General features: G+C 71.3%; 191 protein-coding genes, 5 tRNA genes, 1 rRNA gene and 1 riboswitch (1 of these 198 cut by a window edge). Of the genes, 135 read left to right on the top strand and 62 right to left on the bottom strand.

What is annotated here, in order from left to right; all coding sequences use genetic code 11:
• Together ACIGXO_RS08965 and ACIGXO_RS08960 are read right to left on the bottom strand one after the other, a co-directional pair.
• A protein-coding gene (locus tag ACIGXO_RS08965) for a PQQ-dependent sugar dehydrogenase (RefSeq protein WP_399782451.1) crosses the window boundary here: on the bottom strand, positions 1 to 319 show its 5' portion. Its footprint begins 869 nt before the window's first position; the window shows 319 of its 1,188 coding nt (coding positions 1-319); the start codon lies at positions 317 to 319; the stop codon falls past the left edge of the window.
• A 395-nt stretch (positions 320 to 714) separates the two neighbouring features.
• Positions 715 to 1,707, bottom strand: a complete 993-nt coding sequence (locus ACIGXO_RS08960) for an aldo/keto reductase (protein ID WP_399782449.1) — start codon at positions 1,705 to 1,707, stop codon at positions 715 to 717.
• 88 nt (positions 1,708 to 1,795) lie between these two features.
• Here ACIGXO_RS08960 and ACIGXO_RS08955 point away from each other — a divergent pair, with 88 nt between their 5' ends.
• The 8 genes from ACIGXO_RS08955 (at position 1,796) to ACIGXO_RS08920 (ending at position 13,662) form a co-directional block, all read left to right on the top strand.
• Complete coding sequence (locus tag ACIGXO_RS08955; protein WP_399782447.1) at positions 1,796 to 2,755, top strand: 2-hydroxyacid dehydrogenase; 960 nt, start codon at positions 1,796 to 1,798, stop codon at positions 2,753 to 2,755.
• A gap of 318 nt (positions 2,756 to 3,073) precedes the next feature.
• Positions 3,074 to 6,061, top strand: a complete 2,988-nt coding sequence (locus tag ACIGXO_RS08950) for a putative bifunctional diguanylate cyclase/phosphodiesterase (RefSeq protein ID WP_399783803.1) — start codon at positions 3,074 to 3,076, stop codon at positions 6,059 to 6,061.
• A gap of 207 nt (positions 6,062 to 6,268) precedes the next feature.
• The gene (locus ACIGXO_RS08945; RefSeq protein WP_399782444.1) at positions 6,269 to 8,125 is read left to right on the top strand and encodes an acetolactate synthase large subunit; all 1,857 of its coding nucleotides are present in this window, start codon (positions 6,269 to 6,271) and stop codon (positions 8,123 to 8,125) included.
• A 32-nt stretch (positions 8,126 to 8,157) separates the two neighbouring features.
• Entirely contained in the window at positions 8,158 to 8,682 is a 525-nt protein-coding gene (gene ilvN, locus ACIGXO_RS08940; RefSeq protein ID WP_030623861.1) for an acetolactate synthase small subunit, read from the top strand.
• A 147-nt stretch (positions 8,683 to 8,829) separates the two neighbouring features.
• Positions 8,830 to 9,828: a ketol-acid reductoisomerase gene (ilvC, locus tag ACIGXO_RS08935; RefSeq protein WP_399782439.1), complete on the top strand. Its 999-nt coding sequence runs from the start codon at positions 8,830 to 8,832 to the stop codon at positions 9,826 to 9,828.
• 248 nt (positions 9,829 to 10,076) lie between these two features.
• The gene (serA, locus tag ACIGXO_RS08930) at positions 10,077 to 11,678 is read left to right on the top strand and encodes a phosphoglycerate dehydrogenase (RefSeq protein ID WP_399782436.1); all 1,602 of its coding nucleotides are present in this window, start codon (positions 10,077 to 10,079) and stop codon (positions 11,676 to 11,678) included.
• A 360-nt stretch (positions 11,679 to 12,038) separates the two neighbouring features.
• Positions 12,039 to 12,422, top strand: a complete 384-nt coding sequence (locus ACIGXO_RS08925) for a VOC family protein (RefSeq protein ID WP_399782433.1) — start codon at positions 12,039 to 12,041, stop codon at positions 12,420 to 12,422.
• A 217-nt stretch (positions 12,423 to 12,639) separates the two neighbouring features.
• Positions 12,640 to 13,662 carry a PRC and DUF2382 domain-containing protein gene (locus tag ACIGXO_RS08920; RefSeq protein ID WP_399782432.1) on the top strand — a complete coding sequence of 341 codons (1,023 nt, stop codon included), beginning with the start codon at positions 12,640 to 12,642 and terminating at the stop codon, positions 13,660 to 13,662.
• A gap of 109 nt (positions 13,663 to 13,771) precedes the next feature.
• On the opposite strand, the gene ACIGXO_RS08915 is transcribed toward ACIGXO_RS08920, so the two are convergent.
• The 4 genes from ACIGXO_RS08915 to ACIGXO_RS08900 all read right to left on the bottom strand — a co-directional run bounded on the left by ACIGXO_RS08915 (position 13,772) and on the right by ACIGXO_RS08900 (position 18,560).
• Positions 13,772 to 15,451, bottom strand: a complete 1,680-nt coding sequence (locus ACIGXO_RS08915; RefSeq protein ID WP_399782429.1) for a purine-cytosine permease family protein — start codon at positions 15,449 to 15,451, stop codon at positions 13,772 to 13,774.
• Between the two features lie 98 nt (positions 15,452 to 15,549).
• Positions 15,550 to 16,212: a DUF1326 domain-containing protein gene (locus ACIGXO_RS08910; protein ID WP_399782427.1), complete on the bottom strand. Its 663-nt coding sequence runs from the start codon at positions 16,210 to 16,212 to the stop codon at positions 15,550 to 15,552.
• Positions 16,213 to 16,337: 125 nt separating this feature from the next.
• A complete protein-coding gene (locus ACIGXO_RS08905) occupies positions 16,338 to 17,159 on the bottom strand; it encodes a DUF2182 domain-containing protein (protein ID WP_399782424.1) in 822 nt (273 codons plus the stop codon).
• A gap of 132 nt (positions 17,160 to 17,291) precedes the next feature.
• Positions 17,292 to 18,560, bottom strand: a complete 1,269-nt coding sequence (locus ACIGXO_RS08900) for a PucR family transcriptional regulator (RefSeq protein WP_399782421.1) — start codon at positions 18,558 to 18,560, stop codon at positions 17,292 to 17,294.
• Between the two features lie 202 nt (positions 18,561 to 18,762).
• Here ACIGXO_RS08900 and ACIGXO_RS08895 point away from each other — a divergent pair, with 202 nt between their 5' ends.
• Together ACIGXO_RS08895 and pruA are read left to right on the top strand one after the other, a co-directional pair.
• Positions 18,763 to 19,689 carry a proline dehydrogenase family protein gene (locus ACIGXO_RS08895; RefSeq protein WP_399782418.1) on the top strand — a complete coding sequence of 309 codons (927 nt, stop codon included), beginning with the start codon at positions 18,763 to 18,765 and terminating at the stop codon, positions 19,687 to 19,689.
• A 68-nt stretch (positions 19,690 to 19,757) separates the two neighbouring features.
• Complete coding sequence (pruA, locus tag ACIGXO_RS08890; protein WP_399782416.1) at positions 19,758 to 21,389, top strand: L-glutamate gamma-semialdehyde dehydrogenase; 1,632 nt, start codon at positions 19,758 to 19,760, stop codon at positions 21,387 to 21,389.
• Between the two features lie 60 nt (positions 21,390 to 21,449).
• On the opposite strand, the gene ACIGXO_RS08885 is transcribed toward pruA, so the two are convergent.
• Positions 21,450 to 21,587, bottom strand: coding sequence for a hypothetical protein (locus ACIGXO_RS08885; RefSeq protein ID WP_169746137.1), 138 nt, complete (start codon positions 21,585 to 21,587; stop codon positions 21,450 to 21,452).
• Between the two features lie 304 nt (positions 21,588 to 21,891).
• Here ACIGXO_RS08885 and ACIGXO_RS08880 point away from each other — a divergent pair, with 304 nt between their 5' ends.
• Entirely contained in the window at positions 21,892 to 22,932 is a 1,041-nt protein-coding gene (locus ACIGXO_RS08880; RefSeq protein WP_399783800.1) for an NAD(P)-dependent alcohol dehydrogenase, read from the top strand.
• Between the two features lie 25 nt (positions 22,933 to 22,957).
• Here the strand turns inward: ACIGXO_RS08880 and ACIGXO_RS08875 are convergent, their stop codons facing one another.
• Positions 22,958 to 24,571 (bottom strand): purple acid phosphatase family protein, encoded by a 1,614-nt coding sequence (locus ACIGXO_RS08875; RefSeq protein ID WP_399782414.1) that lies wholly within the window; start codon positions 24,569 to 24,571, stop codon positions 22,958 to 22,960.
• Between the two features lie 128 nt (positions 24,572 to 24,699).
• On the opposite strand from ACIGXO_RS08875, the gene ACIGXO_RS08870 reads away from it, so the two are divergent.
• Together ACIGXO_RS08870 and ACIGXO_RS08865 are read left to right on the top strand one after the other, a co-directional pair.
• Complete coding sequence (locus ACIGXO_RS08870; RefSeq protein WP_399782411.1) at positions 24,700 to 25,740, top strand: 3-isopropylmalate dehydrogenase; 1,041 nt, start codon at positions 24,700 to 24,702, stop codon at positions 25,738 to 25,740.
• A 279-nt stretch (positions 25,741 to 26,019) separates the two neighbouring features.
• A complete protein-coding gene (locus ACIGXO_RS08865) occupies positions 26,020 to 27,108 on the top strand; it encodes a branched-chain amino acid aminotransferase (RefSeq protein ID WP_399782408.1) in 1,089 nt (362 codons plus the stop codon).
• Positions 27,109 to 27,192: 84 nt separating this feature from the next.
• Here the strand turns inward: ACIGXO_RS08865 and ACIGXO_RS08860 are convergent, their stop codons facing one another.
• Positions 27,193 to 28,623 (bottom strand): cytosine permease, encoded by a 1,431-nt coding sequence (locus ACIGXO_RS08860; protein WP_399782405.1) that lies wholly within the window; start codon positions 28,621 to 28,623, stop codon positions 27,193 to 27,195.
• 191 nt (positions 28,624 to 28,814) lie between these two features.
• On the opposite strand from ACIGXO_RS08860, the gene ureA reads away from it, so the two are divergent.
• The 6 genes from ureA (at position 28,815) to cimA (ending at position 36,446) form a co-directional block, all read left to right on the top strand.
• The gene (gene ureA / locus ACIGXO_RS08855; protein WP_399782402.1) at positions 28,815 to 29,516 is read left to right on the top strand and encodes an urease subunit gamma; all 702 of its coding nucleotides are present in this window, start codon (positions 28,815 to 28,817) and stop codon (positions 29,514 to 29,516) included.
• Positions 29,513 to 31,216 carry an urease subunit alpha gene (locus tag ACIGXO_RS08850; RefSeq protein WP_399782400.1) on the top strand — a complete coding sequence of 568 codons (1,704 nt, stop codon included), beginning with the start codon at positions 29,513 to 29,515 and terminating at the stop codon, positions 31,214 to 31,216. Before ureA ends, ACIGXO_RS08850 begins: the two co-directional genes overlap by 4 nt.
• Positions 31,217 to 31,423: 207 nt before the next feature.
• Entirely contained in the window at positions 31,424 to 32,488 is a 1,065-nt protein-coding gene (locus ACIGXO_RS08845; protein WP_399782398.1) for an agmatine/peptidylarginine deiminase, read from the top strand.
• A gap of 35 nt (positions 32,489 to 32,523) precedes the next feature.
• Positions 32,524 to 33,153, top strand: coding sequence for a TetR/AcrR family transcriptional regulator (locus ACIGXO_RS08840; RefSeq protein ID WP_399782395.1), 630 nt, complete (start codon positions 32,524 to 32,526; stop codon positions 33,151 to 33,153).
• Positions 33,154 to 33,227: 74 nt separating this feature from the next.
• On the top strand, positions 33,228 to 34,547 hold the full coding sequence (locus tag ACIGXO_RS08835) for an MFS transporter (protein ID WP_399782392.1): 1,320 nt from the start codon (positions 33,228 to 33,230) through the stop codon (positions 34,545 to 34,547).
• A gap of 288 nt (positions 34,548 to 34,835) precedes the next feature.
• Positions 34,836 to 36,446 (top strand): citramalate synthase, encoded by a 1,611-nt coding sequence (gene cimA, locus ACIGXO_RS08830; RefSeq protein WP_399782390.1) that lies wholly within the window; start codon positions 34,836 to 34,838, stop codon positions 36,444 to 36,446.
• Between the two features lie 172 nt (positions 36,447 to 36,618).
• On the opposite strand, the gene ACIGXO_RS08825 is transcribed toward cimA, so the two are convergent.
• Entirely contained in the window at positions 36,619 to 37,236 is a 618-nt protein-coding gene (locus ACIGXO_RS08825; protein ID WP_399782388.1) for a YceI family protein, read from the bottom strand.
• A gap of 273 nt (positions 37,237 to 37,509) precedes the next feature.
• Here ACIGXO_RS08825 and ACIGXO_RS08820 point away from each other — a divergent pair, with 273 nt between their 5' ends.
• The 3 genes from ACIGXO_RS08820 (at position 37,510) to ACIGXO_RS08810 (ending at position 41,990) form a co-directional block, all read left to right on the top strand.
• A complete protein-coding gene (locus ACIGXO_RS08820) occupies positions 37,510 to 39,858 on the top strand; it encodes a polysaccharide lyase 8 family protein (RefSeq protein WP_399782385.1) in 2,349 nt (782 codons plus the stop codon).
• Between the two features lie 283 nt (positions 39,859 to 40,141).
• Positions 40,142 to 41,725 carry an acyl-CoA carboxylase subunit beta gene (locus ACIGXO_RS08815; protein WP_223732412.1) on the top strand — a complete coding sequence of 528 codons (1,584 nt, stop codon included), beginning with the start codon at positions 40,142 to 40,144 and terminating at the stop codon, positions 41,723 to 41,725.
• A 37-nt stretch (positions 41,726 to 41,762) separates the two neighbouring features.
• The gene (locus ACIGXO_RS08810) at positions 41,763 to 41,990 is read left to right on the top strand and encodes an acyl-CoA carboxylase epsilon subunit (protein ID WP_399782382.1); all 228 of its coding nucleotides are present in this window, start codon (positions 41,763 to 41,765) and stop codon (positions 41,988 to 41,990) included.
• A 68-nt stretch (positions 41,991 to 42,058) separates the two neighbouring features.
• Here ACIGXO_RS08810 and ACIGXO_RS08805 read toward each other — a convergent pair whose 3' ends face one another.
• The gene (locus ACIGXO_RS08805; protein WP_399782379.1) at positions 42,059 to 43,357 is read right to left on the bottom strand and encodes an MFS transporter; all 1,299 of its coding nucleotides are present in this window, start codon (positions 43,355 to 43,357) and stop codon (positions 42,059 to 42,061) included.
• A gap of 200 nt (positions 43,358 to 43,557) precedes the next feature.
• Between ACIGXO_RS08805 and ACIGXO_RS08800 the strand changes: the two genes are divergently transcribed.
• On the top strand, positions 43,558 to 45,330 hold the full coding sequence (locus ACIGXO_RS08800) for a dihydroxyacetone kinase family protein (RefSeq protein ID WP_399782376.1): 1,773 nt from the start codon (positions 43,558 to 43,560) through the stop codon (positions 45,328 to 45,330).
• A gap of 66 nt (positions 45,331 to 45,396) precedes the next feature.
• Here the strand turns inward: ACIGXO_RS08800 and ACIGXO_RS08795 are convergent, their stop codons facing one another.
• The 8 genes from ACIGXO_RS08795 to ACIGXO_RS08760 all read right to left on the bottom strand — a co-directional run bounded on the left by ACIGXO_RS08795 (position 45,397) and on the right by ACIGXO_RS08760 (position 55,735).
• Entirely contained in the window at positions 45,397 to 45,975 is a 579-nt protein-coding gene (locus ACIGXO_RS08795) for an ATP/GTP-binding protein (protein ID WP_073447656.1), read from the bottom strand.
• A complete protein-coding gene (locus tag ACIGXO_RS08790; RefSeq protein ID WP_399782373.1) occupies positions 45,956 to 46,567 on the bottom strand; it encodes a DUF742 domain-containing protein in 612 nt (203 codons plus the stop codon). Before ACIGXO_RS08790 ends, ACIGXO_RS08795 begins: the two co-directional genes overlap by 20 nt.
• Positions 46,568 to 46,651: 84 nt before the next feature.
• Positions 46,652 to 47,065, bottom strand: coding sequence for a roadblock/LC7 domain-containing protein (locus ACIGXO_RS08785; protein WP_030257992.1), 414 nt, complete (start codon positions 47,063 to 47,065; stop codon positions 46,652 to 46,654).
• 10 nt (positions 47,066 to 47,075) lie between these two features.
• The gene (locus tag ACIGXO_RS08780) at positions 47,076 to 50,234 is read right to left on the bottom strand and encodes a nitrate- and nitrite sensing domain-containing protein (protein WP_399782371.1); all 3,159 of its coding nucleotides are present in this window, start codon (positions 50,232 to 50,234) and stop codon (positions 47,076 to 47,078) included.
• Positions 50,235 to 50,564: 330 nt separating this feature from the next.
• Positions 50,565 to 51,143, bottom strand: coding sequence for an ATP/GTP-binding protein (locus ACIGXO_RS08775; protein WP_031051534.1), 579 nt, complete (start codon positions 51,141 to 51,143; stop codon positions 50,565 to 50,567).
• On the bottom strand, positions 51,124 to 51,534 hold the full coding sequence (locus ACIGXO_RS08770; protein ID WP_399782368.1) for a DUF742 domain-containing protein: 411 nt from the start codon (positions 51,532 to 51,534) through the stop codon (positions 51,124 to 51,126). Before ACIGXO_RS08770 ends, ACIGXO_RS08775 begins: the two co-directional genes overlap by 20 nt.
• 79 nt (positions 51,535 to 51,613) lie before the next feature.
• Positions 51,614 to 52,027, bottom strand: coding sequence for a roadblock/LC7 domain-containing protein (locus ACIGXO_RS08765; protein ID WP_030257979.1), 414 nt, complete (start codon positions 52,025 to 52,027; stop codon positions 51,614 to 51,616).
• Between the two features lie 9 nt (positions 52,028 to 52,036).
• On the bottom strand, positions 52,037 to 55,735 hold the full coding sequence (locus ACIGXO_RS08760; protein ID WP_399782365.1) for a nitrate- and nitrite sensing domain-containing protein: 3,699 nt from the start codon (positions 55,733 to 55,735) through the stop codon (positions 52,037 to 52,039).
• A gap of 596 nt (positions 55,736 to 56,331) precedes the next feature.
• On the opposite strand from ACIGXO_RS08760, the gene ACIGXO_RS08755 reads away from it, so the two are divergent.
• The 9 genes from ACIGXO_RS08755 to ACIGXO_RS08715 all read left to right on the top strand — a co-directional run bounded on the left by ACIGXO_RS08755 (position 56,332) and on the right by ACIGXO_RS08715 (position 60,456).
• Positions 56,332 to 56,517, top strand: a complete 186-nt coding sequence (locus ACIGXO_RS08755; protein WP_399782362.1) for a hypothetical protein — start codon at positions 56,332 to 56,334, stop codon at positions 56,515 to 56,517.
• A 96-nt stretch (positions 56,518 to 56,613) separates the two neighbouring features.
• The gene (locus ACIGXO_RS08750; RefSeq protein ID WP_399782359.1) at positions 56,614 to 57,375 is read left to right on the top strand and encodes a fumarylacetoacetate hydrolase family protein; all 762 of its coding nucleotides are present in this window, start codon (positions 56,614 to 56,616) and stop codon (positions 57,373 to 57,375) included.
• A complete protein-coding gene (gene gltX, locus ACIGXO_RS08745) occupies positions 57,368 to 58,849 on the top strand; it encodes a glutamate--tRNA ligase (RefSeq protein ID WP_399782356.1) in 1,482 nt (493 codons plus the stop codon). Before ACIGXO_RS08750 ends, gltX begins: the two co-directional genes overlap by 8 nt.
• Before the next feature lie 228 nt (positions 58,850 to 59,077).
• Entirely contained in the window at positions 59,078 to 59,800 is a 723-nt protein-coding gene (locus tag ACIGXO_RS08740) for an HAD family hydrolase (protein ID WP_399782353.1), read from the top strand.
• Positions 59,801 to 59,885: 85 nt separating this feature from the next.
• A tRNA-Gln gene (locus ACIGXO_RS08735) sits at positions 59,886 to 59,957 on the top strand.
• Between the two features lie 62 nt (positions 59,958 to 60,019).
• Positions 60,020 to 60,092 (top strand) — tRNA-Glu (locus tag ACIGXO_RS08730).
• A gap of 64 nt (positions 60,093 to 60,156) precedes the next feature.
• Positions 60,157 to 60,229 (top strand) — tRNA-Glu (locus ACIGXO_RS08725).
• Between the two features lie 34 nt (positions 60,230 to 60,263).
• Positions 60,264 to 60,335: transfer RNA gene (locus tag ACIGXO_RS08720), tRNA-Gln, on the top strand.
• Between the two features lie 48 nt (positions 60,336 to 60,383).
• Positions 60,384 to 60,456: transfer RNA gene (locus ACIGXO_RS08715), tRNA-Glu, on the top strand.
• 214 nt (positions 60,457 to 60,670) lie between these two features.
• Here the strand turns inward: ACIGXO_RS08715 and ndgR are convergent.
• The gene (ndgR, locus tag ACIGXO_RS08710; protein ID WP_030257960.1) at positions 60,671 to 61,387 is read right to left on the bottom strand and encodes an IclR family transcriptional regulator NdgR; all 717 of its coding nucleotides are present in this window, start codon (positions 61,385 to 61,387) and stop codon (positions 60,671 to 60,673) included.
• A 173-nt stretch (positions 61,388 to 61,560) separates the two neighbouring features.
• Between ndgR and leuC the strand changes: the two genes are divergently transcribed.
• The 5 genes from leuC (at position 61,561) to ACIGXO_RS08685 (ending at position 65,075) form a co-directional block, all read left to right on the top strand.
• Positions 61,561 to 62,991, top strand: a complete 1,431-nt coding sequence (leuC, locus tag ACIGXO_RS08705; RefSeq protein ID WP_399782349.1) for a 3-isopropylmalate dehydratase large subunit — start codon at positions 61,561 to 61,563, stop codon at positions 62,989 to 62,991.
• Positions 62,992 to 62,996: 5 nt separating this feature from the next.
• Entirely contained in the window at positions 62,997 to 63,590 is a 594-nt protein-coding gene (gene leuD / locus ACIGXO_RS08700; RefSeq protein WP_399782347.1) for a 3-isopropylmalate dehydratase small subunit, read from the top strand.
• 136 nt (positions 63,591 to 63,726) lie between these two features.
• Positions 63,727 to 63,972, top strand: coding sequence for a hypothetical protein (locus ACIGXO_RS08695; protein ID WP_030267010.1), 246 nt, complete (start codon positions 63,727 to 63,729; stop codon positions 63,970 to 63,972).
• A 125-nt stretch (positions 63,973 to 64,097) separates the two neighbouring features.
• A complete protein-coding gene (locus ACIGXO_RS08690; protein ID WP_031065373.1) occupies positions 64,098 to 64,778 on the top strand; it encodes an HU family DNA-binding protein in 681 nt (226 codons plus the stop codon).
• A gap of 93 nt (positions 64,779 to 64,871) precedes the next feature.
• Entirely contained in the window at positions 64,872 to 65,075 is a 204-nt protein-coding gene (locus ACIGXO_RS08685; protein WP_399782343.1) for a hypothetical protein, read from the top strand.
• Between the two features lie 106 nt (positions 65,076 to 65,181).
• Here ACIGXO_RS08685 and cofC read toward each other — a convergent pair whose 3' ends face one another.
• The gene (cofC, locus tag ACIGXO_RS08680) at positions 65,182 to 65,871 is read right to left on the bottom strand and encodes a 2-phospho-L-lactate guanylyltransferase (RefSeq protein ID WP_399782341.1); all 690 of its coding nucleotides are present in this window, start codon (positions 65,869 to 65,871) and stop codon (positions 65,182 to 65,184) included.
• Positions 65,872 to 66,002: 131 nt separating this feature from the next.
• Between cofC and ACIGXO_RS08675 the strand changes: the two genes are divergently transcribed.
• From ACIGXO_RS08675 to ACIGXO_RS08665, 3 genes are all read left to right on the top strand, one after another.
• On the top strand, positions 66,003 to 66,794 hold the full coding sequence (locus ACIGXO_RS08675; protein WP_399782338.1) for a lysophospholipid acyltransferase family protein: 792 nt from the start codon (positions 66,003 to 66,005) through the stop codon (positions 66,792 to 66,794).
• Positions 66,791 to 67,792, top strand: a complete 1,002-nt coding sequence (locus tag ACIGXO_RS08670) for an NAD(P)H-dependent glycerol-3-phosphate dehydrogenase (RefSeq protein ID WP_399782335.1) — start codon at positions 66,791 to 66,793, stop codon at positions 67,790 to 67,792. Before ACIGXO_RS08675 ends, ACIGXO_RS08670 begins: the two co-directional genes overlap by 4 nt.
• A 243-nt stretch (positions 67,793 to 68,035) precedes the next feature.
• Entirely contained in the window at positions 68,036 to 69,172 is a 1,137-nt protein-coding gene (locus ACIGXO_RS08665; protein WP_399782332.1) for a D-alanine--D-alanine ligase family protein, read from the top strand.
• 52 nt (positions 69,173 to 69,224) lie between these two features.
• Here ACIGXO_RS08665 and ACIGXO_RS08660 read toward each other — a convergent pair whose 3' ends face one another.
• Together ACIGXO_RS08660 and ACIGXO_RS08655 are read right to left on the bottom strand one after the other, a co-directional pair.
• Entirely contained in the window at positions 69,225 to 69,728 is a 504-nt protein-coding gene (locus ACIGXO_RS08660; protein ID WP_399782329.1) for a DUF3515 domain-containing protein, read from the bottom strand.
• Between the two features lie 8 nt (positions 69,729 to 69,736).
• Positions 69,737 to 69,970, bottom strand: a complete 234-nt coding sequence (locus ACIGXO_RS08655) for an Lrp/AsnC family transcriptional regulator (RefSeq protein ID WP_030267036.1) — start codon at positions 69,968 to 69,970, stop codon at positions 69,737 to 69,739.
• Positions 69,971 to 70,194: 224 nt separating this feature from the next.
• Between ACIGXO_RS08655 and ACIGXO_RS08650 the strand changes: the two genes are divergently transcribed.
• Entirely contained in the window at positions 70,195 to 71,163 is a 969-nt protein-coding gene (locus ACIGXO_RS08650) for a thiamine-phosphate kinase (protein WP_030267042.1), read from the top strand.
• Positions 71,164 to 71,209: 46 nt separating this feature from the next.
• Positions 71,210 to 71,998: a bifunctional hydroxymethylpyrimidine kinase/phosphomethylpyrimidine kinase gene (thiD, locus tag ACIGXO_RS08645; RefSeq protein ID WP_399782325.1), complete on the top strand. Its 789-nt coding sequence runs from the start codon at positions 71,210 to 71,212 to the stop codon at positions 71,996 to 71,998.
• A gap of 136 nt (positions 71,999 to 72,134) precedes the next feature.
• Here the strand turns inward: thiD and rpmB are convergent, their stop codons facing one another.
• A complete protein-coding gene (rpmB, locus tag ACIGXO_RS08640; RefSeq protein WP_030267048.1) occupies positions 72,135 to 72,320 on the bottom strand; it encodes a 50S ribosomal protein L28 in 186 nt (61 codons plus the stop codon).
• A 295-nt stretch (positions 72,321 to 72,615) separates the two neighbouring features.
• Between rpmB and ACIGXO_RS08635 the strand changes: the two genes are divergently transcribed.
• The 10 genes from ACIGXO_RS08635 to mutM all read left to right on the top strand — a co-directional run bounded on the left by ACIGXO_RS08635 (position 72,616) and on the right by mutM (position 83,705).
• Positions 72,616 to 74,301, top strand: a complete 1,686-nt coding sequence (locus tag ACIGXO_RS08635; RefSeq protein ID WP_399783797.1) for a DAK2 domain-containing protein — start codon at positions 72,616 to 72,618, stop codon at positions 74,299 to 74,301.
• A 117-nt stretch (positions 74,302 to 74,418) separates the two neighbouring features.
• On the top strand, positions 74,419 to 77,640 hold the full coding sequence (locus tag ACIGXO_RS08630; RefSeq protein WP_399782322.1) for a helicase-related protein: 3,222 nt from the start codon (positions 74,419 to 74,421) through the stop codon (positions 77,638 to 77,640).
• A 114-nt stretch (positions 77,641 to 77,754) separates the two neighbouring features.
• Entirely contained in the window at positions 77,755 to 78,273 is a 519-nt protein-coding gene (locus tag ACIGXO_RS08625; RefSeq protein ID WP_399782320.1) for a hypothetical protein, read from the top strand.
• A gap of 85 nt (positions 78,274 to 78,358) precedes the next feature.
• Positions 78,359 to 78,994: a 16S rRNA (guanine(966)-N(2))-methyltransferase RsmD gene (gene rsmD / locus ACIGXO_RS08620; protein ID WP_399782317.1), complete on the top strand. Its 636-nt coding sequence runs from the start codon at positions 78,359 to 78,361 to the stop codon at positions 78,992 to 78,994.
• Positions 78,995 to 79,020: 26 nt separating this feature from the next.
• Positions 79,021 to 79,500, top strand: a complete 480-nt coding sequence (gene coaD, locus ACIGXO_RS08615) for a pantetheine-phosphate adenylyltransferase (protein WP_037801125.1) — start codon at positions 79,021 to 79,023, stop codon at positions 79,498 to 79,500.
• Positions 79,501 to 79,621: 121 nt separating this feature from the next.
• Positions 79,622 to 80,764, top strand: a complete 1,143-nt coding sequence (locus ACIGXO_RS08610; protein WP_399782312.1) for a cell division initiation protein — start codon at positions 79,622 to 79,624, stop codon at positions 80,762 to 80,764.
• A gap of 233 nt (positions 80,765 to 80,997) precedes the next feature.
• Positions 80,998 to 81,630: a YceD family protein gene (locus ACIGXO_RS08605; RefSeq protein ID WP_399783794.1), complete on the top strand. Its 633-nt coding sequence runs from the start codon at positions 80,998 to 81,000 to the stop codon at positions 81,628 to 81,630.
• Between the two features lie 2 nt (positions 81,631 to 81,632).
• The gene (gene rpmF / locus ACIGXO_RS08600) at positions 81,633 to 81,806 is read left to right on the top strand and encodes a 50S ribosomal protein L32 (RefSeq protein ID WP_028802425.1); all 174 of its coding nucleotides are present in this window, start codon (positions 81,633 to 81,635) and stop codon (positions 81,804 to 81,806) included.
• A 19-nt stretch (positions 81,807 to 81,825) separates the two neighbouring features.
• Positions 81,826 to 82,626: a ribonuclease III gene (gene rnc, locus ACIGXO_RS08595; RefSeq protein ID WP_399782309.1), complete on the top strand. Its 801-nt coding sequence runs from the start codon at positions 81,826 to 81,828 to the stop codon at positions 82,624 to 82,626.
• A 146-nt stretch (positions 82,627 to 82,772) separates the two neighbouring features.
• The gene (gene mutM / locus ACIGXO_RS08590) at positions 82,773 to 83,705 is read left to right on the top strand and encodes a bifunctional DNA-formamidopyrimidine glycosylase/DNA-(apurinic or apyrimidinic site) lyase (protein WP_399782306.1); all 933 of its coding nucleotides are present in this window, start codon (positions 82,773 to 82,775) and stop codon (positions 83,703 to 83,705) included.
• 12 nt (positions 83,706 to 83,717) lie between these two features.
• On the opposite strand, the gene ACIGXO_RS08585 is transcribed toward mutM, so the two are convergent.
• On the bottom strand, positions 83,718 to 84,776 hold the full coding sequence (locus ACIGXO_RS08585) for a CAP domain-containing protein (protein ID WP_399782303.1): 1,059 nt from the start codon (positions 84,774 to 84,776) through the stop codon (positions 83,718 to 83,720).
• Positions 84,777 to 84,910: 134 nt separating this feature from the next.
• Between ACIGXO_RS08585 and ACIGXO_RS08580 the strand changes: the two genes are divergently transcribed.
• From ACIGXO_RS08580 to ACIGXO_RS08565, 4 genes are all read left to right on the top strand, one after another.
• Positions 84,911 to 85,192: an acylphosphatase gene (locus tag ACIGXO_RS08580; protein WP_399782301.1), complete on the top strand. Its 282-nt coding sequence runs from the start codon at positions 84,911 to 84,913 to the stop codon at positions 85,190 to 85,192.
• A gap of 382 nt (positions 85,193 to 85,574) precedes the next feature.
• A complete protein-coding gene (locus ACIGXO_RS08575) occupies positions 85,575 to 85,781 on the top strand; it encodes a hypothetical protein (RefSeq protein ID WP_399782298.1) in 207 nt (68 codons plus the stop codon).
• A gap of 284 nt (positions 85,782 to 86,065) precedes the next feature.
• On the top strand, positions 86,066 to 89,902 hold the full coding sequence (locus ACIGXO_RS08570; protein ID WP_399782295.1) for an AAA family ATPase: 3,837 nt from the start codon (positions 86,066 to 86,068) through the stop codon (positions 89,900 to 89,902).
• 297 nt (positions 89,903 to 90,199) lie between these two features.
• On the top strand, positions 90,200 to 91,618 hold the full coding sequence (locus tag ACIGXO_RS08565; protein ID WP_399782292.1) for a sugar porter family MFS transporter: 1,419 nt from the start codon (positions 90,200 to 90,202) through the stop codon (positions 91,616 to 91,618).
• Between the two features lie 310 nt (positions 91,619 to 91,928).
• Here the strand turns inward: ACIGXO_RS08565 and ACIGXO_RS08560 are convergent, their stop codons facing one another.
• The 3 genes from ACIGXO_RS08560 to ACIGXO_RS08550 all read right to left on the bottom strand — a co-directional run bounded on the left by ACIGXO_RS08560 (position 91,929) and on the right by ACIGXO_RS08550 (position 95,928).
• Positions 91,929 to 92,912, bottom strand: a complete 984-nt coding sequence (locus ACIGXO_RS08560; protein ID WP_399782289.1) for an LLM class flavin-dependent oxidoreductase — start codon at positions 92,910 to 92,912, stop codon at positions 91,929 to 91,931.
• Positions 92,913 to 93,006: 94 nt separating this feature from the next.
• Positions 93,007 to 94,470 carry a purine-cytosine permease family protein gene (locus tag ACIGXO_RS08555; RefSeq protein ID WP_399782286.1) on the bottom strand — a complete coding sequence of 488 codons (1,464 nt, stop codon included), beginning with the start codon at positions 94,468 to 94,470 and terminating at the stop codon, positions 93,007 to 93,009.
• A gap of 234 nt (positions 94,471 to 94,704) precedes the next feature.
• Complete coding sequence (locus ACIGXO_RS08550; RefSeq protein WP_399782284.1) at positions 94,705 to 95,928, bottom strand: NAD(P)/FAD-dependent oxidoreductase; 1,224 nt, start codon at positions 95,926 to 95,928, stop codon at positions 94,705 to 94,707.
• Positions 95,929 to 96,102: 174 nt separating this feature from the next.
• Here ACIGXO_RS08550 and ftsY point away from each other — a divergent pair, with 174 nt between their 5' ends.
• Positions 96,103 to 97,332, top strand: coding sequence for a signal recognition particle-docking protein FtsY (ftsY, locus tag ACIGXO_RS08545; RefSeq protein ID WP_399782281.1), 1,230 nt, complete (start codon positions 96,103 to 96,105; stop codon positions 97,330 to 97,332).
• 325 nt (positions 97,333 to 97,657) lie between these two features.
• Here the strand turns inward: ftsY and ACIGXO_RS08540 are convergent, their stop codons facing one another.
• Positions 97,658 to 98,335 carry a bifunctional DNA primase/polymerase gene (locus ACIGXO_RS08540; RefSeq protein ID WP_399782278.1) on the bottom strand — a complete coding sequence of 226 codons (678 nt, stop codon included), beginning with the start codon at positions 98,333 to 98,335 and terminating at the stop codon, positions 97,658 to 97,660.
• A gap of 443 nt (positions 98,336 to 98,778) precedes the next feature.
• On the opposite strand from ACIGXO_RS08540, the gene ACIGXO_RS08535 reads away from it, so the two are divergent.
• The 5 genes from ACIGXO_RS08535 (at position 98,779) to ffh (ending at position 107,310) form a co-directional block, all read left to right on the top strand.
• Positions 98,779 to 100,266 carry a hypothetical protein gene (locus tag ACIGXO_RS08535; protein WP_399783791.1) on the top strand — a complete coding sequence of 496 codons (1,488 nt, stop codon included), beginning with the start codon at positions 98,779 to 98,781 and terminating at the stop codon, positions 100,264 to 100,266.
• Positions 100,267 to 100,558: 292 nt separating this feature from the next.
• Complete coding sequence (locus ACIGXO_RS08530) at positions 100,559 to 101,998, top strand: ammonium transporter (protein WP_399782276.1); 1,440 nt, start codon at positions 100,559 to 100,561, stop codon at positions 101,996 to 101,998.
• Positions 101,995 to 102,333, top strand: coding sequence for a P-II family nitrogen regulator (locus ACIGXO_RS08525; protein ID WP_030623625.1), 339 nt, complete (start codon positions 101,995 to 101,997; stop codon positions 102,331 to 102,333). The genes ACIGXO_RS08530 and ACIGXO_RS08525 overlap by 4 nt, the downstream gene beginning before the upstream one ends.
• A 386-nt stretch (positions 102,334 to 102,719) precedes the next feature.
• Entirely contained in the window at positions 102,720 to 105,545 is a 2,826-nt protein-coding gene (locus ACIGXO_RS08520) for a [protein-PII] uridylyltransferase (protein ID WP_399782272.1), read from the top strand.
• A 205-nt stretch (positions 105,546 to 105,750) separates the two neighbouring features.
• Positions 105,751 to 107,310, top strand: a complete 1,560-nt coding sequence (gene ffh / locus ACIGXO_RS08515) for a signal recognition particle protein (protein WP_399782269.1) — start codon at positions 105,751 to 105,753, stop codon at positions 107,308 to 107,310.
• Between the two features lie 117 nt (positions 107,311 to 107,427).
• Here the strand turns inward: ffh and ACIGXO_RS08510 are convergent, their stop codons facing one another.
• The 9 genes from ACIGXO_RS08510 to ACIGXO_RS08470 all read right to left on the bottom strand — a co-directional run bounded on the left by ACIGXO_RS08510 (position 107,428) and on the right by ACIGXO_RS08470 (position 116,711).
• A complete protein-coding gene (locus tag ACIGXO_RS08510) occupies positions 107,428 to 108,759 on the bottom strand; it encodes a phosphopentomutase (RefSeq protein WP_399782266.1) in 1,332 nt (443 codons plus the stop codon).
• A 90-nt stretch (positions 108,760 to 108,849) separates the two neighbouring features.
• Entirely contained in the window at positions 108,850 to 110,031 is a 1,182-nt protein-coding gene (locus ACIGXO_RS08505; RefSeq protein ID WP_399782263.1) for an alanine racemase, read from the bottom strand.
• A gap of 2 nt (positions 110,032 to 110,033) precedes the next feature.
• The gene (locus ACIGXO_RS08500; RefSeq protein ID WP_399782260.1) at positions 110,034 to 111,200 is read right to left on the bottom strand and encodes an aminotransferase class V-fold PLP-dependent enzyme; all 1,167 of its coding nucleotides are present in this window, start codon (positions 111,198 to 111,200) and stop codon (positions 110,034 to 110,036) included.
• Position 111,201: 1 nt separating this feature from the next.
• Positions 111,202 to 112,143 (bottom strand): phosphotriesterase, encoded by a 942-nt coding sequence (locus tag ACIGXO_RS08495; RefSeq protein WP_399782257.1) that lies wholly within the window; start codon positions 112,141 to 112,143, stop codon positions 111,202 to 111,204.
• Positions 112,144 to 112,241: 98 nt separating this feature from the next.
• Positions 112,242 to 113,606, bottom strand: a complete 1,365-nt coding sequence (locus tag ACIGXO_RS08490) for a YhfT family protein (RefSeq protein ID WP_399783788.1) — start codon at positions 113,604 to 113,606, stop codon at positions 112,242 to 112,244.
• A gap of 39 nt (positions 113,607 to 113,645) precedes the next feature.
• Complete coding sequence (locus ACIGXO_RS08485) at positions 113,646 to 114,005, bottom strand: DUF2620 domain-containing protein (RefSeq protein ID WP_399782255.1); 360 nt, start codon at positions 114,003 to 114,005, stop codon at positions 113,646 to 113,648.
• Positions 114,002 to 114,388, bottom strand: a complete 387-nt coding sequence (locus tag ACIGXO_RS08480) for a PRD domain-containing protein (protein ID WP_399782252.1) — start codon at positions 114,386 to 114,388, stop codon at positions 114,002 to 114,004. The genes ACIGXO_RS08485 and ACIGXO_RS08480 overlap by 4 nt, the downstream gene beginning before the upstream one ends.
• Positions 114,389 to 114,641: 253 nt before the next feature.
• Positions 114,642 to 115,580 (bottom strand): GntR family transcriptional regulator YhfZ, encoded by a 939-nt coding sequence (yhfZ, locus tag ACIGXO_RS08475; protein ID WP_399782249.1) that lies wholly within the window; start codon positions 115,578 to 115,580, stop codon positions 114,642 to 114,644.
• A gap of 231 nt (positions 115,581 to 115,811) precedes the next feature.
• Complete coding sequence (locus ACIGXO_RS08470; protein WP_399782246.1) at positions 115,812 to 116,711, bottom strand: class I SAM-dependent methyltransferase; 900 nt, start codon at positions 116,709 to 116,711, stop codon at positions 115,812 to 115,814.
• 602 nt (positions 116,712 to 117,313) lie between these two features.
• Here ACIGXO_RS08470 and ACIGXO_RS08465 point away from each other — a divergent pair.
• The 17 genes from ACIGXO_RS08465 to ACIGXO_RS08385 all read left to right on the top strand — a co-directional run bounded on the left by ACIGXO_RS08465 (position 117,314) and on the right by ACIGXO_RS08385 (position 131,039).
• Complete coding sequence (locus tag ACIGXO_RS08465) at positions 117,314 to 117,901, top strand: hypothetical protein (protein WP_030267146.1); 588 nt, start codon at positions 117,314 to 117,316, stop codon at positions 117,899 to 117,901.
• Between the two features lie 264 nt (positions 117,902 to 118,165).
• Entirely contained in the window at positions 118,166 to 118,609 is a 444-nt protein-coding gene (gene rpsP, locus ACIGXO_RS08460) for a 30S ribosomal protein S16 (RefSeq protein ID WP_223732949.1), read from the top strand.
• A gap of 2 nt (positions 118,610 to 118,611) precedes the next feature.
• Positions 118,612 to 118,851 (top strand): RNA-binding protein, encoded by a 240-nt coding sequence (locus tag ACIGXO_RS08455; protein ID WP_030267150.1) that lies wholly within the window; start codon positions 118,612 to 118,614, stop codon positions 118,849 to 118,851.
• An 82-nt stretch (positions 118,852 to 118,933) separates the two neighbouring features.
• Positions 118,934 to 119,557 carry a ribosome maturation factor RimM gene (gene rimM / locus ACIGXO_RS08450; protein ID WP_399782241.1) on the top strand — a complete coding sequence of 208 codons (624 nt, stop codon included), beginning with the start codon at positions 118,934 to 118,936 and terminating at the stop codon, positions 119,555 to 119,557.
• Between the two features lie 2 nt (positions 119,558 to 119,559).
• Positions 119,560 to 120,375 (top strand): tRNA (guanosine(37)-N1)-methyltransferase TrmD, encoded by an 816-nt coding sequence (trmD, locus tag ACIGXO_RS08445; RefSeq protein WP_399782238.1) that lies wholly within the window; start codon positions 119,560 to 119,562, stop codon positions 120,373 to 120,375.
• A 149-nt stretch (positions 120,376 to 120,524) separates the two neighbouring features.
• Positions 120,525 to 120,872 (top strand): 50S ribosomal protein L19, encoded by a 348-nt coding sequence (rplS, locus tag ACIGXO_RS08440; protein WP_030267158.1) that lies wholly within the window; start codon positions 120,525 to 120,527, stop codon positions 120,870 to 120,872.
• 48 nt (positions 120,873 to 120,920) lie between these two features.
• Positions 120,921 to 121,790, top strand: a complete 870-nt coding sequence (gene lepB, locus ACIGXO_RS08435) for a signal peptidase I (protein WP_399782234.1) — start codon at positions 120,921 to 120,923, stop codon at positions 121,788 to 121,790.
• A complete protein-coding gene (lepB, locus tag ACIGXO_RS08430; protein ID WP_399782231.1) occupies positions 121,783 to 122,946 on the top strand; it encodes a signal peptidase I in 1,164 nt (387 codons plus the stop codon). Before lepB (ACIGXO_RS08435) ends, lepB (ACIGXO_RS08430) begins: the two co-directional genes overlap by 8 nt.
• Before the next feature lie 79 nt (positions 122,947 to 123,025).
• The gene (gene lepB, locus ACIGXO_RS08425; RefSeq protein WP_399783785.1) at positions 123,026 to 123,841 is read left to right on the top strand and encodes a signal peptidase I; all 816 of its coding nucleotides are present in this window, start codon (positions 123,026 to 123,028) and stop codon (positions 123,839 to 123,841) included.
• 225 nt (positions 123,842 to 124,066) lie between these two features.
• A complete protein-coding gene (lepB, locus tag ACIGXO_RS08420) occupies positions 124,067 to 124,795 on the top strand; it encodes a signal peptidase I (protein WP_399782228.1) in 729 nt (242 codons plus the stop codon).
• A complete protein-coding gene (locus ACIGXO_RS08415) occupies positions 124,788 to 125,321 on the top strand; it encodes an NUDIX hydrolase (RefSeq protein WP_399782226.1) in 534 nt (177 codons plus the stop codon). The genes lepB (ACIGXO_RS08420) and ACIGXO_RS08415 overlap by 8 nt, the downstream gene beginning before the upstream one ends.
• Before the next feature lie 38 nt (positions 125,322 to 125,359).
• Entirely contained in the window at positions 125,360 to 125,668 is a 309-nt protein-coding gene (locus ACIGXO_RS08410; RefSeq protein ID WP_003993268.1) for a DUF2469 domain-containing protein, read from the top strand.
• A 359-nt stretch (positions 125,669 to 126,027) separates the two neighbouring features.
• Positions 126,028 to 126,369 (top strand): YraN family protein, encoded by a 342-nt coding sequence (locus tag ACIGXO_RS08405; protein ID WP_399783782.1) that lies wholly within the window; start codon positions 126,028 to 126,030, stop codon positions 126,367 to 126,369.
• The gene (locus tag ACIGXO_RS08400; RefSeq protein ID WP_399782223.1) at positions 126,369 to 127,979 is read left to right on the top strand and encodes a YifB family Mg chelatase-like AAA ATPase; all 1,611 of its coding nucleotides are present in this window, start codon (positions 126,369 to 126,371) and stop codon (positions 127,977 to 127,979) included. The genes ACIGXO_RS08405 and ACIGXO_RS08400 overlap by 1 nt, the downstream gene beginning before the upstream one ends.
• Entirely contained in the window at positions 127,976 to 129,292 is a 1,317-nt protein-coding gene (dprA, locus tag ACIGXO_RS08395; protein ID WP_399782220.1) for a DNA-processing protein DprA, read from the top strand. Before ACIGXO_RS08400 ends, dprA begins: the two co-directional genes overlap by 4 nt.
• Before the next feature lie 260 nt (positions 129,293 to 129,552).
• Entirely contained in the window at positions 129,553 to 130,389 is an 837-nt protein-coding gene (whiG, locus tag ACIGXO_RS08390; RefSeq protein WP_223732959.1) for an RNA polymerase sigma factor WhiG, read from the top strand.
• A 110-nt stretch (positions 130,390 to 130,499) separates the two neighbouring features.
• A complete protein-coding gene (locus ACIGXO_RS08385) occupies positions 130,500 to 131,039 on the top strand; it encodes a TetR/AcrR family transcriptional regulator (protein ID WP_399783779.1) in 540 nt (179 codons plus the stop codon).
• 532 nt (positions 131,040 to 131,571) lie between these two features.
• Here ACIGXO_RS08385 and ACIGXO_RS08380 read toward each other — a convergent pair.
• Together ACIGXO_RS08380 and ACIGXO_RS08375 are read right to left on the bottom strand one after the other, a co-directional pair.
• A complete protein-coding gene (locus ACIGXO_RS08380; RefSeq protein WP_399782216.1) occupies positions 131,572 to 132,090 on the bottom strand; it encodes a peptidoglycan DD-metalloendopeptidase family protein in 519 nt (172 codons plus the stop codon).
• A gap of 410 nt (positions 132,091 to 132,500) precedes the next feature.
• On the bottom strand, positions 132,501 to 132,779 hold the full coding sequence (locus ACIGXO_RS08375; RefSeq protein ID WP_399782213.1) for a hypothetical protein: 279 nt from the start codon (positions 132,777 to 132,779) through the stop codon (positions 132,501 to 132,503).
• Between the two features lie 443 nt (positions 132,780 to 133,222).
• Here ACIGXO_RS08375 and rpsB point away from each other — a divergent pair, with 443 nt between their 5' ends.
• The 5 genes from rpsB to ACIGXO_RS08350 all read left to right on the top strand — a co-directional run bounded on the left by rpsB (position 133,223) and on the right by ACIGXO_RS08350 (position 137,976).
• Positions 133,223 to 134,113, top strand: coding sequence for a 30S ribosomal protein S2 (gene rpsB / locus ACIGXO_RS08370; protein ID WP_031067001.1), 891 nt, complete (start codon positions 133,223 to 133,225; stop codon positions 134,111 to 134,113).
• Positions 134,114 to 134,215: 102 nt separating this feature from the next.
• Positions 134,216 to 135,052, top strand: a complete 837-nt coding sequence (tsf, locus tag ACIGXO_RS08365; RefSeq protein ID WP_399782210.1) for a translation elongation factor Ts — start codon at positions 134,216 to 134,218, stop codon at positions 135,050 to 135,052.
• Positions 135,053 to 135,259: 207 nt separating this feature from the next.
• Complete coding sequence (pyrH, locus tag ACIGXO_RS08360; RefSeq protein ID WP_399782207.1) at positions 135,260 to 136,033, top strand: UMP kinase; 774 nt, start codon at positions 135,260 to 135,262, stop codon at positions 136,031 to 136,033.
• A 228-nt stretch (positions 136,034 to 136,261) separates the two neighbouring features.
• Positions 136,262 to 136,819, top strand: a complete 558-nt coding sequence (gene frr / locus ACIGXO_RS08355; RefSeq protein ID WP_363257817.1) for a ribosome recycling factor — start codon at positions 136,262 to 136,264, stop codon at positions 136,817 to 136,819.
• Positions 136,819 to 137,976 carry a phosphatidate cytidylyltransferase gene (locus tag ACIGXO_RS08350; protein WP_399782203.1) on the top strand — a complete coding sequence of 386 codons (1,158 nt, stop codon included), beginning with the start codon at positions 136,819 to 136,821 and terminating at the stop codon, positions 137,974 to 137,976. The genes frr and ACIGXO_RS08350 overlap by 1 nt, the downstream gene beginning before the upstream one ends.
• Before the next feature lie 96 nt (positions 137,977 to 138,072).
• Here the strand turns inward: ACIGXO_RS08350 and ACIGXO_RS08345 are convergent, their stop codons facing one another.
• On the bottom strand, positions 138,073 to 138,321 hold the full coding sequence (locus tag ACIGXO_RS08345; RefSeq protein WP_399782201.1) for an SCO4226 family nickel-binding protein: 249 nt from the start codon (positions 138,319 to 138,321) through the stop codon (positions 138,073 to 138,075).
• Positions 138,322 to 138,517: 196 nt separating this feature from the next.
• Here ACIGXO_RS08345 and rlmN point away from each other — a divergent pair, with 196 nt between their 5' ends.
• The 4 genes from rlmN (at position 138,518) to ACIGXO_RS08325 (ending at position 143,692) form a co-directional block, all read left to right on the top strand.
• A complete protein-coding gene (gene rlmN / locus ACIGXO_RS08340) occupies positions 138,518 to 139,624 on the top strand; it encodes a 23S rRNA (adenine(2503)-C(2))-methyltransferase RlmN (protein WP_030266522.1) in 1,107 nt (368 codons plus the stop codon).
• Between the two features lie 31 nt (positions 139,625 to 139,655).
• Positions 139,656 to 139,775: riboswitch (TPP riboswitch) on the top strand.
• A gap of 87 nt (positions 139,776 to 139,862) precedes the next feature.
• Positions 139,863 to 140,939 (top strand): thiamine ABC transporter substrate binding subunit, encoded by a 1,077-nt coding sequence (locus ACIGXO_RS08335; protein ID WP_399782198.1) that lies wholly within the window; start codon positions 139,863 to 139,865, stop codon positions 140,937 to 140,939.
• Positions 140,915 to 142,639 (top strand): ABC transporter permease, encoded by a 1,725-nt coding sequence (locus ACIGXO_RS08330; protein WP_399782195.1) that lies wholly within the window; start codon positions 140,915 to 140,917, stop codon positions 142,637 to 142,639. The genes ACIGXO_RS08335 and ACIGXO_RS08330 overlap by 25 nt, the downstream gene beginning before the upstream one ends.
• Positions 142,640 to 143,692 carry an ABC transporter ATP-binding protein gene (locus ACIGXO_RS08325; RefSeq protein WP_399782192.1) on the top strand — a complete coding sequence of 351 codons (1,053 nt, stop codon included), beginning with the start codon at positions 142,640 to 142,642 and terminating at the stop codon, positions 143,690 to 143,692.
• Between the two features lie 22 nt (positions 143,693 to 143,714).
• Here ACIGXO_RS08325 and ACIGXO_RS08320 read toward each other — a convergent pair whose 3' ends face one another.
• From ACIGXO_RS08320 to ACIGXO_RS08305, 4 genes are all read right to left on the bottom strand, one after another.
• Positions 143,715 to 144,881: a hypothetical protein gene (locus ACIGXO_RS08320; RefSeq protein WP_399782189.1), complete on the bottom strand. Its 1,167-nt coding sequence runs from the start codon at positions 144,879 to 144,881 to the stop codon at positions 143,715 to 143,717.
• On the bottom strand, positions 144,863 to 145,600 hold the full coding sequence (locus tag ACIGXO_RS08315) for an ABC transporter ATP-binding protein (protein ID WP_399782186.1): 738 nt from the start codon (positions 145,598 to 145,600) through the stop codon (positions 144,863 to 144,865). The genes ACIGXO_RS08320 and ACIGXO_RS08315 overlap by 19 nt, the downstream gene beginning before the upstream one ends.
• 305 nt (positions 145,601 to 145,905) lie before the next feature.
• Positions 145,906 to 147,267 carry an aspartate aminotransferase family protein gene (locus ACIGXO_RS08310; protein ID WP_030266507.1) on the bottom strand — a complete coding sequence of 454 codons (1,362 nt, stop codon included), beginning with the start codon at positions 147,265 to 147,267 and terminating at the stop codon, positions 145,906 to 145,908.
• Positions 147,268 to 147,269: 2 nt separating this feature from the next.
• Complete coding sequence (locus ACIGXO_RS08305) at positions 147,270 to 147,743, bottom strand: Lrp/AsnC family transcriptional regulator (RefSeq protein WP_037801321.1); 474 nt, start codon at positions 147,741 to 147,743, stop codon at positions 147,270 to 147,272.
• Between the two features lie 204 nt (positions 147,744 to 147,947).
• Here ACIGXO_RS08305 and ACIGXO_RS08300 point away from each other — a divergent pair, with 204 nt between their 5' ends.
• The gene (locus ACIGXO_RS08300; RefSeq protein WP_399782182.1) at positions 147,948 to 149,402 is read left to right on the top strand and encodes a gamma-aminobutyraldehyde dehydrogenase; all 1,455 of its coding nucleotides are present in this window, start codon (positions 147,948 to 147,950) and stop codon (positions 149,400 to 149,402) included.
• 128 nt (positions 149,403 to 149,530) lie between these two features.
• The gene (locus tag ACIGXO_RS08295; RefSeq protein WP_399782179.1) at positions 149,531 to 150,703 is read left to right on the top strand and encodes a spermidine/putrescine ABC transporter substrate-binding protein; all 1,173 of its coding nucleotides are present in this window, start codon (positions 149,531 to 149,533) and stop codon (positions 150,701 to 150,703) included.
• Positions 150,704 to 150,733: 30 nt separating this feature from the next.
• Here ACIGXO_RS08295 and ACIGXO_RS08290 read toward each other — a convergent pair whose 3' ends face one another.
• Positions 150,734 to 151,756: an adenosine deaminase gene (locus tag ACIGXO_RS08290; protein WP_399782176.1), complete on the bottom strand. Its 1,023-nt coding sequence runs from the start codon at positions 151,754 to 151,756 to the stop codon at positions 150,734 to 150,736.
• 302 nt (positions 151,757 to 152,058) lie between these two features.
• Here ACIGXO_RS08290 and ACIGXO_RS08285 point away from each other — a divergent pair, with 302 nt between their 5' ends.
• Positions 152,059 to 152,700 (top strand): DUF4190 domain-containing protein, encoded by a 642-nt coding sequence (locus ACIGXO_RS08285; RefSeq protein ID WP_399782173.1) that lies wholly within the window; start codon positions 152,059 to 152,061, stop codon positions 152,698 to 152,700.
• Positions 152,701 to 152,716: 16 nt separating this feature from the next.
• On the opposite strand, the gene ACIGXO_RS08280 is transcribed toward ACIGXO_RS08285, so the two are convergent.
• Entirely contained in the window at positions 152,717 to 153,301 is a 585-nt protein-coding gene (locus ACIGXO_RS08280) for an NADAR family protein (protein WP_399782170.1), read from the bottom strand.
• A 250-nt stretch (positions 153,302 to 153,551) separates the two neighbouring features.
• Between ACIGXO_RS08280 and ACIGXO_RS08275 the strand changes: the two genes are divergently transcribed.
• From ACIGXO_RS08275 to ACIGXO_RS08245, 7 genes are all read left to right on the top strand, one after another.
• Positions 153,552 to 155,069 (top strand): gamma-aminobutyraldehyde dehydrogenase, encoded by a 1,518-nt coding sequence (locus ACIGXO_RS08275; protein ID WP_399782167.1) that lies wholly within the window; start codon positions 153,552 to 153,554, stop codon positions 155,067 to 155,069.
• Between the two features lie 71 nt (positions 155,070 to 155,140).
• Complete coding sequence (locus ACIGXO_RS08270; protein WP_399782164.1) at positions 155,141 to 156,391, top strand: spermidine/putrescine ABC transporter substrate-binding protein; 1,251 nt, start codon at positions 155,141 to 155,143, stop codon at positions 156,389 to 156,391.
• A 37-nt stretch (positions 156,392 to 156,428) separates the two neighbouring features.
• Positions 156,429 to 157,598: an ABC transporter ATP-binding protein gene (locus tag ACIGXO_RS08265; RefSeq protein WP_399782161.1), complete on the top strand. Its 1,170-nt coding sequence runs from the start codon at positions 156,429 to 156,431 to the stop codon at positions 157,596 to 157,598.
• A complete protein-coding gene (locus ACIGXO_RS08260; RefSeq protein ID WP_399782158.1) occupies positions 157,595 to 158,521 on the top strand; it encodes an ABC transporter permease in 927 nt (308 codons plus the stop codon). Before ACIGXO_RS08265 ends, ACIGXO_RS08260 begins: the two co-directional genes overlap by 4 nt.
• Positions 158,521 to 159,306: an ABC transporter permease gene (locus tag ACIGXO_RS08255; protein ID WP_399782155.1), complete on the top strand. Its 786-nt coding sequence runs from the start codon at positions 158,521 to 158,523 to the stop codon at positions 159,304 to 159,306. The genes ACIGXO_RS08260 and ACIGXO_RS08255 overlap by 1 nt, the downstream gene beginning before the upstream one ends.
• Positions 159,307 to 159,311: 5 nt before the next feature.
• Positions 159,312 to 160,760, top strand: coding sequence for an NAD(P)/FAD-dependent oxidoreductase (locus ACIGXO_RS08250; RefSeq protein WP_399782152.1), 1,449 nt, complete (start codon positions 159,312 to 159,314; stop codon positions 160,758 to 160,760).
• 204 nt (positions 160,761 to 160,964) lie between these two features.
• On the top strand, positions 160,965 to 161,423 hold the full coding sequence (locus ACIGXO_RS08245) for a hypothetical protein (protein ID WP_399782149.1): 459 nt from the start codon (positions 160,965 to 160,967) through the stop codon (positions 161,421 to 161,423).
• Positions 161,424 to 161,430: 7 nt separating this feature from the next.
• On the opposite strand, the gene ACIGXO_RS08240 is transcribed toward ACIGXO_RS08245, so the two are convergent.
• A complete protein-coding gene (locus ACIGXO_RS08240; protein WP_399782146.1) occupies positions 161,431 to 162,000 on the bottom strand; it encodes a phosphatase PAP2 family protein in 570 nt (189 codons plus the stop codon).
• A gap of 564 nt (positions 162,001 to 162,564) precedes the next feature.
• Complete coding sequence (gabT, locus tag ACIGXO_RS08235) at positions 162,565 to 163,914, bottom strand: 4-aminobutyrate--2-oxoglutarate transaminase (protein ID WP_399782144.1); 1,350 nt, start codon at positions 163,912 to 163,914, stop codon at positions 162,565 to 162,567.
• 289 nt (positions 163,915 to 164,203) lie between these two features.
• Here gabT and ACIGXO_RS08230 point away from each other — a divergent pair, with 289 nt between their 5' ends.
• The 11 genes from ACIGXO_RS08230 to ACIGXO_RS08180 all read left to right on the top strand — a co-directional run bounded on the left by ACIGXO_RS08230 (position 164,204) and on the right by ACIGXO_RS08180 (position 180,329).
• Entirely contained in the window at positions 164,204 to 166,342 is a 2,139-nt protein-coding gene (locus ACIGXO_RS08230) for an ATP-binding protein (RefSeq protein WP_399782141.1), read from the top strand.
• A 125-nt stretch (positions 166,343 to 166,467) separates the two neighbouring features.
• Positions 166,468 to 168,108: a PucR family transcriptional regulator gene (locus ACIGXO_RS08225; protein ID WP_399782138.1), complete on the top strand. Its 1,641-nt coding sequence runs from the start codon at positions 166,468 to 166,470 to the stop codon at positions 168,106 to 168,108.
• 243 nt (positions 168,109 to 168,351) lie between these two features.
• On the top strand, positions 168,352 to 169,812 hold the full coding sequence (locus ACIGXO_RS08220; protein ID WP_399782135.1) for an aldehyde dehydrogenase family protein: 1,461 nt from the start codon (positions 168,352 to 168,354) through the stop codon (positions 169,810 to 169,812).
• Positions 169,813 to 169,989: 177 nt separating this feature from the next.
• Complete coding sequence (gene rpmF / locus ACIGXO_RS08215; RefSeq protein WP_399782132.1) at positions 169,990 to 170,163, top strand: 50S ribosomal protein L32; 174 nt, start codon at positions 169,990 to 169,992, stop codon at positions 170,161 to 170,163.
• Positions 170,164 to 170,358: 195 nt separating this feature from the next.
• Positions 170,359 to 172,278 carry an acyl-CoA dehydrogenase family protein gene (locus ACIGXO_RS08210; RefSeq protein WP_399782129.1) on the top strand — a complete coding sequence of 640 codons (1,920 nt, stop codon included), beginning with the start codon at positions 170,359 to 170,361 and terminating at the stop codon, positions 172,276 to 172,278.
• A gap of 414 nt (positions 172,279 to 172,692) precedes the next feature.
• Positions 172,693 to 173,958 (top strand): 1-deoxy-D-xylulose-5-phosphate reductoisomerase, encoded by a 1,266-nt coding sequence (dxr, locus tag ACIGXO_RS08205; RefSeq protein WP_399782126.1) that lies wholly within the window; start codon positions 172,693 to 172,695, stop codon positions 173,956 to 173,958.
• Positions 173,955 to 175,259 carry a M50 family metallopeptidase gene (locus ACIGXO_RS08200; RefSeq protein ID WP_399782123.1) on the top strand — a complete coding sequence of 435 codons (1,305 nt, stop codon included), beginning with the start codon at positions 173,955 to 173,957 and terminating at the stop codon, positions 175,257 to 175,259. The genes dxr and ACIGXO_RS08200 overlap by 4 nt, the downstream gene beginning before the upstream one ends.
• Before the next feature lie 173 nt (positions 175,260 to 175,432).
• Complete coding sequence (gene ispG, locus ACIGXO_RS08195) at positions 175,433 to 176,590, top strand: flavodoxin-dependent (E)-4-hydroxy-3-methylbut-2-enyl-diphosphate synthase (protein WP_399782120.1); 1,158 nt, start codon at positions 175,433 to 175,435, stop codon at positions 176,588 to 176,590.
• 340 nt (positions 176,591 to 176,930) lie between these two features.
• Entirely contained in the window at positions 176,931 to 177,773 is an 843-nt protein-coding gene (locus tag ACIGXO_RS08190; protein ID WP_399782117.1) for a GNAT family N-acetyltransferase, read from the top strand.
• Positions 177,774 to 177,911: 138 nt separating this feature from the next.
• Positions 177,912 to 178,448, top strand: a complete 537-nt coding sequence (locus tag ACIGXO_RS08185; protein ID WP_399782115.1) for a GNAT family N-acetyltransferase — start codon at positions 177,912 to 177,914, stop codon at positions 178,446 to 178,448.
• A 180-nt stretch (positions 178,449 to 178,628) separates the two neighbouring features.
• Entirely contained in the window at positions 178,629 to 180,329 is a 1,701-nt protein-coding gene (locus tag ACIGXO_RS08180) for a proline--tRNA ligase (RefSeq protein WP_399782113.1), read from the top strand.
• Positions 180,330 to 180,475: 146 nt separating this feature from the next.
• Here ACIGXO_RS08180 and ACIGXO_RS08175 read toward each other — a convergent pair whose 3' ends face one another.
• From ACIGXO_RS08175 to ACIGXO_RS08165, 3 genes are all read right to left on the bottom strand, one after another.
• Positions 180,476 to 181,390 (bottom strand): aminoglycoside phosphotransferase family protein, encoded by a 915-nt coding sequence (locus ACIGXO_RS08175; protein ID WP_399782111.1) that lies wholly within the window; start codon positions 181,388 to 181,390, stop codon positions 180,476 to 180,478.
• An 81-nt stretch (positions 181,391 to 181,471) separates the two neighbouring features.
• Positions 181,472 to 181,969: a ferritin-like domain-containing protein gene (locus ACIGXO_RS08170; RefSeq protein WP_399782108.1), complete on the bottom strand. Its 498-nt coding sequence runs from the start codon at positions 181,967 to 181,969 to the stop codon at positions 181,472 to 181,474.
• Entirely contained in the window at positions 181,969 to 182,538 is a 570-nt protein-coding gene (locus ACIGXO_RS08165; protein ID WP_399782105.1) for a hypothetical protein, read from the bottom strand. The genes ACIGXO_RS08170 and ACIGXO_RS08165 overlap by 1 nt, the downstream gene beginning before the upstream one ends.
• Before the next feature lie 159 nt (positions 182,539 to 182,697).
• On the opposite strand from ACIGXO_RS08165, the gene rimP reads away from it, so the two are divergent.
• From rimP to ACIGXO_RS08120, 9 genes are all read left to right on the top strand, one after another.
• The gene (rimP, locus tag ACIGXO_RS08160) at positions 182,698 to 183,228 is read left to right on the top strand and encodes a ribosome maturation factor RimP (protein WP_399782103.1); all 531 of its coding nucleotides are present in this window, start codon (positions 182,698 to 182,700) and stop codon (positions 183,226 to 183,228) included.
• Between the two features lie 2 nt (positions 183,229 to 183,230).
• Positions 183,231 to 184,223: a transcription termination factor NusA gene (gene nusA / locus ACIGXO_RS08155; RefSeq protein ID WP_399782100.1), complete on the top strand. Its 993-nt coding sequence runs from the start codon at positions 183,231 to 183,233 to the stop codon at positions 184,221 to 184,223.
• A 154-nt stretch (positions 184,224 to 184,377) separates the two neighbouring features.
• Entirely contained in the window at positions 184,378 to 184,656 is a 279-nt protein-coding gene (locus ACIGXO_RS08150; protein ID WP_399782097.1) for a YlxR family protein, read from the top strand.
• Positions 184,657 to 184,805: 149 nt separating this feature from the next.
• Positions 184,806 to 187,877 (top strand): translation initiation factor IF-2, encoded by a 3,072-nt coding sequence (gene infB, locus ACIGXO_RS08145; protein ID WP_399782094.1) that lies wholly within the window; start codon positions 184,806 to 184,808, stop codon positions 187,875 to 187,877.
• Positions 187,878 to 188,001: 124 nt separating this feature from the next.
• Positions 188,002 to 188,298, top strand: coding sequence for a DUF503 domain-containing protein (locus ACIGXO_RS08140; protein ID WP_399782091.1), 297 nt, complete (start codon positions 188,002 to 188,004; stop codon positions 188,296 to 188,298).
• Between the two features lie 88 nt (positions 188,299 to 188,386).
• Positions 188,387 to 188,839 (top strand): 30S ribosome-binding factor RbfA, encoded by a 453-nt coding sequence (gene rbfA / locus ACIGXO_RS08135; protein ID WP_031066459.1) that lies wholly within the window; start codon positions 188,387 to 188,389, stop codon positions 188,837 to 188,839.
• On the top strand, positions 188,836 to 189,762 hold the full coding sequence (gene truB / locus ACIGXO_RS08130; RefSeq protein ID WP_399782088.1) for a tRNA pseudouridine(55) synthase TruB: 927 nt from the start codon (positions 188,836 to 188,838) through the stop codon (positions 189,760 to 189,762). The genes rbfA and truB overlap by 4 nt, the downstream gene beginning before the upstream one ends.
• A 272-nt stretch (positions 189,763 to 190,034) precedes the next feature.
• A complete protein-coding gene (locus ACIGXO_RS08125; protein ID WP_399782086.1) occupies positions 190,035 to 193,994 on the top strand; it encodes a serine protease in 3,960 nt (1,319 codons plus the stop codon).
• A gap of 183 nt (positions 193,995 to 194,177) precedes the next feature.
• Entirely contained in the window at positions 194,178 to 195,140 is a 963-nt protein-coding gene (locus ACIGXO_RS08120; RefSeq protein WP_399782083.1) for a bifunctional riboflavin kinase/FAD synthetase, read from the top strand.
• A gap of 113 nt (positions 195,141 to 195,253) precedes the next feature.
• On the opposite strand, the gene ACIGXO_RS08115 is transcribed toward ACIGXO_RS08120, so the two are convergent.
• From ACIGXO_RS08115 to eccE, 3 genes are all read right to left on the bottom strand, one after another.
• Positions 195,254 to 198,367, bottom strand: a complete 3,114-nt coding sequence (locus ACIGXO_RS08115) for an SCO5717 family growth-regulating ATPase (RefSeq protein WP_399782080.1) — start codon at positions 198,365 to 198,367, stop codon at positions 195,254 to 195,256.
• A gap of 402 nt (positions 198,368 to 198,769) precedes the next feature.
• The gene (locus tag ACIGXO_RS08110) at positions 198,770 to 199,483 is read right to left on the bottom strand and encodes a hypothetical protein (RefSeq protein WP_399782077.1); all 714 of its coding nucleotides are present in this window, start codon (positions 199,481 to 199,483) and stop codon (positions 198,770 to 198,772) included.
• Positions 199,483 to 200,832 carry a type VII secretion protein EccE gene (gene eccE / locus ACIGXO_RS08105; RefSeq protein ID WP_399782074.1) on the bottom strand — a complete coding sequence of 450 codons (1,350 nt, stop codon included), beginning with the start codon at positions 200,830 to 200,832 and terminating at the stop codon, positions 199,483 to 199,485. Before eccE ends, ACIGXO_RS08110 begins: the two co-directional genes overlap by 1 nt.
• 302 nt (positions 200,833 to 201,134) lie before the next feature.
• Here eccE and eccB point away from each other — a divergent pair, with 302 nt between their 5' ends.
• The 7 genes from eccB to ACIGXO_RS08070 all read left to right on the top strand — a co-directional run bounded on the left by eccB (position 201,135) and on the right by ACIGXO_RS08070 (position 208,342).
• Positions 201,135 to 202,658 carry a type VII secretion protein EccB gene (gene eccB, locus ACIGXO_RS08100; protein WP_399782071.1) on the top strand — a complete coding sequence of 508 codons (1,524 nt, stop codon included), beginning with the start codon at positions 201,135 to 201,137 and terminating at the stop codon, positions 202,656 to 202,658.
• Positions 202,659 to 202,685: 27 nt separating this feature from the next.
• Positions 202,686 to 203,969, top strand: coding sequence for a type VII secretion-associated serine protease mycosin (gene mycP / locus ACIGXO_RS08095; protein WP_399782068.1), 1,284 nt, complete (start codon positions 202,686 to 202,688; stop codon positions 203,967 to 203,969).
• A 171-nt stretch (positions 203,970 to 204,140) separates the two neighbouring features.
• Entirely contained in the window at positions 204,141 to 204,608 is a 468-nt protein-coding gene (locus ACIGXO_RS08090) for a hypothetical protein (RefSeq protein ID WP_399782065.1), read from the top strand.
• An 18-nt stretch (positions 204,609 to 204,626) separates the two neighbouring features.
• Positions 204,627 to 206,288, top strand: coding sequence for a hypothetical protein (locus ACIGXO_RS08085; RefSeq protein ID WP_399782063.1), 1,662 nt, complete (start codon positions 204,627 to 204,629; stop codon positions 206,286 to 206,288).
• Between the two features lie 65 nt (positions 206,289 to 206,353).
• Entirely contained in the window at positions 206,354 to 207,562 is a 1,209-nt protein-coding gene (locus ACIGXO_RS08080; protein ID WP_399782060.1) for a S8 family serine peptidase, read from the top strand.
• A 55-nt stretch (positions 207,563 to 207,617) separates the two neighbouring features.
• Positions 207,618 to 207,980, top strand: coding sequence for a hypothetical protein (locus ACIGXO_RS08075; RefSeq protein ID WP_037801267.1), 363 nt, complete (start codon positions 207,618 to 207,620; stop codon positions 207,978 to 207,980).
• Between the two features lie 62 nt (positions 207,981 to 208,042).
• Complete coding sequence (locus tag ACIGXO_RS08070; protein ID WP_399782056.1) at positions 208,043 to 208,342, top strand: WXG100 family type VII secretion target; 300 nt, start codon at positions 208,043 to 208,045, stop codon at positions 208,340 to 208,342.
• A 143-nt stretch (positions 208,343 to 208,485) separates the two neighbouring features.
• Here the strand turns inward: ACIGXO_RS08070 and ACIGXO_RS08065 are convergent, their stop codons facing one another.
• The 5 genes from ACIGXO_RS08065 to eccCa form a co-directional block, all read right to left on the bottom strand.
• A complete protein-coding gene (locus ACIGXO_RS08065; protein WP_399782053.1) occupies positions 208,486 to 209,115 on the bottom strand; it encodes a hypothetical protein in 630 nt (209 codons plus the stop codon).
• 52 nt (positions 209,116 to 209,167) lie between these two features.
• Positions 209,168 to 210,238 (bottom strand): hypothetical protein, encoded by a 1,071-nt coding sequence (locus ACIGXO_RS08060; RefSeq protein WP_399782050.1) that lies wholly within the window; start codon positions 210,236 to 210,238, stop codon positions 209,168 to 209,170.
• Positions 210,239 to 210,276: 38 nt separating this feature from the next.
• A complete protein-coding gene (locus ACIGXO_RS08055) occupies positions 210,277 to 212,505 on the bottom strand; it encodes a DUF6571 family protein (RefSeq protein ID WP_399782047.1) in 2,229 nt (742 codons plus the stop codon).
• A gap of 86 nt (positions 212,506 to 212,591) precedes the next feature.
• Positions 212,592 to 213,116, bottom strand: a complete 525-nt coding sequence (locus ACIGXO_RS08050; protein WP_399782044.1) for a hypothetical protein — start codon at positions 213,114 to 213,116, stop codon at positions 212,592 to 212,594.
• Positions 213,117 to 213,290: 174 nt separating this feature from the next.
• Positions 213,291 to 217,268, bottom strand: coding sequence for a type VII secretion protein EccCa (eccCa, locus tag ACIGXO_RS08045; protein WP_399782041.1), 3,978 nt, complete (start codon positions 217,266 to 217,268; stop codon positions 213,291 to 213,293).
• A 199-nt stretch (positions 217,269 to 217,467) separates the two neighbouring features.
• Here eccCa and eccD point away from each other — a divergent pair, with 199 nt between their 5' ends.
• The 6 genes from eccD (at position 217,468) to ACIGXO_RS08015 (ending at position 224,757) form a co-directional block, all read left to right on the top strand.
• Positions 217,468 to 218,922 (top strand): type VII secretion integral membrane protein EccD, encoded by a 1,455-nt coding sequence (gene eccD / locus ACIGXO_RS08040; protein ID WP_399783776.1) that lies wholly within the window; start codon positions 217,468 to 217,470, stop codon positions 218,920 to 218,922.
• Between the two features lie 189 nt (positions 218,923 to 219,111).
• Positions 219,112 to 219,399, top strand: a complete 288-nt coding sequence (gene rpsO, locus ACIGXO_RS08035) for a 30S ribosomal protein S15 (RefSeq protein WP_030266343.1) — start codon at positions 219,112 to 219,114, stop codon at positions 219,397 to 219,399.
• Positions 219,400 to 219,869: 470 nt separating this feature from the next.
• Positions 219,870 to 222,089, top strand: a complete 2,220-nt coding sequence (locus tag ACIGXO_RS08030; protein ID WP_399782037.1) for a polyribonucleotide nucleotidyltransferase — start codon at positions 219,870 to 219,872, stop codon at positions 222,087 to 222,089.
• Positions 222,086 to 223,465 carry a M16 family metallopeptidase gene (locus ACIGXO_RS08025; protein ID WP_399782034.1) on the top strand — a complete coding sequence of 460 codons (1,380 nt, stop codon included), beginning with the start codon at positions 222,086 to 222,088 and terminating at the stop codon, positions 223,463 to 223,465. Before ACIGXO_RS08030 ends, ACIGXO_RS08025 begins: the two co-directional genes overlap by 4 nt.
• Before the next feature lie 53 nt (positions 223,466 to 223,518).
• A complete protein-coding gene (gene dapB, locus ACIGXO_RS08020; protein WP_399782031.1) occupies positions 223,519 to 224,271 on the top strand; it encodes a 4-hydroxy-tetrahydrodipicolinate reductase in 753 nt (250 codons plus the stop codon).
• Between the two features lie 30 nt (positions 224,272 to 224,301).
• Positions 224,302 to 224,757, top strand: a complete 456-nt coding sequence (locus ACIGXO_RS08015) for a tetratricopeptide repeat protein (protein WP_031066530.1) — start codon at positions 224,302 to 224,304, stop codon at positions 224,755 to 224,757.
• 16 nt (positions 224,758 to 224,773) lie between these two features.
• Here the strand turns inward: ACIGXO_RS08015 and ACIGXO_RS08010 are convergent, their stop codons facing one another.
• The gene (locus ACIGXO_RS08010) at positions 224,774 to 225,325 is read right to left on the bottom strand and encodes a hypothetical protein (protein WP_399782027.1); all 552 of its coding nucleotides are present in this window, start codon (positions 225,323 to 225,325) and stop codon (positions 224,774 to 224,776) included.
• Positions 225,326 to 225,471: 146 nt separating this feature from the next.
• Positions 225,472 to 225,717: a hypothetical protein gene (locus tag ACIGXO_RS08005; RefSeq protein WP_363257754.1), complete on the bottom strand. Its 246-nt coding sequence runs from the start codon at positions 225,715 to 225,717 to the stop codon at positions 225,472 to 225,474.
• A gap of 286 nt (positions 225,718 to 226,003) precedes the next feature.
• Between ACIGXO_RS08005 and thyX the strand changes: the two genes are divergently transcribed.
• The 4 genes from thyX to ACIGXO_RS07985 all read left to right on the top strand — a co-directional run.
• On the top strand, positions 226,004 to 226,753 hold the full coding sequence (thyX, locus tag ACIGXO_RS08000) for an FAD-dependent thymidylate synthase (protein ID WP_399782023.1): 750 nt from the start codon (positions 226,004 to 226,006) through the stop codon (positions 226,751 to 226,753).
• A gap of 196 nt (positions 226,754 to 226,949) precedes the next feature.
• Positions 226,950 to 227,849, top strand: a complete 900-nt coding sequence (gene dapA / locus ACIGXO_RS07995) for a 4-hydroxy-tetrahydrodipicolinate synthase (protein ID WP_399782020.1) — start codon at positions 226,950 to 226,952, stop codon at positions 227,847 to 227,849.
• 147 nt (positions 227,850 to 227,996) lie between these two features.
• The gene (locus tag ACIGXO_RS07990; protein ID WP_399782017.1) at positions 227,997 to 229,682 is read left to right on the top strand and encodes a ribonuclease J; all 1,686 of its coding nucleotides are present in this window, start codon (positions 227,997 to 227,999) and stop codon (positions 229,680 to 229,682) included.
• Between the two features lie 645 nt (positions 229,683 to 230,327).
• Positions 230,328 to 230,686 (top strand): 16S ribosomal RNA (locus ACIGXO_RS07985); the annotation flags it as partial.

Here is a 230,686-nt window from a genome sequence, read left to right as displayed (position 1 = left end):
CGACCCTGACGATCGTCCCGGTGTCCCGGGACGCCACGAGGAGGTCGCCGCCGGGCAGCGGGGCCACGCCCCAGGGGGACTTCAGGCCGGTGGTGAGGGTGGAGACCACCTTCACGGAGCCCTTCGCGGGGGCGGCGGAGGGCGTACGGTGCGGCGCCCCCGACGCGCTCCCGCCGCGCGACGGCCCGGCGGACTTCCCACCCGTACCGCCCGTACCCCCCGTACCGCCTTCCCCGCCCGAGGAGCCCCCGGAGGAGCAGCCCGCGGCCAGCAGCAGGGCGGCGGCGGTCAGCACGGCGGTCACGGTACGGCGTGGCACGGCGGTCGCGGTACGGCGCGGCACGGCGGTCGTCCTCTCCTCGGCGGCGTCCACCAGCACACCACACGCGACGCGCCCCCGCGCCCCGATTCCCGCCCCCACACTGCGGTTTCCACCCCCGCGCCGCGATTTCCGCCCCCGCTGCCCGGGTAACCCCCGGCCGGGGGGCCAGGACCGTTCGATTCGCCCCCGTAGGCGCGCCGGGCCAGCCCCAGCTCCCGGGGCCGCGGCCCGGTTTCCGCCCCCGCTGCCGGGGTAACCCCCGGTCGGGGGCTCAGGGGCGTTCGAATCGCCCCGTAGGCGCCCCGGTTTCCGCTTCGGCCCCCCGGGTAACCCCCGGTCAGGGGGGCCGCGGTGTTCGACTCGCCCCGTAGGCGCGCCGTATGCGCGGCGTCTCAGTCCCAGGACCCCCGTGCCGGTGGCAGGGAGGCGATTTCCGCGAGGTCTTGGCGGGTGAGTCGTACCGTGGCGGCCTTGGCGTTCTGGGTGGCCCAGCGTTCCTTTTTCGTGCCCGGTATGGGGACCACGTGGCGGCCCTGGGCCAGTACCCATGCCAGCGCGACCTGGCCCGGTGTCACGCCGTGCCGCGCGCCCACCCGGCGCAGCCCGGCCACGACCGGCTGGTTGGCGGCCATCATCTCCGCCGTGAAGCGCGGGTGCCGGGCCCGCAGGTCCTCCGGCTCGAAGCCCTGGCCGGGCGTCAGCGTGCCGGTGAGGTAGCCGTTGCCCAGCGGCATCGCCGCGAGGAAGCCCACGCCGCGCGTCTCGCACCACGGCAGCAGCGCCTCCAGCGCGTCCGGCGACCACACCGACAGCTCCGCCTCCACGCTGCTGACCGGGAACACCTGCTGGATGCGCTCCAGTTGGTGCAGCGTGAGGTCGTGCGTACGGGCGCCGCGGCGCCGGGGAGCCCGCGCGCCCACGGCGCACAACCCCAGCGCGCGCACCTTCCCGGCCGCCACCAGCTCCGCCATCGCCCCCCAGGTCTCCTCGATCGGCACCTCGGGGTCGGAGCGGTGCAGCTGGTAGAGGTCGATGTGATCGGTCTGCAGCCGGCGCAGCGAGGCGTCGCAGGCCCGCTTCACGTATCCGGGGCGGCCGTTGGCGACGATGTGCTGGTCGCCGACCAGCAGCCCGACCTTGGTCGAGAGGAACGCCTCGGCACGGCGGTGCTTCAGGGCCCGGCCCAGTACCAGTTCATTGGTGAAGGGCCCGTACATGTCGGCGGTGTCCAGCAGGGTGCAGCCCCGGTCGAGCGCGGCGTGCACCGTCCGCACCGAGCCCTCCCCGTTCTGCTGCGACGCGGTGTACCCCCAGTTCATCGGCATGCAGCCGAGCCCGATTGCACCCACTTCGAGCGCCGCCGCACCGATTGTCCTGCGCTCCACCTGGTCGTGCCTCCGTCCCCTCGCCCCGGTCAAGGGCGCTGACCAAACTAACGTCTGATGACGGGCACTCTTCGCATAGCCTCGGGCCATGGCTTCCGCAGACACCACTCGCGCCACCGACGTCTGGCTCCCCATACCCGCCACCGAGATCGACGGGCTCCCCGACGACCTCTCCTACGTCCACTGGGACGCCGGCCCCGAATACCCCGCGGATCCCGCCCGCTGCGCCTTTTACGCCGTCCCTTACATGAAGCCCGCCGACCGGATCCTGAAGCCGCTCCCGGAGATGGCGAACGTACGCGTCGTACAGACCCTCACCGCCGGCATCGAGCACATGCTGCCCGCCGTGCCCCAGCTGCCGGCCGGCGCCCAGCTGTGCAACGCGCGCGGTCTGCACGACGCGAGCACCGCCGAGCTCGCCCTCACGCTCATTCTCGCCGCGCTCCGCGACATCCCCGCATTCGTGCGGGGCCAGGACGCGGGGGAGTGGCGGCAGGGCTTCCGTGATTCGCTGGCCGACAAGTCCGTCCTCATTGTGGGTTACGGTTCGATCGGAAGTGCTATCGAGGACCGGCTCACGCCTTTTGAGTGTGCGCGGGTGGCGCGCATTGCGCGCACCGCTCGTGACACCGTGCGCGGTCCTGTGCTTCCACTCGCGGAGTTGCCCGCGCTGTTGCCCGACGCCGACGTCGTGATCATGGCGACGCCGCTCACCGAAGACACTCGTGGCCTGGTCGGAGCCGATTTCCTGGCCCGTATGAAGGACGGCGCACTGCTCGTCAACATCGCGCGCGGGGGAGTCGTCGACACCAAGGCACTGCTCGCCGAACTCGAGTCGGGACGGCTGCGGGCAGCACTCGATGTAACCGATCCGGAACCGCTGCCTGCCACACATCCCCTGTGGCACGCTCCCGGCGTGCTCATCACTCCGCACGTCGGTGGCCCCAGTACTGCATTCCTGCCCCGTGCGAAGCGGCTTCTCCGTGATCAACTGAGGCTCTTCGCGGCCGGCGAGCCTCTCCGGAACGTCATCACCACCGCCGGCTGACGGGTTGCGCGTAGCTCTACGGAGTCGTACGACTGCGTCCTGTACGGCCAACTCCCCTGCCAGTCACGCTCCGTAGAGCGACTATGTCCCTGTGTGACGGAACTGGTGTATCGTCCCGAACGGGGCCCGCGCCGGGACGTGGCGGCGCGCAGCGAACGACCGGAACCGAGGGGGGCGACGGGCGATGTACGGCCGATGCACCACCGAGACGAGGACCGCTGAGCACACGCGCGTTCCGCGCGTACCCACCGCGATACGGACGCAGCGCGGGCCGTGCCCGCCACGACCAAGCCGGTGGGCCGCGCGGGGGAGAGCCCGGTGACCGCCTCCGGCGCGGTGCTCGCCCCGCCGGCCCGGCCGCGGCCCGCGAGCAGCCTGCCCCAGATCGTGCTCGCCGTCGTCTGCGGCGGATACGCGACGGGCGCCGCATTCGGCTGGGGCTCGGAGAAACTGGCCCTGATCATGGGTGACTTCGGGCTCAGCGCGGCCGCCCTGGCCGCCGCGGTCTCCTGCGTGCTGTACGCCCGCAGGCACCACAGCCGCTTTCGACCCGCCTGGCTGCTGTTCGCGGCCTCCTCGGCGATGGCGGGCATCGGCAACGGCATCTGGGGATGGTACGAGGTCGTCCTCGAGGCCCCCGTGCCCAGCCCCTCGGTCGCCGACTTCTGCTTCCTGCTCTTCGCGCCGCCCGCCATCGTGGGCCTGCTGGTGCTCGCCAAGCGGCCCGTGACCCGGGCCGGATGGGTCTGCCTGGCGCTGGACGCCTGGCTGATCGGCGGCTCGCTGCTCACGCTCTCCTGGAGCCTGGCACTCGCGCACAACGCCCACTTCCAGGGCCAGTCGGTCGCGCAGGGCGCCCTGTCGCTCGCGTACCCGCTGCTGGACATCGTCCTGGTGAGCATGGTCCTCGCGCTGCACTTCAAGCGCTCCTCGGCGCACCGCTCGGCGATCAACACCGCCATCGCGGCGCTCGCGCTGACCGTGCTGTGCGACGCGCTGTTCACCTCACCGCTGCTGCGCGAGCACTACCGCTCCGGGCAGATCCTCGACGCCGGCTGGTTCGCCGGCTCCATGCTGCTCGCGTACGCCCCCTGGGTCGCCGCGCGCTGCGGCACGGACTCCGCGGGGGACGCCTTCACGCGCGCCACCCGGCGCGCGGCCGTGCCCCCCGGCAGCCGCCCGATCGCCGGGTCGCTGGCCGCCCTGACGCCGTACCTCGCCGCCGCCGTCTGCACCCTGGGCATCCTGCTCAACGTCCTGGACGGCCGCCGCATCGACCACGTCGTGCTCTTCACCGGCTGCACGGTCGTGCTCGCCCTGGTCGTCCGCCAGGGGATCATGCTGCTGGACAACATCACCCTCACCCAGGAGCTGGCCCAGAAGGAGAACCACTTCCGCTCCCTGGTGCAGGGCTCCAGCGACGTCATCATGATCGCCGCGCCGACCGGCGTGCTGCGCTACGTCAGCCCCGCCGCCTCCGGCGTCTACGGCCGCGACGCCGAGGACCTGGTCGGCTCCGAGCTGGCCTCCCTCATCCACCCCGAGGACCTCGGCCGCGTGGTGCACGAAGTACGGCGGTTCCTGGCCGCCGACCCCGAGACGGAGCCCACCACCCGCATCGAGTGCCGCTTCCGGGCCGGCGGCGGCCGCCCCGGCGGCGAGGAATGGCTGAACGTCGAGTCCACGGTCAACCGCCACGAAGGCGGCCTGATCTTCAACTCCCGCGACGTCACCGAACGGGTCCGCCTGCAGGCCCAGCTCCAGCACAACGCCTCGCACGACGCGCTCACCGACCTGCCCAACCGCGCCCTGTTCACCGAGCGGGTCAGCCAGGCCGTCAGCGGCCGCCGCTCCTCCGACCACGACACCGCCGTGCTCTACATCGACCTGGACGGCTTCAAACAGGTCAATGACACCATCGGCCACCAGGCCGGGGACGAGCTGCTGATTCAGGCCGCCCGCAGGCTGGCCGAATCGGTACGGGCCGGCGACATCGCCGCGCGCCTGGGCGGCGACGAATTCGCCGCGCTCATCACCGGTGACGGCAGCCACGACCGTACGAGCCGGGAATTCCGCGTCCACGAGATCGCCGACCGGCTGCGCATCAGGCTCTCCGAGCCGTACCGCATCGACGGCCAGGACGTCCGGGTCGCGGCCAGCATCGGCGTGGCCTTCGCCGAGCCCGGCGTCACCCCGGCCGGACTGATGCGCAATGCCGACCTGGCGATGTACCGCGCCAAGCAGGCCGGCAAGGGCCGCGTGGAGCTGTACGCACCCCAGATGCAGGCCGATGTGGTGCGCCGCTCCGAGATCGCGACGCGGCTGCGCACGGCGCTGCACGACGGCGAATTCGCGCTGCTCCACCAGCCCGTGGTGGAGCTCGCCAGTGGCCGGATCACGGCGGTCGCCGCGCAGGCCCGCTGGCGCTCCGCGCAGGGCATCCTCTTCACCCCCGCCGAATTCCTCCGGGTCGGCGAGCGCGGCCAGGCGGTCGCCGACGACGGCGAGCGCACCGCCGAGCTGAGCCGCTGGCAGCTGGAGGAGGCGGTCGAGCAGGCGGCGCGGCGGCACCACGCGGGCCACGCGGTCTGCGTCGCCGTCCGGCTCTCCGCCCGGCGGCTGCTGGACCGCAAGCTCCCGCCCCGGTCCATCGAGACGTTACTCGCGCGGCACGGCCTGCCCTCAGGGTCGCTGCTGCTGGAGCTGTCCGACAGCGACCCCAGGATCCCGCTGGACGAGCTGGAGCGCCGGCTGGCGGCCCTGCGGCGGCTCGGCGTGCGGATCGCGCTGGACGGCTTCGGCAGCGGATACGCCGCGATCAGCGCGCTGCGCCGGCTGCCCATCGACGTACTGCGGCTGGACCGCGGCCTGGTCGACGGCGTCGTGGAGTCCGCGCGGCTGCACAAGATCACAGCTGGACTGCTGCGGATCGCCGGCGACCTCGGGCTGCAGTCCGTGGCCGACGGCGTGGACCGGCCCGAGCAGGTCAGCGCGCTGCGCGCGATGGGCTGCACGCACGGCCAGGGCATGGCGTTCTCCGGACCGCTGGACGAGCACCGGCTGCGCCGCGCGCTCAGCATCGGCGCGTATCCGCTTCCCGGGCTGCTGCCCGAGGGGCGCGAGATGGTCCTGAGCAGCACCGTGCCGGCCGCGCGGCGGTCCTCCGGGGCCCGGGAGCCGGGCGGCGGCGGACGGCTGGGAGAGCTGCCACGACGGCTCGGCGCCGGGGAAGTACCGGCCGGCCCCGACGCCATCAGCCATCCCCCGTTGCGCTCAAATAGTGAGACCCCCGTCCCACCCACTTGACACTCCAGGTGCGCCGGGGGGAAGGTCAGAGCCATGCGCACCCGAATTCTCGTACTTGGACAGCGCGTCGGCTGAAGCCGGGCCATGCAGTAGCCCGGCGCACCGCACCGACGCGCTCCCCTCGCTTGCCTGACGGCACGAGGGGTTTTTTGTTGCACCAGCACCGCCAAACCACATCAAAACCCTCACCTCCGAGAAGAGACGCAGATGACCGAGCAGGCCACCGGGGCCCACCATCCGCAGCCGCGGGCCCGTTCCGGCGGATCTCAGCAGTCCGCCTCCGCCGTCGAGCACGTCACGGGCGCGCAGTCCCTCATTCGTTCTCTCGAGGAGGTCGGGGCCGACACCGTATTCGGCCTTCCCGGCGGTGCGATCCTCCCGGCGTACGACCCGATGATGGACTCCCAGAAGGTCCGCCACATCCTGGTCCGCCACGAGCAGGGCGCGGGCCACGCGGCCACCGGTTACGCGCAGGCCACCGGCAAGGTCGGCGTCTGCATCGCCACCTCGGGCCCCGGCGCCACCAACCTGGTCACCCCGATCGCCGACGCGCACATGGACTCCGTCCCGCTCGTCGCGATCACCGGCCAGGTCGCCTCCGCCGCCATCGGCACGGACGCCTTCCAGGAGGCGGACATCTGCGGCATCACGATGCCCATCACCAAGCACAACTTCCTGGTGACCGACCCGGCCGACATCCCCAAGACGATCGCCGAGGCGTTCCACATCGCCTCGACCGGCCGCCCGGGCCCGGTCCTGGTGGACATCGCCAAGGACGCCATGCAGGCGAAGACCACCTTCTCCTGGCCGCCGGCGACCGACCTGCCCGGCTACCGCCCGGTCACCAAGCCGCACGCCAAGCAGATCCGCGAGGCCGCCAAGCTGATCACCGACGCCAAGCGCCCGGTGCTCTACGTCGGTGGCGGCGTCATGAAGGCCGGCGCGACGGCCGAGCTGAAGGTCCTCGCCGAGCTGACCGGCGCCCCCGTCACCACCACCCTGATGGCGCTGGGCTCCTTCCCCGACACCCACCCGCAGCACCTGGGCATGCCCGGCATGCACGGCTCGGTGGCCGCGGTGACCTCGCTCCAGAAGGCCGACCTGATCATCGCCCTGGGCGCCCGCTTCGACGACCGCGTCACCGGCAAGCTGGACAGCTTCGCCCCGTACGCCAAGATCGTGCACGCGGACATCGACCCGGCCGAGATCGGCAAGAACCGCATGGCCGACGTGCCGATCGTCGGCGACGCCCGCGAGGTCATCGCCGACCTGATCGTCGCCGTCCAGGCCGAGCACGAGGCCGGCCGCACCGGCGACTACGCCGACTGGTGGAACGACCTGAACCGCTGGCGCGAGAACTACCCCCTCGGCTACGACCTGCCCGAGGACGGCACGCTCTCCCCGCAGCAGGTCATCCAGCGCATCGGCCAGCTCGCCCCCGAGGACACGATCTACGCGGCGGGCGTCGGCCAGCACCAGATGTGGGCCGCCCACTTCATCGACTACGAGAAGCCCGCGACCTGGCTGAACTCCGGCGGCGCCGGAACCATGGGCTACGCGGTCCCGGCCGCGATGGGCGCCAAGGCCGGAAAGCCGGACCGCGCGGTCTGGGCGATCGACGGCGACGGCTGCTTCCAGATGACCAACCAGGAACTGGTCACCTGCGCCATGAACAACATCCCGATCAAGGTCGCCATCATCAACAACGGCGCACTGGGCATGGTCCGCCAGTGGCAGACCCTGTTCTACAACCAGCGGTACAGCAACACCGTGCTGCACCGCGGCCCGGACGACGAGCCCGCCCCGAACACCGGCACCCGCTGCCCGGACTTCGTGAAGCTGGCCGAGGCCATGGGCTGCGTCGCGATGCGCTGCGAGGACCCGGCCGAGCTGGACGCCGTGATCGCCAAGGCCAACGCCATCAACGACCGCCCGGTCGTCGTCGACTTCATCGTCCACGAGGACGCCATGGTCTGGCCGATGGTCGCGGCCGGCACCTCCAACGACGAGGTCATGGCCGCCCGCGGGGTGCGCCCCGACTTCGGCGACAACGAAGACGACTGACCGGCCAGGACAGAAGAGAAGAGACCGAGCACATGACCAAGCACACGCTCTCCGTCCTGGTGGAGAACACGCCGGGTATCCTGGCCAGGATCGCCGCGCTGTTCTCCCGCCGCGGCTTCAACATCGACTCACTCGCCGTCGGTGTCACGGAGCACCCCGACATCTCGCGCATCACCATTGTCGTGAATGTCGAATCGCTCCCGCTGGAGCAGGTCACCAAGCAGCTGAACAAGCTGGTCAACGTCCTGAAGATCGTCGAGCTGGAGCCGTCCTCGGCCATCCACCGCGAACTGGTCCTGGTGAAGGTCCGCGCGGACAACGAGACGCGCTCCCAGATCGTCGAGATCGTCCAGCTGTTCCGCGCCAAGACCGTGGACGTCTCGCCGGAGGCCGTCACCATCGAAGCCACCGGCGGCGCCGACAAGCTGGAAGCCATGCTCAAGATGCTGGAGCCGTTCGGCATCAAGGAGCTGGTGCAGTCCGGCACGATCGCCATAGGGCGCGGCGCCCGGTCCATCACGGACCGCTCGCTGCGGGCCCTGGACCGTTCGGCCTGACCCGCGTACTCCGGCCGTGGGACCCCGCCGCGGCCGGAACGCGCCCCCTCGCCCGCGGCCGCTGCCCGTATGGCGAGACCCTGAACTTTCACCCCCCAGCCCCGGCATAGTCTGTGGGCACCAGCTAGTACCAAGGAGATACCCGAAGTGGCCGAGCTGTTCTACGACGACGACGCCGACCTGTCCATCATCCAGGGCCGTAAGGTCGCGGTTCTCGGCTACGGCAGCCAGGGCCACGCCCACGCGCTGTCGCTGCGCGACTCGGGCGTCGACGTGCGCGTCGGCCTGCACGAGGGCTCCAAGTCCAAGGCGAAGGCCGAGGAGCAGGGCCTGCGCGTGGTGAGCCCCTCCGAGGCGGCGGCCGAGGCCGACGTCATCATGATCCTGGTCCCGGACCCGATCCAGGCGAAGATCTACGAGGAGTCCGTCAAGGACAACCTCAAGGCCGGCGACGCCCTGTTCTTCGGCCACGGCCTGAACATCCGCTACGGCTTCATCAAGCCCCCGGCCGACGTCGACGTGTGCATGGTCGCCCCGAAGGGCCCGGGCCACCTGGTGCGCCGCCAGTACGAGGAGGGCCGCGGCGTTCCGTGCATCGCGGCGGTCGAGCAGGACGCCTCGGGCAACGCCTTCGCGCTCGCCCTCTCGTACGCCAAGGGCATCGGCGGCACCCGTGCGGGCGTCATCAAGACGACCTTCACCGAGGAGACCGAGACCGACCTGTTCGGCGAGCAGGCCGTGCTCTGCGGCGGCACCGCCGCCCTGGTCAAGGCCGGCTTCGAGACCCTGGTCGAGGCGGGCTACCAGCCGGAGATCGCGTACTTCGAGTGCCTCCACGAGCTGAAGCTGATCGTGGACCTCATGTACGAGGGCGGCCTGGAGAAGATGCGCTGGTCGATCTCCGAGACCGCCGAGTGGGGCGACTACGTCACCGGCCCGCGGATCGTGAACGAGAACACCAAGGCCGAGATGAAGAAGGTCCTCGCCGAGATCCAGGACGGCACCTTCGCCCACACCTGGATGAAGGAGTACGCGGACGGCCTGCCGAAGTACAACGAGTACAAGAAGGCCGACGCCGACCACCTCCTGGAGACCACCGGCAAGAAGCTGCGTGGCCTGATGAGCTGGGTGGACGAGGAGGCGTAAGCCTCGTGCGGAAGGGGCCGTACCGAGCCGGTACGGCCCCTTCCGCCGCCGCCTTGTCCACTGCGTAGAACCACGCACGGGTGATCCTTCCGCTCCGGCGAAGGAGGAGCCCTGAAACGCCACTACACTGCTGACCACAAGCGCGTCAGGCTCACAACGTCGTGCGTCTTCCACGCGGCTGCCCCCTTCACCGCCTTCGGCCGTCGGGACGGCCGTCCGCGAAGGATTTAGTGAGGACTGAAGACCACGTGAGCACTGCCTCCGCCAAACCCGTCGTACTGATCGCCGAAGAGCTGTCGCCCGCGACCGTCGACGCGCTCGGCCCGGACTTCGAGATCCGGCATTGCAACGGCGCCGACCGCGCCGAGCTGATCCCCGCCATCGCCGACGTCGACGCGATCCTCGTGCGCTCCGCGACCAAGGTCGATGCCGAGGCCATCGCCGCCGCGAAGAAGCTCAAGGTCGTCGCCCGCGCGGGCGTGGGCCTGGACAACGTCGATGTCTCCGCCGCCACCAAGGCCGGCGTGATGGTCGTGAACGCGCCGACCTCCAACATCGTCACCGCCGCCGAGCTGGCCTGCGGCCTGCTGGTCGCCACCGCGCGGAACATCCCGCAGGCGAACACCGCCCTCAAGAACGGCGAGTGGAAGCGCAGCAAGTACACCGGCGTCGAGCTGGCGGAGAAGACCCTCGGCGTCGTCGGCCTCGGCCGCATCGGCGTCCTGGTCGCCCAGCGGATGTCCGCCTTCGGCATGAAGGTCGTCGCGTACGACCCCTACGTCCAGCCCGCGCGCGCCGCCCAGATGGGCGTCAAGCTGCTCTCCCTGGACGAGCTGCTCCAGGTCTCGGACTTCATCACCGTCCACCTCCCGAAGACCCCGGAGACCGTCGGCCTGATCGGCGACGACGCGCTGCACAAGGTCAAGCCGTCCGTCCGGATCGTCAACGCCGCGCGCGGCGGCATCGTGGACGAGGCAGCCCTCGCCTCCGCCCTCAAGGAGGGCCGGGTCGCCGGCGCCGGCCTGGACGTCTACGCGTCCGAGCCCTGCACCGACTCCCCGCTGTTCGAGTTCGACCAGGTCGTGTGCACCCCGCACCTGGGCGCCTCGACCGGTGAGGCCCAGGAGAAGGCCGGTATCGCGGTGGCCCGCTCGGTGCGCCTGGCGCTCGCCGGCGAGCTCGTCCCGGACGCGGTCAACGTCCAGGGCGGCGTGATCGCCGAGGACGTGAAGCCCGGCCTGCCGCTGGCCGAGAAGCTCGGCCGCATCTTCACCGCGCTCGCGGGCGAGGTCGCGGTACGCCTGGACGTCGAGGTGTACGGCGAGATCACCCAGCACGACGTGAAGGTGCTGGAGCTCTCCGCGCTCAAGGGCGTCTTCGAGGACGTCGTCGACGAGACCGTCTCGTACGTCAACGCCCCGCTGTTCGCGCAGGAGCGCGGCGTCGAGGTACGCCTGACCACCAGCAGCGAGTCGCCCGAGCACCGGAACGTGGTGACCGTGCGCGGCACCCTCTCCGACGGCGAGGAGATCTCGGTCTCCGGCACGCTGGCCGGCCACAAGCACCAGCAGAAGATCGTGGCGGTCAACGACCACAGCATCGACCTGGCGCTCGCCGACCACATGGCGTTCCTGCGCTACAGCGACCGCCCCGGCGTGGTCGGCACGCTCGGCCGCATCCTGGGCGAGGCGGGCATCAACATCGCCGGCATGCAGGTCTCCCGCGCCGACGTGGGCGGCGAGGCGCTGGTCGCGCTGACCGTCGACGACACGATCGCGGCCCCGGTGCTCACGGAGATCGCCGAGGAGATCGGCGCCACCTCCGCCCGCACGGTCAACCTCACGGACTGAGCGGGCCGAGCGGACTGATCCGCACGCGTGGTGAAGGGCTCGGACGGGGTTTCCGTCCGGGCCCTTCGCTGTGCCGCGCGTTCGCCGTGTCGCGCGTCGCGCGGGGGTTATCCACAGGGGGGCCGCGCGGGGGTGGTGGAGCGCTACCTTCGCGGTATGTGTGGTGGAGGCGGGGGAGGGGGTCTTGGCCACGGGGTGGGGCGCTTTCCCGCTGGTTGGGGAGAGGGAGGGGCCCTGCCAGGAATCACGGGGGACTGAGCCCCCGGCCCTAAGCCCCCCACCCCCCGCCCTAAGCCCTACGAACGATGCCCCCCACCCCCCGCCCCTCCTAGTATCGACGCATCAAACGGGAGGTGTGTCATGGCAGTTGAGCTGAACCACACGATTGTGCACGCCAGCGACCGGAAGCGGTCGGCGGAGTTCCTCGCGGACATCCTGGGGCTGCAGGTGCAGCCCGAGTTCGGGCCGTTCCTCCCCGTGGTGATGGACAACGGGGTCACCCTCGACTTCGCGCAGGATGACGGCGAGATCACCCCGCAGCACTACGCGTTTCTGATCAGCGAGGACGAGTTCGACCGCAGCTTCGGCCGGATCAAGGAGCTGGGCCTGACGTACTGGGCCGACCCGCACCGCAACCGCCCCGGCGAGATCAACACCAACGACGGCGGCCGCGGCGTGTACTTCCCCGACCCGGACGGCCACTACATGGAGCTGATCACCCGCCCGTACGGCAGCGGGAGCTGAGCCGGGACGAGGGCCGTCACCCGAATGGAGTAGTACCGGGGGGTGGGGCGCCGCACCGGTCGGTGCCGCGCTCCGCCCCCACGAGCGGCTTCGGGGCCGGTCCGGACCGGTAGCCGGAGCCCGGCCGGTGTGCTCCCGACTCGCTGCGCGCCCCCATGGGGTGCGCAATGGAGTGGTGCGTGCCTCTCCTGCAGGCGCGCGCGAAAGGAGAGACGCCATGAATGCACCTCTGGGTGACACCCCTCATGACCTGGCCGGGCTGAAGGTGATCGACGCCGACGGCGCGAAGGTCGGCACTGTCCAGCAGGTCTACCGGGACGACGCCACCAATGAGCCGGAGTGGATCACGGTGCACACCGGGCTGTTCGGTACGAAGGAGACCTTCGTCCCGCTGGCCGGGTGTACGCGGGTGGACGACGCGCTACGTGTTCCGCACACCAAGGACCAGATCAAGGACGCTCCGCGGATGGACGCCGACGGCCACCTCGAACCGTCGGAGGAGGAGCGGCTGTACCGGCACTACGGTCTGACCCGATCGGGCCGGAGCGGCATGGGCCGCGACACGGGCACGGGGCAGGCCGGAGGTATGGGTACGGCGGCCGCCGCCGGCGGCATGGGTACCGCGGGTGCGGCCGGGATGGCCGGTCAGCACACCCGCCCCACCGAGGCCGACCGGCCGCTGGCCGGCGCGGGCGCCGGGCAGATGGCCATGTCGCGCGGCGGTCCGACGGACGCGGACCGGTCCCGCAAGGAGCAGAACCCCGAGATGACGCTCTCGGAGGAGCGCGCCGAGTTCGGTGTCGAGGAGCACGAGAGCGGCCACGCGCATCTGCGGAAGCACGTGGTGACCGAGAACGTGAGCCGGACCGTGCCGGTCAGCCACGAAGAGGTCCGCATCACCCGCGAACCGATCTCCGACGAGGAGGCCCGACGCAGCCGTGGCACTCCGGCGAGCCTGGAGGACGGGGAGTACGACATCACGCTGCACCGCGAGGAGCCCGTGATCCGCAAGGAGACGCGGCCCTACGAGCGGGTCCGGCTGGAGACCGACCGGGTCACGGAGCAGCAGGAGGTGTCGACCGAGGTCCGCCGGGAGCAGCTGGAGTTCGACGACGGCACGAACCCGGCCACGGGCCCGGCCACGGGCAAGGGCCGCACGGGCCCCATGGGCCGGACCGGCCGCAAGGACGCCAAGGGAACGACGGAGACCGGCGAGGAGGACACGGGGCACGTCTGGTGACCCATGGGCGGTCCTCCGCTCGCCGCACACCCTCACGTGACGCCTGCCCGGTTCAGCACGGGCAGGCGTCACCCTTGCGCGTACGCACGTCGCGGCGGACCTGGCGAGGTCAGGCGCCCGCCGGGGCCGCGGGCAGGAGGTGGGCGCCGGTGCGGTCGGTGCTCAGGCACAGCGAGCAGACCACCGCGTCGTGGGCGGGGCAGGCGGCCACGTCGGGGCGCTCGAATTCCTGCCGGCAGACGTGGCAGGTGTAGGTGCGCGCGCTCGGGTTGCCGTCCGCGTCCAGCAGGGGTTCGGCGATCCCGTCGGCGGTCCGCCGCAGGTAGTACCGGCCCTTGGTGACCACGGCCATCAGTGGCGTGAGGACGAAGGCGAGCACGGCGGCGGCGACCGGGGAGTACGGCTGGAGGGTGTCGCCGAGCGCGTGGAAGTACATCGCGATCGACAGGCCGGAGGCGGCGGTGAAGGCCACCACGCCGACGGGGTTGACCGCGTACAGCATGCCGCGGCGGAACTCGGGGGCGTGCGGGGAGAGCTTCAGCAGGTACTTGTTGACCATGATGTCGGTGGCGACCGTGACGATCCAGGCGATGGCGCAGTTCGAGTAGAAGCCGAGCACCGCGTTCAGGAAGCTGAACATGTCGGCCTCCATGAGGATCAGTGCGATACCGAGGTTGGCGAGCACGAAGACCATCCGGCCGGGGTAGCGCCGGGTGACCCGGGTGACGGAGTTCGTCCAGGCCAGCGAGCCGGAGTAGGCGTTGGTCACGTTGATCTTGATCTGGCTGATCACGACGAGGACCACGGCGAGGGGGAGTACGAGCCAGGGCGGCAGCATCGCGTCGAAGGCGCCCTTGAACTGCTGGATCGGCTCGGCGGCGGCCGCCGGGGCGACCTCGGCCAGCGCGTAGACCGCGAGGAAGATGCCGGCGGCCTGCTTGAGCGCGCCCAGCACGACCCAGCCGGGGCCCGCCATGATCACGGCGGTCCACCAAGCGCGCCGGTTCTCCCGGGTCTTGGGCGGCATGAACCGCAGATAGTCGATCTGCTCGCCGATCTGCGCGATCAGCGACAGGCACACGCCCGCGCCGAGCAGTACCGAGGCGGTGTTCAGGCCGCCGTCGCCGCCGGTGCCCGGGTACGCCAGGAAGCGGTGCACGGTACCGGGGTCGGTGGCGATCAGGTAGGCGAGCGGGCCGACCATCAGCAGCAGCCACAGCGGCGTCGTCCACACCTGGAGCTTGCTGAGCGCCTTCATGCCGTACACGACCAGCGGGATCACCAGGAGGGTGGAGACCAGGTACCCCAGCCACAGCGGCAGGCCGAGGCCGAGCTTCAGCCCCTGCGCCATGATCGAGCCCTCGGTGGCGAAGAAGATGAAGGTGAAGCTGGCGAAGATGACGCTGGTCAGCACGGAGCCGTAGTACCCGAAGCCGGAGCCGCGGGTGATCAGGTCCAGGTCGATGTTGTAGCGCGCCCCGTAGTACGCGAGCGGGAAGCCGGTCACGAAGATGACCGCGGCCGCGAGCGCGATCGCGGCCAGCGCGTTCCCGGTGCCGTGCGCGAGGCCGATGCCCGCGCCGATGGAGAAGTCGGCCAGGTAGGCGATCCCGCCCAGTGCGGTGGTCGCCACGACCATCGGCGTCCAGCGCCGGTAACTCCGGGGCGCGTAGCGGAGGGTGTAGTCCTCCAGCGTTTCGTCGGCGGCCTTCGCCCCGCCGGCGGCTTGCGCCCCGTCGCCGTCGGCGGCCTGCGCGGTGTCCTGCTGCGGGTACAGCCCTGTGTCCATGGCGGGGACACTAGGAAGACCGTGTTACCCGCTCGTACGTGCAAGATGAAGCCGGTGTTTCCGGTGCGGCGTCCGGTCCGCCCGGAGCGCCGCGGCCGCTATGCCCCCGGGCCCCCGCTCCAGTCGAAGGGGAAGTGCTTGCTCGACTTCCCGGAGCGGTCCCAGGAGAAGCCGTACGCGTCGGCGCGGTCGGTGGTGGCCCGTCCCCAGGTGGCGACCTGGCCCGGCCCGACCTCGGAGCCCGGCGCGTTGAGCACCTGCACTCGTGCCCCGTCCGGGGTGGTCGGCCCGCTCAGCGCCTCCGCGCGCGCCGATACCCGCCCGGGGACCTCCGCGCGCCATGCGGCCAGGTCCTCGTCGACCTCGATCCGGATGGGAGCGAACTCCATGCCTCGCATCTCGGGCCCGAACATCTCGCCGAACTCCGCGGGCCAGCCGCCCGCCTCACCGCCGAAGATGCTCTGCAGGGCGGCGCGCTGCCGGTCGTCGGCGCGCTCGTCGAAGAACACCGCGGCATACGCGTCGGTGTGCTCGCGGGCCCAGGCGTTGCCGGTAAAGGAGCCAAGCATGAGTACGTTGAGATCGTCGAGCCGCACGTCGCCGAAATTGCCTTCCCGGATGTGCCAGGCCAGCACCCCTTCGCAGTCACCGTAAGTCGGGGGCTGCGCGAAGGTGCAGGGGCACGGGATGGCGCACTTGCACACATCGAACCAGTCGCCGGCCAGATGCCAGCGCGTGTCCGTAGTGACCTGCTCTGTCATGTCGCTTCCCTCCCGTCGAGCCGCAGGGGCTCACGTGGAGGCGAGACCGTGTCCCGGGCCGTTCCCGGGATCGCAAACGGCCTGCACTTTCCATCGTGCGCCTCGTCGGCCCGGGAAGCGAGCGGCTACATCACCATCGGGGGCCCGGGCATCTCCAGGCCGGGCAGCAGCCCCTCCTGGAAGGGCGCGAGGACGGCCAGGACCAGGAAGGCGATGCCGACCGCCCAGGTCAGCCACGGGCCCCACCGCCACAGCTTCTCCAGGAAGATCACCGCCGCCAGCCCGGCCATGGCCGCCACGTTCATCACGCCGAGCGGGATGAGGACGATCATCAGGCCCCAGCAGCAGCCCACGCAGTACAGCCCGTGGTGCGCGCCCACGCGCAGGTCCCGGGCCCAGGGCCGGAAGTGCGCGTACCGGAACAGGTGCGCCAGGGGGTTCCGGCAGTGCAGCAGGCACACCCGCTTCAGCGGCCCGAACTGGGACAGCCCCGCGAGCAGGAAGACGGCGGCGCCCAGCCAGCGGCCCGCACCGGGATGGGCGTCCACCAGCCTCCCGGCCGCCGCCAGCGCTCCGTAGGCGAGCAGCCCGAATGCGGTCCAGGAGAGGAGGTAGCCCGCGGCGAACTGGGCGATGCGCGCGGCGCGGGTGGCGCCGGCCGACTGCCGGCCGATGGCCCGCGCCCAGGCGATGGCCACCGGGGCCACCGACGGGAACATCATCGCCACCATCATGACGACCCACAGCAGCAGGAAGAGCGGCAGGGCGAGCCCCATCGTGCCCGGTTCCCTGCCCATGCCGTCCATGTCGCGGGACTGGGCCACGGTGAGGACCCAGGCCAGGCCGGCCAGCAGGATCATGAGCAGCCAGGCGGCGGCCAGTTCATGTCGCGGCAGGAGGCTGCCGGACCGGGCCGGCGCGGGGGCCACGATGCGGGGGTGCGGCATGGCGCTCCTCCTTCCAGGAGCCCTCTTTCTCCAGCAGAACACAGAAGCGGGCGGGGGAGGAATCGGGCCGCGGGGCCGTACGGGGAGTGGCCACCTCCTTACGCGGGGCGGTGCGGGGGAGCGGCCACTCCCTTACAGCCGTGCCGACTTCAGTGCCATGTGCAGCAGGAGGCGGTCGGCGCCCTCGTCCAGGTCCAGGCCGGTGAGCTTCTCGACCCGGCCGAGGCGGTAGTAGAGCGTCTGGCGGTGGATGCCGAGGGCCTGGGCCGTGCGGCTGGCCTGGCCCGCGCAGTCCAGGAACGCCTCGGCGGTGCGGGCCAGTTCGGCGTGGGCGGGGGAGAGCAGCGGGCGAATCGTTTCATCGGACTGGCCGGCCGACAGGCCGGTCAGCAGCCGGTACGCGCCGATGGCGTCCCACTGCGCGACCGGGCCCAGCCGCGGCTCGGCGCGCGCCGCGCGGGCCGCGGCCAGCGCCTCCCGCCAGGCACCGGGCAGTTCGGTCAGCGCCTCGCGCGCCGCCCCGATCCCGGCGGCGGCGCCGCTCCCGGCGCGCGGTGAGCGCAGCAGGTGCTCGGCGGCGGAGTGCGCGGGCGCGAGTCCGCCGGCCGTCCGCAGCCGCACGAGGGCCGCGAGGGTGTGCCCGGGTGCCGCGGGCCGCGCCCCCGCGCCGGGCGGCCCGCCGGGGCGCTCGCCCGCGCCCCCGGACCCGCCCCCCGATCCGCCACCGGACCCGCCCGCGCCCGCCGGCATCGCGCTCGCCGCCAGTAGCCCCGGCAGCCCCGGCAGCGGTGCCGCGTCGGTGTCGGAGGTGTCCCAGGGCGCCACGGCCACCAGCGCGAGCGGCGCGTCGGCCGCCCCCGGCCGCAGCGCGTCCCGCAGGGCGTCCGCCGCCGCCTGCCGTTCCGAAGCCCCGCTGAGCAGCAACTCCCGCAGCAGATCACCCAGTTCGGCGCCGGCCCGGGCCTCGGCCGCGAGCAGCGCGCCGATCCGCGCCGCCGTCTCCATGGCCTGCTCGATGCGCGGATCGGGCGGCGTGCCGCGCCCGCCCAGCTCCAGATTGCTGAGGTGCCCGTCGTCGAGCAGCCAGACGTACCCGTGCACGATGCCCCGGTGGCGTACGGGCAGACAGATGCGGCCCTTGAAGACCCCGGCCGCCGGGTCCGGCGGGATGCGCAGCGCGGACTTGGCGCGGGCGATGCCGAACCCCTCGAACCAGGCGCGGACCGCGGCCGTGGACCGGCGCTGCAGGATCGACCGGGTGCGTACCGGGTCCATCATGGAGTCGTCGTCGCCCTCGTGCGCGCCGAACGCGATCAGCCGGAAGTCCCGGTCCTCCAGCGTCGCGGGCGCGCCGAGCGCCGCCGAGATCTCGTCCACCAGCTGCTCGTAGTCCCCTGGCATGCGCCGTCTGGCTCCTCTCCGGTCACCTCTGCGTCAGATGTCACGGCACATTCTCATACATCTGTCTGAGATGCCGGACACGAAGGCGTGACAGCTGTCGATGGCTACCGACGTACCGTGAAACTTACGTTTCTGGTGGCTCGACCTGCCGGCGCGCCCCGCACGCTCGGCATCTGTCATCCGTGAACCGTGGAGGTGTCCCGTGCTGGGTCCCGTGATCCTCGCCGCTGCGCGCAGCGACAAAATGCGCCGTCTCGTCTCGGCCGCGCCGGTCACCCGCTCCGTCGTCGACCGCTTCGTCGCGGGCGAGACCCTGGGCGACACCGTCCCCGCCGTCCGCTCCCTGGCCGACGCCGGCCTGGAGATCACCCTGGACGTGCTGGGCGAGGACATCACCGACCCCGCGCAGGCGCTCCGCACCCGCGACGCCTACCTGGAGCTGGTGGAGGGCCTCAAGCCGCTCGGCCTCGGCACCCGGGCCGAGATGTCGGTCAAGCTCTCCGCCTTCGGGCAGGCCCTGCCCGGCGGCCACGAGCTGGCCCTGAAGAACGTCACCCCGGTCGTCGAGGCCGCCGCCGCGATCGGCACGACGGTCACCCTCGACATGGAGGACCACACCACCGTGGACTCCACCCTCGCCATCCTCGGCGAGCTGCGCGAGCGCTTCCCGCAGACGGGCGCCGTCCTGCAGTCCTACCTCTTCCGTACCGAGGACGACTGCCGCGCACTGTCCGGGGAAGGTTCGCGAGTGAGGCTGGTGAAGGGCGCGTACAAGGAGCCCGCCACCGTCGCTTACCAGGACAAGGCCGAGGTGGACAAGGCGTACGTCCGCTGTCTGAAGATCCTGATGGCGGGCGAGGGCTACCCGATGGTCGGGTCGCACGACCCGCGCATGGTCGCCATCGCCCAGGACCTCGCCTTCCGCGCCGGCCGCAAGAACGAGGACTACGAGTTCCAGATGCTCTACGGCATCCGGGACGACGAGCAGCGGCGGCTCGCCGCCGAGGGCCACCGCGTGCGCGTCTACGTCGCCTACGGCACCGACTGGTACGGCTACTTCATGCGCCGGCTGGCCGAGCGCCCCGCGAACCTCGCGTTCTTCGCCCGCTCGCTGCTCACCCGCAGCTGACCCCGGGGGCCGGATCCGGTCCCGTACATACTCCGCACCCGCACCCGACAGAAGGAGACACGGCCGCCATGGACGCTGTGACCCACGTCCCCGCCCCGTACAACGAGCCGGTGCACGGCTACGCCCCCGGCTCCCCGGAGCGCGCCCGCCTGGAGGCGAAGCTCAAGGAGCTCGCCGAGAACCCCATCGATCTCCCGATGACGATCAACGGTGAGAAGCGGATGGGCGGCGGTGAGCGCTTCGACGTCGTCCAGCCGCACAACCACAAGGCCGTGCTGGGTACGTACGCCAACGCCACCAAGGCCGACGCGCAGGAGGCCATCGACGCGGCGCTCGCCGCGGCCCCGGCCTGGCGTGCGATGTCCTTCGACGACCGTGCGGCGATCCTGCTGAAGGCCGCCGACCTGCTGGCCGGCCCCTGGCGCGAGACCATCGCCGCCTCGACCATGCTCGGCCAGTCCAAGACGGCCCAGCAGGCCGAGATCGACGCGCCCTGTGAGCTGGTGGACTTCTGGCGCTTCAACGTGCACTTCGCGCGTGAGCTGCTCCAGGAGCAGCCGCTGATGCAGCCGAACGGGGTGTGGAACCGGCTGGACCACCGCCCGCTGGAGGGCTTCGTCTACGCGATCACGCCGTTCAACTTCACCGCGATCGCCGGCAACCTGCCCACCGCCCCCGCCCTGATGGGCAACGTGGTGGTCTGGAAGCCGTCCCCGACCCAGACCCACTCCGCCGTGCTGCTGATGGAGCTGCTGGAGGAGGCCGGGCTGCCCAAGGGCGTGATCAACCTGGTCACCGGTGACGGCAAGGAGGTCTCCGAGGTCGCGCTGCCGCACCCGGAGCTGGCCGGCGTGCACTTCACCGGTTCGACCAAGACCTTCCAGTACCTGTGGAAGGAGGTCGGCCAGAACATCGAGAAGTACCGCTCCTACCCGCGTCTGGTCGGCGAGACCGGCGGCAAGGACTTCATCGTCGCGCACCCCACCGCGGACCCGGCGATCCTGAAGACCGCCATCACCCGTGGTGCCTTCGAGTACCAGGGCCAGAAGTGCTCGGCCGCCTCGCGCGCCTACATCGCCCGCTCCACCTGGGAGTCCGGCTTCAAGGACGAGCTGGCCGCCGAGGTCGAGTCCCTGGCCATGGGTGACGTCACCGACCTGTCGAACTTCATCGGCGCCGTCATCGACGACCGGTCCTTCGCCAAGAGCAAGGCCGCCATCGACGCGGCCAAGGCCGACCCGAGCTGCGAGATCATCGCGGGCGGCACGTACGACGACTCGGTGGGCTACTTCGTGCGCCCGACCGTGATCGCCTGCTCGGACCCGGAGAACGAGGTCTTCAAGACCGAGTACTTCGGCCCGATCATCGCCGTGCACGTCTACGAGGACGCCGACTTCGACGCCACCGTCGAGCAGATGGAGTCGGCCTCGGCCTACGCCCTGACCGGCGCCGTCATCGCCAAGGACCGGCAGGTCGTCGCCGAGGTCTCCGAGAAGCTCCGCTTCGCGGCCGGCAACTTCTACATCAACGACCGCCCGACCGGCTCGATCGTCGGCCAGCAGCCCTTCGGCGGCGGCCGCGCCTCGGGCACCAACGACAAGGCGGGCTCGAAGTTCAACCTGCTGCGCTGGATGTCGCCGCGGTCCATCAAGGAGACGATGGTCGCTCCGACGGACTACCGCTACCCGCACATGGGCTGACACCCGCGGGAGCACGGAGAACGGGGCGCGCGGCCTGGGCCGCGCGCCCCGTTCCGTTTGTCAGTGCCCGGTCGCGCCGCCGTTGTCGCGGCGGTCCAGGGCGCGCTGGAGCGCGGCGGCGGCGTTCCTGCGGTCGGTCTCGCCGGACGTACGCACGCGGTGGCGGATCCTGCGGGCGGGGGCAGCGGTGTCGGCCATGACCACGTCTCCTTAAGAATCGTCGGATCGATCCCCGAGATGCCACGAAGGCGGAATGCGACGCCGGAGCGGGCGGGGCCAGGTCGCGCCAGGGGTCGCCTGTGGATGCGCGCCGGCCGGAGCCGCCATCGCTGGATGCAGCGAGACGTTCGGCTTCTACAAAAGTAGGACAGTAGAGCCGTGATGTCTGCACAATTACTTGGGCTTCCTACTATCTGAGACGGCGGGCTGTCCGGGCTTTAGTTGTACAGTGCATGTATAGGGGGTCGCGCGGAGGAACGAGGAGGTTCCCATGAAGGCCGCCATGAAGGCCGTGCAGTACCGGACGGTCGGTGCCGCACCCGAGGTCGTCGAGGTGCCGGTGCCCGAGCCCGGGCCCGGCCAGGTACTGCTGAAGGTCACCGCCGCCGGCGTGTGCCACTCCGACATCGCGGTCATGGAATGGCCGGCCGAAGCGCTGCCCTTCCCGCTGCCCCTCACCCTCGGCCACGAAGGCGCGGGCACGGTCGCCGCGCTCGGCGAGGGCGTCACCGCCTTCGCCGTGGGCGACGCGGTCGCCGTCTACGGCCCCTGGGGCTGCGGCGCCTGCGCCAAGTGCGCCGAGGGCAAGGAGAACTACTGCCTGCGCGCCCCCGAGCTCGGCATCCGCCCGCCCGGACTCGGCGCGCCCGGCGCCCTCGCCGAGTACCTCCTGATCGACGACGCCCGCCACCTCGTCCCGCTCGGCGGCCTCGACCCCGTCCAGGCCGTGCCGCTGACCGACGCCGGCCTCACCCCGTACCACGCGATCAAGCGCTCGCTGGCCAAGCTGGTCCCCGGCTCCACCGCCGTCGTCATCGGCGCGGGCGGCCTCGGCCACGTCGCCATCCAGCTGCTCCGCGCGCTCAGTCCGGCCCGCGTCATCGCCCTCGACCTCAGCGAGGCGAAGCTCGCGCTGGCCCGCGAGGTCGGCGCGCACGAGACGGTGCTCTCCGACGCGGCCGCCGCGGCGAAGGTCCGCGAGCTGACCGGCGGGCTCGGCGCGCAGCTCGTCCTGGACTTCGTCGGCGCGCCGCCCACCGTCACCACGGCGGGCGCGGTGGCCGCGGTCGAGGCGGACGTGACCATCGTGGGTCTCGGCGGCGGCGCGCTGCCCGTCGGCTTCGGCACCTCGGCGTACGAGGTCTCGGTGTCCTCCCCGTACTGGGGCAGCCGCGGCGAGCTGGCCGAGGTCCTCGACCTGGCGCGGGCCGGGGCGCTGTCGGTGCACGTCGAGACGTACGGCATCGACGACGCTCCGCTGGCCTACGAGCGGCTGCACGCGGGGAAGATCAACGGCCGGGCCGTGATCCTCCCCCACGGCTGACCCGAACGGGTGGAGCCGGAGGGCGTCAGCCGTTCGCGGGCTTTGTGCGCTCCACGTCGAAGTGGTCGATGCGCTCGCCCGTCTCGGCGAGCGCGGTGACCTTCATCCGGGGCCGGTGGCCGGTTTCGACCTCCACCGCGAGGAACGAGAAGCCGGTGTAGCGCACCCGCGACCACGCCACCTTCTCGGTGTCCTTCCCGCCGCCCTTGGTCCAGTGGTACGTCTCGACCTCGTCCAGGTCCTTCACGTGCCCCTCGTAGCTGTCCGGCACGGGGAACTTGTACAGCGCCTTGCCCGCGCCGCCCGCCGTGACGTACACGATGCCCTCGCGGGCGGAGTCCACGCTGCCGCCGACCGGCACCTTGCGGGAGACGCTGGTGCCCTTGATCGCGTCGGTGCGCTCGTAGATGTGGTTGTGGCCGTTGATGACCAGGTCCACGCCGTGCTTCTCGAAGAGCGGCAGCCAGGCGTCGCGGACGCCGCCGTCCGAGGCGTGCGAGACGGTCGTGGAGAACGCGCAGTGGTGGAAGAAGACCACGATGAAGTCGATGGTCTTGTCGGCGCGCAGCTCGCCGAGGCGGCGGTCCAGCCACTTCGTCTGCCTGCCGCTCGTGTACCCGGTGTTGGCGGTGATCTCGTACGAGACGTCGTTGGCGTCCAGGGCGACGACGCCGACGCTGCCGTAGGTGAAGGAGTACACGCCGGGGGCGTTCTTCGCGTCCGGGCCGTTGCCGGGCAGGGACCAGCGGGCGTTCTGGCCGCCGTACCCGTTCGGCGAGTACCACGCCTCCATGTCGTGGTTGCCGGTCGTCACCATCCACGGCACGGACTTGGCGACCGTCTCGGTCTGGGCGAGGAACTGGTCCCAGACCCGCGCGTCGTAGGTGTCCTCCTCCGAGCCCTGGCCGTCCGGGTCGGCGTAGCAGATGTCGCCCGCGTGCAGGTGGAAGGAGGGGTTCTGGCCCAGGATCAGCTGGTCGTTGGCGAGCGCGTCGTAGCTGACGCCCTGGTCGCCGAAGGCGGTGAAGACGAACTTCTCGGGCCGGGCCGGCGCGGTGCGGAAGGTGCCGATCGTCGAGAAGTGGCGCGCGTCGGCCGGGTCGAAGCCGTCGTGGCCGACGCCGTAGTAGTACGTCGTGCCGGGCTTGAGGCCGTCCAGCGCGGCGTGCAGGTAGTACTGGTCGACGACCGGCAGCTTCTTCGTGAGCGCGGGCGTGTGCAGGTCCCGCACCTCCGCCTCGATCTTGCGGCTGAGGTCCCACGGCTTCAGGCCCACCCGCAGGTAGGGCCGCTTCACCGCGAACGGCACCTGCCAGGAGACCCGCACCTGCGTCTTCGGGTCGGCGCCGAACTGCAGGTGCCGGCCGAAGGGCGCCACCATCGAGCCGTCCACCGCGGCCGTGGCGGGCGCGGAGAGCAGCGCGGTGGAGCGGGGCGCCGCGCACGCCGTGGTGGAGCCGAGCAGGCCACTGCCCGCGACGATCCCCGCACCGGCGGCCGAGGAGCGCAGCAGCCCGCGGCGGGACAGCTTGGTGCGCAGGTACTCGTGCTGCTCGGCCATGGACATCCGGGCGGCGAGCCGCTCGGGGATGCCGAAGCGGGGAATGTCGGGCGAGGTGGGGGTCTCACGTGAAGCCATGTTGGGAAGATGACACCCTCCGGAAACCGGATGGGATATACAAGGTGAACTGCGGTCGGCCGAGTCTTCACATGTCCGTATGCCGGACGCCAGGTGTCAACCCCTGGGACGAAGAGTAGGGTCCAGGCATGTCTCGCAGCATTCGCCTCGCAGTGATCCCCGGTGACGGTATCGGCCAGGAAGTCGTGGCCCAGGGCCTGAAGGTCCTGACCTCGGTCCTCCCGCAGGACGTCAAGCTGGAAACCCAGGAGTACGACCTGGGCGCCAAGCGATGGCACGCGACCGGCGAGACGCTGCCGGACGCTGAGCTGGAGTCGCTCAAGCAGCACGACGCCATCCTGCTCGGCGCCATCGGCGACCCGTCCGTGCCCTCCGGCGTCCTGGAGCGCGGCCTGCTGCTGAAGCTGCGCTTCGCGTTCGACCACTTCGTGAACCTGCGCCCGTCGAAGCTCTTCCCGAACACCAGCACCCCGCTGGCCGGCCGCCCCGACATCGACTTCATCGTCGTCCGCGAGGGCACCGAGGGCCCGTACACCGGCAACGGTGGCAGCATCCGCACCGGCACCCCCGCCGAGGTCGCCAACGAGGTCAGCGTCAACACCGCGTACGGCGTCGAGCGGGTCGTCCGGGACGCGTACGAGCGCGCCAAGGCCCGCCCGCGCAAGAAGCTGACGCTGGTCCACAAGAACAACGTCCTGGTCCACGCCGGCCACATGTGGAAGAACATCTTCGACAAGGTCGGCGAGGAGTACCCCGAGGTCACCACCGACTACCTGCACGTCGACGCCGCGACGATCTTCTTCGTCACGCAGCCGGAGCGCTTCGACGTCATCGTCACCGACAACCTCTTCGGCGACATCCTCACCGACCTCGCCGCGGCCGTCACCGGCGGCATCGGCCTGGCCGCCTCCGGCAACATCAACCCGACGGGCGACTTCCCGTCGATGTTCGAGCCGGTCCACGGTTCCGCCCCGGACATCGCGGGCACCGGCAAGGCCGACCCGACGGCGACGATCCTCTCCGTCGCGCTCCTGCTGCGCCACCTGGGCTTCGACGCCGAGGCCGGGCGCATCGAGGAGGCCGTCGCCGCGGACCTCGAGGCCCGCGACGGCACCGCCCGCACGACCGACGAGATCGGCGACGCGCTCGCCTCCGTAGTAGCGGGCTGACGCCGCTGCTCGAACGCGACAGCTTCCAGCTGTTCCTGCCAGTAGCCCAGCGGCGGTACGCACCTCACGTACCCGGCCGCTGGGCTACTCGCCGGTTGGGTGCGACCATCGACCCCAGGCCACGCACGCGCACTACGCCACCTCCTTCCTCTCCGCGTTCCCACCCGAGCGATAATCGGACGTGGGGCCACGCACCAGGGGAAGCTCGGACGTCCACGTACCGACCGGACGCCGCGCGTGCGCAGCCGCCACAACCTCACCGGTGAAGGACACGCACTCATGACGACGCCCACGATCGAGCTCAAGCCCTCTTCGCACCCGCTGCCCGCCGCGGAGCGGGAGAAGATCCTGGCCGGCCCCGGCTTCGGCCGGCACTTCACCGACCACATGGTGACGATCAAGTGGACGGAGGGCCGCGGCTGGCACGACGCACAGCTCGTTCCGTACGCGCCGCTCTCGATCGACCCGGCGAACATGACGCTGCACTACGCCCAGACGATCTTCGAGGGGCTGAAGGCGTACCGGCAGGCCGACGGCTCCGTGGCGACCTTCCGCCCCGAGGCCAACGCCCAGCGCTTCCAGCGCTCCGCGCGCCGCCTGGGCATGCCCGAGCTGCCCGTCGAGACCTTCATCGCGGCGTGCGACGCGCTGGTCCGGCAGGACCGCGACTGGGTGCCGGCGCACGGCGGCGAGGAGTCGCTCTACCTGCGCCCCTTCATGTTCGCCTCCGAGGTCGGTCTCGGCGTGAAGCCCGCCAACGAGTACCTCTTCCTCGTGATCGCCTCGCCCGCCGGTGCCTACTTCCCCGGCGGCGTGAAGCCCGTCTCCATCTGGCTGTCCGAGGACCGGGTGCGCGCCGTCCCCGGCGGCATGGGTGACGCCAAGACCGGCGGCAACTACGCCGCGTCCCTGCTCGCCCAGGCCGAGGCCGCCGAGAAGGGCTGCGACCAGGTCGCCTACCTCGACGCGGTGGAGCACAAGTGGGTCGAGGAGCTCGGCGGCATGAACCTGTACTTCGTGTACGGGAACAAGATCGTCACGCCCACCCTCACGGGTTCGCTGCTCGCGGGCATCACCCGGGACTCTCTCCTCACCGTCGCCCGTGACCTGGGCTACGAGGCGGAGGAGGCGCGCGTCTCCATCGACCAGTGGCAGGCCGACACCGAGAACGGCACGCTCACCGAGGTCTTCGCGTGCGGCACCGCCGCGGTGATCACGCCCGTCGGCACGGTCAAGCGCAAGGGCGCCGAGTGGACGCAGAGCGGCGGTGAGCCCGGCGAGGTCACCATGAAGCTCCGCGAGGCGCTGCTGGACATCCAGCGCGGCACGGCCGAGGACACCCACGGCTGGATGCACCCCCTGGGCTGATCCCGCCGCCGCGCCACCTGCGACGGGCCGCCCCGGATGCGTATGTACGCGTCCGGGGCGGCCCGTTGTCGTCCGTGACCCGTGCTACGGCACCTCCGCCGGCGCCTCCTCCACGGGTGCCACGGGCGCGGGCACGGTCGCCGGACGCCGCGTCAGCACCCCGTACAGCCCGGCCGTGACCAGCGCCGACAGCAGGAAGGACAGGTCGATGCCGCCGGTGTAGGGGACGAGCGGGCCGGTGTACAGCGGGGTGTCCACCGCGGCCAGGCCGACCACCGAACCGGCCGCCCAGGTCACCGTCGCGGGCACGTTCCAGCCCGCCGTGTACCAGTAACGCCCGCCCCGCGCACGGCGGTTGTAGACCTGCAGCGCCTCGGAGTCGTAGACCCCGCGGCAGCGCACGAAGCCGATGACGGTGAGTACCGCCCAGGGTGTGCCGACCGCGGTGAGCAGCAGGACGAAGGAGGTCATCGCGTCCTGCGCGTCCCAGGCGAAGTGGCCGAGGTAGACGAAGAACGTGGCGACCGCGGCGACCACATACGTGGCCTGGGTACGGGTGGCCTTCGGCAGGATCGCGTCCAGGTCCAGGCCCATGGAGTACAGCATCAGGCCCGCGTTGCCGACCGAGCCGGCCGAGGCGGCGAGGAAGAGCGGGGCGAGGAACCAGAAGGGGGCGCCCGCGACGAGCGGCCCGGCGTAGTCCTCGGCCGCGCCGACCGCGAGCGCGGTGAAGGTGCCGAAGAGCTGGGGGATCAGCAGCCCCGCGACCAGGCCGAGACAGGTCGCCCAGAACACCTTGCGGGAGCTGTGGCGGCGCGGGGAGATGTACCGCGTGTAGTCGCCGAGCAGGGTGATGAAGGCGATCGGGCCGCTGAGGCCGGCCGAGACGACCGCGAGCAGCCAGGTCGGCCAGAAGCTGCCGAGGAGGTACGCGCTGCCGTGCGGCGCCGCGGTGGTGAAGTCGGGCGCGTACGCGAAGAGTCCGACCACGAGGATCGCGGTCATGCCGAGCGCGAGGACGCGGGAGAGGCGGAGCAGCAGCTTGTACCCGTAGACCGCGCCGGCCGCGGTGCAGACCGCGAGCAGCGCGTACACGGCCGCGTAGCTCGCGCCGCCGTCGGGCAGGCCGATGAGCCGGGCGAGGGTGCCGACGACCGCGTCGCCGCCGACCCAGAGGGTGAGCGCGGTGTAGCCCAGCGAGAGCAGCAGGCCGATCACCGAGCCGACGAGCCGGCCGCGCACGCCGAAGTGCGCGCCGCTGCTGGTGGAGAGGTTGGTGCCGGTGCGCAGGGAGACGAGGGCGAGCGGGGCGGTGAGCAGCGTGCCGATGAGGGTGCCCACGGTGAGGGAGGTCACCGACGGCCAGAAGCCCAGCCCGAAGGAGACCGGCAGCCAGCCGAAGATCACCACGCCGAGGGCGAGGTTCGAGCCGAGCAGGATGGAGACGAGGTCGCGGGGGCGGCTGGTGCGTTCCTCGTCGGGAATCGTGTCGACTCCGCGTTGTTCGATCGGCATGAGAGGGCTCCTCTGAGAGGCCGGACGAGTGCTGGGCGGTACCGCCCCGGCGCGTGGCGTTCCGGTGAGTGGCGTTCCGCTTTTATTGAGCGGCGCTCAATGTGACCCATGCCCCTGTGTCCGGTCAACCCTTTCCCACTCCTCGATATAGCGGTTAGAGTGTCGCTCAAATCGATCAGGAGGTGTGGTGCATGCGGCTGACCCCGACCGAGCGCGACCGGCTGCTGCTGTTCGGCGCCGCCGAACTGGCGAGAGCACGCAGGGCACGCGGCCTGAAGCTGAACGTGCCCGAGGCGACGGCCCTGGTCGCGGACACGGTCTGCGAGGTGGCCAGGGACGGCGGCCGGCTGGCCGACGCCATCGCGGCGGCCCGCGCGGTCCTCGGCCCCGACGACGTGCTGCCCGGCGTCGCCGACGTGGTGACCGAGGTGCACGTCGAGGCCGTCTTCGACGACGGCTCCCGGCTCGCCGTGGTCAGCGACCCGATAGGCGGGGGCTCGCAGGGCGACGCCGCGCCGGGCGCAGTACTGCCCGGCCCGGCCGACGAGACCCCGGCGCCCGCGCTGACCGTCCGCGTCCGCAACACCGCGACCGTCCCGGTCAGCGTCACCTCCCACTTCCACTTCTTCGAGGCCAACCCCCGGCTGGACTTCGACCGCGCCGCCGCCTACGGCATGCGGCTGAACGTCCCCGCCGGCTCCTCCCAGCGCTTCGACCCGGGCGCCGAGGAAGAAGTCGGCCTCGTACCGATCGGCGGCGACCGGATCGCCATCGGCTTCGCCGGCCTGGTGGACGGCCCGCTCGACGCGCCGGGCGCCAAGGAAGAAGCACTGCGGCGGGCGGCAGCCTGCGGCTACCTGGGGGCGAGCAGCGAAGAGGAGGAGCGGGCATGACCATCGACCCGCAGGAGTACGCGTCCGTGCACGGCCCGCGCGCCGGCGACCGGGTCGTCCTGGGCGACACCGGCCTCGTCGTCCGCGTCGAGTCCGACGCCCAGAAGCCCGGCGACGAATTCCTCGCCGGCTTCGGCAAGACCGCCCGCGACGGCCTTCACCTCAAGGCCGCGGCCGTCCGCGAGACCTGCGACGTCGTCATCAGCAACGTGCTGGTCATCGACGCCGTACAGGGCATCCGCAAGGTCTCCATCGGCATCCGCGAAGGCCGGATCAGCGGCATCGGACGGGCCGGCAACCCCGACACCATGGACGGCGTCGACGTCGTCGTCGGCACCGGCACCTCGATCGTCTCCGGCGAAGGCATGATCGCCACCGCGGGCGCCGTCGACACCCACGTCCACCTGCTCTCGCCCCGCATCATGGAGGCGTCCCTCGCCTCCGGCGTCACCACGATCATCGGCCAGGAGTTCGGCCCCGTCTGGGGCGTCGGCGTCAACTCGCCCTGGGCCCTGCGGCACGCCTTCAACTCCTTCGACGCCTGGCCCGTCAACATCGGCTTCCTCGCCCGCGGCTCCTCCTCCGACCCGGCCCCGCTGGTCGAGGCGCTCGCCGAGGGCGGCGCCTCCGGCTTCAAGGTCCACGAGGACATGGGCGCCCACACCCGCGCCCTGGACACCGCCCTGCGCGTCGCCGAGGAACACGACGTCCAGGTCGCGCTGCACAGCGACGGCCTGAACGAGTGCCTCTCCGTCGAGGACACCCTGAAGGTCCTGGACGGCCGCACCATCCACGCCTTCCACATCGAGGGCTGCGGCGGCGGACACGTACCGAACGTCCTGAAGATGGCCGGCGTGGAGAACGTCATCGGCTCCTCCACCAACCCCACCCTGCCCTTCGGCCGGGACGCGGTCGCCGAGCACTACGGGATGATCGTCTCCGTCCACGACCTGAAGACCGACCTGCCCGGCGACGCCGCCATGGCCCGCGACCGCATCCGCGCCGGCACGATGGGCGCCGAGGACGTCCTGCACGACCTGGGCGCCATCGGCATCACCTCCTCCGACGCGCAGGGCATGGGCCGCGCCGGCGAGACCGTCCGCCGCACCTTCGCCATGGCCGGGAAGATGAAGGCCGAACTCGGCCCCATGGAGGGCGACGGCGCGCACGACGACAACGCGCGCGTCCTGCGCTACATGGCCAAGCTCACGATCAACCCCGCCATCGCGCACGGCCTCTCCCACGAGATCGGCTCCCTCGAAGTCGGCAAGATGGCCGACATCGCCCTGTGGCAGCCGCGCTACTTCGGCGCCAAGCCCCAGGTGGTCCTGAAGTCCGGCTTCCCCGCGTGGGGCGTCACCGGCGACCCCAACGCCGCGACCGACACCTGCGAACCGCTCGTCATGGGCCCGCTGTTCGGCGCGCACGGCGCCACCGCCGCCGACCTGTCCGTCGCCTTCGTCTCCGGCGCCGCGGCCGCGGCCGGCTCACCCGGCCGGGCCTTCGACTCGCTGCCCACCCGCCGCCGGCGCGTCGCCGTCCGCGGCACCCGCGGCATCGGCCCCCGCGACCTGCTGCTGAACGACCGCGTCGGCAGCGTGCAGGTCGACGGCGACAGCGGCCTGGTCACGCTGGACGGCGCCCCGATGCGCTCCGACCCCGCCGAGTACGTGTCGCTCTCGCGGCTGTACTTCCTCTGAGCCGACGGGCCGCAGCCGCGCTCGGCGGAGCCGCGGCGGCGGCTTCTTCCGCGGAGCCGCTGCTGCGGCCCGCCGGAGGGCACCTCCCTCCGGCCCCCGCACCCCGCCCGAGGCCACGTCCCTGCCTCGGGCGGTCCCGGCGCTGCCACCCCTCACCAGGTGGCAGCGCCGGCCTCGCCCCCCTTCCCACCTGCAAGGACGCAGCCCATGACGACGCTTCCCCTGCCCTCCGCCGGACCGAACCCGGCCGCCGACGGCTACACCATGCCCCCCGAGTGGGCACCGCACGAGCGCACCTGGATGGCCTGGCCCGGCGCCAACTTCACCTTCGGCGAGGAGGGCGGCAGCACCCTCTCCGAAGCCCGCGTCGCCTGGGCCCGGGTCGCTCGCGCGATCCGCCGCTTCGAGCCGGTCACCGTCGTCGCGGGCCCCGGCCAGGCCGCCGCCGCACGCGGCCTCCTCGGCCCGGACATCGACATCGTCGAGCGCGAGCTGGACGACGCCTGGATGCGCGACATCGGCCCCACCTTCCTCACCGGACACGGCCAACTGGCCGCCACCGACTGGGTGTTCAACGGCTGGGGCGCCCAGGACTGGGCGACCTGGAAGCACGACGCGAAGATCGCCCAAGAGGTCGCGGGCCTCGCCGGCGCCCGCCGCTACTCCACCCCCCTCGTCAACGAGGGCGGCGGCCTCCACATCGACGGCGAAGGCACCGTCCTGCTCACCGAGACCGTCCAGCTCGACCCCGGCCGCAACCCGGGCCGCACCCGCGAAGAGGTCGAGGCCGAGATCCACGCCTTCCTCGGCACCACCAAGGCCATCTGGCTGCCGCGCGGACTGACCGCCGACTACGGCCAGTTCGGCACCCGCGGCCACGTCGACATCGTCGCCGCCTTCGCCCGCCCCGGTACCGTCGTCGTGCACACCCAGCCCGACCCCGCCCACCCCGACCACGCGGTCTGCGCCGAGATCGTCAAGGTCCTCAAGGCCGCCACCGACGCCCGCGGCCGGCAGCTGGAGGTCGTCGAGGTCCCCGCGCCCACCGTCCTCGAGGAGGACGGCGAATTCGTCGACTACTCCTACATCAACCACTACATATGCAACGGCGGCGTGGTGCTCTGCGGCTTCGACGACCCGCGGGACGAGAACGCGGCCGGCATCTTCCGCCGGCTCTTCCCCGACCGTACGGTCACCCTCGTCGACGCCCGTACGATCTTCGCTGCGGGTGGCGGCATCCACTGCATCACCCAGCAGCAGCCCAAGGTCTGATCAGCGGACCCGATCAGCCGGTCCAGGAGGTCCCCGTGCCCGGTCCCGAGCGCCGTCCCCGGCGGCGCCTCAGCCAGCCGCGCGAGCAGGTGCTCGCCGCGGCCATGACCACCATCGCGGAGGAGGGCCTGGACCGGCTCACCATGGCCGGACTCGGCCGCGAGGTCGGCATGAGCAGCGGCCACATCCTGTACTACTTCGGCACCAAGGACGAGCTGCTGCTCCAGACCCTGCAGTGGAGCGAGGAACAGCTCGGCGCGGAACGCCGCGCCGAGCTGGCCCGCCGCGTCCCCGCCCGCGCCCGCATCGACGCCCTCGTCGACCTCTACCTCCCCGACGGCCACCGCGACCCGCGCTGGACCCTGTGGCTGGAGGTCTGGAACCGCTCCCAGAACGCGGATGACCCCACCCGCGAACGCCAGCTCGACCTCGAGCTCGCCTGGCACCGCGACCTGGTCGCCCTGCTCGTCGAAGGCGCCTCCAAGGGCGAACTGCGCCCCGTGGACGCCGACCGCTTCGCCACCCGCACCCGCGCCCTGCTCGACGGCTTCGGCACCCACCTCGTCGTCGGCCTCCCCGGCCTGTCCCGCCAGGAAGTCCTCGACCACGTACGCGACTTCCTCGACGAGGCGCTGACCCCGCAGGACGCCGCCCCGGGAACGTAAAGCACAGAACGTCGCCTGATCGTTGCCCGGTGCACCCTTGCCGGGAAGCCGCTGGTCCGGCACCGTTCTCGGCTATGGGACGAGAGCAATGGAAGAAGATCTGGGTCGGCTCCGCCGGCAACATGGTCGAGTGGTTCGACTGGTTCGTGTACGCGAGCTTCGCCGTCTACTTCGCGGACTCCTTCTTCCCCAAGGGCAATGAGACCGCCAACCTCATGAACACCATGGGCGTCTTCGCGGTCGGCTTCTTCATGCGGCCCGTCGGCGGCTGGCTGCTCGGCCGGGTCGGCGACCGCAAGGGCCGCAAGGCCGCCCTGACGCTCACCGTCACCCTGATGTCCGCCTCCGCCGTCCTCATCGCCATCGCCCCGACCTACGCGGTCGCCGGCTACGGCGGCGTCGCCGTCCTCCTCGTCGCCCGCATGCTCCAGGGCCTCTCCGTCGGCGGCGAGTACGCCGCCAGCGCCACCTACCTCACCGAAGCCTCCGCACCCGGCCGCCGCGGCTTCGCCTCCAGCTTCCAGTACGTCTCGATGACCGCCGGCCAGCTCCTCGGCCTCGGCCTCCAGATCATCCTCCAGCGCACCATGTCCGAGGACGCCCTGCACAGCTGGGCCTGGCGCATCCCCTTCATCATCGGCGCGCTCGGCGCCGGCATCGTCTTCTACCTCCGCCGCAACATGCTGGAGACCGAGGTCTACGCCGAGGACGACCAGGCCAACGCCGACCCCGAACGCGGCACCCTCAAGGCCCTGTGGGCCCACAAGCGCGAGGCGTTCCTCGTCATCGCGCTCACCATGGGCGGCACCGTGGCGTACTACACGTACACCACCTACCTCACCAAGTACCTCTCCGGCAGCGCCGGCCTGGACAAGCCGACCGCCTCCCTCGTCAGCTTCTGCGCCCTCTTCATCTTCATGTGCCTCCAGCCGCTCGCCGGCCGGCTCTCCGACCGCATCGGCCGCCGCCCGCTGCTGATCACCTTCGCGATCGGCTCGACCTTCCTCACCGTGCCGATCATGACGCTGCTGCGGCACGCCGGCTCCTTCTGGCCCGCGCTCGGCCTCGCCCTGCTCGCCCTCGTCGTCGTCACCGGCTACACCTCGATCAACGCCTGCGTGAAGGCCGAGCTGTTCCCGACCGGCATCCGGGCCCTCGGCGTCGCCCTGCCGTACGCCATCGCCAACGCCCTCTTCGGCGGCACCGCCGAGTACGTCGCCCTCTGGTTCAAGAACGGCGGCAACGAATCCGGCTATTACTGGTACGTCGCCGGCTGCGCCGCCGTCTCCCTGGTCGTCTACCTGACGATGCGCGAGACCCGCACCATCGACCTGCACCGGGTCACCAAGGACGGGAAGGCCACCGGCAAGGACGAGCGACTGCTCGCATCCTGAGACAGTGGGCACTTTGGGGGCAGTCGTATGCAAGACTGCCCCCATGCTCTCGTTCGCCATGATTATTGGCAGCAGGCGCGCCGGTCCGCAGTGACCGCCCCGTACCGAACCGAGTACGGCGCGGCACCGTCGTCCCAGACCCGCGCGCAGACCTCTCGCACCCGCGAGGGGTTTTTTCGTTTCCCGGCCCACCCGCCCCCGGGAACGGAGCGCGAGGGATCATGGAGGGACGGTGGCACCGGTCATTCCGGCAGACCGACCGAAGATCCCGACAGGAGCCAGACCAGCATGACGGACACTTCTGACGCAGCACTGTCCGACGATTTCCACGTGTTCGACACGACGCTGCGCGACGGAGCGCAGCGCGAGGGCATCAACCTCACCGTGGCGGACAAGCTGACGATCGCGCGCCACCTGGACGACTTCGGCGTGGGCTTCATCGAAGGCGGCTGGCCCGGCGCCAACCCCCGGGACACCGAGTTCTTCCAGCGGGTACAGGAAGAGGTGCCCTTCCGGCACGCACAGCTGGTGGCATTCGGCGCCACCCGCAAGGCCGGCGTACGGGTCGAGGACGACGCGCAGGTCGCGGCGCTGCTGGACTCCAAGGCCCCGGTGATCACGCTGGTCGCCAAGTCCCACGTCCGCCACGTGGAGCTGGCGCTGCGCACCACCCTCGACGAGAACCTCGCGATGATCCGCGACACCGTCGCCTACCTCCGCGAGCAGGGCCGCCGGGTCTTCCTGGACTGCGAGCACTTCTTCGACGGCTACGCGCTGGACGCCGACTACGCGAAGAAGGTCGTGAAGACCGCGTCCGAGGCCGGCGCGGACGTCGTGGTGCTCTGCGACACCAACGGCGGCATGCTCCCCGCGCAGGTCACCGCGGTGGTACGGACCGTACTCGCGGACACCGGCGCGCGGCTGGGCATCCACGCCCAGGACGACACCGGCTGCGCGGTGGCCAACACCCTGGCGGCGGTCGACGCGGGCGCGACGCACGTGCAGTGCACCGCCAACGGGTACGGCGAGCGCGTCGGCAACTCCAACCTCTTCCCGGTGGTCGCCGCGCTGGAGCTGAAGTACGGCCGCAAGGTCCTCCCCGAGGGCAAGCTCGCCGAGACCACCCGGATCTCGCACGCCATCGCCGAGGTCGTGAACCTCACGCCCTCCACCCACCAGCCGTACGTCGGCCTCTCCGCCTTCGCGCACAAGGCGGGCCTGCACGCCTCCGCGATCAAGGTCGACCCCGACCTGTACCAGCACATCGACCCCGAGCTGGTCGGCAACACCATGCGGATGCTGGTCTCCGACATGGCGGGCCGCGCCTCCATCGAGCTCAAGGGCAAGGAGCTGGGGATAGACCTCGGCGACGACCGCGAGCTGGTCGGCCGGGTCGTGGAACGCGTCAAGGAACGCGAACTGGCGGGGTACACCTACGAGGCCGCCGACGCGTCCTTCGAACTGCTCCTCCGCGAGGAGGTCCAGGGCAAGCCGCAGCGGTACTTCACCGTCGAGTCCTGGCGCGCGATCGTCGAGGACCGCCCCGACGGCACGCACGCCAACGAGGCGACCGTGAAGCTGTGGGCCAAGGGCGAGCGGATCGTGGCCACGGCGGAAGGAAACGGCCCGGTCAACGCCCTGGACCGCGCTCTTCGTGTCGCCCTGGAGCAGATCTACCCGCAGCTGGGTTCGATGGAGCTGGTGGACTACAAGGTCCGCATCCTGGAGGGCGCGCTCGGCACGGGATCGATCACCCGGGTCCTGGTCTCCACCAGCGACGGCCGCGGCGAGTGGTCCACGGTGGGCGTCGCGGAGAACGTGATCGCCGCGTCCTGGCAGGCACTGGACGACGCGTACGCGTACGGGCTGATGCGCGCGGGAGTCACGCCGGAGGACTGACCGCCACGGTTATCCACAGGCCCAGCGACGGCTGGTGAGGCGCGCTACCTTCGCCGTATGCGTGGTGGAGGTGGGGGAGGGGCCTTGCCACTGGGTGGGGACGGACGGGGCCCCTCCTTCATCCCCGGTTTGGGGAGAGGGAGGGGCCCTGCCACGGAAAGCGGCGGAAAGGTCAGGCCGCCTTGACCGCCGAGATGTCGAACGTCAGCTTCACCTTGTCGCTGACCATCACGCCGCCCGTCTCCAGGGCCGCGTTCCAGGTCAGGCCCCACTCGGAGCGCAGGATCTCGGCGCTGCCCTCGAAGCCCACGCGCTGCGCGCCGTAGACGTCGGTGGCCGCGCCGTTGAACTCCAGGTCGATGGCGAGCGGCTTGGTGACGTCCTTGATCGTGAGGTTGCCGGTGACGCGGTACGTCTCGGCGCCGACCTGCTCGACACCGACGGACCGGAACGTCATCAGCGGGAACTGCTCCGCGTCGAAGAAGTCGGCGCTCTTCAGGTGGCCGTCGCGGTCCGCGATGCCGGTGTCGATGCTGTCGATCTTCACATCGATGTTCGCGGTCGAGGCGGCCGGGTTCGCGCCGTCGAGATGCAGCGTGCCCTCGTGGTCGGCGAAGGAGCCGCGGACGTTGGTGACCATGGCGTGGCGCACCGTGAAGCCGATGCTGCTGTGTGCCGGGTCGATGGTGTAGTCGCCGGTCAGGGCGGCCAGCGCCGGGTCCGCCACGAGGGTCGCGGTGGCGGCGGGGGCAGCGGTCTCGGCGGTGCGCTTGCGGTTGAACAGAGCCATGGCTCCTCCTCGGGGGACGGGTCGGGGAGACCTCGGGGTGGCGAGAAAGGTTGTTTAACCTTCAACGAGAACGACCGTAGCGCGTCCTCGTTCAACTTTCAACCTTTACGTCCGGGGGGTGCCTGCCGAGGGGTGCCCGGGGGCCGTGGGCATGGGGCATGATCGGAGTGCCCCACCTGCACAGCCAAGCCGAGTCCACCGCCGTACCGGTCCGCCGCAGGAGGCCCCTTGAGAGCCCGTACTCCGCACTGGTCCCGCCGAGGTTTTCTCGCCGTGAGCGGCGCGGGCGCCGCCGCGTTCGCCCTCGCCGCACCCGCCCCCAAGGCCCGCGCCGATACCGCCGGCGACGAGTTCGCCACCCTGCGGCAGCGCTGGCTGGAGCTGCAGCTCGGCACGGGCTACGACCCGGGCGCCGAGCCGTACGCCGCCCGCCTGAAGGAGACCGGCGACCTGGCCCGGCGCTTCCGCACCACCATGGCGCCCGCCGCCACCTCGCTCTGGCCCGACCACCCCTTCGACCCGCCGGCCGGCATCACCCAGAGCTACAGCCGCCTGAACGTCATGGCGCAGGCGTACGCGCAGGACGGCACCGGGCTCACCGGGGACACCTCGCTCGCCGACGACGTGATCAAGGGACTCGACCATCTGGCGGCGCGGGTCTACCACCCCGCGACGACCCGGTACGGCAACTGGTGGGAGTGGCAGATCGGCAGCCCGCGGCTGCTGCTGGACACCGTCGCGATCCTGGACGACCGGCTGACCGACGCGCAGCGCGCGTCGTACCTCGCCGCGGTCGACCACTTCGTACCGGACTCCATGCTCGGCGACTACACGGGCACCAGCACCGGCGCCAACCGCGTCGACCTGTGCCGGGTCGTCGCCCTGCGCGGCGTCCTCGGCCGGGCGCCGGAGAAGATCGCGCTGGCCCGCGACGCGCTCTCGCCCGTCTTCCCGTACGTACAGAAGGGCGACGGGCTGTACGCCGACGGCTCGTTCATCCAGCACACCTGGGTCGCGTACTCGGGGACCTACGGGTACGTGCTGCTCGACGGGCTCGGGCGGCTGTTCACCCTGCTGCGCGGCAGCAGCTGGGAGGTGACCGACCCGAAGCGGCAGATCATCTTCGACAGCGTCGAGAACGCCTATGCGCCGCTGCTGCACAACGGCCTGATGATGGACAGCGTCAACGGGCGGGCGATAAGCCGCGGTTACCTGGTCAGCGACGACCGGCACGTCATGCGCAGCGACCACTTCCACGGGCACGCGCTGCTGGCCGCCGTCGCCGTACTCGCGCAGGGTGCCTCCGCCGCCGAGCGGGACCGCTGGCACGCGCTGCTGAAGGGGTGGATCGAGCGGGACACCACCCTGGCCGTGCTGACCGACCGTCAGTTCACGGTCGCGGACGCGGCCCGGCTGGCCGCCGTGGCCGCCGGACCCGGCGCCGCGGCGCCCGAGCCGGTCGCGCACAAGCTCTTCCCCGCCATGGACCGGGCGGTGCACCGCCGCCCCGGCTTCGCCGCCAACATCGCCATGGCCTCGGAGCGGATCGCGTACTACGAGAACGGCAACGGCGAGAATCCGCGCGGCTGGCACACCGGCGCCGGAATGCTCTACTGGTGGGGCGCGGACTTCGGCGGCGGCCAGTACACCGACTTCTTCTGGCCGACGGTGGACCCGTACCGGCTGCCGGGGACGACCGTCTCCACCAAGCGGCTCGCCGACAACGAGGGCGGCGGCTGGGGCGAGCCCAAGCCCGCCGCGGCCTGGGTGGGCGGCGCCACGGACGGCGAGTTCGCCGCCGTCGGGCAGGACGTGCGCGGACTCGCCTCGACGCTGCGCGCCAAGAAGTCCTGGTTCTGCCTCTCCGACGCCGTCGTCTGCCTCGGCGCGGGGATCACCGGCCGGGACGGCGTGCCCGCCGAGACCATCGTCGACAACCGCAACCTGGGCGCCTCGGGGACCGCGGCGCTCACCGTCGACGGCGTCCGCCAGCCGGTGACCACCGGCTGGACCGGCGTCTTCCCGCGGGCCCGCTGGGCGCACCTCCAAGGACACGGCGGCTACGTCTTCCCCGGCGGCATGGAGCTCCGGGCGCTGCGCGAGGCACGCACGGGCGCCTGGCGGGACATCAATACGGGCTCCTCGCCGGACCGCGTCACCCGCCGCTACCTCACGCTCTGGCGGGACCACGGCACGGACCCGGCGGACGCCTCGTACGCCTATCTGCTGATGCCGGGGGCCGGGCCGCGGACCCTCGCGGCGCGCGCCGCCGACCGGCACTGGCTGCGGATCACCGCCAATACCGGCGCGGTGCAGGGCGTGGAGGTGCCGGCGCTCGGGGTGGCCGCGGCGAACTTCTGGACGGCCGGGACGGCGGGGGCGCTGACCGCCTCGGCGCCGTCGTCCGTCCTGGTGCGGCGGCGCGGCCGGACGGCGACGCTGTGCGTGGCGGAGCCGCCGCGCACGGGGCGGCCGGTGGAGATCGGCTGGGACCGCCCGGTGCGCGAGGTGGTGAGCGCCGGGCCCGGCGTGACGGTCCTGGAGACGGGCCGCCGGCTGCGGCTGCGGATCAGCCCGGGGACGGCCTGCGCCACGCATACCTGTACGGTCACTACACACTGACCCGGCCGCGGGGCGGGCGCGCGGGCGCATCCCGCGCCGCCCCGCGGATCACGGCCGGTGGCCGGAACCCGCGGCCGACCAGGGCCGACCAGCGGACCGCCACAAGACCACACCGGTGTCTTTTGTCAGTCCTCCACAGCGACCGGAAACCGCTCCCGCGCGTTGCTGCCCTGGTCGCATCTCCCGTACAGCGTGGTTCTGTCCTGCCTACCCACGAAATCGCGCTCGACGTTGTGAGAAACCGACATCGGTTCATGAGCAGGTGTCCGCGTACCGTCGATGCATGACCACTGTCGAAGATGCGCCCGCCGAGGCGAACGACGCCCGCGGGCGCGTCGCCGAGCTGCACGCGATCCGTGAGCAGGCCCGGCGAGGCCCGAGTGAGCGCGCCACCGAGGCCCAGCGCGCCAAGGGCAAGCTCACCGCCCGCGAGCGAATCGACCTCCTGCTGGACGAGGGGTCCTTCAACGAGGTGGAGCCGCTGCGCCGGCACCGGGCGACCGGCTTCGGGCTGGAGAACAAGAAGCCCTACACCGATGGTGTGATCACCGGCTGGGGCACCGTGCACGGCCGGACCGTGTTCGTGTACGCGCACGACTTCCGGATCTTCGGCGGCGCGCTGGGCGAGGCCCACGCCACCAAGATCCACAAGATCATGGACATGGCGATCCAGGCCGGTGCGCCGCTGGTGTCGCTGAACGACGGCGCCGGTGCCCGTATCCAGGAGGGCGTCTCGGCGCTCGCCGGCTACGGCGGCATCTTCCAGCGCAACACCAAGGCGTCGGGTGTCATCCCGCAGATCTCGGTGATGCTCGGCCCGTGCGCGGGCGGCGCGGCCTACAGCCCCGCCCTCACGGACTTCGTGTTCATGGTGCGGGAGACCTCGCAGATGTTCATCACCGGACCCGACGTGGTCCGCGCGGTGACCGGCGAGGAGATCACCCAGAACGGGCTGGGCGGCGCCGATGTGCACGCCGAGACCTCGGGCGTCTGCCACTTCGCGTACGACGACGAGGCCACCTGCCTGGAGGAGGTCCGCTACCTCCTCGCCCTGCTGCCGTCCAACAACCGAGAGAACCCGCCGTCCGTCCCCTGCGACGACCCGGCGGAGCGCGCCGGCGACGCGCTGCTGGACCTGGTGCCGGCCGACGGCAACCGCCCGTACGACATGCGCAAGGTCATCGAGGAGCTCGTCGACGACGGCGAGTTCCTGGAGGTCCACGAGCGCTGGGCGACCAACATCATCTGCGCGCTGTCCCGCATGGACGGCGAGGTCGTCGGCATCGTCGCCAACCAGCCGCAGTCGCTGGCGGGCGTGCTGGACATCGAGGCGTCGGAAAAGGCTGCCCGCTTTGTCCAGATGTGCGATGCTTTCAATATCCCGATCCTCACGCTGCTGGACGTCCCCGGCTTCCTGCCGGGCGTCGACCAGGAGCACGGCGGCATCATCCGGCACGGCGCGAAGCTGCTGTACGCGTACTGCAACGCCACCGTGCCGCGGATCTCGGTCGTGCTGCGCAAGGCGTACGGCGGTGCCTACATCGTCATGGACTCCCAGTCCATCGGCGCCGACCTCACCTATGCCTGGCCGACCAACGAGATCGCGGTGATGGGCGCCGAGGGCGCGGCCAACGTGATCTTCCGCAAGCAGATCGCCGAGGCGGACGACCCGGAGACCATGCGGGCCCGGATGGTCAAGGAGTACAAGTCCGAGCTGATGCACCCGTACTACGCGGCCGAGCGCGGCCTCGTCGACGACGTGATCGACCCGGCCGAGACCCGCGAGGTGCTGATCCGCTCGCTGGCCATGCTCCGGTCCAAGCACGCCGACCTGCCGGCCCGCAAGCACGGCAACCCGCCGCAGTAATTCCGCCACCGCTCTGTACCGCAGTCACCCTGCGACCTTGGAGACGACGAAAGTGAACCCTGCCGATACCTCCGACCGTTCCCTGGTCCGCGTCGAGAAGGGCGAGGCCAGCGAGGAGGAGCTCGCCGCGCTGACCGCGGTGCTGCTCGCCCGCGCCGCCCACCGGCCGGCCGACGTTCCGGCGCAGCCGTACGCCACCGCCGCCCGCTGGCGCCGCCTGGAGCGTCAGCGCGGCTTCCACGGCGCGCGCTCCTGGCAGCGGTAACCACGAGCAGTACGTACGAAGGGCCCCGCACACCTCGGTGTGCGGGGCCCTTCGGCGTACCGGGGCGGTCAGGTGCGCACCGCGCCGGCCGCCTCGACCGCGGGCTCCGGGGGAGTGGTGTCCGCGGACGGCTCGGGCAGCTTCAGGTACAGCGTGAGCAGCGAGGAGACGACGTACAGCGCGGCGAAGATGATGACGACGCCGGCCGGGCCGACCGGGGTGAGGAAGAGGCTGACGATCGCCGGGCCGACGAAGGCCGCGCCGCCCGCGCCGAGGTTCAGCAGCGCCATCGCGCCGCCCTTGTTCTCCGGGGCGAGCGACGGGATCAGCGCGGAGATGGGGACGAAGCCGGCCAGCGTGATGCCGTAGAGCATGCCGCAGACGATCGCGACCGGGTAGTTGTGCCCGACGGCCTGCGGCACGAAGTACAGCGTCAGCGTGGTGACGGCGCAGCCCAGGCCGCCGAACGTGGCGATGGTCTTCCGCCAGCCGATCTTGTCGCCGATGACGCCGAAGATCAGGTTGAAGGCGACGTTCGTGCCGTAGATGACGGCGAGCAGGGTCAGCCAGCGGCCCTCGCCGAAGCCCAGTTCCTTGCCGAAGAAGGTGGGCAGGAAGACCAGGAAGCCGAACTCCGGCGCGGTGTTGATGACGCGCACCACGCAGCCCACCGCGACCCGGGGGTGCGTCCAGGCGATCGAGAGGCTGGAGATGAGCGACTGCACCGGCCTGACCTCGGGCGGTGCCAGCCGGGAGAAGCCGGTCCGCTCCTTCACGCCCAGCATGCAGAAGGCGCCGCCGAGCGCGATGATGCCGAGCGCCACCCACAGCGTGCCGAACGCGCCGAAGACCGGGTTGGTGGCGCCGGCCACCAGCGAACCCAGCGTGGGCAGGCCGCCGGTGAAGGCCATGTAGAACCAGCCGACAGCGGCCCCCATCCGTGCCATGGGCGCCGTCGCCGTGATCCAGACCAGGAATCCGAAGGCGAAGAGCGGGTAGCCGAAGCCGCGCAGCCCGTAGAAGACCAGCATGAGCGGATAGTTCTCGGGACCGAGCGCGAAGACCAGGAAGAGGACGTCGAAGACGATCCAGACGGCCAGCCCCAGCTGCATCACGCGGCGCGGACCCCACAGGTCCGAGAGCGCGCCGGAGAGCCAGGAGGCGAGCATGACCGTGACACCGTAGGCGGTGATGACGTACGAGGCGTGCACCTCGGTACCGGCGCCGTGGTCCGCCATGTACGGCGCGATGAAGCCCGACTCGACACCGTCGCCGATCATGAAGAGCAGGACGCCGAGGTAGCCGAAGACCAGCGGCTTGGGAATGCCGAGGCGGTCGGGCAGTGAGAGCGCCGAGGGGGGAGCCATGTCACGCCTCCGTGGGAGCGAGGGTGGTGAGGGTGGGACATCAGCAGCATGAATCCTGTGAACTTCACATGCAAGATGTGATTCCGGGTTTTCTGAGCCGTGATATTCACAGCACCGAGCGTGATTTACGCGCTGAGGGGTGACGGATCTGTGATCCGGGTGTTAAATCCAACAGGGACGGAACAAAGGAGTGTGCCCTGATGACCACGACGCCCGACGGCCTCGGACACAACGCCGCGACCTTCCGCGAGGACTGGCTGGAGGGACTGGCCGACGCGTACGCGCGCACGCTCCGGCGGGTCCCCGACACCTATGGCGTCGTCGGCCGCCATGTCCCGCGTCCCGGGAAGGTCGCCGTCGTCATCGGCGGCGGCTCCGGCCACTACCCGGCCTTCGCCGGACTGGTCGGGCCCGGGCTCGCGGACGCCGCCGCGGTCGGCGACGTCTTCGCGAGCCCCAGCGCCGAGCAGATCTACCGCACCGCCAAGGCCGCCGACGGCGGCGCGGGCGTGCTGATGTCCTACGGGAACTACGCGGGCGACGTGATGCACTTCGGCCTGGCGGCCCGCCGGCTCGCCGCCGAGGGCGTGCCCGTACGTACCGTCCTGGTCACCGACGACGTGGCCAGCGGCCCGCCGCCGGTCGAGGGCCAGGAGATCGACCCCTCGCGCGACCGGCGCGGGGTGGCCGGCGACTTCTTCGTCTTCAAGGTGGCGGGCGCGGCCGCCGAGCGCGGCGACGACCTGGACGGCGTGACCCGGATGGCCGCCCGCGCCAACGCCATGACCCGCACCTTCGGCGCCGCCTTCGCCGGCTGCACGCTGCCCGGCGCGAGCGAGCCGCTGTTCACCGTGAACAAGGGCACCACCGAGCTGGGCATGGGCATCCACGGCGAGCCCGGCCTGCGCACCACCCGCAGCCTCACCGCGACCGAACTCGCCGACGAACTGGTCGACAACCTCCTCCCGGAGCTGCCGCGGCTCCCCGAGGGCGGGGACGGCCGGGTCGCGGTGCTGCTCAACGGCCTGGGCCGGACCAAGTACGAGGAGATGTTCGTCGTCTTCCGGCAGGTCAACCGGCGCCTGAGGGAGGCCGGGCTGACGCCGTTCCGCCCGGAGGTCGGCGAGTTCGTCACCTCCTTCGACATGGCGGGCGTCTCGCTGTCGGTGATGGTCCTCGACGACGAGCTCGCGGAGCTGTACGACGCGCCCTGCGACACCCCGGCCTTCCGCAGCCTGCCGGGGCCCCGCAGGGACGCGGACGACGTACGCGAGGCCCCGGCGGCCGCCGCTGAGCAGGCGCGGGCGCACGCGCCGGCCGGGCCGTCCGCCGCCGACCTGCCCGCCACCGCCGCCCTTCAGGCCGCGCTGGACCTGGTCGCGGCCAACGAGGACGAGCTGGGGCGGCTGGACGCGGTCGCGGGCGACGGGGACCACGGGATCGGGATCGTCCGCGGGCTGCGGGCGGCGGTGGCCGCAGCGCGCGCGGCGGAACCGGGGCCGGCCGGGGACCCGCGCTCGGCGGGTACCGCGCTGCTCTCCGCCGGTCTCGCCCTCGCCGACGCCTCCGGGGGCGCGTCGGGCGCGCTGTACGGGGCGCTGCTTGCCGAGACCGGTGCCGTGCTCGTACGGGCTCCGGAGGGCACCGGCTGTACGACGGGGCTGCTCGCGGAGGCGGTGGGTGCGGCGCAGCGGGCGGTGAGCGAGCTGGGCGGCGCGCAGGTCGGTGAGAAGACCCTGCTGGATGCGGTGGACCCGTTCCGGGCCGAACTCGCGAATCGTACGGGTGAGCCGCTCGCTGCCGCCTGGCGGGCCGCGGCCGAGGCCGCCACGAAGGCGGCCGCCGCGACCGCGGAACTCGTACCGGCCCGGGGCCGTGCTGCCCGCATGGGCGATCTCGGTTACGGCCACGCGGACGCGGGTGCGACCTCGCTGGCGCTGCTCGTCACCGCCGTGGGGGCGACGCTGCGCTGACGGCGCGCGAAGGGCCCCGCACACCACGGTGTGCGGGGCCCTTCGCGTACGGGCGGGCCGTCGGCGTCAGCGAAGCCGCGCCATCAGCGCGTGTTCCACGAGCGTGATGAGCGCGCTCTTGGCCTCGCTGCGGTGCCGTGCGTCCGTCGTGATGATCGGGGCGTCCGGGCCGATCTGGAGGGCCTCACGGACCTCGTCCGGCGTGTACGGCTGGTGTCCGTCGAAGCCGTTGAGGGCAATGACGAACGGCAGGCCGCTGTTCTCGAAGTAGTCGACCGCGGGGAAACAGTCCGCCAGGCGGCGGGTGTCCACGAGGACGACAGCGCCGATGGCGCCGCGGACCAGGTCGTCCCACATGAACCAGAAACGGTCCTGACCGGGCGTACCGAAGAGGTACAGGATCAGGTCCTGGTCCAGCGTGATACGGCCGAAGTCCATCGCCACCGTCGTGGTGGTCTTGTCCGGCGCGTGCGTCAGGTCGTCGATGCCCGCCGAGGCGGAGGTCATCACGGCTTCGGTACGCAGCGGATTGATCTCGGAGACGGCCCCGACGAAGGTCGTCTTGCCCACGCCGAAGCCGCCCGCCACCACGATCTTCGCGGAGGTGGTGGAGCGGGCTGCACCGCTAGAGCTTGCGAAGTCCACTGAGCACCCTTTCGAGCAGTGTCACATCTGGCTGTCCGCCGGCGGACTCGTCACCGCCGGGCTGATGGATGGCGACGAGTCCGGCCTCCGCCAGGTCGGCGACGAGGATCCGGGCGACGCCGAGGGGGATGGAGAGGAGCGCGGAGATCTCGGCGACCGACTTGATCTCGCGGCACAGATGGCAGATGCGCTGATGCTCCGGCAGCTGGCCCTGCAGCTGAGCCTGCCCGGCCGTGGTGTGCACCAGTGCCTCGATGGCGAGCTGGTAGCGCGGCCGGGTGCGGCCCCCGGTCATGGCGTACGGGCGGACCAGCGGGTTCTGCGCGCCACCGGTCGGCGCCGACGGCTCGGCGCGCCGTTGCGGCGGCTGGAACGGTTCTATGCGCGGAACCCGGGGCCCCTCGTCGCCATAGCCGTAGGGCGAGGCGGCGGGGGTGCCGTACGGCATGTCGTAGGACTGCTGCTGCGGCTCGGGCCGCTGCTGCCGACGACTCGGCGCGGACGGGAAGTTGAAGCGGTTGTACTGGGTTTCGCCCTGCGACTCGGGCAGATGCCCGGAATCGTACGGGTATCCGCTAGGGGGCGTTGCCACGTTTCCTCCTCCAACTTGCCAATCCGACGCCGGTCGCGCCACCGCACCCTATGGTGCGGTGGCGAGAAACGCACTGCCTGTCTGTCAGTTGAGAAGGCTGCCCTGCAGTTCGGCGCGCAGGTCGGGCGTGAGAACGCTGCCCGCGCGATCGACCAGCAGGGCCATCTCGTAACCGACGAGGCCGATGTCGCACTCGGGGTGCGCCAGTACGGCCAGCGACGATCCGTCCGAGACGGACATGATGAAGAGGAACCCGCGCTCCATCTCCACCACGGTCTGGTTGACGCTCCCGCCTTCGAAGATGCGGGAGGCACCCGAGGTCAGCGAGGTGAGCCCGGAGGCCACCGCCGCCAACTGATCGGCTCTGTCCCGAGGGAACCCCTCGGACATGGCGAGGAGGAGACCGTCTGCGGAGACCACGACCGTGTGGGACACACCGGGGGTGTTGTCCACGAAGTTGGTGATCAACCAGTTCAGGTTCTGCGCCGCCTGGCTCATCGGGCTCACACTAACGCTCCTGATCGTAGGTGCTGCCGGGGCCGAAGCCCTGTTGGTCATTCTTGGGTGACTCCATACCGGCACTGCGTCCCTGCTGGACACCGCGGCGCAGGTTGCTCAGCCTGCCCCGGACGTCCTCGGGCGCACGGGAGACCTGGGGGCCGCCCTGCAGAGTCTGCTCCGCCGTGCCCTCGACCAAATTGGCCTTGGGCACCCGCCGGGGGAGACCGGAGGAGGTGATCCCGCCTGCCTTCGGCTCGCGAAGCTGCTCCGCCCGCTGCCAGCGCTCATCGTTGGCGGTACGCCAACCAAAGCTGTCCTCCGACGTGCTCCGCTGTTGCTGGGGCGACGCCGGCTCCTCGGGCTGCTGCCACTCCTGCTGCCCTGGGGCCTTGTCACCTCCGCGGCGCGGAAGGCCGGCGTCGGTCAGGGAGTGGGTTTCGCTCGGGGTGGGACCCGGACGATCGAATGCTACGCGTTCCTGCGGCTGCGCGGGAGCGTCGGGACCATTGTGGTCCGATTCCGCTTGACCGCCGAAGTAGCCCTGGAACGGAGCGGGTTCGCTCCGTCCGGGACCCTGCCGGCCGTCTGCGGAGTACTGCGGCTGCTCGCCGGTGCGCTCCGAAGAGCCCTGGTCGAACAGGTTCTGACCACCGAAGGAACGGTCGTCGTAGGCGCCGGCGGGCCCGTCGTGGGACTGCTGCCCGGCGGTCTCCTGGGGGGCGTACGGCTGCTCCTGGAAGCCGTCGTACGCGGCGCCCGTGCGCTCCGCTTCGCCGCGCCGGGGGAGCCCGCCGAAGTCCTGCGCCGGGTTCTGCGCGGGCTCCTGGCCCGGCGCACCGTGCCGCGGAGCGCCGTTCTGAGCTTCCAGTGCCGCGCGGCGCTCCTCGCGGAGCAGGGAGCGGCCCACGGGGTCCAGGTCCGCGGAGTCGTCCGACGGCCGGTAGTGGTCGTCGAAGCCGAGCTCCGCGGCGGTACGCATGTCCTCGGGCTGCTGGAACGACTGCGGGTGCTCCGGCATGATCCGGGAGACCGTGAAGTCGTCCTCGAACTGGTCCTCGCCGCCACCGCCGTGGGTGATCGCCTCCGGCAGCATGACCAGCGAGGTGGTGCCGGCCTGCTCGCCCGAGGGGCGCAGCTGGACGCGGATGCCGTGCCGGTCCGCCAGCCGGCCGACCACGAAGAGGCCCATGCGCTGGGAGATCGCGATGTCGACGGTCGGCGGGTTGGCCAGCTTGTGGTTGATGTCCGCGAAGTCCTCGGGGGTGAGCCCGATGCCCTTGTCGTGGATCTCGATCATCACGCGGCCGTCGGGGAGACGGGTCGCGGTGACCCGCACCTTGGTCTGCGGCGAGGAGAACGTCGTGGCGTTCTCCAGCAGCTCGGACAGCAGGTGCACGAGGTCGGTGACGGCCTGGCCGTGGATCTCGCTCTCGGGGAAGCCCTGGAGCTCGATGCGCTCGTAGGACTCCACCTCGGAGGTGGCCGCGCGCAGCACGTCGATCAGCGGGACCGGCTGGGTCCAGCGGCGGCCGGGCTCCTCGCCCGCGAGGATGAGGAGGTTCTCGCCGTTGCGCCGCATACGCGTGGCGAGGTGGTCCAGGCGGAAGAGGTTCTCCAGCTGGTCCGGGTCCGCCTCGTTGTTCTCCAGGTCCGTGATGAGGGACAGCTGCCGCTCGATCAGGCCCTGGTTACGGCGCGAGAGGTTGGTGAAGATCGCGTTGACGTTGCCCCGCAGCAGCGCCTGCTCGGCGGCCAGCCGCACGGCCTCGCGGTGGACCTGGTCGAACGCCCGGGCGACCTCGCCGATCTCGTCGGTGGTGGTGATCGGGATCGGCTTGACGCGGGTGTCCACCCGGCCCGGGTCCGTACGGGAGAGCTGGTCGACCAGCATCGGCAGCCGCTGCTCGGCGATGCCGAAGGCGGCGGTGCGCAGCTCCTGCATGTTGCGGGTCATCGAGCGGGCCATCAGGCCGGCGATGAGGAACGCGATGATCAGCGCGCCGAGCGCGACGCCGGAGTCCACGAAGGTGGTCTGCTGCGCGTCGTCGGCGATCTGCGCGGCCTCGGCCACCGCCTTGTCGGCGAGGTCCTCCTCGATACCGCGGTACATGTCGAACTTGCCGGTGGACGCCGCGAACCAGGTCTGCGGCGTGACGCCCTTGGCGGCGAGCAGCTGCGGCGAGGCGCCGGAGGAGATCGCCTGGACCATCGCGTCGATGGACGGCGGCGCCTGGAACTGCCTACCGGCCGCGAGGGCCTGCTTCCGCGCCTTGGCGGCCTGCTCCTGGCCCTTCTTCTTGAGGGCCGCGGAGTCCGTCTTCAGCCGCTCGACGTCCTCGGGGGTGCCGCCGGAGGTGTACTCGCCGACGGCGATGCCCTCCAGGTAGGCGTACGACGCGAACGCGGTGAGCTGCTTCTTGCGCTCCTTGGCGTTCGTCGCCGGGTGCACCAGCAGGTGGGTGCCGATGGAGCGCTGCAGGGAGGTGGCGGCCTTCGCCAGCGAGACGGCGTAGACCGTGCGTCCGTAGGAGGTGATGTTGCCGGTGCCCAGACCCAGCTCGTTGGAGAACTCCATCAGCGGGTGCTGGACCTCGGTGTAGCCCTCCTCGGTCTGCACACCGGTCAGCTGCGAGGTGTAGGCGGCCTTGCGCAGCACTTCGAGCTTGGGCTCGACCTTCTCGAAGACCGCGAGGCGGCGCTTCAGGCCCGGCTTGTCGGGCATGTTCTTGACCGCGTCGTGGAAGTCGGCGGCGGCGGCGTCGGTCTCGGCCCGCGCGTCCCGGACGACCGGGTCGTTGCGCTTGCCCTGGAGGAGCGGCGCCGCGGTGCGGTCCCGCTCGTCGACGAGGGCCTGGCCGTAGGAGGCGGCCGCCTGGACCAGCTTCGCGGTGTTCTCGGCGTCCTGGGCTTCGTTCCAGGTCGAGACCGAGGTGTTCACCCGCAGCCCGGCGAAGATCAGCGCCAGGATGACGGGCAGCAGCAGGATCGCGTTGAGCCGGGTGGCCACCCGCCAGTTGCGCGGGGACATCCGGTTGCCACGCACGGGCCGGCTGCTCAGCGGACTTTCAGGCGCGTCGGAAGGCGACGCCGTATGACGCGGCGGCGGTGTGAAGTTGCCCCGCTGCGCCGCCTGCTGCGGCGCGGGGCCCGACTTGCTTCGCCTCACTCGACCAACAACCTCTCGGCGCCGGCACGTATCTCGCTGTGCCGTTTCGTTCTGGGCGTTACCTACTCCGGAGTTCAGCGAATTCCAGCACGTCAGGGCCGCGCGTTCCAAACAGTGCGCACAAGATGAGCAAGCCCCGCGGGACGCCAGATAAAAGGGGCGTTAAGGGCGAGGCGCGGCAAAAGCCGGGGGAAAAGTGAACACAGCGAAGCCAGCTGTGCGCATCCGGTGTCGAGGTCCCGGGATTTCTCTGTCGAAACGTTATGAACGCCGGGGCCCGGCGTGTCCAAGGACACAGCGCGCCCCGGCGCAACTGACCGTACGGCAGCGTTACTTGAGCCGCGCCATAAGAGCGTGTTCGACGAGCGTGATGAGGGCACCCTTGGCCTCGCCGCGGTGCCGGGCATCGGTCGTGATGATCGGCGTATCGGGGCCGATCTGCAGCGCTTCGCGCACCTCGTCGGGGGTGTACGGCTGCTGTCCGTCGAATCCGTTCAGCGCGATCACGAACGGCAGCCCGCTGTTCTCGAAGTAGTCGACCGCGGGGAAGCAGTCGGAGAGCCGGCGGGTGTCGACGAGTACCACGGCACCGATCGCACCGCGGACCAGATCATCCCACATGAACCAGAAACGGTCCTGGCCGGGCGTGCCGAAGAGATAGAGAATCAAATCCTGATCGAGGGTGATACGCCCGAAATCCATGGCGACGGTGGTCGTCGTCTTGTCCTGGACGTGACTGAGGTCGTCGATGCCCGCGGAAGCGGACGTCATCACGGCCTCGGTACGCAGCGGATTGATTTCGGAAACCGCCCCGACAAAGGTGGTTTTGCCCACGCCGAAACCGCCCGCCACCACGATCTTCGCGGACGTGGTCGAACGGGACGCGGCGTCAGAGCTTGCGAAGTCCACTGAGCACCCTCTCCAGCAAGGTCACATCGGGCGTGCCGCCGGCCTCACCGCTGCCGCCGGGCTGGTGGATCGCCACCATGCCGGCCTCGGCCAGGTCGGCGACCAGGATTCTGGCCACGCCGAGCGGTATGTGCAGCAGCGCGGAGACCTCCGCCACCGACTTCACCTCGGCGCACAGATGGCAGATGCGCTGGTGCTCCGGCAGCAGTCCGGGCAGCTGGGAGGGATCGGCCGTGGTGCTGACCAGCGCCTCGATGGCGAGCTGGTAGCGCGGCCGGGTCCGGCCTCCGGTCATCGCATACGGGCGGACCAGCGGTTGGTCGCCCCCGTCGTCCCCGTACGGCTGGCTGCTGTAGCCGTACGGGCCGGGCGAAGCGGGTGGCGGGGTCATGGGTCCTCCGGGCTGGACAACTGGCTGTCGTCGGATCGGGCCGGTGGGGGGGGATTCGGCACGTGGGGTCGGTGGTGGATCAGTTCAGCAGACTGCCCTGCAGCTCGGCCCGCAGGTCCGGCGTCAGCACGCCGCCCGCACGGTCCACGAGCAGGGCCATCTCGTAACCGACGAGGCCGATGTCGCACTCCGGGTGCGCCAGTACGGCCAGCGACGATCCGTCCGAGATGGACATGAGGAAGAGGAAGCCGCGCTCCATCTCCACCACGGTCTGGTTGACGTTCCCGCCCTCGAAGATGCGGGACGCGCCGGATGTCAGGGAGGTGAGCCCGGAGGCCACCGCGGCGAGCTGGTCGGCCCGGTCCCGCGGGAAGCCCTCGGACATCGCGAGCAGCAGACCGTCGACCGAGACGACCACCGTGTGGGACACCCCGGGGGTGTTGTCCACGAAATTGGTGATCAACCAGTTCAGGTTCTGCGCCGCCTGGCTCATCGGACTCAACTAACGCTCCTGCTGGTGAGTGGGGTCCACGACGGGGTGCGTGCCGGTGTGCCCGGCCTGCCGGCCCTGCTGGATGCCCCGGCGGAGATTGGTCAGCCGGCCACGCACGTCGTCGGGCGAACGGGAGACCTGCGGGCCGCCCGGACGCGGCTCCTGCTGCGCGGTGCCTGCGACGAGGTTCGCACGCGGGACGCGGCGCGGCAGCCCGGAGGTGGTGATCCCCCCGGCCGCGGGCTGCCGGACCTGCTCGGCCCGGCGCCAGACGTCGTCATTGGGAGTGGAACGCCACTCGGCCTGCGCCTGCGCGCCCCGGCCCGTCGGCTCGCGCCGCGGCAGCCGCGGCGACTCCGGGGCGCTCTGCGGCCGGCTCGCGGGCTCCTCGGCCGCGCTGCCGCCCGGCTGGGTGAACCAATTCGACTCGATCGTGTCGAAGATCGGCGAACCCGCGTCGCCCGTGCTCCGCGGCGCGGGGCCGCCGAGCAGATCGGCGTCGTCCGGAGCGGAGTGCGGCTGCTGCTGTACGGGGACCTCACCGGCGCGGGGCGCGCGCCCGAAGGCACCGTCCCCGCCGAAGGCGTCCTCGCGGCCGAAGGAGTCGTCCCGGCCGAAGGAGTCGTTGTCGTACGCCTGGCCGCCGCGCGGGGCCTCCTCGCCGCGGGCGGGCGCCGGGGCACTCTCCTCGGCGGGACGGCCGTCCTGCGCGGACTGCGGGGCGAACTCGCCGCTCCACATCGGGCTGGCGGGCGCGGCGGACGCCGGGGGAGGCGCGGGCGCCTCCTCGGCGGGCTGTCCGGACGACGGCGCCGCGGGCAGCTCGAACTCACCGCTCCACAGCGGACGGTCGCCCTGCGGGGCGCCCTGTGCGGGGGACGCGCCGCGTGCCGGGGCGTTCGCGCCGGGGCGCTGCCCGCCGAAGTCGGGGCGCTCGAACTGCGCCGTGTCGCCGGGGCCGCCGGCCGCCGGGCGCTCGAACTGCCCGGTGGTCCCGGGGCGGCCGGATATCCCGTCGCCGCGGTGCCGGCCGGGGTGCTCCGGCTCCTCGTGGCCGCGCGGGTGCTCCTCCTGGCCGTGGCGGGGCGCCAGCGGCCAGTCGTCGGCCGCCTCGCGCCGCGCGCCCCAGTTGGCGCCGGGCTGCTGGCTGGGTTCCCGCGGCGCGGACTCGGCCGCGCTGGGGCCGGTCAGCTCGCCGGCCGGGCTGCGGGTGGGCAGCTGCGGCCGCTCGCCGCGCGGCGCGGGTGCGCCGGTGGGCGGGGCCACGGTCGGCTGGTGGCTCGCGGCCGGCGGCTGGGCCGGCTCGCCGCCGCGCACCGGCAGCGTGGGCCGGTCCTGGCCGGCGGGGGCCGCGGGACGGTTGCCGAAGGCGTTGTTCTGCGCGGGGGCCGGGGCACCGGGAGCGCCGGGGGCGCCGCCGGGCTGGCCCGCGCCGGGGCGGGTGGGCAGCGCCGTACGGGGGCCCGCGCCGACCTGGCCGCGCGGCTGGAGGCCGGCGAGCCGGCTGGTGTGCTGGCCGTGGCCGCCGCCCGCGTCGCCGGTGCCGCGGCCGCCCGCGGCCTTGCCGCCCGGGCCGGGCTTCTTGCCGGCGCCGCCGCTCTGCGCGACGTCCACCGGCAGCATGACCAGGGCCGTTGTACCGCCGGAGTCGGAGGGCCGCAGCTGGACGCGGATGCCGTGCCGCAGGGACAGCCGGCCGACCACGAAGAGGCCCATCCGGCGGGACACCGAGACGTCCACGGTCGGCGGGCTGGCGAGCCGCTCGTTGATCGCCGAGAGGTCCTCGGGGGAGAGGCCGATGCCGGTGTCGTGGATCTCGACCAGGACGCGGCCGTCGGGCAGCGCGTGACCGGTGACCTTGACCTTGGTCTGCGGCGAGGAGAACGAGGTGGCGTTCTCCAGCAGCTCGGCGAGGAGGTGCACGAGGTCGTTGACGACGCGGCCCGCGACCTCGGTGGTCGGTACCGCGCTCAGTTCGATGCGCTCGTACTGCTCCACCTCGGAGGCGGCGGCGCGCAGCACGTCGACCAGCGGGACCGGGCGGGTCCAGCGGCGGCCCGGCTCCTCGCCCGCGAGGACGAGGAGGTTCTCGCCGTTACGGCGCATTCGGGTCGCGAGGTGGTCGAGCTTGAAGAGCGAGGAGAGCTGGTCGGGGTCGGCCTCGCGGGACTCCAGCTCCGAGATCAGCGAGAGCTGGCGCTGGATGAGGCCCTGGGACCGCCGCGAGAGGTTGGTGAACATCGCGTTGACGTTGCCTCGCAGCAGCGCCTGCTCGGACGCCAGCCGGACGGCCTCGCGGTGCACCTCGTCGAACGCGGTGGCCACCTTGCCGATCTCGTCCCGGCTGTGCACGCCCACGGACTCGACCGAGGTGTCCACGTCCTGCGGGTCGGCCTCGGAGAGGTGCTTGACCAGCTCGGGCAGCCGCTTCTGGGAGACCGTCTGCGCGGTGTCCTGCAGCCGGCGCAGCGAGCGGACCATGGAGCGGGAGACGACGAACGCGCCGATCAGCGAGATGCCCAGGACGAGCAGGATCACCGCGCCGTTGAGGATCGCGCCGGTGGTGGCGTCGTTGCGCAGCTCGCGGGACTTCTGCTCCATCTGCGAGAGCAGCGTCGTCTCGATCCGCGACATCAGGTTGATCTTGTTGGTGTCCAGGTCGTACCAGTCCAGGTACGACATCTGCTCACCGCGGATGCCCGACTCGGTCTTGAAGCTGCGGTCCGCGAAGGAGTTCGCGTGCTCGATGTCGTCGTTGCCGCTGTCCAGGCCCTCCATGAGGGACGCGGCGCCGGGGTAGATGTTGGAGAACCGCTTGAGCGCGGACTCCTCGTTGTCCTCGGCGGTACGGCCGGCCAGCCGGTCGTTCGCGGACAGGTGCGCGTGGCCCTTGTTGGACAGACCGGCGCTGACGAACGCCCGCTGCATCGACGCGTACTCCTTGGCGGAGGAGAACGCGGCCAGGGAGCGGGTGCTCTGGATCATCTCCGGGTTACTGGTCGCCTGCGCCATGTCCTGGGACAGCGCGAGCAGGGAGGTGATCAGCTGGTTGTAGCTGGTGATCGTCTGGGCGACGTTCTCGTCGTCGGAGTACGCCTTGTTCCGTACCTCGTTGAGCGTGCCCAGCTGGCGCTGGATGTCGACGATCGTGGCGCGCACGCCGGCCATCGAGCCGCGTGCCGCGTCGACGTCGTCGGTGTGCTCCTTGAAGGACTTGATCGCGCGGTCGGTCTCCTCGCGCGGCGCCACCACATCGGTGTCGTCCTTGGTGTTGCCGGAGCCGGCCAGCGGGCCCGCCGAACGGTCCCGCTCCTCCTGGAGCGCGTCGGCGAGCTCGGTGGCCTGCCGCGTCATCTCCGTGAGGAGCTGCATGCGGTCCAGCTGGTCCATGTTGTCCAGCTCGCTGCTGATCCGCAGGCCGCCCAGCGTGGTGGCCGCGACCACGGGCAGCGCGATCAGGGAGACCAGGCGCGTGCTGATGCGCCAGTTGCGCAGCGAAAGACGGGACCCGGGGCCCACGGGGCCCTTGGTCTTGGGGCGCTCGGCGGCGGAGTCGCCGACCGGCGCCGGGTCGGTCCGGTCGGTCGGCAACGTGCCGCTCGCCGGACCGTTGCTCTGGGCGCGCTGCTGCGAGGAGGCGCGGTCGGTCCCGCCGCGCAGCTCCGGGTCAGCCGCAGCGCTGCCATCCCTCTTGTAACGTCCCTGCACTAGCGTCGCAACCTCTGGACCAGGCGTCCCTCCGCGTACGGCGGGACGGTGTCGAGTCGTAGGGGGCCGCGGGCCCCATGGCGGTCGTGAGTGTGACCGGCGGGCTACTCCCTCTGGCGAAGAGAGCGGCCACCACCGCGCGGCGCTGCTGTGCGCCCCCTGCGCGCCGTGTGAAACATGCGGCGGTCCGTGGAATTCCAGCACAGTGCCGCATCAGCAACAAGAGCGGAGCCCCTGGCTGTGACATGAGTGACGCAATGTATGGAGTGAGTAACGAGCAGTAGAAGCCCCCGCCCCTTATAAGGGACTTTTGCGAGCGTTACGGGCGCCATAGCGTCCCGCCCCCGCCCCAGTAAAGGGGAGTGGAACATGTGCTTCGCTCCGCCAATGTCCGTTTCGTCAACGGCGCTCGATCATGAAAATTGCGGCATTTGCCACACTGTTCGTGAGCAAACTCACATGGTGATCACCGACTTGAGCGCAAGATCGACGGGAATAGCGCGCATAGCCTGACGCTTTACACCGGTGCCGCAATCGCCCAGCGGCACCTGCATGGGCAGTGACCACCACAGCGAGATACGCGAGGCATTCCGACAGTGAAGACGACGATGATGTTCCGCTCCATAGCCAACCCGCGGCGCACGACCCTGACGCACCTGAAGGACGCCGAGGAGCTGCAGAGCGCACCGGTCCAGGACGCCGCACAGCCGGAGCACGCCGTCGAGCTGCCCACCCAGACCGCCAACCCCCGCCGCACCGTCCTCATGGACGCGCCCGAGTAGGACGCGGCGCACAAAAAGGACAGAGGGCGGGCCCCGCTCCCGCGATAGCCTGGGGTGTCCACTCCCGGCAAGAGATCAAGAGGGGCAGCGGCTTCCGTGCGCATCGCCAGATTTTCCATCGACGGCAACGTCGGCTTCGGCGTCGTCGAGGGCAACGACCTCGACGTCATCAAGGGACACCCCTTCGCCGAGTTCGAGCGCTCGGGTCAGAAGGTCCCCTTGGACAAGGTGCGGCTGCTGCCGCCCGTCCTCCCCAACAAGGTCGTGGCCATCGGCCGCAACTACGCCGAGCACGCCAAGGAGCTCGGCAACGAGGTCGACGACGTGCCGGTCGCCTTCTTCAAGCCCTCCACCTCGGTGGTCGGCCCCGGCGACCCCGTCGTGTACCCCTCCTTCTCGCAGGAGGTGCACCACGAGGCCGAGCTGGCCGTCGTCATCGGCCGCATGTGCCGCGAGGTGCCCCGCGAGCGGGTCAAGGACGTCATCCTCGGCTACACCTGCGCCAACGACATCACCGCGCGCGACGTCCAGCGGCGCGAGGCGCAGTGGGCCCGGGCCAAGGGCTTCGACAGCGCCTGCCCGCTCGGCCCCTGGGTCGAGACCGAGCTGGACCCGGGCGATCTGACCATCCAGTGCACGGTCAACGGCGAACAGCGCCAGCTGGGCCGCACGAGCGAGATGGTCCGCTCGATCGAGGACCTGATCGTCCACATCACGGAGGCGATGACGCTGCTCCCCGGCGACGTCGTCCTCACGGGCACCCCCGCCGGGGTCGGCCCGCTCAACGTCGGCGACGAGGTCGCCGTCACCATCGAAGGCATCGGCACTCTCACCAACAAGGTGATCAAGCGTGGCTAACGCGACCCCCGTCCGCGTACGTTTCTGTCCCTCGCCGACCGGCAACCCCCACGTGGGCCTGGTCCGCACCGCCCTCTTCAACTGGGCGTTCGCGCGGCACCACGAAGGCACCCTGGTCTTCCGGATCGAGGACACCGACGCGGCCCGCGACTCCGAGGAGTCCTACCAGCAGCTCCTGGACGCCATGCGCTGGCTGGGCTTCGACTGGGACGAGGGCCCCGAGGTCGGCGGCCCGCACGCCCCGTACCGCCAGTCGCAGCGCATGGACATCTACCAGGACGTCGCGCAGAAGCTGCTGGACGGCGGCTACGCCTACCACTGCTACTGCACCGCCGAGGAGCTGGAGGAGCGCCGGGAGGCCGCGCGCAAGGCCGGCAAGCCCTCCGGGTACGACGGCAAGTGCCGCACGGTGACCCCCGAGCAGAAGGCCGCGTACGAGGCCGAGGGCCGCACCTCGATCGTCCGCTTCCGGATGCCCGACGAGACGATCACCTTCACCGACCTGGTCCGCGGCGAGCTGACCTTCCAGCCGGAGAACGTGACCGACTACGGCATCCTCCGCGCCAACGGCGCGCCGCTGTACACGCTCGTCAACCCGGTCGACGACGCGCTCATGGAGATCACCCACATCCTCCGCGGCGAGGACCTGCTCTCCTCCACCCCGCGCCAGATCGCCCTGTACAAGGCGCTGATCGAGCTGGGCATCGCGAAGCAGATCCCGGCCTTCGGCCACCTGCCGTACGTCATGGGCGAGGGCAACAAGAAGCTCTCCAAGCGCGACCCGCAGTCCTCGCTGAACCTCTACCGCGAGCGCGGCTTCCTCCCCGAGGGCCTCCTCAACTACCTCTCCCTCCTCGGCTGGTCCTTCTCCGAGGACCAGGACATCTTCTCCATCGAGGAGATGGTGGCGAAGTTCGAGATCGAGGACGTCAACGCCAACCCGGCGCGCTTCGACCTGAAGAAGTGCGAGGCGATCAACGCCGACCACATCCGGCAGCTGGACGTGAAGGACTTCACCGAGCGCTGCGCCCCCTGGCTGCGCGCCCCCTTCGCCCCCTGGGACGAGGCGGACTTCGACCAGTCGGTGTTCGACGCGATCGCCCCGCACGCCCAGAGCCGCCTGAAGGTGCTCTCCGAGATCACCGACAACGTCGACTTCCTCTTCCTGAAGGAGCCGGTCTTCGACGAGGCGTCCTGGACCAAGGCGATGGGCAAGGGCGACCCGGTGGCCCTGCTCACCACCGCCCGCGCCAAGCTGGAGACCGCGGACTGGTCGAGCCCGGAGTCCCTCAAGGAGGCCGTCCTGGCCGCCGGCGAGGAGCACGGCCTCAAGCTCGGCAAGGCCCAGGCCCCGGTCCGCGTGGCCACCACCGGCCGCACGGTCGGCCTGCCCCTCTTCGAGTCCCTGGAGATCCTCGGCAAGGACCGCACCCTCGCCCGCATCGACGCGGCCCTGAAGAAGCTGGCCGCGTAAGGCCCGGCCCTTACAGGTCCTTGAGAGGGGGGCGCCGACCGTACTGGTCGGCGCCCCCCTTTTCGTACCCCTCGGAGCTGGAAAACCGGGTCTCCCGGCAGCGGCCGCGCCAGTACCGTGAGGATCATGCCGATACGCGCGGTCCTCTGGGACGTCGACACTGCATTCTTCGGGGGATGACCCCCGAACCCCCAGCCGTTCGGATGCGCCTCGGCTACCGTCGGGATCATGCCGATACGCGCGGTCCTCTGGGACGTCGACGACACGCTCTTCGATTACGCGAACGCGGACCGGGTGGGGATGCAGGCGCACCTCCTCGCCGAGGGCCTGACCGACGGGTACCCCTCCGTCGACCGGGCGCTTACCCGCTGGAAGGAGCTCACCGAGCTCCACTGGCGGCGGTTCGAGGCCGGCGGGGTCAGCTTCGAGGCGCAGCGGCGGGACCGGGTGCGGGACTTCCTCGGTACGGCCTCGCTGAGCGACGGGGACGCCGACGCGTGGTTCGGGCGGTACCTCGCGCACTACGAGGCCGCCTGGGCGCTCTTCCCGGACACCTTGCCGGTGCTGGAGCTGCTCGCGGCGGAGTACCGGCACGCGGTGCTCTCGAACTCCTCCGTACGCAATCAGGACCGCAAGCTGCGGGTTCTCGGTGTACGGGATCGTTTCGAGGCGCTGGTGTGCGCGGCGGACCTGGGGATCGCCAAGCCCGCTCCAGGGGCCTTCCACGCCGCCTGTGAGGCCCTGGGGCTGCCGCCCGCGGAGGTGGCGTACGTGGGGGACCAGCCCGACATCGACGCCGGTGGCGCCGTCGCCGCGGGCCTCACGGGCATCTGGCTGGACCGCCGGGGACTGGGCGGCCGGCCCGAGCTGATCCGGATCACCGGCCTGAACCAGCTGCCCGGCCTGCTGCGCGGCGATACCCGTTTTGGAGCGCCGGACACCTTCGGGTAATGTTCTTTCTGCGCCGCCCGAGAGGGCCGACAGGCCCGGCGGGAAGCGCAAGCCAAACAAAATCCCGCAAGGGGTTGCGTTTTGGTGGGCTATGGTGTAATTGGCAGCACGACTGATTCTGGTTCAGTTAGTCTAGGTTCGAGTCCTGGTAGCCCAGCAAGAGATCGTTTTTTTGGAAGCAGCGCCTTCTCGAAGTACAGTCTCTTGATCGCAGTGCCAGCCCCCGTTGTGTAGCGGCCTAGCACGCCGCCCTCTCAAGGCGGTAGCGCCGGTTCGAATCCGGTCGGGGGTACAGATCCTTGCACTCCACCTCCTTCGGGTCGCTCCCGGATGCGGTGATGATGAGGATCGCTAGGGCCCCCGTTGTGTAGCGGCCTAGCACGCCGCCCTCTCAAGGCGGTAGCGCCGGTTCGAATCCGGTCGGGGGTACTGGTGACCGGTCCTGGACCGGTCTCAACCACCATGGGCTATGGTGTAATTGGCAGCACGAGTGATTCTGGTTCATTTAGTCTAGGTTCGAGTCCTGGTAGCCCAGCGCAGTTGAGCAGGTGGACTGCAGACTTCCTGCTCAAGCCGCAGGTGAGCCCCCGTTGTGTAGCGGCCTAGCACGCCGCCCTCTCAAGGCGGTAGCGCCGGTTCGAATCCGGTCGGGGGTACAGAGAGAAAGGCCCTCCACTCAGGTGGAGGGCCTTTTTCGTGCGCCCGCTTTCGTCATGACTGATATCGGTCATCATGAAAAGACGCGGCATCGTGAAAAGAGGCGCGCGCAGAAAAGAAGAGAGCGAAGACAGGAAGAGCGGAAAGGCCCCCTGCCCACCGCCGGCGGCGTTGGCGACGGCAGGCGCGGGGCGATTCATCGGCCCGTACGCGTCAGCTCGTACGGCGCAGGGCCTCGCTGAGGCGGGCCGCCGCGTCGATGACGGCCTGGGCGTGCATCCGGCCGGGGTGCCGGGTCAGCCGCTCGATCGGCCCGGAGACCGACACGGAGGCCACCACGCGGTTCGACGGGCCCCGTACGGGCGCGGAGACCGAGGCCACGCCCGGCTCCCGCTCGCCGATCGACTGGGCCCAGCCGCGGCGCCGCACGCCCGAGAGGGCGGTCGCGGTGAAACGGGCGCCCTGAAGGCCCCTGTGCAGCCGCTCGGGCTCCTCCCAGGCCATCAGGATCTGCGCGGCCGACCCCGCCTTCATCGGGAGCGTGGAGCCCACCGGGACGGTGTCCCGCAGGCCCGAGAGCCGCTCGGCGGCCGCCACGCAGATCCGCATGTCGCCCTGCCGGCGATAGAGCTGGGCGCTCTCGCCCGTCACATCGCGCAGGTGCGTGAGAACCGGTCCGGCCGTGGCCAGCAGACGGTCCTCACCGGCCGCGGCGGCGAGCTCCGCCAGCCGCGGTCCGAGGATGAACCGTCCCTGCATGTCCCTCGCCACCATCCGGTGGTGTTCCAGTGCTACCGCAAGCCGGTGCGCCGTGGGGCGCGCGAGCCCGGTCGCTCCGACCAGCCCGGCGAGGGTGGCCGGACCGGACTCCAGAGCGCTCAATACCAGAGCCGCCTTGTCGAGAACGCCGACGCCGCTAGAGTTGTCCATGCAACGATACTCGCGTCTCACACTGTGAAACGCAAGTTCAATTTTCTGCGGAAGTCGCCACTCTTGAACCGAGGCCCTCGACCAGGGCCCGTGTACCGCCCGGTACGAGGGGTACGAGCGGCGGGCAATCAGACGAGTTGGGCCGGCGAAGTCGGCCGGCCGGAGGGACAGCGATGGGACGGACACTCGCGGAGAAGGTCTGGGACGACCACGTCGTCCGGCGCGCGGAAGGCGAGCCCGACCTCCTTTTCATCGATCTGCATCTGCTGCACGAGGTGACCAGCCCGCAGGCGTTCGACGGTCTGCGCAAGGCGGGCCGCCGGGTGCGGCGGACGGATCTGACCATCGCCACCGAGGACCACAACACCCCCACCCTGGACATCGACAAGCCGATCGCCGATCCGGTCTCGCGCACGCAGCTGGAGACGCTGCGCAAGAACGCCGCGGAGTTCGGGGTGCGGCTGCACCCGCTGGGCGATGTCGAGCAGGGTGTCGTGCACGTGGTGGGCCCGCAGTTGGGGCTGACCCAGCCGGGCACCACCGTGGTCTGCGGTGACTCCCACACCTCCACCCACGGCGCGTTCGGCGCGCTGGCCTTCGGCATCGGCACCAGCCAGGTCGAGCACGTGCTGGCCACCCAGACGCTGCCCCTGTCGCCGTTCAAGACCATGGCCATCACGGTCGAGGGCGAGCTGCCCGAGGGGGTCACCGCCAAGGACCTGATCCTCGCCATCATCGCGAAGATCGGCACCGGCGGCGGCCAGGGCTACGTCATCGAGTACCGCGGCTCGGCGATCGAGAAGCTCTCGATGGAGGCCCGGATGACCATCTGCAACATGTCCATCGAGGCCGGCGCCCGCGCGGGCATGATCGCCCCCGACCAGACCACCTTCGACTACCTCAAGGGCCGCGACCACGCCCCCAAGGGCGCCGACTGGGACGCGGCGGTGGAGTACTGGAAGACGCTGCGCACGGACGAGGACGCGGTCTTCGACCACGAGGTGGTCATCAACGCCTCCGAGCTGGCGCCGTTCGTCACCTGGGGCACCAACCCCGGCCAGGGCGCGCCGCTGTCCGAGAATGTCCCCGACCCGTCCTCCTACGAGGACGCTTCGGAGCGGTACGCCGCCGAAAAGGCCCTGGAATACATGGGGTTGACGGCCGGTCAGCCGCTGCGCGACATCAAGGTGGACACCGTCTTCGTAGGTTCGTGCACCAACGGACGCATCGAGGACCTGCGCGCCGCCGCCGCGCTCCTGGACGGCCGCAAGGTCGCCGACGGCGTACGGATGCTCATCGTCCCCGGCTCCGTACGGGTCGCCCTGCAGGCGGTCGAGGAGGGCCTGGACAAGGTCTTCACCGCGGCGGGCGCCGAATGGCGGCACGCGGGCTGCTCGATGTGCCTGGGCATGAACCCCGACCAGCTGGCCCCCGGCGAGCGCTCCGCCTCCACCTCCAACCGCAACTTCGAGGGCCGGCAGGGCAAGGGCGGCCGCACCCACCTGGTCTCCCCGCAGGTCGCCGCCGCAACGGCGGTTCTCGGCCACCTGGCCTCGCCCGCCGACCTGTCCGACGCCGCCGCCCCGCAGCCCGCTGGAGTCTGAGAACGATGGAAGCTTTCACCACCCACACCGGCCGGGCCGTCCCGCTGCGCCGCAGCAACGTCGACACCGACCAGATCATCCCCGCCCACTGGCTGAAGAAGGTCACCCGGGACGGCTTCGAGGACGGCCTCTTCGAGGCGTGGCGCAAGCAGAGCGACTTCGTGCTGAACCAGGAGGCGTACCGGGGCGCCACCGTGCTGGTGGCCGGCCCGGACTTCGGCACCGGCTCCTCCCGTGAGCACGCCGTCTGGGCGCTGCAGAACTACGGCTTCAAGGCCGTCATCTCCTCGCGTTTCGCCGACATCTTCCGCGGTAACTCCCTCAAGAACGGCCTGCTGACGGTGGTGCTGCCGCAGGAGACCGTGGAGGCGCTGCAGCAGCTGGCCGAGGCCGACCCCACCGCCGAGGTGACCGTCGACCTGGTGGGCCGCGAGGTGCGTGCCGAGGGCATCAAGGCCGCATTCGAGCTGGACGAGAACGCCCGTTGGCGGCTGCTGGAGGGGCTGGACGACATCAGCCTCACCCTCCGGGAGGAAGACTCCATCGCCGCCTACGAAGCGAACAGGCCGTCCTTCAAGCCGCGTACAGTAGTGGCCTGACCTCGGGGTTTTCTGGCTGAAAGACATCTTGCATACGATGCGCTCCTTGCCACTTGGCAAGGGGCGCATCGTCTTGTTGAGTGGCGTGTTGAGGCCCCGTGAAGCGACAACTCACCGCAGATGGCACAATTAGCGCATGGAACGCGACGGCCAACTGGAGCTCTACGGTCTCGTCGCCGACCGCCTCAAGGCCGCACACACACGCGTGCGGACACTGCAAGTCCCGGAGGGCGTACGGATGGCGCTGACCCGGAAGCTGCTTGTCATCACGGCTGCGGCGAAACACGATCTGGCCGGCGCGGCACGGCGTCTGGAGCGCTTCATGAACGACCTCGACGAAGGGCGTTATCCCGAAGACGTGGATGCCGACGGAACTCCGTGACGGTCGAGTTCGTTGCGGCACAAGGGTGATTAGCCCGTTTCGTGTTTGATTTGCGGTATATATCTGCCTAACGTGCGAAAAAGCTTGAACACATTCGTTCCAGCAATGTCTCCGAAGGGGAAGACGTGAACAAGGCGCAGCTCGTAGAAGCCATTGCCGACAAGCTCGGCGGACGTCAGAACGCCGCGGACGCGGTCGACGCGGTCCTGGACGCCATCGTCCGTGCCGTGGTCGGCGGCGACCGCGTTTCGGTCACCGGATTCGGTTCGTTCGAGAAGGTCGACCGCCCGGCCCGTTACGCCCGTAACCCGCAGACGGGTGAGCGGGTGCGGGTGAAGAAGACCTCCGTGCCGCGTTTCCGCGCCGGACAGGGCTTCAAGGACCTGGTCAGCGGCTCGAAGAAGCTCCCGAAGAACGACGTGGCCGTCAAGAAGGCCCCGAAGGGCAGCCTTTCGGGCGGCGCTTCCACCCGTACGACGGCCAAGGCCGCGGCCAAGAAGGCCACCGCCAAGAAGTCGGCGGCGAAGAAGACCACGGCGGCGAAGAAGACCACCACGGCCAAGAAGGCGACGCCGGCGAAGAAGACGACCGCCGCCAAGAAGGCCACCACCGCCAAGAAGGCCACCCCGGCGAAGAAGACCGCCACCGCCAAGAAGGCCACGCCGGCCAAGAAGGCCACCACGGCCAAGAAGGCCACGGCCAAGAAGACCGCCCCGGCCAAGAAGACCACGGCGAAGAAGGCCCCGGCCAAGAAGGCCACCGCCCGCAAGACCACCGCCAAGAAGACCACCGCCCGCAAGCGCTGACGCTCCGGCGGCGACCCTCGCGACGGGCCGGGCTCCCCACGGGAGCCCGGCCCGCGGTGCGTTGCCCCGGCCCCTCCCGATTAGGCTCTGACCATGCAGGCCACCGCATACACCTACGACGCCGACAGCCGCACGGGCAGCGTGCTGCTCGACGACGGCACCCCGCTGCCCTTCGACACCGCCGCCTTCGACGCGGGCGGCCTGCGGCTGCTCCGCCCCGGCCAGCGCGTCCGCATCGACGTGACGGGCGAGGGCGAGGAGCGCCGGATCACCCTCATCACGCTCCAGACGTTCTGACGGCCGGGCCCTAGGCCCCGACGCCCGCTCAGGCCGCCGGAGCGCCACGGCCCCTGCTCAGGCTTCAACAGAGCGCCCGGCCCCGCTCGGGCCCCCTCAGGCCCCCTCAGGCCCCCTGAGCGCCCAGCGCCGCGATTCCCGCCGAGATGGCCGCCGTATGGCGCGCCGTCCGCGCCCCCACGCCCAATTCCAGCGCCGCCCGGAGATCCTCCGGAGTGTCCACGTCCTGCCGCACGGACCGCACGTCGGACAGCTCGAGCTCCTGCGCGCCGGAGGCCGCGTGCCGGGCCCGCGAGGCCCCGCCGAAAGCCGGAGCCAATTCCGCCCCCGGCGCCGCGGTCAGCAGCGTCGTCCCTATTTCCGCCGCATCCGCGAGAAATGCGCGCGGAAATTGCGTGGCCGCGGCGAGCACCCGTTCCAGTTCCGCCGGACGCAGCGCCGGGAGATCCGCATTGAGCGCCGCCACCGGGGCACCGGGGCGGTACGCCCGTACGGTGTGCGCGCCGTACGCGAGCGCGGGATTCAGCCCCGCTGCCGGCACGTCGGCCACGATGCGTGCCCCGAGCGCCGCGAGCGCCTCACCGGCCCGGTGATCGTCCGTGACAACCGCCACATCGCGCACTACCGGGCATTCCAGCGCCGCGGCCACCGTGTCCAGGGCGAACGCCAGCGCCAGCCGGGGCCGGAAGCGCGCGTCCGCCGCGGCGGACAGCCTGCTCTTGGCCCGCACCAGCGGTTTCAGGGGCACCACCAGGCTCCACACCGCATCCGCTCCTTCTTCTCGCATCGGCAGCATTGTCACCCGCTGGCGCCGCCCGCAGCAGGGCGCGGAGATACGGTGTCCTCGACAGACCGGGTACCTGGGGCGACACTTGTGCGGCTGCCGGGTCGCCGCAGCTCAGCAGGTCCCATTAGGAGGGTGTCCGAGTGTCCCGCCACAGAATCGGCTTCTGGTACCGCCTCGCAGCGGTCATCGCAAAACCGCCGCTCGTGGTGCTGTTCAAGCGGGACTGGCAGGGAATGGAGCACATTCCCGCCGAGGGCGGATTCATCACCGCGGTCAACCACAACTCGTATCTCGACCCGCTCTCCTACGCGCACTATCAGTACAACACCGGACGGGTCCCGCGATTCCTCGCCAAGAGCGGCCTCTTCAAGGGCGGCTTCGTCGGCGCCATCATGCGCGGCACGGGACAGATCCCGGTCTACCGCGAATCCACCGACGCGGCCACCGCGTTCCGGGCCGCCGTGGACGCCATCAACAGGGGCGAGTGCGTCGCCTTCTACCCCGAGGGCACCCTCACCCGGGACCCCGACATGTGGCCCATGCAGGGCAAGACCGGCGCAGCCCGCGTCGCACTGCTCACCAAGGCGCCCGTCATCCCGGTCGCCCAGTGGGGCGCCAACGAGGCGATGCCGCCGTACGCCAAGGAGAAGAAGCTCCGGCTCTTCCCGCGCAAGACACTGCGCGTGAAGGCGGGCCCGCCGGTCGACCTGGCCGAGTTCTACGGCCAGGAGCCCACCGCCGAGGTGCTGCGCGCCGTCACCGACCGCATCATGGCCTCGGTGACCGGCATCCTGGCCGAGGTCCGCCAGGAGCCCGCGCCGGCCGAGCCGTACGACCACCGCAAGGCCCGCGCCGAACAGCGCCGGAAGAACCAGCAGATGCGGCGGCGGGACGAGAAGCCCCGCGCCACTCAGGAGGATGAAGGCAAGTGACGCGCTGCGCCGTCTACGGCACGGGGTCGTGGGGCACCGCATTCGCGATGGTGCTGGCCGACGCGGGCTGCGAGGTGACCCTGTGGGGCCGCCGCGCCGAGCTCGTCGAGGCCATCAACACCGGCCGCACCAACCCCGACTACCTCCCGGGCGTGGAGCTGCCGCAGACCGTACGGGCCACCACCGACCCCGCCGAGGCCGCCGCCGGCGCGGAGTTCACGATCCTCGCCGTGCCGTCCCAGACGCTGCGTGCCAACCTCGCCGACTGGGCGCCGCTGCTGCCCTCCGACACCGTCCTGGTGTCCCTGATGAAGGGCATCGAGCTCGGTACGGCCAAGCGGATGAGCGAGGTCATCGAAGAGGTCGCGAAGGTGCCCGCCGAGCGGGTGGCCGTACTGACCGGCCCGAACCTCGCCAAGGAGATCGCGGCCCGGCAGCCCGCGGCCGCCGTCGTCGCCTGCACCGACGAGGCCGTCGCCACGCGCCTGCAGGCCGCCTGCCACACCCCGTACTTCCGCCCGTACACCACCACCGACGTGGTGGGCGCGGAGCTGGGCGGCGCGGTGAAGAACGTCATCGGCCTCGCGGTGGGTATCGCGGGCGGCATGGGCCTGGGCGACAACGCCAAGGCGTCGCTCATCACCCGCGGCCTCGCCGAGACCATGCGGCTGGGGCTCGCGCTGGGTGCTGACCCGGCCACGTTCGCGGGGCTGGCGGGCATGGGGGACCTGGTCGCCACCTGCTCCTCGCCGCTCTCCCGCAACAACACCTTCGGCCAGAACCTCGGCCGCGGCATGAGCCTCGAGGAGACCATCGCCGTCACCAAGCAGACCGCCGAGGGCGTGAAGTCCTGCGAATCGGTGCTGGACCTGGCGCGCCGGCACGGTGTCGAGATGCCCATCACCGAGACGGTCGTGAGCATCGTCCACGACGCCAAGCCGCCGCTGGTGGCCCTGAAGGAACTGATGTCGCGGTCGGCGAAGCCGGAGCGGCACTGAACCGGGTTATCCACAGGCCCTCACGGCCGCAGGCCGTGAGGGCTACCTTCGCGGCAGGCCGCTTGTGTGCGGCTTGTGTGGTGGAGGTGGGGGAGGGGCCTTGGCCACGGTACGGAAGTTCCCCCGCCGGTCTGGGGAGAGGGAGGGGCCCTGCCCAGGAACGCGGGGGCTTGGCCCATAGAAGCGCCCCACGCCCCCCAAGACATTCGCATCCGCCGTACCAACAGGTAGTCTCGCTCTGATATGAGCAGCGAGACCTCCTCCCAGAAGCCCCGCGTCGCCGTCGTGTTCGGCGGGCGCAGCTCCGAGCACGCCATTTCCGTGGTCACCGCGGGCGCCGTCCTGAGCGCGATCGACCGCGAGAAGTACGACGTGCTGCCGATCGGCATCACGACGGACGGCCGCTGGGCGCTGACCGCCGACGAGCCGGAGCGGATGGCCATCACGGACCGGAAGCTGCCGAGCGTGGCGGAGCTGGCCGAGTCCGCCGACGGCGCCGTGGTCCTGCCCGTCGACCCCACCAGCCGCGAGGTCGTCTACAGCGAGCCCGGCCAGGTACCGAAGGTGCTCGGCGACGTCGACGTGGTCTTCCCCGTCCTGCACGGCCCGTACGGCGAGGACGGCACCCTCCAGGGCCTCCTGGAGCTGTCCGGCGTGCCCTACGTGGGCTCCGGCGTGCTCTCCTCGGCCGTCGGCCAGGACAAGGACTACATGAAGCGGGTGTTCGCCTCCTTCGGGCTGCCGGTCGGCCCGTACGAGGTCATCCGCCCGCGCGAGTGGGAGCAGGACCCCGCGGCGGCGCGCAAGAAGATCGTGGACTTCGCCGCCGAGCACGGCTGGCCGCTGTTCGTGAAGCCCGCCCGGGCCGGCTCCTCCATGGGCATCTCCAAGGTGGACGACCTCGCCGGGCTGGACGAGGCCGTCGAGGAGGCCCGCCGTCACGACCCGAAGATCCTGGTCGAGTCGCTGCTGAGCGGCCGGGAGATCGAGTGCGGCGTGCTGGAGTTCGAGGACGGCCCGCGGGCCAGCGTCCCGGCCGAGATCCCGCCGGTCACCGCGCACGACTTCTACGACTTCGAGGCCAAGTACATCGACTCCGCCACCGGACTGGTGCCCGCGCCGCTCACCGAGGAGCAGACCGCGCGCGTCCAGGAGCTGGCCGTCGAGGCGTTCGAGGCGGCGTCCTGCGAGGGCCTGGTGCGCGCCGACTTCTTCCTGCAGGACAACGGCGAGTTCGTCATCAACGAGATCAACACCCTGCCGGGCTTCACGCCCATTTCGATGTACCCGCGGATGTGGCAGGAGTCCGGGGTGAGCTACGCCGAGCTGGTGGACCGGCTCATCCAGGCGGCGCTGCGGCGCTCCACGGGCCTGCGCTGAGCTTCCGTGGCGGACCGGCCGGGGGCGTGGACCGCACGACCCCGGCCGGGCCCTACACGACGCCGACGGGCACGCTCTTCTTCACGGCCGACGCCAGGTCGGTGAGCACATCGACCTCGGGCGCGTACTTGCCCGGCACCGTCACCTCGACGTTCGCGCGGCGCAGCACGGTCGTGAAGCGGTAGCCGTCGTCCTGTTTCTCGAAGAGCCACTCGACGCCGTTGATTTCCGCGGCGTCCTGCAGCGGGTTGTAATGTTCATTACCAGGCTTGAGCACGTCGGGCTTCGGCACGCCGCAGCGCAGCTGTACGGCGGGCTCGCCCCACACGGCGGTGAAGTCGGAGACGGGATCGGCGGTCCGCCGCTTCAGGCCGTCCACGGCGTCGGGCAGCTTCCCGTGCAGCGCCCGGCAGAGCCGGGCCTGCTCCCCCTCGGGGGCGGGAACCGCCACGCTCGCCGAATCGTCGGACGGGGCACAGCCCGCTACTGCGATCAGCACGGCGAGCAGCGGCGGAGCGAGCGACCGGCCTGGCGAGGATTTCACCCGGCCGAGCATACGGGGGACTAGATATGAACCACCGGGCAGGTCAGCGTGCGCGTGATGCCGTCCACTTGCTGGACTTTGGCGACCACCATGCGGCCCAGATCATCGACCGTGTCAGCCTGGGCACGCACGATCACGTCGTAGGGACCGGTCACGTCCTCGGCCTGGATCACGCCGGGCAGTTTGGCGATCACTTCGGCGACCGCGGACGCCTTGCCGACCTCGGTCTGGATCAGGATGTACGCCTGTACCACGGGACCTCCAGGGCGGCTTCGAGGATCATGTGGGAAGAAGGGACGCCACGGTACCGCGTCGCCGAGCGGAGCGGGGAGACCCGCGCGGCGGACGCGGCGAACAGTTCGCGGCCGCCGGCGCGGAACGCGTCACCCGGAGCGCGGCCGTCCGGGAAGGCGGCGCAGGCCGTGCGCGACGCGTCAGTGGAGTACGGAAGGTCCGTACGCATGGGAAGGGCAACAGCATGAAGGGCACCGTCGGCGAGTTGGGGGAGTTCGGCCTCATCAGAGAGCTGACCTCGCGGCTCACCTCCACCCCGGCCGTACGCATCGGACCGGGCGACGACGCCGCCGTGGTCACCGCGCCGGACCGCAGGGTCGTGGCCAGTACGGACGTACTCCTCGAAGGGCGGCACTTCCGCCGCGATTGGTCCACCGCCTACGACGTCGGCCGCAAGGCCGCCGCCCAGAACCTCGCCGACATCGCCGCCATGGGCGCGGTCCCCACTGCCATCCTGCTCGGCCTCGTGGTCCCCGCCGAACTCCCCGCCACGTGGGCGACGGAGCTGATGGACGGGCTGCGGGACGAGTGCCAGGTGGCGGGCGCCGCCGTGGTCGGCGGCGACGTCGTGCGCGGCGAGATCATCACCGTCGCCATCACCGCCCTCGGCGACCTGCGCAACGCCGAGCCGGTCACCCGGGGCGGCGCCCAGCCCGGCGACGTCGTCGCGGTCACCGGCTGGCTCGGCTGGTCGGCGGCGGGCCACGCGGTCCTCACCCGCGGCTTCCGCTCCCCGCGCGCCTTCGTGGAGGCGCACCGCAGGCCGGAGCCGCCGTACCACGCGGGCCCCGCGGCCGCCGGGCTCGGCGCCACCGCCATGACGGACGTCAGCGACGGCCTGGTCGCCGACCTCGGGCACATCGCCGAGGCCAGCAAGGTCCGTATCGACCTGCAGTCCCAGAAGATCGACGTGCCCTCGCAGATGGCCGACATCGGTACGGCGTGCGGCGTGGACCCCCTGCAGTGGGTGCTCTCCGGCGGCGAGGACCACGCGATCGTGGCGACCTTCCCGCCGGACGTGAAGCTCCCGGCCCGCTGGAAAGTCATCGGCGAGGTCCTGAACCCCTCCGCGCTGCCCCAGGTGACGGTGGACGGCGCGCCCTGGACCAAGGGCGGCTGGGACCACTTCGGCGACGACGACGTGGTCGGCTAGCCCTGGGGCGGAGTGGCCGGATCCGGCGGTCGATTAGATTCGGGGCATGCACACACCACCCCGCGTCCTGACCGTCGCAGGCTCCGACTCCGGCGGCGGCGCCGGCATCCAGGCCGACCTGAAGACGATGCTGGCGCTCGGCACGCACGGCATGAGCGTGCTGACCGCCGTCACCGCGCAGAACTCCCTCGGCGTCCAGGGCGCCTGGGAGCTGCCCGCCGAGGCGGTCCGGGCCCAGTTCCGCAGCGTCGTGGACGACATCGGCGTCCAGGCGGTCAAGACCGGAATGCTCTCCTCGCCGGAACTGGTCGAGACGGTGGCCGGGCTGCTCGCGGACGTGGACGCGCCCGTGGTCGTCGACCCGGTCGGTGTTTCCAAGCACGGCGACTCGCTGCTCGCCGCCACGGCCCTGGACGCGGTCCGTACGAAGCTGCTGCCGACCGCGACCGTCGCCACCCCCAACCTGGACGAGGTGGCCCAGCTCACGGGCGTACAGGTCGAAGAAGAGGCCGATATGCGGCGGGCGGCCGCGGCGATCCTGGCCCACGGCCCGCGCTGGGCGCTGATCAAGGGCGGCCATCTGGCGGGCGACGCGGTGGACCTGCTGACCGACGGCGATCAGGAGCACTGGCTGCGCGCCCCGCGCCACGACAACCGGCACACGCACGGCACGGGCTGCACGCTCGCCAGCGCGATCGCGGCCCGGCTGGCGCACGGCGACACCGTTCCGGAGGCCGTGGCGGCGGCGAAGGAGTACGTCACGGGCGCGATCGCGGCCGGCTTCCGGCTGGGCGGCGGGATCGGACCCGTCGATCACGGGTGGCGGCTGCGCTGAGCCCCGGAGAGCTGCGGGGGTGTCTGCCGTCCCGGTGCGGGCACCCCGGACAAGCTTCCGGGCAACAGAAAAGCCGGCCCACCCGGAGGTGGACCGGCTTCAAGGCAACCGGCAGAGGCTGCGCCACGACGTAACGTCAGCGCGCGACCTTGCCGGCCTTGATGCACGAGGTGCAGACGTTGAGCCGCTTCGGCGTGCGCCCGATCACAGCGCGCACCGTCTGGATGTTGGGGTTCCAACGACGGTTGGTGCGGCGGTGCGAGTGAGAAACGCTCTTGCCGAAGCCCGGCCCCTTGCCGCAGACGTCGCAGTTGGCAGCCACGGGTCACTCCAAAGACTTCAGATGCACTTACGGTAATTCCCAGCGCGCCGAGTGCATTGAACGACAAGCGGTGCCGGGAGAGGAAAAACCCGATTCGCATCGGGCAACCGGAGCAGCATACAACGACCGCTCCCGCCCTACGAAACTACCATGGCCGCCCGGGGGCCCCGCCCGAGCACCCGTCCCGTCCGCCGCTACCCTGCGGTGCACTGCCTGCCCCGCCCGGGGAGGCCATCCCGCGACCGAGAGAGGACGCACGGTGCCCCGAGGACGCACGGTGCCCCGAGTACGCACGGTGCCGCACCCGCTCGACGCCGCCGAGGTCCGCGCATGGTGCGGGCTGGCCCTGGAGGCGCTCGGCCGGGACCGCGAGCGGATCGACGCGATCAACGTCTACCCCGTCGCGGACGGTGACACCGGCACCAACCTCTACCTGACCGTGGAATCCGCGGCGCGCGCGGTCGACGCCGCCTTCGACGGGCACGCCGCCTCCGGTACCGAGCCGGGCCTCGCCGACGCCATCGGCGCGATGGCGCACGGCGCGCTCATCGGGGCGCGCGGCAACTCCGGCACCATCCTGGCGCAGCTGCTGCGCGGCATGACGGAGGTACTGACGCACGCTCCCGAGGCAGCGGACCACGGTCCGGCCGCGGTACTGGCGCGCGCGCTGCGGCGGGCCGCGGCGTCCACGTACGAGGCGGTGGCGCACCCCGTGGAGGGCACGGTCCTCACCGTGGCGACGGCCGCCGCCGACGCCGCCGAGGGCGCCGTGCCGGCCGGTGATGTGGTGGCGGTGGCCCGCGCGGCCCACGAGGGCGCCAGGGAGGCGCTGGACGCCACCCCGGGGCAGCTCGCGGTGCTGGGCAGGGCCGGCGTGGTCGACGCGGGCGGCTGCGGCCTGGTCGCCGTCCTGGGCGCGCTCGCGGACGCGCTGTCCGGGGAGCGCGCGGCGGCGGCCGGCGGCGTACGGATCGCCGTGGGAGCCCCCGCCTCCCGGGGCGGCACGGAGCCCGCCACGGTCGTCACCGAGGCCGGCGGCTGCGGCACCGACGAGCACGCGGCGGCCGACGGCCCCGCCTTCGAGGTGATCTACCTCCTGGAGGCCGACGACGCGGCCGTGGCCCGGCTGCGCACCCGGCTCGACGGACTCGGCGACTCCCTCGTGGTGGTCGGCGGGGACGGTCTGTGGAACGTCCATGTGCACGTGGACGACGCGGGCGCGGCGGTCGAGGCGGGCATCGAGGCGGGCCGCCCGTACCGGATCCGCATCACGCACTTCGCGGGCGCCGAGGCCGCCCGCGGCGCGGCCCCGGAGCGCGCGGAACGGGCCGTGGTCGCGGTGGTACCGGGCGACGGGCTGGCCGGGCTGTGCGCCGCGGCCGGCGCGACCGTGGTCTCCGTACGCCCCGGGGAGCCGCCCGCCAGCGGCGAGCTGGTTCAGGCGATCCGGCAGGCGCACGCCCGAGAGGTGGTGCTGCTGCCGAACGACGCCGACCTGCGGCACACGGCCGCCGCTGCGGCCGGCCAGGCCCGTACCGAAGGCGTACGCGTCGCCGTGATCCCGACCCGGGCCGCCGTCCAGGGCATCGCGGCGCTGGCCGTCCATGAAGCCGGCCGCACGTTCGACGAGGACGTGGTGGCGATGACCTCGGCGGCGGGCGCCACCCGGTACGGCGAGCTGACGGTCGCCGAGCGGCAGTCCTGGACCATGGCCGGGGTCTGCCAGGCCGGGGACGTGCTGGGGCTGGTCGACGGCGATGTCGCGGTGATCGGTACGGACCCGGCGGCCACCGCCCTCGACGTACTGGACCGGATGCTCTCCGCGGGCGGCGAGATGGTCACCCTCGTGTGCGGCGCGGACTTCCCCCAGGGGCTGGCCGACCGCCTCGAACGCCACGTACGCGAGCGCCATCTGGCCGTGGACACGGTGGTGTACGCCGGGGGCCAGCAGTCCTCGCTGCTGCTGATCGGCGTGGAGTAGCCGCGTCGCCGACCGGCGTGGAGCAGCCGCGTTGCCCAACGGCGCGGAGCAGCGGCCCCGGAGGCCCGTTCCCCGGTCCTCCCGCCGGTTGTCAGTGGCGTGGTGTGCAATGGACCCGTGCTGGATGAACCACTGAAGAAGATCCTCGGCGGCACCACCGCGAAGGTGCTGGCCGAGCACCTCGGCCTGCACACGGTCGGCGATCTGCTGCACCACTACCCCCGGCGGTACGCCGAGCGCGGCGAGCTGACCACCCTCGCCGACCTCCCGCTGGACGAGCACGTCACGGTCGTCGCCCGGGTCGCCGACGCCCGCGTGCTCACCTTCAACCACGGCCGCGGCCAGCGCCTGGAGGTCACGCTCACCGACGGCAGCGGCCGCCTCCAGCTGGTCTTCTTCGGCAAGGGCATCCACAAGCCGCGGCACGACCTCCTCCCCGGCCGCCGCGCGATGTTCGCGGGCAAGGTCTCGGTCTTCAACCGCAAGCTCCAGCTCGCCCACCCCGAGTACGAACTCCTCGCGGGCGAGGGCGGCGACGACGCCGTGGACGCCTTCGCCGGCCGCCTCCTGCCGATCTATCCGGCGGCCCAGAAGATGCCGTCCTGGAAGATCGCCAAGGCGGTGGACGCGGTGCTGCCCAACGCCCGGGACGCGGTCGACCCGCTGCCGCCCGCGCTCCGCGAGGGCCGCGGCCTCGTCCCGCTCCCCGAGGCCCTCCTCAAGATCCACCGGCCCGCCACCAAGGCCGACATCGCCGACGCCCGGGCCCGCCTGAAGTGGGACGAGGCGTTCGTCCTCCAGGTCGCGCTGGCCCGCCGCCGCTTCGCCGAGACCCAGCTCCCCGCCGTCCCCCGCCCGTTGACGGAGAACGGCCTCCTGGACGCCTTCGACGCCCGCCTCCCCTTCACCCTCACCGACGGCCAGCAGAAGGTCAGCCGCGAAATCTTCGACGACCTGGCCACGGACCACCCGATGCACCGGCTGCTCCAGGGAGAAGTGGGCAGCGGGAAGGCGCAACCGCTGGATTCCTCGGTCCTGACCCCACAGGGTTTCCGCGCGATGGGGGACATGGCCGTCGGCGACGAGGTGGTGGTGCCGAGCGGCGAGATCGCCGTGGTGGACGGGGTGTTTCCGCAGGGCGAGCGGGATGTCTGGCGCCTCGTGCTGTCCGACGGAAGCACCGTCGAATGCGATGACGAGCACCTCTGGATCGTCGCCACCAGTTGCGCATGGGACCGCGGCGAGCGGCCGAAGGTGATGACGACCCGCGAGATCAGGGCGGACACGTTCAAGGCCAACGGCGCCTCCAAGTGGTACATCGCGCCTGCGGCAGCCGTGGATCTCGAAAGCGGTGATTCCCGGCCGCTCGATCCGTACCTGCTGGGTCTCCTCCTCGGAGACGGTTCCTTCCGGCACAATCTGCGGTTCTCCAGCGTGGACGAAGAGCTCGTGGCGGCGGTCGACACCGCGGTGGAGCCGACCTGCAAGCTGGTGCCCGTACCGGGAGAGAACTGTGACTACACGATTGGCCTGACCGGCCCGAAGGGCGGCACGCGCCGTAACCCCGTGATCACGGCGCTGCGCGAACTGGCTCTGTGGGGCGCCACCTCGCACACGAAATTCGTCCCGCTCGGCTACAAGAACGCACCGGTCAAGGACCGGCTGGCCGTGCTGCAGGGCCTGATGGACACGGACGGCACGGTCCAGCAGAACGGAATGTCCGCTTCTTTCTGCTCGGCCTCACGTCGGCTGGCGGATGACGTCGCATGGCTGGCGCGTTCGCTCGGTGGCCGGGCACGGGTCCTGCCGAAACGGAATGCCTTCAACGTCTCCGTGGCCTTGCCGGACGAATTCCCGCCCTTCAGGCTCGCGCGGAAGGCCGGCCGAATGGGCGGGAGGCCGAAATACAACACGTTCCGCCGGGGTATCCGAGCGGTCGAGCATGTCGGGACGAAGCCGGTCCAGTGCATCAGAGTCGATCATCCGGATCATGCGTACGTGACCGACAATTTCACCGTCACGCACAACACGATGGTGGCGCTGCGGGCCATGCTCGCCGTGGTGGACACGGGAGGGCAGGCGGCGATGCTGGCGCCGACCGAGGTGCTGGCGCAGCAGCATCACCGGTCGATCACCGAGATGATGGGGGAGCTGGCCGAGGGGGGCATGCTCGGGGGAGCGGAGCACGGTACGAAGGTCGTGCTGCTGACCGGCTCGATGGGCACGGCCGCGCGGAAGCAGGCGCTGCTGGACCTCGTGACGGGCGAGGCCGGGCTGGTGATCGGTACGCATGCGCTGATCGAGGACAAGGTGCAGTTCCACGACCTGGGACTGGTCGTGGTGGACGAGCAGCACCGGTTCGGCGTGGAGCAGCGGGACGCGCTGCGCTCCAAGGGCAAGCAGCCGCCGCATCTGCTCGTGATGACCGCGACGCCCATTCCGCGGACGGTCGCGATGACGGTCTTCGGCGATCTGGAGACGTCCGTACTGGACCAGTTGCCCGCCGGGCGGTCGCCGATCGCCAGCCATGTGGTGCCGGCCAAGGACAAGCCGCACTTCCTGGCGCGCACCTGGGAGCGGGTGCGGGAGGAGGTCGAGGGCGGACACCAGGCGTACGTGGTGTGCCCGCGGATCGGCGACGAGGAGGAGCCCAAGGGCGCGAAGGGCGCGAAGAAGAAGGCCGGGGCGGAGGAGGAGGCCGGCGCGGCGGAGGAGGCGGAGAAGCGGCCGCCGTTGGCCGTGCTGGACGTCGCCGAGCAGCTGGCCAGGGGACCGCTCGCGGGGCTGCGCGTGGAGGTGCTGCACGGGCGGATGCAGCCGGACGACAAGGACGACGTGATGCGCCGGTTCGCCGCCGGCGAGGTGGACGTGCTGGTGGCGACGACCGTCATCGAGGTGGGCGTGAACGTACCGAACGCCACGGCGATGGTGATCATGGACGCGGACCGGTTCGGCGTCTCGCAGCTGCACCAGCTGCGCGGCCGGGTGGGCCGAGGCTCCGCGCCCGGCCTGTGCCTGCTGGTGACGGAGATGTCCGAGGCGAGCCCGGCGCGGGCCCGGCTGGGCGCCGTGGCGAGCACGCTGGACGGCTTCGAGCTGTCCCGGATCGACCTGGAGCAGCGGCGCGAGGGCGACGTCCTGGGGCAGGCGCAGTCCGGGGTGCGTTCCTCGCTGCGGATGCTCGCCGTCATCGAGGACGAGGACGTCATCGAGGCGGCGCGGGAAGAGGCCACCGCGGTCGTCGCGGCCGACCCGGAGCTGGCCGGACTGCCCGAGCTGCGGGTCGCGTTGGACGCCCTGCTGGACACCGAGCGGGAGAGCTATCTGGACAAGGGGTGAGGGGCGCGGCTGCGCCCGGGAGCGGCCATGTGTCAGACCCCGCTGGGAGGATGGACGCAGTCCGGGCCGATCCGGGAGTGGTTGGCCCCAGTTGGACCATTGGGGGGCTGTTTCATGGCATTCCGGCATCTGAACGAACTCCCGCTCGGCGACAAGATCTTCCGCATCGAGCTCACCAGCGACGACGACGCGACCGTCACGCTCACCCTCACGGGCTGGCACGAGGACGCCCCTGAGACCCTCCTCGCCTCCGGCGCCCTCACCCTGCCCCTGACCGAGGTCCCGGCCCTGCGGATCGCGCTGAACCGCGCCCTGCGCGCCCTCGCGCTGGTCGCCGACGTGGCCGAGCCGATACCGGACCGCGATGTGCTGCGCGAGCTCTTCCCCGGGCACGGCGCGCCCTGGGTGCCGCAGCACGAGGAGGACCTGACGCGCCGGTTCCACGCGGGCGAGACCATCGCGCGGATCGCCGCCCGCTTCGGCCGCACGCCCGATTCCGTACGGACGAAGCTGCGCGAGCTCGGCCACGACCCGCGCCGCCCGGAGTACTGCCCGCCGGACGGCTGCCTGTCCTGGTCGCGGTACGCCTCACCGGCCCTGGTGGGCGGGACCGAGGACGCCGAGCGCGGCTGACCGGCGGGGGACGCCATATCGTGGTGGCAGGGGCCGGACCCGGCTCCTGCCACCACGGAACCGCACAGCTGAGGACGAGAATCGTATGACCCGCGTGATCGCCGGCGTGGCCGGCGGCCGGCGCCTGGCCGTGCCGCCCGGCACGGGCACCCGCCCGACCTCCGACCGGGCGCGCGAGGGCCTGTTCTCCACCTGGGAGGCGCTGGACGGCCCGCTGACCGGCGCCCGGGTGCTGGATCTGTACGGCGGCTCGGGCGCGGTCGGCCTGGAGGCGCTCTCCCGGGGTGCCGCGGCCGTGCTGCTGGCCGAGGCCGATCCGAAGGCCGCCCGCACGATCCGCGAGAACATCCGCAGCCTCGGTCTCCCGGGCGCCGAATTCCGCGCCGCGAAGGCCGAACAGGTCGTCGCGGGGCCGGTCTCCGGCGAGCCGTACGACCTCGTTTTCCTGGACCCGCCGTACGCCGTCACCGACGACGATCTTCGCGAGATACTCCTCACACTCCGCTCGCAGGGCTGGATCACGGGCGACGCGCTCGCCACCGTGGAGCGCAGCACCAGGGGCGGAGAATTCCGCTGGCCCGACGGATTCACGGGCCTGCGGTCCCGCCGTTACGGCGAGGCCACGCTTTGGTACGGTCGCGCCGCTTCGACGTGCGAGGAAGCCGGTGGGGACGCCGGCGACCGCCCTGCCGGGAGCGCCACGTCGGCAAGCGAGTCATGACCGGATCGGAGAGCGAGGAAATTCAAGTGCGCCGTGCCGTCTGTCCGGGGTCCTTCGACCCCATCACGAATGGGCACCTGGACATCATCGCCCGGGCCTCCAAGCTCTACGACGTGGTCCACGTCGCCGTGATGATCAACAAGTCCAAGCAGGGCCTGTTCACGGTCGAGGAGCGGATCGAGCTGATCCGCCGGGCGACCGCCGAGTACGGCAACGTCGAGGTCGAGGCGTTCCACGGCCTCCTCGTCGACTTCTGCAAGCAGCGTGACATTCCGGCCATCGTGAAGGGCCTGCGCGCGGTCAGCGACTTCGACTACGAGCTGCAGATGGCCCAGATGAACAACGGCCTCTCGGGCGTGGAGACCCTCTTCGTGCCGACCAACCCGACCTACAGCTTCCTCTCGTCCAGCCTGGTCAAGGAGGTCGCGGCCTGGGGCGGCGACGTCTCCCACCTGGTGCCGGACTTCGTCTTCGAAGCCCTGACGGAGCGCCTCGGGGAGAAGTGACGCGGGAAGCGGCGGAGAGCCGTCCGGCTGACGGGGCGTCAGTGGGTGTCGGGGCCGGGGCGGGTGGCCGTACAGTCGGTCCCGTTCCGTCGTTTCATCCCCCAGAGAGTGGCGAGCCCCAGTGGACGTGCAGAAGAAGCTCGACGAGATCGTCGAGACCGTCGGCCATGCCCGGTCCATGCCCATGTCGGCCTCCTGCGTGATCAACCGCGCGGAGCTGCTGGCGATGCTCGAAGAGGTGCGGGCCGCGCTCCCGGGGTCCCTCGCGCAGGCGCAGGAGCTGCTCGGCGGGCGCGAGCAGATGGTCGAGGAGGCCCGCGCCGAGGCGGAGCGGATCATCGAGAGCGCGCACGCCCAGCGCGGCTCGCTGCTCTCCGAGACCGAGGTCGCCCGGCAGTCCCGGGAGGAGGCCGACCGCATCCTCGCGGAGGCCCGCCGGGAGGCCGAGGAGATCCGCGCCGAGGCCGACGACTACGTCGACAGCAAGCTCGCCAACTTCGAGGTCGTGCTCACCAAGACCATCGGGTCCGTGGACCGGGGCCGCGAGAAGCTGCTCGGCCGCGGCCCGGGCCTGGACGAGGCGGGATACGCGGACGCCGAGGCGCCCGAGCGCAGCGCCGACCCGGAGACGCTGCGGCAGCGCGCCGACGCGTACGTCGACGCCAAGTTCGGCGCCTTCGAGGCCGTACTGACCAAGACCCTGGAGGCGGTCGGGCGCGGCCGCCAGAAGCTCCTGGGGGCGCAGCCCAGCGACGAGCTCGCCGCGGCCTTCGCCGCGCACACGGACCCCGCGACGGGCCTGCCGCAGTCCGGCGACGCCGAGTACCTCGCCGACCTCGCCGCCGCCCAGCAGCCCACCGCGCCCCAGCAGCCCGCCGCGCCCCAGGTGCCACCGATGCCCGGCACGCCTCCCGAGGTGCAGCCCGGCATGGATCCCGCGGCCGCGGCCGCCCAGCAGCAGGACTACTACGCCACGGCGGGCTACGGCCAGGACGCGTACGGCTACCAGCAGCCGCAGCAGTACGCCCAGCAGCAGGACCCCTACGGCTACGGCTGGCAGCAGCAGGCCCCGCAGCAGGGGTACGACCCCGCCGCGTACGTCCCGCAGCAGGCCCAGCAGTTCCCGCACGGCGAGCAGCCGCAGCATCAGGGGCAGCAGCCCCAGCACCACGGGCAGCAGCCCGCGGCCCTGGACGAGACCAGCCTCTTCGACACCAGCATGATCGACCTCGACCAGCTGCGGCAGTACGAGCAGGGGCACTGACGCGCGCAGGGCCGGAGCGCTGACGCCGCGGGGCCGGAGCGCTGACGCGCGCGGGTCCGGCGGTGCTCTCGCGCGCAGGGCGGGCGGTACCCGGGGCACCGGCCGCGGATTGGGTCAATCGCGACCCGTCCAGTATCCTGGCTGTTCGGTCGCGCATACGTCCGCGATCTGTGCTGCCCGACGACCGCCCCGCGCGGCGCCGGCAGCCGTACCGCCGTAGAAAGCAGGAAGCCATCAACGCCCGCCTCGACCACCGTTCTCCGCTCGTGTTCGATACACGCGAGCTGGGCCGGCGTCCCGGTGCGATGAAGAAGGTGTCCCGCTCCGTCGAGGCCCCCTCGGACCTCGGCAACGAGGTCATCGGCGTGCCCGAGGGCGCGCCGGTGGAGCTCGACCTCCGCCTGGAGTCGGTCATGGACGGGGTGCTTGTCACAGGCACCGCCCGTGCATCCGTGACAGGGGAGTGCGTAAGGTGTCTGGAGCCGCTCGAGCGTGAGCTCGAAGCGGACTTCCAGGAGATGTTCTCCTACCCCGACGCCGATGCCCGGGTCCGCGAAGCGGACGCAGGCGACGACGCCGAGGACGAGGAGGACACCCTCTTCCTCGAGGACGACCTGTTCGACCTCGAACCCGTGCTGCGCGATGCGGTGGTGCTCGCACTGCCGATGCAGCCGGTGTGCCAGGACGACTGTCCGGGCCTGTGCTCCGACTGCGGAGCGCGGCTCGCGGACGACCCGGACCACCATCACGACGCCGTCGACATCCGTTGGGCGGCACTGCAGGGACTCGCTGACTCCATCCAGGACAGCGAGAAGGACAACATGGGCGGCGCCGATGCGGGCGTCGACGAGAAGCAGGAGAAGTAGCCGTGGCTGTTCCGAAGCGGAAGATGTCGCGCAGCAACACGCGCCACCGCCGGTCGCAGTGGAAGGCTGCGGTCCCCACCCTGGTGGCGTGCGAGCGCTGCCACGAGCCGAAGCAGCAGCACATCGCGTGCCCCGCTTGCGGCACCTACAACAAGCGCCAGGTCCTCGAGGTCTGAGCGGCTGGTGACGGGCTCTATGTCAGACGCTGATTCGTCGAAGAACTCCTCGAAGACTCCGTCTGCGGACACGGCCTCGTCCCACACGCTTCTGGAAGGGCGGCTCGGGTACACACTCGAGTCCGCCCTTCTGGTGCGTGCGCTGACGCACCGCAGTTACGCATACGAGAACGGCGGGCTGCCCACCAACGAACGGCTGGAGTTCCTCGGGGACTCCGTCCTGGGCCTGGTGGTCACCGACACGCTGTACCGCATCCACCCCGACCTGCCCGAAGGCCAGCTGGCCAAGCTGCGGGCCGCGGTGGTCAACTCGCGTGCGCTCGCCGAGGTGGGCCGCGGCCTGGACCTCGGTGCCTTCATCCGGCTCGGCCGGGGTGAAGAAGGCACCGGCGGCCGGGACAAGGCATCCATCCTCGCCGACACACTCGAGGCGGTCATCGGCGCGGTCTACCTGGACCAGGGCCTCGACGCGGCCTCCGAACTGGTACACCGCCTGTTCGACCCGCTGATCGAGAAGTCCTCCAGCCTCGGCGCCGGCCTGGACTGGAAGACCAGCCTCCAGGAACTGACCGCAACCGAAGGACTCGGGGTCCCGGAATACCTGGTCACGGAGACCGGCCCGGACCACGAGAAGACCTTCACTGCTGCCGCCCGCGTCGGTGGTGTCTCGTACGGCACCGGCACCGGCCGCAGCAAGAAGGAAGCCGAGCAGCAGGCGGCGGAGTCCGCCTGGCGGGAGATCCGCGCGGCGGCGGACGAGGCGGCCAAGGCCGCCACGGAAGCCACCACGCAGGCCACCACCGGTGGTCCCGCGAGCTGAAGCGCGCCGCGTGCCTCGCGCACGCGGATCCCCGCCCGACCACCCCTTCACAGGGCAGGCCGGGCGGGGTTTCCTTTTCCCGGCACCTGGAACCCGCCCTGCCACAGGGCCCCCACGGCACCCATCCGCCCTCCCGAGGAGATCCCTTGCCCGAGCTGCCCGAGGTCGAGGTCGTACGGCGCGGTCTGGAGCGCTGGGTCAGCGGCCGGACGATCGACACCGTGGAGGTCCTGCACCCGCGGGCGGTGCGCCGCCACACGGCGGGCGGCGCGGACTTCGCCGCCCAGCTGGCCGGTCACCGGGTGGGCGAGGCCCGCCGCCGCGGCAAGTACCTCTGGCTCCCGCTCGCCGGCGATCTCTCGGTCCTGGCCCACCTCGGCATGAGCGGCCAGCTCCTGGTCCAGCCGCAGGACGCCCCCGACGAGAAGCACCTCCGCGTCCGCATCCGCTTCACGGACGCGGTGCACGTCCCGGACGACACTGCGGCGGTTCCCGGTGTCGCGCCGGCCGCCGACCTCCCCTCCGACACGGTCGACACCGAACTCCGCTTCGTCGACCAGCGCACCTTCGGCGGCCTCTCCCTCCACCCCACCGTCCCGGGCGACCCCGACGGCCTCCCCGACGTGATCGCCCACATCGCGCGCGATCCCCTCGACGCGGCCTTCGACGACGCCGCGTTCCACGACGCGCTGCGCCGCCGCCGTACGACGATCAAGCGCGCGCTCCTGGACCAGTCCCTGATCAGCGGTGTCGGCAACATCTACGCCGACGAGGCCCTGTGGCGCGCGAGGCTCCACTACGACCGCCCCACGGCCACCCTCACCCGCCCCCGCACCACCGAACTCCTCGGCCACATCCGCGACGTCATGACCGCGGCCCTCGCCGTCGGCGGCACCAGCTTCGACAGCCTCTACGTCAACGTCAACGGCGAATCCGGCTACTTCGAACGCTCCCTGGACGCCTACGGCCGCGAGGACGAACCCTGCCGCCGCTGCACGACCCCCATCCGCAGACGACCGTGGATGAACCGCTCGAGCTACTTCTGCCCCAAGTGCCAGCGGGCGCCGCGGGTGCGCTAGCGCACGGGGGGCTCAGAATCCGAAGTCCTGCGTCCACCAGGGGCCGCCCTGGGCGCGGTGGAGGCCGATGCCGAGGGTGCGGTAGGTGCAGTTGAGGATGTTGGCGCGGTGGCCGGGGCTGGTCATCCAGGAGGTCATGACGGCCTCGGGGGTGGGCTGGCCGCGGGCGATGTTCTCGCCGCCCAGGCCGGTGACGCCGGCCGTTTTCGCGCGGTCCCAGGGGGTGGCGCCGTCCGGGTCGGTGTGGGCGAAGAAGTCGCGGCGGGCCATGTCCTTGCTGAACTTCTGTGCCAGGCGGGTGAGGTCCGGGTCCGCGGTGAGCGGGGCGCAGCCCGCCTTGTCGCGTTCCTTGTTGACGAGGGAGAGGACCTGGGCGGAGGCCGAGGAGGGAGAAGAGGGGGAGGAGGAAGAGGGGGCTGAGTTCGGTGCGCGGGGCGCTGCTGGGGGAGGAGAGGTGCGGTCGGTACCGCGGTGAGCGGGGGTGGTGCGGTCGTCGGTGCCGTCCGACCGGCCGGTGCCCGGGGCGGTGTCGCCCGTACCGGAAGGGGCGCCCGCCGAGGGTGAGGCGCTGGGCGAGGGGGCTGCCCCACCGGCTGCCCCATCGGCTGCCCCACCGGCTGTGCCTCCCGGCGCGTCCGGGCGGGCGGCGCCGCGGTCGGCGGGGAGCGGGGACCGATCGCCCTGGGGCGGGGTCACGTCCGGCAGTGCGCCGGTGCTGATGCGGCCGCCGGGGCCGGCCGCGCGGTCCTGGTCGTACGGGCCGTTCCCCGGTATCAGGCCCGCCGAGACGGCCACCGCACCCAGCGCCAGCGCGGCCGACACGCCCAGCAGGCCGGTCCGTACAGGAGTGGTGCGGAGGATGCCACCGGGGCGGAGGATGCCACCGGGATGGAAGGGACCGACTGGGCGGAAGGGGCCAGAGGGGCCGGATGGCCCGGCGGAGTGGAGGCCGCCGCCCGAAGGGCCCGCGAAGGGCGGCGGCGCGGCCGGGCGGCGGGCGCGGTGGCGGCCCGTGGCGGGTTCGGCGGCCGGCGCTCCGGGTACGGGAGCGGTGCGTCGGTGGCGGCCCATCCCGAGACTTCCTTCCGTGCGCGAACGTCGGGCGTGAATCACCCGTACGAGTGACTGGTGATGCCGCGTGACTGTACGGCACGGCCTATGGGGCCGAAGTGCTTGCTGAGCAATTGGCCGGTTAGCGTGCACGCATGAACGAAGATGTCCGTCTGACGGCCTGGGTGCGCGGCCGTGTGCAAGGTGTCGGCTTCCGATGGTTCACCCGGGCCAACGCGCTGCGCATCGGGGGGCTCGTCGGTTTCGCGATCAACCGGGAGGACGGCCGCGTCCAGGTCGTGGCCGAGGGCTCCCGGGAGCGGTGCGAGGAGTTGCTGGAGTGGCTGCGTACCGGGGACACGCCCGGCCGGGTCGACGGTGTGAGTGAGATTTGGGACACGCCGCGAGGCGGGTACGACGGCTTCGCGATTCGCTGATGAGGGGGCGCGGACCGGCCGTCCGGGCCGTCCGCGACCCGCGCCATGACGTGTCGCCGGCACCTGCGGGAGGCAGAAACCGCCTGGTGGTTGCCAATTCCGCCGACGCGTGGAAGGCTGCGGCAGTAAGGATGATCTAGACGCCCCCGGGGTCGTTTCCGGAGTGCCGACGTGAGCCTCTTGGCCGTCGTGCGTACTCGCGACCCTCGGATACGGGGCGTGATCGTGTTGACCGTCAAACCTTTTGGTGAGACTCTGGAATCCCCGCGCACCTTAGCTGTTTGGCATTGCGTAGACCAAAGAATGCCAGACACCGCGGGTGCGATTCCCTCACGACCCACCACCGCTTCGGTCGGTCACTCAGTGTGGAGGACCATCCATCATGGCAAAGGCGCTTCTCGGTTACGTCGGCGGCTCCGACCCCCGAGTCCTCGCCGAGATGCGACGGCTTCAGCAGCGCGTCCAGGACCTCGAATCCGAGATTGTCAGGATTCAGGCCGAGAACGACGCGCTGTCCGCTGCCGCACGTCACGGCGACTCGCTGCTCGACAGCATCGACGTACCCCAGGCGGAGCCGGCGCTCACCTGACCCTCGCCTCAAGCGACGGTCGGGCTGAAACGACAGCCACTTGAGGCACCGCTCTATGAAGATTCAAGGGACGCTTCGGCGTCCCTTCGTCGTTCACGCCCCCGCTTCCCGGCGGCCTCTTACCGTCTGATGTGCCCTGCACGTTCCGTGGCGAAACCGAAAAGGTCCGGGCACGGGACGATGCGCCGGCCGCGGACCGCTCGTACGAGCGCGATCGCCGCGGCGCGCCAGGGCAGGTCGGGACGACCACGGTCCCGGGCGCGCGAAAGGTAGAGTCCAACGGCGTGCACCTCAAGAGCCTGACCCTGCGAGGATTCAAGTCCTTCGCTTCCGCCACCACGCTGCGCTTCGAGCCCGGCATCACCTGCGTCGTGGGCCCCAACGGGTCCGGCAAGTCGAACGTGGTGGACGCGCTCTCCTGGGTCATGGGCGAGCAGGGCGCGAAGTCGCTGCGCGGCGGCAAGATGGAGGACGTCATCTTCGCCGGGACCACGGGCCGCCCGCCCCTGGGCCGCGCCGAGGTCTCCCTCACGATCGACAACTCCGACGGCGCGCTGCCCATCGAGTACGCCGAGGTCACGATCACGCGGATCATGTTCCGCAACGGCGGCAGCGAGTACCAGCTCAACGGTGACACCTGCCGGCTGCTGGACATCCAGGAGCTGCTGTCGGACTCCGGCATCGGCCGCGAGATGCACGTCATCGTCGGGCAGGGCCAGCTCGACGGCGTACTGCACGCCGACCCGATGGGCCGCCGCGCCTTCATCGAGGAGGCGGCGGGCGTCCTGAAGCACCGCAAGCGCAAGGAGAAGGCGCTGCGGAAGCTGGACGCGATGCAGGCGAACCTCGCGCGCGTCCAGGACCTGACGGACGAGCTGCGGCGGCAGCTGAAGCCGCTCGGGCGGCAGGCCGCCGTCGCCCGCCGCGCCGCCGTCATCCAGGCCGACCTGCGCGACGCCCGGCTGCGGCTGCTCGCCGACGACCTGGTCACGCTGCGCGAGGCGCTCCGTACGGAGATCGCCGACGAGGCCGCGCTGAAGCAGCGCCGGGAGGCCACCGAGGCCGAGCTGAAGGAGGCGCTGCGGCGCGAGGCGGCCCTGGAGGAAGAGGTACGGACGCTGACGCCGCGGCTGCAGCGCGCCCAGCAGACCTGGTACGAGCTGTCGCAGCTCGCGGAGCGGGTACGCGGCACGATCTCGCTGGCCGACGCGCGGGTGAAGAGCGCGCAGACCGCGCCCCCCGAGGAGCGCCGCGGCCGCGACCCGGAGGAGATGGAGCGCGAGGCGGCCCGCATCCGGGAGCAGGAGGCGGAGCTGGAAGCCGCGCTGGAGGCGGCGACCCGGGCGCTGGACGACATGGTCGAGCACCGCGCGGGGCTGGAGCGGCAGCTGCAGGACGAGGAGCGCCGGCTGCGGGACGCCGCGCGGGCCATCGCCGACCGGCGCGAGGGGCTGGCCCGGCTGCACGGCCAGGCCACCGCGGCCCGCGGCCGGGCCGCGTCGGCCCAGGCGGAGATCGACCGGCTGACCGAGTCGCGGGACGCGGCGCAGGCCCGCGCGGAGGCGGCCCAGCAGGAGTACGAGCAGCTCAAGGCCGAGGTCGACGGGCTGGACGCGGGCGACGAGGAACTGGCCGGGCAGCACGAGCGGGCCAAGGAGGAGCTGGCCGAGGCGGAGCGCGCGCTGACGGCGGCCCGCGAGGCGCTGACCACGGTGGAGCGCAAGCGCGCCGCGACCGCGGCGCGGCACGACGCGCTGGCGCTGGGGCTGCGCCGCAAGGACGGTACGGGCGCGCTGCTGGCCGCCGCCGACCGGCTGGGCGGGCTGCTCGGCCCGGCCGCCGAGCTGCTGACCGTAGCGCCGGGGTACGAGATCCCGGTCGCGGCGGCGCTCGGCGCGGCCGCCGACGCCATCGCCGTCGCGGACCCGGCGACCGCGGCGGAGGCCATCCGGCTGCTGCGCAAGCAGGACGCGGGACGCGCGGTCCTCCTCCCGGCGACGGCGGCGGACCGCCCGCTCACCGGGGCGGCGGAGGAGGAGCGGTCCCTGGTGGGAACGCCGGGCGATACGTCTCTGCATGACGGGTCTCTGCATGACGGGGCGACAGGGGCAGCCGTACCGGGTGCAGCTGACGGGGCGTCGGACGGCGAGCGGTCCACCGGAGCGCCCGAGGGCACCCTGTACGACCACACGCCCACCGATGCCGAGAACCCCGCGATTCCCGGTGCGCGCACCGGGCCGGACGCCGGTACCGCCGCGTCCGAAGTCCCCCACGACGGCGCCCCCGTGGCCTCCGTACCCGCCGCGCGTACCCCCGACGGGCCGCCCGCAGCCGCCGAACTGGTCGATGGGCCCGCCGAGTTGATGCCCGCCGTGCGGCGGCTGCTGCGCGACGTCGTCGTGGTGAGCACGCTGGAGGACGCCGAGGACCTGGTCGCCGCGCGGCCCGGCGTGACCGCCGTGACCGCCGAAGGCGACCTGCTCGGGGCGCACTTCGCGCAGGGCGGGTCGGCCGGCGCGCCGAGCCTGCTGGAGGTGCAGGCGTCCGTAGACGAGGCGGCGGCGGAGCTCGCGGAGCTGGCCGCGCGCTGCGAGGAGCTGGCGGAGGAGCAGCGGCTGGCCACCGAGCGGCGGGCCGAACGGGCCGCGCTGGTCGAGGAGCTGGCGGAGCGGCGGCGGCTGGCCGACCGGGAGAAGTCGCAGGTCGCGCAGGCGCTGGGGCGGCTCGGCGGGCAGGCCAGGGGCGCCGCGGGCGAGGCCGAGCGGTCGGCGGCCGCGGTCGCCAAGGCCGAGGAGGCGCTGGCCCGGGCCACCGAGGAGGCCGAGGAGCTGGCGGAACGATTGGCCGTGGCCGAGGAGGACCCGGGGGAGGAGGAGCCGGACACTTCCGTACGGGACCGGCTCGCCGCCGACGGGGCCAACGCCCGGCAGACCGAGATGGAGGCGCGCCTCCAGGTCCGTACGCACGAGGAGCGCGTGAAGGGGCTCGCGGGACGGGCGGACGGGCTGGACCGGGCGGCGCGCGCCGAACGCGAGGCGCGGGCGCGGGCCGAGCAGCGGCGCGCCCGGCTGCGCCACGAGGCGCGGGTCGCCTCGGCGGTCGCCGACGGCGCGCGGCAGCTGCTCGCGCATGTCGAGGTCTCGCTCGTGCGCGCCGAGGAGGAGCGGGCCGCGGCCGAGCGGGCGAAGGCCGAGCGGGAGCAGGCGCTGGTCGCCGAGCGCAATCAGGGCCGTGAGCTGAAGGACGCGCTGGACAAGCTGACCGACTCGGTGCACCGGGGCGAGGTGCTGGGCGCCGAGAAGCGCATGAAGATCGAGCAGCTGGAGACCAAGGCGCTGGAGGAGCTGGGCGTCGAGCCGGCCGGGCTGATCGCCGAGTACGGCCCCGACCAGCTCGTACCGCCGTCACCGGCCGCCGAGGGCGAGGAGCTGCCGGAGGACCCGGAGCATCCGCGGAACCAGCCGGTGCCGTTCGTGCGGGCCGAGCAGGAGAAGCGGCTGAAGGCCGCCGAGCGCGCGTACCAGCAGCTCGGCAAGGTGAATCCGCTGGCCCTGGAGGAGTTCGCGGCGCTGGAGGAGCGGCACAAGTTCCTCAGCGAGCAGCTGGAGGACCTGAAGAAGACCCGTGCCGATCTGCTGCAGGTCGTCAAGGAGGTCGACGAGCGCGTCGAGCAGGTGTTCACGGAGGCGTACTGGGACACCGCCCGCGAGTTCGAAGGGGTCTTCGCGCGGCTGTTCCCGGGCGGCGAGGGCCGGCTCGTGCTGACCGACCCGGACAACATGCTGACCACCGGCGTGGACGTGGAGGCCCGGCCGCCGGGCAAGAAGGTCAAGCGGCTCTCGCTGCTCTCGGGCGGCGAGCGGTCGCTGACCGCGGTGGCGCTGCTGGTGTCGATCTTCAAGGCGCGGCCGAGCCCGTTCTACGTGATGGACGAGGTCGAGGCGGCGCTGGACGACACCAATCTGCAGCGGCTGATCCGGATCATGGTGGAGCTGCAGGAGAGCTCCCAGCTGATCGTGATCACGCACCAGAAGCGGACGATGGAGGTCGCGGACGCGCTCTACGGCGTCTCCATGCAGGGCGACGGCGTATCGAAGGTCATCAGCCAGCGACTGCACTGAGGCAGCCAGCGACTGTACTGAGGCGCTGTGCATGGGTGGGAACACCGGGGGGAACACGGATCTGGGCCGCCGACCTGCAGCGTTCGCGACAGTGTTCACAACATGAACTCAACATGAAGCTGCTTGCCGACAGTGACGGGGTCGACGAATTCTGTGGCCCCTATTGACTTAGAAACTTGAAGGCATAGTCTCTGCAACGTTGCTTTTACCTTCAAGTGGTGCGGGCCGTATGCACAGCCGCCACTGGAGGGCCAGCCCCCGACGCCCGGCAGCGCAGCCGGGCCACTGGAGTACACGTTGACCAGCACCGCGCAGCCGACGATGGCGGAAGGCCGCAAGGCCAAGCCCGACCACCTCGGCCATGTCATCTTCATCACCGCGGCTGCCGCGATGGGCGGCTTCCTGTTCGGTTACGACAGCTCCGTGATCAACGGTGCCGTCGAGGCCATCCGGGACCGTTACCACGTCGGCTCCGCCGGGCTCGCCCAGGTCATCGCGATCGCCCTGATCGGCTGCGCCGTCGGCGCCGCCACCGCGGGCCGGATCGCGGACCGCATCGGCCGCATCCGCGTCATGCAGATCGCCGCCCTGCTCTTCACGGTCAGCGCCGTCGGCTCCGCCCTGCCGTTCGCCGTCTGGGACCTCGCCCTCTGGCGGGTCATCGGCGGCTTCGGCATCGGCATGGCCTCGGTCATCGGCCCCGCCTACATCGCCGAGGTCGCGCCGCCCGCTTACCGCGGCCGGCTCGGCTCCTTCCAGCAGGCCGCGATCGTCATCGGTATCGCCGTCTCCCAGCTGGTCAACTGGGGCATCCTGAACCTCGCCGACGGCAACCAGCGCGGCGAGATCGCCGGCCTGGAAGCCTGGCAGTGGATGCTCGGCGTCATGATCGTCCCGGCCGTGCTCTACGGCCTGCTCTCCTTCGCGATCCCCGAGTCGCCCCGCTTCCTGATCAGCGTCGGCCGGCACGACAAGGCCAAGGAGGTGCTCTCCGAGGTCGAGGGCCGGGCGGTGGACCTGGACGTGCGCGTCGAGGAGATCGAGCTGGCGATGCGCAGCGAGCACAAGTCGACGTTCAAGGACCTGCTCGGCGGCAAGGCCGGCTTCCTGCCGATCGTCTGGGTCGGCATCGGCCTCTCGGTCTTCCAGCAGCTGGTCGGCATCAACGTCGCGTTCTACTACTCCTCGACGCTGTGGCAGTCCGTCGGCATCGACCCGAGCAGCTCGTTCTTCTACAGCTTCACCACCTCGATCATCAACATCCTGGGCACCGTGATCGCGATGCTCTTCGTCGACCGGATCGGGCGCCGTCCGCTGGCGCTGATCGGCTCGGCGGGTATGGCCATCGCCCTCGCGCTGGAGGCATGGGCCTTCTCCGCGAAGACCGCGTCCGGCGCGCTGCCGGCCACCGAAGGCACCGTGGCCCTGATCGCGGCCCACTTCTTCGTGCTCTTCTTCGCCCTGTCCTGGGGCGTGGTGGTCTGGGTCTTCCTCGGCGAGATGTTCCCGAACAAGATCCGTGCCGCGGCCCTGGGCGTCGCCGCCTCGGCCCAGTGGATCGCCAACTGGGCGATCACGGCGACCTTCCCGAGCCTGTCGGAGTGGAACCTCTCCGGTACGTACGTGATCTACATGATCTTCGCCCTGCTCTCGATCCCCTTCGTGCTCAAGTACGTCAAGGAGACGAAGGGCAAGGCGTTGGAGGAGATGGGCTAACCCCCCCGCCAGCTCTTCTCCTCACCACGGATCTGCCCCGGCTCCCCGATGGAGCCGGGGCAGCCGCATGCCCGGCGCCGGGGCAGCCGCATGCCCGGCGCCGGGGCAGCCGCATGCCCACGGCCGGGCGTACCGCTTCACCCCGCCCTTCCGCCGTAGACGTACCGTTTCACCCCACCCTTCCCCCATGGGGGAATTCGGGCCCCCTGCTCAGCACAGTACTGGGGGCCACTGACAACGCGGCCGGGCCCGATGCGCGTCCTCAGCCCAGCTCCGGCAGTACCCGCTGGCCCGGCTCGGGCAGTACCCGCTAGCCCAGCTCCGGCAGTACCCGCTCCGCGAAGAGGTGCAGCGACCGCCAGCCCTCGTCGACGGGCATCCCGCCGCACAGCGGATGCAGGATCAGCGAGTCCGACGCCTCCGCCTTGCCCGCGTACGCCACACACTCCTCCGGCGTCAGCACCCGGTACACGCCCTCCCGGCGCAGCGCCGCCACGTCCGTGGCCGCCGACCGCACGGCCGAGCGGATGCCGGCGCCCTGCCAGCCGGCGTACGTCCGCGCCTCGTACAGGAAGTGCTTCCCGTAGCGCGCCCAGGCCCGGTCCGGGTCCTCCGCGACGTGCAGCAGCGCCGTACTGGCCGGCGGCTCCATCACCCAGCCCTCGTGGCCGTGCCCGGCGCACTGCCGGTGGTAGTACGCGGTGAGCTCCGGCAGGTGCGCGCTGGGGAAGAACGGCAGCCCGAGCCGGGCCGCGCGCCGTGCCGCCGGGCGCGAGCCGCCGCCCACCAGAAGGAGGGGGTGCGGCTTGGTGGCCGGGCGGGGTGTGACGCGTACCGTGCGCCCCCGGTACGTGAACGGCTCGCCCGTCCAGGCGCGCAGCAGCGTCTCCAGTACCTCGTCCTGGAGCGCGCCGCGCCGCTTCCAGTCCGCGCCGTGCGCCGCGTACTCCTCGGGCCGGTAGCCCAGGCCCGCGACGGTCACCAGCCGGCCGCCGCCCAGGAGGTCCAGTACGGCCAGGTCCTCGGCCAGCCGCAGCGGGTCGTGCAGCGGGGTGATCAGCGCGGAGACCGTGACGGCGACCCGCCGGGTGGCGCCGAGCACGGCGCCGGCGAAGGTCAGCGGCGAGGGCATCCAGCCGTTGTCGGTGGCGTGGTGCTCCTCGGTCTGCACCGTTGTGATGCCCAGGTCATCGGCGTACTTGGCCATCGCGACGGCCGCCTGGTAGCGCGCCGCGAGGCCCTCCGGGGTGGGGGCCGGGTCGACCAGGTTGAAGCGCAGGACAGTGACGGGCATGACAACGTCCCCTTCGCCGCTGAGGTGGCGAAGGGGACGTTAGCTGATGCTGTGTCAGATGTGGAGGGGGCGGACGCGGCGGGCGTCCGGGCGGCTACCGCCCGGCCGGTATCGGCTCCGGCTCGGCGTCGCTCTCCGCGGGGGCGTTCTCCCGCGGCGCGGGCAGCACCGCGAAGACGACGGCCGCGACGGCGATCGTGACGGCCCAGCCCAGGCCGTGCGTGCCGAGCCAGGTGCCGGCCAGCGGGCCGGTGAACCAGTCGACCTTGGTCAGGCACAGGCCGAGCCCCAGCGCGACCGTCCACGCGGCCATCGCCTGCCAGCAGAAGCCCGCCTTGTACCAGTACCGGCTGGCGCGCGAGGTGTCCATCAGCGCCTCGGCGTCGTACCGCACCGTGCGCTTGGCGCGGCGCACCATGTCGATCGCGTACACGCCGATCCAGGCCGAGAAGGAGACGCCGAGCAGCGTGAGGAAGGCGATGAACTGGCTGATGAAGCTGGTCGCGACCAGCATCATGAAGCCGCCGCCGACCAGGCTGATGACCGCGTTGATGCTGACCGCGAGCGGCCGGGGCAGCTTGACGCCCATGGTCTGCGCGGTGAAGCCGGCCGAGTACATCGACAGGCTGTTGATCAGCAGCATGCCGACCACGGCGGTGAGCAGGTACGGGACGGCCAGCCAGGTCGGCAGGATGTCGCCGAGGAACGCGACCGGGTCGCTGGCCTTGGCCAGGTCCGGGGTCTTGGAGGTCATCACCGCGCCCATGAGGACCATCGGCACCATGACCAGGCCCGCGCCGGAGACGGTGGCGCCGACGATCTTCTTGCCGGAGGCCGAGCCGGGGAGGTAGCGGGTGAAGTCCGGGCCCGAGGGGACCCAGCTGAGGCCGCCGGCCGCGATGGTGCCGACGCCCGCGATCATCATCGCCGTCGAGCCGGCCTTCTGCGCGAAGACCTCGTGCCAGTCCATCTTCGCGATCAGGTAGACGAGCACCAGCACGCTGAAGATGCCGAAGAGGTACGTCGACCACTTGTTGCAGATGTTGAGCACCTTGCGGCCCATGCCGCTCACCAGGAACGTGACCGCGACGAAGACGAGCAGCGTGAGGACGGTGAGGACGTTGTTGGCCTCGATGCCGAAGAGCAGCTTGAGGATCGTGAGCAGCGCGAACGCGCCGGTCACGGCGTTGATCGTCTCCCAGCCGAAGCGGGCGACCCACAGGATCATGCCGGGGAAGTAGTTGCCGCGGACGCCGAAGGTGGCGCGCGAGAGCATCAGGCCGGGCGCGCCGCCCCACTTGCCGGAGACCGACAGCAGGCCGGTGAGGCCGAAGGAGACCGCCGCGGCGATCACCGCGACGACCAGTACCTGCCAGAAGTTGAGGCGGTTGAAGACCACGAGGGCGGCGCCCATGGTCAGCAGCAGCACGCTGATGTTGGCGGCGACGTAGGTCGAGAAGAGTTCGCGGACCCGCCCGTGACGTTCGCTGTCGGGAACGGGCTCGATTCCGCGGGTCTCTACGGTTCCTTGGGTCTCGGGGGAGGCCGTGGTGTCCATGGTGCAGGTGTCTCTCGTGCGCTGGGGCAAGGGCACCCCCACAGGGGGCAGTCGGCAGCGGCGGTGATGCCTGGCTGCGGGGCGCGGTGGCCGTCGAGGACTCTACGCGCGTTGCGCGGCCATTCCCATCGTACTTTGCACCAACTTCCTCCTGTAAGGGTCGTTGGACTCTCCGACGAGTCACTCGCGTCACACTTCTCGTCGGAGGGTCCAGCGCCGGGGTGGAGGCCCTGGTCAGCCGGTGGGCTCCGGCACCGGCCCGCGCTGGCCGACCCGGTAGTCGGCCCGGCGGAGGATCTCCTCGGCGTCGTCCAGCGGCGGATAGATCCAGCTCTCATTGATGGCGCGTTTGCGCGCCTTCGCGTACGCCACGGGTACCTCGCGCAGCGCCCGGTCCCAGCCGCTGGTCAGCACCGCGCCCGCGCCGCCGAGGTCGAGACAGGTCGTGTACGGGTCGGTGGTGAACGCGGCCCGGTCCAGCCCCAGGAGATCGGCCGCGGCGTTGTGTCCCGCGAATTTCCCCTGCGGCGTCGCGTGCTGGCAGGACTGCGTCACCGTGTGGCCGTCCTCGGCGGGCGCGGCCGCGGTGTCCCCGGCCGCGTACACCTCCGGCAGCCCGCGCACCCGCAGCCAGCCGTCCACCGCCAGCCGCCCCAGCCCGTCGCGCTCGGCGGGGAGCCGCGCGGTGAGACCGCTGGCCCGCACCCCCGCCGTCCACACAGTCGTACGGGACGGGATCACGCTGCCGTCGGAGAGGTGGACGGCCCGCTCGTCGACGCGCTCGATCGTGACGCCGAGCCGGCGCACCACGCCCAGCTCGTCCAGCGCCCGCTCGATCACCGGCCGGGCCGCCTCGCCGAGCCCGCGCCCGACGACCGTGTCCCGCTCCACCAGAACGACCTGGACCTCGTCCGCCATCCCGTGCGACGCGGCGACCGCCCGCACCCGGCCCGCCAGCTCGGCCGCGGCCTCCACGCCCGTGAACCCGGCGCCGGCCACCACCACCGTGAACCGGCCGGGGCCCGCGGGCGCGTCCGGCAGCGCCTGAAGGTGCTTCTCCAGGGCCACGGCCGCGTCCATCGTGTCGATGTCGTGCAGCAGCCCGGCGCCGGGGAAGCGCGGGCGGACCAGCGCGCTGCCGGTGGCCAGCACCAGCCGCCGGTACGGGAACTCGGCGGGTCCCCCGGGGCCGTCGGCGGTGACCACCCGGCGGGCGGTGTCGATACCGGTGGCGGTCGCGGCGATGCGCGGTACGCCGATGGGGCCCAGCACCCGGTCGAGCGGGACCCGGTACGCGGCCGGGTCCGCCTCGTACAGCCGGGGGCGGATCGTGAGATCGGGGTCCGGGGTGAGCAGCGCGACCGTGGGGGAGGCGTCGTGGGCGCGCAGCAGGCGGGCAGCGCCCGCGGCGGCCCACATCCCGGCGAAGCCCCCGCCCACAATCAGGATGTCCGGCATCCGGATTCTCCTTCCAGTGCCCCGCGGCTCGGTTCCGCGGGGATTGAATCCGGATAGTACACATCCAGATTCAATCCTGGACAGTGCGCATCCGAATTCGCTTCCGGACGGTGTACGTCCGGAATCTGTGGCGTGCGGCACCGCGGGCGGTGCGTGCCCGATACTGAGGGAGTTATGGAAATCGTCATCCTTGCTGTAGTCATCGCTGTGGTCGCGCTCGGCGCGATCAGCGGGCTCGTCGTCAGCAGCCGCAAGAAGAAGAAGCTGCCGCCGCCCCCGCCGACCACCCCGTCCGTCACCGCGCCCCCTGCGGAACCGCAGGTCGGTGAGGACGCCGAGACCCCCCGCGACGAGGAACGTCGCACCATCGAAGAAGTGGGCCTGCCGGACTCCGGCGCCACGCTCGTCGAGGAAGCGCCGGTCGCCGAGCCGGAGGCGCCCGCCGCGCCCCCGGTCGAGGTGCCGGAGCCGACCGCCGGCCGGCTCGTCCGGCTGCGCGCCCGGCTCTCCCGCTCGCAGAACTCCCTGGGCAAGGGCCTGCTCACGCTGCTCTCCCGCGAGCACCTCGACGAGGACACCTGGGAGGAGATCGAGGACACGCTGCTCACCGCGGACGTCGGTGTGCAGCCCACTCAGGAGCTGGTCGAGCGGCTGCGCGAGCGCGTGAAGGTGCTCGGCACCCGCACCCCCGACGAGCTGCGCGCCCTGCTCCGCGAGGAGCTGCTCCACCTCATCGGCACCGAGGCCGACCGCTCCGTGAACACGGCGAACGGCCTGGGCCCGAACGGCGAGGAGATCCCCGGCGTCGTCATGGTCGTCGGCGTCAACGGCACCGGCAAGACCACCACGACCGGCAAGCTCGCCCGCGTCCTGGTCGCCGACGGCAAGTCCGTCGTGCTGGGCGCGGCCGACACCTTCCGCGCCGCCGCCGTCGACCAGCTGCAGACCTGGGGCGACCGGGTCGGCGCCCGCACCGTGCGCGGCCCCGAGGAGGGCGACCCCGCCTCGGTCGCCTTCGACTCGGTGAAGGAAGGTATCTCCGAGGGCGCGGACGTCGTACTGATCGACACCGCCGGCCGGCTGCACACCAAGACCGGCCTGATGGACGAGCTGGGCAAGGTCAAGCGGGTCGTGGAGAAGCACGGCCCGGTGGGCGAGGTACTGCTCGTCCTGGACGCCACCACCGGCCAGAACGGCCTGGTCCAGGCCCGGGTCTTCGCCGAGGTCGTGGACATCACCGGTGTCGTGCTGACCAAGCTGGACGGCACGGCCAAGGGCGGCATCATCGTCGCGGTCCAGCGCGAGCTGGGTGTGCCGGTGAAGCTGGTGGGCCTGGGCGAGGGCGCGGACGACCTCGCGCCGTTCGAGCCCGAGGCGTTCGTCGACGCGCTGATCGGCGACTGACCGGAGCGTGGACGGGTTAGCGGCCCGTGCCCCGGCACCGATACGGAGACACCGAGCCCCGCCGCACACGAAGTGCGACGGGGCTCGGTGCTTGCGCCCGGCGGTACGGCACGGGGATGACGCGCCCACCACCCGGACGCGGGGCGGCGGTTTTCGGGCGGGTGTACGGGCGGGCGGGGATGGCGAACGGCTGGATCGGAACGGCGAGCGGATGAGGGCCGGTACGGTTCGCCTTATTTCCCCCACCCGAACCGCAACCATCAATTGAGCAACCCCTACGGCGCCCCACCAGGTCCGCGAGAGCGGCGCCGGTTCAGGCGCAACGTCACGCGCAGAGCCTGTGGCAGACGTAGGCGAGTGTGCCCAGCAGCAGCTTCGCCTCCGGAGGGTGGCTCACGCCGTCCAGCGTCGGCGGCCGCAGCCAGCGCATCGGTCCCAGCCCCGCCAGGTCGCAGGGCGGCGCGACGATGTGGTCGCCGGGCCCCAGCGGCCGCAGGTCCAGCGAGGCGTCGTCCCAGCCCATGCGGTACAGCAGCGTCGGCATCCCGGCGGCGGCACCCGGCGCGACGAAGAACAGCGCCCGTCCGGTCGGGGTGACGGCCACCGGCCCCAGGGGAAGCCCCATCCGCTCGAGGCGCACCAGGGCCGTGCGCCCCGCGGCGGCCGGTACGTCCAGGATGTCGAAGCTGCGGCCGACCGGCAGCAGTACCGAGGCGCCCGGCGTCTCGGCCCAGGCTGCCGCCACCTTCTCCAGTGTCGCGCCGGCGGGCAGCACGTCGGCGAAGGGCAGTGGGTGGGCGCCGGGGCTGGCGCAGCGCGCGGCTCCGCACGAGCAGACGGCCCGGCCGTCGCTGCCCCGCGCCGCGCGGGCGCCGGGCACGACGTCCCATCCCCACAGCCCGGTGTACTCCGCCACCGCCGTGGTCTCGGCGGAGCGGACCCGCCGCCTGGCGCCGTGGCGAATGTCGCGAAACTCCCGGATGCCGCCGATCGTGAAGCCCATGCCCCCTCCAACGGGTCCTGCCGGTCTGTGGTTACGTGCCGGAGTGTTGCCGTGACGCTCCGTCGCCAGTCGTGGTCGTCGACGGGGTGACGGAGCGCTGTGGGTTGTGCGGCGTGACACGCGCGCCCTTGAGTGCTCCTCTCCGCCCAACCCTTCTCGACCTGTGTCAAGTCAATCGCGCTGAGCCGCGGAGGAGTTCATTCGAAGGGGTGGCGAATGGTGGCGTTTCCCGGATCGGCCTCGCGGGAGGCGTGATCGTAGGATTACTTTCGGTGCACGAACCGGGAGGGGTATCCGCCACATGGGTATGCCGATGGCAAGCAGAGTGACCGCTTGGCGGCTTTCCGGCGGCCGGAATCCGTGGTCGGCTGGGGTCACTCCAGGACAGGCGTCGCGAAAGAGCGGCATCCTGTCGGAGGTTCGTGACAGGACGACAGATCCGGATGGGGGCGTTCGAGTTGGGCGGCAACGGCGGCACGTGCGCTGACAAGCGCCCGAACGAGCAGTTGGGTTCGTGGTTCGTGCGCAGCGGCTGGTCCAAGGGCGAGCTCGCCCGCCAGGTCAACCGCCGCGCCCGGCAGCTTGGCGCACACCACATCAGTACCGACACCTCACGGGTCCGTCGCTGGCTGGACGGTGAGCAGCCCCGGGAGCCGATCCCGCGCATCCTGTCCGAGCTGTTCTCCGAGCGCTTCGGCTGCGTGGTGTCCGTCGAGGACCTCGGCCTGCGCACGGCACACCAGTCCCCGTCGGTCTCCGGCGTGGACCTCCCCTGGGCCGGGCCCCAGACGGTCTCCCTCATCAGCGAGTTCTCGCGCAGCGACCTCATGCTGGCGCGGCGCGGCTTCCTCGGGACCTCGCTGGCGCTGTCCGCCGGGCCCGCCCTCATCGAGCCGATGCAGCGCTGGCTGGTGCCCACGCCCGCCGGGGCCGCCGACGAGGCCGGGCCCGAGACCGGGCGCCGCCGCGGCGGCCGGCTCTCGCAGCCCGAGCTGGAGCTGCTGGAGTCCACGACGATGATGTTCCGGCAGTGGGACGCCCAGTGCGGCGGCGGACTGCGCCGCAAGGCCGTCGTCGGGCAGCTCCACGAAGTCACGGACCTGCTCCAGGAGTCGCACCCCGAAGCGGTCTCCAAGCGGCTCTTCAAGGTCGCCGCCGAGCTCGCCGAGCTGGCGGGCTGGATGAGTTACGACATCGGTCTGCAGCCCACGGCACAGAAGTACTTCGTCCTCGCGCTGCACGCGTCCAAGGAGGCGGGCGACAAGCCGCTCGGCTCGTACATCCTCTCCAGCATGAGCCGCCAGATGATCCACCTGGGGCGTCCCGACGACGCCCTGGAGCTGATCCATCTGGCCCAGTACGGCAGCCGCGAAATGGCCACGCCGCGCACGCAGGCCATGCTGTATGCGATGGAGGCCCGCGCGTACGCCGGGATGGGCCAGCCCAGCAAGGTCAAGCGGGCCGTCCGGATGGCGGAGGACACCTTCGCCGACGTGGAGCCCGGCGCGCGGCTCGACCCGGACTGGATCCGCTTCTTCTCCGAGGCCGAGCTGAACGCCGAGAACGCCCACTCGTACCGCGACCTCGCCTACGTAGCGGGACGCAGCCCCACGTACGCCTCGCTGGCGCACCCGGTCATGGAGCGCGCCGTCGAGCTGTTCGGCAAGGACCCCGAGCACCAGCGCTCGTACGCCCTCAACCTCATCGGCATGGCCACGGTCCATCTGCTGCAGCGCGAGCCCGAGCAGTGCGCGGACTTCGCGCACCAGGCCATACCGTTCGCCAAGCAGGTGCGCTCGGAGCGGGTCAACACCCGGCTGCGCAAGACCGTGGACACCGCGGCGCGGGACTTCTCCGAGGTCGCCGAGGTGATCCAGCTGACCGAGGAACTGCAGCACCACCTGCCGGAGACGGCCGCGGAGGCGGTCTGAGGGCAGGCCCTGAAACGTCCGCCGGCACCGCAGAAAACTCCGGCCGCGACCACACCCCGTACAGCCCGACTCGGCTCCCCCATCGCCAGGTCTGAGGGCAGTGGTCGCGGCCGGTCCTGCCTTTCGGTGGCCCCCACAGGCGTTCATCCGGGCGTAACACCGACGTCGCCTTCGTCACTACCGCGAAACACCGGGGCGCTTCGCCGGAAACGGCGCGGCGCCAACCTGGTGGCGAAAGCCGGCCCATCCGCACCACACCCGCACGGGCCGCATCGACGACGAGGAGACGCCGATGCCCCCAGGCATCCTGACGAACGCCGTGAGCCTCTCGGCAGAAAAGCTGAGCCCGGCCAACACCGGATTCATGTTGATCGCCACCGCCCTGGTGATGGTGATGACCCCCGCGCTCGCGTTCTTCTACGGCGGCATGGTCCGCGTGAAGAGCGTCCTGAACATGCTGATGATGAGCTTCATCAGCCTCGGCCTGGTGACCGTCCTGTGGGTCCTCTACGGCTTCAGCCTCGCCTTCGGCACCGACCACGGCTCGGTCATCGGCTGGACCGGTGACTACGTCGGCCTCAGCGGCATCGGCCTCACCGAGCTCTGGGACGGCTACACCATCCCGGTCTACGTCTTCGCGGCCTTCCAGCTGATGTTCGCGATCCTCACGCCCGCGCTGATCAGCGGCGCCCTCGCGGACCGCGTGAAGTTCTCGGCCTGGGCCCTCTTCATCGTCCTGTGGGTGACGATCGTGTACTTCCCGGTCGCCCACTGGGTGTGGGGCGCGGGCGGCTGGCTCTTCGAGCTCGGCGTGATCGACTTCGCGGGCGGTACGGCCGTCCACATCAACGCCGGCGCCGCGGCGCTGGGCGTCATCTTCGTCGTCGGCAAGCGGATCGGCTTCAAGAAGGACCCGATGCGGCCGCACAGCCTGCCGCTGGTCATGCTCGGCGCCGGCCTGCTGTGGTTCGGCTGGTTCGGCTTCAACGCCGGCTCCTGGCTCGGCAACGACGACGGCGTGGGCGCGGTCGCCTTCCTGAACACCCAGGTCGCCACGGGTGCGGCGATGCTCGGCTGGCTCGCGTACGAGAAGATCCGGCACGGCTCGTTCACCACGCTCGGCGCCGCGTCCGGCGCGGTGGCCGGTCTGGTCGCGATCACCCCGGCCTGCGGCGCGGTCAGCCCCCTCGGCGCCATCGCGATCGGCGTCATCGCCGGTGTCCTGTGCGCGATGGCCGTCGGCCTGAAGTACAAGTTCGGCTACGACGACTCCCTCGACGTCGTCGGCGTCCACCTCGTCGGCGGTGTCGTCGGCTCCCTCCTCATCGGTTTCTTCGCCACCGGCGGCGTGCAGAGCGACGCCAAGGGCCTCTTCTACGGCGGCGGCCTGGCCCAGCTCGGCAAGCAGTCCGTCGGCGTGGTCTGCGTCCTCCTCTACTCCCTCGTGATCAGCTTCGTCCTTGCCAAGGTCGTCGACCTGGTGATGGGCTTCCGGGTCAGCGAGGACGAGGAGCTGGCGGGCGTGGACCAGGCCGCCCACGCGGAGACGGCGTACGACTACGGCGGCACCGGCGGCGGCACGGCCCTGACCCGTACGGCGGCGCCGGCCCCGGATTCCGGTGACACTCCGGCTCCGGGAGCCGCGGGAAGCACGGCTCCGGCCTCGCAGGCAGGATCATCGGCTCAGGCCCAGGGCGGGACTCCGGGCAAGGCGAAGAAGGTGGACGCGTGAAGCTCATCACGGCAGTAATCAAGCCGCACCGGCTGGACGAGGTGAAGGAGGCCCTGCAGGCATTCGGCGTGCACGGCCTGACCGTCACCGAGGCCAGCGGATACGGCCGGCAGCGCGGCCACACGGAGGTGTACCGCGGCGCGGAGTACACGGTGGACCTGGTCCCCAAGATCCGCATCGAGGTCCTGGTCGAGGACGCCGATGCCGAACAGCTGCTCGAGGTCGTCGTCAAGGCCGCCCGCACCGGCAAGATCGGCGACGGCAAGGTCTGGAGCGTCCCGGTCGACGAGGCGGTCCGCGTCCGCACGGGCGAACGGGGCCCGGACGCGCTGTAAGCGCGAAGCGCGCACCGGCCGGTTGTACGGACGCACCCGGCCGGTGCGTTCGGTGCCGTGGGTGCGGTTTCGGTAGTGGGTGTGGGGCTTGGGGGCGCCCTGGCGGACCGGGCTCCGGTACTGCCGGGGCGCCCGGCCCCGGTGATCTCCGGTGGGCCCGCCCCACCGGGCGGTCCTCCCAGCCCGCCAGGCGGTACTCCCAGCCCGTCCGGCGTTTGAGGACATCTTTGCGGGGCCCGGGGCCGTTGCCCCGGTTTCGGGAAGGCGTGGGTCCGGGGCACACGACCCCACGGCACCGGCCACCAACGGGCGCCGACCGGACAACGCATCGCACGCCGCACCCCCGGCACCCGATGCCACACCAGAACGAACAAGGAGCGCGCGAGGTGACCGACAGCGTCGAGGAGACAGCAGGCGTCGACCAGACGACCGGCACCGGCCCCGCCCCCGGCGGGAATCGCTCCGGCGAGGACCGCCCCGGCGCGCCCGCCCCGGACGGCACGGACGGCACGGCCCACCCCACCGCCGACTACCCCGCCGCTCGCCTGCACCTCCTCCAGGACGACGCCACGACCGGCCCCGAACGCCGCTCCGCCCTCGCCCGCCTCACCGACCACTGGCTGGCCGGACTCTTCGAGCGCGCCGCAGCCCAGAGCGGCGTGACCGGCGCGGCGCTCGTCGCCGTGGGCGGCTACGGCCGCGGCGAGCTCTCCCCCCGCAGCGACCTCGACCTGCTCCTCCTCCACGACGGCAAGGCGTCCCCCAAAGAGGTCGCGGCCCTCGCCGACCACCTCTGGTATCCGCTCTGGGACCTCGGGCTGGACCTGGACCACTCCGTCCGCACGCTCGCCGAGGCCCGCCGCACCGCCCGCGACGACCTCAAGGCCCAGCTCGGCCTGCTCGACGCCCGCCACCTCGCCGGCAGCCCCGACCTCACCACCGCCCTGCGCACCGCGAGCTTCGCCGACTGGCGCGAGGCCGCCCCCAAGCGCCTCCCGGAGCTCCACGCGCTGTGCCTGGACCGGGCCGACCGGCAGGGCGAGCTGCAGTACCTCCTCGAGCCCGACCTGAAGGAGGCCAGAGGCGGCCTGCGCGACGTCACCGCCCTGCGCGCCGTGGCCGCGTCCTGGCTCGCCGACGCCCCCCGGGCCGGCCTGGAGGACGCCCGCGGCCGTCTGCTGGACGTACGCGACGCCCTCCACCTGGTCACCGGCCGGGCCACCGACCGGCTCGCGCTCCAGGAGCAGGACCAGGTCGCGGACGCCCTCGGCCTGCTCGACGCGGACACCCTGCTGCGCCAGGTGTACGAGTCGGCGCGCACGATCTCGTACGCCGGCGACGTCACCTGGCGCGAGGTCGGCCGCGTGCTGCGCGCCCGCTCCGTACGGCCCTCGCTGCGCGGCCTGATGAGCGGCAGGAGCGGGCGGGCGGCGGCCAAGGGCGAGCGTTCGCCGCTGGCCGAGGGCGTCGTGGAGCACGAAGGCGAGGTCGTACTGGCCCGCACCGCCCGCCCCGAACGCGACGCCGTGCTGCCGCTGCGCGCCGCGGCCGCCGCGGCCCAGGCGGGCCTGTCGCTGTCCCCGCACGCCGTGCGCCGGCTGGCCGCGGCGGCCCGCCCGCTGCCGGTGCCGTGGCCGGCCGAGGCCCGCGAGGAGCTGCTGACCCTGCTGGGCGCGGGCGCGCACACCGTGCCCGTATGGGAGGCGCTGGAGGCCGAGGGGATCATCACGCGGCTGCTGCCGGACTGGGAGCGCGTGCGCTGCCGCCCGCAGCGCAACGCCGTGCACCGCTGGACCGTCGACCGGCACCTCGTCGAGACGGCCGTACGGGCTTCCGCCCTGACCCGCCGCGTCCACCGCCCCGACCTGCTCCTCATGGCAGCCCTCCTGCACGACATCGGCAAGGGCTGGCCCGGCGACCACTCGGTCTCCGGCGAGACCATCGCCCGTGACGTGGCCGCCCGGCTCGGCTTCGACGCCAAGGACACGGACGTCATCGCCACCCTCGTGCGCCATCACCTCCTCCTCATCGAGACCGCCACCCGCCGTGACCTGGACGATCCGGCCACGGTCGGCTCGGTCGCCCAAGTGGTCCGCTCGGTCGGCACGCTGGAGCTGCTGCACGCCCTCACGGAGGCCGACGCGCTGGCCACCGGACCCGCGGCCTGGAGCCGCTGGCGCGAGGGACTGGTCGCCGACCTGGTCCGACGGGTCGGCGGGCTGCTGGCGGGCGAACCCGACGCGACCACGCCCACCCCGTGGGAGCCCACGGCGGAACAGGAACGCCTCGCCGTCGAGGCGTGGCGCACGGGAGAGCCCGTACTGGCCCTGCACACCCGGGCGGAGCCGCCCGTGGAGGCGCCGGAGCCAGCGCAGGGCGGCACCGCACCCCGGCCGGCCGGCGGAAACGCGCCGAGCCGCACCCCGGGCCCCACAGGCCGCCCGGACCCGGCCGAGCACCCGGAGGCCGCCGGCCCCCAGGATTCCGCCGTTAACCAGGAACCGGTCGGCGTCGAACTCCTCATCGCCGTACCGGACCGCCCGGGCATCCTCCCCGCCACCGCCGGCGTACTCGCCGTGCACCGCCTCACCGTCCGCGCCGCCGACCTCCGCGTCATGCCCCTGCCGGAGGAGCTGTCCGCACCGGCCCATCAGGAGCTGTCCGCAACGGCCGACCACGCGAGGGACGGCGGGGCGGAGCAGGGGACGAACGACGGCGCGGGCCCACGCTCCGAAGCCGCGCCCCGGTCCGCAACGGGCACGGGCTCCGCGGCCGCCCGCCGCCCCATGCTGCTCCTCAGCTGGCGGGTGGCGGCCGAGTACGGATCGCTGCCGCAAGCGGTCCGGCTGCGCGCCGACCTCGTCCGGGCACTGGACGGCACGCTCGACATCCCGGCCCGCCTCGCCGAGCGCGAACGCGCCTACGCACGGCGCTCGCGCCGGCTCCAGGCGCCGCCGCCCCGGGTGACGGTGGCGCCCGGCGGTTCCCGCTCCGCCACCGTCATCGAGGTACGGGCCCAGGACGCCCAGGGCCTGCTGTACCGGATCGGCCGCGCCCTGGAGGACGCGGGCGTCACGGTCCGCAGCGCCCACGTCAGCACCCTCGGCGCCAACGCGGTGGACGCCTTCTACGTCACGGACCCCGACGGCACCCCCCTCCCGCCCGACACCGCGACGGAAGTGGCCCAGGCCGTGGAGCGAGCCCTGAAGTGACTCGTAGTACCGCCGCCACCACACAGGACCGCCGGGCGCTCCCGGCGCCTGTGGGCGGCCGGGAGGCGCGTCGTTCCGCGCCCGGCGCACGCGCTGAGTCCGTCCCTCTCCGTCTCTTCGGGTGGGCCCGGACGTTCTGTACCGTGGGGCGGATACTCTAGAAGCCGATTGACTCCACCCCCGACCCCGAGGATCGACGACCGCCGTGTTCGATACGCTTTCCGACCGCCTGGCGAGTACTTTCAAAAATCTCCGGGGCAAGGGGCGCCTCTCCGAGGCGGACATCGACGCCACCGCGCGCGAGATCCGGATCGCCCTGCTCGAAGCGGACGTCGCGCTGCCCGTTGTCCGCGCCTTCATCAAGCAGGTCAAGGAGCGCGCGCTCGGCTCCGAGGTCTCCCAGGCGCTGAACCCCGCCCAGCAGGTCATCAAGATCGTCAATGAGGAGCTCATCGGCATCCTCGGCGGCGAGACCCGGCGCCTCCGCTTCGCCAAGCAGCCGCCGACGGTCATCATGCTCGCCGGCCTCCAGGGTGCCGGTAAGACCACGCTGGCCGGCAAGCTGGGCCGCTGGCTCAAGGCGCAGGGCCACACCCCGATGCTGGTCGCCTGCGACCTCCAGCGCCCGAACGCCGTGAACCAGCTCTCCGTCGTCGCCGAGCGCGCCGGTGTGGCGATCTTCGCCCCCGAGCCGGGCAACGGCGTCGGCAACCCGGTCAAGGTCGCCCAGGACTCCATCGAGTACGCCCGCGACAAGCAGCACGACGTCGTGATCGTCGACACCGCCGGCCGCCTGGGCATCGACCAGGAGCTGATGCAGCAGGCCGCGGACATCCGTGACGCGGTCAAGCCGGACGAGGTCCTCTTCGTCGTCGACGCCATGATCGGCCAGGACGCGGTCAACACCGCCGAGGCGTTCCGCGACGGCGTCGGCTTCGACGGCGTCGTGCTCTCCAAGCTCGACGGCGACGCCCGCGGTGGTGCCGCGCTCTCCATCGCGCACGTCACCGGCAAGCAGATCATGTTCGCCTCCAACGGCGAGAAGCTGGACGACTTCGACGCGTTCCACCCGGACCGCATGGCGTCCCGCATCCTGGGGATGGGCGACATGCTGTCGCTCATCGAGAAGGCCGAGCAGACCTTCAGCCAGGCCGAGGCCGAGAAGATGGCGGCCAAGCTGCAGAAGGGCCCGAAGGAGTTCACGCTCGACGACTTCCTGGCCCAGATGGAGCAGGTCCGCAAGATGGGCTCCATCTCCAAGCTGCTCGGCATGCTGCCCGGCATGGCGCAGATGAAGGACCAGATCAACAATCTGGACGAGCGCGACGTGGACCGCACCGCCGCGATCATCAAGTCGATGACCCCCGGCGAGCGCCAGGACCCGACCATCATCAACGGCTCGCGCCGCGCCCGTATCGCGCGCGGTTCGGGTGTCGACGTCAGTGCCGTGAAGAGCCTGGTCGAGCGCTTCTTCGACGCCCGCAAGATGATGTCGAAGATGGCCCAGGGCGGCGGCATGCCGGGGATGCCGGGCATGCCCGGGATGCCCGGCATGGGCGGCGGCGCCAAGAAGAAGAAGCAGCAGAAGAAGGCCAAGGGCAAGCAGCGCAGCGGCAACCCCATGAAGCGCAAGGCCGAGGAGGAGGCCGCCGCGGCCCGCCGCGAGGCGGCCCAGAACGGCAACCCGCTCGGCCTCCCGCAGGGCGGCCAGGACGCCCCGCAGAACTTTGAACTCCCCGAGGAGTTCAAGAAGTTCATGGGCTGACGCGCGACCGTCGATCGCCTTCCGCCCCTACGGCCCCGCCCGGACCCCTCCGGCCGGGGCCGTACGCGTACGGGGAGACGTGTCCGTGTACGTGTACGTGTCCGGCCCTCGCCCTCGTCAGCGCGCGCGGCTCTCGGGGCCCGCGGTCTCCATGGCACAGGCGAGGTGCGTGGGGCACGCGGGCTCTGAATCGCGTATAAGACACTCCTGGAGCAGCGGAGTGCCGGTGGCGAGGCCGGCCGGACTCAGGCCCAGCGCGACGGCCGCGGTGGCGCCCACGTCCGCCAGCGACGCGGCGTCCGGCAGGCGCTCGGCGGCAGCGGCACCGGGGCGGTGGATCAGTACCGGCACGAACTCCCTGGTGTGGAAGGCGTGCCCGATCGTCGGGTCGTTGCCGTGATCACCGGTGACGATCAGGCGGTCCCCGGGCGCGGTGAGCAGCGGCAGCAGCGCCGCGATCCCCGCGTCCACCCGCCGCAGCACGTCCGCGTACCGCTCCGGATCCTGCTCGTGCCCGGCCAGATCGGTCTCCTGCACATTGCTGACCACCAGCACTGATCCCGCCGGCCCCGCGTCGTCGCCCCGCCCGGCCGTCCGCACCGCGTCCAGCGTGTGCCCCAGCACCTCCCCGGTGTCCACCGCCGGCCTGCGCACCGCCGCCTCGCAGGCCAGGATGTCGGCCGCCTTGCCGACGAGCGTGACGGACACGCCCGCCCGGGCGGCGGCCTCGGGCAACTGCCGGGTGTGGTCCAGTGGCGCGCCCAGATGCCGCACCTCCAGCCCGCCATTGCGGTAGAAGCCGCTGGCAGGGGTGTCCAGCCCGACCGTGCCGGCCTCCCCGTGACGTACGTATCCGGGCAGCGGCCCGTCGGCATGGCCGCCCACCGCGATCACCCGGGCGACCGGCGCGACCGACCTGACCACTCGCGCCACGGCCAGCACCTGCGCGAACGGCGCCTCACCCAGCCGCGCCGAGGCATTCCAGTTGATCCCCGGATCCGCCTCCAGGTTGTCGTGCACCAGCACCCGCCCGTCGACCACCAGCAGCGGCTCGCCGTCGAGCAGTTCGGTACGGTGCCCGGCCGCCCGCAGCGCCGCGGCCACCTCCTGGAGGTGCTCGGCGAGCCGGGCCACCGTCACCCGGCTGAAGTCGGCACCCATCATCGTCTGGTGCCCCGCGTAAGTGTCCGCGCCCGGATAGCCGAGCGCCGCCCGGCCGGCCGCGGCCGGCAGCGAGGGGCCCGGGGCGAGATCCGGATGCGGATGGACGGAGCCCAGCCCGAGCGCGCCGAGCGCGGGCAGCTCCAGGGGGTGGTCGGTCGTCGCACGGTGGTGGTCGAGGAGGTGGCCGAGGGTGTCGGCCCGCACATCGCCGGGGCGCAGCGCTCCGGCATCCGGCATCGCGCCGACGCCGAAGCCGTCGACGACGAGGATGACGATCTTGCTCATGGCGGTTCCTGGCTTCCGGTTCGGGTGGAGCAGGTACGGATGACGGAGGAAACGACGGGGGAGCGGCGCCGCCTGCCGGGCGGCGGCTGATCAGTAGGGCCTCCCGAGCGGGTCGTAGAGGCCGCTGAGCTTCGGCGTGCCCGAGGACAGTCCGGAGACGACGGCCACGCTGCTGCGGGTGACGAAGATCTGGGTGCGGAAGGCCAGCACGGCGGTGTCACCCACCCGCGCGTCCCCGGGAGCGAGCAGCCGGTAGTAGTCGATATGCGCGGCGGGTGCGTCCTCGACCCGCAGCCGGGCCCCGGTACGCGGAATCAGCGCCTCTCTGGCACCGCCCCGGGCGTAGAACCCGCCGCCGTACAACGCGGGCCGGCCGTCGGCGAGCGTATGGGCGACCTCGCTCACGTACACATACGCCGGCTGCTCCGGCTGCGTGTGGTCCACCGCGTGCAACGGGGTGGTGCCGGTGAGGGCGTGGCCGGGCTCCCCGTGCGTCGCGCCCAGCCGCGCCAGCAGCGGCAGGACGGCCATCGACGTGGCGCTCGGCGCACTCAGCTTGAGGTCCGTGTAACCACGGGCGGCGAGCCGCTCCACGGCGGCACGGGCCAGCGCGAAGTTGGGCGTGGGCCCCGGCTCGCCCGTATCCGGATCGCACAGCACACACGGGAACGCCGTGACGCCGGCCACCCGGATCCCCGGCAGCCGCTCGGCCTCCGCGACAAACGCGTCCAGCCCCTGCGCGCGGGCCGGGCCCTCGGCAGCCCCGTCGAGCCGTACTCCGCCCTCCTGTCCCGGATAGACCGCGCCGGCGGCGCCCTCCAGCCGGATCAGCACGTCCTGGACGAATCCGAGCCGTGCGGCGGCGTCCGAGACGGCTCGGGCGTTCGCCAGGTCGTAGACGGTGACGGTCTCCGGACGCCAGGCGAGCAGCTCGGGCAGCGCACGGGGCGGGATCTGGACGAGGTGGCCGAGGTTGCCGGCCCGCGCGCCCGCGGCGTGCAGTACGCGGGCCTCGGGCGGATCGATGGCCGCGTACCTCGGGATGTGCCGTGCGATGGCCTCGATCAGCTCCGGATTGCGGCCGATCTGCTTGACCACGAACCACAGCGACAGCCCCAGCCGGTCCGCCTCCCGGGCCAGCAGCTCGGCATTGGACTCGATGGCGTCCAGGTCCATGACGTACGTGTCCGGCGGAATGGCCCCGGAGTCGTGCAACTCGGCCGCGCACGCGACCAGTTCCGGATTGCGGTGGAGGACGGCGTCGAGGAACACGGTCAGCCCCCTGTCTCACGAAGGTCGCGCAGCGCTCGGCGCAAGATGTCGAGTACGAGACCCGCACCGGCGCGCATGGGATTGATCCGCACGGTCCACTCGGCGAGCTCCGGTGCGTCCGCCAGGGACGAACTCGACATGCGGTAGAACAACGGGGCGATCTCATAACGGGAATTGGAGCCGACGGGATAGGGCGCAGCCCCGTACCGCGCGGCCACGGCGGGCAGTTCACGCGCCACCGGCCGGTCCAGCCGCACCAGCAGACAACGGTCCTGGGCATTGGCGATACGCACCTCGGCGACGCCCGGAACCTCGCCCGCCGCCAGCCGTTCGGCCACCTCCGCGCCCACCGCCGACTGCAGCGACCACATCACCGGCACGTGCGTGAGCGCGCGCAGCGCGTCGAGCGCCTGATGCCCCTGGACCTGACCGCCGCCCGAGTAGTTGTCCGCGTGTACGCGCGACACCAGGTCGGCCGAGCCCACCACCGCTCCGACGCCCTCAGGACCGTGCAGCTTGAAGAGCGAGAAGCAGGAGGCGTCGGCGCCCAGTTCGACCCCGCTCTCCGGGACCCGCATGACCGCGTAGTTGTCGTCGACGACCGTGCGCACCCCGGCCGCGCGGCACGCCGCCAGTACCTCCCCGGGATCGTAGGAATCGGCCAGCCGCTGCCGGGTGTGCTGCACGTACGCCCAGGAGAACCGCCCGCCGTCCAATGCCTCTGTCAGCGCCGCACGGTCGTTGAAGTCCACCTCCGTCACCGCCACACCCAGGCCGCGCAGAGTGACGGCGGTGGTGCGGTAGACCGGTGCGCGGTGGAGGAGGAGCGGATCACCCGCGCCGAGCACCGCGGAGAGCGCGACGCGGATCGCGCCGGTACCCGCTCCCTGGACCAGCGCGGCGTCCTCGGCCCCGAAGAAGTCCGCGAGTACGGCCTCCACACGCGCGGTCGTACGCGGCCGGCCGAGCCCGGGGACGACTCCGGCGTCCGCCTCGAAGAGCTGCTCTCCTGCGAAGTGCCGCGCGACGCACTCCAGCAGCCGGTGCTGCCGCGCGACGGCGTCCGCCAGCGGCACGGTCGGCAAGGGAAAGGTCTTCGGCAACGAGGGGACTCCGGAGACGAGCCCGGCCCCCGGCCGCTGCCCTACGGGCCGTTCCTGTGTGGGCATCTCAGACCGCCTCCTCTGCGTGCGCTCCGGTGAGGAAGCGGATCGGATTGCGGCGGGTCATCAGGTCGATCAGGTCGTCGTCCACCCCGGCCGCCCGCAGCCGCGGCAGGAAGGACCGGAACAGATGGCCGTACCCCTGACCGCCCTCGTCCCGCAGGTAGCCGTGCCGGGAGATGTCGCAGCTCAGCAGCGCCCGGTCCGCATGCCCGGCCGCCACCAGCGCCAGCAGCAGCCGCAGCCGGGCCGTGTCGCTCTGGTAGCTCTCCTTGCCCACCGTGTCGAAGGCGACGTATGCCCCTCGCGCCGCCAGCTCCCGGTGCACAGCGGGGTCGTCCAGCAGGTCCTGATGGCCGACGCAGATCCGGTGCGGCGGTAGTCCCTCGGCGGTGAGCAGCGCCAGCTGGGCGGCGCCGCCCCGGCCGAGCTGAGCGTGGGTGACCACAGAGAGCCCGGTGGCCACAGCGGCCCGCGCGGCCGCCTTCAGCGCACGGACCTCCGGCTCGCTGGGGCGGTCCCCATGGCTGCCGACCTCTCCGATGACGCCGGGGAGTATGCCCTCCGGACCGATGCCCTCGGTGATCTCCCGCACCAGCGTGTCGGTCAGCTCCTCGACGCCGGCGCGGCCGACCTCGGAGGGGTGGAACGGCTCGTAGTACCAGCCGGTGGCCGCGACGACCGGGACGCCGGAGTCCTTGGAGATCCGGGCCAGTGCGGTCACGTCGCGGCCCATGCCCCGGCAGCTCAGCTCGATGACCAGCGACAGCCCGGCCTCCTCGCGCAGCACGGCGAGTTCGCCGGCGACCGCGTCGGCGTGCCGGCCGTCGAGCACCGCTGCCCGGTCGGCGTCCCGGCGCAGGTCGAGCGCCAGGTGCTCGTGGGCGAGCGCGGGGCCCCGTACGGCGGCGGGGTCGAGGGGACCGGTGACGGTCCGGATGTCGTGCATGGCGCTGCCTTGCTTTCTTCCTGCCGGAGGGCCGGCTGCGGGAGGTCGTTGGCTCGCCCCGTTCCCGTACGCCGCCGGTCGGGCCTGCGTACGGACCGTCAGCCCTTGACGGGGGTGAACAGGTCCAGCCAGTACAGGAGGTTGAGGACGACGCCGCCGACGATCACGGCGGCGGGTGCCGCGGCCATACGGACCACGACCCGCCCCATCGCCTCGTTCAGCAGGTAGAGCCCGCCGACGATGAGGATGCCGAGGCCGCCGCCCATGGCGTTGGCCGCCATCAGGGAGCCGAAGAGGATGGCCAGCTGCAGTGAGTCGCTGATCGCGCTGCGCAGGTGCTCGGAGGAGTCCCGTACGGACGGCAGCCGCCCGAGTATCCGGCCGATCCACGAGAGCGCCAGCACCTCGACGGCGAAGACCAGGGCTCCGCATATCAGTGCCAGCCAGGGGCTCGGCAGGAGATAGCCGACCGGATAGACCAGCGTGAAGCCGACGATGCCGTAGGCACCCGAGGCCAGCGCCGTGGTGGCGATCAGCGGGATGAAGCCGAAGGCGCGGTAGAAGTCCACTTGGGCCGCGCTGCTGTAGTCACCCTTGGCGATCAGGAAGCTGGTCGCCTCGCCACCGCCGAAGATGTGCGTCTGGGCCAGCAGACAGATGCCCGCACCCAGCACCATGAACAGCGGCAGATGCTTGCGCAGCCGGGTCGCGCTCGCACTGAACAACGAGGCCATCGGGTCGTCGCCGCCCGGCGCTTCCTCCGCCGGTCCGTCGGCTCTTCCGGCCTGCTCGGCCCGCTGCGCCTGCTCTGTCCTGCGCTGCCGCAGATCCCTGGTCACGGCGAAGCCGATCAGCATCAGCACGCCCACCGCCATGGCGATGGCTCCGGCGAAGACGCCCGGCCACAGCTTCATCGTGGCGACGACCAGCGCCAGTTCGACCACGCCCGCGATACCGCCGCGCAGCTTGCCGAACTGCTTGCTGATCGCCAGTACCGGAAAGAGCGTGAAGAGGAAGAGGATCGGCGTCGACATCTGCTGCATCGCGGTGAGGAAGTCGACCGGCAGGTCGTGCGCCAGGCTGTTGGCACCGTTCAGCCCGAAGACGATGACCGCGCCCCAGGCTGCCCCGAGGACCGGCGCCAGCCACTTCTTCGGCGAGAGCAGGCCGAGGATGTCGGTGGGCAGGAAGACCAGCCAGGGGTTCAGCACCCCCGTGGACAGTGCCATCGGCGCGCCCAGTCCGAAGATGAAGCCCGCGGAGAGTCCGAAGGACACAGCCGTGGTGGCGCTGCGGGTCGTGCGCCCCTGGATGAAGTCCAGCATGAAGGGGCGTACGCCGTCATTGAAGACGGCCAGGGCCAGATGCGAGATGAAGGCCGTCAGGGCGCAGAGGGCGATGACGGTCAGCTGCTGTGTCAGCGACAGGCCGAGATCCCTGCTGCCGGCGGCTGCGGCGGCGATGTTCCCACTCACGGCTCACTCCTCAATGCCTCGACCGGGTCAGACGTGGTGGGCCGCGATGGCGCGGGCGAGGACGGGGGCGACAGCGGCGGTCTTGTCCATGCCGAAGCCGAAGACCTTCTTGCCGGCGGCGATGAGGGCGCTCGCCTCGTCCTCGGTGGGGACGGAGCGTCCGAAGGTGTGGCAGGCGGCGCTGCCCATGAGGCCCAGCAGGACACCGAGCGAGGCGCCGGCGCCGGTGTGGCAGGTGCCCAGGTAGTAGTCGGCCTGTCCGGCGCGCAGCTTCATCGCCGCGTCCATGTCGCTGGAGACGGCGACGTCGACGCCGTCCAGGGCCAGCTGCCGCACCGTCTCGGCGACCTCGAGCTTGCCGACGCCGCCGGTGAGGATCTTCGTCATGGCACATCCCTTCTGAGTGCGTTCTTGCGGAGTACGGCGAGGTGCATCGCCAGGAAATTGATCTCGGAGTCGGGCAGGGCGGCACCCAGCTCCTTCTTGGCGCGCAGAGATATGGCGTGGGCCCGCTCGACGGCTCGGGGGTGGTCTGCGAGCTCCACCGCCACGTCGTCGTCGGTGAGGAACTGCTCGATGGGCTCGCCGTTCAGCAGCCGGGTGAGGGCCATCACGAGGTGACTGGTCAGCAGGCCGGCGGTGTCCTCGGTGACGGGATGGCCTTCCGCCGCCAGGGCCGTCAGCTCCTCCTCGACGAATCGCGTCACCTGCGGCGATGCCTGTCCGCTGTCCCGGAAGAGCTGGAGGCGGAGGGCGAGTCGGTCCTCCATGGGGTGTCCTTTCCTCGCGATGCCTGCGATGCGGCCGGTATCGACAGTAACCAGGATTCTGGATATTGGCGAGAGTCGTGCGCACCCTTTTTCGAATGAGTGAAGGTGCGTTCTGTAGTTGACGATCGATTGGGGCATGGCGAAGTCGCGGCGTGCCATCACGCGGGCCGTTGCGGGCGAGTTCTGTGATCGGGCTTCCTGGCGAAGGAGGGTGTGGCGTCGAGGTTTCTCCGGTGCCCCGCCACTCCCAAGGTCAGTACGAAGGCATGCGCTCACCGCGCAGTACCTCCTCCTGCAGATCGGTGACAATGGACAGGTCCAGTCCGTCCCGTACCGCACTCAGGGCGGCGGCGCCCTGCGCTCGTCCTATGAGCGCGGCGCTGGAGTTGCGCAGAGACAGATCGCGGGTGATGTCATCACCCAGCGGCAGTACGTCGACGTCCGGCCCGAGGTGGTCCTGGACCTCGTCGAGATTCCATACCGTGGCGTCCACCTCGCCGCGGGCGAACAGATCCCGCAGTTGCATGTACGACGCCTCCACCCACTGGATGTCGTCGCGTCCGGCGAACGCTCGGCCGGCCAGCATCCGCAGGTCCTCGGACGCGGAGTCGATGGCCACCCGAAGCCCTGGCGTTTCCGGGTCCACCCCGTGCCGCAGCAGCAGGCCGTGCGCGCCGACGTATGTGGCCGGGCCGAGGTCGGCGACCAGCTCCAAGGGGAGCTCGTCGAGGAACCGGTCGGCGGCGAAGCGGGAGAGCACGACCAGGTCGACCTTGCTCTCCAGTAGGGCCTCGACGCGGGTGGCCGCACCCCGCATGAACGTGATCGCGAACGGGGCGCCGGCGCCCTCGAAGGCCGTGCGCAGGCCGGTGGCCAGCCCTTCGTACCGCCGTGAATAGGGGAGGGGCATGGCGGCGAGCAGCGTGCCGAGCCCCGACAGGCGCCACAGTATGGCCCGGTCGGCCCGCACGAGGAAGGTTCCGAGGTGGCCGCGGGCGACCGTCTCGATCGCGCCGGCCTCCTCCAGCAGCTGAAGGGCGGCCTGGACCGTGCCATTGCCCACGCCGAGCTCCTCGGCGAAGTCGCGGACGCGCGGGAGGCGGGTGTCCTCGTCATGATGGAGCAACAGGGCCGCGAGCTGCCGGGCGGCCAGTCCGTTGCGGGTGAGGAACCGCTCGTCCACGCTGTTCATGCAAATGACAATAACCAGGATTCTGGATTTTGCCAAGGGATTTTCACGAACGGGCGAAGGGCGAGCGTGCGAGGCGGCGGAGGCGTGGAGCTCGGCCGGCGCGGACGTCATGGCCGGCACCTGTGGTGGCTCGGCGCGATGCCGAGCCGTGGTGCCCGCGCGAATGACGTCCGCGTCTGCTTCCCGCGACTGCGGAGGTGCCCGAAGACTGTGGACGGCGGCTGAGCGTGCTCAGCGGGTCCGGGCGATCAGGTAGCGGAAGACGTTCGGCATCCAGACCGTGCCGTCCGCGCGCTGGTACGGATGCAGCGCCTCCGACAGCTCCTTCTCCACCTGCGCCGGATCGGCAACCTGCATCGCCGCGTCGAACAGACCCGTCGACAGCAGCCCGCGCATCGCACTCGGAAGATCGGCGTACCCGAACGGGCAGGCCACCCGGCCCGAACCGTCCGGCCGCAGCCCCGCACGCTCCGCCAGCTCCTCCAGGTCGTCCCGGCTGCTGGGCCGCCAGCCGGCCGCCGCGGGCGGCGTCGCCCGCTCGGGAAGGGAAGGATCCGCGAGTCGTTGCGCCACTCGGAGTACGCCTGCCGTGGCGCATCGCTCGACCGGCCCCCACCCGCCCAGTACCACCGGGCTGCCGCGCTCGGCGAGGCTCGCCGCCGTCTGCAAGGAAGCCGCCAGCCCTTCAACGGTGCTGACGCAGCCCACGGGGTGGAACGCCGTCACCAGGTTGAAGCGGCGCCGTTGCGGAGAATCCATGCACTCCGGTCCACCGTGCGCCAGGCACGCGGCCGATTCCCCGGAGTTCCCGCCCGCATCGGGGCCCTGCTCCGGAGCCAGCCGCTCCCGGGCCAGCCGCAGCCGCGGTTCATCCATGTCCACCCCGCTGACCTGCGCGCCACGGGCCGAGGCCATCAGCAGGGCGAGGCCGGAGCCACACCCCAGGGCCAGCAGCCGGGTCTGCGGGCCGACATCCAGCCGTTGGTACACGGCCTCATACAGCGGCACCAGCATCCGTTCCTGGATTTCGGCCCAGTCGCGGGCGCGCGCCCCCGAACCGGGGCCGTCCGGTGCGGGGTGACCGGAAGGGCCGGAACGCTGGAGGCCGTGCTGTACGAGCGTGGGTGTCATGGAAAGCGCCCCTATCCGCCGAGAGCCCGAGCTTGAGGAAAATGGTCTTCCGCCCCCGATTTGTTGCGCTGTGCCCCCCGGTCCAGACAACCCCCCATCCATCCCAGAGTCCAGGGGTTGCGCCCGGTTGTCTACCGCGCGCCCCCGTTTGCGCCGTCCGGGCGCCGGACGGCCGTCGGCGGACACGGAGGCGGCCGCTGTCCCGCGCCCTTCAGGGGCTGCGAGGTACCCCTCACCCGGGTGGCGTACGGCGCTTCGCGCCCCCGGCCGTAGGGCGTCCGCAGCGCGTGGACGGGGCACCTTCGGCCGGTCACGGTCCCGCCGGTACGATCACCATGATCGCGCGGCCGGCTCTGAGGCCGCGCCGTCACTCAGGGGCCCGCGGGACACGATGGTGCACAGGTGCTCCGTAGTGTCCGCCCGTACGGTGCGCCGGACGTACACGTCGATACATACCGGCTCGGCACCCGGTGCGCGTCTCGTCCACAGAAAGACGCACCCGCCCTCCACGGGCCGCATGAGTGGAAACTGACTGGTACGTGCAAATTATTTGGGATGCCCCGGAATCGGAACACTGAGCGGTACCGGCTCGTTGTCACGACGTGAGCACGACACCTGTTCTCGCCGCCGAGCTGGCGCTCGCTTGGGCCGACATTCAACGGCACCATCCCGAGCTGCCGGATTTGGCCGCGCCCGAATCCCTGATCGGAGAGTCCTCGTCCGCCTGCGGCGCCGAACTCTCCTTCGAACGGCTGCTTCATGAGGCAGTGCACGGCATCGCCGCGTCCCGCGGCGTCCGCGACACCTCACGCGCCGGTCGCTACCACAACCGCCGATTCCTGGCGATCGCCGAGGAGCTGGGCCTGGACCACGCCGACGAGCCGCACCCCAGCAGCGGCTTCTCCCTGGTCACGCTCAACCCCGAAGCCAGAAGGCGGTACCGCCCCACCATCGAGCGGCTGGGCAGAGCGCTCAAGGCGCACACCGTCGCCACCGCGGCCGACAGCAGCCGCAGCTTCCGGGGCCCGGCCGCGCGGCACGGCTCCTCCGGTGGCGGCGTAAGGGTCAAGGCCGTCTGCGACTGCGGGCGCAACGTCCGGGTCGTCCCCTCCGTGCTCGCCCAGGCCCCCATCATGTGCGGTGGCTGCGGCAAGCCGTTCCGCATCCCCGAGGTGGCCGCGGTCGGCTGAACCGGGACACAGGGCCGGCCGCCCTCCGACCGCGGCCGGCCGCACACCCCGGGCGACGCAAGGCGATGAGCCCTTCCTGGTCAGCGGTCCACCGCCCCGGGTCGGCCGCCCCGTGCTCGTATGGCACAATGTCTAGCTGTACTCGACAGTCGCATAGGACCCCTCTCTCCTCCGGCTGACGCGTCCATCGGGCACTCGGGTACCGCAACCCCACGTGGCATCTCGTTGTGCCCAACCACGTCAACACCAGGAGACACCACTCCCGTGGCAGTCAAGATCAAGCTGAAGCGTCTGGGCAAGATCCGTTCGCCTCACTACCGCATCGTCGTTGCCGACTCCCGTACCCGCCGTGATGGCCGGGCCATCGAGGAGATCGGCCTGTACCACCCGGTGCAGAACCCCTCGCGCATCGAGGTCGACTCCGAGCGTGTCCAGTACTGGCTGAGCGTCGGCGCGCAGCCGACCGAGCCCGTCGCGGCCATCCTCAAGGTCACCGGTGACTGGCAGAAGTTCAAGGGTCTGCCCGCCCCGGCCCCGATGAAGGTCGCCGAGCCCAAGGCCGACAAGCGCGCCCTCTTCGAGGCCGCCGCCAAGGACGCCGGTGACGAGCCGAAGGGTGAGGCCATCACCCCCAAGGCGAAGAAGGCTGACAAGAAGGCGGACGAGGCCGAGGCCGAGACGGCCAAGTCCGAGTCGACCGAGGCCTGAGCATGCTCGAGGAGGCTCTTGAGCACCTCGTCAAAGGCATCGTCGATAATCCCGACGACGTGCAGGTCGCCTCGCGCAACCTGCGTCGCGGACGCGTTCTGGAAGTCCGGGTGCACCCGGACGACCTCGGCAAGGTGATCGGCCGTAACGGCCGCACCGCGCGCGCTCTGCGTACTGTTGTGGGTGCCCTCGGCGGCCGGGGTATCCGTGTCGACCTCGTCGACGTGGACCAGGTCCGCTGAGCATCGGAACACCGGCACGGGCCGGGGAGGGCTTCGGCCCGCCCCGGCCCGTTGTCGTCGTCAAGGAACGAAAGGCACAGCTGTGCAGTTGGTGGTAGCCCGTATCGGGCGCGCCCATGGCATCAAGGGCGAGGTCACCGTTGAGGTGCGTACGGACGAGCCCGAGCTGAGGCTCGCTCCGGGGGCCGTACTGACCACCGAGCCCGCCTCCGTGGGCCCGCTCACCATCGAGACCGGTCGCGTGCACAGCGGACGGCTGCTGCTGCGCTTCGAAGGCGTGAAGGACCGTACGGGTGCCGAGGCGCTCCGTAACACGCTCCTGATCGCCGAGGTGGACCCCGAGGAACTTCCCGAGGACCCCGAGGAATTCTACGACCACCAGCTCATCGATCTCGACGTGGTGACCGAGGACGGTGTCGAGGTCGGCCGGATCATCGAGATCTCTCACCTGCCCTACCACGACCTGCTGATCGTCGAGCGCCCCGACGGGAGCCAGGTCATGATCCCGTTCGTCGCGGAGATCGTGCCGGAGATCGACCTCGAGGAGCAGCGCGCGGTGATCACCCCGCCGCCGGGGCTGCTGGACGACACCCAGGCGGAGGTCGCCTCCAGCCGGGACGCGGAGGCCGGCGAGGGCTCAGCCGGCGCGCCCGGAAGCGGCTCCGCGTCCGAGGGTGGCCAGGCGTCGCGCGGTGAGGACGCCTGATCATGCGTCTCGACGTCGTCACGATCTTCCCCGAGTACCTCGAACCGCTGAACGTCTCGCTGGTCGGCAAGGCGCGCGCCCGGGGGCAGCTGGACGTCCGTATCCACGACCTGCGTGAGTTCACCCACGACAAGCACAACACCGTGGACGACACCCCGTACGGCGGCGGCCCCGGCATGGTCATGAAGCCCGAGCCGTGGGGCGAGGCGCTGGACTCGGTCATCGCGTCGGGCGAGGGGGAGGAGCAGCCGGTGATCGTCGTCCCGACGCCCAGCGGCCGGCCCTTCACCCAGCAGCTCGCCGTCGAGCTCTCCGAGAAGCCGTGGCTGGTCTTCACGCCGGCCCGCTACGAAGGCATCGACCGCCGCGTCATCGAGGAGTACGGCGACCGGCTGGACGTCCGCGAGGTCTCCATCGGCGACTACGTGCTGGCCGGCGGCGAGGCCCCGGTACTGGTGATGGTCGAGGCCATCGCCCGTCTCCTCCCCGGAGTGCTCGGCAACGCCGCGTCCCACCAGGACGACTCCTTCGCCCCCGGACCGATGGCCGACCTCCTGGAGGGCCCGGTCTACACCAAGCCCCCGGAGTGGCGCGGCCGCGGCATCCCCGAGGTGCTGCTCAGCGGCCACCACGGCAAGATCGCCCGCTGGCGCCGCGACGAGGCGTTCCGCCGTACCGACCGGAACCGCCCGGACCTGATCGAACGTGCCGACCCCGCCGCCTTCGACAAGAAGGACCGCGAAACCCTCTCCATCCTGGGGTGGGCCCCGGGACCGGACGGGCGATTTGGGCGTACGACCGACACCGTGGAAGAATGAGCCGCTGCTGTGCGTCCGGCGCGCGCCCCTGCCACAGGGGGAACGACGCCCGCCCGACGGACCGGCACCCGGACTCCGCGTCCGGCTTCCGAACCATCATCACGAATTCCGCTGATGACCTGTGGCATCAGCGAAGAAAGCAGTAGGTCATGCACCTTCTCGACTCCGTCGACGCCGGGTCGCTGCGCAGCGACGTCCCCGCCTTCCGCCCGGGTGACACCGTCAACGTCCACGTCCGCGTCATCGAGGGCAACCGCTCCCGTGTGCAGCAGTTCAAGGGCGTCGTCATCCGCCGTCAGGGCGCCGGCGTGCGCGAGACCTTCACGGTCCGCAAGGTCAGCTTCTCCGTCGGCGTCGAGCGCACCTTCCCGGTGCACACCCCGATCGTTGAGAAGATCGAGGTCGTGACCCGCGGTGACGTTCGTCGCGCCAAGCTGTACTACCTCCGTGAGCTGCGCGGCAAGGCCGCCAAGATCAAGGAGAAGCGCGAGAGCTGAGCAGCCGTACGGTGTCCTTAACCCCGGGCCGGATAGGCTCTGGGCTCGATGGACACCGACGCACAGCCTTCAACGCTCCCGGAGCGCGACTCCTCTCCAGCCCCTGACCAAGGGGCGGAGCAGGGGTCGCGCTTCGGGTGTTTTTCTTGGCGGCGGGAGCGGCGGGAGCGGTCCGCGCGCGTGTCCGGCGAGGAGCCGGCGGCGGAGTCCGGCGAGAGCCGCGAGGAAGGCCGTGAGGAGGCCGCTGCGCGCCCGCTGCTGCGGCGGGGCCCGGTTCTGCTGGTGCTGGCCTGTCTGGCCTTTGTGGGACTGCTCAGCGCCTTCGTCGTCCAGCCCTTCCTGATCCCCAGCTCGTCGATGGAGAACACGCTCCAGGTCGGCGACCGGGTACTGGTGAACAAGCTGGCGTACCGGTTCGGCGGCGCACCGCGCCGGGGCGACGCCGTGGTCTTCGACGGCACCGGATCGTTCGTGCAGGAGGCTCCGGCCGGTAACCCGGTGACGGAGCTGCTGCGCGGGGCGGGAGCCGCGGTGGGCCTGGTGCCGGCCGCGGAGACGGACTACATCAAGCGCGTGATCGGCGTCGGCGGGGACCGGGTGACCTGCTGCGACAAACGGGGACGGATCAAGGTGAACGGCGAACCGGTGGACGAGCCCTATCTCCACCCCGGAGACAGCCCGTCGGACGTGCCCTTCGACGTGGTCGTGCCCGAAGGGAAGCTGTGGGTCATGGGGGACCACCGCGCCAGGTCGAGCGACTCCCGCGACCACCTGGGCGACCCCGGTGGCGGCACCGTTCCGCTGGACAAGGTGATCGGCCGCGCCGACTGGATCGGCTGGCCGGTCGGCCGCTGGACCTCTCTGGAGCGGCCCCGCGCGTTCGACGGCATACCGGCTCCGGCAGGGCCCCATGGGTAACAGGGGGCGCCCGCGTCACGGGCACCACCGCACAGGCGCACCACAGGAGAGCCGCGGTACACACAGTACGGAGGCGCGCGGCTCCGTACCGGACGGTGCGCACGGCTCCGGTATGCCCGGCGCCGGCCCCTATGGCGCCGACCCTTACGGCGCGGACTCCTATGGAGCGGACCTCGGCGGGGGCGGCACCGCGACCCGTACGACTGTGCCGGCGACCGGCGGGCGGGCCGACAGGCGACGCCAGGCCAAGCGCATCAAGAGGCGCAGGCAGCGTTCGTACCTGAAGGAGATACCGATCCTGATCGGGGTGGCGCTGGCGATCGCCCTGGTCCTGAAGACGTTCCTCGTACAGGCATTCGTGATCCCGTCGGGCTCCATGGAGCAGACGATCCAGATCGGCGACCGGGTGCTCGTCGACAAGCTGACCCCGTGGTTCGGCGCCGAGCCGCACCGGGGGGACGTGGTCGTCTTCAAGGACCCGAACCACTGGCTCGCGGGCGAGCGCACCACCGTGACCGACGACCCGGTGGGCGTCAAGCAGCTCAAGGAAGCGCTCACCTTCATCGGGCTGCTGCCGTCGGCGGACGAGCAGGACCTGATCAAGCGGGTCGTCGCGGTCGGCGGCGACACCGTGAAGTGCTGCGACAAGAGCGGCCGTGTGACCGTCAACGGGACGCCGTTGAGCGAGCCGTACGTCCATCCGGGCAATCCACCCTCGCAGTTGAAGTTCGAGGTCAACGTGCCGACCGGGCGGCTCTTCGTCATGGGGGACCACCGGTCCAACTCCGCGGACTCCCGGTACCACCTGGACGAGCCGTACAAGGGGACGGTCGCGGAGAGCAGCGTCGTGGGCCGCGCCGTGGTGATCGCCTGGCCGTTCAAGCACTGGCAGCGCCTGGAAGAGCCCGATACGTACGCTTCTGTGCGCGACGCGCCGGGCGCACCGGCGACGGCGGCCGCAGCGCCGCATACTGTGTCACCCGAAGGTTTGACCGTCCTCCCGACCCCTGCGGAACTCCCGCTCGTTATGGGAGTGGTGGGCCTGCACCGTTTGACGAGCAGGCGGCGGCTTGGAGTAAGGAGTGAATGTGGGGGACGTGGCGGTCGGCGCGCGGTCCGGAACCGAAGAGCCCGAAGAACCAGAGGGGCGCGATAGGTCCCCCGTAGCGGACGTGGCGCATCAGGAGCAGCAGCCGCAGGACGCGCGACAGGAGAGGGAAGAGGAGAACGGCGGCGTGACGAAGGACAAGAAGCCGCCGCGTTCCTTCTGGAAGGAGCTGCCGCTCCTGATCCTCATCGCCCTGGCCCTGGCCCTGGTCATCAAGACCTTCCTTGTGCAGGCGTTCTCGATCCCGTCCGACTCGATGCAGAACACCCTGCAGCGCGGCGACCGGGTGCTGGTGGACAAGCTGACCCCGTGGTTCGGCGGGAAGCCGGAGCGCGGCGAGGTCGTCGTGTTCCACGACCCGGGCGGCTGGCTCAACGAGGTGCCCACCCCGACGCCGAATCCGGTCCAGAAGGTCCTCAGCTGGATCGGCCTGATGCCGTCCGCGGAGGAGAAGGACCTGATCAAGCGGGTCATCGCGGTCGGTGGTGACACGGTCGAGTGCAAGGGCACCGGACCGGTGAAGGTCAACGGCAAGGCGCTCCAGGAGGATGCGTACCTCTTCGCCGGGAACACCCCGTGCGGTGACAAGCCCTTCGGCCCGATCAAGGTGCCCGAGGGCCGGATCTGGGTGATGGGCGACCACCGCCAGGACTCCCTGGACTCGCGCTACCACCAGGACCTGAAGGGCAGCGGCACGGTGTCGGAGGACGAGGTCGTGGGCCGCGCGTTCACGATCGCCTGGCCGATCAACCGGTGGTCGCTGCTTCCGGTGCCGGACACCTTCGACCAGCCGGGGCTGAGCCAGGCGATGGCCGCGGCACCGGCGGCGCTGGGCGTGGCCGGCGCGGTGCCGATCGTGCTGTGGCGACGCCGGCGGGTGCTCGCCAAGCTGCCCGCCAATGTGGCGGTGGGGGCGACGGGCAAGGAGCCCCGCGACAGCTGACCGCACCGCCCGTAGGTGAGGTGCCTGTAGCTGTCCGCACCGCCTGTAGGTGAGGGATCTGTGTGCGTCCGGCGGACGTGTCGTCGATACGCCGCGTACGTCGGGAAACGGCGCCCGAAGGGGCCCACCGGACCGTCGGCCGGAGGCTGACTGGGGGATGTAACCCCAGGTAAGGTGCCGTCCCGGATCTTCGACGCGGGGCGGCCCGCGGGGTGGGAGCGCGGGATGAGCGGGAGCAAGGGGCGTACGAGCGGCGGCCACGGCCGGACGGTGGGCAGCGTGCTGTCCGGTCTGGCCGTGGCCGTCGGCTGTGTGCTGTTCCTGGGCGGATTCATATGGGGCGCGGTGCTCTACCGGCCGTACACGGTCCCGACCGATTCGATGGCGCCCACCATCGCGGCGGGCGCCCGAGTCCTGGCACAGCACGTGGACGGCTCCGAGGTGCGCCGCGGCGACGTCGTGGTCTTCAGGGACTCCGTATGGGGCGACATGCCCATGGTGAAGCGGGTCGTCGGAGTGGGCGGCGACAAGGTCGCCTGCTGCAATGCCGACGGCAGGCTCACCGTCAACGGCAAGCCCATCGAGGAACCGTATCTCCAGGGCAACGGCCCGGCGTCTCCCGTCGGCTTCAAGGCCGAGGTCCCCAAGGGGCAGCTCTTCCTGCTCGGTGATCACCGCAGTGACTCCATGGACTCGCGGGTACACCTCACGGACGGCGATCACGGTGCCGTGCCGCGCGACGCGGTCGACGCCCGGGTGGACGCCACGGTGTGGCCGGTCGGGAGCTTCGGCGTGCTGCAGCGGCCCACGGCCTTCGAGGCGCTGCCGGGCGGCACGTCCCAGCCCGGTCCGGTGCAGCCCCTCGTGGTGGCCATCGTGGCCGGCGCGGTGCTGATACTGGGGGGAGCGGCGTACGGGCCGATCGCGAACCGGAGGAGGCATACGCGTGTCTGAAGCGGATACCGGTACACAGGAGAAGAACGGAATACCGGCGGGCACGGCGCTGCGGCGCGTCTCCCGGGTGATCCTGCTCGACCCCGAGGACCGGGTTCTGCTGATGCACGGATTCGAACCGGACGAACCGACGAGGACCTGGTGGTTCACGCCGGGCGGCGGACTGGAGGGCACCGAGAGCCGGGAAGAGGCGGCCCTCCGGGAGCTCGCCGAGGAAACCGGGATCACGGACGCGGAGCTGGGCCCCGTGCTCTGGCAGCGGCACTGCTCGTTCCCGTTCGACGGGCGGCGCTGGGACCAGGACGAGTGGTACTACTTGGCGCGTACACACAGCACCAAGACTCAGCTGAGCGGCCTGACGGAGCTGGAACGGCGCAGCGTGGCGGGGCTGAGATGGTGGACGGTGACGGAACTCTCCGCATCGCATGAGACGGTGTATCCGACCAGACTTGCCGAGCTGTTGCGCACGCTGCTCGACGAAGGACCCCCTAGTGCGCCAGTGGTCCTGGAGACCGAGAGTGTCTGACGCACAATAGGGGGACGCACGGCTGAAGGGGATCTGCCATGAGCGCCGAGGACCTCGAGAAGTACGAGACCGAGATGGAGCTGAAGCTCTACCGGGAGTACCGAGATGTCGTCGGACTGTTCAAGTACGTGATCGAGACCGAGCGCCGGTTCTACCTCACCAACGACTACGAGATGCAGGTGCACTCCGTCCAGGGTGAGGTCTTTTTCGAAGTCTCCATGGCGGATGCCTGGGTGTGGGACATGTACCGCCCGGCCAGGTTCGTGAAGCAGGTCCGCGTGCTGACCTTCAAGGACGTGAACATCGAGGAGCTGAACAAGAGCGACCTCGAGCTGCCGAGCGGCTGAGTGACCGTTTCCTCGTGATCGGCGAACGAACGTTCCGCCGCCCCGCGGCGCGCTCATTTCACCCCCAGGGGTGACGGCGTTATGCACAACCGCTGAGTTGTCCACCAAGATCCAATACTTGGCGACAGGAGCGTCACAGTCGGTGCCGGAGGTGGTGCCGGATGAACGCCACAGCAGGAAACGCCGCGGTCGGCAGCGGTGCAGCAGAGCCCGTACGAGCCCGGTCGGGCCCCCGCCCGCCGCGAGCGGCCGACTCGGCAACGACACGGGCGGCCGACTCGGCGAAGACACGACGCAAGCGCCCGCGAGACCGGGGCAGCCCCGGCGGCCGTAGCCGTGGCGGCTGCCGCCGCTCCGGACTGGGACGGTACGGCGAAGACCTCGCCGCCCGGTGGCTGACCGCCCACGGTATGCGCATCCTCGACCGGAACTGGCGCTGCCGTCTCGGAGAGATCGACATCGTCGCCGCCGACGCCGACGCGTTCGTCGTCTGCGAGGTCAAGACCAGACGCGCAGGCCCGTACGAACACCCCATGGCGGCGATCACGCCCACGAAGGCACGCCGTCTGGGACTCCTCGCCGAGCACTGGACCGCGGCGCACGGAGGCCCGCCACCTGGCGGCGTCCGCATCGATGTGATCGGCGTCCAGCTCCCCGCCCGCGGCGCGCCCGTCGTGTCCCACGTACGGGGGGTGACCTGATGGGATTCGCCCGTACGTGCTCGGTCGCGCTGGTCGGCGTCGAAGGCGTGGTCGTCGAGGTGCAGGCCGACCTCGAACCAGGCGTCGCGGCCTTCACCCTCGTCGGCCTCCCCGACAAGAGCCTCATCGAATCGCGTGACCGGGTGTGTGCCGCCGTGGTCAACTCCGGCTCCGAGTGGCCGCAGAAGAAGCTGACCGTGGGCCTCAGCCCGGCCTCCGTCCCCAAAGGCGGCAGCGGCTTCGACCTGGCCGTCGCCTGCGCCGTCCTCGGCGCCGCCGAGCTCATCGATCCACGCGAGCTCACCGACCTCGTCATGATCGGCGAGCTGGGTCTGGACGGCCGGGTACGACCGGTGCGAGGCGTGCTGCCGGCGGTCCTGGCGGCCGCCGACGCGGGGTACCGCCAGGTGGTGGTCCCCGAGCGGACCGCTGCCGAGGCATCGCTCGTCCCGGGAGTCTCCGTCCTGGGCGTGCGCAGCCTGCGTCAGCTCATCGCCGTGCTCACCGACGGGCCTGTTCCCGAGGAGGAGGACGAGGGCGACGAGCCGGGGCGCCCGGACCCGCTGCTCGCCGGGCTGGTCGTACCGGGCGCGGGCTCCTGCGCCGGACTGCCTCCCGACGCCCGCCCGCCGGACATGGCCGAGGTCGCGGGCCAGCACGGCGCCCGCCGCGCACTGGAGGTGGCCGCCGCCGGACGGCACCACATCTTCCTCAAGGGACCACCGGGAGCGGGCAAGACCATGCTCGCCGAACGGCTGCCCGGCCTGCTGCCGCCCCTGTCGTCCAAGGAATCACTGGAGGTCACCGCGGTGCACTCGGTGGCGGGCATGCTCCCGCCCGGCCAGCCCCTGGTGAGCCGCCCGCCGTACTGCGCACCGCACCACTCCGCCACCATGGCCTCGCTCGTCGGCGGCGGCAGCGGACTGCCCCGGCCCGGCGCGGTGTCCCTCGCCCATCGAGGCGTCCTGTTCATCGACGAAGCCGCCGAATGCAACGCCAAGGTGCTCGACGCCCTGCGCCAACCCTTGGAGTCCGGGCACGTCGTGGTCGCCCGCGCCGCCGGAATGATGCGGCTCCCGGCCGCCTTCCTGCTCGTACTGGCCGCCAACCCCTGCCCCTGCGGACGCCACGGCACCACCGCCGGCGGCTGCGAGTGCCGCCCGTCCTCGATCACCCGCTACCGCGCCCGGCTCTCCGGGCCGCTCATGGACCGGATCGACCTGCGGATCGCCGTCGAACCGGTCGCCCGCAGCGAACTGGTCGCCGGTGCCCGTGGCGAATCCACCGCCGATACCGCCGACCGCATCCGCGCCGCCAGGGAACGCGCAGCTCACCGCTTCGCCGGCAGCCCCTGGCAGACGAACAACGAAGTCCCCGGCCATGAACTGCGCACTCGCTGGACCGTGGCCCCCGGTGCACTTCTCCAGGCCGAGCGCGACCTGGAGAACGGCCTGCTCACCGCCCGCGGCCTGGACCGCGTGCTGCGCGTCGCCTGGACCGCGGCAGACCTCGCGGGCCGCGACCGTCCGACGGCCGAGGACGTCGACTGGGCCCTGGAGCTGCGTACCGGTGTCCGCCGCGGCGTTCCGCTGGCGGTGAGCCGGACATGACCTCTCGTGAAGACTCGTCCGATCTTGAAGGCGCACCCTGTTGCCTGCCCGTGCGACAAGCCGGTCACCTGCCCGGACGACAAGCCGGTCACTTGCCCACACGACAAGCTGGTCACCTGCCCGCACGACAAGACCGTGGCTCCACCGAAGGAAGGGAGGCCCGCCCCGACCGGGAAGCCCATCGGCTGGCCCGAGCCGCCCTCACTCGTGTCCTCGAACCGGGCGACGAGGTGGCCGGTGCATGGCTGCGGCGGATGGGCCCGGTGGCGCTCTGGCGTTCCCTCCTGGGAGACGGTGACCCACCCGAAGGGGCCGGCGAGGCGAAGATCGCGGGCCTGCGGTTACGTGCCGAGGCGGTGTCACCCGAGGCCGACCTCGCCGCCGCCACCGCACTCGACGCCCGCTTCGTCTGCCCCGGCGACGAGGAATGGCCCCAGCAGCTGGACGACCTGGGGGACGCCCGCCCGGTCGGACTGTGGGTGCGCGGCAGGGCGAACCTGCGCCTGTGGGCCCTGCGCTCCGTCGCCCTCGTGGGCGCCCGAGCCTGTACGGAGTACGGTGCACATGTGGCGGGGACCTTGGGCGCAGGTCTCGCCGAACGCGGCTGGACGGTGGTGTCCGGTGCCGCGTACGGCGTGGACGGCGCCGCGCACAGGGGGACGCTGGCGGCCGGCGGTCCGACCGCGGCGGTCCTGGCCTCCGGCGTCGATCACATCTACCCCAGTGGACACACCGAGCTGATCGGGCGCATCGCCGAACAGGGCTTGATCATCGCGGAGTTGCCGCCCGGTGCCCATCCGACCCCGAGTCGGTTCATCCAGCGCAACCGCGTGATCGCCGCCCTCACCCGGGGAACGGTCGTCGTCGAGGCCGCGCTGCGCAGCGGATCACTGGCCACCGCCCGCCGCGCCGCCGAGCTGGGGCGGTTCACGATGGGTGTTCCCGGCCCGGTCACCAGCGGCTTGTCGGCCGGTGTCCATCAACTGCTGCGGGGCGAGGCCGTACTGGTCGCCAACGCGGCCGAGGTGGTCGAACTGGTGGGCAGCATGGGTGATCTTGCCCCCGTCCCTCGCGGCCCGGTCCTGGCTCGCGATCTGCTGGACCCGGTGGCCACCCGCCTGCTCGAAGCCCTGCCGTTGAGGGGTGCGACCGACGCCTCAAAGATCGCCCGTGACTCCGGTACCGCCCTGGAAACGACCCAAGCGAAGCTCTTCGAACTACAGGCGCTCGGATTCGTTCAAAGATGCGGTACTCGCTGGGAGTTGCTTCCTAGTGCCCATTCGGCAGGAGGTTACCGGCGAGGCGGTCCTTGACCTGGGGCGAACGGGTGAAAGGGTGAGGGGAATGACCGCAGGGTGCATCTTTGCGAGTTTCGTGCGGACGGCCGCGCAGGCTCCCGTCGTCATCCGAGGGTGCGGGCTACCGGACGAATCTGCGCACGCACGAACACGCTGCGATCGCACACTGCGACACCGTAGTCACGCTACGCTCGCAAGGCATCCGCCCTCCACGGACCACACGACCCTCACGCACCTCTTCACCAGCGTCTCGGCAGAACGGCTCAAGGCGACGAATGCCCCAGCACACTTCCGGGTCTGACCGCGCGGCGGTACCTCCCGCCGCCCGCGGCAGCGTGCGCCCGGCAGCGCCCACCTCGCTAGAGGAGCTCTGGCGCTCCTACAAGGCGACGGGTGACGAACGCCTGCGGGAGCAGCTGATCCTGCACTATTCACCGCTGGTCAAATACGTCGCGGGGCGCGTCAGCGTCGGTCTGCCGCCCAACGTCGAACAGGCGGACTTCGTCTCCTCGGGCGTGTTCGGACTGATCGACGCCATCGAGAAGTTCGAGCCGGAACGGTCCATCAAGTTCGAGACGTACGCGATCACCCGCATCCGCGGCGCGATGATCGACGAACTGCGGGCCCTGGACTGGATCCCCCGCTCGGTCCGCCAGAAGGCGCGAGCGGTCGAGCGTGCGTACGCCACGCTCGAAGCCCAGCTGCGCCGCACTCCTTCCGAGGCCGAGGTGGCCGCGGAGATGGGCATCGCGCTCGAGGAACTGCACACCGTCTTCAGCCAGTTGTCCCTGGCCAACGTCGTCGCCCTGGAAGAGCTGCTGCACGCCGGCGGCGAGGGCGGCGACCGGCTGAGCCTGATGGACACGCTCGAGGACACCGCGGCCGAGAACCCGGTCGAGATCGCCGAGGACCGCGAACTGCGGCGACTGCTCGCCCGCGCCATCAACACGCTCCCCGAACGCGAGAAGACCGTCGTCACGCTCTACTACTACGAAGGGCTCACTCTCGCCGAGATCGGCAACGTCCTCGGCGTCACCGAGAGCCGGGTCAGCCAGATCCACACCAAGTCCGTCCTCCAGCTGCGCGCCAAGCTCGCCGATGTGGGCCGCTGAGCTCCACCGATGGCGTTACCCCGTGCCGCGGAGTGCCGCCGCCCGGACCGCATCCGTACAGTGGTGACGTGCCCAGGATTCGAGCGGCCTCCGTGGCCGAGCACCGGACCATGCAGCGCGACGCCCTGTTGGACGCTGCTCGTACTCTGCTGTCCGAAGGCGGTACGGACGCGCTGTCCTTCCCCGCCCTCGCCGAGCGCACCGGCCTCGCCCGGTCCTCCGTGTACGAGTACTTCCGCTCCCGCGCCGCCGTCGTCGAAGAGCTGTGCGCGGTCGACTTCCCGGTATGGGCCGCGGAGGTCGAGGCCGCGATGGAGCGCGTCGAGACGCCCGAGGACAAGATCGAGGCGTACGTACGGCAGCAGCTCGCCCTCGTCGGCGACCGCCGGCACCGCGCGGTCGTCGCGATCTCGGCGGGTGAGCTGGACGCCGGCGCCCGCGAGAAGATCCGCGCCGCGCACGGCGGCCTGATCGCCATGATCGTCGAGGCACTGGGCGCCCTGGGCCACAAGCAGCCGAGGCTGGCCGCGATGCTCCTCCAGGGCGTCGTCGACGCGGCGGTCCGGCGCATCGAACTGGGCGCGGCGGAGGATCCGACGGAGATCACGGAGGCGGCGGTCGCGATGACCCTCCACGGCGTCCGCGGCTGACCCCTTCTCTCCCCTCCCCCCCCCGCCCACCCTCCACCACCACCTCCCAAAACAGACACGCCTGTCTGCCTCCCCACACACGCGCCTGGGCCTCGCCCCGCGCGGGCCCCGCCGCCCGGCCGCCCCGCCTCCTGGCGTCCCGGCCTCTCCGCACACGCGCCTGGGGGCCTCGCTCCGCGTCGGTCCCGCCTCCAGGCCGCCCCGCGTCCCCGCTTCCCGGCGCCTCGCCCCCTGGGTCCCGGCCGTCCGGCGTCCCCGCGTCCCGGCCATCCGGCACCCCGCGTCTCGTCGCCCGGTGCCCAGGCGTCTCGCCCCGTCCCCGCCCCGGCGCCCCGGCCGTCCGGCGACCCTGCGTCCCGGCCGTCTGGTGCCCTCATCCCGGTGACCCCGGTGACCCCGGTGACCCCGGTGACCTCGGTGACCTCGGTGACCAGGATTTGGCGCCCTAACGGCCCGGCGGTGTCACCACCGGATGTCCAGGGACGCCCAGGTACTTCGGGCTGTACCGCTACCTCGGCAACCGGTGCGGCACTTATCGCGCCGCGTTGGGAGCCCGTCGGGAGTGCTGGGCTCGGAGGCGGGAGTGGGACCAGGCGGCTATGGCTGTGAGGGCTGTGGCTGTCGCCAGGGTGGGGGTGTCGGTCGCTGTGGGGGAGAGGGGCGGTTTCTCCGCGTTGTGGGCTGGGGGTGGGGTGGGCTTGGGGATGTGGAAGACCGGGAGCAGGCGGGGCGAGGTCGGGGCGAGCAGGGATGGCGGGAGGAGGGAGAGCGGGTCCAGGTAGGTGCGGCCGTGGCGTAGGCCCCAGTGGAGACAGGGGGTGTCGCAGTGATACGGGCCCGGCTGGAGGACGGCGACCGGCTGGCCTGCTCTGACGTGATCACCCTTGCGGACCGTGGGGCGTACCGGCTCGTACGTGATGCGCAGTGGTGGTCGGCCGGAGGCGGGCAGTTCGATGGAGAGGACGCCCCGATCGGCGACCTTGCCCGCGAAAGCGACGCGGCCGGGGGCGGCGGCTCGTACGGTCGCTCCGGCCCGAGAGACGAGGTCCACGCCGCGGTGACCGGCCGCCCAGGGGGTGGGTGGAGGCAACCAGGGGCGTGCGATGGCCGGACGCGCGCCGGTTGACCCGGTCACCGGCCATGCCCGGGTCTCGGAAGTCCCTGCTGGTGGGCTCGGACCAGGGCCGGAATGCGTGTCCGAGCGGGTTCCCGATGACGCGTCTTCGGGATCGGGAAGGGGGCGGGTGCGCGCGACGGGTGTGAGGTGAAGGGAGAGGGAGGTGCCCCTTGCGGTCAGGGTGTTGCTCTCGCTGTTGTTGTCCGTTCCGGGGGAGAGCGGAGTGAAGACCGTCGGGCCGAGCAGGAGCACGCATCCGATCATGCAGCCGAGCGCGCAAGCGACCATGCTCAGGACAGCGGCCATGCTCACGACAGTGGCCATGTTCAGGATGGTGGCCGAGCTCAGGGAAGCGCGAGGCGAGGACGGCGGTCGATCAGAGAGCCGCGGAAGCCAAAGCCGGGCAAGCCGAAGCCGGGCAAGCCGAAGTCGGAAAAGCCGGAGCCGGAAAAGCCGGAGCCGGGCAAGCCGGAATCGGGCACCCCGGAGCCGGGGAAGCCGGAGTCGAGAGAGCCGCAGGCGGTGCGAGAGATGCATGGCATGACGATGGCGGACCACGGCAGATCCAGGGGATCTTGGTCGGAAGCTGTGGACGGCCTCGCGGCTGTGGACAACACCGTCACGCGTGTGAGTGAAGTCAGCCCAGCCGGCACCGTCCCCGCCCTCCCTGCCACCGAACCTCCTCGCCCTCCCCGCCTCTGAACTTCCCCGCCCTCCCCGCCACCGAAGCTCCTCGCCCTCCCGCGCCCGAACCTCCCCGCCCCCGCCCTCCCCACCCCCGAACCTCCCCCCGCCCGCAGCATGTCGCTAGGCGGTTCGGCGGTCCCGTACACTTCTTGTGGCGATCCGGGTGACCGGGTCGACTTCGCACGCCCCGCCACCGGCGCGTGACTCCCCGTGCTTCGTCAGAAGCACAGCGGTAGTGCGCTGCACCACGGTGGCCGCGTCCCTCGGTCCTGGCAGGTTCCCGGTACACCACCGGAGTCGGTTCAGGCAGGCGCGCAGGGGCGTCAGGCACAGCGGCCGCCCGGCCGCGGTGGAACCGAGAAACACGAGGAGAACGGCCATGGCCGTCGTCACGATGCGGGAGCTGCTGGAGAGCGGCGTCCACTTCGGGCACCAGACCCGCCGCTGGAACCCGAAGATGAAGCGCTTCATCTTCACCGAGCGCAACGGCATCTACATCATCGACCTGCTCCAGTCGCTGTCGTACATCGACCGCGCCTACGAGTTCGTCAAGGAGACCGTCGCGCACGGCGGCTCCGTCATGTTCGTCGGCACCAAGAAGCAGGCCCAGGAGGCCATCGCGGAGCAGGCGACCCGCGTGGGCATGCCCTACGTGAACCAGCGCTGGCTCGGCGGCATGCTGACCAACTTCTCGACCGTCTACAAGCGTCTGCAGCGCCTCAAGGAGCTCGAGCAGATCGACTTCGAGGACGTCGCGGCCTCCGGTCTCACCAAGAAGGAGCTTCTCGTGCTCTCGCGCGAGAAGGCCAAGCTGGAGAAGACCCTCGGCGGTATCCGCGAGATGCAGAAGGTGCCCAGCGCCGTCTGGATCGTGGACACCAAGAAGGAGCACATCGCGGTCGGTGAGGCCCGGAAGCTCAACATCCCGGTCGTCGCCATCCTCGACACCAACTGCGACCCCGACGAGGTCGACTACAAGATCCCGGGCAACGACGACGCGATCCGCTCCGTCACCCTGCTCACCCGCGTGATCGCCGACGCCGTCGCCGAGGGCCTCATCGCCCGCTCCGGTGGTGCCGAGGCCAAGGGCGAGAAGGCCGCCGGCGAGCCGCTGGCCGAGTGGGAGCGTGACCTGCTCGAGGGCGAGAAGAAGGCCGAGGAGCCCAAGGCCGACGAGGCCAAGGCCGAGGAGAAGCCGGCCGAGGAGCCCGCCGCTGCCGAGGCCCCCGCCGCCGAGGCCGAGGCCGAGAAGCCGGCCGAGCAGGCCTGACACCTCAGCATCGGATGATGACGGCGGGGGCCGGTGCCACAAGCACCGCCCCCGCCGTCCACCCGTAGATCTTTCGACTTTCGAGAAGAGACTCAACAGATCATGGCGAACTACACCGCCGCTGACGTCAAGAAGCTCCGTGAGCTCACCGGCGCCGGCATGATGGACTGCAAGAAGGCGCTGGACGAGGCCGACGGCAACGTCGACAAGGCCGTCGAGGCCCTGCGTATCAAGGGCCAGAAGGGCGTCGCCAAGCGCGAGGGCCGCTCCGCCGAGAACGGCGCCGTGGTCTCCCTGATCGCCGACGACAACACCTCCGGCGTCATCGTCGAGCTGAAGTGCGAGACGGACTTCGTCGCCAAGGGTGACAAGTTCCAGGCCGTCGCCAACGAGATCGCCGCGCACGTCGCCAAGACGCAGCCCGCCGACATCCAGGCGCTGCTCGCCTCCGAGATCGAGGCCGGCAAGACCGTCCAGGCGTTCGTCGACGAGGCCAACGCCAACCTCGGCGAGAAGATCGTCCTGGACCGCTTCGCGCAGTTCACCGACGGCTTCGTGCTGGCGTACATGCACCGCACCATGCCCGACCTGCCCCCGCAGATCGGCGTCCTCGTCGAGCTCGACAAGGAGAACGCCGAGGTCGCCAAGGGCATCGCGCAGCACATCGCCGCCTTCGCGCCGAAGTACCTGTCCCGCGAGGACGTCCCGGCCGAGGTCGTCGAGGCCGAGCGCCGCGTCGCCGAGGAGACCACGCGTGCGGAGGGCAAGCCCGAGGCTGCCCTGCCGAAGATCGTCGAGGGTCGCCTCAACGGCTTCTTCAAGGACGCGACGCTGCTCGGCCAGCCGTACGCGCTCGACAACAAGAAGTCCGTCGAGAAGGTCCTCCAGGAGGCCGGTGTCACCCTGAAGCGCTTCGCGCGCATCAAGGTCGGCATCTGAGCTTGAGCCGAAGCCCTGCCGTCGGGCCACGGCCTTCGGGACCGAGGGCCTGTCGCAGGGCAGCGAATGACCCGCGGCCCCGCTAGGGTCGTACGCAGTCGGCCGCTCACCGGCCGACCGCAGATGTGACGAGGAGGCCATTGCCGTACAGGGATCTGACCAGACCCCCGGCAATGGCCTTCTTCGTATGTGCACGAGGAGAGCGCAATGAATCACGGTGCCGACGGCGCGGACAAAGCCCCCGAAACCCGCAAAAAGGGGAAGGGGCGCTTCCTGCTGAAGCTTTCAGGGGAGGCGTTCGCCGGCGGCGGGGGACTGGGTGTCGACCCCGATGTCGTGCACGCCATGGCCCGTGAGATCGCCGCTGTGGTCCGCGAGGGCTACGAGATCGCCATCGTGATCGGCGGCGGCAACTTCTTCCGCGGCGCCGAGCTGCAGCAGCGTGGCATGGACCGGGCCCGCAGCGACTACATGGGCATGCTCGGCACGGTCATGAACTGCCTGGCCCTCCAGGACTTCCTGGAGAAGGAGGGCATCGACTGCCGCGTGCAGACCGCCATCACCATGGGCCAGGTCGCCGAGCCGTACATCCCGCTGCGCGCCATCCGTCACCTGGAGAAGGACCGCGTCGTCATCTTCGGTGCGGGCATGGGCATGCCGTACTTCTCCACCGACACCACCGCGGCCCAGCGCGCCCTGGAGATCGACGCCCAGGCCATGCTCATGGGCAAGAACGGGGTCGACGGCGTCTACGACTCCGACCCCAAGAAGAACCCCGACGCGGTGAAGTTCGACGCGCTCGAGTACGGCGAGGTCATCACCCGCGACCTGAAGGTCGCCGATGCCACCGCCATCACGCTGTGCCGCGACAACAAGCTCCCGATCCTCGTCTTCGAGCTGCTCGCAGAGGGCAATATCGCGCGCGCCGTGAAGGGTGAGAAGATCGGCACGCTCGTCAGCGATCAGGGCACCCGGGCCTGACGGCCCGCACCGCCGCGGATCCGTACGGGCAGCACGTGTTCGTACGGCCGTACGGAGAGCACGTCCGTACGCGCCGTGCGGACGGTATCCCCGTACGCGCGGCAACTCCCGGCCGTGGGAAGAGCACGGCACGGGGATGGACAACCGCCTGCCGGTCGGACACCGTGCAGGAGAAGACGCGCGCAGGGGCGAGGCTCTGCTTCTTACGATTAAGACCAGGAGCAAGTGGTGATCGAAGAGACCCTCCTCGAGGCCGAGGAGAAGATGGAGAAGGCCGTCGTGGTCGCCAAGGAGGACTTCGCCGCGATCCGCACCGGGCGTGCGCACCCGGCGATGTTCAACAAGATCGTGGCGGAGTACTACGGTGCCTTGACGCCGATCAACCAGCTGGCGTCGTTCTCGGTGCCCGAGCCGCGGATGGCCGTGGTGACCCCGTTCGACAAGAGCGCGCTGCGCAACATCGAGCAGGCCATCCGCGACTCCGACCTCGGCGTCAACCCGAGCAACGACGGCAACATCATTCGCGTGAACTTCCCCGAGCTCACCGAAGAGCGCCGCAAGGAGTTCATCAAGGTCGCCAAGAACAAGGCCGAGGACGCCAAGATCTCCATCCGGAGCGTCCGCCGCAAGGCCAAGGAGACCCTCGACAAGCTCGTCAAGGACAAGGAGTCCGGCGAGGACGAGGTGCGCCGCGCCGAGAAGGAGCTCGACGACACCACCGCGAAGTACGTCGCGCAGGTGGACGAGCTGCTCAAGCACAAGGAATCCGAGCTGCTCGAGGTGTGATGAACGAGTCATCCTGGGGGGCCCGGCCCTCGCCCTCGGCGGGCGGGACCCCACCCGGCGCCGGCCCATGGGCAGCCGGCGCGGGACCGACCCCCGGCTACGGCTGGGAGGGGCCCCCGGCCCCGTCGGCGGGTCCCGTGCACGACCGGGCCGCGGCAGCGCAGACTCGGCCCATGCCCACCGTGCCCGACGCAGGCGGAGACCAGGACGACCACCGGGACGATCGGGGGGCCGCTCGGCTGAGTGGCCCCCTCTTCCGCGATGACCACCCCCAGGAACCCATGCCCACATCCCCGCCGGCACCGGACGACAGCCCCTCTTCGGACAAGCCGGCGAAGAAGAGCGCGGGCCGCAATCTGCGGGCCGCCATAGGGGTGGGCATTGGCCTCGGCGCGGTCATTGTGCTCTCGCTGTTCGTCTACAAGCCCGTCTTCGTGGGCGTCATCGCGGTCGCCGTGGTCGTCGGGCTGTGGGAGCTGACCTCCCGCCTCGCGGAGCGCAAGGACATCCGCGTACCGCTCGTACCGCTGGCGGTAGGCGGTACGGCCATGGTGGTCGCCGGGTACGTACGCGGGGCCGAGGGCGCCTGGGTGGCGATGGCGCTCACCGCGCTCGCCGTCCTGGTCTGGCGGATGACCGAGGCTCCCGACCATTACCTCCGGGACGTCACGGCCGGCGTCTTCGCGGCGTTCTACGTGCCGTTCCTCGCGACCTTCGTCGCCCTGATGCTCGCGGCGGACGCGGACGGTCCGTACCGGGTCCTCACCTTCCTGCTGCTCACGGTCGTCAGCGACACCGGCGCGTACGCCGTCGGCTGGCGCTTCGGCAAGCACAAGCTCGCCCCCCGCATCAGCCCCGGCAAGACCCGCGAGGGCCTGGTCGGCGCGGTGACCTTCGCCATGACGGCGGGCGCGCTGTGCATGGAGTTCCTCATCGAGAACGGCGCGTGGTGGCAGGGCCTGCTCCTGGGCCTTGCGGTCGCCGCCAGCGCCACCCTCGGCGACCTCGGCGAGTCCATGATCAAGCGCGACCTCGGAATCAAGGACATGGGCACGCTCCTGCCCGGCCACGGCGGGATCATGGACCGGCTGGATTCGCTGCTGCCGACGGCGCCGGTGGTGTGGCTCCTGTTCGTGATCTTCGTAGGCACCGGCTGACCAGCCCTTACGCCGCCACCCGCGCTTCTCGAGGGCCCGCCGTCCTGCAGCAGGACGGCGGGCCCTCGCGTGGGCACCTGTCGGCCCGCGGCCGCACTACACGGTGAGCGGGACCGGGTGGACCTCGTCGGCCCGGTGGCCGGCGCGTTCGTGGACGCGCTGGACCGCGTCGGCCGAGGGCGCCTCGGAGAGGCAGTAGACCGTGCCGGACTGCGGGTCCGCCCATGCCTTCTCGAAGTGGACGCCCTCGTCCTTCTCAATGGCGAGGTCGGCCTGGTGGGCCTGCTTCAGCTGGTCGGCCGTGATGCCCTTCATCTCGTGGTGGACATCCATGAACTGGGGCATGGTGGTGCGCCTCCTTCCGACGTGCGCGCCCCGACGGCGACGCCGCCGAGCGCGCTTGCCAGCTCCGTCCCCTCCATCGTCTGCCCGTAGGACCGCGGCGGCGACCGGACGGCCCATGGCCGCAGCTGGCGAGGTGACGGCCCCCACCCCGCTCTCCGCAGGGCAGCGCCCGATGATCTGCCACACTGGATGGACCATGCCTGCACCTGGAGAACTTACTTTTGTCGCGCCGCGCGGGGCCAAGAAGCCGCCGCGGCATCTTGCCGATCTTTCGCCTGCCGAGCGCAAGGAGGCCGTGGCGGCGATCGGTGAGAAGCCGTTCCGCGCCAAGCAGCTCTCGCAGCACTACTTCGCGCGGTACGCGCACGACCCGGAGCAGTGGACGGACATTCCGGCCGCGGCGCGGGAGAAGCTGGCGGCCGAGATGCTGCCGGAGCTGATGAGCGTGGTGCGGCACATCTCGTGCGACGACGACCAGACCCGTAAGACGCTGTGGAAGCTGTTCGACGGGACGCTGGTCGAGTCGGTGCTCATGCGGTACCCGGACCGGGTGACCATGTGCATCTCCTCGCAGGCCGGCTGCGGGATGAACTGCCCGTTTTGTGCGACGGGGCAGGCGGGGCTGGACCGGAACCTGTCGACCGCCGAGATCGTCCATCAGATTGTTGATGGGATGCGGGCGCTCCGGGATGGCGAGATTCCTGGTGGGCCGGCGCGGCTGTCGAACATCGTTTTTATGGGCATGGGCGAGCCGCTCGCGAACTACAACCGGGTCACGGGGGCGATCCGGCGGCTGACGGACCCCGAGCCGGACGGGCTGGGGCTGTCGCAGCGGGGGATCACCGTGTCCACGGTGGGGCTGGTGCCGGCGATGCTGCGCTTCGCCGACGAGGGCTTCAAGTGCCGGCTGGCGGTTTCGCTGCACGCGCCGGACGACGAGCTGCGGGACACGCTCGTGCCGGTGAACACGCGGTGGAAGGTGCGCGAGGTACTGGACGCGGCCTGGACGTACGCGGAGAAGTCCGGGCGCCGGATCTCCATCGAGTACGCGCTGATCAGGGACATCAACGACCAGGCGTGGCGCGGGGACCTGCTCGGGAAGCTGCTCAAGGGGAAGCGGGTGCATGTGAACCTGATTCCGCTGAACCCCACGCCCGGCTCGAAGTGGACCGCCTCGCGGCCCGAGGACGAGAAGGCGTTCGTCGAGGCGATCGCGGCGCACGGCGTGCCGGTGACCGTGCGGGACACCCGCGGCCAGGAGATCGACGGGGCCTGCGGCCAGCTCGCGGCGTCCGAGCGCTGATACCGTAACGTTCGAACATCTCCACACAGACACCATCCGACAGGGGAGCGCCACAGCGCTGAGAGTGCGGCAGGCCGTCGTGACGACGCCGCCGCAGACCCTTGAACCTCGCCCGGGTCATTCCGGGTAGGAAGTTCGGTCTCCTCATGCTGTTGCGCCCTGCCCGCGGCGCCGGTCGTGCCGGCCGCCGCGGGCAGGGCCGCGTCTCTTCCTGGCCAGCCAGGAGGACTGAAGAACGGTGACCACCGGCAGAAGAAGAACCGCAGCGCTCGGCCTCGCGGTGACGCTGGGCGCCCTGACGCTCGCCGCCTGCGGCGGCTCCGGCGGCGACAAGGCGGCGGACGCCAAGACCGTCAAGCTCGTCAGCCACGACTCGTTCGCGGCCTCGAAGTCCGTACTGAAGGAGTTCGAGAAGGAGAGCGGCTACAAGGTCCAGCTCGTCAAGGGCGGCGACGCGGGCAAGGCCGTCAACCAGGCGATCCTGACCAAGGACAACCCGCAGGGCGACGTCTTCTGGGGCATCGACAACACGCTGCTCTCGCGCGGCCTGGACGCGGACCTGTTCACGCCGTACAAGGCCAAGGGCCTGGCGGGCGTGGACGAGAAGCTGCAGCTGGACAAGGCGAAGCACCGCGTCACGCCGGTCGACTACGGCGACACCTGCGTCAACTACGACAAGGCGTACTTCGCGAAGCACAGGATCGCGCCGCCGAAGAACTTCGCGGACCTGCTCAAGCCGCAGTACAAGAACCTGCTGGTCACGGAGAACTCCGCGACCTCTTCGCCGGGTCTCGCCTTCCAGCTCGGCACCATCGCCCAGTACGGCAAGGGGGGTTGGCAGGACTACTGGAAGAAGCTCAAGGCCAACGGCGTCGAGGTCGTCGACGGCTGGGAGCAGGCGTACTACGAGCGGTTCTCGGGCGCGGCCGGCAGCAAGGGCGACAAGCCGCTGGTCGTCTCGTACGCCTCCAGCCCGCCCGCCGAGGTCATGGCGAAGAAGCCGGCCCCCAAGGAGGCGCCCACCGGCGTCGCGACCGGCACCTGCTTCCGGCAGACCGAGTTCGCCGGGCTGCTGAAGGGCGCCGCGAACGAGAAGGGCGGCAAGGCGCTGCTGGACTTCCTGATCAGCAAGAAGTTCCAGGAGGACATGCCGCTGCAGATGTTCGTGAACCCGGCGGTCAAGGACGCGAAGCTGCCCGAGCTGTTCACCAAGTACGGGCAGACGATCGACGACCCGAAGACGGTGGCGCCGGCGGAGATCGCGGCCAACCGTGAACAGTGGATCAAGCAGTGGTCCTCGCTCGTCCTGAAGTAGACCGAGCGGAGCCCGGCGGCGGGCCGGTGCGGGGCGGCGACGCGCCCCGCCCGGGCCGCCGGGCCACGGCGGCCCGGCTCGGGCTCATGGCCCTGCCGCTCGCCTTCTTCGCGCTGTTCTTCGCCTACCCCGTCGCGGCGATCGTCGGCCGCGGCCTGCGGGCGGGCGGCAGCTGGCAGCTCGGTCGGATCGGCGAGGTCGTCGGCGATCCGGATCTGCTGCACGTCCTGTGGTTCACCCTCTGGCAGGCGGCGGCATCCACGGCGCTCACGCTGCTGATCGCGCTCCCCGGCGCGTACGTCTTCGCGCGTTTCGAATTCCCCGGAAAGAGGCTGCTGCGGGCGGTCGTCACCGTCCCGTTCGTGCTGCCCACCGTCGTCGTCGGCTCCGCCTTCCTGGCCCTCGTCGGCCGCGGCGGCCTGCTCGACGACCTGTGGGGCGTACGGCTGGACACCTCGGTCTGGGCGATCCTGCTCGCGCACGTCTTCTTCAACTACGCGGTGGTCGTCCGCACCGTGGGCGGGCTCTGGAGCGCGCTGGACCCGCGCCAGGAGGAGGCCGCGCGCGTCCTCGGGGCCGGACGGTTCGCGGCCTGGCGGCGGGTGACGCTGCCCGCGCTGGCGCCCGCGGTGGCTGCCGCCGCGCTGATGGTCTTCCTCTTCACCTTCACCTCCTTCGGGATCGTGCAGATCCTCGGGGGGCCGCGCTTCGCCACCCTCGAAGTGGAGATCTACCGGCAGACCGCCGACTTCCTGGACCTGCCGACCGCGGCGGTGCTCACCCTCGTGCAGTTCGCCGCCGTCCTCGGGCTGCTCGCGCTGCACGCCTGGACGGTACGGCGGCGCGAGAGCGCGCTGAAGCTGGTCGACGCGTCCCGTACGGCGCGCAGGCCGCGCGGCGCCGGGCAGTGGGCACTCCTGGCGAGCACCTTCGCGGTGATCACCGTACTGCTCGTGCTGCCGCTCGCCGTGCTCGTCGAGCGGTCCTTCGCCGGGCCCGACGGCCACGGCCTGGTCTTCTACCGCGCGCTGCAGGCCGCGGCGAGCGCCGACTCGACGTTCACCGTGCCGCCGCTGACCGCCCTGTGGAACTCGCTCGCGTACGCGGTGGCCGCCACCGCCATCGCGGTCGTCGTCGGCGGGCTGGCGGCGGCCGCGCTGACGAGGCGCGGCGGCCGGCTCGTACGCGGCTTCGACGCGCTGCTCATGCTGCCGCTCGGCGTCTCCGCCGTGACCGTCGGCTTCGGCTTCCTGATCAGCCTCGACGAGCCGCCGCTGGACCTGCGCGCCTCGTGGTGGCTGGTGCCGCTCGCGCAGGCCCTGGTGGGCGTGCCGTTCGTCGTACGGACCATGCTGCCGGTGCTGCGCGCGGTGGACGGGCGGCTGCGGGAGGCCGCTGCCGTACTGGGGGCCACGCCCTGGCAGGTGTGGCGCGAGGTCGATCTGCCGCTGGTGCGGCGGGCGCTGCTGATCGCGGCCGGCTTCGCGTTCGCCGTCTCGCTCGGCGAGTTCGGCGCGACGGTGTTCATCGCGCGCCCGGACCAGCCCACGCTCCCGGTGGCCGTCGCGCGGCTGCTGGGCCGCGCGGGGGAGCTCAACTACGGGCAGGCGATGGCCCTGTCGACGATTCTGATGGTGGTGTGCGCGGGGGCGCTGCTGGCGCTGGAACGGGTACGCACCGACCGGACGGGAGAGTTCTAGGTGACCGACAACCGGACTGACGGCCCTCTCCTGCGCCTGGCGGGGCTCGGTGTGCGCTTCGGGGCGCACACCGCGCTGGACACGGTGGACCTCGACGTCGCCGAGCACGAGACGGTCTGCGTCCTCGGGCCCAGCGGCAGCGGCAAGTCGACGCTGCTGCGGGTGATCGCCGGACTGCAGCAGGCCGACGCGGGCGAGGTCGTACTGGATGGCCGGAACCTGCGTACCGTGCCCACCCACCGGCGGGGTGTCGGCCTGATGTTCCAGGACCACCAGCTCTTCCCGCAGCGCGACGTGGCGGGCAACGTCGCCTTCGGGCTGCGGATGCGCGGCACCGCGCGGGCCGAGCGGGACCGGAAGGTCGCCGAACTGCTCGACCTGGTGGGCCTGCCGGGCGCCCAGCGCCGGGCCGTCGGCTCGCTCTCCGGCGGCGAGCAGCAGCGCGTCGCGCTGGCCAGGGCACTGGCGCCCAGCCCCCGGCTGCTGATGCTGGACGAGCCGCTCGGCCAGCTCGACCGGGGGCTGCGCGAGCGCCTGGTGGTCGAACTGCGGCGGCTCTTCGGCGAGTTGGGGACGACCGTACTGGCGGTGACGCACGACCAGGGCGAGGCGTTCGCGCTCGCCGACCGGGTCGTCGTCATGCGCGACGGGCGGATCGCGCAGACCGGTACGCCGCTGGAGGTCTGGCAGCGCCCCGCCGACGAGTTCGTCGCCCGCTTCCTCGGCTTCGACAACGTCGTGCCGGCCACGGTCACCGGCGAGTCGGCGGACACCCCGTGGGGCAAGGTGCCGGTCCCGGACGGCACGGCGGAGGGCGCCTGCCGGCTGCTCGTCCGCCCGGCCGGGGTCCGCCTGGTGCCGGCCCGCGAGGGCCTGCCCTGCACGGTCGCGGCCCGCACCTTCCGCGGTACGCACGTCTCCCTGCGGCTGCGCCCGGCGGCCGGTCCCGAACTGGACGCGGCCTGCGCGCTCGCGGCCGCGCCGGAGGTGGGCGAGAAGGTCGGCGCGGCGTTCGTCGCGGGGGACGTGGTGGTCCTGCCCGTAGGCGACTGACCCGCGCGGGCCGGAGGAGACCTCAGCCCGCCAGCGGTCCCGCCGCCAGGTGCGCCACCCCACCCGTGACCGCCGTCAGCACGACGACCAGGACGCACGCGCGCAGGGCGGCGGCGCGGTGGAGGAGGCCGGCCGGGGCGCCGAGGCGGCGGAGGGCGTCCGTCGTCGCGGCGCGGGCCGTGCGGGACTCGCTGACCGCGGCCGGCACGCTGAGCGCGGTACAGGCCAGTACCAGGCCGCCGCCGAGCGCGGAGAGCGGGCCGAGCGAGCCGGGGGCGCCGTGGCCGTACAGGGTGTACGCCGCGTAGGTGCCCGAAGCGGCCGCCATCAGGATGCCCAGCGGGCGGCCCACCCGGCGGGACTCCTCCTGGAGCACCCGGCCGGCCAGCAGCCGTGCCGCGCCGGCCCGGCCCGTGCCCAGTACCCGCCCGCTCGCGTGGACCAGCCCGGGCGCCGCCAGCACCAGGCCCGCCGCCGAGAGCAGCCAGCCGACCAGCACGCCCGCCTCGCCGGTGACCAGCCGTCCCGGCAGCGGCAGCAGCCGGGCGCCGGGGCCGGTGTGGCCCGCCGCGTAGACCTCCAGGGCGAGCCCGGCGGCGGCGAGCGCGATGCCCCAGGGGAGTCCCGCGGGCGTGGCGGTGTCCGTACGGGGCGGGGCGTCGGCGCACGGCTCGGACGGCTCGTTCCGCCCGGGGCGCAGCGCCATGGCGGTCGCGACGGCGGCCACCACGGGGACGGCCGCGAGCAGCACGGCCACCGCCGCGTACGGCAGCGGGCCGCGGCCCAGCAGCTCCGCCGGGCCGATCGGCGTACCGCCCAGGCCGCCGCGGAGCCGCAGGAAGACCAGCAGGCCGAGCGCACTGCCCAGGAGGCAGGCGAGGGCGGTCGAGGCGGCGGCGGTCAGGGTGAGCCGGACCGGGCCGAGGCCGGCGGCCGACATGCCCTCGCGCAGCCGGGCGGCCGGATCCGTGCGGGCCACCGCGACGGCGAACTGGACCGTGGCGGCCAGCGGCACCAGGCACCAGGCCAGCCGCAGCGCGGAGCCGACGGCCTCGCCACGCGGCGCGTCGACGGCGTGGCCGAGCGTGGCCAGCAGCAGGAAGGCCGTGCCGGCCGCCGCCGCGACGACCAGCAGGCGGCGCAGCTGCACCGCCGGGCGTGCGCCCCGGGCTAGACGGAGAGCGAGCACTCTTCCCTGCCTTCCGTCTCGGCGGGGCCCTCGGCCTGCGCGGCGCTGGCCCGCCGGCCGTCCAGCAGGGCGATCGTGCGGTCGGCGAGCGTGGTCGCCTCCGCTTCCTGGGTGGCCAGCACCACGCTGAGGGCGTGGCTGCGGGCGGCGTTGACGATCGTACGGAGCACCTGGGCGGCGTCCGCGCGGTGCAGCGGCGCGGTCGGCTCGTCGGCGAAGAGCACCTGCGGGGTCGTGGTCAGCGCCCGGGCGACGGCCACGCGCTGCTGCTGCGCCCGGTCCAGGGCCGCGGGCCGCCGCTTGGCGCAGTCCGCCACGTCCAGCCGCTCCAGCCACTCGGTGGCGGCCTGCATCGCGGCCCGGCGGCCGTCGCCGCGCACCAGGAGGGGCAGCGCGGCGTTCTCCCGGGCGGTCAGCTCGGGGACCAGCCGCGGTTCGGTGCCGATCCAGCCGAAGCGGTCCAGCCGGAGCCGTTCGCGGCTGGTCGCGGAGAGGGTGTGGACCGGATGACTGTTGAACCAGACCTCGCCGCTGTCCGGGACGAGCTGCCCGGAGAGGCATTTCAGGAGCGTGGTCTTGCCGCAGCCGCGCGGACCGGTGACGGCAAGGATCTCGCCCTCGCGCACACCGAGGGAGATGCCGGTGAGTGCGGGGCTCTGACCGTGGGCGTGGTGCAGTCCGCGAGCCCATAGAACGTCGTTGTCGGGCGGGGCCACCATCTGCGCACCTCGTGCTCGCTCGCGTCCTTCGTTCCCCTGACCGGGTGAACGACCATGGAGGGTATCGGTCACAAGCACGGTAGGTACTGCCGGGTCCCGCCATTCACCGGTCAGCACGGAAGACGGCCGAGGTTCACTCATATGGCTTGATATGAGTGACCTCGGCCGCCGTTTCTTCCGTTATTCGGGACCCCTGCGCGGAACCCCGTCACGGGCCGCTGAGCGCGCCGGGCGGAGCGGAGTCCGTGGCTCCGCTCCGCCCGATCCCCCCGGTGAGGGCCGGAGGGACAGCTCGGTACCGCGGATCAGAGCTTGGCCCACGCCTCCGTGAGGACGCCGCGCAGGATCTGCTCGATCTCGTCGAACACGGTCTGGTCGGCGATCAGCGGCGGGGCCAGCTGGATGACCGGGTCGCCGCGGTCGTCGGCACGGCAGTACAGGCCGGCGTCGTACAGCGCCTTGGAGAGGAAGCCGTACAGGACGCGCTCGGTCTCCTCGTCGTTGAACGACTCCTTGGTGACCTTGTCCTTGACGAGCTCGATGCCGTAGAAGAAGCCGTTGCCGCGGACGTCGCCGACGATCGGCAGGTCGTGCAGCTTCTGCAGCGTGGAGAGGAAGTTCGACTCGTTCTCGAGGACGTGCTTGTTCAGGCCCTCGCGCTCGAAGATGTCGAAGTTCGCCAGCGCCACGGCCGAGGAGACCGGGTGGCCGCCGAAGGTGTAGCCGTGCAGGAAGGTGTTGTCACCCTTGTAGAACGGCTCCGCCAGGCGGTCGGAGATGATGCACGCGCCGATCGGGGAGTAGCCCGAGGTCATGCCCTTGGCGCAGGTGATCATGTCCGGGACGTAGCCGAACTTGTCGCACGCGAACATCGTGCCGAGGCGGCCGAACGCGCAGATGACCTCGTCGGAGACGAGCAGCACGTCGTACTGGTCGCAGATCTCGCGGACGCGCTGGAAGTACCCGGGCGGCGGCGGGAAGCAGCCGCCGGCGTTCTGCACCGGCTCCAGGAAGACCGCGGCGACGGTCTCCGGGCCCTCGAAGAGGATCTGCTGCTCGATCTGGTCGGCGGCCCAGCGGCCGAACGCCTCGGGGTCGTCGCCGTGGATCGGGGCGCGGTAGATGTTGGTGTTCGGCACCTTGTGCGCGCCGGGGACCAGCGGCTCGAAGGGGGCCTTGAGGCCGGGCAGGCCGGTGATGGACAGGGCGCCCTGCGGGGTGCCGTGGTAGGCCACCGCGCGGGATATGACCTTGTGCTTCATCGGCTTGCCGGTGAGCTTGAAGTACTGCTTGGCGAGCTTCCAGGCGGTCTCGACCGCCTCGCCGCCGCCGGTGGTGAAGAAGACCTTGTTCAGGTCGCCCGGGGCGTAGTTCGCCAGGCGCTCGGAGAGCTCGACGGCCTTGGGGTGTGCGTAGGACCACACCGGGAAGAAGGCGAGCTCCTGGGCCTGCTTGTACGCGGTCTCGGCCAGCTCGACCCGGCCGTGGCCCGCGTTGACCACGAAGAGGCCCGCGAGGCCGTCGATGTAGCGCTTGCCCTTGTCGTCGTAGATGTTGGTGCCCTCGCCGCGCACGATCGTGGGCACGGGGGCGTTCTCGTACGACGACATGCGGGTGAAATGCATCCACAGGTGGTCGTACGCCGTCTTGGAAAGGTCGGCGCTCATGGTTATCGCGTTCCCCAGGTGTAGGTCTGCTTCTTCAGCTTCATGTAGACGAAGCTCTCGGTGGAGCGCACGCCGGGCAGCGTGCGGACGCGCTTGTTGATCACGTCCAGGAGGTGGTCGTCGTCCTCGCAGACGACTTCGATGAGCAGATCGAAGGAACCGGCGGTGACGACGCAGTACTCGACCTCGGACATGCCCGTGAGGGCCTCTGCCACGGGATCGACGTCGCCCTCGACGTTGATTCCGACCATTGCCTGCCGCCGGAAACCGACCGTGAGGGGGTCGGTGACGGCGACGATCTGCATCACACCCTGGTCGAGCAACTTCTGTACGCGTTGCCGTACGGCCGCCTCGGACAGGCCCACGGCCTTGCCGATCGCGGCGTACGGACGGCGCCCGTCCTCCTGGAGCTGCTCAATGATCGCCAGGGAGACGGAGTCGATCGACGGAGTGCCGTTTCTGTCACGAGTGGCCACGTCCCTCACTGTGCACCAGCATCGTCCGTCACGCAAGCCCGATTCGCCGAAATCAGTTGTTCACCGAGATTCACGCCACGGAATCCGTTGTTACTGGCGCGTGGGTATGTCGAAAACGGGGCTCGCATGGTTAGGGTGGGCATCTCATCCACCGGACACCAGAGACCGGTCATCCAACACCGGACCTGACAGGAGGGGTCGCACGTGACCACCGAACTGCGTCGTCTGCGCAACTACATCGACGGGGAGTTCCGGGACGCCGCCGACGGCCGCACCACGGACGTGGTCAACCCCGCGACGGGCGAGGTGTACGCCACCGCGCCGCTGTCCGCGGCCGCCGACGTCGACGCCGCGATGGCGGCCGCCGAGGCGGCCTTCCCGGCCTGGCGCGACCTGATCCCCGCCGAGCGCCAGAAGGTGCTCCTGAAGATCGCCGACCGCTTCGAGGAGCGCGCCGAGGAGCTGATCGCCGCCGAGTCGGAGAACTGCGGCAAGCCGGTCGCCCTCGTACGCTCCGAGGAAATCCCGCCGATGGTGGACCAGATCCGCTTCTTCGCGGGTGCCGCGCGGATGCTGGAGGGCCGCTCGGCCGGCGAGTACATGGAGGGCCTGACCTCCATCATCCGCCGCGAGCCGATCGGCGTCTGCGCCCAGGTCGCGCCCTGGAACTACCCGATGATGATGGCGGTGTGGAAGTTCGCGCCGGCCATGGCGGCGGGCAACACGGTCGTCATCAAGCCCTCGGACACCACCCCGGCGTCCACGGTGCTGATCGGCGAGATCATCGGCAGCGTGCTGGACGAGCTGGGCCACCCGCGCGGCGTGTTCAACGTCGTGTGCGGTGACCGCGAGACCGGCCGCCTGATGGTCGAGCACCCCGTGCCCGCGATGGCCTCCATCACCGGCTCCGTGCGCGCCGGCATGCAGGTCGCCGAGTCCGCCTCCAAGGACCTCAAGCGGGTCCACCTGGAGCTGGGCGGCAAGGCCCCGGTCGTGGTCTTCGAGGACACCGACATCGCCAAGGCCGTCGAGGACATCTCGGTGGCGGGCTTCTTCAACGCGGGCCAGGACTGTACGGCCGCCACGCGCGTGCTCGTCCACGAGTCCATCCACGACGAGTTCGTGACGGCGCTGGCGAAGGCCGCCGCCGACACGAAGACCGGGCAGCCGGACGACGAGGACGTGCTCTACGGCCCGCTGAACAACGCCAACCAGCTCAAGCAGGTCAAGGGCTTCATCGAGCGCCTCCCCGCGCACGCGAAGATCGAGGCCGGCGGCCAGCAGGTCGGCGACAAGGGTTACTTCTTCGCCCCGACCGTCGTCTCCGGCCTCAAGCAGGACGACGAGATCGTGCAGAACGAGGTCTTCGGCCCGGTCATCACGGTCCAGTCCTTCACCGACGAGGACCAGGCCACCGAGTGGGCCAACGGCGTCGAGTACGCGCTCGCGTCCTCGGTGTGGACCAAGGACCACGCCCGCGCCATGCGGATGTCCAAGAAGCTCGACTTCGGCTGCGTGTGGATCAACACCCACATCCCGCTCGTCGCCGAGATGCCGCACGGCGGCTTCAAGAAGTCCGGCTACGGCAAGGACCTCTCCGCCTACGGCTTCGACGACTACACCCGCATCAAGCACGTCATGACCTCGCTGGACGGCTGACGGACTGCTCGCCGTACAGCCCAAGTCGGGTGCCGTGCGGGGCACCTGACACACCGTCGCGGGGCGGGGCCCGGCGGCAGACGATCTGTCTGTTGCCGCCCCGGCCCGCGGCGCGTGAGAGTCCTCATATGGTTGATCTTTCGCGGCGTTCGCTGCTCAGAGGTGTCGGTACGGCCGGATTCCTGGCGGCGGTCGCCGGGTGTGGAGTACCGGCCGCGTACGTACGGCCGGGGATGCGCGCCGCCGCCGACCGCTCGGCGGCCGACAAGTCCCTCACCTTCGCCAACTGGCCGCTGTACATCGACGTCGACGACCACGACAAGCAGCGCCGCCCCACGCTCGACGCCTTCGAGCGGCGCACCGGCATATCGGTGACCTACACCGAAGAGATCAACGACAACGACGAGTTCTTCGGGAAGATCAGCCCCGCGCTGATGAACCACCAGACCACCGGGCGCGACCTGATCGTCATCAGTGACTGGATGTGCTCGCGCTTCGTCCGGCTCGGCTGGGTGCAGGAAATGGACCGGTCGCGCCAGCCGAACGTGGCGAAGCACCTGGACCCGCTGCTGCTCAAGCCCGCGTTCGACCCCGGCCGCAAGCACTGCGTCCCGTGGCAGTCCGGAATCACCGGCATCGCGTACAACCGCAGGAAGCTCGGCCGGGAGATCAAGCACACCGGCGACCTGTGGGCGGACGACCTGAAGGGCCGGGTGACCCTGCTGGCCGGCATGGACGAGGCGTTCGCGCTGCTCATGCAGGGCGAGGGCGTGGACATCACGCGCTGGACGGTGGACGACTTCCACCGGATGACCGACCGGGTCGCGGCGCTCGTCCGCGCGCAGCACATCCGCCGCTTCACCGGCAACGACTACATCAAGGACCTCTCCTCGGGGGACGTGCTGGCCGCGCAGGCGTACTCCGGCGACGTCATCCAGCTCAAGGCCGACAACCCCGACATCGAGTTCGTGGTCCCCGAGGAGGGGGCCGAGCTGTGGTCGGAGAGCCTGATGATCCCCGACCTCGCCGCGCACAAGCGCAACGCCGAACGGCTCGTCGACTACTACTACGAGCCCGAGGTGGCCGCGAAGCTCGCGACCTGGGTCAACTACGTGTGCCCGGTCCCGGCCGCGCGCGACGTGCTGGCCTCCGCCAAGGACAGGGAGACCGCCGCGCTGGCCGAGGACCCGCTGATCTTCCCGGACGACGGCATGCGCGGCCGGCTCGCCATCGCCCGGGACATCAGCTCCAAGGAGCGCCCGGAGCTCGCGAAGGAGTGGAACCGGATCGTGGGGCTGTGAGGGCGGGGAGCCGGGCGCGAGGCTCGTGGGTCAGCGGGGCCAGGAGGCGGTGTACGTGTCGATCTCCGCGGCGAGGCGGGCCTTGGCCGGGGCGTCCATGAACGACACCTCGACGGCGTTCTTCGCCAGGGCGGCGAGGCCCGCCTCGTCCAGCTCCAGCAGCCGCGCGGCCACGCCGTACTCGGTGTTCAGGTCCGTGCCGAACATCGGCGGGTCGTCGCTGTTGATCGTCACCAGCACGCCGGCCTCGACCATCTCCTTGACCGGGTGTTCGTCGAGGGTGCGGACCGCCCGAGTGGCGATGTTCGAGGTCGGGCAGACCTCCAGCGGGATGCGGTGCTCGGCGAGGTGGGCCAGCAGCTTCGGGTCCCGTACGGAGCTGGTGCCGTGGCCGATGCGCTCGGCACGGAGCTCGGTCAGCGCGTCCCACACCGTCTCGGGGCCCGTCGTCTCGCCCGCGTGCGGCACGGAGTGCAGGCCCTCGGCGAGGGCGCGGTCGAAGTACGGCTTGAACTGCGGGCGCGGTACGCCTATTTCGGGGCCGCCGAGGCCGAAGGAGACCAGGCCCTCGGGCTTGAGGCCGCAGGCGATGCGCGCGGTCTCCTCGGCGGCCTCCAGGCCCGCCTCGCCGGGGATGTCGAAGCACCAGCGCAGCGCGACGCCGAGCTCGGACTCGGCGGACTTCCGGGCGTCCTCGATCGCCTCGACGAACGCGGCGTCCGGGATGCCGCGCCGGGTGGAGCTGAACGGGGTCACGGTCAGCTCGGCGTAGCGGATGTTCTGCCGCGCCATGTCGCGGGCGACCTCGTACGTCAGCAGGCGCACGTCCTCGGCGTCGCGGATGAGGTCCACGACGGAGAGGTAGACCTCGACGAAGTGCGCGAAGTCGCGGAAGGTGAAGTAGTCCACCAGCGCTTCGGGGTCGGTGGGCACCTTGGAGTCGGGGTGGCGCGCGGCCAGCTCCGCGACGATGCGCGGGGAGGCCGAGCCGACGTGATGGACGTGCAGCTCCGCCTTGGGCAGGCCCGCGATGAATGCGTCGAGGTCGGACAACGGTGCCTCCTGGTCGGCGGAGTGCCGGTCGGTCGTGGTGTCGGTCGGTGGTCATCGTATGCGGCGGGCGCGGGGGCGCCGTGGGTCGGCCGGGGCTCGGCCGGGGTCGGCCGGGTGCCGGGCCACCGGTGGAGCGCGGCCGGGGCCGGTTCGCCGATGGAGCGCGCCCGGCGGGCGCGGCCGGGGGCCGGTCCGCCGGGGAGCGCGCCTGGCCGGCGTGGCCCGGGGCCGGTTCGCCGGGGAGCGCGATTGCCCAGCGTGGCCGGGTCTTAGCATGGAGCGCAGCCACGTGGGGGAGAGCGATGTCCGACAGCCAGCAGCCCGAGCCGTACGACCCGTGGGCGCCGCCGTCCGGGGACGGCGCGCCGCCGCACCGGCCGGACACGGGCGCGGGGGGTCTGCCGCCGTACGGCACGCCGGCGCACGACCAGCAGACCGTGGGCGCCGGCTTCGCCGTCCCCGCCCCGCCGCCGGCCCCCGGGCACGCCGTCGGACCCCAGGGTGCGTACGGAACGCCGTACCCTCAGCAGCCCTACGGGGCGCAGCAGTACATACCCGGCCCCGCCCCCTACGGCCCGCTGCCCGGCGGGCCCGGCACGCAGGCCGGCTGGCCCGGGCAGCCGAACAACGGCATGGGTATCGCCGCGCTCGTCCTCGGCATCCTCAGCATCCTCTCCAGCCTCACCCTCCTGTTCGGTGTGATCACGGGCGTCCTCGGGATCATCTTCGGCGGCCTCGGCCGGGCCAAGGCCAAGCGCGGCGAGGCGACCAACGGCGGCATGGCACTGGCCGGCCTCCTCTGCGGCGCAGCCGGACTTCTCGTCAGCGTCCTGCTGATCGTCGCGATCGTCGTCGCGGCCGGCGAAGGCAGCGACGACACCCCCTACGACGACTACTCCGACACCTACAGCGCCGCCCCCGCCGCCCCCGGCCCGGCCCGCTGACTCCGGCGGCCCCCGCTCAGCTCCCCTCCGCCGCCAGCCGCTGCCGCGCCTCCATCAGCGCGAAGCCCAGCAGATTCAGCCCCTGCCAGCGGGCCGGATCGGTGGCGCGCTCGTCGTCGGCGGCCAGCCCGATGCCCCATATCCGGTCCAGCGGGCTCGCCTCGACCAGGACCCGCTGCCCGGTGCCCAGCAGATAGTCCCGCAGGGCCGGGTCCTGCCCGAATTTGTGCATGCTGCCCCGGACCACCAGCTCGTACCGGTGGTGCGCCCAGGTCTCCTCGTCGAAGCCGCGCACCGTCCGGCCCGCGTCCTTGGCCTGCTTGGGATGGCCGGCGCGCAGCACCCGCTGCAGCGCCTGCCGGTCGCCGAACAGTCGGGCCTTGCCGGCCATCATCCAGTGCTCAGCGGTGGCGTACCGCACCCCCTCCACCGTGAACGGCGCCGGCCACCACTGGCTGAAGCAGCTCGCCCCCAGGCTGCCGTCCCTGCGGGGCGCATGCCCCCAGAAGCAGACGTACTTGTAGGTACTGCCGGTCTCTAAGCCGGTGCGCAGCTCCGCCACCGACCGCGGCCCGTCGGCCACGCGTCCCTCTGCCGTCATCCCCGCCGCCCCCACTCTCTCCCCTGTCCGTCTTCCCCGGTCCTGCACCATGCCGGGATTCTGCCAGCGGGCACTGACAACTTGTCGGGCGCCGGAACGACGGATTTCGCAGAATCCGTCGCGTAACCAAAAGGAAACAACGGAATCACTTGTTGGGACCCGCGTTCCCTGTCAAGATCGGCCATCAATTCGGGAAAGAGCTACGCCCGGCGGGCCCGCGAAAGCTCGGCCGCCGGTGGAGGAGAGCGCCATGGACCAGCGATTCGATGTCACCGAACGATTCGCCCAGGGGGCTCAGTTCATCGCCGGAGAGCTGCGCCCGGGGACCTCCGGACGCACCCAGGCCGTCACCGACCCGGCCACCGGCGAGCAGGTGTACAGCTACGAGCTCGCCGGGACGGCGGACGTGGACGCGGCCGTCGGCGCGGCCCGGCAGGCGCTCCCCGAATGGGCGGGCGCCACGCCCGGCGAGCGCTCCGAAGCGCTGCACCGCTTCGCCGCCGTACTGGACGAGCGCACCGAGGAGTTCGCGTACGCCGAGTCGCTGCAGTGCGGCAAGCCGATCAAGCTGAGCCGGGAGTTCGACGTCCCCGGCTCGGTGGACAACGCCGCGTTCTTCGCGGGCGCCGCGCGCCACCTGGAGGGCAGGGCGGCCGGCGAGTACAGCGGCGACCACACCTCCGCGGTCCGCCGCGAGCCCATCGGCGTCGTCGGCTCCATCGCGCCGTGGAACTACCCGCTGCAGATGGCCAGTTGGAAGGTCCTCCCGGCGATCGCGGCAGGCAACACGATCGTCCTGAAGCCCGCCGAGATCACCCCGCTGACCTCGGTGATGTACGCCCAGGCCGCACAGGCGGCGGGCATCCCGGACGGAGTCGTCAACATCGTCTCGGGCGCCGGGCGGGACGCCGGCGAGCACCTCGTCGGCCACCCCGACGTCGCGATGACCTCCTTCACCGGCTCCACCGCCGTCGGCAAGCGGGTCGCCGAGCTCGCGACCGCCACCGTCAAGCGCCTCCACTTGGAGCTCGGCGGCAAGGCCCCCTTCGTGGTCTTCGACGATGCCGACCTGGACGCCGCCGTGCACGGCGCGGTGGCCGGCGCGCTCATCAACACCGGCCAGGACTGCACGGCCGCGACCCGCGCCTACGTGCAGCGCCCCCTGTACGACGCCTTCGTCAGCGGCGTCGCCGACCTGATGGCGACCGTACGGCTCGGCGACCCCTTCGACCCGGCAACCGATCTCGGCCCGCTCATCTCGCACGCCCAGCGCGACCGGGTGGCCGGCTTCGTCGAGCGCGCGCGGAAGTACGCCACCGTCGTCACCGGCGGCGAGGCGCCCGGGGGCGAGCTGGCCAGGGGCGCGTACTACCGGCCCACGCTCATCGCGGACGCCGCGCAGGACAGCGAGATCGTGCAGTCCGAGATCTTCGGCCCGGTGCTGGTCGTGCTGCCCTTCGACACCGACGACGAGGGCATCGCGCTCGCCAACGACACCCCCTACGGGCTCGCCGCCTCCGCCTGGAGCCGCGACGTCTACCGCACCGGCCGCGCCGTCCGCGAGATCAAGGCCGGCTGCGTGTGGGTCAACGACCACATCCCGATCATCAGCGAGATGCCGCACGGCGGATACAAGGCGTCGGGGTACGGCAAGGACATGTCGGCGTACTCGTTCGAGGAGTACACGCAGGTCAAGCACGTCATGTACGACATCACGGGGGTGGCCAGGAAGGACTGGCACCGCACCGTCTTCGGGGACCGCGGCTGAAGCTGTCCGCCGCGCGCATCATCCGTCACTCCACCGGCTGACCACCGGCCGACCTCGAAAGGCCACACCGTATGGAGAACACCGCGCAGCAGCCCGAACCGCTCTCCGCGGCGGAACTGGCCGCCATGCGGCGCAGCATGACCAACGGCCGGATGGCCCTGACCCGGCGGTCCCTCATGCGCGCGAGCGGCGCCGGGGTGCTGGCGCTCGGCGGCCTCAGCGCGCTGTCGGCCTGCGGCATCCCGCCCGCGGGCCGTACGGACGCGGGCTCGTCCGACGACCACTCGCGCCAGGAGAAGCGGATCGCGTTCTCCAACTGGACCGAGTACATCGACGTCAGCGACGACGAGAAGCACCACCCGACGCTGGAAGCCTTCACCAGGCGGACCGGCATCCGGGTCAAGTACACCGAGGACATCAACGACAACGACGAGTTCTTCGGGAAGGTCCAGGCCCAGCTCGCGGCCGGTCAGGACACCGGGCGCGACCTGATCTGCCTGACCGACTGGATGTGCGCGCGGATGATCTCGCTGGGCTGGATCCAGCCGCTGGACCCGGCCAACCTGCCGCACGCGTACACCAATCTCTCGCAGCAGTTCCGCAACCCCGACTGGGACCCCGGCCGCGCCCACTCCTACACCTGGCAGGGCGTCCCGACCGTCATCGCGTACAACAAGAAGGCCACCGGCGGCCGCAAGGTCGACTCGGTCGGCCAGCTGCTGGACGACCCCAAGCTCAAGGGGAAGGTCGCCTTCCTCTCCGAGATGCGCGACACGATCGGCATGGTCCTGCTCGACATGGGGGAGCGGCCCGAGGACGTCACCGCCGACACCTTCGACGCGGCCGTCGCCCGGCTCCAGCGGGGCGTCGACAAGAAGCAGATCCGCCGCTTCACCGGCAACGACTACCTCAACGACCTCAGCAAGGGCGACCTGGCGGCCTGTCTCGCCTGGGCGGGCGACGTCGTACAGCTGCAGAACGACAACTCCGACATCGAGTACGTCATCCCGGAGAAGGGCTACACCACCGCGGCGGACAACCTCATGGTGCCCAACAAGGCGCGCCACAAGGAGAACGCCGAGCGGCTCATCGACTACTTCTACGAGCCCAAGGTGGCCGCGCGGATCGCCGCGTACATCAATTACGTGTGCCCGGTCGACGGGGTGCGCGAGGAACTCGCGAAGATCGACAAGAAGCTGGCGGAGAACAAACTCATCCTCCCCGACGAGGAAATGGCGTCCAAGTCGCACACCTTCCGCGCACTCAATGCCAAGGAAAGCAAGGAATACGCGCAGAAGTTCGCCGACCTGACCGGTGCCTGACCGCCCTTCCGCCCACCTCACACCCGGGACCCGATTCATGACAGAGCTCGCGAAGAACGACAGCAGCGGCGGCGACGTCCGGCTGTCCGGCCTCAGCAAGACCTACGGCACCTTCACCGCCGTCCAGCCGCTCGACCTGACCGTCCCCGCCGGCTCCTTCTTCGCCCTGCTGGGCGCCTCCGGCTGCGGCAAGACCACCACCCTGCGCATGATCGCGGGCCTGGAGGAGCCCACCACCGGCACCGTCGAGCTGGCCGGCAAGGACGTCACCGCGCTGCCGCCCTACAAGCGCCCGGTGAACACCGTCTTCCAGAACTACGCGCTCTTCCCGCACCTGGACATCTACGAGAACGTCGCCTTCGGACTGCGCCGCCGCGGCGTCAAGTCCGTGAAGAAGCAGGTCGGCGAGATGCTCGACCTCGTACAGCTGGGCGAGCAGGCCCGCAAGAAGCCGCAGCAGCTCTCCGGCGGCCAGCAGCAGCGCGTGGCCGTCGCGCGCGCCCTGATCAACCACCCGCAGGTGCTCCTCCTCGACGAGCCGCTCGGCGCCCTCGACCTCAAGCTGCGCCGCCAGATGCAGCTGGAGCTCAAGCGCATCCAGACGGAGGTCGGCATCACCTTCGTGCACGTCACGCACGACCAGGAGGAGGCCATGACGATGGCCGACACGGTCGCGGTGATGAACGGCGGCCGCGTCGAGCAGCTCGGCGCCCCCGCCGACCTGTACGAGAACCCCGGCACCACCTTCGTCGCCAACTTCCTCGGCACCTCCAACCTCATCGCGGCGGAGATCGCCGAGGCGGGCGGCGAGCAGCTGCTGCTGACGGCCGGGGACACCAAGCTGCGGCTGCCCGCCGCGCGATGTTCCGCGAACAGTGTCGTCCGTACGGGCGAGAAGGTGCTGGCGGGCGTACGCCCCGAGAAGATCGCCCTCGCGCACGCCGACGACGCGGGGTCCATACCGGAGGGCGCCAACCGGCTGCCGGGCCGCATCAAGCACGCGGGCTTCATCGGCGTCTCCACGCAGTACGTGATCGAGACCCGGGGCGCCGGTGAACTGGCCGCCTACGAGCAGAACATCGAGCGCGACGGCCGGCTGGTGCCGGGCGCCGAGGTGGTACTGCACTGGAACCCCGCGCACACCTTCGGGTTCTCCGCCGACCAGGACATCACCGCGGGTGCGGACGCCGACGAGGAGGCCGCGTGAGTGCCGCCACCCAGGCGCCGCCGGAGCCGGCGCCCGTCCTCGAAGTGCGCAAGCCGCCCACCCGCAAGCGGCTCGTCCCGTACTGGCTGCTGCTGCCCGGCATCCTGTGGCTGCTGGTCTTCTTCGCCGCGCCACTGGTCTACCAGGCGTCCACGTCCCTGCAGACCGGCTCCCTCGAAGAGGGCTTCAAGGTCACCTGGCACGTCGCGACCTACTGGGACGCGCTGGCGGAGTACTGGCCGCAGTTCGTCCGCTCGGTGGTCTTCGCCGCCGTCGCGACGTTGCTCTGCCTGGTCCTGGGCTATCCGCTCGCCTACCTGATCGCCTTCAAGGCGGGCCGCTGGCGCAACGTCGTGATGATCCTGGTCATCGCGCCGTTCTTCACCAGCTTCCTGATCCGCACGCTCGCCTGGAAGACCATCCTCGCCGACGGCGGCCCGGTCGTCGGCGCCCTCAACGCGCTGCACATCCTGGACCTCACCAGCGCGATCGGCCTCACGGAGGGCACCCGCGTGCTCGCCACCCCGCTCGCGGTGGTCTGCGGCCTCACGTACAACTTCCTGCCGTTCATGATCCTGCCGCTCTACACCTGCCTGGAGCGGATCGATCCCCGGCTCCACGAGGCGGCGGGCGACCTCTACGCCAAGCCCGCCACCACCTTCCGCAAGGTGACCTTCCCGCTGTCGATGCCCGGCGTGGTCGCGGGCACGCTGCTGACCTTCATCCCGGCCGCCGGTGACTACATCAACGCCGAACTGCTGGGCTCCACCGACCAGAAGATGATCGGCAACGTCATCCAGTCGCAGTTCCTGCGCGTCCTGGACTACCCGACGGCGGCGGCCCTCTCCTTCATCCTCATGGCGGCCATCCTCGCCATGGTCACGCTCTACATCCGCAAGTCGGGGACGGAGGACCTGGTCTGATGCGCTGGCTTCGACGCAATGCGGTGGTGATCGCGGGCCTGCTGACGCTGGCGTACCTGATCCTGCCCAACGTCATCGTGATGGTCTTCTCGTTCAACAAGCCGAACGGGCGCTTCAACTACGAGTGGCAGCGGTTCTCCACGGACGCCTGGACCGACCCCTGCGGCGTCGCCGACCTGTGCGGCTCGCTGGGCCTGAGCCTGCAGATCGCGGTCTGGGCCACGCTCGGCGCGACCGTACTGGGCACCCTGATCGCCTTCGCGCTGGCCCGCTACCGCTTCCGCGCCCGCGCCTCCGTCAACACGCTGATCTTCCTGCCGATGGCGATGCCCGAGGTCGTCATGGCCGCCTCGCTGGCCACGCTCTTCCTCAACATGGGCATCGAGTTCGGCTTCTGGACGATCCTGATCGCGCACATCATGTTCTGCCTGAGCTTCGTGGTCACCGCGGTCAAGGCCCGCGTGATGAGCATGGACCCGCGACTGGAACAGGCGGCGCAGGACCTCTACGCCACCCCGGCGCAGACGTTCCTGAAGGTGACGCTGCCGATCGCGGCACCCGGTATCGCCGCGGGCGCGCTGCTCTCCTTCGCCCTCTCGTTCGACGACTTCATCATCACCAACTTCAACGCGGGCTCCACCGTGACCTTCCCCATGTTCGTCTGGGGATCGGCGCAACGGGGCACGCCCGTTCAGATCAATGTCATCGGAACGGCGATGTTCCTCATCGCCGTGCTCTGCGTACTGGGCGGACAATTGTTCACCGGACGCCGTAAGAGGAGCTGAGAACCATGGCACGAGCTGCCATGAACCCCACCGCCGGGCAGACCGCCCGGACGCCCGCACCGGCCGCGCACGCGCTCGCGGAGGCCGCCCCCACCCCCTTCTGGCTGGACGACCCGGACCGCCCCGCGGCCCTGCCGGCGCTCGTCGCCGACGAGCGGTGCGACCTGCTCGTCGTCGGCGGCGGCTACAGCGGACTGTGGACCGCGCTGCTGGCCAAGGAGCGCGACCCGGAGCGCGACGTCGTCCTCGTCGAGGGCCAGGAAGTCGGCTGGGCCGCCTCCGGCCGCAACGGCGGCTTCTGCGCCGCCTCGCTCACCCACGGCCTCGGCAACGGCCTCGCCCGCTGGCCCGGCGAGCTGGAGAAGCTCGAAGAACTGGGCGCCCGCAACCTCGACGCCATCGGGAAGGCCGTCGAACGGTACGGCATCGACTGCGACTTCGAGCGCACCGGCGAGATCGACCTCGCCACCGAGCCGCACCAGGTCGCCGAGCTCCGCGAGGCCGCCGAGGACGCCGCCCGCCTCGGCCTCACCGGGTACGACTTCCTCGACCAGGACGCCGTACGCGCCGAGGTCGACTCGCCGGCCTTCCTGGCCGGCCTGTGGAACCGCGACGGCGTCGCCATGCTCAACCCGGCCCGGCTGGCCTGGGGCCTGAAGCAGGCGTGCCTGGACCAGGGCGTACGGATCTACGAGCACACCCCCGCCACCGACCTGGCCGCCGACGGCACGGGCATGGCGGTCCGCACGCCCTACGGGCGCGTCTTCGCCCGCCACGTGGCACTCGGCACCAACGCCTTCCCGAACCTGGTCCGCCGGGTCCGCCCGTACCTCGTCCCGGTCTACGACCACGCGCTGATGACCGAGCCGCTCACCGAGGAGCAGCTCGCCGCCATCGGCTGGAAGAACCGCCAGGGGCTGTCCGACAGCAACAACCACTTCCACTACTTCCGCATCACCGCGGACAACCGCATCCTGTGGGGCGGCTACGACGCCATCTACCGCTACGGTGGCGGCGTCCGCGCCGAGTACGACCATCACCCCGCCACCTACGAGAAGCTGGCCCGCCACTTCTTCCAGTACTTCCCGCCGCTGGAGGAGGTCCGCTTCAGCCACGCCTGGGGCGGCGCGATCGACACCTGCTCCCGCTTCTCGGCGTTCTTCGGCACCGCGCACGCCGGCCGGGTCGCGTACGCGGCGGGCTACACCGGCCTCGGCGTGGGCGCCACCCGCTTCGGCGCCGAGGTCATGCTCGATCTGCTCTCCGGGGAGCGCACCGAGCGCACGGAGCTGGAGATGGTCCGCACGAAGCCGCTGCCGTTCCCGCCGGAACCGCTGCGCTGGGCCGGCATCGGGATCACCCAGTGGTCGATGTCCCGCGCCGACGCGCGCGGCGGCCGGCGGAACCTCTGGCTGAAGGCGATGGACAAGGTGGGGCTGGGCTTCGACAGCTGAGCGGCCGCCCGGACACCCGCCGCCGAGCGGCCGTCCGGGCCCGGCGCGGGCGTGCTCACGGGGCGCGCCCGCGCACCACTTGGTGGTCAGTGTGACCCATGACACCCAAGTTCTTGATCAACCCGTGTAAGGAGGCGGCGGTCGGCGCCTCTCCCTCTCGGAACGCGGTCCTGACGGGCCGGCGCACGAGTGAGGGAGGCGGATATGGACCCCACGGGGGACAAGCGTGCCGTGGAATGGCTCGTATCGGTGGCACCGGACCCGGAAGCCTGCCGCTTCGAATGGGAGCGCAACCCTCTGGGGGTGACCCTGCTCCCGGCCGGACTGGCCTGGGACGTACTGATCGTCCCCGGCAACCTGGGCCACCCCACCCTGGACGTGCTGACCAGCTGTCTGGACCGGCCCGGACCGGTCCTCGCGGACTTCGGGGACGGCCGGATGGGCTTCTTCGTCCCGCCGGGCACGACGGCCCGCTGGCTCGGCACCGGGGTGCGCGGGGCCGGCCTGGGTACCTGGATCGTCGTGCCCTACCCGGGCCGGTACACCGGCGGCACCCGCTGGCTCGTCCCCCCGGACGGCGACGGCACGCTCACCGACCCCGGCATCCTGGAACTCGCCCTGCACGAGGCGGCAGCCCGGGTGGCGGGGGCGGGCGACGGGTGACCGCTGCCTACAGGAGTCCGCGGCGGAGCCCGTACACGCGTCTGTACAGGAGTCCGTACAGGAATCCGCGCAGGAGGACCAGCAGCGCCGCCGACAGGGCCCACGACCCGAGGACGTCCACCGGCCAGTGGTAGCCGCGGACGACCAGACCGGGGCCGTTCGCCAGGACGAGCACGAGCGCCGCGGTGAGCAGCAGACGGCGGGACAGCGGGGCGGCCGCGTACGGGAGCAGGAGCAGCGCGGCCGCCCCGTACGCGACGGCGGCCGTCGCGGCGTGCCCCGAAGGGTAGAAGCCGGTCGCGCCGGCCAGCGGGCCCGGTGGCGCGGGCCGGGCGAGCGCGGCCTGCAGCGGCCCGACGCACGCCGGTACCGCGGCCATCGCGACGGCCGCGGCGAGCGGCGGCAGCCACCAGCGCGGCAGCCCGGTGGCGCGGCCGCGCCACCCGGCGCACACCGCGGCGGCCAGCAGCACGGGCAGGGCCACCGTCATGTTGCCCAGATCGGCGAGGAGTTCGGCGAGCGGCGCCGGAAGGGCGCGGTCCAGGAGTACCTGATCCAGCCGGGCGTCCAGCCGCATCAAAGCTCCATGGGCGGCGACCTGCCAGGTGAGGAGCGCGAAGAGCGCGAGCGTCGCGGCCAGTGTGCACGCGAGGGCGGAGAGAGAGGCCGGCCGCCCCGGAACAGGGGGGGTGGTTCCGGGGCGGCCGTGCTGACCGGTGAACCGCGCGCCCCGGGGGGTCTGGGGCGGGCGGCCATCCGATCGGTGAGGATTCCCGGAGCCGGAGGCTCCGGTGGTGTGCGCGAGGGCACGGCCAGGTCGAAGCCGGGGAAGCGACGACCGGGCATCGCTCGCAGTCCCCTGCGAGCGGGGTGTTTCTCTCATCTGCAGAAACCGTACGGCAGAGCGGCGGCCCTCCGACAGGCGGATCACCCACCCGCCATGGCCCCCGCACATCTTCTTCACGCCGTCTCGCCACTTCGGGCCGGTAGCCCGGATTCCGCGCCCGGTAGCCCGGATTCCGCGCCCGGTGGCCCGGATTCCGGGGCCGGCGGCGCCTTCGGGGCCCTTCCGCTCCTGGCAAGCGCTGAGCGCCCGTACGGGCAGGCGTACGGGCGCTCAGCGCTGTCGGCTCGGGGGTTCTCAGAGCGCGGCGAAGGCCGACTCCAGGATGTCCAGGCCCTCGTTCAGCAGGTCCTCGCCGATGACCAGCGGCGGCAGGAAGCGGATGACGTTGCCGTACGTGCCGGTGGTCAGGATGAGCAGGCCCTCCTGGTGGCACGCCTTGGCCAGCGCCGAGGTCGCCTCCGGGTTCGGGTCCTTCGAGCCGGACTGCACCAGCTCGATCGCGATCATCGCGCCGCGGCCGCGGACCTCGCCGATGATGTCGTACTTCTCGGCCATCGTCTGAAGGCGGGCCTTCATGACCTCTTCGATGCGCTTGGCCTTGGCGTTCAGGTCCAGCTCGCGCATGGTCTCGATCGCACCGACGGCGGCGGCGCAGGCGACGGGGTTACCGCCGTACGTACCACCGAGGCCACCCGCGTGGGCGGCGTCCATGATCTCCGCGCGCCCGGTCACGGCCGCCAGCGGCAGACCACCCGCAATACCCTTCGCGGTCGTGATCAGATCGGGCACGATGCCCTCGTCCTCACAGGCGAACCACTGCCCGGTCCGGCAGAAGCCCGACTGGATCTCGTCCGCGACGAAGACGATCCCGTTCTCCTTCGCGAAGTTCGCGAGGGCGGGCAGGAAGCCCTTCGCCGGCTCGATGAAGCCGCCCTCGCCGAGCACCGGCTCGATGATGATCGCGGCAACGTTCTCGGCGCCGATCTGCTTGGTGATCTGCGAGATGGCCTGGTCGGCGGCCTCCTGCGCGCAGTTCTCCGGGCCGGTCAGCCAGCGGTACGGGTAGGCCAGCGGCACCCGGTAGACCTCGGGCGCGAACGGCCCGAAGCCGTGCTTGTACGGCATGTTCTTGGCGGTCAGCGCCATCGTCAGGTTCGTACGCCCGTGGTAGCCGTGATCGAACACGACCACGGCCTGCCGCTTGGTGTACGCCCGCGCGATCTTGACGGCGTTCTCCACGGCCTCCGCGCCGGAGTTGAACAGCGCCGACTTCTTCTCGTGGTCGCCCGGGGTCAGCTCGGCGAGCTGCTCACAGACCTCGATGTACGGCTCGTACGGCGTGACCATCGCACAGGTGTGGGTGAAGTCCGCGAGCTGCGCGGCCGCGCGGCGCACGACGGCCTCGGCGCTGCTGCCGACCGAGGTCACCGCGATCCCGGAACCGAAGTCGATCAGCGAGTTGCCGTCCACGTCCTCCAGGACGCCGCCGCCGGCGCGCTTGATGAAGACGGGCAGGACCGCGCCGACACCGGCCGCCACGGTGGCCGACTTGCGCTCCCACAGCTCCTGCGACTTGGGGCCGGGGATCGCGGTGACGACGCGGCGCTCCTGGGGGAGGGCAGGGCCTCCGGTCAGTTCGGTCATGGGAGTCTCCTGGAGGAACGAGGACGCGGACGCGGATGCACTGAGGCGGCGTACTACGTGACGTACTAAGGGTTGCGTTCGCAGGCTAGGGGCGGTGGGGCGGGAGGGGCATGCACCGTTCGGGAGAAGTGCGCGCCCCGCGTTGTCCGCACCGGACATAGCGGCGCTCCGCCCCGGACATCGCGCGGGCCGGGTATGCGGGCGGCCCCCGGCCAGTAGATTGATCCGCGGCACACCGATCGCCGTTCGCCGCACCGCCACCGCTGACTAGGGGGAACAGGGACACCGGATGGACACCGAGGGCACGCACGACGCACGGAACACCCACTCGCCCGGAATCCCGCACCCGGCGGCACCCCCCGGACGGCCTGCCGCACCGCCGATGCCGAAGGTGCCGCCGGGCCGGCCCGCGCCGGCCGAGGCGGGCGAGCCGCCGCTCGTCGGCTGGCTGCGTGCGCCCCGCCCCGAAACGGAGCCGGGGATCTGGCGGTACGGCCACCGGGTGCGGCCGGCGGAGGAGCCGGACCGGGCGCCGACGCGGCAGCTCGTCAGCGGCGCGGTGATCTCCTTCCTGTGCGGCTGGCTCCTGTGGTCGCTGCTCTGGAACGGCTACCTCGGCGGCTACTGGATGTGGCCGCTGGTGGCCCTGACGCCCGACTCCTGGCGGCAGGCCAGCGGCGACAAGATGGCGTACGTCTGGGCCTCGTACCTCTACTACGGCCTCGTCATCGTGGCGTTTCTCGTCGTCTTCGGGCGGCTGGGGCGCTGGGCCGAACTGGGACGGCGGCTGGCCGCTCCGGTGCTGCGGAGGAGGGAGGAGCACGCTCCGCAGGCCGCTCCGGCCCCCGCGGCGGACGGCTCGCTGTGGCCCGCCGTGCGGCAGGGCGGCGCGCCGGACGCTGCCGAGAAGCTGGCCGCCGAGACCCGCAGCGGCCGCATGAACGACGTCGACGCGGCCCGGATCGAGCGCGCCTGGCGCTCCGTGCAGGCCGGGCGCAACTCCCTGGCCTCGTTCACCGACACGGTGCTGCGGCACGGGGCGGCCGCCTGTCCCCACCCCTCGGGACTGCGCGACCTGCCGCACCGAAGCGCGCCGCACGACCTGCTGACGGACCAGGTGCGGATCGGTACCGCCCTCGACGACCTGCGCAATCCCTATCAGCACCGGGGCGCGGGCATCGCCCTGCAGCCCGCGCTGCTCGGCACGTCCCTGCTGGCCGTCGGGCCGCCGGGCAGCGGGAAGACCAGCCGGCTGACCCGGCCCGTGGTCGAGGCGATGTCCCTCCAGGCGCTGGCGGGCCGTGCCGCCGTGGTCGCCGTCGGCGCCGCCGGTGCCGAACTGGGGCCGGACGCGGCCTTCGACGCCATCGTGAAGGCAGGCCGCCCCGACTCCCCCTGCGACCTCGACCTCTACGGCGGTACCACCGATCCCGACGAGGCCGCTGCCGTGCTGGCGGAGGCGTTGGTGGGGGATCTGGCGGCGGGGGCGCCGGGTGGGGAGAGCCGGCGGGCCGGGACCGTGCTGGGGCAGTTGCTGGGGCCGTTCCGGGTGGCGTACGGGCGGTTTCCCGGGGTGGCGGAGCTGCGGGAGCTGCTGGACGGGGCGCCGGAGGCGACGGCCGCGCTGCGGAGTGCGCTGGAGGCGGCGGGGGAGCAGGGCGCGCTCCGCGAGCTGGACGCGCGGGAGCGCCAGGCGCAGCGCGCGGGCGATGTCGGGGCGCTGCTCGCGGACCGGATCGCGCTGCTGGACCGGCCCGCGTTCGCGGGCTTCTTCGACCCGACGGGGCAGTCCCGGCAGGTGTCGCTGCGGGCGCTGGACCGCCCGCTGCGGGTACGGATCGATCTCCCGGAGCGGGGCCACGCGGACGCGTCGCGGATTCTCGCGCGGCTGGTGCTGGCGCAGTTCACGGAGTGCGCGGTGGCGCGGTCGGACCGGTCGGTGTTCGCCTGCCTGGTGCTTGATGACGCTTCCCATGTGGTGACGCAGGAGGCGTTGCGGGGGCTGCAGCGGCTGCGGTCGGCGAACGCCGGGGTCGTACTGACCCTGCGGGCGCTGGACGACGTGCCGGAGGCGCTGCGCGGTGCGCTGCTGGGGACGGTCGGCTGCCGGATGGCGTTCGCGGGCGTGACGACGTGGGACGGCGCGCGGTTCGCCGAGGTGTGGGGCAAGGCGTGGGTGGAGACGCGGGACGTCACCGACCGGCAGATCGTCTCCGACGAGCCGTTCACCAAGCTGATGCACTCGATCAGGCGGCTGGTGACGGGGAAGGACGTGACGGCGAAGGCCGTGACGGTACGGACCGTGGAGCGGGAGCGGTGGTCGGCGTCGGACCTGGCCAACGCCGTACCGGCCGGGCACGCGGTGCTGTCGGTGACCTCCGTGACGGGGGAGTCGGCACCGCCGGTACTGGTGGACCTGCGGGGGTGAGCCACGGCCCGTCCAGGGGCACGGCACGGGCGCCTCGATTCCTCCGCTGAGGCAGAATCGGTGAGGGCCGTTCATACGGGACGGAGAAAACCCCCGCCACACGCCTCACGCGCATCGAAGGTCCCATGCCTCACACCCTCGCCTCCCTCGCCCACCACTCCGCGCTCAAGCTGACCGTGCTCGCGGGCGAGGACCGGCTGGACACGCCGGTCCGCTGGGCGCACGTGAGCGAGCTGATCGATCCGGTGCCGTACATGGAGGGCGGCGAGCTCCTGCTGATCACTGCGCTCAAGCTGGACGCGGAGGATCCGGAGGTCGCCCGGCGGTACGTGCGGCGGATCGCGGGCGCCGGCGTGGTCGGCCTGGGCTTCGCCGTCGGCGTGAACTACGAGGACGTGCCCGAGGCGCTGCTCACCGCGGCCCGCGAGGAGGACTTCCCGCTGCTGGCGGTGCCGCGCCGGACGCCGTTCGTGGCGATCAGCAAGGCCGTCTCGGCGGCCGTCGCCGCCGACCAGTACCGGGCGGTGACCGAGGGCTTCGAGGCGCAGCGGGAGCTGACAAGGGCGGCGCTGAGCGCCGAGGGCCCGGCGGAGCTGCTCGCCCGGCTCGCCGCGCACCTCAAGGGCTGGGCCGCGCTGTACGACGCCTCCGGCGCGGTCGTCGCCGCGGCCCCCGACTGGGCGGCCCGCCGCGCCGCGCGCCTCACCGGCGACATCGCGAAGCTGCGGGAGCGGCCGGCCCCCGCCAGCTCGGTCGTGGCGGACACCGAGGGCGACGACCGGGTCGAGCTGCAGTCGCTGGGCACGGGGCGCCGGGCGCGCGGCGTCCTCGCGGTCGGCACGGGCGCCCCGCTGGGCACCGCCGAGCGGTACGCCGTGCACTCCGCCGTCGCCCTGCTGACCCTGACCACCGAGCGGTCCCGCGCGCTGCAGGACGCCGAGCAGCGGCTCGGCGCCGCGGTGCTGCGGATGCTGCTGGCCGGCGAGCCGGACCACGCGCGCGCGGTGGCCGGGCGGCTGTACGGCGGGCTGCTGGACGCGCCGTTCCGGGTACTGGTGGCCGAGCCGGTGACCGGCGGCGAGGAGCGGTCCGCCGAGGACGCGCAGAGCGCGCTGGACGCGCTGGCCGACGCGCTGGAGTCGGCGGCGGCGCGCAGCGGCGAGGCGGTCCTCGCGGTCCCGGACGGCACCCGGCTGACCGTGCTCGCGGCGGACGGCGGCGCCGCCATGGAGGCGTGCGCCGCGCACGCCGCCGCGCTGGAGGCCCGCGCCGGTACCGCCGCGGGCCCGCGCAAGGGCGCGACCGGCACCGACGCGGCGCGCGGCACTCCGGGCCTGGCCGTCGGCCTCTCCGCGCCGTCCGGACCGGCCGCCGCGGCGACCGCGCACCGCCAGGCCGAGCAGGCGCTGTCGGTGGCCAGGCGGCGGGCGCGCGCCCTGGTCGAGCACGAGGACGTGGCGGCCGGCTCCGTACTGCCGCTGCTCGCGGACGACGCGGTGCGCGCCTTCGCCGACGGGATGCTGCGGGCGCTGCACGACCACGACGCGACCGGCCGCGGCGACCTCGTCGCCTCGCTGCGCGCATGGCTGTCCCGGCACGGCCAGTGGGACGCGGCCGCCGCCGACCTCGGAGTGCACCGGCACACGCTGCGCTACCGGATGCGCCGCGTCGAGGAGATCCTCGGCCGCTCGCTGGACGACCCGGACGTACGGATGGAACTGTGGCTGGCCCTGAAGGCCACCACCCTGTCCCCGGACGCCCGGTAACCACACCGGGGCGCCGGAGACCCGGTCACCACGCCCCCGGACCCGCCCCACCGGCCCCGCACTCGCCAATCCGGCGGATCGCGCCCGCGTAGTAGTACGTCCCGGACAAACACCGGTCCGGGAGCGCCGCCCTACCGTGGATCCCGTCCGGAAGGGCGACCGAGGTCGGACGCGGCAGGCAGCCGCCGCGCGCACCGACCGGCACGCCACGCACCACGCCACCGAGAAGGGCCGGTATCCACTGTGCCGAACCGTAATGACGCAGCCACCACGGCTTTCTGGCTCGCCGGCCGGGCCGCTACCGGCGCGGAGACCTTCGAGGTCACCTCGCCCTGGGACGGCCGCACCGTCGGCACCGTGAGCGTGCCCACCGAGGAGCAGGTCGAGGAGGCCGTGGCCGCATCCGTCGCGGTCCAGGCCGAGTTCGCCGCCACCCCCGCGCACGTGCGCGCCGCCGCGCTGGACCACGTCACCAAGCGCCTGGTCGAGCGTACGGAGGAGATCGCCCAGCTGATCTCCGCGGAGAACGGCAAGCCGATCAAGTGGGCGCGCGGCGAGGTCGGCCGCGCCGTGTCGGTCTTCCGGTTCGCCGCCGAGGAGGCCCGCCGCTTCAACGCCGGCGAGGCCATGCGCCTGGACACCGACGGCGGCGGCGCGGGCCGCCTCGCGCTGATCCGCCGGGTCCCGAAGGGCACCGTGCTCGGCATCGCGCCGTTCAACTTCCCGCTCAACCTGAGCGCCCACAAGGTCGCCCCGGCGATCGCCGCCGGCGTCCCGATCATCCTCAAGCCCGCCCCGGCCACCCCGCTCTCCGGCCTGATCCTCGGCGAGCTGCTGGCCGAGACCGACCTGCCGGCCGGCTCCTGGAGCATCCTCCCGGTGCCGAACGACCGGATGCCCGCCCTCGTCCAGGACGAGCGGCTGCCGGTGATCTCCTTCACCGGTTCGGAGAAGGTCGGCTACGCGATCATGGACTCGGTGCCGCGCAAGCACTGCACCCTGGAGCTCGGCGGCAACGGCGCGGCCGTGATCCTCGCCGACTACGCCTCCGAGGCGGACCTGGACTGGGCGGCGCAGCGCATCGCCACCTTCTCCAACTACCAGGGCGGCCAGTCCTGCATCTCCGTGCAGCGCGTGATCGCCGACGCGTCCGTGTACGACCGGCTGCTGCCGAAGATCGTCGAGTGCGTCGAGGCGCAGGTCACCGGCGACCCGACGGACCCCGCGACCGAGGTCGGCCCGCTGGTGAGCGAGGACGCCGCCAAGCGCGTGGAGTCCTGGGTCGACGAGGCCGTGCAGGCCGGCGCCCAGCTGCTGGCCGGCGGCAAGCGCGAGGGCGCGACGTACGCGCCGACCGTGCTGGCCGACCTCCCCGAGGGCACCACCCTCGCGTGCGAGGAGGTCTTCGGACCGGTTCTCTCCGTCCAGAAGGTGGATGGTGAGGAGGCGGCCTTCGCCGCCGTCAACAGCTCCAAGTACGGCCTCCAGGCAGGCGTGTTCACCCACGACCTGCAGACCGCCTTCCGCGCCCACAAGGTGCTGGAGGTGGGCGGCGTGATCATCGGCGACGTGCCGTCGTACCGCGCCGACCAGATGCCGTACGGCGGCGCCAAGCAGTCCGGTGTGGGCCGCGAGGGCGTCCGCTACGCGATGGACGACTACACCTACGAGCGAGTGATGGTGATGACCGGGCTGGAACTCTGACGCTTCCGGCTACAGGCCGGACAACTGGACAGCAGGGGCCGGGGCGCATATTCGGGTACGCCCCGGCCCTCCGGTTTTTTCAGGGACAGATGCGGTCTCCGCCCCCTCCGTAAACATGGGAATCATTTTCAGGTAAGCTGGCGGCCGTACCGCACCCCTGCCCACAGGAGGAACGTCATGGCCGTCCCCAAGCGGAAGATGTCCCGCTCCAACACCCGCCACCGCCGCTCCAACTGGAAGGCCGCGCAGCCGGACCTGGTGCCGATCACCGTCGACGGCAGCCAGTACACCGTGCCGCGCCGTCTCGTGAAGGCGTACCAGCGCGGGCTGATCGACCCGCCGCGGGACTGACGGCGGGGGAGCCGGACGGCGGGTCTGAGGTCACAGCCGTGCGTCCGTGTGCGCGAAGGCTGGTGCAAGTCGTGCGGATCGGGTACAGACTCACAAGTAGCACTGACCGGTAGCCAATCCGGGCAGGCGAACTGACCGGTAGCCAACCCGGCGGACCGGTACGGGACCCGACTCCGCGGTGAGGTGACCCTCCTCATGACCGCTCCATCCACCCGCAACGTCTCCGAACGCGAAGCCCGGCAGGTCGCCGAGGCGGCCCGTGAACAGGACTGGCGCAAGCCCAGCTTCGCCAAGGAGCTGTTCCTGGGGCGTTTTCGGCTCGACCTCATACACCCGCATCCCACCCCTGCCGCGGAAGCGGTCCAGCGTGGCGAGGAATTCCTCGCCAAGCTCCGCGACTTCTGCGAGACGAAGATCGACGGTGCGCGCATCGAGCGCGAGGCGCAGATCCCCGACGAGACCATCGCCGGTCTCAAGGAGATCGGCGCGCTCGGCATGAAGATCGACACCAAGTACGGTGGCCTGGGCCTCACCCAGGTGTACTACAACAAGGCGCTGGCGCTGGTCGGTTCCGCCAGCCCCGCGATCGGCGCGCTGCTCTCCGCGCACCAGTCGATCGGCGTACCGCAGCCGCTGAAACTGTTCGGCACACAGGAGCAGAAGGACCAGTTCCTGCCGCGCCTCGCCCGTACGGACATCTCCGCGTTCCTGCTCACCGAACCGGACGTAGGTTCGGACCCGGCCCGGCTGGCCACCATGGCCGTACCGGACGGGGACGAGTACGTACTGGACGGCGTGAAGCTGTGGACGACCAACGGGGTCGTCGCCGACCTGCTCGTGGTGATGGCACGGGTCCCGAAGTCCGAGGGACACAAGGGCGGGATCACCGCCTTCGTCGTCGAGGCGGGCTCGGACGGCATCACGGTGGAGAACCGCAACGCCTTCATGGGCCTGCGCGGCCTCGAGAACGGCGTCACCCGCTTCCACCAGGTACGGGTGCCCGCCGCCAACCGCATAGGGCCCGAGGGCGCGGGCCTGAAGATCGCGCTGACCACGCTGAACACCGGACGGCTGTCGCTGCCCGCCATGTGCGTGGGCGTCGGCAAGTGGTGCCTGAAGATCGCCCGCGAGTGGTCCGCCGCGCGCGAGCAGTGGGGCAAGCCGGTCGCCCAGCACGAGGCGGTCGGCGGCAAGATCTCCTTCATCGCGGCCACCACCTTCGCCCTGGAGGCCGTCGTCGACCTCTCCTCGCAGATGGCCGACGAGGACCGCAACGACATCCGCATCGAAGCGGCTCTCGCCAAGCTGTACGGCTCGGAGATGGGCTGGCTGATGGCGGACGAGCTGGTCCAGATCCGCGGCGGCCGCGGCTTCGAGACCGCCGAGTCGCTCGCGGCCCGCGGCGAACGGGCCGTCCCCGCCGAACAGGTACTGCGCGACATGCGCATCAACCGGATCTTCGAGGGCTCCACGGAGATCATGCACCTGCTCATCGCCCGCGAGGCGGTGGACGCCCACCTGTCCGTCGCCGGCGACCTCATCGACCCCGAGAAGTCGCTCGGGGACAAGGGGAAGGCCGCGGCGCGGGCGGGCGGCTTCTACGCCCGCTGGCTGCCCAAGCTGGTCGCCGGGCCCGGCCAGGTGCCCGGTACGTACGCGGAGTTCGGCGAGCTGGCCACCCACCTGCGGTTCGTCGAACGGACCTCACGCAAGCTCGCGCGCAGCACGTTCTACGCGATGTCGCGCTGGCAGGGCCGGATGGAGACCAAGCAGGGCTTCCTCGGGCGGATCGTGGACATCGGCGCGGAGCTCTTCGCGATGAGCGCCGCGTGCGTACGGGCCGAGCACCTGAAGGCCACCGGCGAACACGGCCGCGAGGCGCACCAGCTCGCCGACGTGTTCTGCCGGCAGGCCCGGATCCGCGTCGAGGAGCTCTTCGCACGGCTGTGGACCAACACCGACGACCTGGACCGCAAGGTCGTGGCCGGGGTGCTGACCGGTACGTACACCTGGCTGGAGGAGGGCGTCATCGACCCCAGCGGCGACGGCCCGTGGATCGCGGACGCCACACCGGGGCCCGCGAGGAGGGAGAACGTGCACCGGCGCATCAGGTGAGACGTGCACCGGCGGATCCGGTGACGGGCGGATCCGTCCGGTGACGGACGGGGGACGGGCCGGTCCTCGCGAGCAGGGGACCGGCCCGTACTACGCCCGCCCTCGCCGGCCTCTGTTCCGCGCCCGTACGGCCCTCGCCGGCCTCTGTTCCGCGCCCGTACGGCCCGCGCCGGCCTCTGTACCGCGCCCGTACGGCCCGTGCCCGCCTCTGTACCGCGCCCGCCGCCCGGTCAGTCCAGTGGAGTGTGGCCGTCTCCGCTCCGTGACCAGCGAATCTCCCGGGCGCCTCCGGTACCCGCCGGCCGGCGGGCCGGGCGCGCGCACCACCCGGCGTGCCTCCCGGCGCCCCCGTCCGGCCGGATCTCCTGCGAGCTGGTGTCCGCACTCCGGACGTGACCGGCCACAATGGTGCCCATGACGGAATCCCTCGCCCATCCGCACCTGCGTTTCGACCCGCCGGCCACCGCACCCGGCGAGCCACGCGACATCGTGATCCTCGGTTCCACCGGCTCCATCGGCACCCAGGCGATCGATCTCGTCCTGCGCAACCCGGACCGCTTCCGCGTCACCGGCCTGTCCGCCGCCGGCGGCCGGGTCGCGCTCCTCGCCGAGCAGGCGCGGCAGCTGCGCGTCGGCACGGTCGCGGTGGCCCGCGAGGACGTCGTACCCGCGCTGCGCGAGGCGCTGTCGGCGCAGTACGGAACGGGCGAGCCGCTGCCGGAGATCCTGGCCGGACCCGACGCCGCCACCCGGCTCGCCGCCACCAAGTGCCACACCGTACTGAACGGCATCACCGGCTCCATCGGCCTCGCGCCCACCCTCGCGGCCCTGGAGAGCGGCGCCTCCCTCGCGCTCGCCAACAAGGAGTCGCTGATCGTCGGCGGCCCGCTGGTCAAGGCGCTCGCGAAGCCCGGCCAGATCGTCCCCGTCGACTCCGAGCACTCCGCGCTCTTCCAGGGCCTGATGGGCGGCCGCCGCGAAGAAGTGCGCAAGCTCGTCGTCACCGCCTCCGGCGGCCCCTTCCGCGGCCGCAGCAAGGCCGAGCTCGCCGCCGTCACCCCCGAGCAGGCGCTCGCGCACCCCACCTGGGCCATGGGCCCGGTCATCACGATCAACTCCGCGACCCTGGTCAACAAGGGCCTGGAGGTCATCGAGGCCCACCTGCTGTACGACGTGCCGTTCGAGCGCATCGAGGTCGTGGTCCACCCGCAGTCCTACATCCACTCCATGGTGGAGTTCACCGACGGCTCCACCCTCGCCCAGGCCAGCCCGCCCGACATGCGCATGCCGATCGCGCTCGGGATCGGCTGGCCGGACCGGGTACCGGACGCGGCGCCCGGCATCGACTGGACGAAGGCCCACACCTGGGAGTTCTTCCCGCTGGACCAGGACGCCTTCCCCTCCGTACCGCTCGCCTGCCACGTCGGCGCCCTCGGGGGTACAGCGCCCGCCGTCTTCAACGCCGCCAACGAGGAGTGCGTGGACGCATTTTTGAACGGCGGGCTGCCGTTCACAGGAATTGTCGATACGGTCGCCGAAGTCGTCGCCGAGCACGGCACGCCCGCGCCGGGAACCTCCCTGACCCTCCCGGACGTACTGGAAGCGGAGACCTGGGCGCGCGCCCGCGCCCGCGAACTGGCCGCCCGAGCGGCACGTACACCATCGGAGGCCCGCGCATGACGACCTGGATGACCATCCTCGGCATCGTCGTCTTCGTCGTCGGCCTGCTCTTCTCGATCGCCTGGCACGAGCTGGGACACCTCTCGACGGCGAAGATGTTCGGCATCCGCGTGCCGCAGTACATGGTCGGGTTCGGACCGACGCTCTTCTCCCGCCGCAAGGGCGACACCGAGTACGGCATCAAGGCCATCCCCGCCGGCGGCTACATCCGCATGATCGGGATGTTCCCGCCCGGCGACGACGGGAAGCTCTCGGCCCGCTCCACCTCGCCCTGGCGCGGCATGATCGAGGACGCCCGCTCGGCCGCCTTCGAAGAGCTGCAGGAGGGGGACGAGAAGCGGCTGTTCTACACCCGCAAGCCCTGGAAGCGCGTCATCGTGATGTTCGCCGGGCCGTTCATGAACCTGATCCTCGCGGTCGTGATCTTCATGAGCGTCCTGATGGGCTTTGGCATCAACACCCAGACCACCCAGGTCGGCTCGGTCTCGGACTGCGTCATCGCCGCCTCCGCCAAGACCGACAAGTGCCCGTCCGACGCCAAGGACTCCCCGGCCAAGGCGGCGGGGCTGCGGGCCGGCGACCGGATCGTCAGCTTCGACGGGCGTCCGATGCCCGACTGGAACGCCCTTCAGCAGGCCATCCGCGACACCACCGGACCCGCGACGATCACCATCGAGCGGGACGGCGCGCGGAAGGTGCTGCACGCCGACCTGATCAAGAACAAGGTCGCCAAGACCGACGGCCACGGCGGATACGTCGCCGACCAGTACGTCACCGCCGGCTTCCTCGGCTTCACACCCGCCAGCGGCATCGTCCGGCAGGACTTCGGCCAGTCCGTCGACCGCATGGGCAACATGGTCACGCAGGGCGTCGACTCGCTGATCGCGCTGCCCGGCAAGGTCCCCGACCTGTGGAACGCCGCGTTCAACGGCGGCGAGCGCAAGCAGGACTCGCCGATGGGCGTCGTGGGCGCCGCGCGCGTCGGCGGCGAGGTCTTCTCGCTGGACATCCCGCCGTCCCAGCGGGTCGCGACCATGCTCTTCCTGGTCGCCGGGTTCAACCTCTCGCTCTTCCTCTTCAACATGCTGCCGCTGCTGCCGCTGGACGGCGGGCACATCGCGGGCGCCCTGTGGGAGTCGCTGCGCCGCGCCTTCGCCAAGGTCTTCCGGCGCCCCGACCCCGGCCCCTTCGACGTGGCGAAGCTCATGCCGGTCGCCTACGTCGTCGCCGGCATCTTCATCTGCTTCACGCTGCTGGTGCTGGTCGCGGACGTGGTGAATCCGGTACGGCTGACGGGCTGAAAACCCTTTCCGGAACGCCGGGCACTCGTACGAACACGTACGGGTGTCCGGCAACCGTCCTTTCGGGCGGTGTAAACCTGCGCGATGTGCCTCCGGCAAGGCCCGTGACGTAACCTCGGCCACGGAGCCCGCCGATCTCGGGTCCTTGATCACACCTTGGGGAAGCTCGTCAGATGACTGCCATTGCGCTGGGAATGCCGGACGTTCCGACCAAGCTCGCCGACCGCCGTGTCAGCCGCAAAATCCACGTCGGACCCGTGGCCGTCGGTGGCGACGCGCCCGTCTCCGTGCAGTCGATGACGACGACGCGGACCGCGGACATCGGGGCGACGCTGCAGCAGATCGCGGAGCTGACGGCTTCGGGCTGCCAGATCGTGCGGGTGGCGTGCCCGACGCAGGACGACGCGGACGCGCTGCCGGTGATCGCGAAGAAGTCGGGGATCCCGGTGATCGCCGATATTCACTTCCAGCCGAAGTACGTGTTCGCGGCGATCGACGCGGGCTGCGCGGCGGTCCGGGTGAACCCGGGCAACATCAAGCAGTTCGACGACAAGGTCAAGGAGATCGCCAAGGCGGCCAACGACGCCGGCACCCCGATCCGCATCGGCGTGAACGCGGGCTCCCTGGACCGCCGCCTGCTGCAGAAGTACGGCAAGGCCACCCCCGAGGCGCTGGTGGAGTCGGCGCTGTGGGAGGCGAGCCTCTTCGAGGAGCACGGCTTCCGCGACATCAAGATCTCGGTGAAGCACAACGACCCGGTGGTCATGGTCAATGCCTACCGGCAGCTGGCCGCGCAGTGCGACTACCCGCTGCACCTGGGCGTGACCGAGGCGGGTCCGGCCTTCCAGGGCACCATCAAGTCCGCCGTCGCCTTCGGCGCGCTGCTGTCCGAGGGCATCGGCGACACGATCCGCGTCTCGCTCTCCGCGCCGCCGGCGGAGGAGGTCAAGGTCGGTATCTCCATCCTGGAGTCGCTGAACCTGCGGCAGCGCCGCCTGGAGATCGTCTCCTGCCCGTCGTGCGGGCGTGCGCAGGTGGATGTGTACAAGCTGGCCGAAGAGGTCACCGCGGGGCTGGACGGCATGGAGGTGCCACTGCGGGTGGCCGTCATGGGCTGTGTGGTGAATGGTCCGGGCGAGGCGCGCGAGGCCGACCTGGGTGTCGCCTCCGGCAACGGCAAGGGGCAGATCTTCGTCAAGGGCGAGGTCATCAAGACCGTCCCGGAGTCGAAGATCGTGGAGACCCTCATCGAGGAAGCGATGAAGATCGCTGAGCAGATGGAGAAGGACGGGGTGGAGTCGGGGGAGCCTTCGGTGGCTGTGGCGGGCTGAGGGGGGCTGGGGGGCTGGGGGCCGGCCGAGCTTTCGCTGAGCTCTCGTACACGTACCTGGCAGGGCCCCTCCCTCTCCCCACCACCCGGTGCGAGGCCCCTCCCCCACCCCCACCGCACTACCCCCGAACCTAGCCCCCGCCCCCACCCCCTCGCGCCCCCTGTGGACAACCGCCGCCCACGCGACGCGCTCCCTGTGGACAACCGCGCGGCATACGACAACGCGCCCCCCGCCCGCGCTCTCCGAGCCGGGCGGGGGGCGCATCGCGTGCACGCGAGGTATCGTGCCTGGACCTGCTCTCTTACGGCCCCGGCCCCGTCACGGTGAGGCAATCCGACACGTGCTGACGACCACCACCAAGGTCCTGGAGCCCGGGGAACTCGACGACGCCCTCGCGGTCCTCGACCGCGACCCGGTGGCCAACGCTTTCGTCGCCGCCCGGGTCCAGGTCGCCGGGCTCGACCCCTGGCGCCTCGGCGGCGAGATGTGGGGCTGGTACGAGAACGGCCGGCTGGAATCCCTCTGCTACGCCGGCGCCAACCTCGTCCCCGTCTGCGCCACCCCCGACGCCGTACGCGCCTTCGCCGAGCGCGCCCGCCGCCAGGGCCGCCGCTGCTCCTCCATCGTCGGCCCCGCGGCCCCCACCGCCGAACTGTGGTCGCTGCTGGAGCCCGCCTGGGGGCCCGCCCGCGAGGTCCGCGCGCACCAGCCGCTGATGGTCACCACCCAGCCCGCCGCCGAGATCGCCCCCGACCCGTACGTCCGGCGCATCCGCAAGGACGAGATGGACCTGATCATGCCCGCGTGCGTGGCCATGTTCACCGAGGAGGTCGGCATCTCGCCGCTGGCCGGCGACGGCGGGCTGCTCTACCAGGCCAGGGTCGCCGAGCTGGTCGGCGCGGGCCGCTCGTTCGCCCGCGTGGAGAACGGCCGGGTCGTCTTCAAGGCCGAGATCGGCGCCGCCACCCTGCGCGCCTGCCAGATCCAGGGCGTCTGGGTCGCGCCCGAGTACCGCGGCAAGGGACTGTCCGAGACCGGCATGGCGGCCGTACTGCGCTACGCCCTCGCCGACGTCGCGCCCATCGTCAGCCTGTACGTGAACGACTTCAACACCGCGGCGCGGGCCGCCTACCGCCGGGTCGGCTTCGAAGAAGTCGGCGCGTTCATGAGCGTGCTGTTCTGAAGTGCGCGTGCCGTTCCGACCGGAGCCGCCGGTCAGCGGCGCCGCAACGTTCGGGCCGTCCCCTGCCGCTCCGGCCACTCCCGGCCCCGCTGCCCGGACCGATCGTGTTCACCGCTCGCGCTGTGTACGCTCCCGACCATGGATGACGTCGTGGTCGGCCCGCTCGACCTCGCTGCCCGCGTGGACGAAGCGCTGGCCGTACAGGCGCTCGCCTTCGGCCTGACCGACGACGAGATCGGCGTACGGCGCCACATCGTGCTGCGCCACCTCACCACCCCCGGGGCCCGCGCCCTGGGCGCCACCACGCCCGAGGGGCGGCTGGCCGGCTTCGTGTACGGCCTGCCCAACGACCGCTCCCACTGGTGGTCCAGCGTCGTCGAGCCGTATCTGCGCAGCATCGGCCTGGACTTCTGGCTGGACGACTCCTTCGTCATCACCGAGCTGCACGTCCACCCCGCGTACCAGAAGCGCGGCATCGGACGGGCGCTGATCACACGCATCACCGACGAGGCGCCGTACCCGCGCAGCATCCTGTCCGCGATCGACACCGAGAGCCCGGCCCGCGCGCTGTACCGCTCGCTCGGTTACCAGGACCTCGCCCGCCGCGTGATCTTCCCGAGTGCGCCCGCGCCGTACGCGGTGATGGGCGCGCCTCTCCCTCTGAAGCGGGGCTGAGCCCCGTCAGGGGCGCGGGGAACTGCGCGATCGACCACGACGGCGCGGCAGCCGCGAGGCCGTCCCTCGGGGCAGACGCAGGCGTGCGGAACCGCCCCCGGCGAGGCGAACCCATTTCCGTGGGCGAGGTCCCGCCCGATAACCTCGCTCCAGTCACCTTTCTTACGCAGGAGAATCACCATGGCCCAGGTCCAGCGCATGTCCCGATTGATGATCAAGACGCTGCGCGACGACCCGGCCGACGCCGAGACCGCCAGCCACAAGCTGCTCGTCCGCGCCGGGTACGTCCGCCGCACCTCCGCCGGCATCTGGACCTGGCTGCCGCTGGGCAAGAAGGTGCTGGAGAACGTCTCGCGCGTGGTGCGCGAGGAGATGGACGCCATCGGCGCCCAGGAGGTCCTGCTCCCCGCGCTGCTCCCCAAGGAGCCGTACGAGGCGAGCAACCGCTGGGAGGAGTACGGCGACCTGCTCTTCCGCCTGCAGGACCGCAAGGGCGCCGACTACCTCCTCGGCCCCACCCATGAGGAGATCTTCACCCTCACGGTCAAGGACCAGTGCACGTCCTACAAGGACCTGCCGGTCATGCTGTACCAGATCCAGACGAAGTACCGGGACGAGGCGCGCCCCCGTTCCGGCGTGCTGCGTGGCCGCGAGTTCCAGATGAAGGATTCGTACAGCTTCGACACCACGGACGAGGGGCTGGCGCAGTCGTACGCGCTGCACCGCGAGGCGTACCAGAAGATCTTCGCGCGCCTCGGCCTGGACTACCGCATCGTTTCGGCCGTTTCGGGTGCGATGGGCGGCTCGGCGTCCGAGGAGTTCCTCGCGCCCGCTGCGGCCGGTGAGGACACCTTCGTCGACTGCCCGCAGTGCGACTACGCGGCGAACACCGAGGCCGTCACCGCCAAGGTCGACCCCGTGGACGCCTCCGGCGTCGGGGAGATCGAGGAGCTGGACACCCCCGACACCCCGACCATCGAGGCGCTCGCCGAGTACCTGGACGTCCCGGCCTCCGCCACGCTGAAGAACCTGCTGGTCAAGGTGGACGGCGAGATCGTCGCGGTGGGCGTCCCCGGTGACCGCGAGGTCGACCTGGGCAAGCTCGGTGAGCACCTGGCGCCGGCCGTCGTCGAGGTCGTCACCGCCGAGGACTTCGTCGGCCGCGAGGACCTGGTGCGCGGCTACATCGGCCCGCAGGGCCTGGCCGGCAAGTCCTTCAAGTACATCGCCGACCCGCGCGTGGCCCCCGGTACCTCCTGGATCACCGGCGCCAACAAGGACGGCAAGCACGCGCGGAACGTCGTCGCGGGCCGCGACTTCGAGGTGGACGACTACCTCGACGTGGTCGTCGTCGAGCCGGGTGACCCGTGCCCCAAGTGCGGTGCCGGGCTGGTCATCGACCGGGCGATCGAAATCGGCCACATCTTCCAGCTGGGCCGCAAGTACGCCGACGCGTTCGAGCTGGACGTACTCGGCCAGAACGGCAAGCCGGTGCGGGTGACGATGGGTTCGTACGGCATCGGCGTCTCCCGCGCGGTGGCGGCGCTCGCCGAGCAGACCCACGACGAGTCCGGCCTGTGCTGGCCGCGCGAGGTCGCCCCGGCGGACGTGCACGTCGTCGCGGCGGGCAAGGCCAAGCAGACGGAGCTGGCGCTGGAGGTCGGAGACAAGCTGGGCGCGGCGGGGCTGCGCGTGCTCGTCGACGACCGGGCCGGGGTCTCCCCGGGCGTGAAGTTCACCGACGCGGAGCTGCTCGGTGTGCCGACGATCGTCGTCGCCGGCCGTCGTGCCGCGGAGGGCGTCGTCGAGATCAAGGACCGGAAGACGGGCGAGCGCGAAGAGGTGACGGTCGAGGAGGCGGTTGCGCGCCTGAGCGCGTAGCGCGTCTTTCCGAGGGGGCGGGCCCGCGCTGCGAGGTGCGGGGGCGCCCCCTCGTCCCGTGTATCGCGGCCTGCCGGCCGCTCGTCCTCAAGCGCCGGACGGGCTTGTTTTGGGCGGACGTACGTCCTCGCCCGCCAGGGTCGGCTCTACAGCCAGGTCCCGAACTCCAGCAGCAGTTCGCCCCGGGCCCGGTCGCCCGTCGCAAGGGCCCGGAGGCCCCCCTCCACCGCGCCCACCAGGACCCAGCCGCGCAGGCGGTCGCGGTCGACGTCCAGGGAGTCGGCCAGTTTGGCGACCCGGCGGCGGGCCGCGGCGGCGGCGCCCGTGCCGGCCGCGAGGTCTTCCATGCGGTCCAGGACCAGCCCGACGAGGTCGTACGCGCGTTCCCCGATGACCGGTCGCGGCCCGACCGCGAGCCACGGCGTGCGGTGGCCGGCCAGTACCTTGCCCTGGCGGAACGCGCCGTGCAGGAGTACTTCTTCGGGTGCGTCGGCGGGCAGCGCGCGGCGCAGCTCCGTGGCCTCGTCGACCAGCGGGGCGGCCGAGGGGACGTCCGCGGCCCCGGCCCGCAGTGCCGCCACGGCGGCCTCCGTGCGGTCGGCCAGCGTCTCGAAGGGGTGCTGTTCCGGGGGCGAGACCCAGAGGCGGCGGACCGTGCCCGCCGCCTCCAGCAGCGCCTTCGCCTCGGGGAGCGAGCGCAGTGACACCGCGCCGCGCAGGCGCTCCAGCAGGAGCGCGCCGTTGTCCAAGTCGGCGCGCAGCAGCCGTACCGCGCCCCAGCCGTCCCAGCGCGTCAGCGCCGCCGCCTCGGCCTCCGCGCCCGGCTGTCCGGGGAGCGGGAACTTCAGCGCGGCCGGCGTGCCGTCCCGCTGGGTGACGAGGACGAGGAGGCTGGTGCGCCCGCCGGGCTCGTGCACTCGTTCCAGGGTGAGTTCCCAGGCCGCCAGCTGCTCCGCCACGCGGTCCGGCAGTGTGTCCAGCCAGGCGCGCGCGGGGCTCGCGGGGTCGTCGCCGATCGCGCGCACCAATCGTCTCGGCGGTTCGATGGGTGCCGTTGCCATGCTTGGAGCTGTCCCTTTCGTCGGCGGTGCCGGGGTGGCCGGCGGGGCCTGCGGCCGTCCGGGCCGGTGGCCGCCGTGCGCTCAGAGCGCGTCGGCGGATCCGGTCGCGGTGGGCGACGGGCCGCCGGCCGTGGTCCGTTCGGCGAGCCCAGGGAAGGCTACGCCGCTGCCGCGCCAGCGCACCGCACGCACCGCTGCCTCCCGGAGCGATCCGGCCGCGGCGCGCCGCCGGGCACCCGACGAGGCGCGTACGAGGTCCGCGTACGCCCCGGCCACCCGGTCCTCCAGTTCGGCCGCGAGCCGGACGGCGGCGGCCGCGTCGGGCACGGGGAAGGGCAGTGCGTACGCCGCCGCGGCGGCCTTGGGTTTGCCGCCGAGCGCCACCACCCGGCGGCTCAGCTCGTCCCGGCGCGCACGATGGGCGTCGTAGCCGTCCTGCGCCTCTGCGCGCCGTCCGTCGTCGACGCGGGCGCCCACCACGCCGTAGCCGTAGAGCGCGGCGTGCTCGGCGGCCAGCGCGTTCTGCAGGGCCTTCAGTTCGGCGGCCCGCTCGGTGTTCTCGTGCTTCTCCGCCGGCATCAGGCGTTCTTCCCGTCCTTCTCGTCCGTCCCGCCGTCCTTGCCGTGCGAGTCGAGTACGTAGGCGTGCGCGGCGCCGGCCGCCGCGACCGAGGCGAGCAGCCGGGCGACCTCCGGCGGGGCGCCGACGAGGGCCGCGGTGCGCCGGTCGGCCGTCTCGCGCTCGGCGTCGGCCAGCGCGGCGAGTGCCTGCCGCGCGCTGCCGGGCACCTTCGGGGCGCGCGGCTGCTTCCCTTGCGTACGGGACGGCGACGCGGTCGGGGAGGGCGTGCCGGACGGGGTGCCGGTGGCCTCGGGAGCGTCGAATGCCGCGATGTGCGCGGCGACTTGGTCCCGCAGCGGGCGCACCCGCTTCTCCAGCGCCGGGTGCGCGGTCAGCGTCGCGTCGTAGCGGGCCAGCAGGGTGCCGCTGTCCCGGGCACCTTTTTCGAGCAGGGACCGGCCGGCCGCGCTGTCCATGTTGTCGGACGCGGGGGACTGCTCGGAGCAGCCGGTGAGCAGCGCCGCGCTTCCGAGCGCGGCGCCGGTCAGCAGGATGCTTCTCCTCGTGTGCGTTCCAGGCTGCGGCACTGTCCTCTTCCCGGGGGCTGCGGTGGTGATCCGGTGATCATCGCAGGCGAGCGTAACCGCGCCCGCGCACGGAATCGTCAGTACCCCGCCGGAACAGATAGGCTTTGGCCAGACACGCGACCATCCCACAACAGCACACGCGGCCGAGGAGTCACCCGGATGAGCACCACCCAGAGCGAGAGGCTGCGCGGACTGCTTGAACCGCTGGTCGCCGCGCGAGACCTGGATCTGGAAGAGATCGAGGTGACCCCCGCGGGCAAGCGGCGTGTGCTGAGGATCGTGGTCGACTCCGACGCAGGCGTGCAGCTGGACGAGTGCGCCGACCTCAGCCGTGAGGTCTCCCAGGCCCTCGACGACTCCGACGCCATGGGCGGCGCCCCGTACACCCTTGAGGTCACCTCGCCGGGCGCCGACCGTCCGCTGACCGAGCTGCGGCACTACCGCCGCGCCGTCGGCCGCCTGATCAAGGCCCAGCTGCACGAGGGCGGCGAGCTCGTCGCCCGGATCATCACCGTCGACGACGAGGGCCTGGACCTCGAAGTGCCGGGCGTGAAGGGGCGCAAGCCCACCGCCCGCCGGGTCGCCTTCAGCGAGATCGCCAAGGCGCGCGTGGAGATCGAGTTCAACCGCAAGACCGCTCCGGCTCCCGCCGCGGGCGACACCGACGACGAGAGCCAGGAGGAGGCGTAGCCGTGGACATCGACATGAGCGCCCTGCGGGGTTTGGTGCGGGAGAAGGAAATCTCCTTCGACCTGCTGGTGGAGGCCATCGAGTCGGCCCTCCTCATCGCGTACCACCGCACCGAGGGCAGCCGCCGCCACGCGCGCGTGCAGCTGGACCGCAACACGGGCCATGTGACCGTGTGGGCGAAGGAGGACCCGGCCGATCTCGAGGAGGGCCAGGAGGCCCGCGAGTTCGACGACACACCGTCGGGTTTCGGCCGGATCGCGGCGACCACGGCCAAGCAGGTCATCCTGCAGCGGCTGCGGGACGCCGAGGAGGATCTGACGTTCGGCGAGTACGCCGGGCGCGAGGGCGACGTCGTCACCGGCGTGGTCCAGCAGGGCAAGGACCCCAAGAACGTCCTGGTCGACATCGGCAAGCTGGAGGCCATCCTGCCGGTGCAGGAGCAGGTCCCCGGCGAGGACTACAAGCACGGCACGCGGCTGCGCTCGTACGTCGTCCGCGTCGTCAAGGGCGTCCGCGGCCCGTCGGTCACCCTTTCGCGCACCCACCCGAACCTGGTGAAGAAGCTCTTCGCGCTGGAGGTCCCGGAGATCGCGGACGGCTCGGTGGAGATCTCCGCCATCGCCCGTGAGGCCGGTCACCGTACGAAGATCGCGGTGCGTTCGACCCGGTCGGGGCTGAACGCCAAGGGTGCCTGCATCGGTCCGATGGGCGGCCGCGTCCGCAACGTCATGGCCGAGCTGAACGGCGAGAAGATCGACATCGTCGACTGGTCGGACGACCCGGCCGACCTGGTCGCGCACGCGCTGTCACCGGCGCGGGTCTCCAAGGTCGAGATCGTGGACCTGGCCGCGCGCTCCGCGCGGGTCACCGTCCCCGATTACCAGCTGTCACTGGCCATCGGCAAGGAGGGGCAGAACGCCCGGCTCGCCGCCCGGCTCACCGGCTGGCGCATCGACATCCGCCCGGACACCGAGGCCCCGGACCCGCGGGACTGACGTCACGGACGCCGGCGGCCGGTGCCTCCGGCGTCACGTTCCGACTACGGCCGGTTGTCGGCCACCGTCGATTGTCAGCCACGTAGGAATATGAGCAGCCGTTCGGTCCTTACCCCATAGGGGTGAGGCCGCTACGGGGAGGTAGACTTAAGCAGTGTCTGGCCGGACGCATGCCCGCGCATGCCCTGAGCGAACCTGTGTGGGATGCCGGGAGCGAGCGGCCAAGGGCGATTTGCTGCGCATCGTGGTGATCGATGGTGAGTGCACCCCCGATCCTCGCGGTACGCTGCCCGGCCGGGGTGCTTACGTGCACCCCACACTGGTCTGTTTCGATCTGGCGGTCCGCCGCCGGGCGTTCCCCAGGGCCTTCAGAGGGCCGGGACCGCTCGACACCACGGCCTTGCGCCAGTACGTCGAGCAGGCAACACCGTAAGACAGCACGTCGCACGGAAAACCGTGCGGTCAGGTACCTCGCGAGTCGGAAGTAGGTCGAGATTGCGATGAGCACTCGATGAGTACGCGATGAGTACGCCCATGAAGTAGCGACGGTCCGGTGGACAACCCGGACCTAGAAGGAGCGAAGTGGCTAAGGTCCGGGTATACGAACTCGCCAAGGAGTTCGGTGTTGAGAGCAAGGTCGTCATGGCCAAGCTCCAAGAACTTGGTGAATTCGTCCGTTCGGCGTCCTCGACGATCGAGGCGCCGGTTGTTCGAAAGCTGACCGACGCTTTCCAGGCAGGCAACGGCAACGGCCGTGCCTCTGGCAAGCCCTCGGCGCCGCGCAAGTCTGCGCCCGCCAAGCCGTCCGCGCCCTCTCCGGCGCAGGCGGCCCGTCCTGCTGCCCCGAAGCCGGGTGCCCCCAAGCCGGGCCCCGCGGCTCCGGCCGCCCCCGAGGCGCCCAAGAGCAGCACCCCGTCCTCTCCCGCGGCGCCCGCTCCGGGCCCGCGCCCCACGCCCGGCCCGAAGCCGGCTCCCAAGCCCGCTCCGGCCGCGCCCGCGCAGCCCGAGTTCCAGGCTCCGCCGGCCGCCGCGCCGCAGGCCCCCAAGCCCGGCGGTGCCGCCCCCGGTCCGCGTCCGGGCCGTCCCGGCCCCGGCCAGGAGCGTCAGGACCGCGGCCAGGGCCGCGGCGACCGCGGCCCGCGTCCCGGTGGTGACCGTCAGGGTGCTCCGCGCCCCGGCGGCAACCGCCCCCAGGGCCCGCGTCCGGGCAACAACCCCTTCACCTCCGGCGGCTCCACGGGCATGGCCCGTCCGCAGGCTCCCCGTCCCGGTGGCGCGCCGCGCCCCGGCGGTCAGGGCGGCCCCGGCGGCGCCCCGCGCCCGCAGGGTGCCGGCCAGGGCGGTCCCCGTCCCCAGGCTCCCGGTGGTAACCGTCCGACTCCGGGCGGCATGCCCCGTCCGCAGGGCGGCGGCGCAGGCCAGGGCGGTCCCCGTCCCGGCGGCGGCGCCCGTCCGAACCCGGGCATGATGCCGCAGCGTCCGGCTGCCGGCCCGCGTCCCGGCGGCGGCCCCGGCGGTGGCCGTGGTCCCGGCGGCGGCGGTCGTCCGGGCGGCGGCGGCCGTCCCGGTGGCGGCGGCGGCTTCGCCGGTCGTCCCGGTGGCGGTGGCGGCGGTTTCGCCGGCCGTCCCGGTGGTGGCGGCGGCGCTCCCGGCCGTCCGGGCGGCGGCGGCTTCGGCGGCCGTCCCGGCTTCGGTGGCCGTCCCGGCGGTCCCGGTGGCCGTGGTGGCACGCAGGGCGCCTTCGGCCGTCCCGGCGGTCCCGCGCGTCGCGGTCGCAAGTCGAAGCGGCAGCGGCGTCAGGAGTACGAGGCCATGCAGGCCCCGTCGGTCGGCGGCATCATGCTGCCGCGCGGCAACGGTGCGACGGTTCGCCTGTCGCGCGGTGCCTCGCTGACGGACTTCGCGGAGAAGATCAACGCCAACCCGGCGTCCCTCGTCCAGGTCATGCTGAACCTGGGTGAGATGGTCACCGCGACCCAGTCGGTCTCCGACGAGACGCTGCAGCTGCTCGCCGACGAGATGAACTACGTCGTCGAGATCGTCAGCCCGGAGGAGGAGGACCGCGAGCTTCTCGAGTCCTTCGACATCGAGTTCGGCGAGAACGAGGGCGGCGAGGAGATGCTCCTCCCGCGGCCCCCGGTGGTCACCGTCATGGGTCACGTCGACCACGGTAAGACCCGCCTGCTGGACGCGATCCGCAAGACGAACGTCATCGCGGGCGAGGCCGGCGGCATCACGCAGCACATCGGTGCGTACCAGGTCGCGACCGAGGTCAACGAGGAAGAGCGCCGGATCACCTTCATCGACACCCCGGGTCACGAGGCGTTCACCGCCATGCGTGCCCGTGGTGCGAAGTCGACCGACATCGCGATCCTCGTGGTGGCGGCCAACGACGGCGTCATGCCGCAGACGATCGAGGCGCTGAACCACGCCAAGGCGGCCGGCGTGCCGATCGTCGTCGCGGTCAACAAGATCGACGTCGAGGGTGCCGACCCGACCAAGGTGCGCGGTCAGCTGACCGAGTACGGCCTGGTGGCCGAGGAGTACGGCGGCGACACCATGTTCGTCGACATCTCCGCCAAGCAGGGCCTGCACATCGAGGACCTGCTGGAGGCCGTGGTCCTCACCGCGGACGCCTCGCTCGACCTGCGGGCCAACGCCGAGCAGGACGCGCAGGGTATTGCGATCGAGGCCCACCTCGACCGCGGCCGCGGCGCCGTGGCCACCGTGCTGGTCCAGCGCGGCACGCTGCGGGTCGGCGACACGATGGTGGTCGGCGACGCGTACGGCCGAGTCCGCGCGATGCTCGACGACAAGGGCAACAACATCCAGGAAGCGGGTCCCTCGACCCCCGTCCTGGTGCTGGGTCTGACCAACGTGCCGGGCGCCGGCGACAACTTCCTGGTTGTCGACGAGGACCGCACCGCGCGTCAGATCGCCGAGAAGCGCGCGGCGCGCGAGCGCAACGCCGCCTTCGCCAAGCGCACCCGTCGCGTGTCCCTCGAGGACCTGGACAAGGTGCTCAAGGCCGGCGAGGTCCAGCAGCTCAACCTCATCATCAAGGGCGACGCGTCCGGTTCGGTCGAGGCCCTGGAGTCCTCGCTGCTCCAGCTCGACGTGGGCGAGGAGGTCGACATCCGCGTGCTGCACCGCGGCGTGGGTGCGGTCACCGAGTCCGACATCAACCTGGCGTCCGGCTCCGACGCGATCGTCATCGGCTTCAACGTCCGCGCCGAAGGCCGCGCGACGCAGATGGCCGAGCGCGAGGGCGTCGACGTCCGGTACTACTCGGTCATCTACCAGGCGATCGAGGAGATCGAGGCGGCCCTGAAGGGCATGCTGAAGCCGGAGTACGAGGAGGTCGAGCTCGGCACGGCGGAGATCCGCGAGGTCTTCAAGTCGTCCAAGCTGGGCAACATCGCCGGTGTCCTCATCCGGTCCGGCGAGGTCAAGCGCAACACCAAGGCGCGCCTGGTCCGCGACGGCAAGGTCATCGCGGAGAACCTCAACATCGAGGGTCTGCGCCGCTTCAAGGACGACGTCACCGAGATCCGCGAAGGGTTCGAGGGCGGTATCAACCTCGGCAACTTCAACGACATCAAGGTCGACGACGTCATCGCGACGTACGAGATGCGCGAGAAGCCGCGCGGCTGATCTGCATCACTCGACCCCGGGGCCGGTCGGCGGAGGTATTTCCGTCGATCGGCCCCGGCCGTTGCGTGTACCGTTCCATTGACCGGTTCACCTCACGCCCCCCGGGTGGCTATACCCGAACCGCATGTACGTAGGGACGCTGTCCTTCGACCTCCTCCTCGGCGACGTACGGTCGCTGAAGGAGAAGCGCTCCGTCGTCCGTCCGATCGTCGCCGAGCTGCACCGCAAGTACGCGGTCAGCGTGGCGGAGGTCGGCGACCAGGACCTCTACCGCAGGGCCACGATCGGCCTGGCGATGGTCTCCGGTGACGCGGGGCACCTCACAGACGTACTGGACCGCTGCGAGCGACTGGTCGCCGCGCGTCCCGAAGTGGAGCTGCTGTCGGTACGGCGGCGGTTCCACGGCGACCACGACGAGTGACGCGCCGGCCTGCCGGGTGATCGGCAGGCCGTGCGGCCCGTCGGCGCCGCAAGCACCATGGTGGAAAGAAACTAGAAGGAGACGACCAGTGGCCGACAATGCGCGGGCGAAGAGGCTGGCGGACCTCATCCGGGAGGTGGTCGCCCAGAAGCTGCAGCGCGGTGTCAAGGACCCGCGGCTCGGCACGCACGTGACCATCACGGACACCCGGGTCACCGGCGACCTGCGGGAGGCGACGGTCTTCTACACGGTCTACGGCGACGACGAGGACCGGGCCAGCGCCGCGGCCGGACTGGAGAGCGCCAAGGGCATCCTGCGCTCCGAGGTCGGGCGTGCCGCGGGCACCAAGTTCACGCCGACCCTGACGTTCGTGGCGGACGCCCTCCCGGAGAACGCCCGGACCATCGAGGACCTGCTGGACAAGGCGCGGGCCTCCGACGCCAAGGTCCGCGAGGCGTCCTCGGGCGCCGACTACGCCGGTGAGGCCGACCCGTACCGCAAGCCGGGCGAGGACGACGACGAGGACACCGCCGCCGAATGAAGCAGAAGGTCAATGTGCCGGACGGTCTTGTCATCGTCGACAAGCCGGCCGGCTTCACCTCGCACGACGTCGTGGCGAAGATGCGCGGCATGGCCCGCACCCGCCGCATCGGGCACGCCGGCACGCTGGACCCGATGGCGACCGGCGTGCTCGTCCTCGGTGTCGAGCGCGCCACGAAGCTGCTCGGGCACCTCGCGCTGACGGAGAAGGAGTACGTCGGCACGGTCCGGCTCGGCCAGACCACCGTCACCGACGACGCCGAGGGCGAGATCACCGAGTCCAAGGGCGCGAAGGACGTGGACCGGGACGCCATCGACGCCGGGATCGCGGAGCTGAGCGGCGCCATCATGCAGGTGCCGTCCAAGGTCAGCGCCATCAAGATCGACGGCAAGCGGTCCTACGCGCGGGTGCGCGGCGGCGAAGAAGTGGAGATCCCGGCCCGCCCGGTCACCGTCTCCTCCTTCGTCCTGCACTCCGTCCACGAGACCGAGGCCGAGGACGGCACCCCCGTCACCGACCTGCTCGTCTCCGTGGAGTGCTCCTCCGGTACGTACATCCGCGCGCTCGCCCGCGACCTGGGCGCCGGCCTGGGCGTCGGCGGGCACCTCACGGCGCTGCGCCGCACCCGCGTCGGCCCGTACAAGATCGACAAGGCCCGCACGCTGGACCAGCTGCAGGCGGCCGTGGACGAGCCCGAGGGCGACGGCCTGCCGATCATGCCGATCGGCGAGGCGGCGGCCGCGGCGTTCCCGCGCTGGGACGTCACCGCGCAGCAGGCCAAGCTGCTCGGCAACGGCGCGCGCATCCCGATGCCGCTCTTTGACACGGACGGCGCGGTCGCCGCGTTCGCGCCGGACGGCACGTTCCTCGCGCTGCTGGAGAACAAGGGCGGGAAGGCGAAGAGCCTGGCGGTCTTCGTCTGACGTCCGTGTGAAGTGCCTGACCTGCGTCCCGTGAGCCCGAGGCCCGCGGGACGCAGTCGTATGCGGGACGCCTTCGTATGCGGGGCATCGGCGTATTCACCCCATCGGACGGGCGCTCGGAGCGAACCGCGGGCGTGGACGGGGGCGCGTTCGCCGCGCGCCCTGTCCAGGACGATCACCGGCTGCCTACGGTCGAAATGACCCGGTACGCGCGTCGCCCGAGGTGAGCGGCGCGCGGAGCCGGATCTTCGGCGACGGCGGGAGGTACGGCGATGGTGGTCCAGGCGGCCGACGCGGCGGAGGCGCTGGTGCGCATCCGCGACCTGGCGGGGCGGCCGCGCGGCACGGGATTCCTCGCCGACCTGGAGGGCACCCTGCTGACCAGCCACGAAGCGGTCGACGGGCTGGCCCGCCTGACCCTGGAGGGCGCGGCCGGACGGACCTGCGCGGTCGGCGCGGACGCCGTCACCCCGCTCCCGGAGTGCGGCCTCGCCCTCGTCCGGACCACCGGCCTCGGCCTGCCGCCGCTCCCGGTCGCCGCGGGGCGCCCGGGGCCGGGGACGGAGGTACGGCTGTCCGTGGACGGGGAGCGGGACGGTGCGCCGGGGGACCGGGCCGGGGCGGCGGAGCCGGCCGGCGTGCCGGTGGAAGGGGCCAGGACAGCGGGGGAGCCGGCTGGCGTGCCGGTGGCGCGCGTCGTGGGGCGCGTCGCCGTCGTCTACACCGCGACCGACCGCCGCCACCACCTGCCCGACGCGGTCGAGCTGGCCGTGCCCGGACCGGCCGGCGAGGCACTGCGGCTGGGCGGCCCGGCCGTCGGCGGACTGGTCACCGACGCCGGAACGGGGGCGGTACTGGCGGTGGTGGGCACGGCACTGCACCGCGCACGGCAAACGGGGACTACGGGCGTACTGCTGCCGCACGCACAGGGAGAGGCCGTGCCGCGCGGGTTCGCGATCCCGCTGCACGCCGCGGCGGCGGCCGATCCGCGGGGGCCGCTCGCCGCGCTGCTCGCCCGTAACGCCGCGACCGTTCCCGCGTACGGCCCGGACCTCAACCTGGCCGGCGTGCTGGCCCTGACCACGACCGCCATGGGGTCAGTGGGCGGCCCCGGGCCGTGGCGGGAGCCGGTCGAACGGCCCGCGGTGGGGGAGGAGTTCGCCGCGTTCGGGGCGTGTGCCGCGGTGGCCGATCCGGAGGCCGGCGCGGCGCGTACTCCGGTGGGCGGCCCGGCGGCGCGGGTCCTCGCCCTCGTCGGCGAGCCCGGCACCGGGCGCAGCACGGAGCTGGCCGCGCTCGCCGCCCGCCGCGCGCGGGCCGCAGCCCCCGCGCCGACCCTCCGGCTCCGCGGCGCCGACCTGCGGGCCGGCGACCGGGGACTGCGGGACGCGGTCGGCCGGGCGCTGCGTGCGGCGGGCCGGGTGGTCAGCGCTTCGGGGCCCGCCCCGGGCGACCCGGCGGCCGCCACGCCCGAGGAGGTGGCCGGGCTCGCGCGGGCGGCCGGGCGCCCCCTCCTGGTCCTGCTCGACGGCCCCGAGGAGCTGCCGCCGGACCTCGCGACGGAACTCGCCGACTGGACCCGCGACACCGCGGAATGGCTGCACGGCGCCGGCGCCCGGCTGATCGTCGCCTGCCGCCCCGAGTACTGGGAGACCGCCGGGGCCCTCTTCCCCGCCGCCTTCCTGCACCGGCCGCGCCACCCGGCACCGACCCCGCCCGGCGCACCGGCCGGCGCGCTGCCGCCCTGCGTACGCCTCGGCGACCTGGCGCCGCGCGAGGCGGCCCGGGCGCGGGCCCGGTACGGTCTGCCGGCCGGCGCGCTCACCACGGCGGACGCCGGCCACCCGCTGGCCCTGCGGCTGCTGACCGAGGTCCGGACGTCGCTGGTGGCCGCGGGCGAGGACGCGCGGGGGATGGGCACGCCGCACCGCCATGAGATCTTCGGCGGCTACCTGGACCTGCTGTGCCTGCGCGTCGCCCAGCGGCTGGCGCGGCCGGGGGCGCGCGGCACGGACGTGCGCCGGTCGGCCGCGCGGGTCGCCGGGCGCGCCCACGAGGCGGCCCGCCGCTGCCTCGGCCAGGGCCGCGGCGAACTGCACCGCGCGTCGTTCGACGAGCTGTTCCCGTGGCGTACGGGCTGGGCGTCCGCGGTACTCGCCGAAGGGCTGCTGGCACCGGCCGGCACCGGCTACCGCTTCCCGCACGAAGAGTTCGCCGACTGGCTGCAGGGCACGCACCTCGACGTGGACGGGACGCTGGACGCGCTGGTGCACGGACCCGCGAGCGGGCAGACCGGGCAGCGGCCCGCCGCCGTACCGCGGCACCGCATCGGCCCGGTCGTCGACGCCCTGCTGCTCCTCGGCCGCCGCGCCGGTCCCGAAGCGCTGGCCGGGAGGCTGGAGGGGCTGGTGGAGGTCGTGACGGCGCCCGGCGGGGGAGGGGGCGACGCGGCGCGGGACGCCCGGTGGTGGGCCGGGCATCTGCTCGGCGAGGTCCTGCTGCGGCTGCCCGACGCCGCACCGTACGCCCGCGTGCTGCACCTCCTCGCGGCCCGGGTGACGGACCGTTCGGCGCTGGCGGGCGGCTTCGACCGTACGGGCCTCGACGCGTTCGGGCCGTGGTTCTGGCGGCGGCTGCCGCTGGACCCGGCGACCCGCCTCGACCTCGTCCGCCGCCTGCTGCCGGCCGACGGCCCGCCCTCGGAGAACACGGCGGCGGGGTCTTCGGACGGGACGGCCGCCGCCGAATGCGCCGTGACCCCGGGACCCCGCTTCCTCGGGCTCGCGGCGGCGCTGCTGTGTGCCGATCCCCGGCGCGTACAGCCGCTGCTGTGCCGCTGGTTCGACGACGAGCGTCCGCTGCAGCGCGGCCGGAGCGCCGCACGGCCCGGTGCCGACGCCGGACCGCCCCAGGAACCCACCGTCGCGGCCGCCGCCCAGGCCCTGCTGCACACCCACCGCGGGCGCGCCACCGACGCCCTCACCGAGGCGCTCGCCGCCGCCGCGCACCCCCGCGCCGACGAGCTCCTCACCGCGCTCGCCGAGGACGAGCCCGCCGCGCTCTGCCGCGCCGTGCACCGCTGGGCGCGCGACGACAGGCCCGCGCGCCGGGCGTCCGCCGCCACGTACGCACTGGCCGTCGCGGCACACGCCACCACCGACGCGGACCGCGAACTGCTGCGGCAGGCCGCCCGTACCCTCCTCGACCGCCCGGGAGACCAGGGCGTCCACGGGGCCGCCCTGGCGCTGCTCGTCGGCGACCGGGCCACCCGTTCCCGGTACCTGGACCGGGCGCTGGCCGGCTTCATGGCGGGCGACCCCGCGCTGCCGCCCGCCGCGTTCACCGCCGCGCTCACCAGCCACCCGGAGCCGGTACTCGCCGCCTTCCAGACCCGGCTGCGCCGGTCGCCGACGAAAGCCGGACCCTCCACGGCAACGGGCGGCGGGGCGGCCGAGGCCGGGGCGCCACAGGGCGCCGGTGGCGAGCCCGGCGACGCCGCGGCCGGCCGCGCCGAGCCCGACGCCGCCGAAGCCGTGCTCCGTACGCTCGCCGGCGTCTCGACGCCCGGGCTCGCCCGGCGCGCCGCCGCCCTCGTGGACGAGTACGCCCTCCGCTTCCCCTGGACGGCAGCCCGCCCCGTCGCGGACTTCGTCGACCACCGGCTGGAGGCCGGGCCCGGCGCCCGCTCGGTGCTCCAGCCCCTCGCCGTACGGCTGCTGACCGCGCACGCCGCACCGGTGCGGTGCGCGCTCGTGCCCGTACTGGCCGGGCCAGGCAGCACCGCGTCCCGCCCGCTCCGCCAGGAACTCCTCGACGTCCTGCTGGAGCGGGAGCGCAAACCGGCCGCGCCCGACGCCACCGTGCTGGACGCGCTGCTGTGCGCGGCCGCGCAGGGCGCGGCGCGCCGCCCCGAGGCGCAGACCCGGGACCTCGTGCACCGCACCGGCCTGCTCCACGTGCGGACCCTCGACGGCGCGGTCCGCTTCGACCGCCGGCTGGTCGAGCTCGGCCGTCTGCTGCCGGACTTCGCCGCGATGGTACGGAGCTGGCTGGCCGCGGCCCCCGCGGAATGGGCCGCGATCGTCGGCCCCAGCGCCCGCGCCATGCTCGCCCCCCGCCCCCCGGTCCCGATCCCCGCTCCCACTGACCCCGATGCCCCCACCGTTCCCACGCGCCCCATGGCGCGCGGTGCCGTCCGTACGCCCTCGCAGAGCGCCCCGCATCCGGCCTGAGCCGTGTCCCACGTCCGTCCGCACACCCGGCCCCGCCTGCGCTCATCGGCCGCTCCCCGCGCGGCCGACCGAGGTGAGCCCACCCTTCGCGCGAACCACACCGCCCGGCATGGCAGTCTTAGACCTGCGCAATGCCGTATCGGTGTAGTGAACAGTCAAGAGTTCGGGCAAGGAGCGGGCACAGTGCAGCGCTGGCGTGGCTTGGAGGACATCCCCGAGGGCTGGGGGCGCAGCGTCGTCACCATCGGCTCCTACGACGGCGTACACCGCGGGCATCAGCTGATCCTCGGCAAGGCCGTGGCACGCGCCCGCGAGCTGGGCGTACCGGCCGTGGCGGTCACCTTCGACCCGCACCCCAGTGAGGTCGTGCGGCCCGGTACGCATCCGCCGCTGCTCGCGCCGCACCACCGGCGGGCCGAGCTGATGGCCGAACTGGGCGTGGACGCCGTGCTGATCCTCCCCTTCACCAAGGAGTTCTCGAAGCTGGCACCCGCCGACTTCGTCGTGAAGGTGCTGGTGGACAAGTTGCACGCCAAACTCGTCGTGGAGGGCCCCAACTTCCGCTTCGGGCACAAGGCGGCGGGCAACGTCGAGACGCTGGCCGAGCTCGGCCGGACGTACGACTACGACGTCGAGGTCGTCGACCTCTTCGAGCGCGGCGAGGCGGGCGACGGCGAGCCGTTCTCCTCCACGCTCACCCGCCGGCTGGTCGCGGCCGGGGACATGGCCGGCGCCGCCGAGGTGCTCGGCCGCCCGCACCGCGTCGAGGGCATCGTCGTACGCGGCGCCCAGCGCGGCCGCGAACTGGGCTTCCCCACCGCCAACGTGGAGACGCTGCCGCACACCGCCATCCCCGCCGACGGCGTGTACGCGGGCTTCCTGCACGTCGAGGGCGAGGCGATGCCCGCCGCCATCTCGGTCGGCACCAACCCGCAGTTCGACGGCAAGATCCGCACCGTCGAGGCGTACGCCATCGACCGCGTCGGGCTCGACCTGTACGGCCTGCACGTCGCCGTCGACTTCGTCGCGTACATCCGCGGCCAGGAGAAGTTCGACACGCTGGACGCGCTGCTGGAGCGCATGGCCGTGGACGTGAAGCAGGCCCGCGCGCTGGTCGGCCAGGAAGGCCAGCAGAGCGCCTCCTGAGCGGTCTTGAACAGAAATCTTGAACAGAAGTCCTGAACAGAAGTAAGTCCTGAACGAGTGAACCCCCTTGCATCGCAAGGGGGTTCACTCATGTGCGCGCTACCGCGCCGCTCCTACTGCTGCGGTGGCTGCTGCTGCGGAGGGTGCTGCTGCGGAGGGTGCTGCTGCCACCCCGGCTGCGGGCCGGGCTGTCCCGGCTGCCCCGGCTGAGCGGGCTGCTGGGGGTAGCCGTAGCCGTACTGGCCGCCGGGCTGCGGCTGTTGCTGCTGCGGGTACCCCTGCGGAGGCTGCTGACCCTGCGGGGGCTGCTGCTGCCAGCCCGGCTGCGGACCGGGCTGCCCGGGCTGGCCGGGGTACTGACCCGGCTGCCCCGGCTGACCGGGGTACTGGCCGGGCTGGGGCTGGCCCGGGACCTGCTGGCCGGGAGCCTGCTGGTAACCGCCCGGCATCGGCGGCGCGGCGTTCGGCGGCTGGTGGCCGCCGTTCTCCTGCTGCGTCCACAGTCCCTGCGCCGACTGCGCCCGCGCGAAGTCCTCCGCGACCATCGCCGAGAGGTTGAAGTACGCCTCCCGGGTCTTGGGCCGCATCATGTCGAGGTCGACCTCGGCGCCCGCCGACAGATGCTCGTCGAACGGCACGACGACCACGCCGCGGCAGCGCGTCTCGAAGTGCGACACGATGTCCTCGACCTTGATCATCTTGCCGGTCTCGCGCACCCCGGAGATGACCGTGATGCTGCGCGACACGAGGTCGGCGTAGCCGTGCGCCGAGAGCCAGTCCAGCGTCGTACTGGCGCTGCTCGCACCGTCCACCGACGGCGTGGAGATGATGATGAGCTGGTCCGCGAGGTCCAGCACGCCCCGCATGGCGCTGTACAGCAGGCCCGTACCGGAGTCCGTCAGGATGATCGGGTACTGCTGGCCCAGGATGTCGAGGACGCGGCGGTAGTCGTCGTCGTTGAAGGTCGTCGAGACGGCCGGGTCGACGTCGTTGGCGAGGATCTCCAGGCCGGACGGCGCCTGCGAGGTGAACCGCCGGATGTCCATGTAGTTGTTGAGGTACGGGATCGCCGTGACGAGGTCGCGGATCGTGGCACCCGTCTCGCGGCGCACACGGCGGCCGAGCGTACCGGCGTCCGGGTTGGCGTCGATCGCGATGACCTTGTCCTGCCGCTCCGTCGCCAGCGTGGCGCCGAGCGCGGTGGTGGTCGTGGTCTTGCCCACGCCGCCCTTGAGGCTGATCACCGCGATGCGGTAGCAGGAGAGGACCGGCGTACGGATCAGGTCGAGCTTGCGCTGGCGCTCGGCCTCCTCCTTCTTGCCGCCGAACTTGAACAGCGAATTGTTCTGCTGGCTGCTCCGCGCCTTCTGCTTGCCCTTGATCAGCCGCTCCGAGGACAGCTCCACGGCAGCGGTGTACCCGAGGGGCGCACCGGCCGGGCCCTGCTGCGGGGCGGGCTGGCCGTGCTGCCCGGGCGCCTGGCCGGACCAGGCGTCGGCGCTCTGCGGCGCGGCGCCCTGGCCGCCGGGGTAGCCCTGGGGACCCGGCTGCTGCGGCTGGCCGGGCTGGCCGGGCTGACCGTACGGGGAGGGCTGGGCTCCGGGGTGGGCGTTCGGCTGGCCCTGCGGGGAGTTGGGCTGGGGCTGGTGGGGGTTCGGCTGGCCCGGGTGGCCGGGCTGACCGGGCCCTGCCGGCTGCTGCTGGGGATAGCCGTAGCCGGACTGCTGGGGGTAGCCGTACCCGGACTGCTGCGGGTAACCGTAACCGGGCTGGGGGCCGGGGGCGCCGGGCACGGGTGCGGGACCGGGGTGAGCGCCGGGGTGTCCGCCCTGCTGTCCCTGCGGCGCGGGCTGCGGCTGACCGGGCTGCCCCTGCGCGGGCTGCGGCTGCGGGCCGGGCTGCCCCGGCTGCGCGGCCTGACCGGGCCCACCCTGCGGGCCCGCGGGCTGCGGCTGCGGCGCGCCCGGCGACCATCCCTGGCCGGGCTGCGGCGAGGAGGCCGGCGCGTTCGGCGGTACGGGCTGTCCGGTGGCGGGCGCGGCGGGCTGTCCCTCGGGCTGAGCGCCCGGCTGTGCGACGGGCGCGGCCTGTGCGGGCGTCCCTGCGGGGGTCTGCGCGGCCGGTCCGGGGGTGGTCTGCTCCGGGGCCTGCGAGGCTTGTACGGGCGCGGGCTGCCCCGGCGTCTGCTGCGGGGGCACCTGCTGCGCGGGCACCTGCTGCGCGGGCACCTGCGACGGAGCCGGGTAGCCGTAGCCGCCCTGCTGCGCGCCCTGGTTCGGTACGGACGGCGCCCCGCCGCCCGACGCGGGCTGTGCCCCGCCCTGCTGTCCTGGCGCGGCACTCGCTGCCGGCGGCAGGCTGTAATCACCCTGCGGCGCGGCAGGCGTCTCGGCCGGACCCTGCGCGGGCGGGGACCACGCACCGGACTGCGGCGCGTTCGGAGTCGCGGGGGCGTTCTGTCCCTGCGGCTCGGCGGGCCGGAACTCCGGCGGCAGCGGCGGCAGTGAAGGCGCGGGCTCCTGCTGCGGGGTGGGCGACCACGCGCCGGCGGCCTGCTGACCGTGCGGAGGCGTCATGGGCGCGGCGTCCTCGCTCAACGGCTCGGGCCGCTCGACCACCGGCTCCGGGCTGCCCGCGGCCGCGGACCCGGACTCCTTCTCCGCGCTCTGCGCGGCACCGTTCGCCGCGGCCCCGGAACCCTCCGAAGCCGCCGTACCGGCAGCCTCACCGGTCTTTTCCGTCGCGTCCGCCCGCTCCTGGATCTCGGCGCGCAGCGCGGACGAGAAAGGCGTGCTCGACCCGTCGGCCGCATCCCCGCCCGGGCTCGCCGGACCCTGGGACCCGCCACCGAGCGCGGCCGGGGTCTCGCCCACGGCGCCGGGACCGGCGCTCGGCGCGTCAGGCACCGACGGCTTCGCCGCCGGCGGGAACAGCGGCTCACCCAACGGCGGCGGAGGCGGCGGCAAAGTACCACTCACACCGGCACCGGCCGCGGCCCCAGCACCCGCACCGGCCCCGGCACCGGCACTCGGCCCGTTCCCGGCACTCGCCCCGGACCCGGTATGCGTCCCGGACCCCGCACTCGCCCCCGAATCGGCGTTCTGCGTGTACCAAGCAGGCGGGGTGTAGTCGATGGTGAACTCACCCGTCATTTCGGGATCCGCGTCGGACTGATCCTCGCCGGGGGTGATGCCGCCCGTGCGGATCTCGTCCCGATCGCTGCTCACTACGCCTCCTGCTGTGGTCTGGTACCTCTGAATCCCGCGACGCGACACCGTTCACGCGCATCGCTGACACACGTACGCCGATTCGCCGGATCCCCCTGACACGCCGGGCGTTCCCGTGGGTTCCCCTGTCGCTTGGACCCAAGCCTAAACGCCATCGCCGACAGCCCGGCAGGCCCGCCTTCGCCCGATACCTGTCTGTTGCCTCAGGTTACGCATGTCGCCCCACGCCGTAGCAGCAAAGAGGCCAACCCTCCCCAGCCGCCTCCCGGCCCACCCCGGCCCTCTCCCCCTGGTAGCAGACCGAGCGCCCCAACCGCCGAAGCGCTACCGATCGCACCGACTACCCGGACCGCCCCAACTGTCCCGATCGCCCCGACAGCCCGAAATCGCCCCCCTGGACTCTCAGTCCACCCGACGAGGATTCCCCAGCAGTCCGATCTCCGCTTCCGTCGGCCGGGTCATGACGTACTGCCGCGCCTGATTGTCACCGCACCAGAGCGTGACCCCGTCGCCGATCGACGGCAGCGCGTCGACATCGCTCTGCGGGAGCCCCAGAATGCGTGCGGCGTGCGCGGCCTCGTCGGGAGAGATCCGCTGCAGGCCGACGAGTCCGGCGGCGTTCATCAGCCGCGGGGCCACCGGGCTCAGGTACGGCAGCAGCGTCAGCACCGACTGCCAGGGCGCCGAGGAGACCCGCCCGCGCGGCGGCCGCATCCCGCAGTCGCGCACGACCAGTACAGGGCTGCCGACGGTCGCACCCATCGGGGGCACCCGCCCGACCTCGTGCAGCGTCAAGCACTCCTGACCCGCACCCGCCGCGTGCGCCAGGTTCGTCCACAGCTGGGGCCGGCCCGTCTCGACGGCGACCCGCGCCCCCGTACCGGCAGCCCGCAGCGCGATTGCCTGGGCCGTCCACACCCCGCCGACCAGCAGGATGTCGAACGGCGCGGGGTGGTAGAGCCCCAGCACCGCCGGGCGGTTCTCCGCGTCGTGGCCCACCATCAGGCCGTCGTCGCCGAGCGGCAGCGTCAGCGCGCCGAGGTCGTCGACCGGCACCACATGCCGCTCCCGGCGAGGCCCGTACAGACCCCGCAGGGCCGAAGTCGCGGAAGCCATCAGCGCGCACCTCCCAGTGGCAGCGTCGCCACCGCACCGGGCAGCTGCTCCCGGTCCAGCCGCACCAGGCCCAGCTTCGCCACGCGCGCCGCCGCCTCCAACTGCTGCCGCGCCCGCGAGAGCTCGGCGTCCGAACGCCCGGTCAGCCGTACGTGTCCGCTCACCCCGGCCGCGCCGTGCCGGTCGCCGGCCGTCACGGTCAGGCTGAACGTCGAGGCCAGCGCCGGTACGGACGTCAGTACCGACACCAGGCGCGGCAACGGCGTCGCCGACCGGCCCAGCTCCGGCCAGCGCCCGACCCCGTACGTCGTGTGCAGCCGGTCGTCGCACTTCCAGACGCGGGAGGACTCGTGCGTGCGGCGGGCCGGAGCGGCGTCGGGCAGGCCGGCCCGCGCGGTCGCGACCGGATTGGCGCAGGCCGAGGTCGCGAGCGCCGCTATCAGTTCCTGCTCGTCGAGGACCGTGGCCAGGAAGCCGGCGCCCGTGAGGCGACTGGCCAAGTGGTCGGTCGCGCGGGTCAGACAGCGCTGCGCGCCGGTCAGCCCGCCACCGCGCGCCTCGACCGCCTCCCGGCACAGCTCGGGATCGAACTTCAGCGCCACCCACATCAGCCGCAGCGCCGGCGCCCCGGTCTGCTGCTGGAGGGGCAGGTAACTCTGCCGGGCCACCGCGTGCTCGGGCAGATGCGGCGCGGGCGCGGGCTGCACGTGCTGGACCACCTGGACGGACTCCAGCCTGATCCCGTCCACGTCCAGCGCGTCGTGCAGCAGCGTGAGCGGCAGCGCCCGGGCCCCGCCCGGCGGCCGCAGCGCGCTGCCCTTGGCCTCGACCCGCACGACGGCCGTCAGGAACGTCCCGTCCCCGGCCATCCCGACCGTCCGCCGGTCCCGGTCCAGATATCCGTACGTCCGCAGCCCGGGCACCGCCTCGGCGGCCGGCGCGAGACTGGGATCCACCCGCTGGTCGAGCGGCCGCGCCGCACTCTTCCGGGCCCGCAGCGCCAGTACGGTCGACAGCCAGTCCCGTATCGACAACCGCCGCCGCCGCAACACCGCGAGCAACACGAGCCCCACAGCCACCACGATCGCGGGCACCAGCAACAACATGCTCACCGCAGCAGCCGCCAGCACCACGGCCAACGCAAGCTCGATCAGCACGAGTTGCTGCAGTTGGACGGGTCCGAGCCGATTGGTCCGCCGCTCGGTCCGCAGGGTCGTCGAAGCGGGGACGGCAGGCCGTGTGCCGGAGGACGAGGGCATGTTCCGGTCGGCCGCGCGCCGCCCGCGGTTGCGGCTTCCGCGATCACCGCGGTGATCCGCGGCGGGGTGCACCCGTGTCGCCGTTCCCATCCCCCGGAAGCCCCCTAGTGTCCGCGCTCGTCCCTTTCGCAGAAGGGCCGTGAATCAGGGCGACACCCTACTACTTGGGCGGCACTCCGAGATCACCTGTCACTGCCGCCTCATCCGGGCGAGTTGGCCGTGTGCGTACCGCTCGACGGCTGCCCGCGATGTCAACTCCCCGCCACCGAGGAGCGGCCCCCATGGGCGAGTACTCGCCATGATTCGGCATAGTGGTCTCTCTCGGTGTCACGCGTCGCATCGAGAGGCGGAGACTACGGGGCAGTTGGCGCAGTGGGGAGAAACGGGCGGACATGGCATCACGGCGGGACGAGCTCAACGCCTACACGTTCGCGAAAAGGCGGCTGGTCGCGTCGTTTCTCCAACCGTCACCGAGCGGCACGGAGGAGGGTGCCCCGCGGCCGCTGCAGGCCGTCGTTCCCGGGTTGATCGCGGCCGCGATCCTCGTCGCGGGATTCGGCGCGTGGGGAATGTTCAAGCCCACGGCGCCGGTGGGCTGGGGCAAGCCCGGCGACAAGGTGATCATCGGCAGCGATTCGACCACGCGGTACGTCGTCCTGAAGACCAAGAAGCACAAGCAGCTCCACCCCGTGCTCAATCTCGCCTCCGCCAAGCTCCTCCTCACGACCGACAACTTCCAGGTCGTCAACGTGGACGAGAAGGTCCTCGACAGCGGCAGGATCCCGCACGGCCCCACGCTGGGCATCCCGTACGCGCCCGACCGGCTGCCCAGCGCGGACGAGGCGAAGAAGGCCAAGCGGTGGGCGGTGTGCGAGCAGCAGGGCGAGGGCGGCGACGTGCAGAAGGCCACCTTCGTCTTCGACGACAGGGAAGCCGGCAGGGTCGACGGCCGGCAGCGCCTGAAGCGCGGCGACGTCATGTACGTACGGGGCCAGGGCGGCAAGCTGTACATGGTCGACCACCGGGGCTACAAGTACGAGCTGGCGAACAACGAGAAGCTGCTCCGGCCGCTCATGGGGGCGGAGAAGCCGCAGCGCGTCAGCAACGACTGGCTGGACACTCTCAAGCCCGGTGACCCCGTCGACTTCCAGTCCGTGGGGCCCGGAGTCGGCAGCGCGCCGGACATCCCGGGTGACACGCTCCCGCAGGAGATCAACAAGATCGGCACGGTGCTGAAGGCGCCCTACAACGGCACCATGCAGCACTACGTCGTCCTGAAGGACCGGATCGCGCCCATCACGGACTTCATGGCGTACCTGCTGCTCGTCAGCCCCGAGCTGGGCACGCTGCACCAGGCGGCCAAGCCCGTACAGGTCGGCAGCCAGTCCTTCACCCCGGGGGCCGAGTTCGGGGGCAACCTCCGCTGGCCCGAGACGAAGACGAGCCGGGTCAACTTCCCGGCCGGTACGTACGGCGGCCGCGACACGGTCTGCAGCGTGCTGCGCGGCGTCGACTCCCACGACGCCGATACCACGCTCAGCACGTGGGCGGGCACCAACTACCCGCAGAAGATCGTCAACGACACGACGAGCGCCTACGTGACGCCCGGCTCCGGGCTGCTCTTCCGCCAGGTACAGGGCTCGGACACCAGCACCGGCTCGGTCTTCCTGGCCACCGACTCCGGGCTTCGGTACGGCGTACAGACCAACGGCGACAGCGGCACGGCCACGTCGGAGATCGGCACGGACGGCAAGAAGAAGTCGAAGGAGCAAGCGCAGCAGGAGGCCATGAAGGCGCAGAAGCGTCTCGGGTACGGCGGCATCAAGCCGGTGCCGGTTCCGCTGACCTGGTCGAAGTTCCTGCCGACGGGACCGCGTCTGGACACCAACAGCGCCCGGCAGCCGCAGGGTTCGTAAGGCCGAGAGGCGGAGGAGACGCATCCCATGGCCGTAACGGACCTGACCAGGCGCTGCCTGACCGTACTGGCGGCGACGGCGCTGACCGCTGCCGGCACGACCGCCGTCGGCGTGCCCACGGCGAGCGCCGCGGACACCACGCAGTGCACCTTTCCCTCGAAAACACCGATCAAGAGCCTGCCCTGGTCCCTCCGGCGGCTCCGGCTCGAACAGCTCTGGCAGGACACCAAGGGTGAGGGCCAGCGGGTCGCCGTCATCGACACCGGCGTCGACAACACGAACAGGCAGCTGACGGACGCCGTCGACGCGGCCAGCGGCAAGAACCTGCTCCCGCTCAAGCCCGAGAAGGACCAGTACGGGGAGGCGACGCCGCGCGGCAAGGCGAACGGCACGACGGACACCGTCGGCCACGGCACCAAGGTCGCGGGCATCATCGCGGCACGTCCTGATACGAGCAACGAGTTCGTCGGCATCGCCCCGAAAGCGACGATCATCCCGATCAAGCAGAACGACGACAAGGGCAGCGGCAATGCCGAAACGCTCGCCGCCGCGATCAATTACGCCGTGCAGAAGCGCGCCACCGTCATCAACATCTCGCAGGACACGGAGAAGGCCCTCCCCGACGACAATGTCCTGAAGCGCGCTGTCGACAACGCCCTGAACAACGACGTCGTGGTCGTCGCTTCGGCCGGCAACGACGGCCTGGGCGGCAACGTCAAGGAGACCTATCCGGCCGCGTACCCCGGTGTCCTGGCGGTGGCCGCGTCGGACCGCAACAACGAACGCGCGGTCTTCTCCCAGTCCGGCCCCTTCGTGAGCGTGGCGGCGCCAGGCGTCGACATGGTCTCCACGGTGCCCAAGGGCGGCCTGTGCGTCGACAACGGAACCAGCTTCTCGGCCCCGTACGTCGCCGGCGTCGCCGCCCTCATCCGGGCCAAGCACAAGGACTGGAAGCAGCACCGCGTCGTGACCCAGATCGAACAGACCGCGGAACGCTCCATCCCCGGCCGCGACAACCACGTCGGCTGGGGCGTCGTGGACCCGGTCCGCGCCGTGAACGAGGAGGGTGGCCCGACCGACCACCCCGTCGCCCAGGGCGGCGTCAGCAAGGGAGCCCTCCCCGACGTCCCCGACCTGCCGATCGGTGAGACCCCGCAGCAGCGCGACGAACGTCTGGGCACGTACGCGGTGGCCGGCGGCGGCGTCCTGGTGGCGGTCATCGCGGGAACCGCGCTCGTCTACCGCGACTGGCGCCGGCGTCGCCCGGCCGTGTGGTCCGCTCGTCGTGACGATGTCGACCATCCGGTGTGACGTGAAGGGGGATGTCAGTGGGGGATGAGAAGCTGTTCGTCGGTGGGAAACCGGGGCGGGTGTGACGATCGTTCCTTGTGATACGCAGCTGTGCCGACTGACTGAATTGACTAGTGTTACGGCAGACGTTGCAGACGTCGAGTGGAACGTAACGGGGGATGGGGAGAGGACATGGGGGTTCCCGAGTCGGAGTTGGGCAAGGCGCCGCAACCGTTGTCGGCCGCGGGCCAGGACGCGCGGTCGCACGTCAGGCTCGGACCGGGTGAGCTGCGCTCCCTCAAGAAGAGGGTCGACGGCGCGTTGCGGGAGCTCGAATCATCCGCGGGATCGAAGGACCAGCTCGGCCAACACGTCCTCCCCAGCGCCTCGTTCGGCGCGGGCAGCTTCGCGGAGGCCGCGGACCTCAGCCGGATGTACGAGCGGGTGCACACGCACCTGACGAAGCTGTCGCAGACACTCGGTGACCAGATCGAGGCCATGGGGATCGCCGTGCTGGGGACCCAGCACGGTTTTGAAGCGATCGACGAGGAACAGCGGCGCCGCTACCACGAGATCCGGACGCGGACTCAGGAGCGGTACGAGGAGCAGCGCGAGAAGCCGCGCGACAAGCGGGACGACCGCAAGCACACCGAGCTCTGATCGGGAGGGGGACAGAAGATGACTGACGAAAGCACGTCGCGCGAGGTCAGGCCCGACTATCCGGCCGCGCTGGCCTGGACTCGGCAGGGCCTGCGGTCCGCCGCCGGAGCGGCGCCGATCCTGCTCCCCGCTCTCACCAGGTTCGGCGGCACGAACTTCGAGAATCACGAGCTGGACGACATGCTCGACATGATCGAGTCCGCCAGGCCGAGCGACCTGGAGCTCACCGGCGACGCCCTCGTCACCGCCGCCGAGGCGATCAGAGGAGTCGGCGAGGAGCTGAAGAAGTACGCCGACCAGGCCGAGTGGGAGGGCGAGTCCGGCGACGCCATGCGCAAGTGGACCGCCAACCTCAGCAAGAACACGCTGAAGCTCGCCACCTACAGCGAGACCGCCGGCAAGCAGCTGAAGAACGCCGGCGAGGGCCTGGCGACGGTCAAGAAGTCCATGCCGAAGCGGGACGCGGACGGCGGCCTCGCCGAAGCCGTCAAGGACATCCCGACTCCCGCCCGGGTCGACACGAATCCGGACTACGCCAAGGCCAAGAAGCGTGAGGGCGACCGCCAGGAAGCCATCACCCAGATGAACAAGCTCAGCTCCTACTACATCGTCTCCCACGACACGATGGCCACGCAGGAGGAGCCGGTGTTCACGCCTATGCCGGATGTGGGGGTGCCGGCTCCGGTGCCGACGTGGAACCCGATCGAGTCCGGCCCCACGGGCAGCGCCGAGCACACGGTCACGCCGACCGCGGGAGGGGCGGCTCACCACGCTGCGGTTGATCACCGAAGTGCTCCGCAGCTGCCGACTGCGCACCATCAGTCCTTCACGCCGGCCGACGAAGCCAGGGTTGGCATCGACAGTGTGGCGCCTCCGGCGCCTCCGGCCGATCCGACCACGCGCGTGCCGACACAGCCGCCGGGCCCGACGAATCCCCCCGTGGCCCCGGGGCCCCTGCCGACCGGTCCCGTCAGCACGGGGCCGATTCCCCGCGGTACGGGAAAGCTGCCGGGCGTTCCCGGTCCGCTGAGGCCCGGAGGCCAGCCACCGGGTCTCACGGGCCGAGGCACGACAGGTCCCGTCTCGCCCCTGCGACCGGGCACCACCGGCCGTCCCGGGCCGATGGGGCAGCCCGGTACCCCCGGACGGCCGAGCGGTGTGAGCCCTCGGGCCATCGGCCGCCCGGCCGTAACGGGCACCGGTCCTGCTGTCAACGGTGCACGCCCGGGGGCCGCAGGCATGCCGCGCGGCCGCAACGGCATCGTCGGTGGCACGCCCAGCACTCCCGGCCGTACGACCGCTTCGTCGCCGAGTGCGCGAGCCATCACACCTGGCGGTGAACGGGGTGCGACCACGGGCCGCGGCATCGTCGGGGCGGGTGCGAAACCTTCGGCGGAGTCGGCTGAAGCCAGGGCCGCATCGGCCCGCAGGCTCGCCACCAACCAGGGTGGCGTCGTCGGTACCCCGCGCTCCGAGTCCGGCGCTCCCGGCCGCGGCCAGCGCGGATTCACCCAGGGCGGCACGGGGCTGGTCCGCAACACCGGGGGAGAGGAGCACCCTGCGGGCGCGCCTCGTGGCGAATCCCAGAAGGAGAACCGCCGGCCGGGGCAGCCGACCGAAGACGAAGAGACGTGGAATACAGGGCGGCGGCGCGACACTGCCCCGCCGGTCATCGAGTGACTCAGGTGAGGCGAGGAATGACGGCTGGAGAGAACCGGACGGCGATGCCGAGGAATACGCGGAGGATGCGTCGCCGCGCGCTCCCTGTCCTGGCGGCAACGGGCGCCTGGGCGGTGTGCCTCATGGGCGCGGCTCCGGCCGCCGTCGCGGAGGACGTCCAGTCGAAGCAGTGGTACCTGGACGCCATGCAGGCGCAGGACATGTGGAAGGTGAGCACGGGCAAGGGCATCAAGGTGGCCGTGGTCGACACGGGGGTGAATCCCTCCACGCCTTCTCTGCGTGGCCAGGTTTTGAGCGGGCGTGACGTCGCGGGGGTTTCCGGGGGCGCGCATGACGACTATGACGGTCACGGAACGACAATGGCCGAACTGATCGCGGGCACTGGTAAGGGGGGCGGCCTGCAGGGGCTGGCTCCAGACGCGAAGATTTTCCCTGTGCGGACAGCTCTCAGCAGCCTGAAGAATAAGCCGGACGAAGACACCATTGCTCCTGCTATTCGTGCGGCAGCCGATAGTGATGCGCAGATCATCAATATGTCGATCAGCGGAGTAGGCACCACCCCGCAGATTGAGAAGGCCGTCGAGTATGCAGCCGGCAAGGGCAAGCTGATGTTCGCCGGTACGGGTAATGACGGCGAAGGCAAGAGCCTTTCGGAGTACCCCGCGGCGTACCCGGAGGTCATCGGCGTTGGCTCGGTGGATTCCACGGGAACGGTCTCGAAGTTCTCCACGCACGGAAACACCGTTTCAGTCGCCGCTCCAGGTTCCGACGTGCCCAAGTGGTGCGACAAGACGCTGAAGAGCTACTGCGACGGTGAAGGAACCAGTGCCGCCACCGCCATCGCCTCCGCCTCCGCCGCATTGATCTGGTCCAAGCACCGGGACTGGAACGCCAACCAGGTAGCCCGAGTTCTCGTCGGGACGACTGACGGGGTCATGGAGAACCGCAATCCCAGCAAGTATGTCGGGTACGGCGCCGTGCGGCCCCGGCTCAATTTGCTGGAGGGGAAGGGGGAGCCGGGCAATCCGAAGCAGCCCGCCTTCCTGAGCAATGGCGATTTCGACACGTCGAAGGACGCGTTCGAGAAGCCGGACGCCGCGCCCGGCAAGGGCGAGGAGGCCGGCTCCGGAAAGGCCGACGCCGGTTCGCAGGCCGATCCGGCCAAGGCGTCTTCCGGTGACAACAGCACGCTCTGGACGAGCCTCGGTATCGGTGCCGCGGTGATCGTCCTCGGGGGCGGCGCGTTCGCATTCCTGCGTGCGCGCCGGGGATGATCTTCATCCGACCGTCCCTGAACGCTCAGCACGTCAACAGTAAAGGGAGGATGACATGGCAGGCGGCACGAAGCTTACCGACGCTCAACTGGCCAAGCTCGAAAAGGACCTGATCCAGCGATTCGAGAACATCAAGACGCATGTGCGGAAGCTGAACACCGCGATCGACAGCGTCGAGGGCCGTTGGAAGGGCATCGGCGCGGGTGGCTTCAACACCACGCAGACCGACCTCAACAACAGGCTCAACTCCATGGGCAAGCAGCTGGCCGGTTTCGTGGAAGCCATTGAGGCGACCCGGAAGCTCTCCGGCAACACGGACCACGCGGTCGAGCAGGCCATCAAGAAGCAGGCCAACGTGGTCGACGGCGGTGGGGTCGGTCCGGGGGGCGCGGTCCCTTCGAAGCTGAGCATGCTCTGAGCCCAGTCGGCCGATGACCATCAGCGATCGCTTATCGGTCGCAGCAGAAAGCGAGGGACCCCATGGCTCACAATGACGGCGAGATGCTCGTCGACTACGCGACTCTCGAATCCACCGCGAAGCAGATCGAGGACCAGTCGAAGCTGCTTCACGAGGACCTCGAGTGGATCATGCATGCGCTCAAGGGCGTCAGCGAAATGTGGGAGGGCGAGGCGAAGACCGCCTACCACACGGCTCAGACGAAGTGGAACCAGGACACCGCGGCGATCAAGGAAGCCCTTGACGCGGTGTCCACGGCGATCCGGCACGGCCGCGACGACTATCACCTGAGTGACAAGAAGGGCGCGTCCTTCTTCGACTGAGTCGCGTGGGACCGGGGTGGGCATGCGCGGGAGGTGCCCACCCTTGGCCGCAGGCGTGAGAACGTGGAAGGCCGTCACCACAGGTCATCTGTGGTGACGGCCTTCAAGCATGCAGGCCGCGCCTCCGCCGGCCACCGCCAACGTCAGCCCTCGCAGCTCCCCTTGTGAACACTGACATCAAGCGTCGTCTCTTGCATGACCAGCCCCTCAGAGGCATCCCCGGAGTCGCCCCCGGAACCATCCCCGGAGTCGTCGGCGACGTACCCGTTCTCCACCACCTTGATGCAGTACGGGTATTGCTGGTCGTCATTGGTGACAGTGAAGTCTTCACCGCCGTCCTCCGTCCGGCCCGCGGATTCCGCCTGGAGGCCCCAAGGCGATGGGCCGAAGGCCGGCGACTGAGATTTCATCGCCTCGTCGAGAGCGGCATCGACCTCGAGGCGATGGTTGGGCTCCATCAGGTCGCCGTTCGTGGCAGTCACCGATTCCGTCTCCAGAATGTGCACCGCCTTCATCACGGCGGTGCGGACCTCGTCGGCGTCGGTGGTGGAGGCTTCCTCCTGGTACCAGAGGAAGCCCCCGAGGCCGAAGAGAAACAACGCTGCCACGGTGGCCTGTACCCGCTGCAGCGTGTAGGCGGCATCGGACGGTTCAGCGGCCTTCGGGTTGCGGTATCTCCAGGATTGGAAAGTCCAGAAGAGGCTGCGGGGATTGACACATGCCACCAGGAGGAAAACCGCCCCCATGGCCCACATGATGAAGGTGTACTTCATGGTGTCGGAAGCCTCTTCTTCTCATTCGGCCCGGAGGAGCCGACGCGACACGTCATGGCGCGGTGGGAGCGACACAGCCGTGCTGCTTCGCCGACTGCTTCGCGAATGCCGTGAGGGCGTCGGTCTCGAACGCACGGGACGGCTTCTTCACCGGTGAGCCGCCGCCGGAGACGATCTCCGAGACCGTGTACAGCGCGCGCTCCGGCGAGCCGGGGCACTGGGCGTGCGCAACCGGCGGCGCGCTTTCGCTCCGGTACTCGGCATCCTTCAGCACGGACTTCACCTCCGGAATGTCGGCGAAACTCCGGGCATAGCTGCCGTAGTAGGCGGAGAGCCGGTAACCTGGGCGCTTTCCGTCGGGCGAGGCAAGAACGCAGTCCTCGATGGGTGCCTTGCCACTGGCGTCGGTTTCCCAGGCGCGGGGGAGGCCCTTCTCCTCGGCCGAGGGCGCGAGCGGCTTGAGCGCCACACAGGTTCCCGTGGCCCCGGAGAGCGCGACAGGAGCCGCGCTCGGAGCGGCCGGGAGACGCTGGACGTCCCCTGCCGGCCGGTAGTCGCAGCCGAAGACGTCGGCCGCCTTTTCGGCGATGCCGATCGTGGCGCGCGCGAAGGCGGTACGGGCCGCGGAGCCCTCCACGGCGTCTCCGGGACGGGCCATCCGGGAATTGATCGCCAGGCCCTCACCGTCCCTGTTGCGGCACTGGAGGGTGACCGACGCCTTGACCGTTCCCTCGTCGGACGTCAGGACGCCGGGCCAGGAACCGAGGGGCGCCACCTCCGCCGCATGGGTGGCCAGGGACGTGCGGCCCAGGAAGGTCGCCACCTCCCTGTTCCGGTTGCTCCAGCGGGCCTCCACCTCCATGGAAGCGCTGCCGGCAGCCATGCTGCAGGACGTCAGCGCACCTTCACCGGACGCCGTACCGTCCTTCGCGGAGACGGAGTCGTTCCCGAGGGCCGCCCGCACGCCGTCCTCGTCCACGGCGCCCTTGCACGCGCTGGAGAGATCGTTGCTGTCGCGCCACTTCTGCAGTGCGCCGGTGAAATACAGCACCCCGACGAGAAGCACCAGGACACCCACTGCCGCTCCGGCGATTGTCGTCAGCCTGCGACGGCCTGCTTGCATGAATGACTACCTTCGTTGAGATCTTCGGAGCGGTCGGACTAGGACTCCGGACGGTCCAGCCAGGTGAAGGCTTCCCGCCGCGCGTCGTTGTGCGTTCCCAGGCCCTGGCCGTCGAGGTTGCGCACTTCCCAGTCGTTGTTGTCGTACCCCTGCTTTTTCCCCCACTGGTAGATGAGGTTGTCCACTTCCTTCTGCCCGGCGGTGAAGGCGTGGCGGTTCTCTTCGCCGGCATGGGCGTTGGCTTCGGAGATGGTTTCCTTGGTCCAGTCGTACATGCCGAAGTCGACGATGCGGTTCGCGGCGTCACCCAGTACAGGTACGGCGCTGGGCGAGGACGGCACGAAGTTGAGCAGGGCGCCGCTGCTCGAGGTGACGTGGTGGTTCAGGTCGCGTGCCCACTGGACACTGGCGTCGCGCTTGTCGAAGGCGACGTCGGAGGTCACGCCGTCGTAGAAGCCGAAGACGGAGGAGGCGGCGTCGATCACGCCGTCCCGCTTGGCCCTCTCGTGCTCGTTCGCCGGGTTGATGTCGATACCGGCCAGGGTGTCGGCCGCGTACTGCCGCTCGGCCGTGTACATGTCGCCGTACGCCGCCGGGTCCTCGGCCACCCCGCGCATGATGTTCACCAGGTCGTTCCGGCTCACCGCCATGCCTACCGCGCCGGTGTCCCCGTTCCTGAACACGCCTCCGTCGTCACCGAACTGCTTGTACTCGCCGTTGGTGCGCGACAGGATCTCGTGCGTGTCCGGGGTGTAGTCGGTGAGCATGTGGCCCAGCGGAGCCCGGAGGTTACTGGGCATCTTCGCGCCGCCCTGGTGATCTCCGTTGAGCAGCCTGATGGTGTCGTGCATGACGCGGGCCTCGCTCTCGGTGTGCCCGCCGAGCGGATGCTCCGTGCCCGGGACGTTCCCGGTGGCCGCCGCCTCCAGCGCCGCCCCGAAGCCGTGGCGGTTGTAGAGGTCGCTCATGGTGTCGTTGTCCGAGACCATCCCCGGGCCGTTCATGACGTACTTCGGCCAGTCGCGGTCCTTGAGCAGATACGTGAGGTGGTCGTTGTGCTGGGGGTCGAGGTACGCCGTGGAAGCGGCCGGGTCCTTGCTCATGAGCCCCAGCACGCCGTCGAGCGGGTCGTGTTCGATGCCCTTCTGGACCGGCTTGCCGTTCCAGATGTCCCAGAGGTCGGGCTCCTTCTTCTCCGTGTCGATGATGTCGTTGGCGAGGTGGTGCATGAACTGGTCGTCGTAGCCGTTGCCGTGCTTGAGGAGCGTGACGAAGTCCTGGTAACCGTAGACCGGCTCGGTGTTGCTGCCGAAGTTCTTGGCACCGACGCTCTTGAGGTCGCTCAGGAACTTCTTGTTGAACTGTCCGTCGGCGCTGTCCAGCCACTGCTTGTACGCCGTGGAGTCCACCGGCATCTTGGCGACCGACGCCGGCAGCCTGGTCGCTGTGGCGATCGAGTCGGTCAGCCCCTTTTCGAGGCCATTGCCGTCCTTGCCCATCTCGCGGAGCTTGTTGCCGAGCTTGATGGTGTTCTCGGCGCCCAGGCCGTTGAGGTACGTCCGGGAGAACGCCTTGTCGTCGGAGTTGTCGCGGAACAGCCGCTCCAGCTCCGCCATCTCCTTCGGGGGCAGTTCGCCCTCGGAGTCGAGCTTCGTGCTCAGCTCTTCGGCCCGCTTCCCCTCCACCTTCTCGATGTCGCCCTCCGCCTTGGCGTTGAAGCCGTTCTGGATGCCGTCGAGGGGGGCGGAGTCGACGGTGACGGCGTCCAGGGCGAGCTTGACGCCGTGGTCGGCGTCGTCCATGTCCTTGACGACCTTGGCGATGCGCTTGGTCCAGTACTCCTCGCTCTCGTGGGAGCCGGGGTCGTGGACGATGGCGCGCTTGGTGTCCGCGTCGATGCGGTCCCAGTCCCAGCTGCAGACGCCCTTGTCCGCCGAGATCTTCATCTTGGCGTGCTTGGCGTCGGCGATCTCGGACGTGAGGTTCTTGCGGAGCTCGGTGAACTGGTGGTGGGCGTCGCGGAGGAGGTCGGCGATGGCCTTGGCCTCCTTCTGGGCGCCGGTGTACTGGCCCGACGTCGTACCGGTGGCCAGGAGGCCCGCCCGGGCGTGCCGGCCGGACGCGGAGCCGTCCTCGAAGATGCCCTTGACCTGCTGGTCGTAGATCTTGGCGGCGTCCTTGAACATCTCCGCCGCCTTCTCCCACTTCTCGGCGGCGGTGGTGAGCGTGCTGAGATCGGTGTGCAGCGCGTCGTGATAGCTGAGCATGAGTCCCCCGTGCGGCCTCAGGTGGTGGCTGGTGCGTCGCGGCGGCGATCAGTGCCGCGGTGGTCCGGCGTCGCGGCCCGCGGCTGTCAGAGGCCCGAGATCTGCGACTTCGGGTAGAGGTACGGCGGCCCCTGCTGCTCGAGGAGCGGTGGCTGCTGCGGCTTCCCGGAGGGGTTCTCCGGCGTGCACTGCTGCAGGCCGTTGTACGCGGCGTGGTCGCCGTTCTGGAGGGTGGCGTTGGCGTTGCTGAGCGCCCGCCGTTCATGGGAGAGCCGGTTCTGCAGCGTCTTGACCGACTTCTCCCAGCCGGCCAGGACGCTCTTGAGGCCCTTGCCGGTCTCCCAGCCGTCGAACTCCTTCTGGGCCTTCGTCGTCTCCTCGTCCGCGTGCTTCCCCGCCTTCGCGGTGTCCGGCACGACGTCCTCGTCCAATGCCTTCGCCGCGGCCTTCTTCTTGGCCGGGTCGTGGGAGAGGACCGGTGGGGCGCCGCCCGGCGGCAGCAGCAGTCCGTTGCCGCCGGGGGCCAGTGGCCCGGTGCTGTTGATCTGCGTATGGGTGCCGGCTGCGGTGCTCTGCGAGCGGAGACCCGCCCACTCGTCCTCGAACGACATTGCATCCCCCGGAATGGCGTCGATGTCTTGTTTCAGGGCCTGCGAGCTTTCGGTACATGTCAAGCTAACAAGATCGCTGCTGCCCGCGCACCCGTGTACGCCGGTTCCGGTACGACGCGACCGGGCGGCCGGAAACCGGTGCGGGGCTCGGCGTACGCCGAGCCCCGCTTCCCATTACTGGAATTCCGGCAGCCACCCCAACTGCACCAGTGGCGCCCCCCGCTTGCGGGAGACGAAGTAACCGCGGCCCGGGGGCATCGGGCGGGGGCGGACGTTGCCGAGCAGATCGCCCTCGTTCGGGTCGCCGGAGAGGACCACGCCCTGGGCGCCCAGTTCCTTGATGCGCTGCATGAAGGACTCGTACATCGACCGCGAGGCACCGGCGGAGCTGCGGGCGATGATGAAGCGGATGCCGATGTCGCGGGCGAACGGGAGGTTGTCGGTGAGCTGGGCCAGCGGGTTGCCGCTGGAGGTGGAGACCAGCTCGTAGTCGTCCACGACGATGAAGATCTTCGGGCCGCTCCACCAGCTGCGGTCACGCAGCTGCTGCGGGGTGACGTCGGGTGCCGGGGCCCGGCGTTCCATCAGGCCCTGCAGGGCCTGCATGTGCGCCTCCATGGAGTTGGCCATGGGCGCGTACTCCAGCAGGTGCGACTCGGGGATCGCGCTGAGCAGGCTGCGGCGGTAGTCACCGACGACGATCTTCGCCTCGTCCGGGTGGTACCGCTCGGAGATCTGCTTGGTCAGCAGCCGCAGCAAGCCCGTCTTGCCGGACTCGCTGTCGCCGAAGACCAGGAAGAACGGGTCGGTCTCGAAGTCGACGAAGACCGGCTCCAGGTTGTGCTCGTCGATGGCGAAGGCGACGCCGCGCTCCGGCTGGTCGCCGCCCTTCGGGAGCTGGTGCGCCGGCACTTCCCGGGGGAGCAGGCGGACCGCGGGCGCGGACGCGTACGGCCAGTGGCTCGCGATCACGCGGTTCATCTCGGCGGTGGCGTCGGAGAGGTCACCGGACTGCGAAAGGCCGTCGATCCGCGGCAGTGCGCCCATGAAGTGGAGCTTCTCCGGCGTCTGACCGCGCCCCGGCACCCCCGCCGGGACGTTGGCCGCGACCTTGCGGTCGAAGTCGGAGTCCATGGTGTCGCCGAGCCGCAGCTCCAGCCGGTTCATCAGCTGGTCCTTGAGGGCGGCGCGCACCTCCATGCTGCGGGTGGCCGTGATGACGACGTGGATGCCGTAGCCGAGACCGCGCGCGGCGATGTCGTTGACGACCGCCTCGGCCATCTCGTACTCGGCACGGAAGTTGCCCCAGCCGTCGATGACGAGGAAGACATCACCCCATGGCTGGTCGCCGGCCTGGCCGCGGGCGCGCATGCGCCGGTAGGTGGCGATGGAGTCGATGTTGTGGGCGCGGAAGTACTCCTCGCGGCGGGCGAGGATGCCGGCGACCTCGGCGACGGTACGGCGTACCCGGTCCGAGTCCAGACGCGAGGCGACCCCGCCGACGTGCGGGAGACCGGAGACCGCGGACAGCCCGCCGCCACCGAAGTCCAGCCCGTAGAACTGCACTTCGGCCGGGGTGTGCGTGAGGGCGAACGACGAGATGAGCGTGCGCAGGAGCGTGGACTTGCCGGACTGCGGGCCACCGACGATGAGCATGTGGCCGGCCGCGCCGGAGAAGTCGCGGTACAGCGGGTCGCGACGCTGCTCGAACGGCTTGTCGACGAGCCCCAGCGGCACGATGAGCTGTCCGAGGTACGGGTAGTCCGGCATCGTCAGGCCGCGGCCCTCCACCGGGGCGAGGCCCGGCAGCAGCTCGTCCAGCGGGGCCGCGGAGTCCAGCGGCGGCAGCCACACCTGATGGGCGGGGGTGCCCCGGCCTTCCAGACGGCGGACGATGACGTCCAGGACGGTGTCGGCCAGCGCGTCGTCCTGCGCCGGGCGCTGCTCGGGCACCTGCACGGCCGCCGGGTCGGGGGCCGTGTACCGGACCGGGACCGGGGCGGCGGTGAACAGCACCGGACGGCGGTCGACGGGGAGCGGCCCGCTCGGCGTGCGGTCGGCTCCGGCGCCGTCGCGGTACACCCCGGAGACGTATGCCGCCTTGAAGCGGACCATCTCGTCCGTGCCGAACTTCAGGTAGCCGGAGCCGGGCACGGACGGCAGGTGGTACGCGTCCGGAACGCCCAGGGCCGCACGGGACTCGGCCGCCGAGAACGTGCGCAGACCGACCCGGTAGGACAGGTAGGTCTCCAGACCGCGCAGCCGGCCTTCCTCCAGACGCTGCGAGGCCAGCAGCAGATGGACACCCAGCGACCGGCCGATGCGGCCGATCTGGATGAACATGTCGATGAAGTCCGGCTTGGCCGTCAGCAGTTCGCTGAACTCGTCGATGACCAGGACGAGCGAGGCGATCGGCTCCAGCGGGGCGCCGGCCAGCCGCGCCTTCTCGTAGTCGTGGATGTTGGCGTAGTTGCCGGCATCGCGCAGCATTTCCTGGCGGCGGTTGAGCTCACCGCGGATGGAGTCACCCATGCGGTCGACGAGCGTGAGGTCGTCGGCGAGGTTGGTGATCACCGCCGCGACGTGCGGCATCTGGGACATCCCGGCGAAGGTGGCGCCGCCCTTGAAGTCCGCCAGGACGAAGTTGAGCGTCTCCGAGCTGTGGGTGACGGCCAGGCCGAGCACGAGGGTGCGCAGCAGCTCGGACTTGCCGGAACCGGTCGCACCGACGCACAGGCCGTGCGGGCCCATGCCGTCCTGCGCTGCTTCCTTCAGGTCGAGCATGACCGGCTGGCCGTCCTCGCCGACACCGATCGGGACCCGCAGCCGCTCCGCCTGGGAACGCGGCCGCCAGGTCCGCTGGGTGTCGACGGAGGCCGCGTCGCCGAGGTTGAGGAGGTCGGTGAACTCCAGGTTGGCGAGCAGCGGTTCGTCGTCGTCCCCGCCGCTGCCCATGCGCAGCGGCGCGAGCTGGCGCGCCAGCGCCTCGGCGGCCTCGAGAGACAGGTAGTCCGGCACGCCGTCGTAGACCATGCCGCGCCCGGCCGCCAGCTGGAGGGTCCCGGGGCGTACGAGTACCGACAGGTCGCCGCGGGGCGTGCTCAGCTCACCCGGGACGACGTCCAGGACCGTGACGCCCTGCAGGCCCTCGGCCGAGGCGAGCAGCGAGGTCGGCGGCACGTTCGTCCCGTCGAGGACGACCAGGAGGTGCGGCATGTCCAGCAGGGGCCGGCCGCCGGCGTTGAACCGCGGCCTGCCCTCCAGCTTCACGGACAGCAGCTGCTCCAGCTCCCAGGCGTCCGTCGTGATGAGCCGCGGCGAGCCCGCGCCGTCCGCCGGGCCCTGGGCCTGGACGTGCGGCAGCCACTTGGCCCACTCCCAGCGGTCCGCGGCCTCGCCGGGCGCGGCCGCGATCGCGATGATCAGGTCGTCGGGGGAGTGCAGCGCGGCGAGCGAGGCGATCAGCGACCGTGCGGTGCCGTGCACCGACTCGGGCTCGCCGGAGACCGCCAGGTGGTAGAAGGCGCGCAGCGAGACCGCCATCGGCAGTCCGTCCAAGGTGCCGTGCACGGTGAGGAAGCGGTGCATCGCACCCGCGGTGAGCGGCTCCAGCTCTTCGACCGGCGCGGTGTCCGGGGCGACCAGCGGAGTCGCCAGCTGCTGGGCGCCGAGCCCGATGCGGACCTGCCCGAAGTCCTCGTCGCCCACGCGCCGTTCCCATACCCGGCTGCCCTCGGCCACCAGGGACCAGAGCTGATCGGGGGAGGGGTGCAGGTAGTACTGGGCGTCGCGCTGCTTGCGCGCGGTCCTGCGGACCGTGCGGCGGGTCTGCGCGAGGTACTTGAGGTAGTCGCGGCGGGTGTCCGCCATTTCTCCCTGGGTGCCGCGGCGGTGGCGCACCACCATCGTCACGATCACGCCGAGGGTTGAGGCGATCATGAGAATGCCCATGATGCGCATGAACGGATTCGTCTGCGGCATGAAGAAATACACCATCGATCCGCCGCCCATGCCCACGGTCGGCAGGATCTGCATCAGCATGCCTTCTTGCCGCCCCTTGGGCAGCTCCGGCGGGGCTTCGAGCCGCAGTGGGTCCGTGGGCACCTCCGGAGGCAGAGACCTCGGAGGACGCTTCACGACGATCTGACTCACCAGCGCACCAATCCCTTGTACGGGAAGGACTGTTCGCTGCCGACACCCCCGTGGCGACGGCTCCCACCCGTGCCGGGTGATCCTACTGGGATGTCAACGGCCCCAAGAGCGCTAGGGTGGCGCACGGTAATTGCGCAGCCGCGAACAGACGTTCAAGGTCGGGAATGAGGGGGAACTGCCCGTGAGTGCGACGGCTTCCATGACGGCCACGGGAGCGGCTACCGGCTTCTGCCGGGTCACAATTGTCGCGCCGGACAGCCGCATTGACGTGGCGCTCCCCGAAGACATTCCCGTGGCCGACATCTATCCGGAAATTCTCCGGCTGAGCGGTCAGACCCCGGCCGACGGCGCACCTGTCGGATACCACTTGGTCCGCCGGGACGGCACCGTCCTGGACGGTGCCCGGTCCTTCGCCGCCCAGCGCATCCTGGACGGCGACGTGCTGAGCCTGCGGCCGTTCTCCGAGTCGCTGCCGCCCGCGGTCTACGACGACGTCTCCGACTCCGTCGCGTCCGCCGTCACCCGCGACCGCACGCTGTGGAACGACGACCTGCTGCGCACCGCCGGGCTCACCGGCTCTCTGGTGCTGCTGGTGCTGATGGGTTCCGTGCTGTGGTTCTCCGACCCGGCGCGGCACGACATGCACGGCCTGCCCGGCATCCTCGCCGCCGTCGCCGGTGTGCTCCTGGTCGCGCTCGCGGCGGTACGGGCCCGGGTCTACGACGACCGGGCATCCGCGATCACCCTCGGCCTCGGCGGCCTGCCGCACGTCATGATCGCCGGATCGGGACTGCTGCCGCTGCCGGACGGCCAGGGCGTCGGCCGCCTGCAGTTCCTCCTCGGCTGCGTGGCCGTACTGATCGCCTCCGCGATCCTGATCGCCGTCACGCCCCATGGCGACGGACCGTTCGTCGCCGCGGCCTTCACCGCCACGGTCGGCACCCTCGCCACGTTCGTCGCGATCCTCACCGACCTCCGCCCCGTGGAGACCGCCGCCCTCTGCGTGTGCGTCGTGGTCGGCGTCATCGCCTTCCTGCCGGGTCTCTCGGCCCGCTTCGCCCGGCTCCCCATCGGCTACGCCCCGCCGCGTCCCGGCAACTCCGGCTACGACGACCCGGACGCCGCCCCCGAGATCCAGGGCCCGGTCGACGCCGAGCGCATCGCCGCCCAGGCCCGTCGCGGCCACGAGATGCTCGTCGGCCTGGTCGGGGGCTGCGCGGCGGTCGTCACCGTCGCCGCCGGCGTCCTCGGCTTCTCCGACTCCGTCTGGGGTCAGGTGCTGGCCTTCGCCGCCGGCCTGTCCATGCTGATGCGCGCCCGCCTCTTCCGCTACACCTCCCAGGTCACCTGCGCCCTGGCGGCCGGCCTCGCCGCCTTCGCGCTCCTCGGCCTCGGCCTGGCCCTGCACCCGCCGGCCGTCCTGGGCGACGGCGGCTTCGCCGCCGACCTCCGCACGATCTGGCTCACCGCCGCGATCGCCGTCGCGGCCGCCCTGGTCACCGGCATCGCCCTGATCGTTCCCCGTAAGGGCGTCACCCCCTTCTGGGCGCGCTTCGCCGAGCTCTTCGAGAACCTCGTCCTGCTCTCGCTGATCCCGCTGTGCCTCGCGGTGATGAACGTGTACATGGCAGTGCGGGGACTGACAAGCAAGTAGCCTCGTCGTGCGCCCGCCCGCCTTCCGGCGGCGGGGCCCCCGGCCGGCCGGCGCTGGGTGATCGCCCTCGGTCACGAGTGCTCGTCACCCCCTGCTACCCTGGCTACGCCCAGCCGAGTAATCGAAGCTCCTCTGTGAAGCAGACCAGAGGCGCTCGGTGGGGCTCAGAGGAAACTCAAGGAGTACCGCGTGTCGCTCGACGCCGCTACGAAGAAGTCGATCATGGCCGAGTTCGCCACCAAGGAGGGTGACACCGGTTCCCCCGAGGTTCAGGTCGCGCTGCTCTCCCGCCGCATCTCGGACCTGACCGAGCACCTCAAGACCCACAAGCACGACCACCACTCCCGCCGTGGTCTGCTGCTGCTGGTCGGCCAGCGCCGCCGCCTGCTGCAGTACCTGGCGAAGAAGGACATCACGCGCTTCCGTGCGCTGGTCGAGCGCCTCGGCATCCGCCGCGGTGCTGCGGGCGCCAAGTAAGACGTCGTGAGGGGAGCGGTTCCCGGGGCCGGGAGCCGCTCCCTTTGCCGTACGCGGGAAAACCCCGTGCGCCGCACACCCGTGCGCCACACACCGGACGCCTTCACCACCCCCTGGTGGACGGAAGCTTTGTAGTCTGGTCCCAGAACGCCATACCGGCGGCGCAATCACGACGGCGCCGCGGCCGCGCGCCGGGCTCACAGCCGGCGCGCCGTGCGGATACAACCCAATAGCGCATAACCCAAGAGCGCACAACGCAATAGCGAAGAGGTGGGGCGCCCCTCAGCCGCCGGTCCTCGGTAGTGGCCTCCGGTGACGCGTACGGCCTCCGTACCGCGCACCGGGTGCTTCGATCGAAGACCGGCCCGCACCAGGCGCTCCGCCACCCATGATCCGCTGCCATACGGGCAGCGGGTCGCAGACGGTCCCCTGCCAGACGGGCAGCGGACGCAGACGAGGAGATATTCCTGGTGGAGAACGAGACCCACTACGCCGAGGCCGTCATCGACAACGGTTCCTTCGGCACCCGCACCATCCGCTTCGAGACGGGCCGCCTGGCCAAGCAGGCCGCCGGCTCCGCCGTGGCGTACCTGGACGACGACACCATGGTGCTGTCGGCCACCACCGCTTCGAAGAACCCCAAGGACCAGCTGGACTTCTTCCCGCTGACCGTGGACGTCGAGGAGCGGATGTACGCGGCCGGGAAGATTCCCGGTTCGTTTTTCCGTCGTGAGGGCCGGCCCTCCGAGGACGCGATCCTCACCTGCCGCCTGATCGACCGGCCGCTGCGCCCCTCCTTCAAGAAGGGCCTGCGCAACGAGATCCAGATCGTCGAGACGATCATGGCGCTCAACCCCGACCACCTGTACGACGTGGTCGCGATCAACGCCGCCTCCTGCTCCACGCAGCTGGCCGGCCTGCCCTTCTCCGGCCCGATCGGCGGCACCCGTGTCGCGCTGATCAACGGCCAGTGGGTCGCCTTCCCGACGCACACCGAGCTCGAGGACGCCGTCTTCGACATGGTCGTCGCGGGCCGCGTGCTGCCCGACGGTGACGTCGCGATCATGATGGTCGAGGCCGAGGCCACCGAGAAGACCATCCAGCTGATCAAGGGCGGCGCCGAGGCCCCGACCGAGGAGGTCGTGGCCGCCGGTCTGGAGGCCGCGAAGCCCTTCATCAAGGTGCTGTGCAAGGCCCAGTCGGACCTCGCCGCCAAGGCCGCCAAGCCCACCGGCGAGTTCCCGATCTTCCTGGACTACCAGGACGACGTCCTCGAGGCCCTGACCGCCGCCGTCAAGAGCGAGCTGGCCCAGGCGCTGACCATCGGCGGCAAGCAGGAGCGCGAGGCCGAGCTGGACCGCGTCAAGGCGCTCGCCGCCGAGAAGCTGCTCCCGCAGTTCGAGGGCCGCGAGAAGGAGATCTCCGCCGCGTACCGTTCGCTGACCAAGACCCTGGTCCGCGAGCGCGTCATCAAGGAGAAGAAGCGCATCGACGGCCGCGGTGTCACCGACATCCGCACGCTGGCCGCCGAGGTCGAGGCCATCCCGCGCGTGCACGGCTCCGCGCTGTTCGAGCGCGGCGAGACCCAGATCCTGGGTGTCACCACGCTGAACATGCTCCGCATGGAGCAGCAGCTGGACACGCTGTCGCCGGTGACGCGCAAGCGCTACATGCACAACTACAACTTCCCGCCCTACTCGACCGGTGAGACCGGCCGCGTGGGCTCGCCGAAGCGCCGCGAGATCGGCCACGGCGCGCTGGCCGAGCGTGCGCTCGTGCCCGTGCTGCCGACCCGCGAGGAGTTCCCCTACGCGATCCGTCAGGTGTCCGAGGCCCTCGGCTCCAACGGTTCGACCTCCATGGGCTCCGTCTGCGCCTCGACGATGTCGCTGCTGAACGCCGGTGTGCCGCTGAAGGCCCCGGTCGCCGGTATCGCCATGGGTCTGATCTCGCAGGAGATCGACGGCGAGACGCACTACGTCACCCTCACCGACATCCTCGGTGCGGAGGACGCGTTCGGTGACATGGACTTCAAGGTCGCGGGTACCAAGCAGTTCGTGACCGCGCTGCAGCTCGACACCAAGCTCGACGGCATCCCCGCCTCGGTCCTGGCCGCCGCGCTGAAGCAGGCCCGCGACGCGCGTCTGCACATCCTGGACGTGATGAACGAGGCGATCGACGTTCCGGACGAGATGTCCCCGAACGCGCCGCGGATCATCACCGTCAAGATCCCGGTGGACAAGATCGGTGAGGTCATCGGCCCCAAGGGCAAGATGATCAACCAGATCCAGGAGGACACCGGCGCCGACATCACGATCGAGGACGACGGCACCATCTACATCGGTGCCGCCGACGGCCCGGCCGCCGAGGCCGCCCGTACGACGATCAACGGCATCGCCAACCCGACCATGCCGGAGGTCGGCGAGCGTTACCTGGGCACGGTCGTGAAGACCACCACCTTCGGTGCGTTCGTCTCGCTGCTCCCGGGCAAGGACGGTCTGCTGCACATCTCGCAGATCCGCAAGCTCGCCGGCGGCAAGCGCGTGGAGAACGTCGAGGACGTGCTCGCGGTCGGCGCCAAGGTGCAGGTCGAGATCGCCGAGATCGACCAGCGCGGCAAGCTCTCCCTGATCCCCGTGATCGAGGGCGAGGAAGGCGACGAGGAGAAGAAGGACGACGCCGCCAAGTGACGTCCCGTACTTCCCGGACGACGGCCCGCACCTCTTCGGAGGGGCGGGCCGTCGCCCGTACCCAAACGCTTCTCAAGGGCGAGGGCGGCGCGGGCACCGTCCGCCGGACCGTCCTCCCCGGCGGCCTGCGCGTCGTCACCGAGACCCTGCCGTCCGTACGGTCGGTGACCTTCGGGATCTGGGCGAACGTCGGCTCCCGAGACGAGACACCGGCCCTGAACGGCGCCACGCACTACCTGGAACACCTGCTCTTCAAGGGCACGGAGCGGCGCAGCGCCCTGGACATCTCCGCCGCGATCGACGCGGTCGGCGGCGAGATGAACGCCTTCACCGCGAAGGAGTACACCTGCTACTACGCACGGGTGCTCGACGCCGACCTGCCGCTGGCCATCGATGTCGTCTGCGACATGCTCACCGGCTCGCTGATCCGCGAGGACGACGTGGACGTGGAGCGCGGCGCGATCCTCGAAGAGATCGCCATGACGGACGACGATCCGGGTGACTGCGTGCACGATCTCTTCGCGCACACGATGCTCGGGGACAGCCCGCTGGGCCGCCCCGTGCTGGGCACGGTCGACACGGTCAACGCCCTGAATTCGAGCCGGATACGCCGCTTCTACAAGAAGCACTACGACCCGACCCGCCTGGTCGTCACCGCGGCCGGCAACGTCGACCACGCCAAGGTCGTCCGCCAGGTCCGCCGCGCCTTCGAGCGGGCCGGCGCGCTGGACCGTACGGACGCGGTACCGATGGCCCCGCGCGGCGGCACGAAGGCGATCCGCACGGCGGGCCGCGTGGAGGTGCTCGGCCGCCCGGCCGAGCAGGCGCACGTCATCCTCGGCATGCCCGGCATTCCGCGCACCGACGACCGCCGCTGGGCCATGGGCGTACTGAACACCGCGCTCGGCGGCGGCATGAGCTCCCGCCTCTTCCAGGAGGTACGGGAGAAGCGCGGACTGGCCTACAGCGTGTACTCCTACACCTCGGGCTACGCGGACTGCGGACTCTTCGGCGTCTACGCCGGCTGCCGCCCGAGCCAGGTGCACGACGTGCTGAAGATCTGCCGGGACCAGCTGAACGAGGTCGCCGAGCACGGCCTGACCGACGAGGAGGTCGAGCGGGCCATCGGGCAGCTGCGCGGTTCCACGGTCCTCGGCCTGGAGGACACCGGCGCGCTGATGAACCGCATCGGCAAGAGCGAGCTGTGCTGGGGCGACCAGATGTCGGTGGACGACATGCTCGCCCGGATGGCGGCCGTGACCCCGGACGACGTCCGCGAGGTCGCGCGCGATGTACTGGGGCGGCGTCCTTCGCTGTCCGTCATCGGACCGATGAAGGACCGGCAGACCGCCCGGCTGCACGAAGCGGTCGCCTGATCGCATCCGGCGGTCCCCGGACCGCGCCACAAACCGTGAAGGAAGCAAGGACGATGAGCAAGCTGCGCGTGGCTGTGATCGGTGCCAAGGGCCGGATCGGCTCCGAGGCCGTCAAGGCGGTCGAGGCCGCCGAGGACATGGAGCTGGTGGCCGCGCTGGGCCGCGGCGACAAGCTGGAGACGCTGGTCGAGGCCGGCGCCCAGGTCGCGGTCGAGCTGACCAACCCGGACGCCGTCATGGAGAACCTCGAATTCTGCGTGCGGCACGGCATCCACGGGGTGGTCGGCACCACCGGCTGGAGCGACGAGCGCCTCGCGCAGCTGGGCTCCTGGCTGAACGCGTCGCCGCAGGTCGGCGTGCTCATCGCGCCGAACTTCTCGATCGGCGCGGTGCTCACCATGCAGTTCGCCCAGCAGGCGGCCCGCTTCTTCGAATCCGTCGAGGTCGTCGAGCTGCACCACCCGAACAAGGCCGACGCGCCGTCCGGTACCGCTGCGCGCACCGCTCAGCTCATCGCCGACGCGCGCGAGAAGGCCGGCTGCGCCCCGGCGCCGGACGCCACCGCGACCGCGCTGGACGGCGCCCGCGGCGCGGACGTGGCGGGCGTGCCCGTGCACTCCGTACGGCTGCGCGGCCTGCTGGCCCACCAGGAGGTGCTGCTCGGCGGCGAGGGCGAGACCCTCACCATCCGGCACGACTCCCTGCACCACTCCAGCTTCATGCCGGGCATCCTGCTCGGCGCGCGGCGCGTGGTGGACACTCCGGGGCTCACCATGGGCCTGGAGAACTTCCTCGATCTGGCCTGACGGTCAGCCGGCAATAGGGCAGTACGTACAGTGCGCGCAAAGATCACTTACTTCGTCCTCGCGGCGGTCCTGGTCGTCTACTTCGTCCTGGTCGGCGAGCGGGGTGTCCTGCTCATCCAGCAGGGCACCCCGGTCACCGTCGCCTTCGGGATCGCGGTTCTCGTCCTGCCGCTGATCGGGGCGTGGTTCCTCTGGCACACCACCCAGTTCGCCCGGAAGGCCGGGCTGCTGGCGAAGGAGCTGGAGGCCGAGGGCGGGCTGCCCGTCGACGAGCTGAAGCGGACGCCGAGCGGCCGCGTGGACCGGGACGCCGCCGACGAGGTCTTCGAACGCCGGCGGGCCGAGGCCGAGGCCGCACCGGAGGACTGGCGGGCGTGGTTCCGCCTGGCGATCGCCTACCACGACGCGCGGGACACCCCGCGCGCGCGGAAGGCGATGCAGCGGGCGATCGCGCTGCACGAGGGCAAACCCGTACGGGCCGCCTGACACGGGGGCGCGGCCCTCAGCCGCTGTAATCCGCCGCCCACGCGGCCACCGTGTCCGCCGCCCGGTTGAACGCCCCCGGCCGGGACAGGAAGTCGCCGTTGTGGTCGGTGAAGAGGGCGCGCGGCTCGCCGTCGCCCGGGCCGGCCATCAGCAGCGCCTGGCCCTGGACCGTCCGCGGCAGGCCCAGCCAGCGGACCGGCTGCTGCACCGTACGGACCGAGGTGACGGCGCTCCACGGGAGCGTCGTCGTCCGTACGAGGTGTACCTGGCGCAGCCCCGCCGCGCTCACCCAGACGCCGATCCGCAGCAGCCGCAGCGCGCACGCGATGATCACGACGGCCACCGCCACGCACACCACGGCACCGACCGTCGCCCCGGCCAGCCCGATGATCAGTGCGGAGAGCAGGACGAAGGAGGCGAGCAGCAGAAACACCGCCGCCGCCCCCACCCGCCACGGTCCTGGGCGGTAGGGACGGCGCCAGTGATCACGCTCGTCGTGCGGAAGGGGTACCGGGTCTCCGGCGTCCCCGTCGAGGTCGCGGTCGGCCGTCAGGAAGGGCAGGGGCACGGCGGGTCCTCACTCACGGCCCGTGTTACGCACGGGCACACGGTCGAAAGCTGTGACCGGTGAGGCTAGCGGCAGCAGGACGGCCGGAACCAATCCTGTGCCGGTCCGCCGGGCCGCCCGCCCGAACGGCGCAACGCGCAGCCGGCTCAGCGGCCGTGCGCGGCCTCGGACTGATGGGTGGAATTCGGCCCGCCGACCGTGTCCTGCTGCAGGGCGGGCACGCCGAACAGCAGGGAGCCGGTCAGACCGGCGACTACGGTGAGACCCAGCAGCGTGCGGCCGAAGATCTGGGAACGGCTCGCTCGCTGGCGCGGCGGGGGCGTGACATTGCTGCGGAACCGGTCTGCCTCGGCGACAAAGGCGAACGGGACGGGCTCTCGCCGGCGGAACATGAGCGGGCTCTCCTAGGAACCTCGAGGTGGGCAGTGTCACATGGTTAGACGTCACTGGCACCCGATGCGTGCCTGTTTTCCGTGACTTCTGTGAAAAATATCAATCGGTGGGCGCGCAGTGCGCACCGGGGGGTCCTTTTTGTCGCATCGCGTCGCATCCCACCGCATATCCGGGGTTGTCAGTGCCGGGCCGTAGGCTGGGCGCGCCCCAGCGATGAGCGGTGCGCGCGCCCCGGCAGACGGACGGGTGCCCACCGCAGCACGATGTATGACGAAAGGACCGCCGGTGTCCCACACCCCCGCCGAGAGCGCCGAGAGCGCCGCCCCCGCATTCCGGAGCGAGGTGACGGTCGAGCTGGTCAAGCACGCCGCCGGCGACAGCGACGTCCTGTGGGCCGCGCGGGTCTCCACCGCAGGTGAGCAGTCCCTGGAGGAGCTGCAGAAGGACCCCGAGCGCTCCAAGGGCCTGATCAACTACCTGATGCGCGACCGGCACGGCAGCCCGTTCGAGCACAACAGCATGACCTTCTTCATCAGCGCCCCGATCTTCGTGTTCCGCGAGTTCATGCGGCACCGCGTGGGCTGGTCGTACAACGAGGAGTCCGGCCGGTACCGCCAGCTGGAGCCGGTCTTCTACGTCCCCGCGACCGACCGCAAGCTCGTCCAGCAGGGCCGCCCGGGCAAGTACGAGTTCGTCCAGGGCACCGAGGAGCAGCACGAGCTGGCCACCCGGACGATGGAGGACTCCTACCGCCAGGCGTACGCGGCGTACCAGGAGATGCTGGCGGCCGGCGTCGCCCGCGAGGTCGCCCGTTCGGTCCTGCCCGTGGGCCTCTTCTCCTCCATGTACGCCACCTGCAACGCTCGCTCCCTGATGCACTTCCTCGGCCTGCGTACGCAGCACGAGCTGGCGAAGGTGCCGTCCTTCCCGCAGCGCGAGATCGAGATGGTCGGCGAGCAGATGGAGGCCCACTGGGCCAAGCTCATGCCCCTCACGTACGCCGCCTTCAACGCGAACGGACGGGTCGCTCCGTAAGGCGCGCGAGGGAGATCTCCACGCCCCGACGGAGGGTCACGCCGGAAGGTGTCCGTATTGCGGCGTTTTGAGACATTCCTCTACGCTGAAGTCACGGATCCGGCACTGCCTGAACCCCCGAGCAGGCAGTGCCGGGTCCACATCCCGGCCTCCCCAGGGGAGCAACCTGCGGTGAGCTACGAGTAGCGTGGGACCCATGGCTCCGACTTCCACACCGCAGACCCCCTTCGGGCGGGTACTGACCGCCATGGTCACGCCTTTCACGGCGGATGGCGCTCTCGACCTCGACGGCGCGCAGCAGCTCGCCGCCCACCTGGTGGACGCCGGCAATGACGGCCTCGTCGTCAACGGCACCACCGGTGAGTCCCCGACCACCAGCGATGCGGAGAAAGCCCAGCTGGTACGGGCCGTGGTCGAAGCGGTGGGGGATCGCGCCTTCGTCGTCGCCGGAGCCGGCACGAACGACACCCACCACAGCCTGGAGCTGGCCCGCGCCGCCCAGGCCGCCGGCGCACACGGCCTCCTCGCCGTCACGCCGTACTACAGCAAGCCGCCGCAGGAAGGTCTCTTCCGGCACTTCGCCGCGATTGCCGACGCCACCGACCTGCCGGTCATGCTCTACGACATCCCCGGCCGCAGCGGTGTGCCGATCAACACCGAGACCATGGTCCGGCTGGCCGAGCACCCGCGCATCGTCGCCAACAAGGACGCCAAGGGCGACCTCGGCCGTGCGAGCTGGGCCATCGCCCGCTCCGGCCTCGCCTGGTACAGCGGCGACGACATGCTGAACCTCCCGCTGCTCTCGGTCGGTGCCGTCGGCTTCGTCTCCGTCGTCGGCCACGTCGTGACGCCCGAGCTGCGCGCCCTCCTGGAAGCCCACGTGACCGGCGACGTCACGAAGGCGAAGGAGATCCACCAGAAGCTGCTGCCGGTCTTCACCGGCATGTTCCGTACCCAGGGCGTCATCACGACCAAGGCGGCGCTCAGCCTCCAGGGCCTGCCCGGCGGGCCGCTGCGGCTGCCCCTGGTCGACCTCTCGCCCGAGGAGACAGACCAGCTCAAGGTCGATCTCGCCGCCGGCGGGGTACACCTTTAACACCGGACTTCACAACTGAATACGGCTCGCGCGACCAGATGGTCGTCACAGCTGAGAACAAACACCACAGCCACAACAGCAAGTGCACGAATGTCATGCGCGCCACGTGCCTCAAGGGCCCGTGGCGTGTGTGGTGAGGAGAGTCTTTTGAGTCATCCGCATCCCGAACTCGGCGCGCCGCCGAAGCTCCCCGAGGGCGGCCTGCGCGTCACGCCCCTGGGCGGCCTGGGCGAGATCGGCCGCAACATGACCGTCTTCGAATTCGACGGCCGGCTGCTGATCGTCGACTGCGGAGTGCTCTTCCCCGAGGAGGAGCAGCCCGGAATCGACCTGATCCTGCCGGACTTCTCATCGATCAGGGACCGCCTCGACGACATCGAGGGCATCGTGCTCACGCACGGCCACGAGGACCACATCGGCGCGGTCCCGTTCCTGCTCCGCGAGAAGCCCGACATCCCCCTGATCGGCTCCAAGCTGACCCTCGCCCTGATCGAGGCCAAGCTCCAGGAGCACCGCATCCGGCCGTACACGCTGGAGGTCGTCGAGGGCGACCGCGAGCGCCTCGGCCCCTTCGACTGCGAGTTCGTCGCCGTCAACCACTCCATCCCGGACGCCCTCGCGGTCGCCATCCGCACCCCCGCGGGCATGGTCGTCCACACCGGTGACTTCAAGATGGACCAGCTCCCGCTGGACCGTCGGCTCACCGACCTCCCCGCGTTCGCCCGGCTCGGCGAGGAGGGCATCGACCTCCTCCTCTCGGACTCCACGAACGCCGAGGTCCCCGGGTTCGTCCCGCCCGAGCGGGACATCTCCAACGTGCTGCGCCAGGTCTTCGCGACCGCCCAGAAGCGCATCATCGTGGCGAGCTTCGCCAGCCACGTGCACCGCATCCAGCAGATCTGCGACGCGGCGCACGAGTACGGGCGCCGCGTCGCCTTCGTGGGCCGTTCGATGGTCCGGAACATGGGCATCGCCCGTGAGCTGGGTTACCTGAACGTCCCCGCGGGCCTCGTCGTCGACGTCAAGACCCTCGACGACCTCCCGGACGACGAGATCGTGCTGGTCTGCACGGGCTCGCAGGGCGAGCCGATGGCGGCCCTGTCCCGGATGGCCAACCGTGATCACCAGATCCGCATCGTTCCCGGTGACACGGTGATCCTGGCGTCCTCGCTCATCCCGGGCAACGAGAACGCGGTCTACCGCGTGATCAACGGGCTCACCCGATGGGGTGCCCACGTTGTCCACAAGGGCAATGCCAAGGTGCACGTCTCGGGCCACGCCTCGGCCGGCGAGCTGCTGTACTTCTACAACATCTGCAAGCCGAAGAACCTGATGCCGGTGCACGGCGAATGGCGCCATCTGCGGGCCAACGCCGAGCTGGGCGCGCTCACGGGCGTGCCCAAGGACCACATCGTCATCGCCGAGGACGGCGTGGTCGTCGACCTGGTCGGCGGCGTCGCGCGGATCACCGGCAAGGTCCAGGCGGGATACGTGTACGTCGACGGCCTCTCGGTCGGCGATGTCACGGAGAGCGCCCTGAAGGACCGCCGCATCCTCGGTGACGAGGGCATCATCTCCGTCTTCGTCGTGGTCGACAGCACCACGGGCAAGATCACCGGCGGGCCGCACATCCAGGCCCGCGGCTCCGGCATCGACGACGCCGACTTCAACGGCGTCCTGCCGAAGATCGACGAAGCGCTGGCGAAGTCGGCGCAGGACGGCGTCATGGAGCCGCACCAGGTGCAGCAGCTCGTGCGCCGCTGCGTGGGCAAGTGGGTGTCGGACAACTACCGTCGCCGGCCGATGATCCTGCCGGTCGTCGTGGAGGTCTGACGGCCGGTCTGACGACTGGTCCGACGGCCGTTCCGACGCGCCGCCTGACGGCCCGTCGGATGTACGTGTGGAGCGGGGCGCCCGGATTTGCATCCAGGAGCCCCGCTCCAGTACGTTTACGGCTCCGCCTGAGGGGAACCGGGAACGCCTACGCGTCCCGAGACCCTGGGCGTCGTCCTCCGAAAGGGGGGCGGAAATCCGGCTCAGAGAAATCTGATAAAGTCGGATCAGCCGAAAGGCAAGGCCACTCCAAAGGCCACCGGAAAGAAATTCGGACCACAGCTTCTGAGAAGCGGGAACGAAATCGGATCTGGTAAGGTTGGAACCGCGAAGAAGCCGAAAGGCCGAAACGCACCGGCGAAAATCGGGCCCGCAAGGATCTGATAGAGTCGGAAACGCAAGACCGAAGGGAAGCGCCCGGAGGAAAGCCTGAGAGAGTCTCTCGGGTGAGTACAAAGGAAGCGTCCGTTCCTTGAGAACTCAACAGCGTGCCAAAAGTCAACGCCAGATATGTTGATACCCCGTCTCCAGCATCAGCTGGGACGAGGTTCCTTTGAAAAACACAGCGAGGACGCTGTGAACGACCGGACCTATTCCGTCCGCTCGTTCCGCTCTCGTGGTGTTCAACCGGATTACCGGTAAACATTCACGGAGAGTTTGATCCTGGCTCAGGACGAACGCTGGCGGCGTGCTTAACACATGCAAGTCGAACGATGAAGCCGCTTCGGTGGTGGATTAGTGGCGAACGGGTGAGTAACACGTGGGCAATCTGCCCTGCACTCTGGGACAAGCCCTGGAAACGGGGTCTAATACCGGATACGACACACGACCGCATGGTCTGTGTGTGGAAAGCTCCGGCGGTGCAGGATGAGCCCGCGGCCTATCAGCTTGTTGGTGGGGTAATGGCCTACCAAGGCGACGACGGGTAGCCGGCCTGAGAGGGCGACCGGCCACACTGGGACTGAGACACGGCCCAGACTCCTACGGGAGGCAGCAGTGGGGAA

The sequence above is a fragment of the Streptomyces sp. NPDC053542 genome (genome assembly GCF_044544685.1).
GTDB lineage: Bacteria > Actinomycetota > Actinomycetes > Streptomycetales > Streptomycetaceae > Streptomyces.
This window is presented reverse-complemented; position numbering and strand designations above follow the sequence as displayed.

Bases quoted from the DNA above. Each gene is read 5' to 3' on its own strand.
- ACIGXO_RS08870 (WP_399782411.1), top strand. From the start codon at position 24,700: ATGTCTCGCAGCATTCGCCTCGCAGTGATCCCCGGTGACGGTATCGGC.
- ACIGXO_RS08805 (WP_399782379.1), bottom strand. From the start codon at position 43,357: ATGGCTCCCCCCTCGGCGCTCTCACTGCCCGACCGCCTCGGCATTCCC.
- ACIGXO_RS08055 (WP_399782047.1), bottom strand. From the start codon at position 212,505: ATGCTCAGCTATCACGACGCGCTGCACACCGATCTCAGCACGCTCACC.
- rplS (WP_030267158.1), top strand. From the start codon at position 120,525: ATGCACCTTCTCGACTCCGTCGACGCCGGGTCGCTGCGCAGCGACGTC.
- ACIGXO_RS08945 (WP_399782444.1), top strand. From the start codon at position 6,269: ATGACCGAGCAGGCCACCGGGGCCCACCATCCGCAGCCGCGGGCCCGT.
- ACIGXO_RS08090 (WP_399782065.1), top strand. From the start codon at position 204,141: ATGGGGGTTCCCGAGTCGGAGTTGGGCAAGGCGCCGCAACCGTTGTCG.
- ACIGXO_RS08085 (WP_399782063.1), top strand. From the start codon at position 204,627: ATGACTGACGAAAGCACGTCGCGCGAGGTCAGGCCCGACTATCCGGCC.
- ACIGXO_RS08580 (WP_399782301.1), top strand. From the start codon at position 84,911: ATGAACGAAGATGTCCGTCTGACGGCCTGGGTGCGCGGCCGTGTGCAA.
- ACIGXO_RS08900 (WP_399782421.1), bottom strand. From the start codon at position 18,560: ATGCCAGGGGACTACGAGCAGCTGGTGGACGAGATCTCGGCGGCGCTC.
- ACIGXO_RS08470 (WP_399782246.1), bottom strand. From the start codon at position 116,711: ATGACACCCACGCTCGTACAGCACGGCCTCCAGCGTTCCGGCCCTTCC.
- truB (WP_399782088.1), top strand. From the start codon at position 188,836: ATGAAGCAGAAGGTCAATGTGCCGGACGGTCTTGTCATCGTCGACAAG.
- ACIGXO_RS08915 (WP_399782429.1), bottom strand. From the start codon at position 15,451: ATGGACACAGGGCTGTACCCGCAGCAGGACACCGCGCAGGCCGCCGAC.
- thiD (WP_399782325.1), top strand. From the start codon at position 71,210: ATGCACACACCACCCCGCGTCCTGACCGTCGCAGGCTCCGACTCCGGC.
- ACIGXO_RS08280 (WP_399782170.1), bottom strand. From the start codon at position 153,301: ATGACGGCAGAGGGACGCGTGGCCGACGGGCCGCGGTCGGTGGCGGAG.
- ACIGXO_RS08660 (WP_399782329.1), bottom strand. From the start codon at position 69,728: ATGCTCGGCCGGGTGAAATCCTCGCCAGGCCGGTCGCTCGCTCCGCCG.
- ACIGXO_RS08495 (WP_399782257.1), bottom strand. From the start codon at position 112,143: ATGCACGACATCCGGACCGTCACCGGTCCCCTCGACCCCGCCGCCGTA.
- ACIGXO_RS08845 (WP_399782398.1), top strand. From the start codon at position 31,424: ATGACGACGCTTCCCCTGCCCTCCGCCGGACCGAACCCGGCCGCCGAC.
- ACIGXO_RS08875 (WP_399782414.1), bottom strand. From the start codon at position 24,571: ATGGCTTCACGTGAGACCCCCACCTCGCCCGACATTCCCCGCTTCGGC.
- ACIGXO_RS08560 (WP_399782289.1), bottom strand. From the start codon at position 92,912: ATGCCCGTCACTGTCCTGCGCTTCAACCTGGTCGACCCGGCCCCCACC.
- trmD (WP_399782238.1), top strand. From the start codon at position 119,560: ATGCGTCTCGACGTCGTCACGATCTTCCCCGAGTACCTCGAACCGCTG.
- ACIGXO_RS08125 (WP_399782086.1), top strand. From the start codon at position 190,035: ATGGTGGTCCAGGCGGCCGACGCGGCGGAGGCGCTGGTGCGCATCCGC.
- ACIGXO_RS08250 (WP_399782152.1), top strand. From the start codon at position 159,312: ATGGCACGAGCTGCCATGAACCCCACCGCCGGGCAGACCGCCCGGACG.
- ACIGXO_RS08550 (WP_399782284.1), bottom strand. From the start codon at position 95,928: ATGCCGGACATCCTGATTGTGGGCGGGGGCTTCGCCGGGATGTGGGCC.
- ACIGXO_RS08110 (WP_399782077.1), bottom strand. From the start codon at position 199,483: ATGGCTTCCGCGACTTCGGCCCTGCGGGGTCTGTACGGGCCTCGCCGG.
- ACIGXO_RS08410 (WP_003993268.1), top strand. From the start codon at position 125,360: ATGAGCGCCGAGGACCTCGAGAAGTACGAGACCGAGATGGAGCTGAAG.
- ACIGXO_RS08865 (WP_399782408.1), top strand. From the start codon at position 26,020: ATGACGACGCCCACGATCGAGCTCAAGCCCTCTTCGCACCCGCTGCCC.
- ACIGXO_RS08285 (WP_399782173.1), top strand. From the start codon at position 152,059: ATGTCCGACAGCCAGCAGCCCGAGCCGTACGACCCGTGGGCGCCGCCG.
- ilvN (WP_030623861.1), top strand. From the start codon at position 8,158: ATGACCAAGCACACGCTCTCCGTCCTGGTGGAGAACACGCCGGGTATC.
- ACIGXO_RS08315 (WP_399782186.1), bottom strand. From the start codon at position 145,600: ATGGTGGCCCCGCCCGACAACGACGTTCTATGGGCTCGCGGACTGCAC.
- rnc (WP_399782309.1), top strand. From the start codon at position 81,826: ATGTCAGACGCTGATTCGTCGAAGAACTCCTCGAAGACTCCGTCTGCG.
- ACIGXO_RS08230 (WP_399782141.1), top strand. From the start codon at position 164,204: ATGGACACCGAGGGCACGCACGACGCACGGAACACCCACTCGCCCGGA.
- ACIGXO_RS08850 (WP_399782400.1), top strand. From the start codon at position 29,513: ATGACCATCGACCCGCAGGAGTACGCGTCCGTGCACGGCCCGCGCGCC.
- ACIGXO_RS08245 (WP_399782149.1), top strand. From the start codon at position 160,965: ATGGACCCCACGGGGGACAAGCGTGCCGTGGAATGGCTCGTATCGGTG.
- ACIGXO_RS08210 (WP_399782129.1), top strand. From the start codon at position 170,359: ATGACCGCTCCATCCACCCGCAACGTCTCCGAACGCGAAGCCCGGCAG.
- gabT (WP_399782144.1), bottom strand. From the start codon at position 163,914: ATGACCGAACTGACCGGAGGCCCTGCCCTCCCCCAGGAGCGCCGCGTC.
- ftsY (WP_399782281.1), top strand. From the start codon at position 96,103: ATGGAAATCGTCATCCTTGCTGTAGTCATCGCTGTGGTCGCGCTCGGC.
- ACIGXO_RS08540 (WP_399782278.1), bottom strand. From the start codon at position 98,335: ATGGGCTTCACGATCGGCGGCATCCGGGAGTTTCGCGACATTCGCCAC.
- ACIGXO_RS08240 (WP_399782146.1), bottom strand. From the start codon at position 162,000: ATGCGGCTGGACGCCCGGCTGGATCAGGTACTCCTGGACCGCGCCCTT.
- ACIGXO_RS08510 (WP_399782266.1), bottom strand. From the start codon at position 108,759: ATGAGCAAGATCGTCATCCTCGTCGTCGACGGCTTCGGCGTCGGCGCG.
- dapA (WP_399782020.1), top strand. From the start codon at position 226,950: ATGGCTCCGACTTCCACACCGCAGACCCCCTTCGGGCGGGTACTGACC.
- whiG (WP_223732959.1), top strand. From the start codon at position 129,553: ATGCCCCAGCACACTTCCGGGTCTGACCGCGCGGCGGTACCTCCCGCC.
- dapB (WP_399782031.1), top strand. From the start codon at position 223,519: ATGAGCAAGCTGCGCGTGGCTGTGATCGGTGCCAAGGGCCGGATCGGC.
- ACIGXO_RS08535 (WP_399783791.1), top strand. From the start codon at position 98,779: ATGGGGGCGTTCGAGTTGGGCGGCAACGGCGGCACGTGCGCTGACAAG.
- ACIGXO_RS08575 (WP_399782298.1), top strand. From the start codon at position 85,575: ATGGCAAAGGCGCTTCTCGGTTACGTCGGCGGCTCCGACCCCCGAGTC.
- rpmF (WP_399782132.1), top strand. From the start codon at position 169,990: ATGGCCGTCCCCAAGCGGAAGATGTCCCGCTCCAACACCCGCCACCGC.
- ACIGXO_RS08265 (WP_399782161.1), top strand. From the start codon at position 156,429: ATGACAGAGCTCGCGAAGAACGACAGCAGCGGCGGCGACGTCCGGCTG.
- leuC (WP_399782349.1), top strand. From the start codon at position 61,561: ATGGGACGGACACTCGCGGAGAAGGTCTGGGACGACCACGTCGTCCGG.
- eccE (WP_399782074.1), bottom strand. From the start codon at position 200,832: ATGGGAACGGCGACACGGGTGCACCCCGCCGCGGATCACCGCGGTGAT.
- ACIGXO_RS08485 (WP_399782255.1), bottom strand. From the start codon at position 114,005: ATGACGAAGATCCTCACCGGCGGCGTCGGCAAGCTCGAGGTCGCCGAG.
- ACIGXO_RS08765 (WP_030257979.1), bottom strand. From the start codon at position 52,027: ATGAGCCAGGCGGCGCAGAACCTGAACTGGTTGATCACCAATTTCGTG.
- ACIGXO_RS08770 (WP_399782368.1), bottom strand. From the start codon at position 51,534: ATGACCCCGCCACCCGCTTCGCCCGGCCCGTACGGCTACAGCAGCCAG.
- pyrH (WP_399782207.1), top strand. From the start codon at position 135,260: ATGAATCACGGTGCCGACGGCGCGGACAAAGCCCCCGAAACCCGCAAA.
- ACIGXO_RS08695 (WP_030267010.1), top strand. From the start codon at position 63,727: ATGGAACGCGACGGCCAACTGGAGCTCTACGGTCTCGTCGCCGACCGC.
- ACIGXO_RS08175 (WP_399782111.1), bottom strand. From the start codon at position 181,390: ATGGCAACGGCACCCATCGAACCGCCGAGACGATTGGTGCGCGCGATC.
- mycP (WP_399782068.1), top strand. From the start codon at position 202,686: ATGGCCGTAACGGACCTGACCAGGCGCTGCCTGACCGTACTGGCGGCG.
- ACIGXO_RS08185 (WP_399782115.1), top strand. From the start codon at position 177,912: ATGGATGACGTCGTGGTCGGCCCGCTCGACCTCGCTGCCCGCGTGGAC.
- ACIGXO_RS08350 (WP_399782203.1), top strand. From the start codon at position 136,819: ATGAACGAGTCATCCTGGGGGGCCCGGCCCTCGCCCTCGGCGGGCGGG.
- ACIGXO_RS08400 (WP_399782223.1), top strand. From the start codon at position 126,369: ATGGGATTCGCCCGTACGTGCTCGGTCGCGCTGGTCGGCGTCGAAGGC.
- ACIGXO_RS08345 (WP_399782201.1), bottom strand. From the start codon at position 138,321: ATGCCCCAGTTCATGGATGTCCACCACGAGATGAAGGGCATCACGGCC.
- ACIGXO_RS08060 (WP_399782050.1), bottom strand. From the start codon at position 210,238: ATGCAAGCAGGCCGTCGCAGGCTGACGACAATCGCCGGAGCGGCAGTG.
- ACIGXO_RS08885 (WP_169746137.1), bottom strand. From the start codon at position 21,587: ATGGCCGACACCGCTGCCCCCGCCCGCAGGATCCGCCACCGCGTGCGT.
- cimA (WP_399782390.1), top strand. From the start codon at position 34,836: ATGACGGACACTTCTGACGCAGCACTGTCCGACGATTTCCACGTGTTC.
- ACIGXO_RS08625 (WP_399782320.1), top strand. From the start codon at position 77,755: ATGGCATTCCGGCATCTGAACGAACTCCCGCTCGGCGACAAGATCTTC.
- ACIGXO_RS08080 (WP_399782060.1), top strand. From the start codon at position 206,354: ATGCGTCGCCGCGCGCTCCCTGTCCTGGCGGCAACGGGCGCCTGGGCG.
- ACIGXO_RS08455 (WP_030267150.1), top strand. From the start codon at position 118,612: ATGCTCGAGGAGGCTCTTGAGCACCTCGTCAAAGGCATCGTCGATAAT.
- ACIGXO_RS08905 (WP_399782424.1), bottom strand. From the start codon at position 17,159: ATGCCGCACCCCCGCATCGTGGCCCCCGCGCCGGCCCGGTCCGGCAGC.
- ACIGXO_RS08225 (WP_399782138.1), top strand. From the start codon at position 166,468: ATGCCTCACACCCTCGCCTCCCTCGCCCACCACTCCGCGCTCAAGCTG.
- ACIGXO_RS08065 (WP_399782053.1), bottom strand. From the start codon at position 209,115: ATGAAGTACACCTTCATCATGTGGGCCATGGGGGCGGTTTTCCTCCTG.
- eccD (WP_399783776.1), top strand. From the start codon at position 217,468: ATGACGGCCACGGGAGCGGCTACCGGCTTCTGCCGGGTCACAATTGTC.
- ACIGXO_RS08070 (WP_399782056.1), top strand. From the start codon at position 208,043: ATGGCTCACAATGACGGCGAGATGCTCGTCGACTACGCGACTCTCGAA.
- dxr (WP_399782126.1), top strand. From the start codon at position 172,693: ATGACGGAATCCCTCGCCCATCCGCACCTGCGTTTCGACCCGCCGGCC.
- ACIGXO_RS08835 (WP_399782392.1), top strand. From the start codon at position 33,228: ATGGGACGAGAGCAATGGAAGAAGATCTGGGTCGGCTCCGCCGGCAAC.
- ACIGXO_RS08500 (WP_399782260.1), bottom strand. From the start codon at position 111,200: ATGCCCACACAGGAACGGCCCGTAGGGCAGCGGCCGGGGGCCGGGCTC.
- ACIGXO_RS08740 (WP_399782353.1), top strand. From the start codon at position 59,078: ATGCCGATACGCGCGGTCCTCTGGGACGTCGACGACACGCTCTTCGAT.
- dprA (WP_399782220.1), top strand. From the start codon at position 127,976: ATGACCTCTCGTGAAGACTCGTCCGATCTTGAAGGCGCACCCTGTTGC.
- ureA (WP_399782402.1), top strand. From the start codon at position 28,815: ATGCGGCTGACCCCGACCGAGCGCGACCGGCTGCTGCTGTTCGGCGCC.
- ACIGXO_RS08955 (WP_399782447.1), top strand. From the start codon at position 1,796: ATGGCTTCCGCAGACACCACTCGCGCCACCGACGTCTGGCTCCCCATA.
- ACIGXO_RS08275 (WP_399782167.1), top strand. From the start codon at position 153,552: ATGGACCAGCGATTCGATGTCACCGAACGATTCGCCCAGGGGGCTCAG.
- ACIGXO_RS08785 (WP_030257992.1), bottom strand. From the start codon at position 47,065: ATGAGCCAGGCGGCGCAGAACCTGAACTGGTTGATCACCAACTTCGTG.
- yhfZ (WP_399782249.1), bottom strand. From the start codon at position 115,580: ATGAACAGCGTGGACGAGCGGTTCCTCACCCGCAACGGACTGGCCGCC.
- ACIGXO_RS08270 (WP_399782164.1), top strand. From the start codon at position 155,141: ATGGAGAACACCGCGCAGCAGCCCGAACCGCTCTCCGCGGCGGAACTG.
- rimP (WP_399782103.1), top strand. From the start codon at position 182,698: ATGAGCACCACCCAGAGCGAGAGGCTGCGCGGACTGCTTGAACCGCTG.
- ndgR (WP_030257960.1), bottom strand. From the start codon at position 61,387: ATGGACAACTCTAGCGGCGTCGGCGTTCTCGACAAGGCGGCTCTGGTA.
- rpsB (WP_031067001.1), top strand. From the start codon at position 133,223: ATGGCCGTCGTCACGATGCGGGAGCTGCTGGAGAGCGGCGTCCACTTC.
- lepB (WP_399782234.1), top strand. From the start codon at position 120,921: ATGGACACCGACGCACAGCCTTCAACGCTCCCGGAGCGCGACTCCTCT.
- ACIGXO_RS08825 (WP_399782388.1), bottom strand. From the start codon at position 37,236: ATGGCTCTGTTCAACCGCAAGCGCACCGCCGAGACCGCTGCCCCCGCC.
- ACIGXO_RS08050 (WP_399782044.1), bottom strand. From the start codon at position 213,116: ATGTCGTTCGAGGACGAGTGGGCGGGTCTCCGCTCGCAGAGCACCGCA.
- ACIGXO_RS08530 (WP_399782276.1), top strand. From the start codon at position 100,559: ATGCCCCCAGGCATCCTGACGAACGCCGTGAGCCTCTCGGCAGAAAAG.
- tsf (WP_399782210.1), top strand. From the start codon at position 134,216: ATGGCGAACTACACCGCCGCTGACGTCAAGAAGCTCCGTGAGCTCACC.
- ACIGXO_RS08200 (WP_399782123.1), top strand. From the start codon at position 173,955: ATGACGACCTGGATGACCATCCTCGGCATCGTCGTCTTCGTCGTCGGC.
- eccB (WP_399782071.1), top strand. From the start codon at position 201,135: ATGGCATCACGGCGGGACGAGCTCAACGCCTACACGTTCGCGAAAAGG.
- ACIGXO_RS08140 (WP_399782091.1), top strand. From the start codon at position 188,002: ATGTACGTAGGGACGCTGTCCTTCGACCTCCTCCTCGGCGACGTACGG.
- ispG (WP_399782120.1), top strand. From the start codon at position 175,433: ATGACTGCCATTGCGCTGGGAATGCCGGACGTTCCGACCAAGCTCGCC.
- ACIGXO_RS08910 (WP_399782427.1), bottom strand. From the start codon at position 16,212: ATGACAGAGCAGGTCACTACGGACACGCGCTGGCATCTGGCCGGCGAC.
- ACIGXO_RS08815 (WP_223732412.1), top strand. From the start codon at position 40,142: ATGACCACTGTCGAAGATGCGCCCGCCGAGGCGAACGACGCCCGCGGG.
- ACIGXO_RS08685 (WP_399782343.1), top strand. From the start codon at position 64,872: ATGCAGGCCACCGCATACACCTACGACGCCGACAGCCGCACGGGCAGC.
- ACIGXO_RS08385 (WP_399783779.1), top strand. From the start codon at position 130,500: ATGCAGCGCGACGCCCTGTTGGACGCTGCTCGTACTCTGCTGTCCGAA.
- lepB (WP_399782228.1), top strand. From the start codon at position 124,067: ATGAGCGGGAGCAAGGGGCGTACGAGCGGCGGCCACGGCCGGACGGTG.
- lepB (WP_399782231.1), top strand. From the start codon at position 121,783: ATGGGTAACAGGGGGCGCCCGCGTCACGGGCACCACCGCACAGGCGCA.
- pruA (WP_399782416.1), top strand. From the start codon at position 19,758: ATGGACGCTGTGACCCACGTCCCCGCCCCGTACAACGAGCCGGTGCAC.
- ACIGXO_RS08075 (WP_037801267.1), top strand. From the start codon at position 207,618: ATGGCAGGCGGCACGAAGCTTACCGACGCTCAACTGGCCAAGCTCGAA.
- leuD (WP_399782347.1), top strand. From the start codon at position 62,997: ATGGAAGCTTTCACCACCCACACCGGCCGGGCCGTCCCGCTGCGCCGC.
- cofC (WP_399782341.1), bottom strand. From the start codon at position 65,871: ATGCTGCCGATGCGAGAAGAAGGAGCGGATGCGGTGTGGAGCCTGGTG.
- ACIGXO_RS08480 (WP_399782252.1), bottom strand. From the start codon at position 114,388: ATGGAGGACCGACTCGCCCTCCGCCTCCAGCTCTTCCGGGACAGCGGA.
- ACIGXO_RS08555 (WP_399782286.1), bottom strand. From the start codon at position 94,470: ATGGACACCACGGCCTCCCCCGAGACCCAAGGAACCGTAGAGACCCGC.
- ACIGXO_RS08005 (WP_363257754.1), bottom strand. From the start codon at position 225,717: ATGTTCCGCCGGCGAGAGCCCGTCCCGTTCGCCTTTGTCGCCGAGGCA.
- rsmD (WP_399782317.1), top strand. From the start codon at position 78,359: ATGACCCGCGTGATCGCCGGCGTGGCCGGCGGCCGGCGCCTGGCCGTG.
- ACIGXO_RS08665 (WP_399782332.1), top strand. From the start codon at position 68,036: ATGAGCAGCGAGACCTCCTCCCAGAAGCCCCGCGTCGCCGTCGTGTTC.
- ACIGXO_RS08925 (WP_399782433.1), top strand. From the start codon at position 12,039: ATGGCAGTTGAGCTGAACCACACGATTGTGCACGCCAGCGACCGGAAG.
- ACIGXO_RS08880 (WP_399783800.1), top strand. From the start codon at position 21,892: ATGAAGGCCGTGCAGTACCGGACGGTCGGTGCCGCACCCGAGGTCGTC.
- ACIGXO_RS08800 (WP_399782376.1), top strand. From the start codon at position 43,558: ATGACCACGACGCCCGACGGCCTCGGACACAACGCCGCGACCTTCCGC.
- ACIGXO_RS08310 (WP_030266507.1), bottom strand. From the start codon at position 147,267: ATGAGCGCCGACCTTTCCAAGACGGCGTACGACCACCTGTGGATGCAT.
- ACIGXO_RS08650 (WP_030267042.1), top strand. From the start codon at position 70,195: ATGAAGGGCACCGTCGGCGAGTTGGGGGAGTTCGGCCTCATCAGAGAG.
- ACIGXO_RS08295 (WP_399782179.1), top strand. From the start codon at position 149,531: ATGGTTGATCTTTCGCGGCGTTCGCTGCTCAGAGGTGTCGGTACGGCC.
- ACIGXO_RS08170 (WP_399782108.1), bottom strand. From the start codon at position 181,969: ATGCCGGCGGAGAAGCACGAGAACACCGAGCGGGCCGCCGAACTGAAG.
- ACIGXO_RS08255 (WP_399782155.1), top strand. From the start codon at position 158,521: ATGCGCTGGCTTCGACGCAATGCGGTGGTGATCGCGGGCCTGCTGACG.
- ACIGXO_RS08585 (WP_399782303.1), bottom strand. From the start codon at position 84,776: ATGGGCCGCCACCGACGCACCGCTCCCGTACCCGGAGCGCCGGCCGCC.
- ACIGXO_RS08180 (WP_399782113.1), top strand. From the start codon at position 178,629: ATGGCCCAGGTCCAGCGCATGTCCCGATTGATGATCAAGACGCTGCGC.
- ACIGXO_RS08860 (WP_399782405.1), bottom strand. From the start codon at position 28,623: ATGCCGATCGAACAACGCGGAGTCGACACGATTCCCGACGAGGAACGC.
- rlmN (WP_030266522.1), top strand. From the start codon at position 138,518: ATGCCTGCACCTGGAGAACTTACTTTTGTCGCGCCGCGCGGGGCCAAG.
- ACIGXO_RS08920 (WP_399782432.1), top strand. From the start codon at position 12,640: ATGAATGCACCTCTGGGTGACACCCCTCATGACCTGGCCGGGCTGAAG.